The sequence below is a fragment of the Rhodobacteraceae bacterium IMCC1335 genome (assembly GCA_039640495.1).
In the GTDB taxonomy this organism is placed as follows: domain Bacteria; phylum Pseudomonadota; class Alphaproteobacteria; order Rhodobacterales; family Rhodobacteraceae; genus Thalassovivens.
This window is the reverse complement of the sequence record CP046864.1, coordinates 1845487-2076172: the sequence shown is the minus strand read 5'-3', so window position 1 is coordinate 2076172 and position 230686 is coordinate 1845487. Positions and strand designations below refer to the sequence as shown.

General features: G+C 49.2%; 203 protein-coding genes, 4 tRNA genes, 11 pseudogenes and 2 riboswitches (2 of these 220 running past the window's edge). Of the genes and pseudogenes, 104 read left to right on the top strand and 114 right to left on the bottom strand.

Translation table 11 applies throughout. The features are described 5' to 3' along the window. Positions 1-40, top strand: partial view of an IS3 family transposase gene (locus tag GN241_09875; GenBank protein XAT57642.1) — the end only. 674 nt of this gene lie to the left of the window's left edge; 40 of the gene's 714 nt are visible here — the last part of the coding sequence; its start codon lies off the left edge, out of view; the stop codon is at positions 38-40. Between the two features lie 326 nt (positions 41-366). Here the strand turns inward: GN241_09875 and GN241_09870 are convergent, their stop codons facing one another. The 5 genes from GN241_09870 to GN241_09850 form a co-directional block, all read right to left on the bottom strand. After that, positions 367-2319: a HAMP domain-containing protein gene (locus GN241_09870; GenBank protein ID XAT57641.1), complete on the bottom strand. Its 1953-nt coding sequence runs from the start codon at positions 2317-2319 to the stop codon at positions 367-369. Between the two features lie 321 nt (positions 2320-2640). Continuing rightward, positions 2641-3822 (bottom strand): HlyD family efflux transporter periplasmic adaptor subunit, encoded by a 1182-nt coding sequence (locus tag GN241_09865; GenBank protein ID XAT57640.1) that lies wholly within the window; start codon positions 3820-3822, stop codon positions 2641-2643. Further along, positions 3819-5972: a type I secretion system permease/ATPase gene (locus GN241_09860; protein ID XAT57639.1), complete on the bottom strand. Its 2154-nt coding sequence runs from the start codon at positions 5970-5972 to the stop codon at positions 3819-3821. Before GN241_09860 ends, GN241_09865 begins: the two co-directional genes overlap by 4 nt. Then, positions 5959-7293: a hypothetical protein gene (locus GN241_09855; protein XAT57638.1), complete on the bottom strand. Its 1335-nt coding sequence runs from the start codon at positions 7291-7293 to the stop codon at positions 5959-5961. Before GN241_09855 ends, GN241_09860 begins: the two co-directional genes overlap by 14 nt. 40 nt (positions 7294-7333) lie before the next feature. Further along, positions 7334-7630 (bottom strand): hypothetical protein, encoded by a 297-nt coding sequence (locus GN241_09850; protein XAT57637.1) that lies wholly within the window; start codon positions 7628-7630, stop codon positions 7334-7336. 70 nt (positions 7631-7700) lie between these two features. Between GN241_09850 and GN241_09845 the strand changes: the two genes are divergently transcribed. Next, complete coding sequence (locus tag GN241_09845) at positions 7701-8972, top strand: hypothetical protein (GenBank protein XAT57636.1); 1272 nt, start codon at positions 7701-7703, stop codon at positions 8970-8972. A gap of 38 nt (positions 8973-9010) precedes the next feature. Here GN241_09845 and GN241_09840 read toward each other — a convergent pair whose 3' ends face one another. Both GN241_09840 and GN241_09835 read right to left on the bottom strand, forming a co-directional pair. Then, on the bottom strand, positions 9011-9304 hold the full coding sequence (locus tag GN241_09840) for a hypothetical protein (protein XAT57635.1): 294 nt from the start codon (positions 9302-9304) through the stop codon (positions 9011-9013). A 207-nt stretch (positions 9305-9511) separates the two neighbouring features. After that, positions 9512-17233, bottom strand: a complete 7722-nt coding sequence (locus tag GN241_09835; protein ID XAT57634.1) for a BapA prefix-like domain-containing protein — start codon at positions 17231-17233, stop codon at positions 9512-9514. Between the two features lie 197 nt (positions 17234-17430). Between GN241_09835 and GN241_09830 the strand changes: the two are divergent. Beyond that, positions 17431-17760: pseudogene (locus GN241_09830) on the top strand (transposase). Positions 17761-18345: 585 nt separating this feature from the next. On the opposite strand, the gene GN241_09825 reads toward GN241_09830, so the two are convergent. Together GN241_09825 and GN241_09820 are read right to left on the bottom strand one after the other, a co-directional pair. After that, positions 18346-21015: a PAS domain S-box protein gene (locus GN241_09825; protein XAT57633.1), complete on the bottom strand. Its 2670-nt coding sequence runs from the start codon at positions 21013-21015 to the stop codon at positions 18346-18348. A gap of 235 nt (positions 21016-21250) precedes the next feature. Next, entirely contained in the window at positions 21251-22600 is a 1350-nt protein-coding gene (locus GN241_09820; GenBank protein ID XAT57632.1) for an IS1380 family transposase, read from the bottom strand. A 593-nt stretch (positions 22601-23193) separates the two neighbouring features. Between GN241_09820 and GN241_09815 the strand changes: the two genes are divergently transcribed. Both GN241_09815 and GN241_09810 read left to right on the top strand, forming a co-directional pair. Further along, positions 23194-24201 carry an IS5 family transposase gene (locus tag GN241_09815; GenBank protein XAT57631.1) on the top strand — a complete coding sequence of 336 codons (1008 nt, stop codon included), beginning with the start codon at positions 23194-23196 and terminating at the stop codon, positions 24199-24201. Positions 24202-24507: 306 nt separating this feature from the next. Further along, positions 24508-24645 (top strand): annotated as a pseudogene (locus GN241_09810) (DDE-type integrase/transposase/recombinase). 390 nt (positions 24646-25035) lie between these two features. Here the strand turns inward: GN241_09810 and GN241_09805 are convergent. The 9 genes from GN241_09805 to GN241_09765 form a co-directional block, all read right to left on the bottom strand. Continuing rightward, the gene (locus GN241_09805) at positions 25036-26064 is read right to left on the bottom strand and encodes an IS110 family transposase (GenBank protein XAT57630.1); all 1029 of its coding nucleotides are present in this window, start codon (positions 26062-26064) and stop codon (positions 25036-25038) included. 503 nt (positions 26065-26567) lie between these two features. Next, on the bottom strand, positions 26568-28175 hold the full coding sequence (locus GN241_09800) for a recombinase family protein (GenBank protein XAT57629.1): 1608 nt from the start codon (positions 28173-28175) through the stop codon (positions 26568-26570). Beyond that, positions 28172-28567, bottom strand: a complete 396-nt coding sequence (locus GN241_09795) for a DUF2924 domain-containing protein (protein XAT57628.1) — start codon at positions 28565-28567, stop codon at positions 28172-28174. Before GN241_09795 ends, GN241_09800 begins: the two co-directional genes overlap by 4 nt. A gap of 382 nt (positions 28568-28949) precedes the next feature. Next, positions 28950-29966: a sn-glycerol-3-phosphate ABC transporter ATP-binding protein UgpC gene (ugpC, locus tag GN241_09790; protein ID XAT57627.1), complete on the bottom strand. Its 1017-nt coding sequence runs from the start codon at positions 29964-29966 to the stop codon at positions 28950-28952. Continuing rightward, positions 29966-31219 (bottom strand): hypothetical protein, encoded by a 1254-nt coding sequence (locus GN241_09785; protein XAT57626.1) that lies wholly within the window; start codon positions 31217-31219, stop codon positions 29966-29968. The genes ugpC (GN241_09790) and GN241_09785 overlap by 1 nt, the downstream gene beginning before the upstream one ends. 1 nt (position 31220) lies before the next feature. After that, on the bottom strand, positions 31221-32435 hold the full coding sequence (locus GN241_09780; protein ID XAT57625.1) for an ABC transporter permease subunit: 1215 nt from the start codon (positions 32433-32435) through the stop codon (positions 31221-31223). Further along, entirely contained in the window at positions 32432-33676 is a 1245-nt protein-coding gene (locus tag GN241_09775; GenBank protein ID XAT57624.1) for an ABC transporter permease subunit, read from the bottom strand. The genes GN241_09780 and GN241_09775 overlap by 4 nt, the downstream gene beginning before the upstream one ends. A 68-nt stretch (positions 33677-33744) precedes the next feature. Beyond that, entirely contained in the window at positions 33745-35097 is a 1353-nt protein-coding gene (locus GN241_09770) for an extracellular solute-binding protein (GenBank protein ID XAT57623.1), read from the bottom strand. A gap of 36 nt (positions 35098-35133) precedes the next feature. Then, on the bottom strand, positions 35134-36198 hold the full coding sequence (locus GN241_09765; GenBank protein ID XAT57622.1) for a LacI family DNA-binding transcriptional regulator: 1065 nt from the start codon (positions 36196-36198) through the stop codon (positions 35134-35136). Positions 36199-36758: 560 nt separating this feature from the next. On the opposite strand from GN241_09765, the pseudogene GN241_09760 reads away from it, so the two are divergent. Next, positions 36759-36935, top strand: a pseudogene (locus GN241_09760) (succinyl-CoA--3-ketoacid-CoA transferase). 619 nt (positions 36936-37554) lie between these two features. Here GN241_09760 and GN241_09755 read toward each other — a convergent pair. From GN241_09755 to GN241_09725, 7 genes are read right to left on the bottom strand one after another with little or no spacing between them, the layout of a single operon-like run. Further along, on the bottom strand, positions 37555-38421 hold the full coding sequence (locus GN241_09755) for a hydroxyquinol 1,2-dioxygenase (protein XAT57621.1): 867 nt from the start codon (positions 38419-38421) through the stop codon (positions 37555-37557). An 11-nt stretch (positions 38422-38432) separates the two neighbouring features. Next, positions 38433-39737: a TRAP transporter large permease subunit gene (locus tag GN241_09750; protein XAT57620.1), complete on the bottom strand. Its 1305-nt coding sequence runs from the start codon at positions 39735-39737 to the stop codon at positions 38433-38435. Next, positions 39734-40285, bottom strand: coding sequence for a TRAP transporter small permease subunit (locus GN241_09745; GenBank protein XAT57619.1), 552 nt, complete (start codon positions 40283-40285; stop codon positions 39734-39736). Before GN241_09745 ends, GN241_09750 begins: the two co-directional genes overlap by 4 nt. A gap of 33 nt (positions 40286-40318) precedes the next feature. Next, positions 40319-41392, bottom strand: a complete 1074-nt coding sequence (locus tag GN241_09740) for a C4-dicarboxylate ABC transporter (GenBank protein XAT57618.1) — start codon at positions 41390-41392, stop codon at positions 40319-40321. A 46-nt stretch (positions 41393-41438) separates the two neighbouring features. Continuing rightward, positions 41439-41891, bottom strand: coding sequence for an OsmC family peroxiredoxin (locus GN241_09735; GenBank protein ID XAT59247.1), 453 nt, complete (start codon positions 41889-41891; stop codon positions 41439-41441). An 18-nt stretch (positions 41892-41909) separates the two neighbouring features. Further along, positions 41910-42575, bottom strand: coding sequence for a malonic semialdehyde reductase (locus GN241_09730; protein XAT57617.1), 666 nt, complete (start codon positions 42573-42575; stop codon positions 41910-41912). Then, complete coding sequence (locus GN241_09725; GenBank protein ID XAT57616.1) at positions 42572-43456, bottom strand: FAA hydrolase family protein; 885 nt, start codon at positions 43454-43456, stop codon at positions 42572-42574. The genes GN241_09730 and GN241_09725 overlap by 4 nt, the downstream gene beginning before the upstream one ends. A gap of 87 nt (positions 43457-43543) precedes the next feature. On the opposite strand from GN241_09725, the gene GN241_09720 reads away from it, so the two are divergent. The 5 genes from GN241_09720 to GN241_09700 all read left to right on the top strand — a co-directional run bounded on the left by GN241_09720 (position 43544) and on the right by GN241_09700 (position 48733). After that, entirely contained in the window at positions 43544-43930 is a 387-nt protein-coding gene (locus tag GN241_09720) for a hypothetical protein (protein ID XAT57615.1), read from the top strand. 28 nt (positions 43931-43958) lie between these two features. Next, positions 43959-44624: an FCD domain-containing protein gene (locus GN241_09715; protein ID XAT57614.1), complete on the top strand. Its 666-nt coding sequence runs from the start codon at positions 43959-43961 to the stop codon at positions 44622-44624. A gap of 2 nt (positions 44625-44626) precedes the next feature. Beyond that, positions 44627-45922, top strand: coding sequence for a decarboxylase (locus GN241_09710; GenBank protein ID XAT57613.1), 1296 nt, complete (start codon positions 44627-44629; stop codon positions 45920-45922). 1 nt (position 45923) lies between these two features. Beyond that, entirely contained in the window at positions 45924-47471 is a 1548-nt protein-coding gene (locus GN241_09705) for an AMP-binding protein (GenBank protein XAT57612.1), read from the top strand. A gap of 1004 nt (positions 47472-48475) precedes the next feature. Continuing rightward, on the top strand, positions 48476-48733 hold the full coding sequence (locus GN241_09700; protein XAT57611.1) for a hypothetical protein: 258 nt from the start codon (positions 48476-48478) through the stop codon (positions 48731-48733). A 430-nt stretch (positions 48734-49163) separates the two neighbouring features. Here the strand turns inward: GN241_09700 and GN241_09695 are convergent, their stop codons facing one another. Together GN241_09695 and GN241_09690 are read right to left on the bottom strand one after the other, a co-directional pair. After that, positions 49164-49448: a hypothetical protein gene (locus GN241_09695; GenBank protein ID XAT57610.1), complete on the bottom strand. Its 285-nt coding sequence runs from the start codon at positions 49446-49448 to the stop codon at positions 49164-49166. A 398-nt stretch (positions 49449-49846) separates the two neighbouring features. Further along, the gene (locus GN241_09690) at positions 49847-50230 is read right to left on the bottom strand and encodes a hypothetical protein (GenBank protein ID XAT57609.1); all 384 of its coding nucleotides are present in this window, start codon (positions 50228-50230) and stop codon (positions 49847-49849) included. A gap of 103 nt (positions 50231-50333) precedes the next feature. Between GN241_09690 and GN241_09685 the strand changes: the two genes are divergently transcribed. From GN241_09685 to GN241_09675, 3 genes are all read left to right on the top strand, one after another. Continuing rightward, a complete protein-coding gene (locus GN241_09685) occupies positions 50334-50657 on the top strand; it encodes a hypothetical protein (protein ID XAT57608.1) in 324 nt (107 codons plus the stop codon). A 143-nt stretch (positions 50658-50800) separates the two neighbouring features. Continuing rightward, positions 50801-51346, top strand: coding sequence for a histidine phosphatase family protein (locus tag GN241_09680; GenBank protein XAT57607.1), 546 nt, complete (start codon positions 50801-50803; stop codon positions 51344-51346). A gap of 77 nt (positions 51347-51423) precedes the next feature. After that, positions 51424-51627, top strand: a complete 204-nt coding sequence (locus GN241_09675; GenBank protein XAT57606.1) for a hypothetical protein — start codon at positions 51424-51426, stop codon at positions 51625-51627. Positions 51628-51631: 4 nt separating this feature from the next. Here GN241_09675 and GN241_09670 read toward each other — a convergent pair whose 3' ends face one another. From GN241_09670 to GN241_09640, 7 genes and pseudogenes are all read right to left on the bottom strand, one after another. Further along, positions 51632-51913: a hypothetical protein gene (locus GN241_09670; GenBank protein ID XAT59246.1), complete on the bottom strand. Its 282-nt coding sequence runs from the start codon at positions 51911-51913 to the stop codon at positions 51632-51634. Positions 51914-51945: 32 nt separating this feature from the next. Continuing rightward, positions 51946-52230: pseudogene (locus GN241_09665) on the bottom strand (hypothetical protein). A 129-nt stretch (positions 52231-52359) separates the two neighbouring features. Further along, on the bottom strand, positions 52360-52704 hold the full coding sequence (locus GN241_09660; GenBank protein XAT57605.1) for a hypothetical protein: 345 nt from the start codon (positions 52702-52704) through the stop codon (positions 52360-52362). Positions 52705-53479: 775 nt separating this feature from the next. Beyond that, a complete protein-coding gene (locus GN241_09655) occupies positions 53480-53935 on the bottom strand; it encodes a GFA family protein (GenBank protein ID XAT57604.1) in 456 nt (151 codons plus the stop codon). 8 nt (positions 53936-53943) lie between these two features. After that, on the bottom strand, positions 53944-54240 hold the full coding sequence (locus GN241_09650; protein XAT57603.1) for a hypothetical protein: 297 nt from the start codon (positions 54238-54240) through the stop codon (positions 53944-53946). 47 nt (positions 54241-54287) lie between these two features. After that, the gene (locus GN241_09645) at positions 54288-54611 is read right to left on the bottom strand and encodes a hypothetical protein (GenBank protein XAT57602.1); all 324 of its coding nucleotides are present in this window, start codon (positions 54609-54611) and stop codon (positions 54288-54290) included. A gap of 196 nt (positions 54612-54807) precedes the next feature. Beyond that, entirely contained in the window at positions 54808-55074 is a 267-nt protein-coding gene (locus GN241_09640) for a transposase (protein XAT57601.1), read from the bottom strand. A gap of 328 nt (positions 55075-55402) precedes the next feature. Between GN241_09640 and GN241_09635 the strand changes: the two genes are divergently transcribed. Beyond that, positions 55403-56410, top strand: a complete 1008-nt coding sequence (locus GN241_09635; protein ID XAT57600.1) for a nucleoside recognition domain-containing protein — start codon at positions 55403-55405, stop codon at positions 56408-56410. A gap of 247 nt (positions 56411-56657) precedes the next feature. Continuing rightward, positions 56658-57080 (top strand): phosphate starvation-inducible protein PhoH, encoded by a 423-nt coding sequence (locus tag GN241_09630; protein ID XAT57599.1) that lies wholly within the window; start codon positions 56658-56660, stop codon positions 57078-57080. A gap of 497 nt (positions 57081-57577) precedes the next feature. On the opposite strand, the gene GN241_09625 is transcribed toward GN241_09630, so the two are convergent. Next, positions 57578-57811, bottom strand: coding sequence for a hypothetical protein (locus GN241_09625; protein XAT57598.1), 234 nt, complete (start codon positions 57809-57811; stop codon positions 57578-57580). A 782-nt stretch (positions 57812-58593) separates the two neighbouring features. Next, positions 58594-58944, bottom strand: a complete 351-nt coding sequence (locus GN241_09620) for a hypothetical protein (GenBank protein XAT57597.1) — start codon at positions 58942-58944, stop codon at positions 58594-58596. 414 nt (positions 58945-59358) lie between these two features. On the opposite strand from GN241_09620, the gene GN241_09615 reads away from it, so the two are divergent. Continuing rightward, a complete protein-coding gene (locus GN241_09615) occupies positions 59359-59916 on the top strand; it encodes a VOC family protein (protein ID XAT57596.1) in 558 nt (185 codons plus the stop codon). A gap of 90 nt (positions 59917-60006) precedes the next feature. On the opposite strand, the gene GN241_09610 is transcribed toward GN241_09615, so the two are convergent. Both GN241_09610 and GN241_09605 read right to left on the bottom strand, forming a co-directional pair. Continuing rightward, positions 60007-60234 (bottom strand): hypothetical protein, encoded by a 228-nt coding sequence (locus GN241_09610; GenBank protein XAT57595.1) that lies wholly within the window; start codon positions 60232-60234, stop codon positions 60007-60009. Between the two features lie 117 nt (positions 60235-60351). After that, the gene (locus tag GN241_09605; GenBank protein XAT57594.1) at positions 60352-60690 is read right to left on the bottom strand and encodes a hypothetical protein; all 339 of its coding nucleotides are present in this window, start codon (positions 60688-60690) and stop codon (positions 60352-60354) included. 50 nt (positions 60691-60740) lie between these two features. Here GN241_09605 and GN241_09600 point away from each other — a divergent pair, with 50 nt between their 5' ends. The 3 genes from GN241_09600 to GN241_09590 all read left to right on the top strand — a co-directional run bounded on the left by GN241_09600 (position 60741) and on the right by GN241_09590 (position 62372). Continuing rightward, positions 60741-60980, top strand: coding sequence for a hypothetical protein (locus tag GN241_09600; GenBank protein ID XAT57593.1), 240 nt, complete (start codon positions 60741-60743; stop codon positions 60978-60980). Between the two features lie 500 nt (positions 60981-61480). Next, positions 61481-61879, top strand: coding sequence for a DoxX family membrane protein (locus GN241_09595; protein XAT59245.1), 399 nt, complete (start codon positions 61481-61483; stop codon positions 61877-61879). A 154-nt stretch (positions 61880-62033) separates the two neighbouring features. Then, positions 62034-62372 (top strand): hypothetical protein, encoded by a 339-nt coding sequence (locus GN241_09590; protein XAT57592.1) that lies wholly within the window; start codon positions 62034-62036, stop codon positions 62370-62372. Positions 62373-62824: 452 nt separating this feature from the next. On the opposite strand, the pseudogene GN241_09585 reads toward GN241_09590, so the two are convergent. Then, positions 62825-63957 (bottom strand): annotated as a pseudogene (locus GN241_09585) (IS3 family transposase). Positions 63958-64004: 47 nt separating this feature from the next. Continuing rightward, on the bottom strand, positions 64005-64538 hold the full coding sequence (locus GN241_09580; protein ID XAT57591.1) for a hypothetical protein: 534 nt from the start codon (positions 64536-64538) through the stop codon (positions 64005-64007). 234 nt (positions 64539-64772) lie between these two features. Between GN241_09580 and GN241_09575 the strand changes: the two genes are divergently transcribed. Beyond that, positions 64773-65729, top strand: a complete 957-nt coding sequence (locus tag GN241_09575; protein XAT57590.1) for a hydroxymethylglutaryl-CoA lyase — start codon at positions 64773-64775, stop codon at positions 65727-65729. 300 nt (positions 65730-66029) lie between these two features. On the opposite strand, the gene GN241_09570 is transcribed toward GN241_09575, so the two are convergent. Then, positions 66030-66947, bottom strand: a complete 918-nt coding sequence (locus GN241_09570; protein ID XAT57589.1) for a branched-chain amino acid--2-keto-4-methylthiobutyrate aminotransferase — start codon at positions 66945-66947, stop codon at positions 66030-66032. 463 nt (positions 66948-67410) lie between these two features. Between GN241_09570 and GN241_09565 the strand changes: the two genes are divergently transcribed. The 4 genes from GN241_09565 to GN241_09550 all read left to right on the top strand — a co-directional run bounded on the left by GN241_09565 (position 67411) and on the right by GN241_09550 (position 72295). Then, complete coding sequence (locus GN241_09565; protein XAT57588.1) at positions 67411-67794, top strand: nuclear transport factor 2 family protein; 384 nt, start codon at positions 67411-67413, stop codon at positions 67792-67794. Between the two features lie 196 nt (positions 67795-67990). Continuing rightward, complete coding sequence (locus GN241_09560) at positions 67991-69013, top strand: extracellular solute-binding protein (GenBank protein XAT57587.1); 1023 nt, start codon at positions 67991-67993, stop codon at positions 69011-69013. 3 nt (positions 69014-69016) lie between these two features. Beyond that, complete coding sequence (locus GN241_09555; protein ID XAT57586.1) at positions 69017-71224, top strand: ABC transporter permease subunit; 2208 nt, start codon at positions 69017-69019, stop codon at positions 71222-71224. Positions 71225-71227: 3 nt separating this feature from the next. Next, complete coding sequence (locus tag GN241_09550; protein XAT57585.1) at positions 71228-72295, top strand: ATP-binding cassette domain-containing protein; 1068 nt, start codon at positions 71228-71230, stop codon at positions 72293-72295. Positions 72296-72586: 291 nt separating this feature from the next. On the opposite strand, the gene GN241_09545 is transcribed toward GN241_09550, so the two are convergent. Next, the gene (locus GN241_09545) at positions 72587-73186 is read right to left on the bottom strand and encodes a hypothetical protein (GenBank protein ID XAT59244.1); all 600 of its coding nucleotides are present in this window, start codon (positions 73184-73186) and stop codon (positions 72587-72589) included. Positions 73187-74426: 1240 nt separating this feature from the next. Between GN241_09545 and GN241_09540 the strand changes: the two genes are divergently transcribed. Continuing rightward, positions 74427-74876, top strand: a complete 450-nt coding sequence (locus GN241_09540) for a hypothetical protein (protein XAT57584.1) — start codon at positions 74427-74429, stop codon at positions 74874-74876. Between the two features lie 474 nt (positions 74877-75350). Here the strand turns inward: GN241_09540 and GN241_09535 are convergent, their stop codons facing one another. Beyond that, complete coding sequence (locus GN241_09535) at positions 75351-75629, bottom strand: hypothetical protein (protein XAT57583.1); 279 nt, start codon at positions 75627-75629, stop codon at positions 75351-75353. Positions 75630-76219: 590 nt separating this feature from the next. On the opposite strand from GN241_09535, the gene GN241_09530 reads away from it, so the two are divergent. The 4 genes from GN241_09530 (at position 76220) to GN241_09515 (ending at position 77587) form a co-directional block, all read left to right on the top strand. Then, positions 76220-76516 carry a hypothetical protein gene (locus tag GN241_09530; GenBank protein ID XAT57582.1) on the top strand — a complete coding sequence of 99 codons (297 nt, stop codon included), beginning with the start codon at positions 76220-76222 and terminating at the stop codon, positions 76514-76516. 98 nt (positions 76517-76614) lie between these two features. After that, positions 76615-76923 carry a hypothetical protein gene (locus GN241_09525; protein ID XAT57581.1) on the top strand — a complete coding sequence of 103 codons (309 nt, stop codon included), beginning with the start codon at positions 76615-76617 and terminating at the stop codon, positions 76921-76923. A 165-nt stretch (positions 76924-77088) separates the two neighbouring features. After that, on the top strand, positions 77089-77367 hold the full coding sequence (locus GN241_09520; GenBank protein ID XAT57580.1) for a hypothetical protein: 279 nt from the start codon (positions 77089-77091) through the stop codon (positions 77365-77367). A gap of 1 nt (position 77368) precedes the next feature. Further along, positions 77369-77587 (top strand): hypothetical protein, encoded by a 219-nt coding sequence (locus GN241_09515; protein ID XAT57579.1) that lies wholly within the window; start codon positions 77369-77371, stop codon positions 77585-77587. A 371-nt stretch (positions 77588-77958) separates the two neighbouring features. On the opposite strand, the gene GN241_09510 is transcribed toward GN241_09515, so the two are convergent. Beyond that, positions 77959-78252, bottom strand: coding sequence for a hypothetical protein (locus GN241_09510; GenBank protein ID XAT57578.1), 294 nt, complete (start codon positions 78250-78252; stop codon positions 77959-77961). Positions 78253-78628: 376 nt separating this feature from the next. On the opposite strand from GN241_09510, the gene GN241_09505 reads away from it, so the two are divergent. The 3 genes from GN241_09505 to GN241_09495 all read left to right on the top strand — a co-directional run bounded on the left by GN241_09505 (position 78629) and on the right by GN241_09495 (position 80292). Beyond that, complete coding sequence (locus GN241_09505) at positions 78629-79375, top strand: redoxin domain-containing protein (GenBank protein ID XAT57577.1); 747 nt, start codon at positions 78629-78631, stop codon at positions 79373-79375. Positions 79376-79619: 244 nt separating this feature from the next. Continuing rightward, positions 79620-79696, top strand: a tRNA-Arg gene (locus GN241_09500). A gap of 92 nt (positions 79697-79788) precedes the next feature. Next, the gene (locus tag GN241_09495) at positions 79789-80292 is read left to right on the top strand and encodes a hypothetical protein (protein XAT57576.1); all 504 of its coding nucleotides are present in this window, start codon (positions 79789-79791) and stop codon (positions 80290-80292) included. A gap of 174 nt (positions 80293-80466) precedes the next feature. Here GN241_09495 and GN241_09490 read toward each other — a convergent pair whose 3' ends face one another. Then, positions 80467-81102, bottom strand: a complete 636-nt coding sequence (locus GN241_09490; protein ID XAT57575.1) for a hypothetical protein — start codon at positions 81100-81102, stop codon at positions 80467-80469. Positions 81103-81521: 419 nt separating this feature from the next. Between GN241_09490 and GN241_09485 the strand changes: the two genes are divergently transcribed. Further along, on the top strand, positions 81522-82616 hold the full coding sequence (locus GN241_09485) for a serine hydrolase (protein XAT57574.1): 1095 nt from the start codon (positions 81522-81524) through the stop codon (positions 82614-82616). Between the two features lie 301 nt (positions 82617-82917). Continuing rightward, a complete protein-coding gene (locus GN241_09480) occupies positions 82918-83226 on the top strand; it encodes a hypothetical protein (GenBank protein XAT57573.1) in 309 nt (102 codons plus the stop codon). A 46-nt stretch (positions 83227-83272) separates the two neighbouring features. On the opposite strand, the gene GN241_09475 is transcribed toward GN241_09480, so the two are convergent. The 4 genes from GN241_09475 to GN241_09460 form a co-directional block, all read right to left on the bottom strand. Next, positions 83273-83881 (bottom strand): NTP transferase domain-containing protein, encoded by a 609-nt coding sequence (locus GN241_09475; GenBank protein XAT57572.1) that lies wholly within the window; start codon positions 83879-83881, stop codon positions 83273-83275. A gap of 134 nt (positions 83882-84015) precedes the next feature. After that, positions 84016-85302: a DUF21 domain-containing protein gene (locus GN241_09470; protein XAT57571.1), complete on the bottom strand. Its 1287-nt coding sequence runs from the start codon at positions 85300-85302 to the stop codon at positions 84016-84018. A gap of 96 nt (positions 85303-85398) precedes the next feature. After that, a complete protein-coding gene (locus GN241_09465; GenBank protein ID XAT57570.1) occupies positions 85399-86343 on the bottom strand; it encodes a tyrosine recombinase in 945 nt (314 codons plus the stop codon). Then, positions 86343-87872, bottom strand: a complete 1530-nt coding sequence (locus GN241_09460) for a hypothetical protein (GenBank protein ID XAT57569.1) — start codon at positions 87870-87872, stop codon at positions 86343-86345. The genes GN241_09465 and GN241_09460 overlap by 1 nt, the downstream gene beginning before the upstream one ends. A gap of 256 nt (positions 87873-88128) precedes the next feature. Here GN241_09460 and GN241_09455 point away from each other — a divergent pair, with 256 nt between their 5' ends. Continuing rightward, positions 88129-88683 carry a shikimate kinase gene (locus tag GN241_09455; GenBank protein XAT57568.1) on the top strand — a complete coding sequence of 185 codons (555 nt, stop codon included), beginning with the start codon at positions 88129-88131 and terminating at the stop codon, positions 88681-88683. Then, positions 88676-89791, top strand: a complete 1116-nt coding sequence (locus GN241_09450) for a 3-dehydroquinate synthase (GenBank protein ID XAT57567.1) — start codon at positions 88676-88678, stop codon at positions 89789-89791. Before GN241_09455 ends, GN241_09450 begins: the two co-directional genes overlap by 8 nt. A 24-nt stretch (positions 89792-89815) precedes the next feature. Here GN241_09450 and ssb read toward each other — a convergent pair whose 3' ends face one another. Together ssb and miaA are read right to left on the bottom strand one after the other, a co-directional pair. Then, positions 89816-90319, bottom strand: a complete 504-nt coding sequence (gene ssb / locus GN241_09445) for a single-stranded DNA-binding protein (GenBank protein ID XAT57566.1) — start codon at positions 90317-90319, stop codon at positions 89816-89818. Positions 90320-90482: 163 nt separating this feature from the next. Further along, positions 90483-91379 (bottom strand): tRNA (adenosine(37)-N6)-dimethylallyltransferase MiaA, encoded by an 897-nt coding sequence (gene miaA, locus GN241_09440; protein ID XAT57565.1) that lies wholly within the window; start codon positions 91377-91379, stop codon positions 90483-90485. A gap of 129 nt (positions 91380-91508) precedes the next feature. On the opposite strand from miaA, the gene GN241_09435 reads away from it, so the two are divergent. From GN241_09435 to lpxB, 12 genes are all read left to right on the top strand, one after another. Further along, a complete protein-coding gene (locus GN241_09435) occupies positions 91509-92240 on the top strand; it encodes a UMP kinase (protein XAT57564.1) in 732 nt (243 codons plus the stop codon). 66 nt (positions 92241-92306) lie between these two features. Continuing rightward, positions 92307-92870, top strand: coding sequence for a ribosome recycling factor (locus tag GN241_09430; protein XAT57563.1), 564 nt, complete (start codon positions 92307-92309; stop codon positions 92868-92870). A 10-nt stretch (positions 92871-92880) separates the two neighbouring features. Further along, positions 92881-93606: a di-trans,poly-cis-decaprenylcistransferase gene (gene uppS, locus GN241_09425; GenBank protein ID XAT57562.1), complete on the top strand. Its 726-nt coding sequence runs from the start codon at positions 92881-92883 to the stop codon at positions 93604-93606. Then, complete coding sequence (locus GN241_09420; GenBank protein XAT57561.1) at positions 93603-94394, top strand: phosphatidate cytidylyltransferase; 792 nt, start codon at positions 93603-93605, stop codon at positions 94392-94394. The genes uppS and GN241_09420 overlap by 4 nt, the downstream gene beginning before the upstream one ends. Continuing rightward, positions 94391-95560: a 1-deoxy-D-xylulose-5-phosphate reductoisomerase gene (locus GN241_09415; protein ID XAT57560.1), complete on the top strand. Its 1170-nt coding sequence runs from the start codon at positions 94391-94393 to the stop codon at positions 95558-95560. The genes GN241_09420 and GN241_09415 overlap by 4 nt, the downstream gene beginning before the upstream one ends. Before the next feature lie 18 nt (positions 95561-95578). Further along, the gene (gene rseP / locus GN241_09410) at positions 95579-96922 is read left to right on the top strand and encodes an RIP metalloprotease RseP (GenBank protein XAT57559.1); all 1344 of its coding nucleotides are present in this window, start codon (positions 95579-95581) and stop codon (positions 96920-96922) included. A gap of 142 nt (positions 96923-97064) precedes the next feature. Beyond that, positions 97065-99365 (top strand): outer membrane protein assembly factor BamA, encoded by a 2301-nt coding sequence (gene bamA, locus GN241_09405; GenBank protein ID XAT57558.1) that lies wholly within the window; start codon positions 97065-97067, stop codon positions 99363-99365. Next, a complete protein-coding gene (locus tag GN241_09400) occupies positions 99365-99907 on the top strand; it encodes an OmpH family outer membrane protein (GenBank protein ID XAT57557.1) in 543 nt (180 codons plus the stop codon). The genes bamA and GN241_09400 overlap by 1 nt, the downstream gene beginning before the upstream one ends. 156 nt (positions 99908-100063) lie before the next feature. Then, positions 100064-100537 (top strand): 3-hydroxyacyl-ACP dehydratase FabZ, encoded by a 474-nt coding sequence (gene fabZ / locus GN241_09395; GenBank protein ID XAT57556.1) that lies wholly within the window; start codon positions 100064-100066, stop codon positions 100535-100537. Continuing rightward, on the top strand, positions 100534-101325 hold the full coding sequence (gene lpxA, locus GN241_09390; protein XAT57555.1) for an acyl-ACP--UDP-N-acetylglucosamine O-acyltransferase: 792 nt from the start codon (positions 100534-100536) through the stop codon (positions 101323-101325). The genes fabZ and lpxA overlap by 4 nt, the downstream gene beginning before the upstream one ends. 1 nt (position 101326) lies before the next feature. Next, positions 101327-102139, top strand: coding sequence for a UDP-2,3-diacylglucosamine diphosphatase LpxI (lpxI, locus tag GN241_09385; protein XAT57554.1), 813 nt, complete (start codon positions 101327-101329; stop codon positions 102137-102139). After that, positions 102136-103293 (top strand): lipid-A-disaccharide synthase, encoded by a 1158-nt coding sequence (gene lpxB / locus GN241_09380; protein ID XAT57553.1) that lies wholly within the window; start codon positions 102136-102138, stop codon positions 103291-103293. The genes lpxI and lpxB overlap by 4 nt, the downstream gene beginning before the upstream one ends. 2 nt (positions 103294-103295) lie before the next feature. Here lpxB and GN241_09375 read toward each other — a convergent pair whose 3' ends face one another. From GN241_09375 to mmsA, 5 genes are all read right to left on the bottom strand, one after another. Then, complete coding sequence (locus tag GN241_09375; protein ID XAT57552.1) at positions 103296-103877, bottom strand: invasion associated locus B family protein; 582 nt, start codon at positions 103875-103877, stop codon at positions 103296-103298. Positions 103878-104186: 309 nt separating this feature from the next. Continuing rightward, positions 104187-105059: a 3-hydroxyisobutyrate dehydrogenase gene (mmsB, locus tag GN241_09370; GenBank protein XAT57551.1), complete on the bottom strand. Its 873-nt coding sequence runs from the start codon at positions 105057-105059 to the stop codon at positions 104187-104189. Then, positions 105060-106100 (bottom strand): enoyl-CoA hydratase/isomerase family protein, encoded by a 1041-nt coding sequence (locus GN241_09365; GenBank protein ID XAT57550.1) that lies wholly within the window; start codon positions 106098-106100, stop codon positions 105060-105062. It lies immediately after the preceding gene. Beyond that, positions 106097-107239 (bottom strand): acyl-CoA dehydrogenase, encoded by a 1143-nt coding sequence (locus GN241_09360; GenBank protein XAT57549.1) that lies wholly within the window; start codon positions 107237-107239, stop codon positions 106097-106099. Before GN241_09360 ends, GN241_09365 begins: the two co-directional genes overlap by 4 nt. 191 nt (positions 107240-107430) lie before the next feature. Beyond that, positions 107431-108930 (bottom strand): CoA-acylating methylmalonate-semialdehyde dehydrogenase, encoded by a 1500-nt coding sequence (gene mmsA / locus GN241_09355; protein ID XAT57548.1) that lies wholly within the window; start codon positions 108928-108930, stop codon positions 107431-107433. Positions 108931-109031: 101 nt separating this feature from the next. On the opposite strand from mmsA, the gene GN241_09350 reads away from it, so the two are divergent. From GN241_09350 to coaD, 3 genes are all read left to right on the top strand, one after another. Continuing rightward, positions 109032-109928 carry a LysR family transcriptional regulator gene (locus tag GN241_09350; protein XAT57547.1) on the top strand — a complete coding sequence of 299 codons (897 nt, stop codon included), beginning with the start codon at positions 109032-109034 and terminating at the stop codon, positions 109926-109928. A 63-nt stretch (positions 109929-109991) separates the two neighbouring features. After that, entirely contained in the window at positions 109992-110426 is a 435-nt protein-coding gene (locus GN241_09345) for a CBS domain-containing protein (protein XAT57546.1), read from the top strand. A gap of 64 nt (positions 110427-110490) precedes the next feature. Continuing rightward, complete coding sequence (coaD, locus tag GN241_09340; protein ID XAT59243.1) at positions 110491-110985, top strand: pantetheine-phosphate adenylyltransferase; 495 nt, start codon at positions 110491-110493, stop codon at positions 110983-110985. Between the two features lie 13 nt (positions 110986-110998). Here coaD and gap (GN241_09335) read toward each other — a convergent pair whose 3' ends face one another. From gap (GN241_09335) to tkt, 3 genes are all read right to left on the bottom strand, one after another. After that, positions 110999-112003, bottom strand: coding sequence for a type I glyceraldehyde-3-phosphate dehydrogenase (gap, locus tag GN241_09335; protein ID XAT57545.1), 1005 nt, complete (start codon positions 112001-112003; stop codon positions 110999-111001). A gap of 218 nt (positions 112004-112221) precedes the next feature. Then, on the bottom strand, positions 112222-113226 hold the full coding sequence (gap, locus tag GN241_09330) for a type I glyceraldehyde-3-phosphate dehydrogenase (GenBank protein XAT57544.1): 1005 nt from the start codon (positions 113224-113226) through the stop codon (positions 112222-112224). A gap of 211 nt (positions 113227-113437) precedes the next feature. After that, complete coding sequence (tkt, locus tag GN241_09325; protein XAT57543.1) at positions 113438-115456, bottom strand: transketolase; 2019 nt, start codon at positions 115454-115456, stop codon at positions 113438-113440. A gap of 219 nt (positions 115457-115675) precedes the next feature. Here tkt and GN241_09320 point away from each other — a divergent pair, with 219 nt between their 5' ends. Together GN241_09320 and zapA are read left to right on the top strand one after the other, a co-directional pair. Beyond that, positions 115676-116035, top strand: coding sequence for a hypothetical protein (locus tag GN241_09320; protein XAT57542.1), 360 nt, complete (start codon positions 115676-115678; stop codon positions 116033-116035). Continuing rightward, a complete protein-coding gene (gene zapA / locus GN241_09315) occupies positions 116036-116383 on the top strand; it encodes a cell division protein ZapA (GenBank protein ID XAT57541.1) in 348 nt (115 codons plus the stop codon). Positions 116384-116431: 48 nt separating this feature from the next. On the opposite strand, the gene grxD is transcribed toward zapA, so the two are convergent. The 3 genes from grxD to purL form a co-directional block, all read right to left on the bottom strand. Beyond that, a complete protein-coding gene (gene grxD, locus GN241_09310) occupies positions 116432-116794 on the bottom strand; it encodes a Grx4 family monothiol glutaredoxin (protein ID XAT57540.1) in 363 nt (120 codons plus the stop codon). A 98-nt stretch (positions 116795-116892) separates the two neighbouring features. After that, entirely contained in the window at positions 116893-117132 is a 240-nt protein-coding gene (locus GN241_09305) for a BolA/IbaG family iron-sulfur metabolism protein (GenBank protein ID XAT57539.1), read from the bottom strand. Between the two features lie 102 nt (positions 117133-117234). Next, on the bottom strand, positions 117235-119394 hold the full coding sequence (gene purL, locus GN241_09300) for a phosphoribosylformylglycinamidine synthase subunit PurL (GenBank protein ID XAT57538.1): 2160 nt from the start codon (positions 119392-119394) through the stop codon (positions 117235-117237). A gap of 219 nt (positions 119395-119613) precedes the next feature. Between purL and GN241_09295 the strand changes: the two genes are divergently transcribed. The 3 genes from GN241_09295 to GN241_09285 are packed head-to-tail and all read left to right on the top strand — an operon-like array spanning position 119614 to position 122533. Then, positions 119614-120633: a pyridoxal-phosphate dependent enzyme gene (locus GN241_09295; protein XAT57537.1), complete on the top strand. Its 1020-nt coding sequence runs from the start codon at positions 119614-119616 to the stop codon at positions 120631-120633. After that, the gene (locus GN241_09290) at positions 120630-121784 is read left to right on the top strand and encodes a M24 family metallopeptidase (GenBank protein XAT57536.1); all 1155 of its coding nucleotides are present in this window, start codon (positions 120630-120632) and stop codon (positions 121782-121784) included. The genes GN241_09295 and GN241_09290 overlap by 4 nt, the downstream gene beginning before the upstream one ends. Beyond that, positions 121784-122533: an Asp/Glu racemase gene (locus GN241_09285; GenBank protein ID XAT57535.1), complete on the top strand. Its 750-nt coding sequence runs from the start codon at positions 121784-121786 to the stop codon at positions 122531-122533. The genes GN241_09290 and GN241_09285 overlap by 1 nt, the downstream gene beginning before the upstream one ends. Before the next feature lie 253 nt (positions 122534-122786). On the opposite strand, the gene GN241_09280 is transcribed toward GN241_09285, so the two are convergent. Continuing rightward, positions 122787-123689: a LysR family transcriptional regulator gene (locus GN241_09280; protein XAT57534.1), complete on the bottom strand. Its 903-nt coding sequence runs from the start codon at positions 123687-123689 to the stop codon at positions 122787-122789. Positions 123690-123852: 163 nt separating this feature from the next. Between GN241_09280 and GN241_09275 the strand changes: the two genes are divergently transcribed. From GN241_09275 to GN241_09235, 9 genes are all read left to right on the top strand, one after another. Then, entirely contained in the window at positions 123853-127260 is a 3408-nt protein-coding gene (locus tag GN241_09275) for an indolepyruvate ferredoxin oxidoreductase family protein (protein ID XAT57533.1), read from the top strand. Between the two features lie 144 nt (positions 127261-127404). Further along, entirely contained in the window at positions 127405-128199 is a 795-nt protein-coding gene (locus GN241_09270) for an acyltransferase (GenBank protein XAT59242.1), read from the top strand. 15 nt (positions 128200-128214) lie between these two features. Beyond that, positions 128215-129027, top strand: a complete 813-nt coding sequence (murI, locus tag GN241_09265; protein ID XAT57532.1) for a glutamate racemase — start codon at positions 128215-128217, stop codon at positions 129025-129027. A 34-nt stretch (positions 129028-129061) separates the two neighbouring features. Continuing rightward, complete coding sequence (locus GN241_09260) at positions 129062-130090, top strand: N-acetyl-gamma-glutamyl-phosphate reductase (GenBank protein XAT57531.1); 1029 nt, start codon at positions 129062-129064, stop codon at positions 130088-130090. 15 nt (positions 130091-130105) lie between these two features. Then, positions 130106-130549 carry a cytochrome c maturation protein CcmE gene (gene ccmE / locus GN241_09255; GenBank protein XAT57530.1) on the top strand — a complete coding sequence of 148 codons (444 nt, stop codon included), beginning with the start codon at positions 130106-130108 and terminating at the stop codon, positions 130547-130549. Positions 130550-131026: 477 nt separating this feature from the next. Continuing rightward, positions 131027-133000, top strand: coding sequence for a heme lyase CcmF/NrfE family subunit (locus tag GN241_09250; GenBank protein XAT57529.1), 1974 nt, complete (start codon positions 131027-131029; stop codon positions 132998-133000). Then, a complete protein-coding gene (locus GN241_09245; GenBank protein ID XAT57528.1) occupies positions 132997-133470 on the top strand; it encodes a cytochrome C biogenesis protein CcdA in 474 nt (157 codons plus the stop codon). The genes GN241_09250 and GN241_09245 overlap by 4 nt, the downstream gene beginning before the upstream one ends. Before the next feature lie 49 nt (positions 133471-133519). Further along, on the top strand, positions 133520-134296 hold the full coding sequence (locus tag GN241_09240; protein ID XAT57527.1) for a 2-(1,2-epoxy-1,2-dihydrophenyl)acetyl-CoA isomerase: 777 nt from the start codon (positions 133520-133522) through the stop codon (positions 134294-134296). Positions 134297-134437: 141 nt separating this feature from the next. Beyond that, on the top strand, positions 134438-135184 hold the full coding sequence (locus GN241_09235) for an SDR family oxidoreductase (protein ID XAT57526.1): 747 nt from the start codon (positions 134438-134440) through the stop codon (positions 135182-135184). Positions 135185-135370: 186 nt separating this feature from the next. Here the strand turns inward: GN241_09235 and GN241_09230 are convergent, their stop codons facing one another. Further along, the gene (locus GN241_09230; protein XAT59241.1) at positions 135371-135541 is read right to left on the bottom strand and encodes a DUF1772 domain-containing protein; all 171 of its coding nucleotides are present in this window, start codon (positions 135539-135541) and stop codon (positions 135371-135373) included. A 1070-nt stretch (positions 135542-136611) separates the two neighbouring features. Between GN241_09230 and GN241_09225 the strand changes: the two are divergent. Continuing rightward, positions 136612-136804: pseudogene (locus GN241_09225) on the top strand (anthranilate synthase component I). A gap of 61 nt (positions 136805-136865) precedes the next feature. Here the strand turns inward: GN241_09225 and GN241_09220 are convergent. Together GN241_09220 and GN241_09215 are read right to left on the bottom strand one after the other, a co-directional pair. Then, entirely contained in the window at positions 136866-137651 is a 786-nt protein-coding gene (locus tag GN241_09220; GenBank protein ID XAT57525.1) for a class II glutamine amidotransferase, read from the bottom strand. Beyond that, the gene (locus GN241_09215) at positions 137652-137858 is read right to left on the bottom strand and encodes a hypothetical protein (protein ID XAT59240.1); all 207 of its coding nucleotides are present in this window, start codon (positions 137856-137858) and stop codon (positions 137652-137654) included. A 112-nt stretch (positions 137859-137970) separates the two neighbouring features. Here GN241_09215 and GN241_09210 point away from each other — a divergent pair, with 112 nt between their 5' ends. Continuing rightward, on the top strand, positions 137971-138426 hold the full coding sequence (locus tag GN241_09210; protein XAT57524.1) for an AsnC family transcriptional regulator: 456 nt from the start codon (positions 137971-137973) through the stop codon (positions 138424-138426). A 917-nt stretch (positions 138427-139343) separates the two neighbouring features. On the opposite strand, the gene GN241_09205 is transcribed toward GN241_09210, so the two are convergent. The 8 genes and pseudogenes from GN241_09205 to GN241_09170 form a co-directional block, all read right to left on the bottom strand. Then, positions 139344-139541, bottom strand: coding sequence for a hypothetical protein (locus GN241_09205; GenBank protein XAT59239.1), 198 nt, complete (start codon positions 139539-139541; stop codon positions 139344-139346). 3 nt (positions 139542-139544) lie between these two features. Then, entirely contained in the window at positions 139545-139901 is a 357-nt protein-coding gene (locus tag GN241_09200; GenBank protein XAT57523.1) for a hypothetical protein, read from the bottom strand. A gap of 429 nt (positions 139902-140330) precedes the next feature. Further along, complete coding sequence (locus GN241_09195; protein XAT57522.1) at positions 140331-140762, bottom strand: hypothetical protein; 432 nt, start codon at positions 140760-140762, stop codon at positions 140331-140333. A 62-nt stretch (positions 140763-140824) separates the two neighbouring features. After that, a pseudogene (locus tag GN241_09190) lies at positions 140825-141472 on the bottom strand (hypothetical protein). 30 nt (positions 141473-141502) lie between these two features. Continuing rightward, entirely contained in the window at positions 141503-142405 is a 903-nt protein-coding gene (locus GN241_09185) for an FkbM family methyltransferase (GenBank protein XAT57521.1), read from the bottom strand. After that, complete coding sequence (locus tag GN241_09180) at positions 142402-142578, bottom strand: H-NS histone family protein (GenBank protein XAT57520.1); 177 nt, start codon at positions 142576-142578, stop codon at positions 142402-142404. The genes GN241_09185 and GN241_09180 overlap by 4 nt, the downstream gene beginning before the upstream one ends. A 195-nt stretch (positions 142579-142773) precedes the next feature. Next, positions 142774-143094 carry a hypothetical protein gene (locus GN241_09175; GenBank protein ID XAT57519.1) on the bottom strand — a complete coding sequence of 107 codons (321 nt, stop codon included), beginning with the start codon at positions 143092-143094 and terminating at the stop codon, positions 142774-142776. A gap of 154 nt (positions 143095-143248) precedes the next feature. Continuing rightward, a complete protein-coding gene (locus GN241_09170; protein XAT57518.1) occupies positions 143249-143563 on the bottom strand; it encodes a hypothetical protein in 315 nt (104 codons plus the stop codon). A 756-nt stretch (positions 143564-144319) separates the two neighbouring features. Between GN241_09170 and GN241_09165 the strand changes: the two genes are divergently transcribed. Continuing rightward, positions 144320-144889 (top strand): tyrosine-type recombinase/integrase, encoded by a 570-nt coding sequence (locus tag GN241_09165; GenBank protein ID XAT57517.1) that lies wholly within the window; start codon positions 144320-144322, stop codon positions 144887-144889. On the opposite strand, the gene GN241_09160 is transcribed toward GN241_09165, so the two are convergent. The 4 genes from GN241_09160 to guaA all read right to left on the bottom strand — a co-directional run bounded on the left by GN241_09160 (position 144882) and on the right by guaA (position 149533). Then, positions 144882-145547 (bottom strand): hypothetical protein, encoded by a 666-nt coding sequence (locus GN241_09160; protein XAT57516.1) that lies wholly within the window; start codon positions 145545-145547, stop codon positions 144882-144884. The genes GN241_09165 and GN241_09160 overlap by 8 nt on opposite strands. Next, positions 145495-146730: a tyrosine-type recombinase/integrase gene (locus tag GN241_09155; GenBank protein XAT57515.1), complete on the bottom strand. Its 1236-nt coding sequence runs from the start codon at positions 146728-146730 to the stop codon at positions 145495-145497. The genes GN241_09160 and GN241_09155 overlap by 53 nt, the downstream gene beginning before the upstream one ends. 374 nt (positions 146731-147104) lie before the next feature. Beyond that, on the bottom strand, positions 147105-147815 hold the full coding sequence (locus GN241_09150) for an SDR family NAD(P)-dependent oxidoreductase (GenBank protein ID XAT57514.1): 711 nt from the start codon (positions 147813-147815) through the stop codon (positions 147105-147107). Positions 147816-147970: 155 nt separating this feature from the next. After that, on the bottom strand, positions 147971-149533 hold the full coding sequence (gene guaA / locus GN241_09145; protein XAT59238.1) for a glutamine-hydrolyzing GMP synthase: 1563 nt from the start codon (positions 149531-149533) through the stop codon (positions 147971-147973). A 202-nt stretch (positions 149534-149735) separates the two neighbouring features. Between guaA and GN241_09140 the strand changes: the two are divergent. Beyond that, positions 149736-151279, top strand: a pseudogene (locus GN241_09140) (trimethylamine methyltransferase). Here the strand turns inward: GN241_09140 and GN241_09135 are convergent. Continuing rightward, positions 151276-151449: a hypothetical protein gene (locus tag GN241_09135; protein ID XAT57513.1), complete on the bottom strand. Its 174-nt coding sequence runs from the start codon at positions 151447-151449 to the stop codon at positions 151276-151278. The pseudogene GN241_09140 and the gene GN241_09135 sit on opposite strands and share 4 nt — an antisense overlap. A gap of 332 nt (positions 151450-151781) precedes the next feature. Here GN241_09135 and GN241_09130 point away from each other — a divergent pair, with 332 nt between their 5' ends. Further along, positions 151782-152783: a hypothetical protein gene (locus GN241_09130; GenBank protein XAT57512.1), complete on the top strand. Its 1002-nt coding sequence runs from the start codon at positions 151782-151784 to the stop codon at positions 152781-152783. 150 nt (positions 152784-152933) lie between these two features. Then, on the top strand, positions 152934-153884 hold the full coding sequence (lipA, locus tag GN241_09125) for a lipoyl synthase (protein XAT57511.1): 951 nt from the start codon (positions 152934-152936) through the stop codon (positions 153882-153884). Positions 153885-153969: 85 nt separating this feature from the next. Here lipA and ugpC (GN241_09120) read toward each other — a convergent pair. Then, positions 153970-155031, bottom strand: a pseudogene (ugpC, locus tag GN241_09120) (sn-glycerol-3-phosphate ABC transporter ATP-binding protein UgpC). A 10-nt stretch (positions 155032-155041) separates the two neighbouring features. Beyond that, positions 155042-155833 carry a helix-turn-helix domain-containing protein gene (locus GN241_09115; protein ID XAT57510.1) on the bottom strand — a complete coding sequence of 264 codons (792 nt, stop codon included), beginning with the start codon at positions 155831-155833 and terminating at the stop codon, positions 155042-155044. Positions 155834-155913: 80 nt separating this feature from the next. Here GN241_09115 and GN241_09110 point away from each other — a divergent pair, with 80 nt between their 5' ends. The 10 genes and pseudogenes from GN241_09110 (at position 155914) to GN241_09065 (ending at position 166522) form a co-directional block, all read left to right on the top strand. Then, positions 155914-157185, top strand: coding sequence for an extracellular solute-binding protein (locus GN241_09110; GenBank protein ID XAT57509.1), 1272 nt, complete (start codon positions 155914-155916; stop codon positions 157183-157185). A gap of 56 nt (positions 157186-157241) precedes the next feature. Continuing rightward, the gene (locus tag GN241_09105; GenBank protein ID XAT57508.1) at positions 157242-158222 is read left to right on the top strand and encodes an ABC transporter permease subunit; all 981 of its coding nucleotides are present in this window, start codon (positions 157242-157244) and stop codon (positions 158220-158222) included. After that, positions 158223-159071 carry an ABC transporter permease subunit gene (locus tag GN241_09100; protein XAT57507.1) on the top strand — a complete coding sequence of 283 codons (849 nt, stop codon included), beginning with the start codon at positions 158223-158225 and terminating at the stop codon, positions 159069-159071. Positions 159072-159086: 15 nt separating this feature from the next. Then, the gene (melA, locus tag GN241_09095) at positions 159087-160445 is read left to right on the top strand and encodes an alpha-galactosidase (GenBank protein ID XAT57506.1); all 1359 of its coding nucleotides are present in this window, start codon (positions 159087-159089) and stop codon (positions 160443-160445) included. After that, positions 160442-161212: an SDR family oxidoreductase gene (locus GN241_09090; GenBank protein XAT57505.1), complete on the top strand. Its 771-nt coding sequence runs from the start codon at positions 160442-160444 to the stop codon at positions 161210-161212. The genes melA and GN241_09090 overlap by 4 nt, the downstream gene beginning before the upstream one ends. After that, positions 161209-162144, top strand: coding sequence for a 2-keto-3-deoxy-galactonokinase (locus GN241_09085; GenBank protein XAT57504.1), 936 nt, complete (start codon positions 161209-161211; stop codon positions 162142-162144). The genes GN241_09090 and GN241_09085 overlap by 4 nt, the downstream gene beginning before the upstream one ends. Further along, positions 162134-162742 (top strand): 2-dehydro-3-deoxy-6-phosphogalactonate aldolase, encoded by a 609-nt coding sequence (locus GN241_09080; GenBank protein ID XAT57503.1) that lies wholly within the window; start codon positions 162134-162136, stop codon positions 162740-162742. Before GN241_09085 ends, GN241_09080 begins: the two co-directional genes overlap by 11 nt. Continuing rightward, a pseudogene (locus GN241_09075) lies at positions 162739-163582 on the top strand (SMP-30/gluconolactonase/LRE family protein). Before GN241_09080 ends, GN241_09075 begins: the two are co-directional and overlap by 4 nt. Before the next feature lie 7 nt (positions 163583-163589). Further along, the gene (locus GN241_09070) at positions 163590-165515 is read left to right on the top strand and encodes a beta-galactosidase (protein ID XAT57502.1); all 1926 of its coding nucleotides are present in this window, start codon (positions 163590-163592) and stop codon (positions 165513-165515) included. After that, positions 165512-166522 carry a galactose mutarotase gene (locus tag GN241_09065; protein XAT57501.1) on the top strand — a complete coding sequence of 337 codons (1011 nt, stop codon included), beginning with the start codon at positions 165512-165514 and terminating at the stop codon, positions 166520-166522. Before GN241_09070 ends, GN241_09065 begins: the two co-directional genes overlap by 4 nt. Positions 166523-166525: 3 nt before the next feature. On the opposite strand, the gene GN241_09060 is transcribed toward GN241_09065, so the two are convergent. The 7 genes from GN241_09060 to cbiE form a co-directional block, all read right to left on the bottom strand. Continuing rightward, complete coding sequence (locus tag GN241_09060; protein XAT57500.1) at positions 166526-167281, bottom strand: precorrin-6A synthase (deacetylating); 756 nt, start codon at positions 167279-167281, stop codon at positions 166526-166528. 64 nt (positions 167282-167345) lie between these two features. Continuing rightward, a complete protein-coding gene (locus tag GN241_09055) occupies positions 167346-168020 on the bottom strand; it encodes a hypothetical protein (protein ID XAT57499.1) in 675 nt (224 codons plus the stop codon). A 65-nt stretch (positions 168021-168085) separates the two neighbouring features. Further along, positions 168086-168307: riboswitch (cobalamin riboswitch) on the bottom strand. Positions 168308-168365: 58 nt separating this feature from the next. After that, positions 168366-169091: a uroporphyrinogen-III C-methyltransferase gene (cobA, locus tag GN241_09050; protein ID XAT57498.1), complete on the bottom strand. Its 726-nt coding sequence runs from the start codon at positions 169089-169091 to the stop codon at positions 168366-168368. Continuing rightward, positions 169088-170395 (bottom strand): cobyrinate a,c-diamide synthase, encoded by a 1308-nt coding sequence (locus tag GN241_09045; GenBank protein ID XAT59237.1) that lies wholly within the window; start codon positions 170393-170395, stop codon positions 169088-169090. The genes cobA and GN241_09045 overlap by 4 nt, the downstream gene beginning before the upstream one ends. After that, complete coding sequence (gene cobM, locus GN241_09040; protein XAT57497.1) at positions 170395-171180, bottom strand: precorrin-4 C(11)-methyltransferase; 786 nt, start codon at positions 171178-171180, stop codon at positions 170395-170397. Before cobM ends, GN241_09045 begins: the two co-directional genes overlap by 1 nt. Then, entirely contained in the window at positions 171177-171572 is a 396-nt protein-coding gene (locus tag GN241_09035; GenBank protein XAT57496.1) for a precorrin methylase, read from the bottom strand. Before GN241_09035 ends, cobM begins: the two co-directional genes overlap by 4 nt. Then, the gene (gene cbiE / locus GN241_09030) at positions 171554-172753 is read right to left on the bottom strand and encodes a precorrin-6y C5,15-methyltransferase (decarboxylating) subunit CbiE (protein XAT57495.1); all 1200 of its coding nucleotides are present in this window, start codon (positions 172751-172753) and stop codon (positions 171554-171556) included. The genes GN241_09035 and cbiE overlap by 19 nt, the downstream gene beginning before the upstream one ends. On the opposite strand from cbiE, the gene GN241_09025 reads away from it, so the two are divergent. Then, positions 172752-173492, top strand: coding sequence for a cobalt-precorrin-6A reductase (locus tag GN241_09025; protein XAT57494.1), 741 nt, complete (start codon positions 172752-172754; stop codon positions 173490-173492). The genes cbiE and GN241_09025 overlap by 2 nt on opposite strands. On the opposite strand, the gene cobJ is transcribed toward GN241_09025, so the two are convergent. From cobJ to GN241_08990, 7 genes are read right to left on the bottom strand one after another with little or no spacing between them, the layout of a single operon-like run. Next, the gene (gene cobJ / locus GN241_09020; protein XAT57493.1) at positions 173489-174241 is read right to left on the bottom strand and encodes a precorrin-3B C(17)-methyltransferase; all 753 of its coding nucleotides are present in this window, start codon (positions 174239-174241) and stop codon (positions 173489-173491) included. The two genes, GN241_09025 and cobJ, sit on opposite strands and share 4 nt — an antisense overlap. Further along, complete coding sequence (locus tag GN241_09015; GenBank protein ID XAT57492.1) at positions 174238-174966, bottom strand: precorrin-2 C(20)-methyltransferase; 729 nt, start codon at positions 174964-174966, stop codon at positions 174238-174240. Before GN241_09015 ends, cobJ begins: the two co-directional genes overlap by 4 nt. Further along, positions 174963-175592, bottom strand: a complete 630-nt coding sequence (locus GN241_09010; protein ID XAT57491.1) for a precorrin-8X methylmutase — start codon at positions 175590-175592, stop codon at positions 174963-174965. Before GN241_09010 ends, GN241_09015 begins: the two co-directional genes overlap by 4 nt. After that, positions 175592-176755 (bottom strand): cobalamin biosynthesis protein CobG, encoded by a 1164-nt coding sequence (locus GN241_09005; GenBank protein XAT57490.1) that lies wholly within the window; start codon positions 176753-176755, stop codon positions 175592-175594. Before GN241_09005 ends, GN241_09010 begins: the two co-directional genes overlap by 1 nt. Next, on the bottom strand, positions 176752-180042 hold the full coding sequence (gene cobN, locus GN241_09000; protein ID XAT57489.1) for a cobaltochelatase subunit CobN: 3291 nt from the start codon (positions 180040-180042) through the stop codon (positions 176752-176754). Before cobN ends, GN241_09005 begins: the two co-directional genes overlap by 4 nt. Positions 180043-180050: 8 nt before the next feature. Beyond that, a complete protein-coding gene (cobW, locus tag GN241_08995) occupies positions 180051-181088 on the bottom strand; it encodes a cobalamin biosynthesis protein CobW (GenBank protein XAT57488.1) in 1038 nt (345 codons plus the stop codon). Then, positions 181085-181462 carry a DUF1636 domain-containing protein gene (locus tag GN241_08990; protein XAT57487.1) on the bottom strand — a complete coding sequence of 126 codons (378 nt, stop codon included), beginning with the start codon at positions 181460-181462 and terminating at the stop codon, positions 181085-181087. Before GN241_08990 ends, cobW begins: the two co-directional genes overlap by 4 nt. A 97-nt stretch (positions 181463-181559) precedes the next feature. Next, positions 181560-181783, bottom strand: a riboswitch (cobalamin riboswitch). Between the two features lie 37 nt (positions 181784-181820). Between GN241_08990 and cobO the strand changes: the two genes are divergently transcribed. Then, positions 181821-182429 carry a cob(I)yrinic acid a,c-diamide adenosyltransferase gene (gene cobO, locus GN241_08985; GenBank protein ID XAT57486.1) on the top strand — a complete coding sequence of 203 codons (609 nt, stop codon included), beginning with the start codon at positions 181821-181823 and terminating at the stop codon, positions 182427-182429. 1 nt (position 182430) lies between these two features. After that, on the top strand, positions 182431-183876 hold the full coding sequence (locus GN241_08980; GenBank protein ID XAT57485.1) for a cobyric acid synthase: 1446 nt from the start codon (positions 182431-182433) through the stop codon (positions 183874-183876). 12 nt (positions 183877-183888) lie between these two features. On the opposite strand, the gene GN241_08975 is transcribed toward GN241_08980, so the two are convergent. Continuing rightward, positions 183889-185055 (bottom strand): serine hydrolase, encoded by a 1167-nt coding sequence (locus tag GN241_08975; protein XAT57484.1) that lies wholly within the window; start codon positions 185053-185055, stop codon positions 183889-183891. A gap of 204 nt (positions 185056-185259) precedes the next feature. Next, positions 185260-185859: a 2-hydroxychromene-2-carboxylate isomerase gene (locus GN241_08970; protein ID XAT57483.1), complete on the bottom strand. Its 600-nt coding sequence runs from the start codon at positions 185857-185859 to the stop codon at positions 185260-185262. A gap of 346 nt (positions 185860-186205) precedes the next feature. Here GN241_08970 and GN241_08965 point away from each other — a divergent pair, with 346 nt between their 5' ends. After that, on the top strand, positions 186206-186580 hold the full coding sequence (locus tag GN241_08965) for a rhodanese-like domain-containing protein (GenBank protein XAT57482.1): 375 nt from the start codon (positions 186206-186208) through the stop codon (positions 186578-186580). A 245-nt stretch (positions 186581-186825) separates the two neighbouring features. On the opposite strand, the gene GN241_08960 is transcribed toward GN241_08965, so the two are convergent. Together GN241_08960 and GN241_08955 are read right to left on the bottom strand one after the other, a co-directional pair. After that, a tRNA-Val gene (locus GN241_08960) sits at positions 186826-186901 on the bottom strand. Between the two features lie 178 nt (positions 186902-187079). Beyond that, the gene (locus tag GN241_08955) at positions 187080-189488 is read right to left on the bottom strand and encodes an endopeptidase La (GenBank protein XAT57481.1); all 2409 of its coding nucleotides are present in this window, start codon (positions 189486-189488) and stop codon (positions 187080-187082) included. 392 nt (positions 189489-189880) lie between these two features. Between GN241_08955 and GN241_08950 the strand changes: the two genes are divergently transcribed. Together GN241_08950 and GN241_08945 are read left to right on the top strand one after the other, a co-directional pair. Further along, positions 189881-189957 (top strand) — tRNA-Asp (locus GN241_08950). A 28-nt stretch (positions 189958-189985) separates the two neighbouring features. Then, positions 189986-190062: transfer RNA gene (locus GN241_08945), tRNA-Asp, on the top strand. Between the two features lie 94 nt (positions 190063-190156). Here the strand turns inward: GN241_08945 and ispG are convergent. From ispG to hemA, 3 genes are all read right to left on the bottom strand, one after another. Continuing rightward, entirely contained in the window at positions 190157-191287 is a 1131-nt protein-coding gene (gene ispG, locus GN241_08940; GenBank protein ID XAT57480.1) for a flavodoxin-dependent (E)-4-hydroxy-3-methylbut-2-enyl-diphosphate synthase, read from the bottom strand. Positions 191288-191343: 56 nt separating this feature from the next. After that, the gene (locus GN241_08935; GenBank protein XAT57479.1) at positions 191344-192507 is read right to left on the bottom strand and encodes a DUF4115 domain-containing protein; all 1164 of its coding nucleotides are present in this window, start codon (positions 192505-192507) and stop codon (positions 191344-191346) included. A 201-nt stretch (positions 192508-192708) separates the two neighbouring features. Next, positions 192709-193947 (bottom strand): 5-aminolevulinate synthase, encoded by a 1239-nt coding sequence (gene hemA, locus GN241_08930; protein ID XAT57478.1) that lies wholly within the window; start codon positions 193945-193947, stop codon positions 192709-192711. Positions 193948-194092: 145 nt separating this feature from the next. Here hemA and GN241_08925 point away from each other — a divergent pair, with 145 nt between their 5' ends. Together GN241_08925 and GN241_08920 are read left to right on the top strand one after the other, a co-directional pair. Beyond that, on the top strand, positions 194093-195508 hold the full coding sequence (locus tag GN241_08925; protein ID XAT57477.1) for a M20/M25/M40 family metallo-hydrolase: 1416 nt from the start codon (positions 194093-194095) through the stop codon (positions 195506-195508). Beyond that, positions 195508-196395: an alpha/beta fold hydrolase gene (locus GN241_08920; protein XAT57476.1), complete on the top strand. Its 888-nt coding sequence runs from the start codon at positions 195508-195510 to the stop codon at positions 196393-196395. The genes GN241_08925 and GN241_08920 overlap by 1 nt, the downstream gene beginning before the upstream one ends. Before the next feature lie 15 nt (positions 196396-196410). On the opposite strand, the gene GN241_08915 is transcribed toward GN241_08920, so the two are convergent. Next, the gene (locus GN241_08915) at positions 196411-197163 is read right to left on the bottom strand and encodes a thioredoxin domain-containing protein (protein XAT57475.1); all 753 of its coding nucleotides are present in this window, start codon (positions 197161-197163) and stop codon (positions 196411-196413) included. Positions 197164-197183: 20 nt separating this feature from the next. Then, the gene (locus GN241_08910) at positions 197184-198488 is read right to left on the bottom strand and encodes a M48 family metalloprotease (GenBank protein XAT57474.1); all 1305 of its coding nucleotides are present in this window, start codon (positions 198486-198488) and stop codon (positions 197184-197186) included. Positions 198489-198545: 57 nt separating this feature from the next. Between GN241_08910 and GN241_08905 the strand changes: the two are divergent. The 10 genes and pseudogenes from GN241_08905 to mltG all read left to right on the top strand — a co-directional run bounded on the left by GN241_08905 (position 198546) and on the right by mltG (position 211213). Next, positions 198546-199699, top strand: a pseudogene (locus tag GN241_08905) (aminotransferase class I/II-fold pyridoxal phosphate-dependent enzyme). After that, positions 199696-200961, top strand: coding sequence for an N-acetylmuramoyl-L-alanine amidase (locus GN241_08900; protein ID XAT57473.1), 1266 nt, complete (start codon positions 199696-199698; stop codon positions 200959-200961). The pseudogene GN241_08905 and the gene GN241_08900 overlap by 4 nt, the downstream one beginning before the upstream one ends. A 78-nt stretch (positions 200962-201039) precedes the next feature. Further along, complete coding sequence (locus tag GN241_08895) at positions 201040-203589, top strand: PBP1A family penicillin-binding protein (GenBank protein ID XAT57472.1); 2550 nt, start codon at positions 201040-201042, stop codon at positions 203587-203589. 97 nt (positions 203590-203686) lie between these two features. After that, positions 203687-204814, top strand: a complete 1128-nt coding sequence (locus tag GN241_08890; GenBank protein ID XAT57471.1) for a peptide chain release factor 2 — start codon at positions 203687-203689, stop codon at positions 204812-204814. A gap of 150 nt (positions 204815-204964) precedes the next feature. Further along, positions 204965-206374 carry an amidase gene (locus GN241_08885; GenBank protein ID XAT57470.1) on the top strand — a complete coding sequence of 470 codons (1410 nt, stop codon included), beginning with the start codon at positions 204965-204967 and terminating at the stop codon, positions 206372-206374. A gap of 97 nt (positions 206375-206471) precedes the next feature. Beyond that, complete coding sequence (fabD, locus tag GN241_08880) at positions 206472-207404, top strand: ACP S-malonyltransferase (GenBank protein XAT57469.1); 933 nt, start codon at positions 206472-206474, stop codon at positions 207402-207404. Positions 207405-207418: 14 nt separating this feature from the next. Further along, positions 207419-208156, top strand: coding sequence for a 3-oxoacyl-[acyl-carrier-protein] reductase (gene fabG, locus GN241_08875; protein ID XAT57468.1), 738 nt, complete (start codon positions 207419-207421; stop codon positions 208154-208156). Positions 208157-208413: 257 nt separating this feature from the next. Then, complete coding sequence (locus GN241_08870) at positions 208414-208647, top strand: acyl carrier protein (protein XAT57467.1); 234 nt, start codon at positions 208414-208416, stop codon at positions 208645-208647. Positions 208648-208805: 158 nt separating this feature from the next. Next, entirely contained in the window at positions 208806-210065 is a 1260-nt protein-coding gene (fabF, locus tag GN241_08865) for a beta-ketoacyl-ACP synthase II (GenBank protein XAT57466.1), read from the top strand. Next, positions 210065-211213, top strand: a complete 1149-nt coding sequence (gene mltG, locus GN241_08860) for an endolytic transglycosylase MltG (protein XAT57465.1) — start codon at positions 210065-210067, stop codon at positions 211211-211213. Before fabF ends, mltG begins: the two co-directional genes overlap by 1 nt. A gap of 48 nt (positions 211214-211261) precedes the next feature. On the opposite strand, the gene GN241_08855 is transcribed toward mltG, so the two are convergent. Both GN241_08855 and GN241_08850 read right to left on the bottom strand, forming a co-directional pair. Beyond that, complete coding sequence (locus GN241_08855; GenBank protein XAT57464.1) at positions 211262-212020, bottom strand: SDR family oxidoreductase; 759 nt, start codon at positions 212018-212020, stop codon at positions 211262-211264. A gap of 268 nt (positions 212021-212288) precedes the next feature. After that, positions 212289-213917 carry a cyclic nucleotide-binding domain-containing protein gene (locus GN241_08850; protein XAT57463.1) on the bottom strand — a complete coding sequence of 543 codons (1629 nt, stop codon included), beginning with the start codon at positions 213915-213917 and terminating at the stop codon, positions 212289-212291. 492 nt (positions 213918-214409) lie between these two features. Here GN241_08850 and GN241_08845 point away from each other — a divergent pair, with 492 nt between their 5' ends. Both GN241_08845 and GN241_08840 read left to right on the top strand, forming a co-directional pair. Then, entirely contained in the window at positions 214410-215999 is a 1590-nt protein-coding gene (locus GN241_08845) for a choline dehydrogenase (GenBank protein ID XAT57462.1), read from the top strand. Positions 216000-216880: 881 nt separating this feature from the next. After that, positions 216881-220516, top strand: coding sequence for a vitamin B12-dependent ribonucleotide reductase (locus GN241_08840; protein ID XAT57461.1), 3636 nt, complete (start codon positions 216881-216883; stop codon positions 220514-220516). A gap of 498 nt (positions 220517-221014) precedes the next feature. Here the strand turns inward: GN241_08840 and GN241_08835 are convergent, their stop codons facing one another. Together GN241_08835 and GN241_08830 are read right to left on the bottom strand one after the other, a co-directional pair. Continuing rightward, complete coding sequence (locus GN241_08835; protein ID XAT57460.1) at positions 221015-221665, bottom strand: thioredoxin domain-containing protein; 651 nt, start codon at positions 221663-221665, stop codon at positions 221015-221017. Next, positions 221658-223193 carry an AMP-binding protein gene (locus GN241_08830; GenBank protein XAT57459.1) on the bottom strand — a complete coding sequence of 512 codons (1536 nt, stop codon included), beginning with the start codon at positions 223191-223193 and terminating at the stop codon, positions 221658-221660. The genes GN241_08835 and GN241_08830 overlap by 8 nt, the downstream gene beginning before the upstream one ends. Positions 223194-223259: 66 nt before the next feature. Between GN241_08830 and GN241_08825 the strand changes: the two genes are divergently transcribed. Then, positions 223260-223883, top strand: a complete 624-nt coding sequence (locus GN241_08825) for a helix-turn-helix domain-containing protein (protein XAT57458.1) — start codon at positions 223260-223262, stop codon at positions 223881-223883. A gap of 29 nt (positions 223884-223912) precedes the next feature. On the opposite strand, the gene GN241_08820 is transcribed toward GN241_08825, so the two are convergent. After that, positions 223913-225625: an ABC transporter substrate-binding protein gene (locus GN241_08820; GenBank protein XAT59236.1), complete on the bottom strand. Its 1713-nt coding sequence runs from the start codon at positions 225623-225625 to the stop codon at positions 223913-223915. Positions 225626-226004: 379 nt separating this feature from the next. On the opposite strand from GN241_08820, the gene GN241_08815 reads away from it, so the two are divergent. Beyond that, positions 226005-226778, top strand: a complete 774-nt coding sequence (locus tag GN241_08815) for a 3-hydroxybutyrate dehydrogenase (GenBank protein XAT57457.1) — start codon at positions 226005-226007, stop codon at positions 226776-226778. A gap of 63 nt (positions 226779-226841) precedes the next feature. Here the strand turns inward: GN241_08815 and GN241_08810 are convergent, their stop codons facing one another. From GN241_08810 to GN241_08790, 5 genes are all read right to left on the bottom strand, one after another. Continuing rightward, entirely contained in the window at positions 226842-226988 is a 147-nt protein-coding gene (locus GN241_08810) for a DUF1127 domain-containing protein (protein XAT57456.1), read from the bottom strand. A 370-nt stretch (positions 226989-227358) separates the two neighbouring features. After that, positions 227359-228057: a DUF502 domain-containing protein gene (locus tag GN241_08805; protein XAT57455.1), complete on the bottom strand. Its 699-nt coding sequence runs from the start codon at positions 228055-228057 to the stop codon at positions 227359-227361. A gap of 90 nt (positions 228058-228147) precedes the next feature. After that, the gene (locus GN241_08800; protein ID XAT59235.1) at positions 228148-229047 is read right to left on the bottom strand and encodes a pseudouridine-5-phosphate glycosidase; all 900 of its coding nucleotides are present in this window, start codon (positions 229045-229047) and stop codon (positions 228148-228150) included. A 1-nt stretch (position 229048) separates the two neighbouring features. Beyond that, positions 229049-229933, bottom strand: a complete 885-nt coding sequence (locus tag GN241_08795) for a kinase (protein ID XAT57454.1) — start codon at positions 229931-229933, stop codon at positions 229049-229051. A gap of 6 nt (positions 229934-229939) precedes the next feature. Continuing rightward, positions 229940-230686: the 3' portion of a DUF4198 domain-containing protein gene (locus GN241_08790; protein ID XAT57453.1), read on the bottom strand. Its footprint extends 171 nt past the window's final position; the window shows 747 of its 918 coding nt (coding positions 172-918); its start codon lies off the right edge, out of view; its stop codon occupies positions 229940-229942.

Below are 230686 nucleotides of genomic sequence, written 5' to 3'. Positions count from 1 at the left end.
GGACTCGAACCTCCACGTCCATACAGACACTAGCACCTGAAGCTCTAATTCGCTTCGTATTCATTGTCAGACACTTACGTCAATTCCTGCATATAGATTCACACGGTGAGGACAGCCTGTCAACACACGACCTATCTCTTGATGTGTGCCAATGTGGACCAAATGTGTGACAAGATGTGTCCAAGAGGTGGGACGACAGAAAAACCAGAGAGTATTTCATTTATGTAAACGCTACGGCCCACTGCAAAAAAAATTTGGTACAAAATTTGATTTTAATTAGGGAAGTCTTCTCCTTCTTCCAAATTTAATTCCTAGAAGTTTCGGCTCCAGAAAGGCGATACTAAGATGATAAGATGTAATGCGATGTCATCCTATCTTTAAGCGCTTGTCCCAGTATGAAATTACAGGATCTAAAGAAGTCAGATTTTTTATTTTTGAAAATTCTGCACCAGCCGCTTTTTTATCACCATCCAGAAAGTTCGTTACTACTTGTTCTAGCGTTTTGATTGATGAAAATTGTGCCTCTAAAACTTCTGTATCGTCTGAAGACAATACTTCGTAAACATCCAAAAATTCTGATTTACCTTTAACTTGTGTCCTGTCCACTAACCTGCAGCTTTTCTGTGTTTCAGTGGAAAGTTCATTTCGCACATCCCCTGAAATCAAAACATTTGTTCCGTAAGTTTTGTTTAGACTTTCCAATCTAGCAGAAGCGTTAACAGTGTCGCTTATGACTGTAGTTTCCATCCTCGTCTCTCTGCCAATGGTACCAAGAACTAATTGTCCAATATGAATACCTACCCCCATATCGACTGTTTCTCTACCACCTGCAGTCCTAACCGAATTAAAATTTCTTAATTCTTTGTTCATTTCCAATGCTGCTTTTACAGAGTCTTCTGCGGAAGTAGGGAAAAGAGCCATCACTGCGTCACCAATATATTTGTCGATAAAGCCGTTATTTTTGTTGATGGCTGGTGTCATTGAGTCCAAATAATTATTCAAGAAATCAAAGTTTTCTTTTGGTGACATGTTTTCGGAAATAGAAGTAAAGTCCCGCATATCAGAAAATAAAACGGACATCTTTAATGAAGTACTATCGCCAATGCTTACATCCATTATTGATTTTTTTTCCAAGAGAGTCAGAAATTCCTTAGGAACAAATCGCTCATATGAAGAATTAATGATTTGAATATCGTTAATTCTGTCTTTGATGCTATCTTTCATTTGTGAGATTCCTGAAGACAGATCCGATAGTTCCTTCGAGCTTTCTTGTTTTTTGATTTCAATATTCAATTTACCCTTAGAAATCACTCCGACAGCTTCTGTAATGGCAGTAATTGGTCTTGAAATTCTATTGGCCAAAATCAGCGACATTATTCCACCAGCAACGATGAAGAAGACAGTGATTGAGGCCTGGTTTAAAGCTAGCTCGCTAAGCTGATTTTTTAGTGTAGACGTGTCAAAAACGAGCTCAATTACTTTATCTCCTTGAGAAGCACTACCATCTGCTTCGTCAATATCAGTTTTAACATAAATCCATTTTTCAGAAGCTGCTACCATATCAATATCAAGCCGCTCGCCACTTTTATAAACATCTACAATGTTACTTTCTTGATCCTTTGTAACAACAAAATCAGGTTTATTCGCTACTTTTCCATTTCCACTAAAAATGATAACTGACTTGAGATCTGGATTAAATTGTTCGAAGTCACTAGAAATTTTCAATAAATCAAGATACTTTAATGGTCCCTCAAATTGAGATGATTTTATACCAATTTCTAGAATATACTTTTTGTCAGGAGTGCCCCAGTAGGCATATTTGCGAACATTACCAGTAACGGTCTCATTTGAGATACGATCACCCTGATATCGACTTTCCATTCTTATTTCTTGGAGTTTTTTGTTGAAGCCTGGTGCAACTTTTGAGAAATCTAGATTTAAATCCTTTTCAAATGTTGTGTGGATGATGACACCATGTTCGTCTATTATATACAAATCAACTTCATCGCCCAACTCTTCTTTTAGTTCAGCTAAATCAATTTTAGAAACCTCACCATTAACCTCAAAATATGCAGCCTTAAAAGGCTCAAAGGCACTAAGCATTTGATTTTCCAAACTCAGTGACAAAATCCGAAATCCGACTTCAACCAAGTCGTAAGCGCCTGTCACATTCTCTGCAGTTTGATCAATCATGAAGTTGAAATTGTTTTCCAGAGCCGTCTTCGCTTTGGAGTAATCAGTGTAAGACAGAAGTAATAGAGCTGGTGTCAAGATGAGCAAAAACCCTAAGAGAATGATTATCCTTAATGAAATTTTCATATCTATTATCCTAGTAAAATGAATTTTCAGAACTTTTAAACCGCTTGAAATATTAGTCACATCAGTAAAGTTGTCTGTCAATACACGACCTATCCCTTAATGTGTGCCAATGTGGACCAAATGTGTGACAAGATGTGTCCAAGAGGTGGAACGACATAGGTTCACTCGATGTAGCTATTCGCCACTTCCGTGGCTCACTTTTGCATTGCCGTTCTCACAACCTGGAATCAACGTGATCCCCAGACACCGCTTACGTATATTCGTCAACCTCGACGCGCTCCAGGACGTGTGAGGTCAAAAATCCTGCGGCCACCTCTCGTTTCAACGCTCTGACAGAGCCTCTGTCGTTTTGAACAATGGTTTCAAAATGAATTGTAAGACCGTCTTTTGACCAGAATCAAGTTCGATTTGTGCCTGCATACCAGGTCGGATTTCGACTTGGCCAGAAGGACCCTCCAATACTGTGGCCTTAAGCTGGATAAAGACCTCGTAATAAGGACGTGGCTCTCTTTGTTGTTCATCGGTTACTGTGTCAGCGCCAACGTGGATGACACGCCCTTTAAGCGTTCCATAGATGGAGAAGTCAAAAGCCGTGAGCTTGATCGTCGCGGGCATCCCAACATAGACAAAGCCAATGTCACGCGGATTGATACGTCCTTCTACTCTGAGGTTATCCTCGAGGGAGATGACTTCCAACAAAGGATCGCCGGGTTGAGCGACACCGCCAATTGTTGTCGCGAGAACTTTATTTACGATTCCGCGAATAGGAGATCGCACATCAGTTCGGAATAACTGATCTTCACGGCTACGGGCTTGCTCTGCTGTCCGACGCAGGTTTCCCAGAACTTCCGAATACTCTTGCGACCGCGCGGTTTCAAACTCATTCTGTGTCGCCGACAAGCGGCTCCTCACATCGACCGCGGCCTGCTCCGCTCGAACGAGATCGATTTGTGGCACGGCAGACCGTTCTACCATCGGCCGCATTATGTCGACCTCTTGCGTCTTCAAATCAATGGCTTCCTGTAGATCCCGCATCTTAGCCTGCAGCTCAGAACGGCGTGCTTGAAAAAGCTGAACCTCAGATTCAGCATGCTCAGGAGCCAACCGCAATAGCTCCTCGTCGGGGATGAAGTCGTTTGATAAGTCACCTTCTGCGCGAAGCCTTGCCAGGCGTAGTATCAGGGCCCAACTTTGATCCTGTAACTCCTGATAAGCACTTTGAAAGCGCGTCGCATCCATTTTCACAACGAGTTGTCCAGCCTCAACGACGTCGCCTTCCGTCACAAACAACTCGGTAAAAATTCCGCCCTCCAGATTCTGGATGACTTGATTTTTCATCGTCGGAACAACTTTTCCAATACCTCGCACGATTTCATCGAGTGGGGCAAAGGCAGACCATACCACAAAGACGGCAACAATCAGAGTAATCAGCCAGATCCTATGACGGCTCTTTTTAGCCTTACCTTCTGATACACGACTATTTATTTTTCGCCCGAGCCTCACGTCTTACCTGCCACATTTAATGCCGGAGGAGGTGTCATTAGCTTCTTCAGGATATCGTCACGCTCGCCTTCAAGGTATAATCGGCCTTGTTGAAGAACCGCTACATGTGTCATTTCCGATAGGATATGTGGTCTATGTGTTGCAACTATGCAGGTTCGAGGACCTATCCATTTCCCAATCCGTGAAACAAGCGTGCTTTCAAGGTTTTGGTCCAGTGCGGACGTCGGCTCATCAAGTAAAATAATAGAAGGATCCTGCAGATAGAGACGCGCAAGTCCGATGCTTTGTTTTTGACCTATTGACAAGCCTCCGCCTCCATCCGGAATTTGCAAGTCAAGACCTTCAGGGTGGTGTCTGACAAATTCTCCCAAGCCACCAAAGGTGAGAGCTTCAAGAAGATCCTCATCAGAACGTTTCTGCGTGCCAGAGGAAAGGTTTTCTCTAAGACTGCCCCTAAACATCTGTATTTCTTGTGGCAGATATCCAATGTTGCGCCGCAGGTCACCAGGATCGACCTGACGCATATCCACTCCATCGATGAGTATTTCGCCCTCTGACGGTTGATATAAGCCCGCGGCTAAACGCAGTAGCGTTGACTTCCCGGACCCATTAGCCCCAAGCAGGGCCAGACGTTTTCCAGCTTTGATATGCAACTGGCCAATATCCAGAGCCATCGTCTTCGTTCCAGGGTGTGCAAACCTGACTTTCTGCAAGGTGAGCAGTCCTTGTAGCTTCGGGCGTCTAATATAGGACCTCTCTGGGCTGCGTTCTTGATCAGAAGCCATAATTGCGTCGAGAGCAGAAAGGGCTGTCTTCATATTTTGCCAGCTTGAGAGGGTTTGTGACAATTGCGATATTGGCGAAAGCGTCCTGGTGGTCAAAATACCGATGGCGATAATAGCTCCCGTTGATAGCTCCCCAGCAAAAACCATATAGACGCACGCAATAACGGCAAATACATACGTTGCTTGTTGCACGCCTGTAGCCCAATAAGTCAAAAATGCCCGTAAGGAGCGTTGCTCTGTTGTTTTGATTGCGTTGAGGGCAATAATCTCCTCCCATTGTCGCTGTAATTGAGACTCAAACCGGTTAATTTTGACCGCTTCAAGGCCATAGGATACTTCGGTCAGCAATCGGGATGCTGACGACATACCGCCCAGCGACTCTTTGGAAAGCTGTGCCATTTGACCCTGAACAGCAATGTTGGGAAGAATAATAAGAACCCCTCCCAAGACGATAATCCAGACGACGTTCCCTGCAATACCGTAGATTAGCAAAAGGAATATGATCGCAAATGGAAGGTCTGCCACGACCCCGACTGCGGCGTTGGTGAAGAATTCTTTTACAGCAGAAAACTCCCGGGCCATGTAGGCAATCGTTCCGGGGGGGGCAGGACGCTTGTCGAGTTTCATCCCAACCAATCGGGTGAAGATATCGCTGGTGATCTCTATTTCTGCCTCTTTTCCAACCTGATCTACTAGCCTAGCCCGTGAGACGCGAAGTATGGCTTCAAAGAGAATAGCCAGACCAACACCGCTTGCTAGCACCCAAAGGGTTGCTTCAGCCTGACCGGGGATGACCCGATCATAGACCTGTAATGCGAACAGTGAAGTAACTACGGCAAGGACATTTGCGAACAAGGACGCAAGGATGACCTCAAAAAGGCTTCTACGTTGAAGGAGGAGCCTGCCCCAAAACCAATGCTTCTTTGCATTAACAGTTGAGTGCTTTTCCAAAAGCAGGTCGGTGCTGGGCAAGACCTGAAAGGCACGCGTGGCATATATGCTCTGGATCGCATCAAGCGGCGCACTTCGATAGGCTTTGGCTTGCGTTGGGTCGAGAATTTGAAGGGTGCCCCCGTCCCTGCCCAGCAATACAAGGTACCCGCTGGATGCGACAGTGATGCAGCACGGGTAGACCAGATCGGATATTTTTTTCTGATCGATCCAAACCGCTTCATAGCCTATGCGGTGTAACGCGCGGTCCATTAGGCTCTCAGATAATACGCCCTCTACGAGAGGCAGGCCCTCAATCAAGCCTTCTGCATCCACGTCAACGGACTGTATTTTCAACAGGGCCAAAAGCGCTTTTTGCAAGCTGGGTTCAACACCTGCCTGTACGCTCGGGATCTTCGTGTTAGTTACTTTCATCAATAGCTCCGAATGGGGCCAAAAGTCCGCGCCGCTGAGAAGATCGGAGACAATTCAAAAGAATGTCCGCCTCAGCATCTATGAGGGAGATGAGTGTATCCACCCGTTCGCGATGTAAGACAATACCGTCTGTTAGTGATATCGATCCAACGTAAAGCTGTTCTTCATAAAGATCAAGCGTGGCCTCGCCGTGTTGAGCGAGAGAACGCAATGAGGTGACATCTGCTCGTAGACCACCAAAGTCGGCCTCCAACCGAGCCAAGTCAGCCTGTGTCTCATCCTTCTGCAACGTATAGGACGCCTCGGCTGCACGGGTAGTCGCGCTTGCGGCATCAACAGTGCCTCCGCGGCCAAGCCCCAGCATATTACTGGCGTCTAGCTGGATACCAATGGCAGGCTCTGACCACCCCCCTTGGGAGTAGGTGGTGCCACCGGAAAGGACAACTTTAGGAAAGCGTTGAGCACGGACAGTATTCTCCGATACCTCTGCACGTGCCAGGGAAATCCTGGCTAAGGCGTCTGCAGGCGCCTCGGTGTCGGGCCATGATCTGCTACATTGGTTGGTCGCAGACCCAAGGTCAGACAAGGATCCCATATTTTGCGTATCTGCCATTAAGCGGGAAAAGTCGGTTTGAGCTTGGCGCAGGTCAGATCTATCGGCCAAGGAGTTACGTTCCACAGAATTTATGGCGGCGTTCACACGCAGTAGCTCGCCTCTGTCTGCAACTCCACCCTCCATACGCGTTTGCAGGAGGGCTGAAATTGTATCCAGATCCGCCTTGAGACCTGCAAGTGACCTCAGACGGGCCTCGTAGCGCGTGATATTCACATAGGTTTCTAGCCCGTTGTAGACTGTGGAGTTTCGCTCTTCCCACGCTCTCAAACTGGCTTCAGCGACTTTGAGTTCAGCATCGGTCATTCGCCCGCGAATACGACCACCATCCCAGATAAGCTGCTCTATGTTAAGCCCAAATGACGCACTCCCACCAGTCAAGGGGGCTGAGGCTGTCGGGCGTGTCTGTGGATATCTGTCAAACCTGAGCGCTCGCAATTGCGCTTGGGCCGCTTGCACTTCGGGCAGGGTAGATGATCGCGTAATGGCGACTTGGTCAAGCCGCTCCGCAATATCGGCAAGTCGTGAGCCGCCAACCAAGCTGACCTCGGAAGACGGGCGGCGCGGCGCGGTGGATTTAGTGCGCAACTGTGCTTCCTCACCACGGCCTTCAGGAACAGAGACCTCAGACCCATCTTGAAGCGGATCCGGCAATACGACTGTCTCACAGCCAAGAATAGGCATGAGCACGACAACGCAACCAAGCATACGCAGCGCCACGTACAGCCGCCTACAAAGCAAAAGTGTATTACACCTCACGTTCGAACCATCCTTGCCATTTTGTCGCTTGCTTGGATATACTTTCAAGCTGGATGGTAAGCGCACCAATGTGCTTATGAGATATCGTCTTCAAAGACCATCCAGCTATGAGAAAACCCCGAAGAACCTCCACGCGGGCCCGCACTTCACGCAACAAGCGTGAAGCTTCGGTGCGCTCGGTCAATGAGGCTTTATCGGTTGTGTTCACCAAAATAATCAAGCGCATATTTGCTGATAACTCGTCTAAAATACCTTCGCCAAAAGAGTTTCTAAATGGGCGCGGCATATTCGCATGGACACCGTAGTAAAATTTTGTGATTTCCACCACGTCACTGAATATTTTAGGATGCTTGTACATGGGCTCAGATTGCGATTTTCAGGATATTGTCGCCGAGCTTTTTCGAAGTGCGGCTGATATCAACAAGACTGTGAGTACAAATGGTGCGCTGATCGATTTGCCCAAGATCATCATTCCTCTGGCGCAAACTTTGGCGACCGAATCCTATACGCCTGGGCGCTACACAATGTTTGTCGTTCCCAATCCAAAACCCAGAGAGATATTCGCACCGTCCCTTCCCGACCGGATTTGCCATAACTGGATTGTGCGCCAGCTCGAACCCTGGTGGGACAAACGCTTTATCGATGACAACTATGCCAATCGTCCGGAGCGGGGTACACTCGCAGCCAGCAGAAAACTCCAGACGTTGCTGCGCAAGCCGGATCATATTTGGTACTGTCAAATTGATATCAATGCCTTTTTTCCAAGCATCAACAAGTCGGTATTGCAAATCATACTCGAGCGTGATTTGGCACGGTGCCCCATGAGCGACAGACGTCGCTCTACTCTCTGGTCTGCTATCAAGGCAATTCTTGCCCATGACCCGACGAACCCGCCGCCGCGAAAAAGCGGCGATACCACCCTGCTGAAGCTTATTCCCTGCCACAAATCTCTGTATGGGTCTGCACCCGGATGCGGCTTGCCGATCGGCTGCCACACCAGCCAGTTCTTTGCCAACATCTATCTCAATGAGCTTGACCAATATGTCAAACACGAGTTGCGGCTTTCGGGATACGTCCGATACATGGATGATATTGTGTTTCTGGCAGATACCAGAGAAACGCTCGCCCAGCATAAAGCGGATATCGAAGCATTCCTGACCGACCGACTTCGTGTGCGGCTCAACCCCGCAAAAACGAGACTTCAGCGCTACGATCAGGGCATTCGCTTTGTTGGAAATATCCTCTACCCTTATCACAGTCACAAAAGCACCCAAACTGTGAAAGCGCTGCGACGCCGTTTGACGTATTTCAACCACGTCCTGGCTGCCGGGGCCGCTTTCCGCCGCATTCCACATATGGATGACCACTGGAGGTTGTGGTTTTCCGAGAACATTGCTTTCGAAGATACCGGGCAACCCACGCGAGCGCTTCTTGACCGTATGTTGGCGACCCTGAACAGCTATTATGGGCTCTTGCGACACACGAACAGTTACCAGATCCGCAAGACGTTCTACGATAAGGAATTCGCACTCCTCGTGCGTCATTTTCGACCTAAAAACGGCCAGTATACCTCGATGCGCATATACCCGAAACGCAACCGGGCAACCATTCCCAAGGATTGGGTGTGAGGCAGACGCGGACGCCTTTTCGTTGCTCGGGGGCAAACTCACACGACCTCCAGCGCGACATAGTTGTTGTTGCCGTCGGTTTTGCTGTTCGAGTTGCCGTTGTTCAAGTTCAGTTTCGCGTGCGACCCGGCGCCCGTCGACGTCGCCGACCAGTAGGTCTTGGACGCCCAGATCAACAGCTTTGCATCGCCACTTCTTGGCTCGCCTAAACGAACCAATTGCAGCCCAGAGACGCCAAAGGCGCGTACCGGACTACTTATGCCAAAACGAGATATCTCCCGTGGGCGATGCCAGCAACGTCCCCTAATGACCCCTTTTTCTTGCAGCCGCAACCACAGACCCATGAGGTGCCAGCCAATATGACCAGCGGGATGCGCAGACGCCTGCCTCACCATGTAAGCATTATAACCGCCCTGACCTGCTTGCAAGCTATTCTGCACAATATGACCAACGGAATTTCCCCTCGGCGCAAGACGCCGAGGGGAAAGCGCGCTAAAGCGCGCAGAACAAAATTCAAAAGCAAAAGCTCGGGGGCAAACTCACACGACCTCCAGCGCGACAAAGTAGTCGTTGCCGTCGGAAATGCTGCTCGAGGCGCCGTTGTTCAAGAGCAGCAGCGCGTGCGACCCGGCGCCCGTCGACGTCGCCGACCAGTAGGCGCTGGCCACCCAGCCAGGAGGAACGCCGGGGAGGGTTCCAGTGCCGTCAAAGGCATCCTTGATCGCCGCTAAGTCGTTAAGGACAGTCTGGTTTTCGGTTGGGCTGGCAACGGTTTCGAACGAATCAACATCTCCTATCGTTGGTGTCATGCCAAGAGTAGGTAGCCGCAAAGTGGTTCCGTCCTCCAGATTGATGGATCGGGTAGCTTCGGCATTCGTTGTATCCACCCCACCGTTGAACAGATCGTCCAACACGACGTGTGTAGTGTAGTCGGTCACGCCCCCAATCAAAGCAGCGTTCCCCACTCCATCTCCATTGCGATCCCAAAAGTAAAACGTGCGCACTTCTCCGTTGATCAACACTTCCACAGGCGCAATCAACTGGCCTCCAAAGGCTGTGCCGGAGAGATCAATCGTGGCAGGGGGAACTTCATCCGCAAGCGCCTGCACCTCAGGCACCGTATCCGCATCATCCGCATCAACCGCATCCACGGCCGCATTGGTCGCATTAAGGTTGGCCGCATCCACGCCGGTCACACCCGCGTCCGCATAGTCCTGCACCGTCGGCGCAGGCTGCGTGTTGTCGTTTGCATAGGCCGTGATCTTCGCCAGCGCCGTATCGGCAAGGGTGTTCGCCGCCGTCGCAAGCGCCTGCACCTCAGGCACCGTATCCGCATCAACCGCTGCAACCGCATCCACGGCCGCATTGGTCGCATTAAGGTTGGCCGCATCCACGCCGGTCACACCCGCGTCCGCATAGTCCTGCACCGTCGGCGCAGGCTGCGTGTTGTCCTTTGCATAGGCCGTGATCTTCGCCAGCGCCGTATCGGCAAGGGTGTTCGCCGCCGTCGCAAGCGCCTGCACCTCAGGCACCGTATCCGCATCAACCGCTGCAACCGCATCCACGGCCGCATTGGTCGCATTAAGGTTGGCCGCATCCACGCCGGTCACACCCGCGTCCGCATAGTCCTGCACCGTCGGCGCAGGCTGCGTGTTGTCCTTTGCATAGGCCGTGATCTTCGCCAGCGCCGTATCGGCAAGGGTGTTCGCCGCCGTCGCAAGCGCCTGCACCTCAGGCACCGTATCCGCATCAACCGCTGCAACCGCATCCACGGCCGCATTGGTCGCATTAAGGTTGGCCGCATCCACGCCGGTCACACCCGCGTCCGCATAGTCCTGCACCGTCGGCGCAGGCTGCGTGTTGTCGTTTGCATAGGCCGTGATCTTCGCCAGCGCCGTATCGGCAAGGGTGTTCGCCGCCGTCGCAAGCGCCTGCACCTCAGGCACCGTATCCGCATCAACCGCTGCAACCGCATCCACGGCCGCATTGGTCGCATTAAGGTTGGCCGCATCCACGCCGGTCACACCCGCGTCCGCATAGTCCTGCACCGTCGGCGCAGGCTGCGTGTTGTCGTTTGCATAGGCCGCGATCAAAGCGAGCGCCGTATCGGCAAGGGTGTTCGCCGCCGTCGCAAGCGCCTGCACCTCAGGCACCGTATCCGCATCAACCGCTGCAACCGCATCCACGGCCGCATTGGTCGCATTAAGGTTGGCCGCATCCACGCCGGTCACACCCGAGTCCGCATAGTCCTGCACCGTCGGCGCAGGCTGCGTGTTGTCGTTTGCATAGGCCGTGATCAAAGCGAGCGCCGTATCGGCAAGGGTGTTCGCCGCCGTCGCAAGCGCCTGCACCTCAGGCACCGTATCCGCATCATCCGCATCAACCGCATCCACGGCCGCATTGGTCGCATTAAGGTTGGCCGCATCCACGCCGGTCACACCCGCGTCCGCATAGTCCTGCACCGTCGGCGCAGGCTGCGTGTTGTCGTTTGCATAGGCCGTGATCTTCGCCAGCGCCGTATCGGCAAGGGTGTTCGCCGCCGTCGCAAGCGCCTGCACCTCAGGCACCGTATCCGCATCATCCGCATCAACCGCATCCACGGCCGCATTGGTCGCATTAAGGTTGGCCGCATCCACGCCGGTCACACCCGCGTCCGCATAGTCCTGCACCGTCGGCGCAGGCTGCGTGTTGTCGTTTGCATAGGCCGTGATCAAAGCGAGCGCCGTATCGGCAAGGGTGTTCGCCGCCGTCGCAAGCGCCTGCACCTCAGGCACCGTATCCGCATCAACCGCTGCAACCGCATCCACGGCCGCATTGGTCGCATTAAGGTTGGCCGCATCCACGCCGGTCACACCCGCGTCCGCATAGTCCTGCACCGTCGGCGCAGGCTGCGTGTTGTCGTTTGCATAGGCCGTGATCTTCGCCAGCGCCGTATCGGCAAGGGTGTTCGCCGCCGTCGCAAGCGCCTGCACCTCAGGCACCGTATCCGCATCAACCGCTGCAACCGCATCCACGGCCGCATTGGTCGCATTAAGGTTGGCCGCATCCACGCCGGTCACACCCGCGTCCGCATAGTCCTGCACCGTCGGCGCAGGCTGCGTGTTGTCGTTTGCATAGGCCGTGATCTTCGCCAGCGCCGTATCGGCAAGGGTGTTCGCCGCCGTCGCAAGCGCCTGCACCTCAGGCACCGTATCCGCATCAACCGCTGCAACCGCATCCACGGCCGCATTGGTCGCATTAAGGTTGGCCGCATCCACGCCGGTCACACCCGCGTCCGCATAGTCCTGCACCGTCGGCGCAGGCTGCGTGTTGTCGTTTGCATAGGCCGTGATCAAAGCGAGCGCCGTATCGGCAAGGGTGTTCGCCGCCGTCGCAAGCGCCTGCACCTCAGGCACCGTATCCGCATCAACCGCTGCAACCGCATCCACGGCCGCATTGGTCGCATTAAGGTTGGCCGCATCCACGCCGGTCACACCCGCGTCCGCATAGTCCTGCACCGTCGGCGCAGGCTGCGTGTTGTCCTTTGCATAGGCCGTGATCTTCGCCAGCGCCGTATCGGCAAGGGTGTTCGCCGCCGTCGCAAGCGCCTGCACCTCAGGCACCGTATCCGCATCAACCGCTGCAACCGCATCCACGGCCGCATTGGTCGCATTAAGGTTGGCCGCATCCACGCCGGTCACACCCGCGTCCGCATAGTCCTGCACCGTCGGCGCAGGCTGCGTGTTGTCGTTTGCATAGGCCGCGATCAAAGCGAGCGCCGTATCGGCAAGGGTGTTCGCCGCCGTCGCAAGCGCCTGCACCTCAGGCACCGTATCCGCATCAACCGCTGCAACCGCATCCACGGCCGCATTGGTCGCATTAAGGTTGGCCGCATCCACGCCGGTCACACCCGCGTCCGCATAGTCCTGCACCGTCGGCGCAGGCTGCGTGTTGTCGTTTGCATAGGCCGCGATCAAAGCGAGCGCCGTATCGGCAAGGGTGTTCGCCGCCGTCGCAAGCGCCTGCACCTCAGGCACCGTATCCGCATCAACCGCTGCAACCGCATCCACGGCCGCATTGGTCGCATTAAGGTTGGCCGCATCCACGCCGGTCACACCCGCGTCCGCATAGTCCTGCACCGTCGGCGCAGGCTGCGTGTTGTCGTTTGCATAGGCCGTGATCTTCGCCAGCGCCGTATCGGCAAGGGTGTTCGCCGCCGTCGCAAGCGCCTGCACCTCAGGCACCGTATCCGCATCAACCGCTGCAACCGCATCCACGGCCGCATTGGTCGCATTAAGGTTGGCCGCATCCACGCCGGTCACACCCGCGTCCGCATAGTCCTGCACCGTCGGCGCAGGCTGCGTGTTGTCGTTTGCATAGGCCGCGATCAAAGCGAGCGCCGTATCGGCAAGGGTGTTCGCCGCCGTCGCAAGCGCCTGCACCTCAGGCACCGTATCCGCATCAACCGCTGCAACCGCATCCACGGCCGCATTGGTCGCATTAAGGTTGGCCGCATCCACGCCGGTCACACCCGCGTCCGCATAGTCCTGCACCGTCGGCGCAGGCTGCGTGTTGTCGTTTGCATAGGCCGCGATCAAAGCGAGCGCCGTATCGGCAAGGGTGTTCGCCGCCGTCGCAAGCGCCTGCACCTCAGGCACCGTATCCGCATCAACCGCTGCAACCGCATCCACGGCCGCATTGGTCGCATTAAGGTTGGCCGCATCCACGCCGGTCACACCCGCGTCCGCATAGTCCTGCACCGTCGGCGCAGGCTGCGTGTTGTCGTTTGCATAGGCCGCGATCAAAGCGAGCGCCGTATCGGCAAGGGTGTTCGCCGCCGTCGCAAGCGCCTGCACCTCAGGCACCGTATCCGCATCAACCGCTGCAACCGCATCCACGGCCGCATTGGTCGCATTAAGGTTGGCCGCATCCACGCCGGTCACACCCGCGTCCGCATAGTCCTGCACCGTCGGCGCAGGCTGCGTGTTGTCGTTTGCATAGGCCGCGATCAAAGCGAGCGCCGTATCGGCAAGGGTGTTCGCCGCCGTCGCAAGCGCCTGCACCTCAGGCACCGTATCCGCATCAACCGCTGCAACCGCATCCACGGCCGCATTGGTCGCATTAAGGTTGGCCGCATCCACGCCGGTCACACCCGCGTCCGCATAGTCCTGCACCGTCGGCGCAGGCTGCGTGTTGTCGTTTGCATAGGCCGCGATCAAAGCGAGCGCCGTATCGGCAAGGGTGTTCGCCGCCGTCGCAAGCGCCTGCACCTCAGGCACCGTATCCGCATCAACCGCTGCAACCGCATCCACGGCCGCATTGGTCGCATTAAGGTTGGCCGCATCCACGCCGGTCACACCCGCGTCCGCATAGTCCTGCACCGTCGGCGCAGGCTGCGTGTTGTCGTTTGCATAGGCCGCGATCAAAGCGAGCGCCGTATCGGCAAGGGTGTTCGCCGCCGTCGCAAGCGCCTGCACCTCAGGCACCGTATCCGCATCAACCGCTGCAACCGCATCCACGGCCGCATTGGTCGCATTAAGGTTGGCCGCATCCACGCCGGTCACACCCGCGTCCGCATAGTCCTGCACCGTCGGCGCAGGCTGCGTGTTGTCGTTTGCATAGGCCGTGATCTTCGCCAGCGCCGTATCGGCAAGGGTGTTCGCCGCCGTCGCAAGCGCCTGCACCTCAGGCACCGTATCCGCATCAACCGCTGCAACCGCATCCACGGCCGCATTGGTCGCATTAAGGTTGGCCGCATCCACGCCGGTCACACCCGCGTCCGCATAGTCCTGCACCGTCGGCGCAGGCTGCGTGTTGTCGTTTGCATAGGCCGCGATCAAAGCGAGCGCCGTATCGGCAAGGGTGTTCGCCGCCGTCGCAAGCGCCTGCACCTCAGGCACCGTATCCGCATCAACCGCTGCAACCGCATCCACGGCCGCATTGGTCGCATTAAGGTTGGCCGCATCCACGCCGGTCACACCCGCGTCCGCATAGTCCTGCACCGTCGGCGCAGGCTGCGTGTTGTCGTTTGCATAGGCCGCGATCAAAGCGAGCGCCGTATCGGCAAGGGTGTTCGCCGCCGTCGCAAGCGCCTGCACCTCAGGCACCGTATCCGCATCAACCGCTGCAACCGCATCCACGGCCGCATTGGTCGCATTAAGGTTGGCCGCATCCACGCCGGTCACACCCGCGTCCGCATAGTCCTGCACCGTCGGCGCAGGCTGCGTGTTGTCGTTTGCATAGGCCGTGATCAAAGCGAGCGCCGTATCGGCAAGGGTGTTCGCCGCCGTCGCAAGCGCCTGCACCTCAGGCACCGTATCCGCATCAACCGCTGCAACCGCATCCACGGCCGCATTGGTCGCATTAAGGTTGGCCGCATCCACGCCGGTCACACCCGCGTCCGCATAGTCCTGCACCGTCGGCGCAGGCTGCGTGTTGTCGTTTGCATAGGCCGTGATCTTCGCCAGCGCCGTATCGGCAAGGGTGTTCGCCGCCGTCGCAAGCGCCTGCACCTCAGGCACCGTATCCGCATCAACCGCTGCAACCGCATCCACGGCCGCATTGGTCGCATTAAGGTTGGCCGCATCCACGCCGGTCACACCCGCGTCCGCATAGTCCTGCACCGTCGGCGCAGGCTGCGTGTTGTCGTTTGCATAGGCCGTGATCTTCGCCAGCGCCATATCGGCAAGGGTGTTCGCCGCCGTCGCAAGCGCCTGCACCTCAGGCACCGTATCCGCATCAACCGCTGCAACCGCATCCACGGCCGCATTGGTCGCATTAAGGTTGGCCGCATCCACGCCGGTCACACCCGCAGCGGCGTAATCCGCTTCTGTTGGGGCTGGGTTTGTGTTGTTATCCGCATAGGCCGCGATCAAAGCGAGCGCCGTATCGGCAAGGGTGTTCGCCGCCGTCGCAAGCGCCTGCACCTCAGGCACCGTATCCGCATCAACCGCTGCAACCGCATCCACGGCCGCATTGGTCGCATTAAGGTTGGCCGCATCCACGCCGGTCACACCCGCGTCCGCATAGTCCTGCACCGTCGGCGCAGGCTGCGTGTTGTCGTTTGCATAGGCCGTGATCTTCGCCAGCGCCGTATCGGCAAGGGTGTTCGCCGCCGTCGCAAGCGCCTGCACCTCAGGCATCGTATCCGCATCAACCGCTGCAACCGCATCCACGGCCGCATTGGTCGCATTAAGGTTGGCCGCATCCACGCCGGTCACACCCGCGTCCGCATAGTCCTGCACCGTCGGCGCAGGCTGCGTGTTGTCGTTTGCATAGGCCGTGATCTTCGCCAGCGCCGTATCGGCAAGGGTGTTCGCCGCCGTCGCAAGCGCCTGCACCTCAGGCACCGTATCCGCATCAACCGCTGCAACCGCATCCACGGCCGCATTGGTCGCATTAAGGTTGGCCGCATCCACGCCGGTCACACCCGCGTCCGCATAGTCCTGCACCGTCGGCGCAGGCTGCGTGTTGTCGTTTGCATAGGCCGTGATCTTCGCCAGCGCCGTATCGGCAAGGGTGTTCGCCGCCGTCGCAAGCGCCTGCACCTCAGGCACCGTATCCGCATCAACCGCTGCAACCGCATCCACGGCCGCATTGGTCGCATTAAGGTTGGCCGCATCCACGCCGGTCACACCCGCGTCCGCATAGTCCTGCACCGTCGGCGCAGGCTGCGTGTTGTCGTTTGCATAGGCCGCGATCAAAGCGAGCGCCGTATCGGCAAGGGTGTTCGCCGCCGTCGCAAGCGCCTGCACCTCAGGCACCGTATCCGCATCAACCGCTGCAACCGCATCCACGGCCGCATTGGTCGCATTAAGGTTGGCCGCATCCACGCCGGTCACACCCGCGTCCGCATAGTCCTGCACCGTCGGCGCAGGCTGCGTGTTGTCGTTTGCATAGGCCGCGATCAAAGCGAGCGCCGTATCGGCAGGCGAGGAAGCAGTCGCTCCGCCACTCCCTGCAAGCCCGCCAACCGCAAGCACGCCCAACCCCGCTGCAAAAAGTCCAGACTCAGCCACACCTTCAAGTGGCGCCACTAAGCCCTCAAAGACAAGCTCGCTAATGGCTCCAGATGCGTCTGCGATGAAAAACCCCTCAACGACGATCTGCTCGCCATTGGTTAAGGTCACAACAAGATCATCTCCAACCCTAACACTAGACGCAATGTCGGACCTATCTATACCAAGATTAACTTTTGACGGGCCATCAAGAAAAACCCGATCTGTGCCCTTATCAAAGGTTGTCTGCTTTGAGGTCAAACGAGATACGATGGTGATATTCATGACGGCTACCCTTGATACGTTAATTGATTTTGCAATAATTGATTTTGTAATAATTTATTTTGTAACGCCTATACCCAAAATCAATTTACTTTGCAATACCAGGTGTCGCTAACTGTCGCTAACACGCTATATGTCCGGTTGATGTAACAAGCGATCTGTCCGGTAAGATCCTTCTTTTGAGAGGAGGGGCTATGAGAGACTTGGCCGAATGGCTGGAAGATCACAAAATGGACCACGTTCGGGGTGCCCCGTTCCACCCGCAGACCCAGGGCAAGATCGAGCGTTGGCATAAGACCATGAAGAACCGGGTTCTGCTAGAGAACTACTATCTACCCGGCGATCTCGAACGTCAGATCGGGGCTTTCGTCGATTACTACAACAACCAGCGATACCACGAGAGCCTGAACAACGTCACACCCGCCGACGTCTACTTCGGGCGCGACAAAGCCATCATCAGAGAAAGGGCGAAGATCAAGAAACTGACAATCCAGAAACGCCGCTTGCAACATCAAAAACAGGCTGCATAATCAATCACGCAACCGAACCAGAGCCTCCAATGCTCAAGCCGCTCTGATGTCCCATTTTATTTGACGACGGACATCCCCTTAGATGTGCTGGGGGTATTGGCGGATTCAATCCAGAAAATGCAGGAAACCGAGAAACTTATTCTTGGTCCCGCGCGCGCCAGGGTTTGACTTTGGGACGTTCGAGCGTGCATGGACTTCGTTCAAAAAATCACGAACATGACCAACAGTAGCTGAGATTTCCTGTCCAACGGCTTGTCTGATCTGGACGGGAAAGGTAAAATCACGCCAATGAGACTAGGTATTTGATCCCATGGTTTGATGGTTGGCTACGAGCCAATTGATCGCTTATGACCCATCTACCCCAGCTATTGGACCGCTGGGATTACGATAGAAACGGAAATTTAAATCCACAATCAATATCTGCTGGCGATGATCGACTAACACTATTTTTTGTTTGTCCTAAACATGGAAACTATAAGCACACAAACACCAGATCTGACAATAACTCTGCTGCCGCTCGTACGTAGGTGAAAGAAAGTGTTGCAGCAACCGGTTTAATCTATCACGAACCTATTTTAGGAGGGATTACTGATTTTGGTATTCTGAAATAGAGTGCTTCAAAAATTTTGCGGTCTTTTTTGCATCTGTCAAAAATTTCTCAATTTTATATTCATCTTTCTCAACAGCTGCTTTTTGGACATCTCGCAGGGTCTTCGCAAAGTTTTCGGCGCCTAGCATAGCGGCACCACCGGCAACCTTATGCGCCAGGGATGCAAGGTCTCTCGCCTTTAGGTTTTGAGCTTGGACAAAAAAATCACCAATCTGTTGATCTAATTTTCTATATTGCTCCTTGAGAGCATCTCGACCGAGAAGGGATTCGAGTTCAGCTACCATTGAAGGGGTGAGATCATCTTGGGTACTAAGATCATCTACGTGTTCAGTTTTCTTGGTATTTTCAACTGCAATCAACGAAGTAACACGATTGAAAATGACCTGCCTAAGCTTGTCTTTTTGAAATGGCTTGGTCACCAAGCTGTTTGTCCCAGCCATAAGTTTTTCAAATGCCATCGCATCTTCTGTTACAGCGCCCCCCGTCATGAATAAAAATTGCTCCTTCTTGGCGCCCTGAGCGCACATAGACTCAAAAAATGCATTTCCATCTATATCGGGCATCATTATATCGCTTAGAATAACGTCCGGTTTTTCGCCTTTTTTAAATGCAGTGAGAGCCATTCTGGCATCTGAGTAACTACTGACCAAAAATACTTCTTCCAGCATTTTTGTAATAAGATTTAGTACTAATGTATCATCATCGACGACCATTAATGCTGGGGTATAGTTTAAAGTCTCTAACATCTTTTCTGTAGTTTGAAATTCTTCTGGACTAAAAGAAACTTGCTTCGCGAACGGTATTAAAATTGTGACCCGTGTGTAATTCCCCAACTCAGATTCGATTTCAATTGATCCTTTGACCTCATTTAAAATTCGCCGACAGATCGATAGCCCAAGACCTGTACCACCACTTTTAGTTCTTTTCGTAAAAAAGGGCTCCCAAATCCGTTTCAGATCTTCAAAATTAATCCCCTCACCATTGTCCAAAATAACTATCTGCGCATAACCTGCATTTTTCTCAACACTTATTTTTATCTCGTTAAACTTACTATCGCATTTTTTAAAAGCCCGGGCGGAGTTACTTAAGATATTGAGAATAATCTGTGATAACCTGGCAGAAGATAATGCTACTTGTGGTACCTGAGGCAGATCCATAATCAAGCTAGAGCTATGCCTAAGGTCCGACATCGCAACCCTAGATGCTATTCGGATGACTTCGCAGGGATCGCAGCAGGTTTGACTTTCATCACTTTGGCTTAGGGCTTTTAGATCAGTGACTATTTCTTTTACCAATTGGCTGCCCGTAATAGCTGATGAAATCGTTTCTTCTATTTCTGGGTCGGAGATGCCCAGCTTTTTGATTGATGTTTTAAGAATTTCTAAATTTCCAAGCACATAAGTTAATGGATTGTTGATTTCATGCGCTACTCCGGCTGCTAGTGTCCCCATTGACGCCATATGTGATGATAATTGGAGCTGCGCGTCGCGTTCTCTTATATCTCTCTCTAGTTGAACGCGGTCAGAAATGTCGCGGAAAACTCCTAGAATTCTGGTTTTTCCTTCAAGTTCAATAAGGCTCGAGCTGATTTCTGCCGGCACTTCCACGCCGTCAACGCGCAAGATGGGAACATAGATTGTGTCACGTTTGTTTTGCATTAATGCTTTGATATGATCAGCGAACGCGAGCTTCGCTTCTTCGCTTAAAACGAGAGGGTGAAGTTTTGATTGATGTAATCCAACTAGATCAGAAATAGGTTTCCCCCAAAGGCGCTCTGCGGGTTGATTTGCCTCCAAAATAAAACCAGTGTCTATATCTGCTAAAAGTGCTGCATCATTCATTTGGTGAAAAAGAACTGTAAACCGTTTCTCGGTATCCTCTAAACGTTGCTCGACTTTTTGCATCAAAGTGCGGTCGGTCAGGCTTCCCACAAACAAAACAGGCGTGCCTTCTTTGTTTCGAAGTGCAGTTCCATTTGCCATAAAATGCCGGTAGGTGTTGTTTGCCCCTTTTAAACGCATTTCTACGTTCCTGTAAGGAATTTTGAAGGTGAAGTGGCTATTAATAGCCTGTTCCACTCGATCTCTATCTAGTGGGTCTATTAACTCAACAAACGCTTCAATATTTTTTGGAGATTCATTTTCACTTACACCTACAATTTCGCGTGTCCGTTTGGACCACTCAATTTGGTCTCGAATAATATCCCAAATCCAATATCCGTCAACAGAGTGTTCTAAAAACGCCTTGAATGCTTGATTCTGGGTTCTGGCCTCTTGTTCGGATATTGCCGATGACAGTAATGTGTTTGCGGAGGCCCATTCTTCACACACCAATAAATCAAAACTACTATCAAATGTCAGGTTATTTGCGACCTCTGCATCTTTTACCAATAATAGTTTACGAAACAAAATAGTATTTTTTTTATGTTTTTTAAGTGCATTCCAATAATGTACAACGTCTTCTTTTCTATTGATTGAAAAAACAAGAAGAACGCCATTGTTTAGTTCGGTTAAATTCAGGTCAGAAAAATCTTCAAGCGATATGGTTTCAATTTTCGCTATTTTTCCAATAGCCTGCTGAACAAACGACTTGATTCCCTGGTCCAAGCCAATATAAACAATTAAACACTCAACAAAATTTACCATAAACCTACCCTAAACCGACATTCCCCAAGTAGAACACCGACCAATTGATCTTGATGCCGTTTTGCATCCAGATCAAGCCTTTTGGGCACGCAGTGCCGATGTCTGGGCATTCTGCGCGCGAGTTGAGCGTGATTTCTGGCTTCGATGGCAGGGTTGATCCGGATTTTAGGCTGATCAACATTCGCATGGACAGACCAATCGAGCCATTTTCGTTCAGGTTTTTTCACTGGAACCGTCATGCAGGAACCGGTGGCGAGCGCAGGCGATGGATGGCAGCGATGATACGGGTGAATAGATTGCCGCTGACCGCCACCTCAGCGAGTTGGAACGTGATGGCCCGAGCATGTCGAACCACCCTAGCTCCAATCTTGATCAGCCGGGTTTGCAAGCTGGTTAGAGACCAGTCGGCCATCTCTTTGGGAAGGTCCGTGCCTTGCAGGAAGACACCCAGATTGTAGGCCAGTGCTTGAAGCTGAAGGCGGACCTCGTTTTGCGCCATGCCCTTGCAGGACAATCGCGTCCAGTTGATAGCTTGCTTGCCTTCCTTGATGTACTGCTCGGCGGTGCCGCGTCGATTGTAGAAGCGGGTGACCTCGTCCGGCTCCATCGGCAGGTTGGTGAGGACAAAGCCGACACGCGGGAACAATTCGCCGGGATGCCACTCGACCTTGGCGATAACGCGGCGAGGCTTGTCCCAGGACACCGCCTGATACTCAAAGTCACCGTAGATACGCTTCACGCCTTTTGGCGGACGACCCACCGGGCGCTTGAGCAGATGCGCAATCCTGCCCTGAAGAACACGATTGGTGCGCAGGCGAATGGCATAGTAGTATCTTTCCGCTTCCAGAGTTTTGTATAGCTCCGGGATGGCGAAGGCCGCATCCCCCCGGAAGAACCGCATCAGGTGACGATCCGCATATCGCGCAATGACGGGCTTCAGAACCTCTTCCCATCCATCCGCGCTGTGCACATTACCGGGGCGCAGAGCGCAGCGTTCGAGATGGCTGAACTGGTTGAAAACGAACAGCGGGTGATAACACATGCAGCCGAAATGCCCGTTCCAGGCCGTGCCCTCCTGCGCTCCGTGGGTTGGACTGACCGAGCTATCCATATCCAGCGTGATCCACTTGGGCGGTTTGCGTTCGTGAACACGGTCGATCCATTGCCCCGGCAGATCAGTCAGCGCAGTGCGGTTACCGGCCGCCGTCAGCACCTCTGTCTCGAACCGTCCCATCTGGCTTGCTGACGCGGCCTTGGCATCAACGGCCCGTCCTCCGACCACCTGCCGCATCACTGGATCGAGCGCCAGACGATCCGCATCATTCACATCATCGTACCCGGCCAGCCGACCAAAGACCGACTGTCGCAACAGGCCGACCAGTGAGTGCAGACGATTGTGACCAGTGCGGGTGTCACTCAGAACGCCGCCCGCAATGTCGTGCAGGCCAAGTACCTCGTCCAGTTCCCGAAACAACAGCAGACCACCGTCCGGACTGATCTTTGATCCATGAAATTCCAGCCGCACGCGACGGTCAAATCCAAGCCGCGCACCAACCGTTTCGCTTGCACCCTTTGGGTGATCCATGATCCGCCGCCTTCAGCCCAATTAACATGCTGAAATATAACACATTAGTGGCTTCCAAAGGCGCGAAAACATCGGACTACTTGGGGAATGCGGGTTGATGCAGCGCAGAGCTCCGCTTTGCTGCGCGACGGCCGCCTTGGACACGAGAGAGAGTTCGTTGCCTGCGTCACTCCCTCCGCCACTAAGTCAATAATATCAATGACTTAGTGTAAATTTTATAACATACCCATTATCCTACCCATCTAAAGTAAATGTGGTCGTTTATCATTAATCTTGTAGTATTTTATGGTTATGGGGGTAGGGACCGAGGTTGTGCACCCCCACCCCATGTCAATATGTATTGCTTTTATCCAAACTTAGAAAAATTCATTAACTAAGATTAATAGCATCAAGTGCATTTGCTTTCATTGTTTTATTCAATGAACCAATTTCTCCGGTCTTGATCTGGAATATTTGGATGGAAATGGGACTCTTAATTACGTCATATCCGCAAGAAATAATTCCTAAAAATAAAAAAGACCTCTGCGTAACGACGGGATTCCCTGAACTGTCTGGAGCTTGTATGGTTTTCGCAGTTTTTCGAGGATGTTTTCATGGACCTATTTTTGCGTGAAGCGGTGGATCGGATTGGGGTCGATGATGCCTTGGCCAAGATTGATGCGCTGATGGATTGGTCGTCGTTTTCGCCCATTCTCAAACGCGGTCTTGGACGTTCCGGTGTCGGCCCCCAAGGTTATGATCCACTGGTCCTGTTCAAGTGCCTGCTGATTGGACAATGGCACGGTCTGAGCGACCCCAAGCTGGAGCGGGCGCTGAAGGTTCGGCTGGATTTCATGATCTTTTGCGGGCTCAATCTGCACGCTCCCGTACCGGATGAGACGACCCATTGTCGCTTTCGCAACGCCTTGGTGAAAGGTGGTGTTTACGACGATCTTCTGGCTGAGGTTTGCCGTCAGATCGAGGCGCATGGGCTGAAGCTGAAGGAGGCCGAGGCCGCGATCATCGACGCGACTTTGGTGGAAAGCGCTGCCCGGCCCCGCACCCATATCGACGCGCCCGAAGATCGGGCCGAAGGCGAAGCCCCGGATGATCCGCAGATGTATTACAGCGCCGATCCGGATGCGCGTTGGGTAAAGAAGGGGGCCAAATCCACACTCGGCTACAAGGCCTTTGCCCGCACGGATGAGGAAGGATTTGTCGATAAGGTCCACACCACCCCTGCCAACCAGGCCGAGAGCCCCCAATTTGAAACCATGATCGAAGGCGCGAAAGCACAGCGCGTGCTGGCGGACAAGGCCTATGCAAGCAAGGCCAACCGCGCCAGTTTGCGTGACAAACACCGCGACGGGATCATGAGGAAGGCGGCGCGCAATCGTCCGCTGCGGGCCTCAGAAAAGCGCTTCAACAAGCTGATTTCCAAACGCCGGTTTCGGGTAGAGCAATGCTTCGGCACCATGAAACGTCTCTTTGGCTTGCACCGCGCACGCTACTTTGGCGTCACCAAAACCCACGCCCAACTGGCGATGGCGGCAATCGGGCAAAACCTGCTCAAGGCCGCAAACAAAATAACCCTCAACCCGCAAACCCTCGCAATCGCATAACCAAACCCTCAAACGCTTTGCGTCCGCTGAAAACTCTGCGCGACAAGACGAATGATCAAACTTCCGAAAAGCCAAAATCCAAGCCCGTTATGCAGACGTCTTTAAAAGTTATGGCAGGTGCCATTTTGCCAATTTCAGAGATGTCACGAAAGTACCTTATATTATAGTGGTTTCGTGACATCACCACGGGCAACCTCACGTCTGCTAAATCCCGATATTTGAAAAAAGGTAAGATTTGGGATTAACGATACTTGAATAATTACTATTGGAGTTTCGTGTCGATGAAACTTGACCCTTTTCCATTGCAGTTATGTAACCAAGCGTCAGGGCCGCAAAGCAGCTTTGGTATTCCTAAAGAAAATCATGAAGCGATATGGAAGTCCACATCAAATAGTGACAGACAGATTGAAATCGTATCGCGCAGCTATGAAGGTAATTGGGAATCAAGCGGTTCAAGATGTCGGTGGCCGAAAGAACAATTCACGCCTCGTTTCACAATCTGTTCAACTCACAAAGGTCACTCTCAAAACGCAGTACTTTCAAGCTAAACCGTGACGCTGCTCTTCTGTGGTTGCCGCCCGTAATGCAAGAAGTTTTCTACCTTTCTAGCGCGTGATCGAGTGCGGTCTTCTGTAAGGCCTTGAGATGTGGGCTTTTCAAAAGCCGCAGGCCGGTATGGTGATCTGCGGATCGGGTCCAAATCTTACCGTCGTGCTTGTTGCACTGAGAGCAGCCCTGGTTTTCCCACTCCGGATCTGTTCGATCGTTTTGCCCATTCAGGTCGTCGTCTTCTCACACCCCCTTGGCACCGCCGCTAGCGTCTAGACATACATATCATGCCACAACTGCCAGCGCCGGATCCCTGTAATTCTCGTTCTTCGTCAGCATCGCCCAGATCTGTCGGGCCATCTTGTTGGCCAACGCTATGGCGACCAGCATTTTGGGCTTGCGTGCCAACATCCGCGACAGCCAGCTGCCTGCCGGAATCGTTCGTCGTCCAAGCCAGGTCAATCGCGACATTGCCCCAATGATCAGAAGGCGTCGGATATCTGCCTGGCCTGCCTTGGTCATCCGCCCTAAACGCTCCTTGCCGCCAGAGGAATGCTGCTTGGGGACGAGCCCCAGCCAAGCTGCAAAGTCACGACCGGTTTTGAACTGCGCCATGTCGGGGCCGAACGCTTCCACCGCGACGGCCGTGAGCGGTCCAACACCAGGCATGGTCTGAAGCCGGCGCGCCTTGTCTGACTGCGCGGCTAATGTTTTCAGTTTCGCGGTACGCTCGATGATACGTGCTGTTTTCTCTGCAATCTGCGCCAGTAGGTCCTTGCACTCCTCTCGAATGAGCATTGGCAGGCCAGAGATCTCGTCCTCAATAAGCGCTGTCATGCGATTGAGGTGACGTATCCCAGCAGGAAAAACATGGCCGTGCTCATACAAAAGTGCGCGCAGCGCGTTCACATCAGCGGTCCGCTGATGCACCAGGCGTTCCCGGCCGCGGAACACCGCTGCGCGAGATTGCTGCTCGATGGTCTTGGGTTCAACAAAACGCATCTCGGGCTGGCGTGCCGCGATCACGATCGCCTCGGCGTCGGCCGCATCATTTTTCTGGCGCTTCACAAACGGGCGTACATATTGCGGTGCGATCAGCCTCACCTCGTGGTCAAGCGCTTCCATTTCACGCGCCCAATAGTGAGCGCTCCCACAGGCTTCAAAGATGACCAAGCTTGGCTCTTGCAGCGCCATAAACGCACTGAATTGCTTTCGGCTCAGTTTCTTTCGGTAGAGCACTTCGCCTGTTTGCGAAGCTCCGTGAACCTGGAAAACATTCTTTGCCAGATCGACCCCAATCATCATATTCTGCATCTTGCCGTCCTCCTCTTCGTGTGGCGTTCAACACCACAATATTGGCACATTGCGATGCCGTCTGGGGAGGGCGGCAACCATCCCATCTCACCGAGTGGCGCTCGTTAGCGTTCTCATAGAAAGGGCCGTTAATCGATTGCTGATGCTTAGGCTACTTAGTCTGACAGCACCGCCACCACATCCTCATCATTCCTGTTGTTGTTATTTTTGGCACTATTCCTGCGCAAGATCAGGGATTTACAACAGCATTTTGCGACTGATGCAGCACATCACCTCTCATTTCAGCGATAATTTCGGCTAAACCTCAGCCGGTGATTTGCCGAGGGTAGGTTTTCCCTGCTTTTCGGTATTAACAGGGAATTTAACAGGGAATTTAACAGGGAATTTTTCTTTTTTTGATGTTTTGAAACGCCAAAATGTAAGAGAAAACCTAATGTTTATTGGAGTTTTATAAAACTGACCTCAAAAAATAACAGGGAAATTAATTGTCCGTAATAGGGAATTCAGCTCAAAAACAGGGCCTGTTGGTCAGACCAATCAAGGGGCAGATCATGCCGGGTGAGCATCTTGATTGTAAGGTCTCTATTACTCGTACCGTCTACAATTGCTTGGAGAAGATTAGGCGATAAAAAGGCAAGGCGTATGCGCTTCCAAATCATGCCCTCAGGAATATTATGGGCTTGCATAATGTCGGATACAGACTGGCCTGCCTTGATCTCCTCCACCCACGCCTGGGCTGTTACAATAGCTCTTATAAGGGCGTGATTGGGCTCTCCCTTGTAGCCAACCCAGGTGAGCTTGGTCCCATTCGTACGCTTGCGAAGCGTGACAGGTTCTTCAATACGTAAGAGCTCTAAATCCAGCTTGCTGATTTCTGTTTTGATAAGTGCGGCTACTTTCTCAACATCAAGCTGGATACTTGCCTTCGTCTCACTGAGATCAACCCGCTTGATTAAATCCAGTATGGCTTTTGTATCCAAATGCTCTAACCGATTTTTGATCTCAACCAACGCATGGGGCTTGATCTGCGGCGCCAACCTGAACTGGGTGAGTGCTTCGATTAACCGTGTTCTGACAACATCACTCAGCAATTGCTCCAGCATATCTGCCCGCAGGCGCCAGCCGGTCGGATCAGTACCACCTGATATGAGCCGGTTGGAGTAGTAATATCGTATAACCCGACCAGAGGACTTCTTGGACCGGGACGGCGTTAATCTGTCCCCAGTCTCATCATAGACTTTGCCAACCAGAAAGGCAGAATGCCCACGACAGGGATGTTTGCCCCGCTTGATCACTGACCTCTTTTGCAGCTGCTCCTGAACCCGATCAAATTGATCTTGCTCAATGATTGCATCATGCAATCCCTCATAGACTTTCGTCTTATGTTTAATCTTTCCTATATAGATGGGATTGATCAGAATATTGTGTATCCGCCCACGGCTCCAGTTTCTCTCTGGCCAGAGCGTATCTATGGCACGCTTTACCTTACTCAGACATCCAAGCTGCTCATAGAGATCATAGACATGCCGAATATCAGGCGATCGCTCTGCACATATCTCCAAAGACTGTATCTTTGGATCTGAGTGCACTTTATAGCCCCAGGGCACCATACCCCCCATCCACATGCCTTTCTTCTTGGAGGCTGCGATCTTATCGCGTATGCGCTCTGCTGTGACCTCTCGCTCAAACTGGGCAAAAGATAAGAGGACATTGAGAGTAAGCCGTCCCATGGATGAGGAGGTATTAAAGGATTGCGTCACAGAGACAAAAGAACAGCCCTTGGCCTCTAAACAATCAATGAGCTTTGCAAAGTCAGATAAAGACCGTGTGAGCCTATCTATCTTATAGACCACAATCATATCGATAAGACCGCTCTCTACGTCAGCAAGCAAAGCCGATAGAGCAGGGCGCTCTAGCGTCCCCCCAGAAATACCGCCATCATCAAAGCGCTTCCTTACCATCTTCCAGCCTTCATGGCGCTGTGAGGCAATATAGGCGTTGCAGGCTTCATGCTGTGCATCCAGAGAGTTGAACTCTTGATCAAGACCTTCATCAGAGCTTTTGCGGGTATAGACAGCTGCGCGCACTACGGGCTTTCCAAGGACGCTCATGGGCGTACCCCAAAGAACTGATAGCCCGAGACATTATAGCCAGTAATAGAGCGTGCTGTGTGGGAGAGGGACTTAAAGCTCTGATCCTTCCACACAAAGCGCCCGTCATCACCCACTTCAATCACATGGGTGATCCCATGATACTCGCGCACAAAGCGGCTTCCGGGTTTAAAGGCAGGCCAAACCACATCGCGCCGGGCTGCGCTCTTGAGCTTACCGTCAAGTCGCTTGGTATATCCGCCCACAGTGTCCAGCTGATAGGTATGACTGAGGATCTGCACCATCAGGGGCCGACTTAAGTGCTTCGGAGGAGGGCGGCCCACTACCTCTCGCCACTCAGACATCAGCGCCTCGCGCGAGGCAGTTGCCAAACCATCTAAATCAAGTCTCATGTTCTACTCCGTACATCATCTCGCACTGAGTAGAGCCCGACGGTATTCGGGCGCAGCTACACACAGGCTTGCAGAGCAAGAAAAGTCCAGTGGAAAGAATGTTTCATGACAGCAGAGATCTCTGAAAAGTCATACTCTTAGATATGCGTTGTAGCTCTGCCTAAAAAGACCAGAGAACTAAAAAATTACGCTGCTGTTTGACTCTCGGCAGGCAGAGCGGACCTTCGCGGTTAAAAACATGAATGTCAGACATGCGGACAAAGCGAGCATTAGAGAATTTTTAGCCAATGGCTACTTTTCCAAGGCTACACTTGCAGTGGAGGTCATCAAGGTCCGCTTTGGGGTCAAATCTACTACAGCCAGATTGATTACATTGGCTATTCTAATGAATGGCCAGCCCGTCTGAATTGAAAGCGTGAAGCACATCGTTGGAGATGCGCAGACCAACTGAGTCACCGGGCCTTAAGGTCGAATTTCCATTTACACGTACCGTGATTTGCCCGGCGTCTTCACACTTGAGGATCACGAATGTATCGGCGCCAAGGTATTCCAGCACATCGACCGTTCCGTCGATCAAACCTGCTCCGGGGCTGACCAATTCAATATGCTCCGGGCGCACGCCAACCTCTGTCGCATTTTCAGGCAGTGTTATCCCTTTCACTGCCGTACTTGGGACGACGTTCATCCGAGGTGAGCCAATAAATTGAGCGACGAACAAGTTGGCGGGGCGTTCATAAAGCTCGCGGGGGCTACCCACTTGAGCAATCTTGCCAAAATCAAGAACAACAATTCGGTCGGCCAGGGTCATTGCTTCGACCTGATCATGCGTCACGTAGATCATCGTTGATTGCAGAGTTTGGTGCAGCTTGGCGATTTCGTAGCGCATTTCGACCCGCAGGGCAGCATCAAGGTTCGATAACGGCTCATCGAACAGGAACGCAGTTGGATCACGGACGATTGAGCGGCCGATGGCGACGCGCTGACGTTGCCCGCCGGACAGGTCTTTGGGGCGACGGTCTAGGTAATCGTTAAGCTTCAAGACATGGGCGGCTTCGTTTACCTTGGCATCGACTTCGGCCTTTGGCAGCCCCGCGGATTTCAAAGGAAAGCCAACGTTATCGCGCACTGACATGTGCGGGTAGAGCGCGTAGGATTGGAAGACCATTGCCAGCCCCCGCTTGCTAGGCGGCTCTGCTGTGGCGTCACGTTCCGCAATCATGATTTGCCCACGCGACGTTTCCTCAAGCCCGGCGATCATCCGCAGGAGTGTAGATTTTCCGCATCCGGACGGACCAACGAAAATGACGAATTCGCCATCTTCAATCTCAAGATCTACGCCCTTTATGACCTGAGTTGCGCCAAACCATTTCTCGACTGCATTGAGTTTGATTGACGACATCAGGCGTCTCCTCGTTGGTTTTCTCGATTGTCCCCGGCCCATCCAAGCCAGACGGCCGCGGTCCAGGTGAATGTCTCTCCGCCTGCAGGTGTGCCATCCAGAGGGCTGTAGTATTCGGCGAAACCGTTAAGCTCCATCAAGCGTGCGGTATCATCGCGGATACGCGCACCCAAATCGGTGACGCCTTGTTCCTCCATACCGGACCCAACGAGATAGCTCATGATCGGCCATGTCGGTCCGCGCCAATAACGCAGTGGTTCAAACCCTTCGCCCTCAGGGTTATAGCTCGCAAGTCCATAGCGGGCGGCGTTCAACATGCGGGCAATTGCCGGCAAAGCACGTTCATCATTGAGGCCCGCATACCAACACAATGCGGAGGCATTCGAAAGGACACCGTTGAATGCAGCGGCGTGTACGTCGCGGCTGTCATATCCTGCAATTCCCGGGTTCCACAGGGTCTCCGCGCCAGCTTCAAGGACCTCAATCCAGCCTTCGATTTCTGATACGGCTTCACCAAAACGGCGGCCCATCGCGGCCATGTCCCGTTGCGCGCGCAACAAGGTAAAGGTCATCGTGGGGTCGGCAACTCGGAAGGGGTTGATATCAAACAGTTTGCTCTGGTCCCAGTTAACCGATACTCCAAGCTGTACCAGTTTGAGATAGCGGTCATAGTCGTATTTGGTGGGGCGCATCGCGGGGTCGACATGGCTAATGTCCCTGCGTGTGTAGTCGCCCACGTCATCGGCATTGATCGCTTTCATTGCACCATCCCAATCAGGGGCGTTGTCGCGCCCGGCCTCCCAAGGATGGGTGACGCAGACCGCACCCCGATCCAGGCGCCAATCCATGAACCAGCGGTGCCAAGCATTGAGCTTAGGCCAAATCGCGCGAGCGCGAGGTTCGCCGCTGGGGTCCATGGCCAGCATCTTAGCCATGAAGGTCGCCGCAACTGGTGGTTGGCTGATGCCAGATGACGGGATTGGGCCACGCCCCTGCCAAACATCTGGACCGGGAAAGTAACCGGGGTCAACGCGGTGAAACAGAATATGCGGAAGCATTCCATCTTCCCATTGGCCTGACATCAGGGTTTCCAATTCGGTCCACCCGCGATCAGGGTCAAACGTCGTAAACCCCCAGGCGGCAAAGGCGCTGTCCCAGTTCCACTGGTAGGGATAAAGCCCATGGGTCGGGAGCGTATACCCCCCCTTGTCATTCTTGCGCAGAACGTCGCGGGCTTGTTCGTCTAACGTCATACTATCCCTTCACTGACCCAGCGGTCAGCCCTTTCGTTATAAAGCGTTCGAGGCCTAGGAAGAGTGCCATGATTGGCACGGTAGCGATCACGGACCCAGCCATAAGATGCTGGCGTGGAATTTCAGAAGAATTAAGCGAAGCGATGCCCCTTGTTAGCGTGAATTTTGACGGGTCATCCAGCAACATGAACGCCAGTAGGAATTCATTCCAAGCGATCATGAACACATAGAGAGACACCGACGCCAATGCTGGCAAAGAAAGTGGCAGGGTGATCTTCCAGATGACGGCGAGGCGGCTAAGGCCATCCATCAATCCCGCTTCTTCGACCTCTGACGGTAGGCCACGGAAATAGCCTTGGAGCATATAGAGCGCGACGGGGATCGTCGTCACAGGATAGATCATCACTATGCCGATGAAGGTGTTGCGCAGGCCCGTTGCCGAGAAAGCGATGTAGATTGGCAGCGCTAAAACGATCATCGGCACCATGTAGATCAACAGGATCGAGCGCGAGAACGCGGCTTGCCCACGGAACCGTAACCGCGCCACGGCATAAGCACCTGGGATTGCGAAGATGAGCGTTATTAAGACCGTAATCACAGAGATGAAGAATGAATTGAGCAGGTAGCTGCCAAAATTGAATTGGTTGAACAGCTCATAATAGGATCGGAAAAGTTCTGATCCTTTGCCGAGGTCAATCGAGAAATCGAGTGGGTTCTGCATCAGTTCTGATTGGTTCTTGAAACTCGTCATGACCATGACATAGAAGGGGATAACCACGATGGCCGTGAAGAAGATATAGCCAAAGCCGGTAAAGAAGCGGATCACTGCGCCTTCGAATTCATGCCGGTTCAAAGCACCCGGCGGGAGGTCAACAAGGATGTAGTGGGTGGACCAAAAAAAGGCGACCGACAGGAGAACGGCAGCAAATATAGTTGAGAATGTTGAAACGTTTTCGCCCGTCACTAGAGGCCCATATCCGAAGATGATAAGGGCCAGCAACGCCGCTCCTGCGAAGATTTCCCCAATGAAACTGCCCCATCTGTGACCAATCGCGAAGCCGATCACGCCTCCCCACAAAACGGATAGCCCGATGTGCGGACGAAACGGCTCGCCCGAAGCAAAGCTCATCAGGACAGTGACTGTAGTAGACAGAACAACCATCCATAGGGCGCCCAGCAGTGGGCTGGCGATAAAATTGAAGCGCATCGCCTTTATAGCCCTTCTTCTTGCGAGATGTATTTGAGGAAGAACACCGAGAACGTAATCAAGAAGCCAAAGATTACGACTGCCACCGCGGCGCCCGCGCCAATGTTGGAGATCGCGAAAGCCTGTTCATAGACGCTCACCGTCAACGTGCGGGTGCCCGCGTTGCCTCCGGTCAGCAAAAAAATGTCGTCGAATTTGTTGAAAGTCCAGATGAAGCGAAGCAAGAACAGCACGCTAAGGATGCCCAGTAGTTGTGGAACACTGAGAGACCAGAACTGCTGGAATGGCGAGGCTCCGTCCATGTCGGCGGCCTCATACATATCACTGTCGATGCTTTGCATCCGCGCAAGGATGAACAAGAACGAAAGTGGGAAATAGCGCCAGATTTCAAAGACGGTGACCATGATCAGGGCCAAGGGCCGATCGCCGAAGAAGTTGATCGCCTGAGGGGTCAAACCCATCTGGATTAGCAATGCGTTTGCCGAACCCGAAAAAGGGTCAAACAGAATGAGCCAGGCAAAAGCCACGGCGATAATCGGGGCCACATAGGGAAACAGAAAGAGTCCTCGCAGAATACCTTGGCCATGGAAAGATTTGTTCAGCAGAAGCGCCGCGAATAGACCAACAAGAAGCGCGCCGACGGTGCCAAAGACAGTATAAAAAAACGTCACCCAAAGTACCTCAAAAAACTCACCGCCTTTGAAGACCCTTTTGAAGTTCTCAAGCGTGAATGTGCTGTTGGTCAGGATGTTTGATGACACACCGGTCGTTACAGCAGGGCTGTCTTGCGGGCGCAATTCGTTGTCCAGATAGGCTTGTTCGACCGTGACGGGGATTGTCAGGGTGTCACGGGTGCCCGGCTCCCAGTCGCCCAGGTCACAATACAAGGCGCGCCTGTCCAGGACGCATCGAGGGTCTAGGTCTTGTACAACAAGTCCGAGCGGCAGTGTGTCCAAAAAGGTCACGCCTGTTATCGAATGGTCCTGGGATGAATTACGCAGCCGGTAACGGACCGTTGCTTCATCGCCTACAGCCTCATAATTGCCGCGGATGTCTTCGCGCAGCACAACTTCAGGCGGGCGCAGATCTGCGAGCTCGACGGGTTTGAAGGAAATCCAGAAGATTGCCAGCAGCGGTAACACAACGACCAGCGATACAGCTGTGATCGTTGGGAACAACAACCCCCACGCCAAACGCGCTTCTCGTTTGCCGAGTGATCCGGTGCCAATGGGGGGGCCGAGATCTGCCATCTGAATTCCTTTTGGGAATGCTATGGTTGGGTTCGGGCACCCCGCTAGCGGGGTGTCCGGTATTGCTCTTACTGAATAGCCGCGATGGCAGCGTTCAGTTCAGAAACGGTTGCAGCTGCGTCACGCTCGCCGTCGATGTACTCGCGTACGAAACGGTTGATAACTTGGCTATTGATGATGGCAGAGGCTGCAGAAAGCTGGCCTTCAGCAACGCCCCAGCGCTGCGCGACATCCAAACCTCCAACGATTTCCTCGATCATTGACGCCTCGTAAAGGTCGCCCAACGGTGCCTTACGGTCGACGCCAACGTCCAGCGTCGCCCAAAGGTCTGCGTACTCGGTCGGGTTGTCCGCTGTGCCGCGACGGACCGGAAACTTGCCTTCGGGGGCAATCGCCAGTGTTGCGCCATAGCCGTCGGACATAGAGTACTGAACGAACTCCATCGCTGCATCTGTGGACGCGTCAGACGTGATACCGAAGTAGCGCACATCGCCCCATGCCGCACCATCGGGATTGGATGGACCAGCAAAGTTGGTCACGATTCCGGTGGCTGCCGCCAGATCGGAAGAGGTTGGGTCGTCGTTGATCGTGGGCGGAGCGCTGTCACGAAGACCCGCAAGTTCGTCCAGGATAAACGGTGACCAAATGATCATTGCTGCATTGCCCGAAAAGTAGAGGGTCCGGGACTGATCCCAATACAGATCACCAGGAGGTGAGGCTTCGGCGATGGCCTTGTAGAACTCCAACACCTCGATTGTAGCCGCTTCGTCCAGTGTCCGAACCCCACCACTGTCGACTGGAGACACACCATTGGCAAGGAACACATGCTCAAGAACCTGAGACATGAAGTTTTCGTCAATCTTGGTGGCAGCGACGAAGCCGTACATCTCTGGTGGATTGTGCAGCGCATCGACAGCCGCCAAAACGTTGGCGTAAGAATTTGGTGGTTCAAGTCCCTTTTCTGAAAACAAATCAGCACGATAGACGAGCATCTGCGTCCAGCCGTCCACTGGCACGGAGGCATAACCGCCGTCAACCGCAACCATGCTCAATGCGCCCTGGGCAAATGTATCGCCGCCCAAAGCTTCGATGGCATCTGTTGCAGCATCCGTGTCCAGAATTCCTGCTTCGGCCCATGGGGCAGCATACTGAAGCGGGTGATAGATCACGTCTGGCAAATCGCCAGCGGCAAAGGCCGCCGTTGCACGTGTGCCAAGGTCGTTTTCGGTCACCGGAATGACCTCGACAGTGTGACCGGAAGCTGCGGCGAAATCAGCCGCCATGGCTTCTTGACGGGCAAGACGTTCGGGCTGCTCCTCGGTAGTCCAGAACCGTAGTTCATCGGCCGCAAGCCCTGTCGTGGACAAGGCAATCGCCATGGCCGCACCTGAGCGTAATAGTGAGTTTCTTTTGATGGTCATAGTGTCTCCTCCCTTGAGATTTTGGTAGTTCGAATTCTAAAGATTGATGCAAGGTCCCGTTGACCCGCGCCTGACAAAGGCCGCATTCGCAGTCTTGCGTAGGTTCTCGGACGACTCGCCCTGAATACATTTGACCAGCAGGGTCGCTAATTCGACCCCAGCGGCCCTATTGTCGACAGCAAAGGTGGTAAGTGGGGGCTGGGCGTGTGCGCCTTCTTGGATGCCGTCATATCCGACAACTGACAGCTCGCGCCCGATTGTGATGCCAAGGTCAGCCGCCGCCAAGTAAACGCCCAAAGCCACCTGATCGACCGCACAAACGATCGCCGTTGGTGGATGCGCCAACTTAAGTAGCAAAGCCGCCGCTTCACGGCCGTCGTCCAAAGTGACCGCATTTTCGCAAATCAGATCGGGATTAACTGCCATACCGGCCTGCGCCATGCCCGCCCGGAAACCCTCGCCTCTCAATTTCGCGTATGAATAGATATTGCCGCCGTTGATGAAACCGATCCGTCTGTGCCCAAGCTCGGACAAATGCATCACGGCCTCTTTCATTGCATCTTCGCCGCGTATGTCGAACCAGCAGCACCCCTCGGGGTCGGCCTGTCGACCAAATAGGACAAACGGCACCTTTGCGGTGCGCAACAACTCAACGCGTGGATCGAAAACCATAGCTCGCGGCAGGATGAAACCATCCGCCTTGCGTTCCCGTAAAAGCGTGTGGAATGTTTCGATCAAGTGTGTCTCACTGTCTGCTGACGCGACTGTCAAAGTATAGCCCTGCGCGGTTGATCCCTCCGATAGTCCAGCAAGGAATTCGGCTAGGAAAGGGCGCTGGGCGTCATGATCGGCAAGCTGCAATACAAATCCAAGTGATCGGGTTCGCCCAGTTTTGATCGCCTGAGCATGGCTGAGCGGCTGATAGTTCATTCGCTCCGCCATCCGCTTTACACGAAGTTGGGTCGCTGCCGAAATGTCTGGATATCCGTTGAGGGCACGCGAAACTGTCGATTTGGTCAAACGCAGAGCGTCCGCAACCTCATTAATCGTGACGCGGCCGCGGCTTGGACCTTCTGACAGAACTGTAGGTGCGTGTCTCATGATATTCTCCCTTCGACTCACTTTGAGTTCCGAAACCGGTTTCGGCAAGGGCTTTTCGGGGAGTCTCCTAGGGTAGGTTTTCTGTCGCTGCCAGAAAGCGCAGTTTTTGGGCGACAAGTCCCACCTCCGATTGCCGCAAATGAACATGGGGTTGATAGCGGACTGTCGCCACAGTGCCGCTCAAAGGCCGGTTTGAGCCGTCTCTGCTTGATGCGGTTTCGAAGCTTCCGCAAAGCTGACCTTCGCTGCGCTTGGCGATCTGGAAGTTTGGGCTCTGAGCAGTCATTTTTCTGCAATTTGAACGAATGACTGGTTTAGCTCAAAAACTAAATCTGAGCCGTAGATCCAAGGGTCGGGGACCCAGACATACGATCCGTACACATTTGACTAGGACCTCTAACGTTGGAGGCGGAAATTCATTGGGGGATACATTTCCACTCATGCACCAACTTTGAGCTAAACCGTTACGCTAATTTTGCCGGGTGGTACTTTACTATTATCTCTTTGGTTATAGGTCTCAGTTAATTCTGATGCTTAGGATCTTTTGCCTGAAAGCACCCAGTAAAGTGCTGAAAGCTTGTACATTGCCGTTAACCGGCAAAGGTGTCGTTGATCGGATTATCACGAATTTGGGTGTTCTTGACGTGGTTGAAGGGGGTCTGAAAATCGTTGAATGCGCCGAGGGCGTCAGTGAATACGAGATGCGCACCGCAACGCAAGCCACAATTGCCGACTAGGCAGAGATCGCGACCCACGTCTGGCTTGAGCAATATAATCAAATCACGCCGCATCACGCCCTTGACATGAAAACATCAGTACCAAAAAGGTCCAGTCAGAATAAACCACCTTGGTGAGGCTAGCCTTGGCAATTAGCTACGCAGCTATGCTTTATCAAGTTTCATTCCACTATCTCAAAACTAGTTGAGAGATTATCCAGCTTGCGGTGATGCCGTATGTTAGATTTACATTTTCACTGTGGCAGGCAGTAGACCTACTTTATGAATGAGAGCTGGATGTGAGCTATGACTATGTTTGCTACTGGTGGCACAGGTTTGGCTCCCAATTTGCACGGCACATTACGGTCTGAACATGGGACCTCAAGTGCCAGAAACGTTAAAAGAGAAATCAAAAATTACTGGTACAGAAAATTGGGGCTAGAAAGTTCTTAGTTGAGGCAAAGAGGCGGTTTTATCACACGTCAACATGCTTGTGACACTCAATGACGACAGTAGTACGGCGTTGATTGAAATGGGTACGCTGTATGTGATTCCATCCTAATTAAAGTGGTTAAAAATCGATTTTTGAGTGGGTTTTCGGAAGGAAGATTTAACGCCACTCAAATTCTAGAACCGGTGATCAAGCCGTTGCCAAAGTCACGTCAAACTTTACGTGCAGAAAGGGTTCTTTGATGCTCTTTGACAGGGCCATTCCCTCTGGAAACTTACTCGGCGGCTTTTGGACGTATGTCATTACAAGGTCATCTCTGACCCCAAAAACCGTATCTTGATCTAGATAGGGGTCGTCATCTGGGAAGATCTCAGTCACCAAAGTGCGGTAGCCCGTCGCCTTGACGATGTAATGCAGATGCGATGGACGCCACGGGTGGCGGCCACAAGCCCTTAGAATATCGCCAACAGGTCCATCCGAAGGTACCGTGTATTCGACTGGCTTTACAGTTGTGAATGCGTATTTTCCGTCTTTGCCAACTGTCATTAGACCGTGGAATGAAAATGTGTCCTGTTCTTCGTCCTGGCTGGCATACATGCCGTTGGGGGCTGTTTGCCAGATGTCCAACTCGGCGCCGGGGATTGGATTGCCCGCCTCATCCCGAATGGTTCCCTCGACCAGCAGCACGGGCCCGCCATAGTGACGCTTCATGTCGCCCCCAATCTCCAGCGGTGGAGCGCCCGAAACATGAAATGGCCCGAGCACCGATGAACTTGTCGCTGTGGGGCTGGAGTGTAGCATGTCGACCAGTGATGACAGGCCAAGAACGTCCGATGCCAGAACAAATTCGTGATGGTCTTCGGATTCTACCGCTGCGCACCCTTCTAGGAACGCGATTCCGGTGCGCCACTCGTCATGGGTCAGATTGGTTTCGCGTGCAAAGTCGTGCAGGTGGCGTACCAACGCCCCCATGACTTCGCGCATGCGCGGGTTGGTGTCTTCGGCGAGGTAGCTCATGAAGAGGTCGGTGATGTTGTCTTTGGTGACGGTGCGCATGAGTGGGCTCCTTAGATTAGAGTAAGGCTGAGAATTGGGAATTCAATCAGAATGAACAGAATGATCAGCATGACAAAGGCAAAGGGCAGCGCGCCCATGAAGACGTCCTTCAGCGATATCCGGTTATCGTTGATCGTGGATTTTATGACAAAGCAGGAAATGCCCAGCGGCGGCGTGAGAAGGCCAATCTCTGCGCCGACTACCGTAATGATGCCAAACCAGATCAGCGACAGGTCCAGCGCTTCGGCAAGCGGCAGGAACAGCGGAACGACAATTAGAATGATCGACGCCGTATCCAGAAGCGTCCCCAGGAACAGCATGAGCAAGACATAGAGCAGCATAATGGTCCAGAAAGACCACGTGTTGCCCGCCAACAGATCCTGCAACTGGTTGGGCAGACCGGCGAGACCCAGCATCCGGCTATAGATCGAGGCTGCGGTAATTAGGAAGAGTATTGCCGCGGTAATATGACCAGTCTCCAAAAGCGCGTCCCAAAACGCCTTACGCGTCATGGACTTACGTGTGAGAGCAATGATCATTGCCACTAGAGACCCTGTCGCGCCCGCTTCAACTGCCGTCATCCACCCGGTGTAGATACCACCCAAAACAATGGTGATCAGTCCGATGGTGGGCAACGTTTTTGCGGCGATTTCGCGGCCTGACATCCACTTTGTGTCAGCGACCACACGGCCACCGACGAAGTTCGGGGTAAAGTGCCCCATGAACCAGATCGCCCCGACATAGGCGACGGCCAACAGAATGCCGGGAATGACGCCGGCGAGGAACATGTCTCCGACCGATTGTTCTGCAACGAACGAATAGATGATCAGCATGGCAGAGGGCGGAATGATCATGCCCAGCACCGACGAGCCTGCCACAACGCCAACGGCAAAACGTGGGTTGTAATCCTGCGCCATCATCTGCGGCACCGAAACCTTGGTAAAAACCGAGGCCGAAGCAATCGAAGACCCTGTCACGGCGGCGAAGACCGCATTGGCGCCAACCGTGGCCATGCCGATCCCGCCTTTGACCTTGCGAAAGCGCATGGTCATGACTTCGTAGATGTCTTTGCCAAGTCCCGCCTTGGAGACGATTAAACCCATAAAAGTGAACAGCGGGATGGTGGCGAAACTGTACTCCATGGCGCTGTCGCCAACCGCAATCTTCAAGAGGTTCAGAGCCAACGTGAAGTTGTCGCGCATAATCCAGATGGACAGAAAGGACACCACGCCCAAAGCCACCGGAATGTAAACGCCAGAGTAGATCAGAAAGACGATGGAAACGACCGAGATCAGGCCAATCTCAATTGGGGTCATTTAGGTGCCTCGTCATGTTCGGGTGCGCGGATCATCTCGGGTCGATCGCGCGCAGTGATGACTTTGAGGACGAAGATCAGGCAGGCCAGCGAAGTTCCTAGAGTGATCACCAGCTTTACCGGCCACCAGGGTAAGGTGAAGAGACCAGGCACCCCGAAGTAGTCTTGCGTTTCCCACATGTGCAGGAACTCGGGGAAGGTCACATAAGCGATGAGCCCCATGAAAATTGCGGAAACGGCATTGATGATCCGTCGGATGCTGGTTGCCAGTAAGGGACGGCGGTGCTGCAGGATACTTAGAAAGCCATCGGAGCGGGTCAGTCGGTCGACGCGCGCTACATCCGCGAGTTGCAGGAACACGATCATGACCACTGAGAACTGCACTATTTCGTAGGTGCCTCGCAGGGGGGACGAGAACAGTCCTCGGGCAATCACGTCGACGTTCAGGATGATCACCAACGCCAGAACGACAAGGGTTCCCAGTGCGTTCGTGGCGATGGCGAGTGTATTGGCGACCCAGGACAGGCCAGCAACGGCAGACTTCAGCATTGTCTTTTGGTCCTTTCCCGGGTCGGCCGTTTGTTATTCGGCAGTCCAGTCACGCATGCCGGTGTACCCAGCGTCCGCAAGCTTGCCGATGTAAGCCGCCAGCATTTCTGAGCCGGCTTCGCCTTTGCCGTTCAGAGTCGATGCCCATTCCTGAGCCACGTTTGGCATCGCGTTGGCCCATGCGGCGCGGTCCTCGTCAGAGAGTTCCGCAATGGTGCCTCCAGCAGCGACATATGCGTCACGCGAAGCTGCTGCGCGGTCCATCGCAATGCCCGCAACGTGGTCACGGTAATCGATGGCAACGGCTTTCAGAACATCTTTGACCTCATCAGGCAGCTTTTCCCAGTAGTCGGCGTTCACAGTCACCGTTTTCGTGTTCACAGCGCCAAGGTCGGCACGCAGCATGTAGGGGGCAACTTCGGCAATCTTGAAGGTCTTGGCGGCTTCAGGCCACAGCATGGCGCAGTCTACAAGGCCAGTCTGGACCATGTTGTAGAAGTCCGTGAGACCACCGCGCACGCCAGCGGCATCCTTGATGCCCTCGAGATAACGCAGGTTCAGACCCGCGCCGGCGATCTTGCGACCCTCGAGGTCTGCAAGCTTCGACACTTTTTCCGAGCAGAACACTTGGTAGGTGTCCAGAACGACGCCGGTGGCCAAATAGACCTGGTTTTGAGCTGCAAACTCGTTCTGCATTGCAGGGAATTCCCGGGCGATTTCGTCCACCGCCTTGGCCACGGCACGGGCATCAGAGGCCACAAACGGAGTCGAGCCGGAAATGCCCTGGCTTGGCAGCTTAGACGAATGGAAAATCGTCGTGACAATGCCGATGTCGCCGAGGCCCAATTGTACACCTTCCAGCACGCCCTTGGGTTTGACGATAGAACCGCCATAGTTCTCCTGCCAGTTCATCTTGTAGTTGCCGTTTTCCGCCAGGCGACGGTCAACCTCGGGGATGAAGAAATTCGTGAATTCTTTCACCCAAAGTGCCCGGTCCGGATAGCCGTCGATTACGACCGCAGAGATGCTTTCCTGTGCCGCGGCGGGCAGGGCCATCAGCGCTGCCAATGCGCCACCTATCAGGCTGAATTTTATACATTTCTTCATTGTTTTTCCTCCTAGAAAACAGGGCTTTGCGCCCCTTTGATGACGTTCAGCCGACCTTGACCCAATTCACCGTCAAGATTGTTCCGGCTGCTTCAAAAAGCTTGGCTATCGCACAGTTTTTTGCCGTTTCAGTGCCCACGCGTGCCAGCTCATCCCTACTGGCCCGCGTGTCACAGTTCACCGTGAGTGTGATCTCCGGGAACGGTACATCGATTTCTGCTTCCATCAGCACGTCACGCCGGTCGAACTTGCAGTCCGCGTCGATCGTGACCTTGCCCAGTTCCACTCCCAACCGAGCCGCATTCTTGTGGCCGATCACATTTGTACAGGCGATTCGCGCGGTCAGCGCCGCCTCAGTTGGAGATGGCCCGAGGTTGGTGCCGCCGCGTTCAATCGGTTCATCAATCGTCACGGCGAGATCCCTGACTGGAATCTCGGTGCGTGAATGCGTTTGACACTCTGCGGTGGTCCGGTAGGTCACGACTGATTTCATCCGAATGGCCAAAGCAAAACCTCCTCAGGCGTAAGAACAAACTTGGTCGAAAGAGAACCGGGGCAGCTTTTGGAAAAGCGCAGATTCATCCGCAGAGCCAAGATTGCAAAGGAAGTTCGACTTGAGAGTTGTGCCCTTGAAGAACTCTTCATCTACGATCTCGTTGGAAAAGCCGGACATCGCGCCGACATCCAACCCTACCGCGCGGGCCGCAATCATGAAATAGGCCCCTTGCAAAGTGGCATTCCGATTGGCTGTGTCCTCAATATAAGCACGCTTGCCTTCAAACAGGTGACGACGGTCTTCGTGCGGAAAGGTAAAGGGCAGCTCTTTCCAGAACTCCATGTCCTGCGCGATGATCGCTGTTACAGGCGCCTTCATCATCTTGGGAACGTTCTGAGGTTTCAGCGATCTTGCCAGCCGTTCTTTGCCTGCCTGACTTTTCACGAAGATAAACCGAGCCGGAAGCGAGTTCATGCTGGTCGCGCCGTTGATGGTGATGTCGTAGATCTCCTCCAACAGCCCATCCGGGATCGGTTTGTCCGTCCAGGCATAATGTGAGCGTGCCTCGCGAAGGATCAGGTCAATCGAGTCATCTGAGAGTCGGCTGATACGGCCATGCAAATCGCGGTGGTCCTGTTGGGCCTTGGCGCGAAGGGCGTCCAATTCTGCTCCGGTAGGGGCGTTCATTCCGCGGCCACCTTTTCGTTGGTGTCATTTTCGTCAATGATCGGGCTGGCGCAGATGCCGATGCCTTCAATTTCGATCTCAACAGTTTCACCGGGCTTGAGCCAGCGCGGGTTGGGTTTCTTGGCGTGGCCAACACCCGGAGGGGTGCCCGAGGCGATCAAGTCGCCCGGCTCGAGCGTAGTGTATTCCGAAATTGTTGCGATGACCTTGCGTACATCCCAAATCATGTTGGCCGTGTTCGAGCTTTGCAGGATTTCGTCCCCGACACGGCTTTCAATCTTGAGGCCCGAAGCGCCATCGGGCAGGTCGTCCGGTGTCACTGTGAACGGGCCAATCGCGCCGGTGTTGTCAAAGTTCTTACCCGGCGTCCACTGATGCGTCTTGCGTTGATAGTCGCGCACGGATCCGTCGTTGAACACGGTATACCCAAACACGTGATCCAAGGCGTCATCTTCCGAGATGTGGCGTCCACCTCTGCCGACAATCAGCATCAGTTCAGCCTCATAGTCGAGTTGCTCTGAACAGGCAGGACGCACCATAGGCTGTCCAGCCGCCATGATCGAGTTTTTCCCCCGCATGAACAGCGCCGGATACTCCGGGATGTCGTAACCACCTTCTTTGATGTGGTCCGTGTAGTTCAGCCCCATGCAGATGATTGTGCCGGGCGCTGCGACAGGCAATGCAGGAGTGATCGAGTCCACCGGCACTGTGTCCGCTTCGGATATCTGGTCCGAAACCGAATCGGCAAGAGCAGGGTTCGAGATCAACGCCGTCAGATCCGAACCGATTTCGGCGTTCAGGGCCGTAATGTTAACGGCTTCATCGCCCTTTACTACAAAGACTGAAGTTCCCTCCGAAGTCTCGCCCACCAGATATTTCATTGCAGCTACCCTCGTATGTTCTCTTGTATTTTGACGATTATTTTGCCATATGTCAAATAATATCGATATTTTTTAGAAAGGGTAGTCATGGTCGCTTGGGCAGATTACAAGTCGGAAGCAAAGTCACGCGGGGCATTGGCGCTGGAGCTATTCGTGGCGCAGAGCACCCCCGCGAAAGCTCCGGAAGATGTGAAGGCAAACCTGCCGGAGCACCTTGCTTATCAGGCGCAACTTGAGCGCTCGGGTCACCTCGCCTTTGCCGGGCCAATGTCCGACGAAACGGGCGAGCACATGCAGGGCGTGGGTCTGATCATCTATCGCGCAGAAAGTCTGAAAGCTGCACGCAGGCTGGCCGAGGACGACCCGATGCATCAGTCTGGTGCGCGTAGCTATGTGATCCGCCGCTGGATGATTAATGAAGGATCTTTAAATTTGCGCTTGAGTTTATCTACTGGATCAATTGAACTGAGCTAAACAATTACGACATAATGGAAAACTTGGTATGAAGGCTGAGCAGGAGACAACGATTGAAGAGGTATCAGCAACACATAATGCATATTTGCGTTTACGAGAAATGATCCTGACAGGTACTTTGCCCCCGGGTCAGAAACTCAAAATTGAACAATTGCGTACCTTGCTCAAAACTGGAGCGAGCCCAATTCGAGAGGCGCTGTCACTTTTGACTTCCGATCTGTTGGTTGAAAGATTGGATCAGCGTGGTTTCAGAGCGGCACCTGTCGGTAAAGCTAACTTTGATGAAGTTCTGATTTTGCGTTGTACTTTGGAAGAGGTGGCGTTGAGAGCCTCTATTAAAAACGCGAACCAAGACTGGGAAGAAATGCTCGTGCTAGCGCACTATCGTATGAAGAAAGCACAAGCCGATGGTGTGCCGGACTTTGAAGTGGTCCATAAAAAGTTTCATATGGCTCTTATATGTAATGCACAACTTCCAACGCTCGAACGCTATTGTTCGCAGCTTTATGATCTTAATATCCGTTATAGGTATCTTGCTGCAGGTGGGCCAAACTACGACAAACGAAGAATCGCCACAGAGCATGAAGAAATTTGCAATGCGGTGTTGGCCCACGATCCTGATCGCGCGACAGAGCTTTTGGTTGAGCACTACCACCGCACAGGCGCGTACCTGAGTCGCCAAATGGACAACTGATCATGCAACGAAACTGGTTTTTTGGTGAACTGTTGACGCAGCTTTTCCAACGGCGTGCGCCTTTGTTTGGAAGCAAAGACGATACTAGGTCAATTATCGAGTTATGTGATGCCCTGCTATCCGCAGAGGGTGAAGTTTCTGGCTATCGCATCGCGTCCACACTCCTTAAGAGATATCAGGAGGCGGATGACGCACAGAAACTGGTGTTTTTTGATTACCTAAACTCCGAGCTTGATGTGGACGCAGAGAAGCTTTCTGAGCTAGCCCAATCTTTTGTTCAAGCCAAAGATACCGATGTTTATAAAGCACTTAGCCGCGCAGCTGAACCCAAACGCCAAGAACTTTTGAGACGTTTGAACCAGCCCACAGGTGCTACGCAGGGTCTAGTCAAAATGCGCATCGATCTACTAAATTTTCTGAAAGATCATCCTGATCTTAAGCGTACTGATTTTGATTTTCGGCATTTGCTTCATAGCTGGTTTAACTTGGGTTTTCTTGTTCTTAAGCAAATAAACTGGGATACGCCTGCACGAATTCTTGATAAAATTATTGCCTACGAAGCGGTCCACGAAATTTCTGATCTTGACGACCTAAGAAAGCGGCTGTTGCCTTCCGACCGAAGATGTTTTGCTTTCTTTCATCCTTCAATGCCCGACGAACCACTTATTTTTATTGAGGTTGCATTGACGTGTGAAGTTCCTGGATCGATCGATGGCATACTTCTTGAAAAACGTGTACCGCTTGCCCCCGAAAACGCGAGGGTTGCTGTATTTTACTCAATATCGAACTGTCAGGTTGGACTGCGTGGCATTAGTTTTGGCAACTTGCTCATTAAACAAGTTGTTACGGAGCTGTCTCTAGAAATGCCTAATTTAAATCAGTTTGTGACCTTGTCGCCTATTCCCAACTTGAATACTTGGCTCGAATCCAAATTGGACGATGCTGAGCTAGGCTTTGCCGCAAGTGAAGCTTTAGAGGCGCAAGCAAGTGACGATACAGTCGCTAAATTGGCCGCACGGTATCTCACAACTGCGAAAAGGAACGATGGGCATCCTTTCGATCCGGTCGCACGTTTCCATTTGGGAAATGGCGCCGAAATATACGCGGTTCATTCTCGCGCAGATCTTTCTGAGAACGGACAGAAGCAATCGAGCGGAGCCATGGTAAATTATCATTATGACCTTGCGAAAACCGAGCTCAATCATGAAGACTTTGTGCGCAACGGCAAAGTTTCTGCCACCAAAGAGGTGCTGGCTATGGCGCGAGCCGACTTTACAATTCAAACAATGGAAAAATAATGTGACGAACACGTTATATGAGGCACTTTTTGCGCCTCACGCCACAAATCATTCAACGTTTTTGAAGTGCGATGACGGCGTTGAACTTAGTTATGCTGATTTTCTGAAAAGAGCGGCGCAAATGGCAAAAGCTATCGTTGTTGCAGGTTTGACGCCAGGCGATCGGATTGTTGTCCAAACACCTAAAACCCGCGAAACGCTAGCACTTTATGCAGCTGCTATTCAGGCCGGCGGTGTGTATTTACCGCTAAACAATGCCTACACTTTTGATGAACTGAGTTATTTCGTTCACGATTCAAAGCCAGCTGTAATTGTTTGCGATCCAAAAAATGAAGCCGAAGTTTCAGTGTTGGCCAATCACATCGGTGCAGCTTTACTGACCCTCGGTCTTTCCGGGGGATCACTCTCTGAAGCGGCGGATCAACAACCTGAGGATTTTGTCACTGTTCCACGAAGAGAAGATGACCTCGCTGCGCTGCTTTATACCTCTGGCACAACGGGTCGTTCGAAGGGCGCGATGCTGTCTCATAAAAATCTTCTTTCGAACGCACAGGTTCTGAAGGATCTTTGGCACATATCCAAAGAAGATAAACTTGTGCACGCTCTGCCGATCTTTCACACACATGGTCTTTTCGTTGCGCTAAATACCAGTCTTTTAGCAGGAGCGCAGGTGCGGCTTATTGAAAAATTTGACGTCGATGTGTTGTTAGCTGAAATCGCAAGGTCCACCTTGCTGATGGGCGTTCCAACCTTCTACACGCGCCTTCTGGCATCACCCGAATTCACCAGAGGACTTTGCAAGACCATGCGGTTGTTTATCTCAGGTTCTGCACCACTTTTGGCAGAAACGCATCGATTATTTGAAGAACGTACGGGACATCGGATTCTCGAAAGATATGGTATGACAGAGACTAACATGATCACTTCAAATCCATATAAAGGCGAACGTATTGCTGGGACTGTTGGATACCCCCTGCCTGGTGTAGAGGTCAAAGTCACCGATGCTGGTTCAGGCGCCAGTTTAGGCGTCCGTGAGATTGGGATCATTGAAGTGCGCGGTGACAATGTTTTTCAGGGTTACTGGAACATGCTAGAAAAGACGGCCGAAGAACTGCGCGAGGATGGGTTTTTCGTAACTGGTGACATAGGTACTAAAGAAGCTGATGGCCGTGTGTCGATCGTGGGACGCGCCAAAGATATTATCATTTCGGGCGGGTACAACATCTATCCCAAAGAAATTGAAGATTTGCTGGACGATCTGGCTAGCATCGATGAAAGCGCCGTTTTTGGCGTGCCGCATCCTGACTTTGGAGAGAGTGTTATCGCAGCGATTGTGCCTTGCGGGGACGGACTAGATATAGATCAAATCAAAGCAGAACTTGACCATAAATTGGCGGGATTTAAAAGACCGCGTGAGTATGTTGTGTTGACGAACTTACCTAGGAATACCATGGGCAAAGTACAAAAAAATACTTTGCGTGAGTTGTATTCTGCCGAGAGTGGGGGTACGTCGAGGCTCCTTCAGAATAAATCACTTTGCTCACAATAAGCCCGTCGGCGGTACTGTCAGAATAAACCTCCTTGCCTCTAGAAGGCCTGGAAATTAGCTATTCAGCCATGCCCAATACTGTATCTTTGCGCTATTTCAAAACCAGCCCCGAGATCCTCCAACTTGCAGTTATGCTTTATGTGAGATTTCCACAAATACATAGTAAAAATTAACCCATTGTTTTCATTATATTATTTTTAGAAAAAAACGTGAGTTTCAAAACGGGTTTCAAAAACACCCTGGAAATTGAACTTTTTACAATTTGATTGAAATTTATATTTATTGCCGGCGAGGAAAGTTATCAAACTGTCTGCTATCGGTCAAACTGGCTTGTCCCCAAATTCGCAAACAAGGTTTAAAGGCAAAGGGCAGATGCTTGGGCTAATTAGTCTGACAGCACCAATTTTAGAACAAGACTAGTGATCAAAACTTAAGCAAGTTGATGGAAATTTAAAATTGTGACGTTAGGTAACGTTTTGAAACTTAGATAGACGAGGCACTCTTCAAAACTGAAGCGTTTATTACCAGTAAATGTTTCACGGGCTGGCCTTCGCTAATGGTTGGGGAAGCCAGCCGAAGCCTTCTGTTCATAATGCCTCCTCGCATTATGGAGTGACATGTTCCCACTGGCTGGCTAATTCTGGGTTTGAGTGGCCAGCCTTTTTTTCGTCTTCATTCCGAAACATAAAGTGCTACAGATTGCTTTCAAAATAAAAAAGCCGTATTTGATCTTAACGGGATATTGGGTTTAGCCACCCAAAAGTTGGAAAAATAGCGATGGAAAAAAAATGTACCTGTGGGCGCTCACTCACAGATGAATGCGTTGGATGGGGGAACCTGTCTCATTCAGAGTGGCAAACAAAAAAGATCATTGCAGAAGCACAGAGTGAAGCGGAACCGTTTGAAGAAGAGCTTCTACGTTTGATCTTTCCAGACGGAAAATTTTGAACGCCCTTTTACTGAATTTTCATTTACTGTCGCCGAACCAGAGCTAGGCTTGTTTTATGTTGACTATCTCTCAAAATATTTATCTCGCAGTGGCCTGGCTTTGGCTGATAAGCGTTTTTGCAGGTTTTTATATTTTACTAACCAATGGTATCGCATGGTCAGCATTCAGTAATTTTGAAGAGCAAGTTTATAGTTCAGAAACTTTAAAATATCATTTTCATCGTATGATGCTGGGCTTTTACATCCTTATCATCGATTTGTTATGTTTCATTCTATTTAGAATTTGGCTTCTGCTCAATAAAACTGAGGTGTAAAAGGTTTCTGGTGGGGGTAGGCCACCATCTTTCCCTGTTGGCTACACAAAAAGTCGATCCCGATGAACTCCAGACACCGTTGAACCTAACCCCCGGTCACTCTGATATACATAAAGTTTACGCTAGGTAATGCGACCAATTAGCATTACATTAACTCGCCACAAAATAACCCACCACAAAATCCGCGATCTGGCCGTCTGGTGTTCTGAGTTTGTTTGGGTTTCATAAGTTGCGTGTGAGGGGGTGATAACTCTGACAACTAGTTATCAAGGATATCAATGTAATCAGGGAGGAGCACAGAGTAGCGATAACCGTGCAACTCTTGTCTGCGATAATCCCAGCCATACTGCTAGCGCTGTTGAGGGCGGGGCTAGATCGGCTTTAATGGCTGTTGGCGTTAAGGGGCTGATCGCTCAGCCCGCTCATTAAATTACATACTTACGAATGCAGAACCTTTAACGTCAGAAACCATCCTGACCGGCAGCGTTGATGCGGCTTGACCTCGAATTTCAGCAATCTTTGCCAGAGCAGCCGTTCCAGTTGCTTCATCTTTATACTTGGTTACAACGCACATTGTATTGTCCCCGGTTTTAACAAAATCGACTGAACTAGCACCCACAGCCATAATCATTGGGCCAAATTTATCTTTAGCAATTGCTTCCATTTCATGTGTCCATTCATCGGCTTCCCAGTGCGAAATTGTGTAGTATGACATTTTTTTCTCCCTAGTTGTGACTTCAATCATAGAAAAGCAGTGATCCGTTTCTGTCAAATATTACGCCACGAAAGATAATACCAAAATGACATGCGGCCAAAAGATTTGTGTATTTATTGAGGCTTACTGTCTATTCCCAGAGGGCGCTCAAGTTGGTCAGCCGATCAAGCTGATGAAGTTCCAGCGCAAGTTTATTCTGGATGTGTTTGACAACGCGCATGGCAGAATCTGGAGCGCTTGAGCAAAGCGATCCCGCGGGCAACCGCAAGCTGCATAAATCAAAAAGCTGCGCAAAGATTGATGGTTCGATGGCGCTGGCCATGGCTCTTGGGCAATGAGCGCAGAAGATATGACCGTACCAACGAGCCTATGGGATAACCAGAGTTAAAATCGGTGGATTAGGCTTCAGACATAATAGAAAGAATTGGTCCCATAGTTTCTTCAACCATTGAGTGACCAGTTTCTTTAATTGTTTGTTTGCGCATTTCTTGACGCCTTGCGTTTTCTTCCTGAGCGTCTGCCTCAGAAGAATAGATAATAACTGACTGATGCGTGTTTTCATCAACCTTAAACCAGATAATGTCTTCTGCTTTAGTATTTGATCTATGCTCACGATGCCATTCTTGCATGGTTTCTGCGCTTGGAACGCCTTCTGGCCAAGACCACTTTGTGTGAACTGCATACTTCGCCATTTCAATCTCTCTTTTGTAAAAGATAACTCTAGGAAACCACAGCAAGGGTCTTTTTGACAACTTTAAAAAGTCGGCTTGAGTTTCGATCACCTTCTAATCTTCATATGCCGCAGGATTGTGTAAGGCTTTCTGAGACATTTGAGACTCCAAATATTTTTGGCTCGTGTTATCCTGAGCCAAACAGGGGGATATAATGAAGAAACATTTTATGTGTACGCATGCATTTTTCGACGACGATGCAAAGCAGGCTTTTGAAGATGCTTCAATAGGCATGACTGATCGTCAGATTTTTGAAATGATGAAAGGTGAAAAAGCGGAAATGTTGAGTCATTGGCGCGGAAATGACGACTTTTTCTTTTGCCATTGGTATGCGGAAGATGAGGACGCTATCATCGATCACTTGGACAAAGTTGGGTTTAATACGCTGATGAATACATTACCCAATGAAATGCCCATATATATGGCGCATGACAAAATCACTGACAAAACAGCTGAAGAGATGGTGAAAGAAAATTAAACCCATGCGCACAGTCCTGATAGAATTTTTTTTGATGACATTCGTAACGCAGGTGGGAGCGGATGATGCTCAGGCTTTTTAAGTTCCTAGGCAAAACTCTCTTATTCAAAACAGCAATCTCTTGGCGCTAGGAAATATCAAATATGTCAATTTATCTCATTAGACACGCTCAATCAGCCTTCAATGCGGTTCACGATCCAAATAAGCCAGACCCCATGATATTCGACGCTCCTATTACAGAAGTTGGAGAAGCTCAGGCTAAGCAGGCTCGAATTGAAGTTGAAAAACTTGACATTAAACACCTTATCGTTTCGCCCTTCACTAGGACATTGCAAACCGCTCAATTGATTTTTGAAAATAGATTGCCGTTTCAAATTAACGCGGTAGTACGTGAGCAACTCGTCAACAGCTGCGATGTAGGAAGCCCGCCAGATAAACTTATAAAAGAGTTTCCCCATCTGAGTTTTGATCATTTGGATGAATGTTGGTGGCATGACGGAGAAAAAGATCACCGAGGGATTGCAGTTGAGCCTGAAGAGGTTTTGATGGAGAGAGCGAACGGGTTTGCCGAATATATCAGGCGTGAAAGTATTCACTCTACGGCAATTGTTTCTCATGGTAACTTCATTCGAGCATTGACAGGAATTAAGCCTCAAAACTGTGAAATAATTGAGTTCAATCCCCAATAGTTTAAGGTAATAACCCCAGCTATTTAATGGAAACAAAAATCGGCTGACCTATTAAGAAAGTCAGCCAGCTACTCACCATGAAACGCGAGGGAACGCATATTGGTGCGGAAACTACTGCCGCGCGTTATGATGGCCGTGATGTACTACGCATATCTGGACGCCTTAAACTGGTTTATGACGCTACCGCCAGAGCCGTGACATCCCAAGCCACTGCGCTGAACGCGACTGTGACGGGTGCCATGACAGGTGCCTTTGCGGTTTGGCTGGGGCATGAGAAGTAATTAATTAAAATACGTTAAATTTTCCTACAGCAGAAATTATTTCCTGACTGTCGATGTCAACGCCAGCATCAATGCGCATTTGTCTTACCTCTGGATCAGAAATAAATGCTTCAACGCCTTCCATAGTTGCAACCTCTCCAACATCATAGATTGAAGTGCCGTCCTCGCTTTCAGTTGCGAAAATTAACTTTAATCCATGTTTGTCCATTTGCGGCTTGAGGCTGTCTACTAGCTTTAGCCAATCTTCAAAACTGCACGTTTTTTTAAACGAGGCTAGAAATCGCATACCCATTTTATTTTTCTCCTCAGAAATAGGCTTTAACCCAACCAGTAATCACCGATTGGCGTAATAATTGTGGTCGATGAGACATCAGCGCCTGCTTCTTCACGGGCTTTTTTGACATCTTCTCTAAGCCCAAATGTCTGCATGAACTCAGGGTTTGGGACGTCCATCATTACATAGACGGAAGTTTCATCTGGATTGGTGGCAGCCCAAATAATCTTTGCTCCTTCTGATCCAGAAAACTCTTCCATTTTTTTTGCCATCTTGGTCCAAGTTTAAAAACCTTTTGAGATTTTTACTGTGACTAACATGCTTGGCATTTTGTTCTTCCTCTTGAAAATTTTTAGCAAATAAAATTTAACCAAAGGCTCCCAAAATGAAAGAATTACTTAGCGGCATTATAGGCCCAGACAGGTGCCTTTGCGGTTTGGCTCGGGCATAGAAAGTAATCAGCTTAAAGTTTCTTTGAAATCTTCTATTGTTTCTCGATAAACTATTGAACGCCAAGCACGCCCTTTTTTCTTCATGCAAACGTGCGTAACCAGTTCATCGCCTTCTTCCCAACGCCATTCGGTAACTTGTCTATTTTCGTGAACTAAGGATGTTCTACGGCTTTGGTCTTGCCTTTTTGCATAGGCTCCACTTGATGAAAACTCTTCCATATTAGTTATCCAATCATCCATCGTTATAAGTTCGGTATCCCGAATGAACATGAACTCAGGATCGTGAAGTTTTTTAAATTCTTCTTCATTCCAATTTAGCATAACGGCTTGGATTTTTTCGCTGAAGCTCATTTGCATCTCTCCTTTTTAGTTTTCCAAACCGTAACAAAAGGCTCTTAAAATGAAAGAATTACTTAGCGGCCTTTGTCGCCCAGTTACTGGTATAGTTAATGAAGTGATGCCGAGAGGCGATAATGCTACGCCCCTAGCGCATTGAGTATCCACGATGGACAAGCAGGTGCCTGTGAGCGTCGCTGTTAAGGTGCCTACTGAAATTAATAATTAATAGCTCAATATCTCCCCCAAACACATCAATCAGCTCCTTCACAGCGATAATTCCGACGTGTCCGCACCTACAATTTAAAACAATGTGATTATTTCATATTGACCAAAGCAGCACCATGTTCTACCTTTGTTCTCAAAGCCTAAACTTTGCAAGACGAAAGTATCTCGGTTCCTACCTGCCCTCAGATACTGTTCTTACAGCCCCCTCAGTCAATTCTGCGGGGGCTTTTTTTGTTTATAGCTCGGTCTCGGCACTCAATTTTCTCCTAGTACCGTTCTCTCTACCAAATCGACCATTGTAATGCCGTCTGATGTGGCTTTTCCGCAAAATTCATTTAATCCAGCCATGTCTCGTAAATAGGCTTTTTTATCTGGATAAAGCGTAAAAGAACCTGAATGATTGTCGTCTATTTTGTACCAATATGCTCTTTCTCAATCCGCAATATTTCATTTCTTGTCTCTTCCAAAACTGATGTTTTTAAAAACTACCGGGTTGCAGGGGGGAGACAATCCCAGCTACGATTTTTACGACCCAGACAGTTTTTTGCTCTGCAGGGGTTTTTTATTGTTTGGAATTAACTTCCTTGAATTCTGGATCGTCCTCGGTTCGATATTGAGGTAAGCTATCATGTATTATTTCCCACGGTATTTGACTTTCAATCCCAAGATGACAGCCATTTGGTTGCCAATTTTCGGGATCGTCGAGGGTTCCAACAAAAACTGCATCTAGAGTTTCGTAGGAAAATATTACCGGACTGCCGCAGTCTGAGCAAAAACCCCTTTTTGCAATATCAGAAGATTTATAAAATTTTGGTGATCCAGATACAAATTCTAGATAACCTTTTTCAAAAGCTACGAAAATTGCTGAGGGATTCCCATATGCTTTTTGGCACATTCTGCAGTGGCAGATAGAAATCCATTTAGGTTTACTGGCAGATAGAAATTTTATTTTTTTGCAGAGGCATCCACCTGTTATTGGCTCATCTTTATTTACAACTCTGGTGTCTGGCATCTGCATTTCTCTTTTTATTCCATAACTGCATTAGGCCGATCATCCATCACTTCGCCATGAAATGCGAATATATCATGCACATGCTCTGCCACAGCTTCAAAAAAGGTTTCAATAATGGCTTTTGCCTCGTCTGCGATTTCTTCAGTTTCATAAGTCGCCAATAGCAAAAGTGAATTTTCTGATGTTCTGATGCTGGTTCTGCTTAGCGCGTTATGCACGTTATCAGGCCACCACTTGGACCACTTATTTCTAAACATGATCAAATCTTCTTTAGATTTACATTCAACGTTCACAACTCGTCCATATGCCATGAGTCGCTCCTTTTATGCCCCTTTCGCACAAGGCGGAGGGGACTTTCTTAACCTCTACTGTCGAAAACAAGTTTTGGCATTGGTGGAGGTGGAGAATTTACATCTAACCCGTGTACATCTTTTGCAAATTCCGCAAAGTCTGCTGGCATGTTTTGCATTATCTTAGCAAAACTCGCTTCAGGGTCGTGTCCCTCGAAGGTTAAGATTACAAAATCACCGGCTGGTGTCTCTTGCAAAAATGATCTTTCGTGTACGCCTGCATCTTCTCTTGATGCTGCAAAGTTTGGATCATTGGTTACTTGATCCATCATTGCTTGCCATTGTTCTTTTTTGCCGGCCAATATGGGCATGCACATTGCAATAATTGCCATCTTAATTTCCTCTTATCTTGAACCCCGATCGTAATTTGAGTTTGCTGTCCAATTTAGCAGTTGCCAAGACTGACCTTGCGTAAAACTCATTCTAATTAACGCTGCTAGGCGGCCGCTGGTGATCGAAAATAAGTATCGCCACCGTAAATCCGATCAAACTATAACATCTGGCGCTTAGCCGCCGCTTTGAACCGCTTTAAAATCCAATTACTTGGATCAGCTTGTCGAGCTGCAGCTTTGTGAGGATCTCCTTTAAACGCTCGTTCTCTTTACGAAGAGCACGCATCTCTGAAAGCTGGGAGCGTACTAAACCGCCAAACTTCTTACGCCAATGGTAATAGGTCTTATCTGAAATCCTAGCCTTACGGCAGGAACTCACGACATCCAGACCATCATATAAATATACGTCAATCTCACGCAAAACCTTTAGAGCATCTTCGTCCGAATACCGTTTCCGTGCCATCCTTAAAACCTCCTGTGACCATTAACTGATGGCATGGTTTTAGGGGGCTAAGCCATTCGTTATGAGAGTTTTATTTTCGTTTTTTGCAGTTTTCTCCAAAAGAAGTTAATAAATTAAAATTTAATATATTAAGCGCCAGCAATCCTCCCAATCCCGTTAAATGAGGTTTAACTTAGGAGAGTTTAACCAATAGTGATTCATAAGCTCGCAGATAACTGCATTATCGTAAAGTATAAGGCTTGAAACATCTCGTAATAATTTTTAAGCGCTTGTGCTTTTAGGTTTAGAAACACGGCTCATAAATAGGAACATTCGTGACAAAAGAGAAATGACCTTATTTTCGATTGATCTCAAAGAACTGGCTGAGGACATCGTTTCAGTTTCCTGGTCCTTATTTCGCGTAATGATTCCTACTTTGATCGTGGTAAAAATTGCGCAAGACTTGGGTGCTGTGGATATTCTTGATATTTGGCTCCAACCGATCACTGAATTTATTGGCTTGCCTACCGCGTTGTCTATTGTACTGACAACGACAATGCTCACAAACCCCTATGCTGGCTTGATCGTTCTGGCATCTATTGACATGATCAGCGACCTTAGTGTCGCTGAAACAAGTATACTTGCGAGCTTCATGTTATTCGCCCATGCTTTGCCAGTTGAGGCTGTGATTTCTCGACAGGCGGGTACAAAAATAATTTTCGTTGTCTGCTTGCGCGTTTTAACGGCTGTTATTTTTTGTTTTTTACTGAATCAAGTTTTAACAAACTTTGATTTATTGCAACATAAAGCAATGATACATCTACCAGAATTTCAAGTTACGCCATCTTGGTTCGAATGGAGTGTGGATCAAGTCAAAGGTCTGATCTTTATTCAAATTGTGATAATTGTGTTATTAACGGCGCTGGCAATCCTCAAGATCGTCGGCATTGAAAGGCTTATAGCGCTTTGTATGCGGCCTTTTTTGAATTTAATTAAGATAGATGAAAATGCTTCGACAATTATGGTTGTTGGATTAACCCTAGGCTTAGGTTTTGGTGGTGGTTTAATGATCAAAGAGGTAAAGGCTGGCCATGTAAATAAGATGCAGGCTTTAAGTGCCTTGGTTTTTATTAATTTATTTCACTCGGTTTTTGAAGATACAGCTCTGATGATGCTTTTGGGGCCCAGTTTGCTGGTGATCTTAGTCCTACGCTTTTTATTTTGTGTGCTGGTTGCCTTTCTCTTGATTACGGCCTTCAGGATCTTAGCTTGGCCAATTGTTGAATGGGCGTGCGTGAATTCCAAAAGCTTCCCATCAACTGCGAACGGTCATCCAGATCGAGAGGCCATTTTTTAGAAATAAGAGGGCGCGCGCGGAATGCTTCCCGAAAAAGTCAGTTCTGCCCTGCTTCTATTGGGATGACGGGCGCGTCAGAATAAACCTACTTGCTCAGCATAGACTGTGAACTTAGCTCCTTAGCTATGCTTTATGTAAGGTTTCCACTTTCACTTAGGAAAGTTGAAGATCTTCTTCATGAACACGGCGTAGCAACAAAATACGCCATCATAGTGGACATGATGCGTCGAAGGTTTACCTTTGCGCCATGGAAAAGATAAGAAAATTGAAACTTGACTGGTATAATTTCATCACTTTGATGGAAAAATCGCTGCTTGTCGTAATTGCATTTTTAACCGCCTACGCCGTTTTAGTTGAGATTATATCAGTGGTGTCTATCCGTGCAGTGAAGCTGACCGATCTTTTGTTATTGTTTATTTATGCTGAGGTTTTAGGAATGGTCGCCGCATTTTATAAATATAGGAAGATCCCGATAACAGTTCCAATTTTTATAGCAATAACAGCGCTTTGCCGTTTGATTATATTGCAAGGCAAGGGAATAAATACCATTGATTTACTGTATGAAAGTAGCGCTATCTTGCTGCTGGCAGTGTCAGCGTTGGTGATCCGCTGGAATTTGGTAAACTTGATCCGTCCAGGATCCGCTGCTGATGTAAAAGAGCGCGATTAGGCTAGCCGCGCATTTACAAATCGCAGGTCAAAACACCGGCTATGGGTAATTGTCCAGCATGATCAACATCCTATTTGTTTGTATCGAAAATAATTAAATTTATTTGAACTATCTGCTCAAACATATTTTTATTTAAGTTACCGTCTGATGATTAAACACATGCGGCAAAGAAAGCCTATCGCTTGATCTTTCGGCGTAGAGGGTCGGTCAGATTTTACATTTCCCTGCTCTATTTGAGGCTTGTTTTTAGATCTATACTGAAACACTTGATCAAAAAGCCTACACACTTCTATGGTCTTTTCGAATGTTTTTCACCAACCATTGAATTCCCAATCGCTTTCTTTTCATCCTCCGTTATCGCAATAAATACCCACCAAAAAAATCGTATAGCTAGTATATCAGCATAGAAAATGATTGTGCGTTCTCCTAGCCAATGTGCCGCGATTAAATTGGAAATTGCTTAAAAAATGCTGACGTGTTTGGCGCTGAGGGTTAGCCTAACGATCTAAAGTGCCAGGGAATATTCTCGTGCATTCACCTTTGGCCATATAGAACTCGGCTGTTTTGGCCACATCAACTTCGTAAGACTGAGCATAGTGGCGGTAAGTTACGCAGTCTGGGCTGCGATCTCGCAACTCTTGCTGGCGGTCAAAGTAACGAGGGATAAAGAGGTTTCCAGCTGCAACTATAAACGCGGCAAAAACTAAGATGAAAGTTTGCAAATAGGTCATGGACGCCTCTAGATTTTGTATCGTTTTAAAATAAAGGCGGGGGGTAGTCCACTCGCTTAAAGCCAGGAGCAAGAACCCTGCATCCACATTAAACTTTCTTCGCGTTTACGAAAAAGCTTCTACTTAAAACCAAATGAGAACATGAGAGACCATCGTATAGGAGTTTTGTAAAACAAAGGAGAAAAATTTCTGATATACCTTTAAATTGACACATATATGGCAAGCTTAAAACAGAGTCAGAAAAAGAAAAACAACGAGATCAAAACAAGTCTACCTTTGTGGAAATAGGACGTGTTTGTGCCATCAGTGATCGCATTCCATTGCCTGCTGGTATGGAGCTAGGTAGCGAGGCTGAGATAATAATCAGGCACCAGTTCGCCCGCGCCAGCGCGAGGTCAGGCAGGCGTGATCTGGACGTCACCTTATCAGCGAAAATTGTAAAGATGGACGCTGACATCCACGCTGCTCAGAGTGAGCTGGATGACTTGGGGATGATGATTGAGAATAAACGCTGGGTGCAAATTGCAAAACCGTTTCTATCGGCACTCGATAGGTTTGAGCGGCGCCAGATTCTTGTCTTCCGTCGAAAATCGCGAAACCAATCGGACTCTGTTCTCTGCTCGATTAATGGCGCGGCTAAGGTAGATTGAGGGGCTGGAGCAGCTTTAAAGGGTGTTGGTGTTTAGAGGCTGATAACTCAGTCCGGTCATTTATGTTTAAATCAGCGATTGAAACCTCCTATTAATTTTTGGCTAAATACCTTGTGATTCAATATAATCCCCTCATGGCCCTTCATATGGGCTACCAAATAAAACAAATTCTATTGGTTCCAGCATTGAGAAGATATTTTTCATTGCCTCAATTTCTCCAACATTAGCGCCGTGCACCGCACCTGCGTTAGAGTTTAAGTAACGTTCAAAGACATAGAGCATATTATTTTCAATCAGATAAAGTTCATAATTTGTTACACAAGTTTCAGTTTTTGTTATTTCAACAAGTGAACAGATAACTGCTTTCAAAGCATCAATATCTTCAGTGAGTACCGTTGCTTTGATGTAGCAATGCACGCTCTTGGAAGCTAATGCATTATCTTCAGCTTGGGCGTTTACTGCGAAGAACAAACTTGCAAGCAAATTTACAACTGTTTTTTCATGATTTTACTACGTCAAATTTAGGATTTAAGTGATTGCGTTCGCCAGATCCCTATTAAAGCTTTCTTTCAACTTGTTTTTTTGACGGTTAAAAATAATGGTCATAAGATCAAAAGTTAGGCAGATTTTTTGAGCATTAATAGGTTGTCCTAGAAGGCGCTCAGCTTGGTTAGCCTTTCACGCTGAAAAAGTTCCAGCGGAAGTTATTTTGGACGCGTTTGATAACCCTCATGGTAGCCTCACCTTTGATTGTAAGTGGTTAGGAAGAATAGAAACTGTAATTTCTGGCGTGTTACAGGAAGCGCTCTAGATTATGAATGGTAATGACTGGCTCAACCCTCAGTCGTTAGATGAAGCCTGTAAAATTAAAATTTTTATCAAGGAGCAAATTAAATAATGCGCAAGATACAAGCTCAAGGGATACATCATATCACTTTGACTGGTGCAGACCGCCAAACCTCGATTGATTTTTGGGAAGGTTTGTTGGGCTTTGCTTTAATATTTGACCAACCTAATTTAGATGATCCTTCTCAAGGCCATCTCTATTTTGCCGCCGGTCATGGCCAAACCATCACAGTTTTTACGGATGAAAGCCGAAAGCCATCGGGAACTTTGCTAAAAGATCAGATAGGGGCCGTGCATCATCTCGCCTTCTCCGTGTCACGCGTGGTCCTGACCCAAATCAGCGATCGATTAAAGGAGCGCGGCATCAAGCATACCTCGGTTAAAGACCGCGGATTTATGAACAGCATATATTTTCATGACCCGCTCGGGTTGCGTGTTGAGCTGGCATGTTACCGGTTTGAACCGCCAGAAGGGTCAACGCATGCTGACGTTTTGGCCGAGGCGCACCGCCTGCGCGTTGCGAATGGTGATCCGGCGATTGCGGACATTCACCTTGCCGATGCTATTGAAAATATCACTGCGAAACGTCAGCCGCGGATGCTAGAATAAAAAAGAACAATGGCTTTCTCTGTGACTGTCGCGGGAGCGATGAGCGGAGCCTTTGCCATTGGGTTGGGACCTAAGAAGTAAGCCGCAGGTTTAAAATTGTGGCTCTGAAAAAACAACTTCACCCGTGAGATTGAAGCTATCCCAAGTGCGAGCCGCTTTTACTGTACCAGACCATTTTGAAAGCCTTTCAAAAACAATATCTGCATCTTCTTCATTGCGATAAATATTACATATTACCAAGGAGGTTTCGTCAGTTTTAATAAGCGTTCGCTGGATAGCCTCTTGTGCAAGCTCACTGGTTTCGGTTTGATATTTCAAAACCTATAATTCTAAATCTTCTGCAGTTTCAAAACTGAAATGCAAAATGCGGGCAATGGGTGAATTCATCCTCGCTGCTCCTTTTTAGTTTGGTTGGGGGATAGGAAATGATTAAATTCAAACTTCCTCTAAGTCTTCTAAAGGCACTCGGTTTACGTTTGACCGCCAAGCCAAACCTTTCTTTTTTAAAACAACGAGAGTAATTAGATCGCCGTCTCCTTCCCACCGTAATTCACATACATGTTCATTTTCATGCACTAAAGATGTTTTTCTTCGGTCTTTTGTATCTTTGAGAAAATCACCACTGACGACCCATTTTTCCATTTTATCCGCCCAGTCATCTAATGTAACAAGTTCAGTTTCGCGAATGAACATGTGATCCGGATGATGAATTTTTTTAAATTCTTCTTTGTTCCAATTATCCATGACAGCGCGGGATTTTTGAATGAAGCTCATTTTTATCTCTCCTTTTTAGCTGGCTAAAAGCGTAACCAAAGGCTTCTAAAATGAAAGAATTACTTAGCGGCCTCATAGGCCCAGAGACTGGTATCATGAATAAAGTGGTGCCGAATGGTGATAATGCTGCGCGCTTGGGGCATGAAAAGCCCACGATGGGCAAGCATGCGTCTGCGAGGCGTCTTTCTACAGAACATTGGGCTGGAAGGCATAACCGCTATATCAGCGTACTAGGCCCATTTATGATTGGTATCTATAATCTTGCTGCCCTTCGAGGCTTTAAACTGTAGCCGCCGCAAAATTTGTTGGTTGTATTTTTTCAAGCGCAAGAAGCGCGAACTCTTAAACTTGTAAATCATGATCGACCCTCGCGATGATCCTAAGCTTGTGACAAACTTCTAATATTTATCAAAGACCAAAAGAACATTTCTTGATCATAAAATTACTTTTGCTGAGTGTATTACACAATCAGTACTGAACAGTTTTTTCGATTGCTTTGAGAGGGTTGCGGTGGCGTTACCTTTTTGATGCGCTGCGAATTCCTGTGCTGATAAATAGAACGCTTCGACCAGTTTTTTAAGCCTTATCTATACCTCACAAATTTTTATATCCGACTTACGATTTTGAATTTGAAAAGGAGCATATCATGGATGAAAAAAAATGTACCTGCGGACGATCACCAAATGATAATTGCATCGGTTGGCATCTGTTGACCGAAGAAGAGTATCTAAACAAAAAATCTGCCTATGAGGCAAAAAGCGCCGTGAAGCATAACATAAAGGATCTTGAAATGGAAAAAGCAGCTACATTTGCAGCGCCAGTGAGCAGGGTATTCATCTCGCTTATCTTCGTAATGTTTGGATTAAATAAGTTGTTCAACTACGGCGCTACTGCGGGTTGGATGGAGGCAATGGGCGTCCCAAGTTTTCTTCTACCTTTTGTTATAATCTTAGAGGTGTTCGGGGGCATCGCTATCATCATTGGCTGGCAAACCCGTTGGATTGCTTTGGGATTGGCAGGTTTCAGCATTCTATCTGCTCTAATTTTTCATAATAATTTTGCTGATCAAAATGAAATGGCAAGTTTTATGAAAAATATTGCAATTGCTGGAGGTTTTTTATTTTTTTTCGTAAACGGCGCAGGTGCTTGGTCTTTAGACGAAAAAAAAGACGCGTCTGTTGAAAAGTAGCCTCAAGTTTAAACATTGAAACTTAATACGGCTATGCAGGAACCTTGCGTGGCCGTATTAAATTTGATTTACGCTAAACTATCAAAAACCTTAAATAATTGCTCTACGAATTCCTGCGCTGCGTTATTCTGAAAAAAATTAATGGAGAATGCTGATGGCGCGCAAAACATTTCTGGCAATACACACGTATAAAAACGAAGTGGCAAAGAAAAATACTTTTGAAAGTTTAAAGAATACGGTTCGTACAGATTACGAATGGGCAGACCGATGGAATTTTCCTAAAGCGCAATGCATTGCAACATGGGTGGGAACAGATGATTTCTTCTTTTGTCATTGGGAGGCGGAAACGGAGGAGGATATCATGATTACGCTTACGGAAAATGGCATGTACGAAAACTTAATAACTGTGGCCTATCCGATTATTATGCACATCAATAAAAATGAATGTTCCGGTCGTGATCCTTATCAAGTTTGGGCGGACGTGAAAGTTTGACAAAATTAAACCCGATGTACAGCATATTCACAGTCTATAGAATTGAAAAAATTTAGAATTATGTTCAGGACTTTAAGAATTTAGGAAGTGCGGATTGATTGGATATTTCAGTCTAAGCATTTCTCAGCAGCGTCCGTGAAAAATAGCCTTGGTTCAGGCCTCCCAATATAACAATGCTGTTCGAAATATATTTGTAGAGTCTCTGCATATTTTTGTAACACATTAGTCACAAGCAAATAGTTAGGATGAATAATGGAAAATGCAGTCTGGTCGGTGATAAAATATACACCTAAGCATGGTTGCTCAGTTGAATTTAAAAAGGCACTTGAGCGTTTGGCCGAAATTATGAACAAGCCAGATATTACTTGGAGTCTTATAGAGCTAGACACTGGTGAAATTGTTCAAATCAGTCGAATACCAAGTATCGATGCTATAGTTGAGTGTCCAGTCCCCTATATTCGTCCATTGATTTTTGGTTTCTCTAATAAGGTTTCTGGGACGGGTGGGCGCATGTTCAATGCATGGTGAGGTCTGAACTGGTTGTATTGCCTAAGCCAAACATTGATAGCGACCTGGGCTTGCCGTGTGGTGTGGAACCATTCTGCGTTGAGCACTTCTTTTCGCAAGGTGCCGTTAAAGCGTTCGTTATACCCATTTTCCCAAGGGCTGCCTGGATAGATTTGCATTGGTTTGATGCCGATCCTCTTCAGCCAGTCCTGTAGATGCGTGGCAATGAACTCAGGTCCGTTGTCAGAGCGAATAAACTCTGGCTTGCCGTGTTTCATAAACAGTGGGTGCAATCCGTCCAAAACATCGTTCGCATTCATTTTGGACCGCACTGCCACGCAGAGCGCTTGACGGGTATATTCATCTAGAACCGTCAGCATTTTATAGCTGCGCCCATTGCTAAGCTTATCGTGCACAAAGTCGATCGCCCAAATATGATTGGGATGTGTGGGCCGCAGCCTGATGATGGAGCTGTCTTTATGATAAAGCCGTTTGCGCTTCTTGTGCCGGCGCGGCAGCTGTAAACCTTCTTCGTTCCATAAGCGCTCGATCCTCTTGTGGTTAACACGCCAGCCTTCCATGCGCAGCAGGGCTGTGACTTTCCTATAACCATACCACCCATATTGCTTGGCCAGCCGGATCATCGCCAAGCGTAGTTCGTTGTCATCTACTGGTTTGACTTGATAGCGCAGACTTGAGCGGGCTACATCCAGAACAGCGCAAGCACGCCGCTCAGAAATATCCAGCTTTTGACGCGTATGAATAATAGCCTGACGAAGCTGAGCCCGCGTCAGGCCCGCGGCTTTAGATGATCAAGGCTCTCCTTCAGGATCACCTTGTCTAACTGCAAGTCAGCGACGATCTTCTTCAAGCGCTCGTTTTCTTTCTTGAGCGATTTCATCTCAGAAACCTGCGAACGAGAAAGGCCTCCAAACTTCTTACGCCAGTAATAATAACTCTTATCAGAAATCCCAGCTTTGCGACACGCACTCACAACGTCCAAACCATCATGTAAATGAACATCAATCTCGCGTAACAACTTCAACACATCTTCATCAGAATAACGCTTTCGAGCCATGTTTCCTTACTCCCTTTGCCAAAATATACTGGCACAGTTCTAGGGGGCTAAGACACCAATGCCGCTTGGATGCCGATAACCCCGAACATCCCGCCCATGATATCAATGACAGATGCTCCAGCGCGTAAAGGCCTACCTTCTGGTCCTGTCATATAAGCAAGACCCGCCATCATCTGTACCACCTCGTCAAGTGCTGTTCGATTTGCGTAGGGACCCTCTAAAAATCCTTTTAACGAACAATAAATTAGGCCCGGATTATTTCGGCTCAGTTCTGTGTAGCCAAGTCCAAGTTTTTCTAGGGCACCGGGCCTAAAATTTTCAATTATAACATCGGCACCGGTTGCTAATTTTTTAGCAGCCTCGATCCCCCTAGGCGATTTTAAATCAAGCGCAATGGAGCGCTTATTGCGGTTATATGATGCGAAGAAACCGGCGCCGTTATGTTCTAGTCGGCGGGTTGTATCTCCACTTAACGGTTCTACTTTTATGACATCGGCACCGAGGTCACCTAGGATCATACCACAAGTTGGCCCCATGACCATATGACAGAATTCAATAACACGGATGCCGCTTAAAGGCATTTTGAAGTCCCAGCAAAGATTTTATACTTTGGCACTAATGTCGTACCCATATTTTCCCCTGATCACTCGATATTTGTCATGTGGAAACGATCTAGCATGATTTCCTTTCGTTTTAAACGCTTCTTAAAATCGATAATTTTGTTATTTGAATGACGCATTACAGAACACCTGATATACTTCCTTCGGTGATCGTTTGATACTTTCAATTCATGCGCAATTTAAGGAGGTTGCTTTATTTCTGATTTACCAAATTTTGTCGAAATTTTTGAAGAGGGACCACGAGAGGGGTTTCAAATTGAACCTGGTCCTATATCGACGGCTCAAAAAATAAAGCTTGTAGATGCTTTATCAAATACTGGTTTGAAAAATATTCAAGTTTGCTCTTTCGTGAATCCACGGTTAGTGCCGGGTTGGGCAGACGCAGAAGAAGTAGTGGATGGCTTTACTGCAGTCGAGGGTGTAAATTATACGGGGCTCTATTTTAATAGGAAGGGTTTGGACAGAGCGCTTGAATATAAAGATAAGTTAACGCTATCTGGTTCAATTTCCCTAACTGCTTCGGAAGGTTTTACTCAGAAAAATTTAAATAGATCCCACATTGAGAATTTGGCAGCCATGAAACGGCATGCCATAACCCTTTTTGATCATAAGATCAGCGTCAATAATATAGGAGTGATGGCAGCTTTTGGTTGCAATTATCAAGGTGATATTGCGCCAACTTGCGTTGTGGATATTTTGAAAGATGGAATGCGGATAGCGGAAGAGACAGGTGCTAAGATCACAGATTTCTCTCTGGCAGATACAATGGGTTGGGCGTCCCCTCACAAAATTGAAAGTGTCTTAGGAGAAGTGCGTAATGAGTGGCCAGAGATGCAGATATCCCTTCACCTTCATGATACTCGGGGTTTAGCCGTTGCAAATGCATATGCTGCGTTAAAAATGGGAATTCGCAGATTCGATTCTACAGTTGCTGGCTTAGGAGGGTGTCCATTTGCTGGGCAGCCACAAGCGGCTGGTAATATTTGTACCGAAGAACTCGTTTTACTTTGTGAAGAATTAGGAATTGAAACCGGAGTAAATTTAGATGCGCTGATAGAAGTTGGGCGATTGGCAGAAGATATTGTTGGGCACCAGCTTCCTAGTGAGTTGGTCCATGCTGGCAGCCTAAATGCCTTTCGGCGTAATATTTAGCATTAATTTTGCATCTCATCAGATACTCTTTTTGTTCATAAAATCATGAGAATTTGGTTTACCCTAGCTGCTAGTAATAATTTCAAATCACCAACGCGGTTATCCATGTTTAAGATTGGTTTGGGTAATGTTTCAGCTTGCATGCCTTAAGAAGTGAAAGCTGTGGATTATATGAAAAAATAGGTATATTATGCTGATTTAAATAATTATTTTGTAGTATTTTTGTGATGTTTTTGAGGCCGGTTTAGGCTCACAGCTGCCATTTTCTGCTTCAAAGACTCTTCGCTTTCCGATCGAGTTTCAGGTCAAATCGCCCGTAGGAGCATAGCAGATCTTTAACGCCAAATCTTCACGTTTGTGCCACTCCCAATAAGTGTGTAAGATCTTTGCTGTGAGGGGGCCAATTGCGTCATTTCCAAAAATACGGCCATTTACGCGCGTAACTGGAACCGGCCCCCCGGCGGTCGTAGCTGTGAAAACTTCTTCGGCATTCATAAACGCCTCTTCGCTGATATCGGTCGCCGCGCAGGGGATACTTAATGCCTCGCAGATTTCTAATACAGTTTTGCGGGAAATTCCTTCAAGCATTCCCGATTTTGGTGTGACAACGCTTCCGTTAATCACTGCAAATATGTTGAACCCTGGTCCTTCGGTCACCAGATTATTATGATCCAGCAAAACAGTGGTGTCATATCCAGCGTCTAATGCTTGAAATAACGCCGCTGTCATATCACCCCAATGATAATTCTTTACCGTGGGATCAACCGAATTTGGTGGAATTCGCCTCGAATCCCGCGCAACAGAAATATGCGCGCCGCGTTTTGCGACAGCCTCTGGTATCACCCATATAAATGGAACCGCCCAAGCATAAAAATAGTTTTTGCAGGCTCTTGGGTCACGCGTGCCCGGAATTAGGGGCGTTCCGCGTGAGGCCACCATAGAGACATATGCGGACCGTAATCCGGAGGTTGCGACCAACTCAATCAAAGCATTTCGAATGGCACTTCTATCCATGCCCACATCAAGACGCATTTTTTTCATTGAAACTTCAAAACGATCTAAATACTCCTCAAAGCGGAAAAAAGCGCCTTCCCATACGTGAACCACGTCATAGGTAATGTCAGAGCGCGTTAAGCCCCAATCAAAAACGGATATTTTGGCTTCTGAAACGGGTATAATCTGACCGTTCATCCATGCCGCCCCTGCCGAAAAATCCATGTCACACCTTTCTCATATGTCGATAAGAAGTAGAGATACCACTTGGCTGACGATAGATCTACTCGACTAAAAATGAGTTAGAAATTGACTTTATCAGCGGCATAACCGTCAAATATTATGTTTTCTTGTTCTCTGACTTAGTGGGATACTGTGCGAGCCTATCGCGCAAATGAGGGGCAATGCGCGATCCCTTTAATGAAATGCGCTTGATTATTGCTTATGATCGCTATTGTATCGGGCGCTGATGCCAGACCAGCTTTGAACGCGCCAAAACTATACCCAACTTTTTAAGCCTTGTTCTTTGAACATCATGTGCGATCAAAATATACGTCATCTTCTTTGCGATGGGTTGAAGCAGCTTTTGGCCCGCTTTAACCCCGCGATAGGGGAGCTTTTCTAACATAAGTAAAGACTTCACATATGTCTGCGTTGCGCTATGCTGGCTCAGTAACGGGGTGGGCTAATGACTAGGCTAGACACGGCGCGAGCGTTTTTTGAAGCATGTGACTATGGCAAAGGTTGGAAAGACTGCCAGGCATATTGTCACAAGGACGCGTCCTTTGAGACCGATTCTGAAACCCTTGCTGGCGTAGACAGTTTAGATATTTATTGCGATTGGATGACAGAGGCGTCAGCAATGTTTGATGACAATGTTGAAGTTGAAGTGAAAGCCGAAGCTCATGATCGCGATAAGGATATTGTGCTGATTTATGCTGAAATACGGGGCAACGTGATTATCGGTCCAAAGCCGATGTTTATGAAGACAGATTATGTGTATGCAATTCATTTCAATGGTGAGAAAATAAGTCACATTACTAAGGTCTGGGAACTTAAGTTGCCCTCTTAATGCTCCTTCGCCGGAACCGCGGCTCATTCTTAGCGCCTGCGATAATTGTATTGCTAAAACTGTGTCTCATCAGAGGTCAATGCTAGAATGTTGTTTTGTAAATTATTCTGTTGCAATGGTAATTTAACCATGGTTGTCTAGCCTCTCATGGGCCTTTAGGCTCACAGAATAACAAAATTCACTGGGAGGGAATAATATGAAATTTAATACACTTATTGTTGCGGGCGTTATGGGCCTTTCCATTTCGGCAAGCGCTGCAAGTGCTGCAAAACTTACCTTTTACTGCAGTGCACAAGAAGATTGGTGCCAATTGATGGCGCGCAGCTTTGAAGATGCCACCGGAATAAATGTAAATATGACCCGAAAATCATCCGGTGAAACTTTTGCCCAGATCCGGGCGGAAGCCTCGAATCCTAAAGGTGATGTCTGGTGGGGCGGTACTGGGGATCCTCATCTGCAGGCAGCAGAAGAAGGCCTCACAGCAGAATATATGTCACCAATGCGGGACCAATTGCACCCTTGGGCGATCAGCCAAGCAAAAAGTGCTGGCAACAAAACGATCGGTATCTATTCAGGAGCGCTGGGTTATGGCTATAATACAGAGGTATTAGCAGCCAATAATCTGCCCGAACCAGGCTGCTGGAAAGACCTTTTGAAGCCCGAATATAAAGGCCATGTTCAAATGGCGAACCCGAATTCATCGGGAACCGCCTATACCACGCTGGCCTCTATGGTTCAGATCTTTGGCGAAGATGAAGGTTTTGAATTCATGAAAGGGCTGCATTCAAATATAAACCAATATACAAAATCAGGCTCTGCACCGATCAAGGCGGCAGGTCGTGGTGAAAACACCATTGGTATCGTTTTCATGCATGATGCGGTGAAACAAGCTGTTTCGGGCTTTCCTGTGAAAGTCGTCGCCCCCTGCGAAGGTACCGGCTATGAAATTGGATCAATGTCCATTATTGATGGCGCGCGCAATATGGATGAAGCCAAAGCCTTTTATGACTGGGCATTGACTGCCGAAGCGCAAAACCTGGCTTTAGAAGTTAACGCCTTCCAAGTGCCGTCAAATACAGGGGCAAAAACCTCTCCAAGCGCACCGGATATGTCTTCGATCAAATTGATTGACTACAACTTCAAGAAATATGGCTCTTCAAGCGAAAGAAAGCGTCTTTTGAAAAAATGGGATGATGACGTATCCGTTCTTCCCCAATAAATAATGCAAAACTCCACTGCTAAACAACAGATCCACCCGACCCTTATCCTCTGGATAGCCATCGGGTGGATCGGCTTTTTTATTCTTCCCTGGTATGGCGTTGAAGACGGGTTCTTTTCTTTTTTATGGTTGGTTGATGGTTATCCTTTTGACGCGGATTATGCGCCGGCCGCGATCTTAATTTTGCAAGCTGAAAAACTTTGGCTCGCGCCAATGCTTCTGTTTTTGGCTTTTCCCCTTTTGATTTTGAAGTCCCATAAGAATGACCTTTGGTATTCCCGGTTATTGATCCTGTCTGGAGCAGGCGGGCTTGCGTATCTGACTGCGCAGGGTTTTGGCATTGGAATACGCGGCTTTAACTATCCCATTTTATCCCAGATCTTCGGCGAGTTAGGAGACCGCCAATACGGCATGGGTTATGGCGGCTTGATGGTAGCATCCGCCTTCCTATTCCTTTTGACGCAGGGGATTGCCGCGAGGGGAGCGGTGAATGGTGATATTTTTGTTGTCTCCGCAATCGGAGGCGTGATTGCAATTGTTGCAACGTTCGTTTTTTTTCCAATTGTAACCATGCTGATCACCGCCTTTGTTGCCGATGATAAAAGCTATTCGATTGTTGTATTCTTCTCAAAATTATTTGATGACCGCATTTGGGGCTTGGGTTGTTTTTATGGGACTCGCTGCGGCGTCGCTTGGAATTCACTTTTTCTCGCCATATTGGTGGGGCTTATTACCACCGTGCTTGGGTTGATGTTCGCCCTTGTGGTGACGCGATCTGGCTTTAAATACAAAAAGCTTTTAAGAGCGTTAACCGTTCTGCCAATCGTTACGCCGCCCTTTGTTATTGGTTTAGCCTTAATCTTACTATTCGGCCTGTCTGGCTCTGTAACGGTCTTTTTTGCAGATCTTTTCGGGGTGGCCCCAACGCGGTGGCTCTATGGCTTGCCGGGCATTTTAATTGCGCAAATTCTGGCCTTCACTCCGATCGCCTTTCTCGTTCTGATTGGGGTTGTCGAAGGTGTTTCGCCCTCGATGGAGGAAGCTGCACAAACGCTGCGTGCCTCAAAATGGCAGGTTTTCAAAACTGTTTCGCTGCCGCTGATGCGGCCCGGGCTCGCCAATGCGTTTTTACTGGGCTTTATCGAAAGCATGGCTGATTTTGGAAATCCCTTAGTGTTGGGGGGGAATTATGACGTGCTTTCAACCGAGATATTTTTCACCATAGTTGGGGCGCAATATGATCAAGGACGCGCCGCGGTTCTGGCGATCATCTTGTTGTTCTTTACGTTATCGGCCTTTTACGCGCAACGTAGATGGCTCGGCAAAAAAAGTTACACCACTGTCACCGGAAAAGGTGATACTGGTGTTCATCCCTTAATGCCCCGCGCAGTCTCTTTCCCCGTTACCGCGATGGCTTGCCTCTGGGCTGGTTTTAGCGCTTTGATCTACGTGATGATCCTCTATGGCAGTTTTGTCGAATTATGGGGGGTTCGAAATGCCCTTACCTTCAAACATTATATCACAGCTTTTTCGGTTCGCTTATCTGAAAGCGGACTCCGTTGGACGGGCGCGGCGTGGGATAGTTTTTTCACCACCCTCAAAATCGCTGCGATTGCGGCGCCCTTAACCGCAATCGTTGGCATTATCACTGCGTATCTTTTGACCCGCCAAAATTTTGCGGGAAAAAATAGCTTTGAATTTGGTACGATGCTCAGCTTTGCAATTCCGGGCACCGTGATTGGTGTCAGTTATATTCTAGCCTTTAATGTGCCACCGATCGAAATCACCGGCACCGGAATTATTCTGATTGTCAGCTTTGTGTTTCGCAACATGCCGGTGGGCGTGCGCGCGGGCATCGCATCGATGAGCCAATTGGACAAATCTTTGGACGAAAGCTCACTGACCTTGGGGGCAAATTCTTGGCAAACATTTCGCAAAATTATTTTGCCACTGCTGCGTCCTGCGATTTTAGCCGCGCTTGTCTACAGCTTTGTGCGCGCCATGACCGCCATTTCTGCAGTAATTTTTCTGGTTTCAGCCGAATATGACATGGCTACAAGCTACATTATTGGGCGGGTTGAAAACAATGATTACGGGCTTGCGATTGCGTATTCGACAACGTTGATTCTTGTCATGTTAAGCGCGGTTGGTCTTTTGCAGCTTCTTGTCGGGAAAACAAAAATTGGCCGGCGGGCCAATTCGGGAGATTAAAATATGGTCGGAATTAAGAGCAATGCAGCACCGGTTTCCTTTCATGATGTTACTAAAATTTATGGAAAAGATGTGGTTGCTGTGGATTCGATCAATCTCAATATTGAGGCGGGTAAACTGGTCACGCTTTTGGGGCCATCCGGATGCGGTAAGACAACGACTTTGCGGATGATTGCGGGTTTGGAAATGGCGAGCAAAGGCAAAATTATGATTGGCGGGCTTGATGTTACAAAATTGCCAGCCACCGATCGTGATGTGTCGATGGTATTTCAATCCTATGCTTTATTTCCCCATATGAGCGTGTTGGAAAATGTCTCTTATGGGTTAAATTTTTCTGGATTTAAGAAGCCTGAGGCGCTTGAGAGGGCCAGCGCGGGGCTCGAACTGGTTGGGCTTTCAGGCTATGGCGATAGATTGCCAAGCGAATTATCGGGCGGGCAACAACAGCGCGTTGCGGTTGCGCGCGCCTTGGTGCTGGAGCCGCAGGTGCTTTTATTTGACGAGCCTTTGTCAAATTTAGATGCAAAATTGCGGCGGCAAGTGCGCGAAGAAATACGCGAAATTCAGCAAAACCTTGGCTTAACGGTGATTTATGTCACCCATGATCAAGAAGAGGCGTTGGCCGTCTCGGATGAGATTGTGGTTATGCGAAACGCAGCAATTGCACAAATCGGATCCCCAAGGCAGCTATATGATGCACCAGCAGACCATTTTGTTGCAGACTTTATTGGCGAAGCCAATTTAATTCCCTGCGAGGTGCTAGATGTTTCAAACGAGATGGCTGAAATTGAAGTACGAGGGTTTGTGCATAAATTGCCAGCGAATGGGTGTAGCGCTGGCCCCGCGACGCTTGCGGTACGGCCATCGCGTTTAGATATTAAAGCCAAGGCCGGCATAAAGGCCACGGTGCGCAAAGCCACCTATGTGGGCAATCGTATGGAATACAGCTTAAATATCGGTGGTTTAGATATTTTCGCGGTGCATGACGATGTGGATAACCCGTTATCGATCGATGAAGAAATCCATCTCGGGTTGTTCGAGACGGGGCCGGTTTTATTACCTGCCCTTTAGTTGCTCTGTAACGTCTCTCGCAGCGCGGTATCGAGTTTAAATTATTAAGTTTCAGCTAAAAGAATGATCAAATTTAAAATTAACAAGAAGATTTTAACTTAATATGATATGATGCTTCTGTAGTCTCTACAATTAAACAACGGTCCCGAACTATTTGTTAAAGATAGTTAAAATGCAATCCGTGAGCAAAGTAAGGTTTCAAGGGATCGAACAATAGAGCGACACTGAACCCATTCTTTTTTCAAGCCGATGATTACCTGACAGGGCGATAGAAACCTGCAGAGCAGGATTTCAGCAACCTTTATAGGCTTTTTTAAAACATTCGTTTGCGAGATTTCGCGCTTCCTTTATTTGAGAGGGGCTCATAAGCTCTGTCAAAAGCCCCTTTAATTCTTCACCCATCTCAAAGCCATTAGAGGAAGCATGGTTTGCCCACATATGAGCGTAAGCCAAGTTTTCTTTGACACCTGGACCTAGATAATAGAGCCTGGCCAAATTGTACTGTGCAATCGGATTGCCTTGTTCAGCAGCGCGTGTGTACCATTTAACAGATGCTTTATAATCTGGAACAACGCCCAGACCAAAACTATGCATTATTCCAAGATTGTATTGGGCCACAGCATGACCTTGCTCGGCGGCGCGCGTAAACCATTTAACCGCAGTTTTATAATCTTGGGGAACGCCATTTCCTTGCCGGTACGCGCTGGCTAGACAGATTTGAGCCTCTAAGTTTTCCTGCTCTGCTAAAGATATTTGCTCTTCAAGGGCAGGGCTGTTCTTATCTTTTTCTTGTGCCGCATAAGCCGTTTGAGTCTCAGCGCTCCATGCTGGCCCGTGGCTTCCAAAGGCAAAGCACATCGCAAAAGATAAATATATAAATAACTTTCTCATGACATAAGGATACACTAGATTTGAAATTTGCAAAGCAACAGAACGTTTAAAAACGAAAATCAAAAAGGGTAATTCGATTTATTTCGCCTCATAGGTTCTTGCGAATTACACAATAACGCTTTGAATAACGTCACCTCTGTTTTGGCGCGTGTTTTCAAAAAGCTTAGTGGAGAAAAGCTGTGCTGTTCGATCTTTTCGGAGTAAGCCCTCGCATATTTGTTTCATATTAGAGGTGTGGCCGAAGCGGATTCGTACCGGAAGGTTGTACTACTTGAACGCTATATCTTACCTATCATAGGGTATGAGTTTGTAAATTTCATGATGCATACCCATTTCAGCAGCCATCTCTCTTACAAACACCATATGCGCGGTTAATTTACCTTCATCGCTTATTTAAGCTAAACTCAATGCACTATTTGGGCCGCTTTGCCCAATATGTTCTGGATCCCACCAACCAGCCCGCTTCTCAGCGTTTTTGGGTTTTGTGTACATCATGTGCCAGGTTTCATAGGCCATATCCCCCAAATCAATGTGAAAAGCGTAATTCATTGCAACCACGATGTTTAAACGGGATCAAACAGCCCAATCCAAGTCTGAGCAAGGAATATATAAGGGTCTCATGGCGCAAAGCCCATTAGGGGAGGCGCAGTAGTTATATGATCCAACAATCATTATCACGGGCCCGTCCAGCCCAGCACGCAGCATAAGCGATAGATGATTATAGCCTGAGCCAATAAGCAAATGCGTTTGTTAAGGCTTAGCCATTGACTATTGGGGCGGATCTAGGTCACAAAGTCCCAAGCGACATAGCCAAAAGATGCAGTTAAGGGGCTTTTCAGATGTGCAGCACGACAATGGGATTGTCTGGAGTTATCATCTTTGCACTGGTTCTTACCCTTATCATATGGGTGCTTTATGAGGCCTCAGTTTTCTTATGGAAAAATAAATCTAGGATCGTGAAATCTGCGATATGGGTTTGGTCCTTACCAGAGATGCTTCACCAGCGTTTTTCCAATTCGTAAGGCTAATTGTGGATAACTACGCACATCCTAGCAACGCCAATATTCAACGCTGCCCACGCTGCGCGGCTCCGTTGCAAACAATCGTTGTGCATGGTCACGAAGCTTGCGCGTATTGTAAATCCAACATCATGGAATGCTGTACGGGGGACACTTGTGTTACAGATCACAATTTGGCACTGGGGTATGAAAGATCATAAATGTTTAGGTGAAGGTTCTTCATGAACGAAAAAACTGCCAGTGGGAAAGCTGAGTCCAAACCGGTGATTGCAAAAAATGAGCTTTCAAAGCCACCCACGGCTTCGCACGACGCTTCAACAGCACCTGCCGAACAAAAATCAAAAGAAACCGCCGGCACTTCAGGAGAGAGCCAGAAGAAAACAGATGCACCCAAATCTGCATCACAAACATCTACGAGCCATTTTTCAAACGTTTCCACGCCCGAGTATCGTTCTGGCTGGGATAAAATTTTTGGAAAACCAAAACTAGAAACGGCACGCGTTGAGCCGCTTAGTAAATACGATCAGCGCAAAGCATTGGTGGCGGCGCAGTGGCAAAAATACCAAGCGTCAAAAAATCCAAAGCACTTGGCTGTAATTTGCCAGGAATTGCCTTTCTTCGAACATCCAGAAGTTGGTGAAGAAATAGCTAAGTTGCTTATGGACAAGTAAAACTGTAACCGCATGCAAAAGGTGAATTAAAGTTATGGAGCGGGGTAAACATGTTTATTAGAGGTGCCTTCTTCAAAGGAACGCTTAAGACAAGAATGGAAGAAGATTTTCACAACTACTAGCGTGATAACTTGGTTCCGCTTTGGAGTGCATTTCCAAATTTACTAGAGCTTCGCGTTCTTCGCTATATAGAGAGCGATTGCGCAGAAAGCCGCTTCCCGCTTGTGATGGCGATGAGATTTGAGTCTCGCAACCATATAGAAAAGGCACTTGCGTCTCCCACGCGTTGGGAAAGCAAAGAAACTTCGAAGAAACTGTTTGAAATGTTTGATGGCTAGGTAATTCACACAGTGTTTCGTGCAGACCAGTTTGATCCGTTTGCGGCGGATTAAATTTTAGGTTTTGCGCCGCTGTGTAACAGTTCATTTATGCAGACCGGCGAAGAAAGCCCTCTTTTTCTGTTCTTGTCACAGCCTATACATGAACCAACACTTCACCATCAAACGCGATCATGTCTTGCACATGGTGAGCAACATCTTTGAAAAATGATTGTACAAGCGCACCGGCCGTTTGCGCGATTTCTTCTGTTTCATAAACTGCCATCAATAAAGTGGAGGTAGGGCCCGTTCTTACGATATGACGGCTGGCAGCAGGCGGCATATTATCTGGGCACCATTTTTCCCATTTGGCGATAAATGTAATCAAGTCATCTTCTGAATTATATTCCGCATTTACAATTCTAGCGTATTTCATGTGACTCTCCCTGCGTGGATAGATTTTAAAGAGCCGCTTGCTTTAAGACAATCCCAGACTTTCTGTCATTTATGTGGGTTCTAGAAATGTGTATCAAATCAAAGCTGTCGAAAATCACTACAGCAAAGCCTTGCAAATGATGAAAAATAAGGGGGGGTATGGGTCGAATTTTTGGTCTAAAATGGGCTAAATTACAATCTTTTCTTGGGTTTAAGGCAGGAGAATTAAGGAAAGTCTAAGGTCCCTATAGATGCCATGTCGGTTCGGTCAATGCGGCCAATACTAGTGCTCTGAACCGGCAATCACCTGCTTGGCAAGAGATGCTCTCCATAGACTCTGATTTAAGTAGGCTCATTGATAATTTGAATTTAACTGCGGGTTCTTAGGAAATAATTTTGTAAGGCCCTAAATGGGTTGAAGGGCAACATCCCTTAGATTTGATGATATGTTAAGATAAAGGGGTAAAGTTTTTGGAACGCCGCATCACAAAGCGCTGCCTAAGTGCTTATCGAACCTGCCATTAATTAGATTCCACATATTTATGTGGGGCGTTATCCTATGGCAAATCAACCGAGAAACATATCGCTGGCATGATCAATTGTATGCCCTTCCATGCCAAGGCGGGCCAAGAGGAAGCGCTGTTTAAAGCCTGCGCAGAATATACCAGAGATTATCCCTTTGATGATATTATGCATCATATTATTTATTTAGGTACAGGTGAATACGCTCTGATAGGCGTGCATCATAGCGTTGAAAGTTTTATTGAAATTATGAATAGAGACAATCGTGTAAGCGACATGATGAGGCTATATGTTGAGCCTTATGAAGACGGAGAAATTTTCCATTCCTTTTCGGGCCCGGTGGTAAATTATGGCGATTATCTTTAAACGCCTTTAAACAACACCCATAGTGGTGAGGATGATGCCAAATAATGGCTGGAGCTATTTGATCACTGCTATTCAACAGCCAAATCTGGGAGGCTTTGATGGATGAAATTCGCCGCACGATTATGAATGAGTTCGTAGATGAAACATGTTGCGACATGTTTATCATGGTGTTGAAACAAAAGTGGCCTGAATTTGATGGTGATTTAAAGGGAAGATGTACTGTGGAAATTGTAAAGGATAGCAATGACCCTCGCTGCATGAGTGCCAGCTTAACCTTTGAACATCTTGATGATTTTATTTTGATTTCAGATTGGGCAGAGGAAACAATTATTCCTTTTAGAGATAGTTTATCGCCGAAAACACAAACGTATAATGGTGTTGTCGAGGCCAAATTTCAGCTGGAATAATAAACCCAATGCATTCTGTGAAACCGCGGCGGGTCTGAGGGATTGCTGTGCAAGCGCAATCGCTGACGCTGATTTATCGACCCGTTTGTAATCTAATTTGTCCGAATTCTGACTTTACATCAGCCTGTTATTCATACTGGGTCTGCTTTGTAGGCATATGCCGCAATGGCTGGCAAGATTCCGTGGATCGATTTGGAACGTTTTTGCGTTATAATTGGCGATCAAGTGTCCCATTCCAGTTTTTGCTTGGGATCCGTTTTCAGAGCATACTATAAAAACTTCATGAGCCTTGGAAACGGGATTACTCAAGGCCATACCGCGGAAGCATTCGCAACCGGATTTGCAGCGCATGTGATTGAAGGAAGCCCTTTTTATACCTATCTTGTAAATGCAATGGGGCCGCGCACGGCTAAAACAATTCGAAAGATTGTAAAGGATATGTAAAATGTTTGAACCAAAGGGCACACAATACAAAACGATTGATGATAAATTAAACGCCTACAATGCGTATCACGGCACCAATCATGTGCGTAACTGCTCCAATGCAGAATCCATAGGTTTTCACGCTCATGTAGCTATCTTCGGTATAGAGACAAAAGCACCCGATGAGGTGATGGCAGAATTGGCGGTTATGGCTCCCTGGGCGTTGACCGTAATGAAATAATTCAAAACTATACAGATAGATGCATTGGTATTTCAGGCTCTGCAACACCTGTTCGATCATACGATTTTTGACACAGCGACCCTGTGCAGCAACCGAACGCGGACCTTCGAAGAGCTTCTAGAAAATTCATCCTTCAGAAGGCTGCAATGAAATTATTACAAAAAACGGGGCCCAAAGGCGCTATCTCGTGGTGAATATTTTATTTCAACGTCAATGATGGATAAATTCCTTTGGCAAATTATGCGGTTCCTATCAAGGCCGGTTAACTTTGTTTTCTGTTTTAAAACCGACTACGGCTATCGGTGCGGTGAACGCTGGGAGTAAAAGCGCGCTATCTTAATAATCTAGAAACCAAAGTTAAGGATAATTGGTTAAAGGTCAGACATGATTGAGATTATCGGCCCCATCGTTTCCTCTACCATTTTATGGCCCGATGCTTCAGCTGTTTTTTTACGATTTTCATTTCTAAGCGCCACCTCATCTTTGGCATCTTGTTCTGAAGCAAAAATAATTACCGATTGGTGTGTATTCTCATCAATCCGCCACCAGATCACATCTAATGCCTTTGTTTTTGGTTTAAAATTTTGTTGATTTTCTTGCATTGCCTCTAGGCTTGGCAACCCATCCGGCCAGAACCACTTGGTATAAATTGCATATTTTGTCATCTTTACTCCTCTTAATTATCTTGGGTGTAGGACATCATAGGGCAAGTGTTTTTGACAACTAAAAAATTTCGATGTGAATTTTCTATAAAACCTTAAGTTTTGAAAATTGTTTAAAACCTTCCACACTTGACGGATCAGACAATTTGAAATTCACTTCCCGTGTTGCCGTGTTGCCGTGTTGCCGTGTTGCCGTGTTGCCGTGTTGCCGTGTTGCCGTGTTGCCGTGTTGCCGTGTTGCCGTGTTGCCGTGTTGCCGTGTTCCCGTGTTCCCGTGTTCCCGTGTTCCCGTGTTCCCGCGGTGCCTTAGGTTTGACGGCGTATTGAGCATTCCTATAATTTGGAGCAGTGACTGCTAATTTGAGTGAAGGACAGAAGGATGCGTTGGCTTTATAAAACAACCTCTCAAAATTTTGATGTTAAAGAAACTCGTTTGAATGATCATATGAACCAAATGGGTCAGGATGGCTGGGAATTGCTGTCAGTTGTTCCCCCTCAATATGCAGGGAAGTTTGTGTTTTTTTGGAAAGCCTTAGAGGCATCCTCAAGCATAGGTGACCTTTCAAAACCGGATCAGGATGCCAAACCGAGCATTCTAGAAAAGCCAGAGGAGTCGGAGTCCAAGACTGTTGGTAGATTGCAAGTGGAAGCTTCTCAGAACGGTTTCGATATTGGTGATAAAATCCCCGAATTTGAACTTCAGTCAACTTCAGGAGAGCTATATTCGACAGCCAATTTGTCTAAAAATACCATCCTTTATTTTTACCCAGCTGATGGCACTGAAGGCTGCACCATTCAAGCAAAGGGCTTTTCTATCGTTTATGAAACGTTGACAGATTTAGGTTTAGACATTGTTGGTGTGTCACCCGATACGATTTCTGCCCATGACAAGTTTAGGTTGGATGAGAATATTCCGTTCCATTTGCTGTACGATGAAGGTGCAGCATTATGTGACAAACTGAATCTTCTAAAACGCCCGCCGCCAGATGAACAATATCCTCTGCGCGTTACGTTTTTAATTGATCACAACAGAAGAATTCTGGGTAAATGGAATGATATTGATGTCGAGACGCATTCTGATGATGTTGTTTCTTTTGTTGTAGATATTCTTGAAAAAGCAAATTGAGCTTTTCTTAGGCTATTATGTCCGACGCATTGCACCCTAATTCACGAGCATGGTTCTTTGCGTAATTTTAGAAAATTTGGAAGGTTTCATATAATTGTTGTCTGTATATGCGTGGGCAGTTTTGTGCTGTCTGGGGGTTGGCCGTTAAACTCTGCGAATGGTTTTCACTTTATGTTTGATTATTTTTTCGATGTATTGTAACCGAGCCGTAAGGAACTGGTAGAGTAGCCTGTCTGTTATTATTGCACCCGTAGCTCAGCTGGATAGAGCGCTGCCCTCCGAAGGCAGAGGTCAGAGGTTCGAATCCTCTCGGGTGCGCCACTTCTCATCAGACTTAAACAGTCTACCGATAGATAACCTACTGATAACATTCTCATAAGTAGCTTTGCCTTAGTATTGGGCTGGAAAGAGTGTTGACCAGATTACTGACCAAAAAAGTCCCTTATACGTTTAATCGTGCTGGGTATTACTACTTCTCAAGACGTGTTCCCGCCAATCTTTTGAGCCATTATTCCTATCCCCGTATTGTTCAGGGGCTTAAGACGAGGTCTGCGCAGACCGCTAAATCAAGGGCTTTGGTGGCTGCGGCTAAATTAGATGAATACTGGTCTCACCTTAGAATGGCTGACCCTGATCTTATTGGGTGCAGTTTGTTAAAGTCGGGATGTGGTTCATTTGCCCGAAATACTCAGCTTGATGTGTCTAGTGCCACTGAGCAGTGTATTACACTGCCTGAGGCTTTAGAAACCTATGTCACGCAGAAGGGTGCTGGTAAGCCAAAGAGCTTTGAGGCTGCGGCCCAAAGAGCCTGTACTTATCGTGTAGATGCCTGTGGAGCTAAGAACTTGGCCGAGTACACCAGAGCAGATGCTCTGCGTTACAGGGATTACCTGATTGCTAAGGGTCTGGTTGGCTAAAGCGTTAGCAGAGTAATGAGTTTTATCAGAGCCGTCTTTAACTTCGCCATCTTTGAGTATGCGCTTGATCTCAAGAACCCCTTTGTAGGGATGTACTTTGACAAATCGGCTGGAGCAAGCAAACGGCTTCACATACCGATAAAAGACATCCGCAAAGTCCAAACCCAGTGCCGCTTAATAGACGATGATCTTAGATGGCTGGTGGCTTTGGTCGAAAACGGCAACTATGGCCAAATTTTTCTTTTTGCTAATGTTTGTATTATTTCCGTCCAGTTTACGTTTTTGCGACGGGTCTAAAATTAGATCGTAAGCGTGGAATTCGTTTTGTTTAATTTTTTGGATACCCAAATCGTGAAATTCATAACTGGTTTTACCCTTTATAAAAGCATAGATCACCTTTGAGATAGAAATACCGCCAGTTTGCGCTAACGCCTCTAGTCTAGCGGCAATGTTAACACCATCACCTAGTAAATTGTCTTTTTCTTTAACCACATCACCAGAATTAATCCCGATCCGGAACTTTAGTTTTACAGAGGTTTCTTCAGATAAGTTTCTTTTTCGAATGCGTTTTTGGAATTCGACAGCACAGTCAACTGCGGACACTGCACTTGGAAATTCTGCTAAAAAAGAGTCTCCGCCAGTATTAAATAAGCGGCCATCATACAGTTCAAACAGACTTGTTAGCAAAGTTTCACATTCGCGCAAGTTGTGAATGGTTTCACTTTCGTCAGCTTCCATATGTTTGCTGTAAGACACGACATCAGTCGCAAATATTACGGCTACTTTTCGCTCAATTTTTTGCTTTGCCATCTAACTTTGCTCTAAATCTTTTTACAGGGATAAGATTACATCTGAACGTGCAGTAGTCCAGATGAATGAAACTGGATGTCGTATATAAAGACGAACTGCCGATTTCGTTTTTGTCAATGCTGCTTGGTAAAATTAGTGCGTTCAGTTTTTTCTAAGGGCCTTACAATGCAAAGCCTCAGGCATTCGATTAGAGATCGTCTGAGAGCAGTTGAGTGTCCCTCAGATGTTATCCGATCAAATAGGTGGTTGGGCAACTGAAGGCGTAGGGCAGGGTTATGGTAAGGGGCATGATCTATAAGTATGTGCAAAATGGATGAATTTAATTTCAGCCTGATTTAACCATCGTCAAACGAGCCAATTGATTTGAGTCAAAGGTAAATGCTCGTTAGCATTTAATGGATCATAAAAGGTTGAGTGTGATGCATAGTTTGATTGAGATTGATCCGCAAAAAGCTGGTATGGATAGCTGCCTTCTTTCGAAAGCCATAGATTTCGCTATCGAAAACGAGTCCAGTATGGATCGCAATATAGGTGCAGCTTTAGAAAAAGGGCATTTCGAAGAGCCTTGGCCTATTGGCAAAACAATTGGGCCAGTGAAGTCTAGAAAGTCTGGTTCAGGCGTAATCCTTCGCAGTGGTCAACTTGTCAAAACTTGGGGTGATACTGAGTACGTTGATATGACTTTCAGTATCAGCAAAAGCTACCTGTCATTGTGTATGGGAATTGCGGTTAAAGACGGCATTATTCCCGATATTCATGCTCCCATAAAAGATATCGTGAAGGATGCAGGCTTTGACAGCTTACAAAACAGAGACATCACTTGGGCGCATATGTTGCAGCTTACGAGTGAATGGGAAGGAACTCTTTGGGATAAGCCTGATTGGATCGACCATTATAGAGATGTGATGGGTGACACGACCCATGCCGAGAAAAGGGGAAGCAAACGTACATTGCAGCCGCCAGGTACTTATTGGGAGTATAACGATGTTCGAGTAAATCAATTATCGTTTGCCCTGATGAGAGCATTTGGCCGCTCTTTGCCAGAAGTGTTACAAGAAAGAATTATGGGTCCCATTGGTGCTACGAAAACTTGGGAATGGCACGGTTATCAGAATTCTTGGTCAGAGTTAAACGGGAAACAAATACAATCAGTATCTGGAGGCGCTCACTGGGGTGGTGGCCTTTGGATCAGTACTAAGGATCACGCCCGTGTCGGTCAATTAATGCTCAATAAGGGACGATGGAACGACCAGGAAATAATTCCGGAGAAATGGATAGAAGAATGTACGACACCTTGTTCCATAGCCCCTTTCTATGGGTATCTTTGGTGGTTGAACGATCCGCGTAACGGTATCCTCTCTGGAACACCAAAATCGGCATATTGTGCGATGGGTGTTGGAACGCAAGTCATCTATGTGGACCCTGAGAATGATTTAGTGGTTGTCGCAAGGTGGATCGAGCAAGATAAGGTCTCTGAATTTCTTAGAATGGTGTTGGCGAGTATTGAGAAATAAAACTGAGACAGACGTGATGATCTAGATAAGTAATCTGGTCAACATTCTCTCCAGCCCAATACTAGGGCAAAGCTACTTATGAGAATGTTATCAGTATGTTATCCATCGGTAGACTGCTTAAGTCTGATGATAAGTGGCGCACCCGAGAGGTAGTTCTTCGCTTTACAACAGCCCCGAATTACTTCTGACATCTTTATATCATCCTAGTAGTTAAATTGATGATCTTTCAAATAAATGACTTGCCTTTGATGTGATAACTCCATTTATTGATCCTCAAGTCAAATTCTGGGAGATAGGATGAATGGCTGTATCGACGATACAAAACGATCTTGAAATTTATGGAAATGTCCAAAGCCAAGGAGATGTTGTGATTTCTGGGTCAGTTAAAGGCAACGTTGCTGCAAAAGCGGTTGATGTAAAAGACAGCGGCCTGATCGCGGGCAATATCACATCAGAAGAACTGCTTACCGAAGGTAAAATAAAAGGTAAAATCAAGGCCACATCCGTTAACCTAAAACTGACCTCATCCACCGATACGCATATGGTAAGCAATACGCTTGTCGTAGAAACAGGGGCTACGCTTTTGGGAAAATTCAAAATCGGGGCGTAATCAGCTGCGGTTTGGGGCATGCTGTATTTCTGATAAAGAAAGTCTTTTACTTTTTGCGCAATTCAGATCTATGCCGCCAGGCTATCCAATCTTCGGGCGTATCAAGATCGTTTGTTGCATGCGAGCCGGGCAGGGTGATGTGTTTTATCGCTTTTCTATCTTGTGCGATTACGGCGCGGGCGCCTTGATCGCCCTGTAAGGAAGTTAAGGATTTAAAGCAGCGATTGGGAAATACCACCGGATGGCCCAGCTTCCCATTGGCAGAAATGGCTTGCGTAATTACTTCAGGGTTTTTCTGATGCGCAGCCAGTAAGAGCTCAATATCCTCGCGTGTTAAGTCTGGCATATCTGCTGGGATCACCATTACGCCAGAATGAAGGCTTTTTTTCAACATGCTGGCGGCGCTGGCCAGCGAATAGCCCATGCCGCTTTGTGAATTTAAAATGAAACGTCGCTCAATTGGCAGGCCAAGTAAACAAATTGATCTGGGATGAGCCGCATCTGGCAAGGCAACGATCACTTTTGTCGATACTTGGCAGGCAAGCAGGGTTATGCGTTGAATTTGGGGCAGGCCAGAGACTTTCTGCGTAAGTTTGTCCAACCCTCGCATCCGCTTGGATTGCCCAGCTGCCAAAATGATAATTGCCATTTCCATATAGAGTATCTACGACATTTAACGCAAAATGTAGACACAAGAATTCTGAACATGAGTTTTTCGGCTGCGAAGTGAGCGCTTAAACCTCAGATTTAGCATTGCGACCAGGCGCCAAAACCGTGGCTCAGGTAAGGTTAGAGTGGCCTGATTTTCAATTCTGTGATGCGGTTTGCAATACGTCCCGAAACCTCAAAGCGAAACCCGTGAAAACTAAAAACCTGGCCTATAACGGGTATTGTTTGCGCCTCGTGAATGACCAACCCGGCGATTGTGTTGGCTTCGGTGTCCGGCAAGGCCCAATCATTAGCGCGATTTAGGTCTCGAATTGTCATTGTGCCGTCAATTACAAATTGTCCATCCTCGGTCTGTGCAATCGAACTGGTGACATTTTCGTCAAATTCATCTGTGATTTCGCCAACGATTTCCTCTAGAATATCTTCCAGCGTCAAAAGGCCTTGCAGGCTGCCATATTCATCAACGATCAACGCAAAATGCGCATGGCGGAGCAAAAACTGCCGCATTTGATCATCCAGTGGCGTGGTGTTGGGCACAAAATAGGGTTCCATCGCCACATCTCGAATATCAAACGAGTCAAAGTTACGCGTCGCCGTTTCCGGATTGCTCATAATTCGATACACTGTTCGCGCAAGATCTTTGGCATGGATCACACCAATTATATTTTCAGGGTCATCTTTATAGACAGGAAGTCGCGTATAGCTGCTATCAAGGCATTGATTTAATATATCCATCGGCGGTTGTTCTGCATTGATCATTTCAATTTTTGAACGATGCAACATAATTTCTTCAACGGCCCGCTCAGACAGGTCAAGCGCCCCAAGAATACGATCCCGGTCTTCCTTTTCAACGATCCCTTCAGAATGCCCCAAACTCAAGGCCCCGGCGATTTCTTCGCGCATCGCCTGATCGAGCATATGTGTATCGCTGCGCACGCCAAACAATCTGAGCACACCCCCAACCAGCCAGCGCACGGCGCTGGCGAAAGGAGAGAATAAAACAATACATATTTGGATGGGGCGGCTGACGCGGGCTGCCGCGGCCTCTGCATTTGTAATGGCGTAGGTTTTTGGTAAGACTTCCGCGAAGACCAGAATGAGAACCGTCATTACCAAAGTCGCCAGTGCCACGCCGCTTTCGCCAAAAGATCGCGTGAAAACCGCCGTTGCCAAAGATGTTGCCAGAATATTGACCAAATTATTGCCCAATAAGACCGAGCCGATCAGGCGTTCGTTATCTTCGGTGATCTTAAGGGCGCGTTTCGCTCCGCGTGAACCCTTATCCGCCTGCGCGCGCAATTTTCCGCGCGACGCTGCAGTTAAAGCCGTTTCGCTGCCTGAAAAAAAAGCAGAAAGAATTATCAAGCCCATGATGGTGCTGATCGTGATCCAGAACGCGGTATCCATATCGGTTTCCGATGTGCCCTTATTCGCTAGGTTTAACTTTCATATTCTATGCAGCTTATGCTCTTTGCGTTCAAGTCGGTTTGCTGGGCGGCTGGTCTATTTGGCTTTTTTTGAGGTGTTGGAAAGCGGGTGGTGGTCTAATACCAATTGCTGAAGCTGGTCTTCCAGAACATGCGTATAAATTTCAGTGGTGGCAATATCAGCATGCCCCAAAAGCGTTTGTATCACCCGCAAATCCGCCCCATTCGCCAATAAATGACTGGCAAATGCATGCCGGATGGTATGCGGCGTGACTTTGGAAACATCTAAACCCGCTAAAACGGCCCAAGATTTAATTTTTTGATAAAACCAAATCCGTGACATCGGCGCATTGGCATTGCGCGAGGGGAATAAAAAACGCGACAGCGGCCTGCCATCTTTGTGCGCTTGTTTGTCTTCCATGTCGCGCAGCGCAACCCAAGCCGTCAAATGGCGTTGGGCTGCCGTGGTCAGAGGCACCAGCCGCTCTTTACCGCCTTTGCCGCGTACCAGCAGCATCTGAGGCTTCCCGCGAACCTCTGCCAAGTGCAAAAAAAGTAGCTCGCTCACCCGCATGCCGGTTGCGTAAAGCAGGTGCATCAAGCACGCGCTACGGCTCTGTTCTCGCAGATCTTTGCCAGCGCTTTCGGCGGTTGCAAGTAATCTGTCAACATCGCTTATGCTCAGCGTTTTGGGAAGCTTTTTGCTTTGCCCAAGACCGGTGATTTGAGCAGCGGGATTGTCGTTTCGCCATTCTTCGCTAAAGGACAGCAGAAAAAACTGTTTTATTACCGATAAACGACGTGCTCGGGTTGTGGGGGCAAAGCCTTTTTGTTCTTGACCAACCAGATAAGATTCAATCTGCTTTTGGGTGACCTTCAGTAGCTTGATCCGGTTGGCCTGAAGCCACGTTTTGAAATCGTTTAAATCTCGTTCATAAGCCGCGATTGTATTTTTTGAGGCTCCCGTTTCGGCAATTTTTATTTCTAAAAAGCTTTGAATAAGGCCCTGATCAGTTGTCATTAATAGCCCAACTTAATTAACGAGAGGGTCGCGCGTCGGGCGGTGTCGTCAAGCCCAATGTGACGCAAGGTGGAGAGTGCTTCGATTAAATCCTGCAGATCACCGTCGCTGCCCTTTTCGAATTGCAAAGTGGCGTTCAGAATAACTTCACCCAGCTTGCCTTGCGCCAATAAATTACTCACCGAATATGGAATACGCGGTGTTTTATATGCTTTCAAAATGGCCTGTTCAAATTCATTCCGAGGGGAGAAAAAGGTAAATCGGTTTAACGCAACCGCGACCTCTAAGCGATGTTTGCGCGATCGGGTGATAAGAGCTTTTGCTGCGTCTTGGTAATGATCGGTCAACAACCCCATTTCATGCACCAAAACAAGATCCTGTTTTAATAGGTTGGCCGCGACGAGGCGTTTGTAAAAAAGCCGCGCTATCGGTGTTGCAAGCGCTGAAGTGCCCATAGCGCTCCAGACAGTGCGCAGCGCATCCGATATCCGCGCCGGCGCGTTGGCCTCTAAAGCCTGTTCTAAGTCCTGGATCATGGTAACCCGGTCCCATATTCCACCCGAGGCAGGAGCTGGTTTTTTTGTTAATAAACCCAATAATTGATTATCGCTGAACACGCCGCTTTTGCTTAAGCGTTCTGCCGCTTCTAATTGAGCTTTCCAGCCCTTATCGCCAGAAAGTTCTGCAACCGAAAAAGCCAGGGGTAAGTCATTGGCAGGCACAGGTTCACCAAAGGCTTCATATAGACGATATTCAAGCGGTGTCAGGACGCTATCGGCGGAAAAATAAAGATCGCTGGTTTTTTCTGAGCCGGTTTCCAGAAAAAAATGCAGCAGGGCGGTTTCGCGCGGTGTAAGGCTTTGCAACGCCTCTGCGGTGGTCAACATAATATTCGCGCTCTGCCATTCCCCCCGGCGCGCAAGGCAGTAAATGCGGGCACTGTCGTTTTCAAATGCGGCCCCTAATTGGAGGACTTGTTCGCAGGCGGGTTCCAGAGCTTCACTATACATAGAAAGATCAAATAGAATGGGCACCAGAGGCGCGGGCAGAGGGGCGGCGCGTTCTAACATTGCAAGCGCCGGATCAATGGCGCCATATTGTATCAATTTTTCTAGCTTTGCGCGAAGGAAGTTAAATTTTCCGTTGCTGTCATAAGGCGCATCACCCTCCGCAAGCATGACCCGCATAGTGAGGCTTTGAATCGAGGGGTTTTGGCTTACTTTGCTGGCTTCTAAAAGGCTGAGCAAATCCTGAGTTGTGCTGTTGCGCCATAGAGTTAAGGGCAACCCCGTGACTTCCGGGGGCAGCAAGCCCACAGCGTCGCGTTGGATATCTCTTAAAACTGTTACTTCAATATCGGTTGAAACGGTTGCGCTGAGGGCAGGGTTTTCGCGCAGATCCGGCGTTGATGATAGTTTAGGGCTGCCTTTTATGCTGTGCTCTGCCAGCCAATCAATTGCCGATAAAGGTGTTTCTGCATACGCGCTCAAGGGCAGCATCAAACAGAAAAGCCAAAACCTAACCGTCATTCAGAATCACCGGCACTGTTGTCAACGTTCGCGTAGGCACGAAGGATACGCCAAAAAAAGGGCCCAAATAAGCGAATAAAATCAGAGATATAAAGCTTAATACTGCCAGCAGAAAAAGCCATTTTATAATACGGAACATGCACGAGACCTTGGTGAAAACGCGTTTAACTTAATTTATACCTAGCCTTTCTTCCAATATCACGCCATTTCCTAGTGACAATTGACGTTTTTGATTTGTTTGCCAATAAGGAACCGCATGGCGCTGATATTAAAAAAACCCCTGGTCTTTGTGGGCATGATGGGGGCGGGTAAAACAGCGGTCGGTAAAGCCGTTGCTCAGGTACTGGATGTGCCCTTTCTCGATTCAGATTCAGAGCTTGAAAAAGCCGCCAACCTTACCATTCCAGAAATTTTTGAACGCCATGGAGAGGCTTTTTTCCGCAAGAAAGAAACGCAAGTCATCACCCGCTTGCTTGGCAGCCAATTATGCGTTCTTTCGACCGGAGGCGGGGCGTTTATTTCTGAGCAAAATCGTGCAGCGATCTCTGCGCAGGCCGTGTCGGTTTGGTTGAATGTGGATTTGGATGTTTTGTGGCATCGCGTCCGTCACAAAAGTAACCGTCCGTTGTTGAAAACATCTGATCCTTTTTCCACATTGAAATCCTATTATGACAAACGCCAGACGATTTATGCGTTGGCCGATATTGAGCTTCGATCAAGCGCTTTTAATTCAATTGATGAAATGGCGTTGAAAGTGATCGCGGCGTTGCGTACGAAACCAGAGCTTATTGAGGAAAAAAACGATGCGTAAAGTGCATGTGAATCTGGGCGCGCGCTCTTATGATATTGTCATCGGCGCCGCCATTATAGACGATGCTGCAACGCTACTGCGCCCTTTATTGCATCGCATGAAAGTGGCAATTGTCACGGATGAACAGGTCGGTGCATTGCATCTTGATGCTTTGGTAGGAACGCTAACAGATGCCGGCATCGACTGCGTGAGCCTGAACTTGCCCGCAGGCGAGGCTACCAAATCATGGGCAAAACTGGGCGACACTGTAGATTGGCTGCTTGCGCAAAAAATCGAGCGCCAAGACGTGGTTATCGCTTTGGGCGGCGGTGTTATCGGCGATCTTGTTGGTTTTGCAGCAGCTATTTTACGAAGAGGTGTACGCTTCGTGCAAATTCCAACGTCCCTTTTGGCCCAAGTTGACAGCTCTGTGGGTGGTAAAACCGGCGTGAATAGCCGCCATGGTAAAAATCTAATCGGGGCGTTTCATCAGCCCAGTTTGGTTTTGGCAGATATCGGTATTCTCGACAGCCTGCCGCAGCGCGATTTTATTGCCGGATATGGCGAGGTTGTAAAATACGGGCTGCTTGGAAATGCAGATTTTTTCGAATGGCTCGAGGTGAATGGCCCCTTGATTGTCGCAGGTGATAAGGTCGCACGCGAGGAAGCCGTTAGAATATCGTGTCAAATGAAAGCCGATATCGTTATGCGAGATGAAACCGAACAGGGGGATCGCGCTGTGCTCAATCTTGGGCATACTTTCTGTCATGCTTTGGAAAATGCAACCGGCTATTCACAGCGCCTTCTGCATGGTGAGGGTGTTGCCATCGGCACGGCTCTGGCATTTGAACTGTCAAGCCGATTGCAGCTTTGCTCTCAGGAAGATCCAAGCCGCGTCCGGGCGCATCTGCGCCAGATGGGAATGAAATGTGACCTCAAAGATATTCCTGGCGATTTGCCGGCAGCAGAGGCGCTTTTGGATCTCATGTTGCAAGATAAAAAGGTGCTCGACGGCACATTACGCTTGATACTTGCCAAAGGCATTGGTCAGGCGTTCCTTACGTCTGACGTACCAAAATCGGCGCTGCTTGGACTATTAAAGGATGCGCTGGCTAACCGTGCGGCCTGATTTAAGACCCCGCATATCTCTACTTTAAAACGGAATTTCATCATCCAGATCGCGTGACGGGCTAGGTTGTCCTTGGGTCGCAGAATAACCGTCGCCCGCGGGCGCGCCACTCTCGTAGCTTCCCATATCCTCATTGCCGATACTGCCATAACCAGCTGACGCACCGGTATTATCGCTGCGACCGTCTAGCATCGTAAGCTCTGAGCGGTAAGGACGCAGCACAACTTCGGTTGAATAACGATCAGCGCCGGATTGATCCTGCCATTTGCGGGTTTCCAATTGACCTTCAATGTAAATTTTAGAACCTTTGCGTAGATATTGTTCGGCCACGCGCACTAGTGGTTCTGAGAATATTGCTACGCTGTGCCATTCTGTTTTCTCGCGGCGCTCGCCGGAGTTGCGATCTTTCCAATTTTCAGATGTGGCGATGCGCAGATTGCAAACTTTGCCCCCGTTTGGAAAATTCCGCACCTCGGGATCGCGGCCCAAATTTCCGATTAAAATGACCTTATTTACCGAGCCCGCCATGATGTTTCTCCTGTCGAATCTAAAACCAACCTCATGCAGATTAGAACATTCAAAACCAGTGAAGGAAAGATTAATTGCGCCCCGCGATTTGCTAATAGCTGTTTTGGAAACCTGTAAACGGGTTTCTGCAATGAACATGACGATTTATCGAAGTCGGCAGGGCTCAAAGCCGTCTTGGGTCGCATTTGCTCCAGTTATCCATTTTACCGCGAAACCAAGTGCGTTGTCGTTTGGCATATTGACGGGTTGCGATTGTGGCCTCTTCGATCGCCTTACTTAACGGCATTTCTCCGCGCAGATGCGCGATTAAATGGCGCGCTCCGATGGCGCGAGAGGCAGGCAAATCAGCGCTCCAGCTTGGAAGATTCGCCGCCGCTTCATCCAAGGCACCTTCCTCGATCATTTTGTGAAAACGGTTTTGAATACGTTGGTTTAACCAATCTTTATCGACATCGCAGAGAAGCGTGATGCATCGCGCTGCTGGCAAAAGCGGCTTGGGGGTAGAAGCTTGCCAGACGGCAATAGATCGTCCGGTGGCTTTTTGCACTTCCCAAGCCCTTTGAACGCGCATTGGGTTTTTGCAGTCAATTTGGCTTTTGGTTGCGGCATCAAGCCCGCTGATAAGCGCCTCAAAGCCCTTCTTACTTATTTCTTCTTGCGCAGCTTTGCGAATTTCTGGGGGAATAGGCGGAATATTTGCCAACCCTTTTGTCAAAGCTTGAAAATAAAGCCCCGTGCCGCCGGTGATGATCGGGCGAGGCGATGCGTTTAACAATGGTGTGATTTCTGCCAGCCAATGACCCACGGAATAAGCTGCGTCGGGTGCAATATGACCGTATAGGAAATGTGGCGCTTTATCTTCATCGACTTTGGAAGGCCGTGCCGTTAAAACCCGCCAATTGCTGTAGATTTGAAACGCATCGGCGTTAAGGATCGCGCCCCCAAACCGCTCCGCTATTTCCATCGCGAGAGCAGATTTACCGCTGGCCGTGGGGCCGGCAATCAAGATCGGGCATGTGTCCGCATGCTTGGCGATATCTGACAGAGCAAACTTATTCATTTGGGCCGCTTAACTTTTACGTCTGCGCACAGGTTTACCGGCTATTGTTCCTCGAGTGAATGTGTGATTGAAGAAAAAACACACTTATACAATTTGATGTTCATCTGTGCTTGTCAAAGGAGCTCTTACATGACCGAGGCCACACCGTCCCAAACAACTTATTCACGTGTCATGTTAAAAATTTCTGGTGAAGCATTGATGGGAGAAACGGGTTTTGGTTTGCATCCGCCCACCGTTGAACGCATCGCGCAAGAAGTCAAATCAGTGCATGATATGGGCGTTGAGATTTGCATGGTGATTGGTGGTGGAAATATTTTTCGCGGCCTTCAGGGCAGCGCACAAGGTATGGAGCGGACGACCGCCGATTATATGGGCATGCTCGCCACCGTGATGAACGCCTTAGCGATGCAAAGTGCGCTTGAGGGGCTTGGGGTGTTCACGCGCGTGGTAAGTGCAATACCGATGGACCAAGTGTGTGAGCCCTATATCCGCCGCCGCGCGGTCCGCCATCTTGAAAAATCGCGTGTCTGCATCTTTGCCGCTGGCACGGGCAATCCCTATTTTACAACGGATACGGCCGCGACCTTGCGCGCAACCGAAATGGCCTGTGAGGTTATTTTAAAGGGTACAAAAGTGGACGGTGTGTATGATAAAGACCCTGCTAAATTTTCCGATGCAAAACGCTACACAAATATCACATATGATGATGTTTTGGCGAAGCATTTGGCGGTGATGGATGCAAGTGCAATCGCGCTTGCGCGGGATAATAATCTACCGATTATTGTGTTTTCTCTGGATGAACCCGGCGGTTTCAAAGGAATACTCGCTGGAGAAGGTCTCTATACAAAAGTGTCTGATTAAGGTTACAAGACTTTAAAGGTGCAGAACCGCCAAATTGCGGTGTAACATAAATAACGAGTTTAGGGCATGGCAGACGATTTTATTTTAGATACAGATGATTTACAGCGTCGTATGGATGGGGCTCTGGGGGCTTTGCGTACGGAATTCGCATCGCTGCGTACGGGCCGGGCTTCGGCTTCGATGCTCGAACCAATTACAGTTGAAGCCTACGGACAAAGAACGCCAATCAATCAGGTTGGCACCGTTAATGTGCCAGAGCCGCGCATGGTAACGATCAACGTTTGGGATAAATCGATGGTGAATGCCGTTGAAAAATCTATTCGTGAAAGTGGCCTTGGCATAAATCCGCAGTTAAACGGTACGATTATCATGTTGCCGATCCCGGAATTGAATGAGGAGCGGCGGAAAGAATTGACCCGCGTCGCGGCGCAATATGCCGAGCATGCACGGGTTGCGGTGCGCAATATCCGCAGAGATGGTATGGATCAGGTGAAAAAAGCAAAATCGGATGGTCTGTCAGAGGATGATCAAAAGTTTTGGGAAGATGAGGTTCAAAGCCTGACGGATACGATGATCAAAGCGGTCGATACGTCGCTTGAGAAAAAGCAAGCTGAAATAATGCAGGTGTGATTGAGCAAAGATGTCTAAGGATTTCTTGCAAAACCAAGGTCCTGCCCATGTCGCGATCATCATGGATGGGAATGGCCGCTGGGCAGAGCTGCGTAAAAGACCACGTTTGCTTGGGCATTACGCAGGCGCACGTCGGGTGAGAGAGATCGTCGAAAGCTGTCCTGAGGTTGGCGTTAAATTTTTAACGATTTTTGCATTTTCAACGGAAAATTGGAAACGTACGCAATCCGAAGTGTCCGGTTTAATGAATTTGTTTCGGCGCTATATCCAACGCGAAGCACAGAATTTAAAAAAACAGATGGTGAGGGTTCGTTTTATCGGTGATCGGCGACGCCTCGATAATAAACTCGTCGATCTGATGGATGAATTAGAGTTGTTGACCAGTGAAAATGATCTGCTTCACTTGACCATTGCGATCAATTACGGTGGCCGTGATGAAGTGGCTCGCGCCACTAAGCGATTAGCCTATGATGTGCAAAAGGGCCGACTTGATCCCAAAACCATTGATGAGGAAACCCTTCCAAAATATTTGGATACTTATGTTTTACCTGATCCAGATTTGGTCATCAGAACGTCAGGCGAGGCGCGTATATCTAACTTTTTGTTGTGGCAATCGGCGTATGCCGAATATGAGTTTATCGATACGCTTTGGCCAGATTTCACCAAAACAATGTTTAAGCAAACGCTTGATAATTACGTGGGGCGCACTCGGCGATACGGAGGCGTTGCAACATGACTTCCAGCACTGCTTGGGCTGATTTGCCTCTGCGGCTGGCCTCGGCGGTCATTTTACTTCTTATTTGTGGCCTTGCGCTGTGGAGCGGAGACCTTGTTTTCACGTTGCTTCTGGCTGCGATCTTATTCGTCATGCATTGGGAATTGGCGCATATGTTGACCCCCCTGTCAAAGCAGGTGGGAGCCATCAGCGGAACAATCGCGATTCTGACGCTGATCTTGGTTTTGCGCAATGCCGATAACTTAAAAGGAATAATGTATTTGGGCTTAGGGGCAGCCTGTCAGGCCGGTTTATATTTTCGCCTAAAATGGCAGGGCGCGCTAGCGTCTGTTTGCATATTCATAACCGTCTTATATCTGATTGCGCTGCGCGCATCGTCGGGCTTGGAGGTGATTTTATGGTTGATCTCGATCGTGGTTTTGACGGATGTTTTGGGTTATTTTGCTGGGCGTGTCATTAAGGGCCCCAAATTTTGGCCGAGCGTTAGCCCCAAAAAAACATGGTCTGGTGTTTTGGCTGGCTGGCTTGGCTCTGGCGTTTGTGGATGGCTTTGGGTGTCTTACGGGTCTTTGCCGCTCTCTGCGGGGGTTGCGATCTTGTTTTCGGGGGCATTGGCCTTTGCATCGCAAATCGGCGATATTGGAGAAAGTGCCCTAAAGCGCAGGGCAGATCAAAAAGACAGCTCAAACCTCTTGCCTGGACATGGCGGCTTTTTGGACCGTTTTGACGCTTTGGTTGGCGCCACACTCGTATTTGCCGGGGCCAACATGTTCATGAGTTTGGGATGAAACGAATTAGCGTATTTGGTGCAACGGGTTCAATTGGGCAAAGCACGCTGGATCTCGTGAAACGTGATCGTGAGAATTTTGACGTTCTTGCGCTATCTGGCGGGCGTAATATTGCGCAGCTCGCGCAAGATGCAATTTCCACCGGTGCTCAGGTTGCGGTAACCGCCTTTGATGAGGAATATCCTGCCCTGAAAGAGGCGCTGGCTGGAACAACAGTGCAAGCGGCTGCTGGACATAATGCCTTATTGGAGGCCGCTGATCAGAGTGCAGATTGGGTGATGTCGGCAATTGTTGGCGCCGCAGGCCTTGAACCGGGGTTGCGGGCTATGCAGGCGGGGGCGGATCTGGCTTTGGCCAATAAAGAAAGTATGGTGGCGGCCGGCGCCTTGATGCGCAAAACATCAGCTCATAATAACGTGGCTTTATTGCCAGTAGATAGCGAGCATTCTGCGGTGTTTCAGGCTTTGATAGGGGAAAGCCGCGAAGCTGTCGAGCGGGTTATATTAACCGCATCTGGCGGAGCGTTTCGAGATTGGAGCTATGACGATTTAGCGCGAGCGACGCCAGAGCAAGCTGCAACCCATCCAAATTGGAATATGGGGCAAAGGATTACGATTGACAGCGCCTCTATGTTCAATAAGTCATTAGAAGTTATTGAAGCAAAAGAGCTTTTTGATTTAAGATCTGATCAAATCGAAGTGCTAATCCATCCGCAGTCATTGGTGCATGCTTTGGTTGGCTTTCATGATGGCGGGTTGATGGCGCATGTTGGGCCATCTGATATGCGCCACGCGATTGGCTACGCACTCAATCACCCGCATCGCAAAGCCCTGCCGATTGAGCGTTTGAACCTTGCGGAAATTGGCAACTTGGAATTTTCAGCGCCTGATTTTAAGAAATACCCTGCTTTGGCACTGGCTTATGAGGTGCTGGATATTGGGGGGTTGTCGGGGGCGGTGTATAACGCGGCTAAAGAGGTTGCATTGGATGCGTTCATTGATCGAAAAATTGGATTTCTGGTGATGGCTGATGTGGTTCGAAGCGTGTTGGATGCGGTGTTTGGCGGACCCAATACACCGCTTTCAGAGCCGTCGCTGGAAAATATTCTTCAGATGGATCAAATCGGGCGCATGGAAGCTAACACAAAAATTCAACATTTAATGTAAATCTGACAGGATAGAAGTTTGGACGTATTTTCATTGGTTCCCGCCTTTGGTGGTTTAATTGTAACTTTGTCGGCGTTTTTTGTCGCGTTGTCAGTCATTGTGGCAGTGCATGAATATGGTCATTACATTGTCGGCCGCTGGAGCGGGATCGAGGCTGACGTTTTTTCGCTTGGGTTTGGCCCGGTTATTTTGTCTCGGCTCGACAGACGCGGCACGCGTTGGCAATTCGCGCTGATTCCGTTTGGCGGATATGTCAAATTTAAAGGCGATAAAGACGCTGCCAGCGGGGCAGATAGCAATAGTTTGAGCCGTTTGGATCAAAAGCAACTTCGCCAAACGATGCATGGAGCGCCGCTCTGGGCGCGTACCGCAACGGTTGCAGCGGGCCCTGTGTTCAATTTTGCATTATCGCTTATTTTATTTTCCGCAATTGCGCTTTGGCAGGGGCAAGTGCGATCACCACTGACCATCGGGTCGCTCTATGAGATCCCGTATGCGCATCAAATGAAAGTTGGGGATATCGTTTTGGCAATCGATGGACAAACCGTGCCTGACTTTGCAGATGTAACGGCTCTGTCTAGTTTTTGGTCAAACCTATCAGATGCGGAGACCTATGAATTCATCATTCGGCGAAATCAACAAGAACTGGCTGTGCCAGGCCCAAATGTAAATATCGCCCGCGTGTCTGCAGTGGTGCCACGCTCGGCGGCAGCGCAGGCCGACTTGCGATCGGGCGATGTCATTACGCGCATTGATGGCGCCTCAATTTTAACGTTTGATAGTTTAAAGCAAGCGGTGGAAGGATCTGCTGGAGAAACTTTGGCCGTTGAGGTGTGGCGCGCAGGCGCGACGCGCCAGCTATCGCTAACCCCACGGCGGGTAGATGAACAAACCGATGAAGGCTTTAGCGCGCAATGGCGCATCGGCGTGATGGGAGGTGGGTTCTTTTTTGAACCGCAAACCAGCACGCTTCCTTTCGCATCCGCGCTTAAATCCGGTGCAGATGCAACTTGGCGCGTCATGAAAGGCTCGCTTTCTGGTTTCTATCATGTTGTGACGGGGGCAATAAGCAGCTGTAACCTTTCAGGACCGATTGGGATCGCTGAAACCTCAGGGCAGATGGCGCGGCAGGGTGGAGATAGTTTTATCTGGTTTATCGCGGTGCTCTCTGCTGCGGTGGGATTGATAAATTTGTTTCCTGTTCCAGTTTTGGATGGTGGGCATCTGGTGTTTTTTGCTTTTGAAGCGGTTATCGGGCGCCCTCCAAGTGCCTATGCCTTAAATATATTGATGACGATTGGCTTGGCTTTGGTGCTGGGTTTTATGGTGTTTGCGCTCGGAAATGATCTTCTTTGTCCATAAAATAGCCGTGGAAAAAGTGAGCAGAAATGTGGTGTTCCTTAAAAATAAGCGTTACACAAATTCAAGATGCAGTTGTTGTGAATATTTGGTACCACTAGAACGAACCGCAGGTTGAATTATCAGGTGACAGTAAGGAATGAAGATGAAGCAGTTTTTTGGAATTTTTGTTGCGGCAATTATTTGCATAGGATCGGCTTCCTGGGCTCAAGAGTTTAACTTTTCTTCAATCGAAGTGGATGGCAATCGTCGGATAGAAACGTCAACGATTATCAGCTATGCCAACCTTCCACTGAGAAAAAATGTTTCGGCCTCTGAGATAAGTGCGGCTTATCAAGAGGTGGCGAACTCTGGATTGTTTGAAGATATCGAATTCATTCCGCAGGGGCGCCGATTGATCATTAAGGTGCAGGAATATCCCACAATCAGCCAGGTTGCTTTTGAGGGCAATGATAGGCTGAAAGACGAAGTTCTTGCTCAGATCGTCAGTGCGAAATCACGGCGGGTGTTTAACCCGATGAAAGTTGAGGAAGACAGAGAGCGCATCGCTCAAGCTTACGCGGATATGGGGCGCTTGGCGTCGCGGGTAACGCCTAAAATCATTCGCTTGCCAGATAATCGTGTGAATCTGGTCTTTGAGATTTTTGAAGGTGGTGTCGTCGAGATAGAGCGCATCGGCTTTGTTGGCAATAAAACCTTTAGCGATCGCAAGCTACGCAATGTTTTGAATACAAAGCAGGCTGGATTGCTTCGTTTGTTGGTGCAAAGAGATACGTTCATTGAGGATCGGATCGAATTTGATAAGCAGATATTAACGGATTTTTATCAATCGCGCGGATTTGTCGATTTTGTGATCAATGGTGTGAATGCAGAATTCTCTGAAGAGCGCGACGGCTATTTCATCACATTCAACATACAAGAAGGCCAACAGTTTAAAGTTGGCGCGGTAACCCTTGTCTCAGAGCGCTCGGACGTTGACGAAACGGTTTTTTCAGCAGCGTTAACGCTCAAACCCTCTGTGATCTATTCACCATTGGCGGTTGAGGATGATATTGCGCGCTTAGAGCGTTTGGCCGTGATGGAGGGCGTAGATTTTTTACGTGTGACGCCGCGCTTGAAGCGAAATGACTCAACCCGCACACTTGATGTGGCCTTCGTTGTCGACCGTGGCGAACGGATCTTTATCGAACGCATCAATGTGTCTGGAAATACGTCTACTCTGGATAACGTGATCCGTCGGCAATTTCGCGCTGTGGAAGGAGATCCGTTTAATCCCCGCGCGCTCAGGGCTGCTGTAGATCGCATTCGCCGTTTGGGCTTTTTTGACCCAGTGAACGTGTCAACACGCGCGGGGAATAAGCCTGAAACGGTGATTATTGACCTTGCCGTGGGTGAAAAGCCAACAGGCAGTCTGTCTCTCGGGGCGGGGTATTCCAGCGCTTTGGGACTGGGCGGTATTATCGAATATCGTGAACGTAATTTTATTGGCCGTGGGCAAGGGCTTAACTTTAAAATTCAAGGTGGCTCTGACAATACAACCTATTCTTTTGGTTTTATTGAGCCCGCCTTTTTGGGCAATGAACTGCAATTCTCGCTGAATTTAGCCTATGAAGAAACCAATCAGCAAAATTCCACTTATGATACACGCTCTGTAAATTTCCAACCGGGGATAAGCTATCCGATCAATAATTTCATCCGGGTTGGATTTCGCTATTCTTACACCAGTGATGAAGTGTCAGGAAATGCGGTGACCTCAATCATTGGTGATGAATTTAAGCAGGGCAGGGTTAATACGTCCGGCGTGGGATATACATTCGGTTATGATACCCGGCGTGTCGGTCTCAACCCTACAGCTGGCTTGTTGCTTCAATTTAGCCAAGATTTCACGGGGCTTGGCGGGGATACAACAAGCGTTAAATCAAATTTGAAATTGCAGGGCGAACAAAAAACATTCGGTGAAGAAGTTACGTTATCGGCCACGTTTGAAGCGGGGGATTTACGGTATTCAAAGGGCGGAAGCCGCGTGAGCGATCGCTTTGCGCTTGGCAGCCGGGTTATGCGCGGCTTTAACCCTGGCGGTGTGGGGCCGCGCGAGCGTGTCGTAAATGGAAACGGTGCTGTTACTGTTAATGATGCTTTGGGCGGTGAACAATTTGCCGTTGCGCGGTTTGAAGCAGAGTTTCCCATAGGAATCCCGGAAGAATACGGGATTACGGGTGGGGTGTTTTACGATGTTGGCAGTCTTTGGGGCTTACCAGTTGAGACAAGCCCGAACGGCGCAAACACAGTCTATTACAATGCGGCGATACCGCGCCAAGTTGCGGGTGCTACTGTGTTTTGGGCCACGCCGATCGGACCTTTGCGGTTTAATTGGACGCGCGCGATCCAAAAAGAAGAATTTGATGAAGCGAATAATTTTGAGTTCACATTATCAACGCGGTTCTGATGAACAGGTTTAGATTAAGCTTTTTAAAGGGGTTTTTTCTTTTGCTGCTGCTCGCAGGCCCCGTATTTGGTCAAGCTGGCGCACCTGCCGCCCAACAGGTGGTGGTGGTTGATTTCGATGAGGTTTTTCGGACCACGCTATATGGCCGCCGTATTATCGCAGAATTTCAGCAGGCAAACCAAGCGCTGAGCAATGAATTTGAACGCATCGCAGAAGAACTGGTCGCCGAAGAAAAGGCCCTAAGTGATCTGCGTGGTAGTACTGATCCCTCTGCTTTTAAAGAAATGGCGCTGGCCTTTGATCAAAAATCGACTAGGTTGCGCAAAGAGCAGGAAGACAAACGGGTTGAGCTGAAACTTGCTGGCGATGCGGCGCAATCCGATGTGCTACAACAATTTGGGCCGATTTTTGTACAAATCATGCAAGAGCGCAACGCGACTATCTTGTTGGAAAAGAAGCAAGTGGTGTTGGTTATTGCCTCTGCAGATATCACCAAAGAAGCCATCCGCCGGATAGATCAAGAGCTTGGAGATGGCCGATAAGCCACGTTACGCTAAGTCCATAAATCCTTTTAATTTGTTCGTATTTCCTTTTTGTTAAGAGCTCGCGTGTTGGGAAAGAAAATCGCAGGGTACTTGTGTTGGGCTTGCAGGGTTGCTAGCTAGATTTTGATAAAAAGAACAAGATAGGGGCGAAACATGGCAGATTCTGGAACTGAGGCGGATATCCAATTAATCCAACGTATTTTGCCGCATCGGTATCCGTTTTTATTGGTGGATCGCGTCACTGATATCGTTGGAACCGCCTCTGCGCTTGGGCATAAAAACGTCACGATGAATGAACCGCAGTTTCAAGGCCATTTTCCAGGTACGCCGATTATGCCCGGGGTTCTGATGGTTGAGGCGATGGCGCAAACGGCGGCGGTTATGGTGGGCAGCACGCTGGGATTAGCGGATAAGAATATGCTGATTTATTTTATGTCAATCGATAATTGTAAGTTCCGTCGTAAGGTCGGGCCTGGGGATCATCTGAAGATGCAAATCACAACCTTACGTGGAAAGGTAGGCGCGAAGGTTTGGAAATTTTCAGGCCGCGCCAGCGTGAATGGCGAAATGGCCGCTGAGGCAGAGTTTACAGCCATGATGGACCTTTCGAATGTGGTGCCGTCGTGAGCGATACATTTATTCACCCCAGCGCCATTGTTGAGGATGGGGTTGAGCTGGGCTTAGGCTGCCATATCGGGCCGTTCTGTCATGTTGGAAAAGATGTGTCTTTAGGCGATCGTGTGGTTTTGAAGAGCCATGTGGTTGTGACAGGGCGCACAGATATTGGTGATGACACTACCGTTTTTCCTTTCGCAGTGTTGGGAGAAATTCCGCAGGATAAAAAATTCAAGGGCGAGCAAACGCGGCTGCTTATCGGGGCCCGCAATTGTATCCGCGAGCATGTAACGATGAATACGGGCACCGAAGGCGGCGGTGGGATCACTCAGGTTGGCAATGATGGATTATTTTTGGCGGGCTGTCATGTTGCGCATGATGCACTGCTTGCGGATCGGATTATCGTTGTAAACAGCGCGGCGATCGGTGGGCATTGCATAATAGAAGATGATGTTTTGGTGGGGGGCTTGGCGGGTATCCATCAATTTGTGCGTATTGGTCGAGGGGCAATTATTGGCGCCCTAACGATGGTGACCAATGATGTTATCCCCTATGGTCTGGTGCAAGCGCCACGGGGGCAGTTAGACGGGTTGAACCTTGTTGGCCTAAAGCGCCGCGGCGTCTCGCGGGGGGATATAACCGCATTACGGGCCGCGTTTCAAATGTTGGCGCAGGGCGATGGAACCTTTCAAGACCGCGCAAAACGGTTGGGCGATGAAACCGATAGCGATTACGTCCAGCATATTGTTGATTTCGTAACGGCCTCGTCGGATCGCTCTTTTCTCACCCCAGGTGAGTGATATGACGGGGCGCTTGGCGATCCTCGCAGGTTCGGGCGTTTTGCCAACGCTGGTGGCGCAGGCACACCCGCAGGCTATGTTTTGTGGTTTTCAACACCTCAGCTATGACCGGCCCGCACATGCGATTAATTTCTTTTCTTTGGAACGTTTGGGGGCGCTTTTTGACAGCCTGCGCGCAGCTGGCGTGACAAAGGTTGTTTTGGCCGGTGCAATGCAACGACCCGCGTTTGATCCCGAGCTGTTTGATGCCTTCACGCGCGCCGTAATTCCTGATCTTTCAAAAGCCATGCGGCAAGGGGATGATTTCTTATTACGCTTTGTGATCGGTTTGTTTGAAAGTCAAGGTTTTGATATTGTTGGGGCGGATCAACTTGTGCCGAATATAACCGCTGAGCCGGGTCTGCTATTGGGAAAAATGAGTAGAGATTATGCGGATGAGGTCCAAAAAGCCGATCATGTATTGAAATCACTTGCCGCTGTAGATGTGGGGCAAGGGGTCGTGGTGGAAGCAGGGCAGTTATTGGCAATAGAGACGCTACAAGGGACTGACTTTATGTTAAAAACGGTCGCCCAGACAGCCGCTGCGTTGCGCAATCCGGACCGTGGGATTTTTGTGAAGCGGCCCAAAGCCGGCCAGGATTTACGCGCGGATATGCCCGCGATCGGGGTGGATACCCTATCACATGTTGCTGCCGCAGGGCTTGCTGGCATCGTTGTTACACCGAAAAAAGTTCTTCTGCTTGAGCGTGAGAAAATAACCCAACGTTGTTCTGAGTTGAATATTTTCCTGCAGGCCCGTGAGAGCACGCAATGAAGATTTTTTTGCTCGCGGGAGAGGCCTCTGGCGATAAACTTGGGGCAGCGCTGATGGCGGGCCTTCTCAAACACATGCCCAATGCGCCCGAATTCTACGGGGTCGGCGGGCCATTGATGGAACAGGCGGGCTTAAAAACTTTATTTCCAATGTCTGATATCTCCTTGATGGGAATTTCAGAGATCTTGTCAAAATACAGGTTTTTAAAACGGCGCATTGCAGAAGCGGCGGATGCGGTGATAGACGGGAGGGCGGATGTGTTGATTACAATTGACCTGCCCGAATTTTCGCTGCGCCTTGCCAAAGCTGTTCGACGCAGAAAGCAGGTTCCGAGTGTTCATTATGTTGCGCCAACGGTTTGGGCCTGGCGGCCTGGGCGTGCGCGGAAAATGTCACCTTTCGTGGATCATGTTTTGGCGCTTTTTCCATTTGAGCCACCCTATATGCAGGCCGCGGGTATGAGTTGTGATTTTGTGGGGCATCCCGTTGTCAACGATCCCCGTGCCACGCGCGATGAAGCTCAACGGTTTCGGGCAGAAACGGGTATTAATGACGCGCCAATGATCTTATGCTTGCCCGGATCACGCGGTTCAGAGATCAAACGCCTGGCGCCTGTGTTTGGAAAAGTAGTCGAAAAACTGCATGCAGCTCGCCCTGATTTGAGATTTGTATTGCCGATGGCGGCGTCGGTTGTGACTTTGGTGAAGGACCAGATCGCGACCTGGCCGGTTAAGCCGATTCTCATTGAACCACGCTCAAATGCGCAAGCTCACAGGCAAAAGCGCGCCGCATTTCAGGCTGCAGATGTGGCTCTTGCGGCTTCAGGCACCGTATCTTTAGAACTTGCTGCCACGCTTACCCCCATGGTGATTGCCTATGATATGGGGTTTTTGTCGCGGCAAATCATAGGACGCATGCTAAAGGTCGAAACGGTGAGTTTGGTCAATTTGATTACAGATAGCAAATCTATCCCCGAATTCATCGCCGAGAATTGTCGGGAAGAGTTGATCACGCCAAGCGTTTTAAAGGTGCTTGACGATCCAATGGGACAGATCCAAGCTATGCACAGCACAATGCAGGCGCTTGGACAAAACGGTCACCCGCCGGGCGAACGGGCGGCGCAATCAGTCATTAAGTTTCTAGCAGCCCAATAATATTATTGATTTGATATTTTATTGAATCCGGCAGTAAATCCGCTGAGCGATAGGTTTAAATTTAAGGCTTTGTCTGGCGCATCCATATGACGGATCGTAATGACAGATTGATTGCCCGCCTTCATCAATGCAATATCGCCTTCAGTTAGACCGATGCGTGCGATGCATCCGATTTCTGTGCAGAATGAATAGGGGTAACTTTTTGTTGTTTCTGTATCAAAGCCAATCGTCATGCGTGCTGTTAAAAGCGTTTTAAGCGGCACGATAATTGTTGCACCGGCGATTGCGGCTTGTCCCTGTGGAAGCGGAAAGACCATAATCTCGCTTAATGGATTACCTTCATTATTGACCAATAATTGAAACAATTCGCATGGATCTTGCCCGTTCTCGCTGCGTATGCAGCGCATGTTCCAATCGCCTAACCGTTCAGCAATATAGGGTTGGCCGATATTTGGAACTTCTATATTCAAACCAAGTGACAATGACTCTGCCGCATTCTGCTCAGATTGTTGAGCATGTACGAAGGACGCCATACAAAGACTTATGGCGCCAAGAGCGTTGCGGATCGAAATGCGAAAATTCATATTTTACTTCCAATGTTTACTGGGCCACTGTTCGACCCGTTTCTGACCCTCTTATATGTTCATGAGCGGCTTGTGACGCAAGCTTTATTGTAAAATTGGGTATTATGCTGGGAGGTAAACGGTATCGCAGCGCCGTTCATTGGAAAGTTTAGATCGACGCGCTCGCGTACAGGTGGTTGATACGCATTGATCTGTAACGTCAAATAGGTTTTGAATTTTGCGCTGTTTTAGGCGCAGCTGACCGTCGAATATACTTATGTTTTCATTGGTTCTAAGCCCTAAGTTTCAATCTGACTGGGGGTAAAGCTTTTAGGAGCGCTTGCGTTGTTCAAAGCGCGGCAACATCGCTGAAAAATCTTTTCCAAGGCCATCTTCGTCTTCTACGAAAGTTTGATAGAGCTGCGTTGCTGCTTGCCCGAGCGGCGTGTCAGCCGCCACTGCTTGCGCGGCTTGTTGGCTGAGACGAAGATCCTTGAGCATCAATTCTGACGAAAATCCGGGCTGATAGCCATTATCTGCGGGCGAATTCGGCCCAATACCCGGCGCAGGGCAATAGGCATTCATCGACCAGCTATATCCCGAGGAGGTGCTAACCACATCAAACATTGATTGACGGTCTAGCCCCAATTTATCGGCCAGCGCGAAGGCTTCGCAAGTTACAACCATGGTTGCGCCAAGGATCATATTATTGCAGATTTTAGCCGCTTGCCCATTGCCGCTTTTACCGCAGTGAACAGATTTTTGACCCATAACGTCAAATAGTGGTTTTGCGGTATGGAATGCTGTCTCAGCTCCGCCGACCATAAAGGTAAGCGTGCCTGCTGAAGCGCCGCCGATGCCGCCGGAGACGGGTGCATCCAAGCTCGCGATATTGGCGGCATTGGCCATTTCGCTTACATCCCTTGCGCTTTGCACATCGACTGTCGAGCAATCCAGAAAAATGCTATCTGCGCGCATATCCGGTATAATCTGGGCCGCAATAGATTTTAGAATTGCGCCGTTCGGCAGCATGGTAATCACGATATCGGCGCCGGTTGCGGCGGCAGTGGCCGAATCCATGATTTCAACCCCCTCGGCATGCACGCTCACCGTATCAAATCCGCGCACCATATGGCCTGCATGTGCAAGGTTTTCCGCCATTGGGCGCCCCATATTTCCAAGGCCAATAAATCCAATTTGCATTTAACTCTCCTTCACGTTCAATTCCAAAGCGTCCAATGGGGCCAACATGCTCTGGCTGGCCTTTTGCGGGACCTCTGTCAGATTATATTGCCAATGCGGGTTCCTGTCTTTGTCGATAATCGCCGCGCGAACACCTTCTAAAAAATCACCAATCTCCATAGAGCGCGCGGTAAACCTGTATTCATATTGCAAAGCGCGCAAGATATCGGGGCCTTCATCGCGCAATTGGCGCAGCAGCAAAATTGTACTGGCCATCGATAAAGGTGCGTTTCTGCTTACCATTTTTAGACTTTTTTGACTGAATTCATCATCGCTCGTGGTGAGGGAAGAGATCAATCCCGCCAATGTTTCATTCGAGAAATGCCGATCTATTTGCGTTTGAAGGGCTTTTAATTCGCTGCTGGGCGCAGGCTGGGCCGCGTTGGCGATATGCTCGGTATTTCCCGTTTTCTCTAAAGTTTCGATCAAGGTTTTCCAGTGACTTAGTGGAATGAAGTGATCCGCAAAGCCGGCATATATCGCATCTGCAGCGGCCATCCTTGCCGCTGTTAAACCCAAATATTCGCCCAAATAGCCCGGAGCGCAGGCAAGAATATAGGATCCGCCCACATCGGGGATCAACCCGATGCCACATTCTGGCATCGCAATTTGGCTGGTTTCTCCCACAATACGGTGGCTGCCATGGCATGAAATTCCAACGCCTCCGCCCATCGTAAACCCTTGCATGAACGCGATATAGGGTTTGGGGTAATGATAGATTAATGCGTTCAGGCGATATTCAGCCGCCCAAAACGCCTGCCCATATGCATAATCCCCTTGGCGGCCGGTCTTGTATAATTCAGAAATATCTCCCCCAGAACAAAAAGCCCGATCGCCCTGTGCATCAATAATCACTACCTCGATATCATTTTTATCGCGCCAGGTCAGCAGCGCCCGCTCGATCGCGCTGCACATATCAGCAGTGATGGCATTAAGCGCCTCGGGCCGTTGTAAGGTGATACGCCCGGCGTGACCAATCTGGCGAATAGAGATATCGCTCATCTATCTGCCAGCATTTGGCGCGCAATAATCATCCGCATGATTTCGTTGGTGCCTTCCAAAATTTGGTGGACGCGCAAATCACGAACGATTTTTTCAATGCCGTAATCGGCAAGATATCCATAGCCACCATGCAATTGCAGGCATTGATTGGCAGTTTCAAAGGCATTGTCGGTGACCATGAGCTTTGCCATAGCGCAGAATTTTGTGGCATCCGGGGCCTGCATGTCTAATTTCCACGCGGCTTGGCGCAAGAAGCTGCGCGCGGCTTGCAGCTTTACTTCCATATCCGCCAAGTTGAACTGTAGGGCTTGAAATTGATCAATCGTTTTGCCGAAGGCCTTGCGCTCTCCCATATAGGCCAGCGTGGCTTGCAAAGCCTGTTCCGCGCCGCCCAAGGCGCTTGCTGCAATATTCAAGCGGCCACCATCCAGCCCAGCCATCGCATAGTGAAACCCTTTGCCTTCTTCACCCAGCAGATTTTGAGCAGGAATTGGACATGCGTCAAACTGAACTTGCGCCGTGGGCTGCGCGCGCCAGCCCATTTTATCCTCAAGAGCACCATAGCTTAGCCCATCGCTGCCCGCTTCAACTATGAAAGCCGAGACACCTTTTGGACCCTCGGCCCCGGTGCGGGCCATTACAATATAGGCATCTGAATACCCCCCACCCGAGATAAAGGCTTTGGTTCCGTTAAGCCGATACCCTTCATTGGTACGCGTGGCTTGACTGCGCAGCGCTGCCGCGTCTGATCCCGAACCTGGTTCGGTCAGACAATAGCTGAAAATCAAATCCATTTGGCATAAGCGCGGCAACCATCTTGCGCGGGTTTCTGGATCGCCGTAACGATCGATCATGCCGCCACACATATTGTGAATTGATAAAAACGCCGAGACTGACGGGCAGGCCATTGCCAAAGCTTCAAACACTAAGGTCGCATCTAGCCGACTTAAGCCGGATCCCCCCATCTCGTCGGAGACATAAATACCGCCCAAACCCAGCTGCGCGACTTTAGGCCACAGCTCTTTTGGAATGGTGCCTTGATTTTCCCAATCGCGCGCAAAGGGGGCGATATGCTCTTGGCCAAACTCATAAGCCATATCAAAGATGGCGGTTTGTTCGCTGCTTAACGAAAAATCCAAAGAAGTCCTCCTGCATGTGTGTTGTTAAGGTGCGGTGGCATGATTGGCGCTTTCCTGACCTCTATGCAAGCCACAAGATGGCAAGTGAGCTTGCGGCTTAGGCCGCTTTGCGCGTTTGCTCACATGCCCATTTGACCGGCTCAGATTCGAGAGGGGTAAGCCGCTAGAGTGGTGCAGCTTACCCAGATGCGTTAATCCATCGCTTTAAAGTTAAACTCGCCGCCTTCTTTGATCCCAGAGGGCCATCTAGACGTGATGGTTTTGGTTCTTGTATAGAATTTAAACGCGTCGGGCCCGTGTTGGTTCAAATCGCCAAACACGGATTTTTTCCAACCACCAAAAGTGTGATAGGCAAGGGGCACTGGGATTGGAACGTTAATACCGACCATGCCAATATTGATCCGATTGGCAAAATCGCGCGCCGCATCTCCATCGCGCGTGAAAATTGCCGTGCCATTGCCATATTCATGATCCATAGCCAATGAGATGGCTTCTTCATAGCTTCCGGCGCGTACTGTGCTGAGAACTGGGCCAAAAATTTCCTTTTTATAGATGTCCATTTCTGGAGTGACCCGGTCAAAAAGATGCGGGCCAACAAAAAATCCATCTTCATAGCCTTGCAGGCTGAAATCACGCCCATCGACAACTAATTCCGCGCCTTGCTTTATGCCGCTTTCTACCAATCCCAGAATATTTTGTTGCGCAGCTTTGGTGACAACCGGGCCATAATCAACCTCATCGTCCGCCGTGTAAGGGCCAACTTTCAGTTTTTCAATACGCGGCACTAATTTTTCAATCAGGCGGTCAGCGGTTTCATCGCCTACAGGCACCGCAACCGAAATCGCCATACAGCGCTCGCCTGCAGCCCCATATCCGGCGCCTATCAACGCATCGGCTGCCTGATCCATATCCGCATCTGGCATGATGATCATATGGTTCTTGGCACCACCAAAGCACTGAACGCGTTTGCCATTGCTGCAGCCGCGCCCGTAAATATACTCGGCGATCGGCGTTGATCCGACAAATCCGATCGATTGGATCACAGGATTGTCCAAAATCGCGTCAACCGCTTCTTTATCGCCATTCACCACTTGTAAAACGCCTTTTGGCAACCCTGCCTCCTCCATCAGCTCCGCAAGCATTAAAGGCACTGAAGGGTCTCTTTCTGATGGTTTGAGAATGAAGGCATTGCCGCAGACAATCGCCGGCGCAAACATCCACATCGGGATCATTGCGGGAAAGTTGAATGGGGTTATTCCAGCCGTAACCCCTAATGCCTGACGCATCGAATACATATCAATGCCAGGGCCGGCGCTATCGGTGAATTCGCCCTTGAGCATTTGCGGTGCACCGATGCAATATTCCACCACTTCCAAACCGCGCTGCACATCGCCTTTGGCATCTGGCAGAGTTTTGCCATGTTCCCGGCTAAGCGCTTCGGCAAGTTGATCCATATCACGGTTCAGCAGGTCGACAAATTTCATCATGACGCGGGCACGTCGCTGCGGGTTCACGGCCCCCCATGCGCGCTGCGCCGTTTCGGCAATTTCTACAGCCTGAGATATCTCGGCGGCTGACGCCAGAGGCACTTTTGCTTGCACCTCCCCGGTGGCGGGATTGTACACATCCGCAAAGCGCCCGGAGGTTCCTTTTACATGGGCCCCACCAATATAATGCGTTAATTCAGTCATGGTTTTCTCCTGTCAATTTGATGTGAGCATAGTCTTGCAAAAATGCTATGAACAGGGGCAATATCACAAATAGATAATGCATAAATGCAGGGTGTGATGGCGTGCAGCAAAATTGGGATGATATCAGAGTGTTTTTGGCTGTTGCCCGTCATGAAACCTTATCTGCCGCCGCACGTTCACTGCGGATCGATCCGGCCACGGTTGGGCGCCGTGTGACACGGCTGGAAGAGCGCGCGGGGGTTGTTTTATTTGCACGGTCTTCGGTTGGGTACGTGTTGACAGGATCGGGAGATCAGTTTTTGCGGCACGCATTATCGATGGAGGGCGCGATGGCAGATTTAGCGCGCGACTTGCAAGGCCGTGAAGGAACGTTGAGCGGCCAAATTCGGATAGGAGCGCCGGATGGCTGCGCAAATTTTGTGCTGCCGAAAGTCTGCGCGGATATCTCGCGTGCCAATCCTGATTTAGATATCCAGATTGTTTCCATGCCACGGGTTGTCAACTTGACCAAGCGCGAAGCCGATATGGCGATCGCAGTGAGCCCACCGAATTCCGCCCGTTTGAGCGTGCAAAAAATAACCGAATATAAATTGCATTTGGCCGCTTCTGAAGAGTATTTGGAAAAATTCGGGGCGCCGCAAACGTTATTAGATTTAAAAATGCATAAAATTATTGGCTATATAGCCGATATGATTTTTGACAAGGAATTAGATTATCAAAATTATCTTGGGCAAGATCGGGTGGTGTTGGGATCAAATTCAGTTTCTGTGCAGTATCATTGGCTGCGGGCAGGGGCGGGGATCGGGATCGCGCATGATTTCGCACTGCCATCTTCAGGTAGCCTGAAACGCATAATACCTGATCAGCTGTCTTTAACGCGAAGTTTCTATCTTTTACGCTATAAAGAAGATCATCGCCTTGAGCGTATGAACCGCCTCGCGCAGGCGCTTGTTGTCGGGATTCGGGCTGAAATCAGCCGATTAGAAGCCTTAGCTTGACAGCTGCCTGTTATGGCTTCAGCCTGAAGTTATGTGGTTGATTTAAAAATAAGAGGTGGTGGTATGTTTGTTCAGCACATTCTTAATACAAAAAATAACGCGAATTTGATCACGGTGCCTTTAAAGACAGATCTGTCTGAGGCCATTTCAATTCTTGTGGCGCATAAGATTGGTGTGGTTATCGTTTCAGAAACGGGCAAAGACGCGCTCGGTATCCTCTCTGAGAGGGATATCATTCGCGCATTATCCGAAGCCGGAACGACTGCTCTATCAGCGCCGGTTGAACAATTTATGTCGCGCCACGTTGTGACCTGCAGCCCACAAACAAGCGCGGATGATGTTTTGGCGCTGATGACGGAAAACCGGTTTCGTCATATGCCGGTTTTGGAAGCGGGTGCGTTGATCGGTTTGATCTCGCAGGGCGATGTGATTTTCGCCCAACTACAAGAGATTTTGATGGAGAAAGATGCGCTACAAGGCATGATTATGGGGCATTAGCCCCTTGCATTTGACCGCGGAATAATATTTGAGCGGCTTAAAACAGTAGCGAATGAGTGATAAGATGCGCATTGGTCTTTATCCTGGTACGTTTGACCCGATAACGCTCGGTCATATTGATATTATTCAACGCGCGGCGATGCTGGTGGATCGATTGGTGATCGGTGTGGCCATAAATCGCGATAAAGGGCCTTTGTTCACATTAGAAGAGCGCGTTGCCTTGATCGAGGCGGAATGTGCCGTTTTATCGCTGAAAACTGGTACAGAGATCGTGGCGCATCCGTTTGAAAACCTTTTGATCGATTGCGCCCGTGATGTAAAAGCGCAGGTTATCGTGCGTGGGTTGCGGGCGGTTGCCGATTTTGAATATGAATTTCAAATGGTGGGTATGAACCGGGCGATGGATTCATCGATCGAAACCGTCTTTCTAATGGCTGAAGCCAAACATCAAGCGATTGCGTCAAAATTGGTGAAGGAAATCGCCCGATTGGGCGGTGATGCGTCTAAATTTGTTACGCCGAAAGTTTTGGAAAGCTTGCAGACCAAACTTCCCAAGTGATCTCCGCCTCTGCTTAAAGAAACTTAGCCATTTGCGTAGCTGTGTCCAGCATACGGTTCGAAAAGCCCCATTCATTGTCATACCAAGACAGGATGCGGCACATCGTGCCTTCCATAACCTTTGTTTGATCCAACGCCACGATGCTTGAGCGGCTGTCGTGGTTGAAATCCATTGACACAAGAGGTTCATTGGTGGTGCCCAAAACGCCTTTTAACGCGCCTTCAGCAGCGGCCGCTTCAAGCGCGGCATTGATTTCGTTAATCGTGGTATCTCGACTGGCTTCAAATGTCAGATCTACGCAAGACACGTTCGGCGTTGGCACTCGGATGGAAACGCCATCCAATTTTCCCAACAAATCTGGCATCACCAACCCAACCGCGCGGGCCGCGCCAGTGGTGGTCGGGATCATGTTGAGCGCGGCAGAGCGCGCACGATAGAGATCTTTATGCATCGTGTCTAAAGTGGGTTGGTCGCCAGTGTAGCTATGGATCGTTGTCATAAAGCCCCGTTTCAAGCCGATACTGTCATTCAGCACCTGTGCCACCGGAGCAAGGCAATTTGTTGTACAGGACGCGTTAGAGATTACGATGTCTTGGTCGTTTAAAGCGCTGTGATTAACGCCATAGACGATGGTTTTATCAGCGTCTTTACAAGGGGCCGATACAATCACCCTGGCGGCACCATTTTCAAGATGCTGGGCGGCTGTGGCACGCTCTGTGAAAAACCCCGTGCATTCCAATACAATATCGACATCCTTCCAAGGCAGCTCGGTAGGATTGCGGATCGCTGTCACCGCGATTGGTCCATGACCAATATCAATAGAATTATCAGTGATTTTAATCTCAGCGCCGAACCGACCATGGACGCTGTCATATTTTAAAAGATGCGCATTTGTTTGAACAGGGCCAAGATCATTGATCGCTATAATTTCCAGATCATTGCGCGGATTTTCTGAAAATGCCCGCAAAATATTGCGACCAATGCGGCCAAAGCCATTAATAGCGATTTTTGTAGTCATCTCTGCCTCTGTCGTTTCTATTTAGTTAGCGCTAACATTTACAATTTACTCGGAAAGTCAACTGCAAATAGCCTGAATGCGGCGCATGGCCGTCGGTTTTATATAAGTTTTGATGAGCTTTGGGAGCAAGCCAAGCCGATAACTCCAACGCTACTGCTCTTTGACCCTTAAGTGGCCATAGCTATGCGGCGTGCAAAGGCGGTTTGGCCTTGATATGGTCAGTGCAGCAACTGCCCCATGGTCGCGGCAACATCTGCCATGCGGCATGAAAACCCCCATTCATTATCATACCATGCCAAGACGCGAACGGTGCGCCCTCCGATCACTTTGGTTTGATCCGGTGCAAAGATTGTCGAATAGGGCGTGTGGTTGAAATCGATCGAAACTTTTGGTTCTGGATCGTAGGAGAGTACATGCCCCATATGCCCTGCAGCAGCTTCTTCAATAACGGCATTCACCTCTTCAACCGTTACGGTTTTTGCCGCCTCAAATGTCAGGTCAACGGCTGATACATTGGGTGTTGGCACCCGCATTGCGGTGCCGTCCAGCTTACCGGAAAGCTCGGGCAGAACCTCTCCAAGGGCTTTGGCTGCCCCGGTTGAAGTGGGGATCATCGCCATCGCGGCTGCGCGGGCGCGGTAAAGATCATTATGTCGGCGGTCCAGCATTGGTTGATCACCAGTGTAAGAGTGGATCGTGGTCATAATCCCGCGCTCAATACCGATTGCATCATTTAACGTTTTCGCCAGCGGTGCGAGGCAATTGGTTGTGCAAGACCCATTTGAAACCAGCCGATGTTCGGCGCGCAGGTCGCGATGGTTCACGCCATAAACGATCGTTTTATCTACGTTTTTGGCGGGGGCCGAAATCAAAACGGATTTGGCACCTCTCTCCAGATGGATGGAAGATTTTAAACCATCATTAAACTGACCAGTGCATTCTAATACCACATCACAACCAGACCAATCTAGCGCGGCCGGGTCATAAGATGACATCACATGCATCGGTCCGCGGCCCAAATCAATCGTGTTCTCGGCAACACTTACCGTGCCGGGAAAGCGGCCATGAACGCTGTCATAGCGCAACAAATGCGCATTGGTTTCCACAGGGCCGGTGGCGTTGATCTTAACGACTTGGACATCATTTCTTGCGCTTTCCGCAATATGAGCCAATGTTGAGCGGCCGATCCGCCCGAAGCCGTTTATTCCCACTGTGACTGTCATCGCTTACCTCAATTTAATGAGGCATCTATAGAATGTTTAAATGGCGTTGGATACTGTTTATCTTCTATTTTCCAATATGTTAGCGATAACTTGTGCAGTTTAAAAAATGCTTGCGCTAACAATATGTTTTAAAAATAGTCCCGATGGGCCAACGGGCTTTGTGCGCCTAAATTTGCGACTCACCCGATGGCCTAAGTAAGAGCTATTTTGGTTAGCGAAGGTTTTCGGCGCAAGACGCAACAGCCTTTGCCGTTATTCCAAAATGTTCAAATAAAGTACCAGCTGGCGCAGAGGCTCCGAAACCTGACATGCCGATAAAGGCAGAACGATTTGCCCGTGCACGCTCGCCCAATAGCCATTGATCCCACCCTTGGCGGATCCCTGCTTCGATACCCACACGCACTGCGCTGCCCGCGGGCAAAACGGATCTGCGATAGCGCTCATCTTGCGCCGCGAATAATTCCATGCAGGGCATTGATACAACGCGCGTGCCAATGCCTTTTTCTTGCAAGATATTGCGTGCTGCAATGGCCAGGCTTACCTCCGAGCCGGTTGCGATCAAAATAACCTCGCGCTTGCCCCTTGCTTCTGCCAACACATAGGCGCCGCGGGCTGAGAGATTGGCCGTTTTATGGCTCAAACGTACGGTTGGCAGGTTTTGCCGCGACAGCGCCAATACAGAGGGTGTTTTTGGGCTGGTGAAGGCCAATTCCCAGGCTTCAGCCGTTTCAACGGCATCAGCAGGGCGGAAGACATATGTATTGGGCGTGGCGCGACTGATCGCCAAATGTTCGACCGGCTGATGAGTTGGTCCGTCTTCGCCCAAACCAATACTGTCATGCGTCATGACAAATACGGTTGGAACCTTCATCAGGGCCGCTAACCGCATTGCGGGGCGTGCGTAATCGGTAAAGCACATAAAAGTACCACCATAGGGGCGAATGCCCCCATGCAACGCCATTCCGTTCATCGCCGAGGCCATACCATGTTCACGAATGCCCCAATATACATAGCGGCCAGCGCGGTTATCGATATCAAAAGTGCTCATATCTTTCGAGCGCGTATTGTTTGATCCAGATAAATCTGCCGATCCGCCGACTGTTTCTTGCAGGATGGGGTTGATCACGTTTAACGCCAGTTCGCTCGATTTGCGGGTGGCTTGCTTTGGAGCTGTTTCCGAGATTTCTTTTTTGAACTTGCGGATAGCGGATGCAAGTTTGGTGGGCGCTTCATACGCATAGGCACGCGCAAACTCGGCTTGTTTGCTGGCGGATAGAGCCTCGAAACGCGCAGTCCATTGCGCATGCTCGGATTGGCCGCGGGCTCCAAAGCCTTCCCATGCAGATTTGATATCTTTGGGAATATCGAACGCGACGGATGACCAGCCATATGCTTCTTTAGTGTCTGCAATCATTTGTGGGTCGGTAAGCGCGCCATGGCCTTTTGACGTGTCTTGGGCACTTGATCCAAGAGCGATATGCGTTTTGCAAGCAATCATTGAGGGCTGTTTGGATTTTTTTGCCGCTGTGATCGCGTGGTCAATCGCTGCGGGATCATGGCCGTCAATTTCTTGCACATGCCAGCCTGAGGCAGTGAAACGCGCCAATTGATCAGTGCGGTCGGCCAAATCGACGCTGCCATCAATCGTGATGTTGTTATTATCCCAAAACACCACCAGTTTGCTTAAAGCATGGCGCCCGGCGAGCCCGATCGCCTCTTGGCTCACGCCTTCCATCAGACATCCATCGCCCGCTATCACATAGGTGAAATGATCCACAATTTTTTGACCATAGCGCGCGCGTTGTATTTCCTCTGCCATCGCGAATCCCACCGCGTTGGCGATTCCTTGACCGAGTGGCCCGGTTGTTGTCTCGATAGCATCAGACAGAAAATTCTCAGGGTGGCCCGCAGTTTTAGCGCCCAATTGGCGGAAATTTTTAAGCTCTTCGATCGGAAAATCTTTATAGCCCGTCAAATGGAGCAAGCTGTAAAGCAGCATTGACCCATGGCCGGCCGATAGAATGAAGCGATCGCGATCTGGCCAGGTGGGGTTTTGCGGATCGAACTTAAGATGCTTTTCATAGAGCACGGTAGCGACATCAGCCATGCCCATTGGCATTCCGGAATGGCCCGAATTTGCAGCGGCGATTGCATCCAATGTCAGGGTACGAATGGCACAGGCGTTCTGCCAATGGTCTGAATGCAAAGAACGTAGCGTTTGAATATCCATATCGGCATTATTTCCTATAAAAAGCGAAGAACGAGGGCTGCATAACAGCCCTGCCGCGAAGTTCAAGCAGAACCCGCAGCCTGAAACGGTGATTTACCATCACTGAGATATCTCGGCGATGGTTTTGAACGCGCTTTGCCGAAAGTTTCATCTGGATTTGAGCCGCATCAGAAGATATGCTTGATTTATAAAACGCGTGAAGAAGCAAAAGGTTAGGCGATGGAGCAAATTAAAGAATTCGAAAAGCGTATGGATGCTGCTCTTGATCATATCGCGGTGCATTTGAAATCGTTACCGCAAGCCAGTGATAAAAAAGATCACGCCTTCGCTGAACTTGACAGGTTAAAAGCTGATAATGCCGGCCTGAAATCAGAGCTTTCGGCGCTGGCAGAGCTAAAACCTGGATACGATAATCAGGAAATCATAAACAGGCTAAGCGCTGAGAAAGCGGATTTGGCGCAGCGCCTTGAAGCGTGCGAGCAAGCGCGCAAAGAGCAGGCGTTTGAAGTTCAACAACTCTATGAGGATTTGGCAAAACTGCTTGGCCGAACGAATATCTCAGAGAATGGAGAGGCATAAATGGCACGCGTAAATGTTGAGATCGGCAAGCGCCCCTTTGACGTGGCCTGCGAGCCGGGGCAAGAGGGGTTTTTGAAGGCTGCTGCGGCGCTGCTTGACGCGGAAGCCACCGAGCTTTCTGCCCAAATAGGGCGCCTTCCAGAACAACGCATGCTGTTAATGGCGGGGTTGATGTTGGCGGATAAGATGGCGACATTAAAGGTTCAGCTTGCACAAGCCGAAGAAAAACTTGCCCAATTTGCTGAAAATCAAACCGGAAATGACTCGGGGCGTTTGGATGCCGAAAGCCTGTCTATTCTCAACCGGCTTGTTGAGCGCGGCGAAGAATTGGCCGCACTCGGACGCTAAGTGGATGATTTAGGTGTGACGAGAGCAAATACGCTCAGCTTAGGGCACTTATCCGTTTGCTTCGCGAATTTTATCGGCGGCATCCTTGTCGAAGGCGACGTTATTCTCTGAAAAAAGCGTATCCAATTCACCCGATAAGGTCATCTCGGTAACAATATCGCATCCGCCGATAAATTCACCATTCACATAGAGTTGAGGAATCGTTGGCCAATCAGCAAATTCTTTGATTCCCTGACGGATCGCATCATCGGCCAAAACATTGATATCTTTGTAATCGACATCCATATAATTCAACACACCAGCGATACGGCTTGAAAACCCGCATTGCGGCATCTCTTTGGTGCCCTTCATGTACAGCACGACAGAATTTGATTTGATGGTCTCTTCTATTTGTACTTGAGTTTCGCTCATCTGGATCTCTCTTATTTACAGGTCAATGTTTTGTTTCTCTACAAAGCCGTCGGTGATTTTATGTTTTTGCTTCGGGTGTGCGTGATTTAAAGTTTAACTCAGGGCGCCTTAGTGGTTAAAGCGAGCGCGTGCAATTCGCCATGGGCGCCATCCATTTTACCCTTTAGCGCGGCATAAACAGATCTTTGCTGTTGAACCCGATTTTTGCCTCGGAAACTGGCGTCAATTACCTCGGCGGCATAATGGTTGCCGTCGCCCCTCAAATCTTTGATCGTGATATCAGCATCGGGAAATTCAGCCCGAATAAGATCTTCTATTTCCTGCGCCGTCATAGCCATGATGCAAGCCTCACTTTCTGCTCAAATGTAGGATGCGGCCAGTGGGTGTGCAAGAGCTGATCCGAAAAGAAAACACGCCCGGGCGCCTTCTGTCAATCTTGTCTAATCAAACAGGGTTCCAAAGCTCGAATTATAAAGCTCTGACAGCCCGCTTAGATCTGCTTGCGCGGATCCAAAGCGCAACTGATCGCCCTCAAACCGACCGATTGATGAAAGCGTCACGCCGGCTTGACCGGCCGCGATCATCAGCGCTTCAGCCTGATCAAAATTGCAAGCGATGAGATAGCGGGCTTGGTCTTCACCGAATAAATAGGACATATCTTCGCTTTGAATATAAAGCCCGGTGCCGGCTGCATGCGCCATTTCAAATGCTGCCAACGCCAAACCGCCATCGGATAAATCGCTGCAGGCCTTGATCAGCTCTCGGTTCTCTAAAATAAACTGACCATTGCGCCGCTCTTCATCAAGATCAACGCTTGGCGCATCTCCATCTGAGCGGTTGAAAACGCTGCTCAACAGCGCTGAGCAGCCCAAATGCGTGCCAGGTGATCCCAACAGCAAAGCTTCATGTCCGGCGCGCGCAACGCCGATAATCGGCTCGTCCTGCGCGCCCACCAGACCAACCGCGCCAATTGTCGGCGTTGGTAAGATCGCAGCGCCGTCGGTTTCATTATACAAACTCACATTTCCCGAAACAATTGGCATATTCAAAGCAGAAACGGCGGCGCTGATACCTTTGATTGCGCCCACAAACTGGCCCATGATTTCCGGTTTTTCTGGATTGCCAAAATTCATATTGTCAGTGGTAGCCAAAGGCGTTGCCCCCATGGCGCACAGGTTGCGATAGGCTTCTGCAACGGCTTGCTTGCCACCTTCAAACGGGTTGGCCTGTACATAGCGTGGCGTCACATCGCTGGTGAAGGCCAATTGTTTTTCGGTACCATGTACCCGAATAAGCCCCGCGCCCAAGCCCGGGCCCTGTACCGTATCGGCCATAACCTGACTGTCATATTGTTCATATACCCAACGTTTGCTTGCATAGTTCGGATCGCAGATCAAAGCCTTTAACGCGTCGATCGGAGCAAGATAAGGAACATCTGCCAAGGCCGCCGCAGGGGGCGTTTCAACCCATGGCCGATCATATTCGGGCGCATTACCAGAAAGGGCTTTGAGCGGCAAATCAGCTTTGGTTTCTCCGTTGAGGCAAATATGGAAACGGTCTTCTGCAATCGTTTCCCCGACAATCGCAAAATCAAGATCCCATTTTTCAAATACAGCCCGCGCTTCTCCTTCTTTTTCAGGCTGTAGCACCATCAGCATGCGTTCTTGAGATTCCGAAAGCATCATTTCATACGCAGTCATGTTCAATTCACGCGTCGGCACCTTCTCAAGGTCGAGCCGCACTCCCAAATTCCCCTTGTCCCCCATTTCTACCGCTGAGCAGGTCAAACCAGCCGCGCCCATATCTTGAATAGAAATCACCGCCCCGGTCTGCATCAGTTCCAGACAGGCTTCCATCAAGCGTTTTTCTGTAAACGGGTCACCAACTTGAACGGTGGGGCGTTTTTCGTCGATCGTATCGTCAAATTCAGCCGAAGCCATGGTGGCGCCGCCCACGCCGTCGCGGCCGGTTTTTGCGCCTAAATAAACGACGGGCATGCCAACACCAGAGGCTGCTGAATAGAAAATTTTATCTGCATCGGCCAAACCGGCGGCAAAGGCGTTAACCAAACAATTGCCGTTATAGGCAGGATCAAAGCGCAATTCGCCACCAACCGTCGGCACACCAAAACAATTTCCATAGCCGCCAATTCCGGCCACAACGCCATGCACCAATTGGCGCGTTTTGGGATGATCCACTGCGCCAAAGCTGAGTGCATTCATTGCCGCTATCGGTCGCGCACCCATCGTAAACACATCGCGTAAAATTCCGCCAACACCGGTTGCTGCACCTTGATAAGGTTCGATATAAGAGGGATGGTTGTGGCTTTCCATTTTAAACACAACGGCCTGTCCGTCGCCAATATCAACCACGCCAGCATTTTCCCCTGGGCCACAAATCACTTGTGGACCGCTAATAGGCAAGCTGCGCAGCCATTTTTTTGAAGATTTATACGAGCAATGCTCATTCCACATAGCCGAAAAGATACCCAATTCGGTGAAAGTCGGGGCGCGGCCGATGATCTCTAGAATCTTCTGATATTCATCTGGTGCAAGTCCATGGGCCGAAATAAGCTCATCTGAAATCTCTGGTTCGCGCATTCTGGCCCCTAATGATCATTTTCTGCACCTCATACGGGAAGCTTTTCGCAAGAGCAAGTAATCGGCCCAGGCAAAAGCGGCCGCGGGTTGGCCGGGAAGGGCAGGTGTGACGCTAAAATTTTGCTTATCGAAATCGCCAAGGATGAAATAATCGCTTGACTGTCAACACAACTCCTTCTCTTGTGAACGTCGGATTTTAAACTTTTTGATGAGGCCGCGATGCAGCTTTTAGCAAACCCTTATGTTGGCATGCGCGATGGGTTGAATATGCCGGAAATTCCCCGTCCCAGCGATGATGCTGCAACCCCGCAGACGCTTTTGGCGCGATGCCCCGTTGCCGCACCGACACCGATGAAACATTTGCAAGGGTTTGGCGGCGCTGGGGACGTGTTCATAAAAGACGAGCGCGGGCGCATGGGGTTGGGCAGTTTCAAGGCGCTGGGAGCGGCTTATGTAATAGCGCAAGCAGCCCAAAAACGTAATCTGACAGGTGAAACTTTTGTCACCGCTAGTGCCGGGAATCATGGTCTTTCTGTGGCGGCAGGGGCCAAGGTTTTTGGCGCGAAGGCGGTGGTGTATCTTTCAGACACGGTGCCTGAAAGCTTTGCAGAAAAATTGCGCGGCCATGACGCAGAGGTCGTGCGGGCTGGTGATAATTATGAAGCCAGTCTGCAGGCCGCGCTCTTGGCGGCGTCCGAGAATGGATGGGTTTTATTATCGGATACGTCTTGGGCCGAGTATCTAGAGACACCGCATCAGCTGATGGAGGGGTATTTGGTTATGGCGGCGGAGGCAGTTGAGCAAATGCAAAGCCCGCCGACCCATATTCTTTTGCAGGCCGGCGTTGGGGGCTTGGCCTCTGCCGCTGCTGGCTATTTTAGAAAAATCTGGGGCAGCGCGCCGCAAATTATCGTTGTTGAACCCGACGCCGCGCCGGCGCTTTACAACAGCATCAAAGCGGGCAAATCCAAAATCACCTTGGGGCCAGTGTCCACTATGGGCCGTTTGGATTGTAAAGAGCCCTCATTGATCGCGCTTCAAGGATTGGCAGAAGATGCAGATCTGTTTTGTTTGATTTCGGATGCAGAGGCAGAAGCAGTTTTGCCGCATCTCAACGCGCTTGATCTTGAAACCACGCCCTCTGGCGCAGCCGGTTTAGCGGCGATGTTCCAAAATATCGAAGGTATTGGTGATGAGTCGCGCGTTTTATGCGTGCTCAGCGAGGCCAGTGATTCCTGATGCGCGGGTTTGAAACCGCAGAATTCGAAGGCCGCGTTTCGCGGGCTCAGGCCGCGATGCGGTCGGCGGGGTTGGATGCGATGTTTTTGACAACCGAGCCAGAAATACGTTATTTTACCGGCTATTTAACCCGATTTTGGGAAAGCCCGTCGCGCCCTTGGTTTTTGCTCTTGCCTCAATCCGGCAAGCCGGTAGCGGTTATTCCATCGATTGGTGCGGCATTGATGTCAAAGACCTGGATTACGGATATCAGAACCTGGTCTTCCCCAGACCTAGAGAATGACGGGTTAAGCTTGCTGGCCTCTGCGATCAAAGATCGGGTTTCAAAATCTGGCCGCATCGCGGTGCCATCGGGGCATGAAACGCATTTACGCATGCCTTTAGGCGATTTTGAGCGCTTGAAAGCTGCCTTGCCCCTATACGAGTTTACCTCAGACCAAGGGATCATGCGCTCCCTCCGGATGGTCAAGTCAGAGGCTGAGATTGCCAAAATCAAAACGGCCTGCGAGATTGCCGGCCGCGCCTTTGACAGGGTACCCGAGATTGCACAGCAAGGCAGGCCGGTAGACGCAGTTTTTCGTGACTTCCAGAGCCTTTGTTTACAAGAGGGAGCTGATTGGGTCCCCTATCTTGCCGGGGGCCATGGCCCCTTAGGATATGATGATGTGATCTCGCCCGCTGGACCTGAACTGTTGCAGCCAGGCGATGCGTTGATGCTTGACACCGGCTTGGTTCATGATGGGTATTTTTGCGATTTTGATCGAAATTTTGTGGCGGGGAAACCGGCGCCCGAGCTCAGCGCGGCTTGGGACAGGTTATTAGAGGCTGTTGAGGCGGGCAAAGAAGCGGCGATGCCCGGAAAAACTGCTGCAGATGTGTTTCACGCGATGGATAAAATTGTGACCGGCGGCAAGGGAACCGGCGATGCGGGGCGCTTGGGTCATGGGTTGGGAATGCAATTGACCGAATGGCCTTCGTTGATTGCGGCGGATCAGACCATTTTACAAGAGGGTATGGTGCTGACATTAGAGCCGGGTATAGCCATTCCCGGGGGCGGTTTGCTGGTCCATGAGGATGATTTTGTTATCCGCGAGGCTGGCCCCGAACAATTGTCGCCCGTAGCTTCGCTTAGCCTTCCCCGGCTGGATTGATGGCTGGGCCGTTTCCTTACGCCTTAGGCCAACCGGTTGGCGCGAGGGCAAATATGGGTCTAATCACGTTACAAGCCGACGAAACCATTGAATATGATATGCGGCGCTTGATGCCACAAGAGGGCGTGGGCTTTTACGTTTCGCGCATACGCAGTGCGCCAGATGTCACGGCGGAAACCTTGGCTCAAATGGAACAAGATTTGCCAGCGGCGGCAGGATTGCTGCCCAATCCTATCGATTTTGATGTTGTTGGCTATGGGTGCACCTCGGGAACATCGGTGATCGGGCCAGCGCGCATTGCTGAATTGATCATTCGCCATTGTCGCACAAAACAAGTCAGCGATCCATTGACGGCGTTGATTGCAGCCTGTCACGCGATGCAGATCAAGCGCCTTGCTGTTTTGTCACCCTACATTGAAGATGTGTCAAAAACGTTGCGTCGCCGATTGCTGGAGGCGCATATTGAAACGCCGCTTTTTGGATCATTTGAAGAGCCGTTGGAAACCAATGTGGCGCGTATTTCTCATCACTCAGTGGTTGAAGCGGCCTGCGCGCTCTGGTCTGATCAAAACGTGGATGCGCTGTTCTTATCCTGTACCAATCTGCAAACATTTGAGGCTATTCCAGAGATTGAAACTGTTATAAACGCGCCCGTTTTATCTTCTAATCAAGTGCTGGCATGGCACATGCAATCTTTATCTGGATTGTTGGGTTTGCATCATGGGCCAGGGAGGCTATTTGCACGCTGAGCTTGACGGCGCCGGTTCTTTTGCACCAATCAAAATGCACAGGCAACACGGTTCCGTTGCAATTGTCCATTTTGAAGGTTTTGAAAAAAAGAGGCCGAGACAATGAAGGCTCGGCCAGGTCCAACAGGGAGTATAAAAACAATCATATCGCTTTCGAAGATGCACATAATCTGTGCGCTGTGGTTAATCAACAAGCATGGACCCCTATAGATTGCATGCCCGCCATGCAAAAAATGCATGGCAAGGTCGTTGATTATAGCGAAGCGTCGCGCAGTTTGCGGCGATGCTCAATAATTTCAGAAAGAACAAAATCTCGAAAAGCATCTATGCGCTTCGAATGCCGTAACTCTTCAGGATAGGCCAGATAAACCGGCACTTCCACGCTTTCCAGTTCTGGCAAAACTCTTGTAACACCTTCAAAATCTTGGGTAACATAATCGGGTAAAACACCAATACCCAGATGGTGAATAACGGCTTGCAAAACGCCGAAATAGTTATTCACGGTTAACATCGAAGGCAAATTATAGGTCATCAGCTTTTGAACGAGCTGCAGACCTGCACCCACCTGCGCTGATTTTGTGTTTTGACAAATTAACCGATGATGCCGCATATCCTCAATTTGCTCTGGTGGACCATGCGCAGCCAAATATTCTGGCGATGCGTAAAGCCGCATACGCACGCTCATCAACCGTTTTCTGATTAAATCGGCCTGGCTTGGTTCTTTCATGCGAATGGCAACATCGGCTTCGCGCATAGGCAAATCAAGCACCCGTTCTTCGAGCATCAGATCAATCTTTAAATCCGGATAGTTCTCGTAAAGTTTTGGAAGCCGTGGCGCCAACCACAAGGATCCAAAGCCCGTCGTGGTGGTAACTCTAAGTTCTCCAAAAACTTCTTCTTCGCTGTCTCTGATACGCGCCGCAGCCGCCTCTAAACGCTTATTCATGGAAATTGTTGCGTCAAACAATAATTCGCCTTGCTCGGTGAGAATAAGGCCCCGCGCGTGGCGATGAAACAGCGTGGTATTCAGACTTTCTTCTAACGCACGAATTTGACGACTCACCGCGCTTTGTGACAGCCGCAAAGTATCCCCTGCATGCGTCAGACTGCCCGCATCCGCAACGGCGTGAAAAATTCTAAGTTTATCCCAATCCATAAAAGCTACCTGCTTTGCTGCGCGCCTACGCTGTCTTCATCGCCGTAACAAAACCGTATGGTGTGACGTTACGGCTCAATTTACTTCTAGCTAAGTCAGTGTGCATGACCTATTATTAGTAAATAGAATTGCGGAACCAAAGGCAAGCCTGGGAGGGAACGCTATGGGAAGACTTGATGTTTCTTTGGACGATAAATTTGATATTGCCAAACATCAGGTGCTTTTGAACGGCACGCAAGCTCTGGTTCGCTTGATGATCGCGCAGCGCGCGCGTGATGAGTCCAAGGGTTGGAATACAGCGGGCTATGTAACAGGGTATCGCGGCTCTCCGCTGGGCGCTGTTGATTTTCAAATGAAGCGGGCCGCTCAGGCTTTGGACAGGGCCAATATTACGTTTCAGGAAGGTCTTAACGAGGATCTTGCTGCAACGGCGCTTTGGGGTACGCAACAAGCGGAATTGCGCGGCGAAGGCCTTTATGACGGTGTGTTCGGGCTTTGGTATGGCAAGGGGCCCGGGGTCGATCGTTCGGGGGATGTGATGCGCCACGTCAATATGGCCGGCACCAGCGCAAAAGGCGGAGTGATCATGGCGATGGGCGATGATCACACAGGGGAAAGCTCGACTACATTGCATCAATCTGAATGGGCAATGATGGATGCCCATATGCCCATCGTCAGCCCAGCCGGCGTTCAAGAAATTTTAGATTACGGCCATTACGGCTATGAGCTTTCTCGTTTTAGCGGGCTTTGGGTCGGGTTGAAAACGATGAAAGATACGGTTGAAGTTACCTCGGTGGTGGATGGGAATCCCCATCGTTTGGCCTTCATCACACCTACGGTTGAGATGCCCGAAGACGGGCTGAATATCCGCTTGATTGACACGCCTGCCCAACAAGAAGAACGGTTATTGACCTATAAGGTGGCCGCAGCCGAGGCGTTTTCGCGCGCGAATAAAATGGACAAACGCCTTTTAGGGCAAACAGGCGCCAAGATTGGCTTTGTAGCCGCGGGTAAAAACTGGTTGGATTTGATCCATGCTCTTTCTCTGTTGAATATCGATGAGGCAGAGGCCGAGCGGCGCGGTATTACAGCATATAAAGTGGGGCAAACATGGCCGCTTGATCAACGCTCGCTTCGCGAATGGGCCGATGGGCTCGATGTGATCATTGTTGTGGAAGAAAAGCGCAAACTGATCGAGCCCCAAATCAAAGAGGCTTTGTTTGATGATTTGCAAGGGCGCCGCGTTTATGGCGCGCGTCATGGGCTGACGGGGGCGCAACTTTTTACGGAAGTGGGCGCATTAGATCCGGTGGAAATTGCTGAAAAACTGGGACAAGTTTTGCGCGAAGAGGGCGCCGCCAGTTCAGAGGTTTTGGCAGGTCTGGCGCAGTTAGAGGCTGCCAAGCGTGCCGATAATGCCAGCGAGACTGCAGCGCGTATTCCTTATTTTTGTGCAGGATGCCCGCATAATAGCTCCACCAAGTTGCCCGAGGGTGCCCGCGCTTATGCTGGCATCGGCTGTCATTACATGGCGCAATGGATGGATCGGGAAACGCTTGGCTATACCCATATGGGAGGCGAGGGTGCCAATTGGATTGGCGAGTCGGCCTTTTCAACCCGCAAACACGTATTTCAGAATATTGGTGATGGCACCTATAACCATTCGGGAATTCAAGCGATCCGCGCGGCTGTGGCGGCTGGCACCAACATAACCTATAAAATCCTGTTTAATGACGCGGTCGCGATGACCGGAGGTCAGGGAAATGACGGCGGACTTTCCGCCGCTCGGATAGCCCGCGAAGTTCTGGCGATGGGGATTGAAACGGTTGCCCTGGTCTATGATGATAAGGAAGAGCTTGACCTGAGTGCGTTTCCCAAAGACATCAGCAAAGACGACAGAACGCAGCTGTTATCGGTTCAAAAGAGGCTGTCTGAAACCGAGGGCGTTTCTGTTCTTATTTATGTTCAAACCTGCGCAGCAGAAAAGCGACGGCGGCGCAAGCGTGGAAAATTCCCTGATCCTAATAAGCGGATTTTTATCAATTCAGACGTCTGTGAAGGTTGCGGTGATTGCGGTGTTCAATCCAATTGCGTGGCAATCGCGCCCTTGGAAACCGCCTTTGGCCGCAAACGGATGATCGATCAATCCGCCTGCAATAAAGATTTCAGCTGTGTGAGCGGCTTTTGCCCATCCTTTGTAACATTAGAGGGGGCGACACCCAGAAAAGCGGCCACAACCGCTTTGGATTTGCCCGAGATGCCGCTTCCCCCACTTGCACCGATTGAGGGAACTTGGAATGTGGTGGTGACGGGCATTGGCGGTACTGGCGTTGTGACTTTGGGTGCGGTGATTGCGCAGGCCGCCCAGCTTGACGGCAAAGGCGCCGGCATGATGGAGATGGCCGGCTTGGCGCAAAAAGGCGGCGCGGTGCATATCCATTGCCGCTTGGCAGAAAAACCTGCGGATATCAGCGCGATACGCGTGGCCACTGGCGAATGTGATGTTTTGATCGGTGGCGATTTAGTGGTCAGCGCCGGCGCTAAAACATTGGGGTTAACGCAGAGCGGGCGTACCGGAGCAGTGGTGAATTCGCATGAGGCTGTGAGCGGCGAATTTACCCGCGACACCGAATTTCAAATCCCCCATGACCGTTTGAGCCTTTCATTAGAGGCGCGCTTGCAAAAAAGATTGGATTTGTTTGATGCCTCAGCCTTAGCCGAGACATTGCTGGGGGATTCTATATTCTCGAATATGATGGTGCTTGGCGGCGCCTGGCAACGTGGATATTTACCCCTTAGTCATGATGCACTTAAAGCTGCGATCGAGCTTAACGGGGCTGCTGTAGAAAAAAACCTGCGGGCGTTCGAGCTGGGCAGATGGGCGGTGTTACACTTGAGCGAAGCGCAGAAACTCTTGACCCCGAGTTTGATCAAATTGCCGCAAACATTGGATGAAAAAATCGCCACACGCGCGGATCATTTGAAAGCCTATCAAGGCCGCCGGTTGCGAAAGCGCTATTTGGAATTGGTCACGAAAATCGAAGATCCTGATTTGAAAGAACAGGTCGCCAAAGCCTATCACAAGCTTTTGGCTTATAAGGATGAATATGAAGTTGCGCGCCTGCACCGGCTGACCCGCGCCAAGGCTGCAGAGCAATTTGAAAATATAGACCGGATTACCTATCACCTTGCCCCTCCCTTGCTCAGCAAATTGGGCCCGGATGGGCGCCCGTTGAAGCGGCAATTTGGCGCTTGGATTGAAAAAGCCTTTGGTGTGTTGGCGCGCTTCAAGTTTTTGCGGGGAACCCCTTTTGACGTGTTTGGCTATAGCGTTGAGCGCAGAATGGAGCGAGATTTGATCAAACAATATGAAGCTGATTTGAGCGCGTTTGCCTTTTCTGATGGGCCGGCTGATATTGCGGCCCTCAAAGAACTGGCTGAATTGCCTTTGCAAATTCGTGGCTTTGGCCCGGTAAAGTTCTCAAATTATGAAAAAGCCGCAAAGCGGCGTCTTGAATTGCTTGACGTTTTACGCAATCCTCCGCCCACGGTTACGCAAGCGGCAGAATAGGCGGCTCTGCTTCGCTTTGTTTTAACGTTGATCCATGCCTGAAAACGGAAGGGTTTATTTGTGCTAAAGCTTCCGCGCATTGCCCGCGACATCAGTTATTCGTATTCCGCGCAAACAAAAGCCGGTAAAACCGTTATTAAATTGATGGAAAATACAACCGGGCGTCTTCGCTTGATAAAGCGCGCACGGGGATACGAACAAGAAGTCGCGAACGGGCGTGATTTTTGGCAGGTGATGGTTGAAAGATATGGTTTAAGTTTGGATATTGTCGCCGGAGATTTGTCAAAAATTCCGACATCTGGCCCGATGATAATGATCGCAAATCACCCTTATGGAATTTTAGATGGCTTGATGATGGGGCATATCTTATCGACGGTTCGGGGGGATTTTCGTATTTTGGCGAATACGGTGTTCCGGAAGTCGGAAGATTTGCAACGCGTTGTTTTGCCAATTTCCTTTGATGAAACAAAAGATGCCGTGCGTGAAAATCTGGCCACTCGAAAAAGCGCTTTGGCCTATCTTGCCGAGGGGGGCGCAATTGGTGTTTTTCCCGGTGGTACGGTTTCAACGGCCGCAACGCCTTTCGCGCAACCCATGGATCCGGGGTGGAGATCGTTTACAGCGCGGATGATCAGCAAGTCTAATGCGACTGTGCTACCAGTGTATTTTGAAGGCCAGACCAGCCGGATGTTTCAGCTTGCAAGCCATTTACACAACACGCTGCGGATGGGTCTTTTGATAAAAGAGTTTAAAAAACGCGTCGATATGCCTGTGCGCGTTGTGGTGGGCGATCCAATCAACAAAGAGGATTTGAAGGAATTTTCTGCAGATGCGCGGGCGATGATGGATTTTTTGCGAAAAAAAACCTATGAGCTTTCGCCGACGCCTCTTAGATCTTACGACTATGGCTTTGAATTTGAAACGCGGCATAAAGTGTAAGGGGGCAGTAAAAGGATGGCAATAGGCATATTTGATTCCGGTTTGGGCGGTCTGACCGTGTTGGATGCAATCTGCAAAAAACTTCCCGCGCTTCCCTTGGTATATATGGGAGATAATGCGAGGGCGCCTTACGGGGTGCGCGATGCCGAGGATGTTTACAATTTGACAACGCGCGCGGTTGAACGGCTCTGGCAAGAGGGGTGTGATCTGGTCATCTTGGCCTGCAATACCGCCTCGGCCGCGGCGCTCAGGCGTATGCAAGAGGCCGGGTTGCCCGAACATAAGCGCGTTTTGGGGGTGTTTGTGCCTTTGATCGAAGCTTTGACGGAGCGCCAATGGGGGGATAATTCGCCGCCTCGCCAGGTTACGGTAAAAAATGTGGCGCTGTTTGCAACGCCGGCCACAGTTGCAAGCCGAGCCTTCCAACGCGAATTGGCCTTCCGAGCGATCGGTGTTGACGTAGAAGCGCAATCTTGTGGAGGTGTTGTTGATGCGATTGAAGATGGCGATCTGATCCTTGCCGAGGCGTTGGTGCGCAGCCATGTTCAAGCCTTGATGCGCAAAATGCCCGCGCCGGATGCCGCGATTTTGGGCTGCACGCATTATCCTTTGATGGACACAATTTTTCAAAATGCGCTAGGCGAAAATGTGAGGGTATATTCACAAGCTGAGCTGGTGGCGGAGAGCCTGCAGGATTATCTGCATCGTCATCCCGATAAATTGGGCCATGGATCGGAAACAAAATTTTTAACCACGGGTGAGCCCGGCCTTGTCTCAGATCGAGCGACGCAATTTTTAAAGCGGAAAATAATTTTTGAAGCCGCTTGAGCTGACAAAGCCTTGGCGCTAATGAGGAGCGGATATGATGTATAAAATCGCCATAATTGGGGCTTCAGGCTACACCGGAGCAGAGCTGATCAGATTGATCGCCTCCCATCCCAATCTGGAAATAAAAGCCCTTGTGGCCAATAGCAAGGCCGGGCAATCAATGGGTCAGGTCTTTCCGCATCTGCGTCATCTTGATTTGCCTAACTTGGTGACACTCGACAAAGTTGATTTTGAAGGGATCGATTTATGCTTTTGCGCTTTGCCGCACCAGACTTCGCAAGATGTGATAGCAAAGCTGCCAGCCTTTTTGAAAGTGATTGATCTTAGCGCAGATTTTAGATTGCGTGATCCGCAGGCGTATGAGCAATGGTATAATAGCAAACATCTTGCACCTGATTTGCAGCCAGACGCGGTGTATGGTTTGACCGAGTTTTATCGCGCAGAAATTCGCGCGGCGCGATTGGTGGCTGGAACCGGCTGCAACGCGGCAACGGGGCAATATATTTTACGGCCCCTGATTAAAGACCAGGTAATCGATCTGGATGATATCATTCTGGATATGAAATGCGCCGTTTCGGGGGCTGGGCGCGCGCTCAAACAAAACCTGCTGCACGCTGAGTTGTCAGAGGGGTATAATGCTTATGCGGTTGGCGGCACTCACCGTCATCTCGGGGAGTTTGATCAGGAGTTTTCGGAATTGGCTGGTCGCCCCGTACATATTCAATTCACCCCGCATCTGATGCCCGTAAATCGGGGTATTCTAGCCACCGCCTATGTAAAAGGCTCTGCTGAAAATGTGTTCCAAAGCTTAAAGGCAAGCTATGAAAATGAACCCTTTATTCAGATATTAGACTTTGGGCAAACGCCCAGCACGCATGATGTGCGTGGATCAAATTTTGTGCATATTGGCGTTTCTGGGGATCGGATTGAAGGCCGCAGCATTGTCATTGCGGCGCTAGACAATCTTACCAAAGGCAGCAGTGGGCAGGCCGTTCAAAATGCCAATCTGATGTTGGGTTTGGAAGAAACAGCCGGCTTGATGCACGTACCGCTGTTTCCCTAGATACAGGTTGAATTTATGAAAAGCTTGAAGAAGACGCGGCGTATTCAGATTATTATTATTTCTTTTTTGGCGCTTGCGCTTGCAACAGCTTTGATCGGCTATGCCATGCGCGATGGTATCAATTTCTTCAAGTCCCCCAGTGAAGTTTTGGCGGATCCGCCAGATGCCAGCGAAACCTTCCGCATTGGTGGCTTGGTTGAGGAAGGATCCTTGCAACGCGGGGTTGGCTCTGTGATTAGTTTTAACGTGACTGATGGCGCCGCTGTCGTGCCCGTGACCTATGAAGGTGTTTTGCCGGATTTATTTGATGAAAATCAAGGAATGATCGGCACTGGAAAATACATTAAGAATATTTTTCAAGCCACTGAAATTTTAGCTAAACATGATGAAAACTATATGCCAAAAGAAGTTGTGGATGCCTTGAAAGAACAGGGAGTCTATCAAGAAATTTCGGATTGATCTTGTGATTGGCCGGCGCTGTTGCTGGTCTTTTCAGAAACCTTTTTGCAAAGTAATTTCGTATTTAAAGCAGCTCAGAACAAAGACATGAGGGGCTGATTTCGCTCGGTTCGCAAACCAATACTTCAAGGGCCGCATCTGCTGAAATATCCAAGTCTTGTAATTATAATTTGACCGTCGGTTTGGTGAATTTCCTCATTAGTTGATACCGGGCGGCATTATCTTGGGCTACAATTTATTTGGATCTGCCTTCAAACAACAAAAGATAATCTTTCCCAAAAAGCTTTTTTATACTGCATAGAAACAGATTGCTTTACAGAAGGTTTGCTCTATTTTTTGAACAGCTAAGCGTCTGTTTTAAGATTTAGAACAAAGCGAAGTGACGTCGGTATCTTTTGAAAAATGGTGATTGGCCTTGAATGAGGATGCTGGATTTTTAGATGGTCAGTCCGATGAGACAGGTTTATAAGAGGCATTATGATAAGTGAGCTTGGACATTTTGCACTGACCTTGGCGTTTTTTGTCGCGTGTATTCAGTGCGTTGTGCCTTTAATCGGCGCAATGACGGGCCGCGCTGCCTTGATGGGGCTGGCCGCCCCCGCCGCTTCGGCCCATTTTTTTCTTATTCTTGGATCATTTCTGGCTCTAATGCACGCGTTCGTCACCTCGGATTTTACGGTGCGATTGGTGGCGTTAAATTCCCATTCTTTGAAACCGATGATCTACAAGATTAGCGGTGTGTGGGGGAACCACGAAGGCTCAATGCTGTTATGGGTGCTTATTTTGGCTTTGTTTGGCGCTTGCGCGGGCTGGTTTGGAAACAATCTCACACTAAGCTTTCGGGCTCGGGTCTTGGCCGTTCAGGGCGCGATCAGCGTGGCATTTCTTGCGTTTATTTTGTTCACTTCAAACCCATTTTTGCGTTTGGTGGTGCCGCCGTTTGATGGGCAAGATTTGAATCCATTGCTGCAAGATCCCGGATTGGCGTTTCACCCGCCGTTTTTATATTTAGGCTATGTCGGTTTGAGTATGGCGTTTTCTTTCGCGGTCGCGGCACTGCTTGAAGGGCGCGTGGATGCTGCTTGGGCGCGTTGGGTGCGCCCGTGGACATTGGCGGCTTGGATTTTTCTGACCATTGGCATCGCTTTGGGCAGTTGGTGGGCCTATTATGAATTGGGTTGGGGGGGCTTTTGGTTTTGGGACCCGGTTGAAAACGCCTCTTTTATGCCATGGCTTCTGGCCGCTGCCTTATTGCATTCTGCAATTGTGGTGGAAAAGCGTGAAAGTTTGAAAAGCTGGACCATTCTTCTGGCCATTCTTGCCTTCGGGTTTTCTCTGATTGGGACGTTTATCGTCCGATCAGGGGTTTTAACATCGGTCCATGCTTTTGCAAATGATCCCGAGCGGGGTGTGTTTATCCTGATCATTTTGGCGATTTTCATCGGCGGGGCTTTGACCTTATTTGCCGCGCGCGCATCTGCGATGCAGGCGCGGGGCGCGTTTTCCATGGTCAGCCGTGAAACAGCATTGGTATTGAACAATATATTATTGGCCGTTTCGGCTTTGGTTGTGTTTGTCGGCACAATCTGGCCACTGTTGGCAGAGATGATGTTTGATCGAAAACTCAGTGTTGGGCCCCCATTTTTCAACTTGGCGTTCACCCCTTTTATGATCGCTTTGGGCATAGCGATGCCGATTGGTGCAATGATCCCTTGGAAGCGGGGCGTTGTAATGCGTCCAGTCAAACGTCTTTTGCCCGTATTTGTTTTGGCTTTGGCCGCTGCAGGTTTGATCTGGGCGATGCAAAGCGGCAAGTCATTGCAGGGGCCAATTGGGTTGTTCCTGGGGACGTGGATGGTCGGCGGTGCAATCACTGATCTTGTATCTCGCCTCGGAAAAGAGCGCGATTACAGCCGACTGTTGCGGTTACCGCGCTCGGATTGGGGCAAATCGGTCGCCCATAGCGGGCTTGGGGTAACGATGTTCGCTGTGGCTGGGCTGATGATTTGGCAGCAAGAAGACATCCGCATCGTGGCACCAGGTGAAACATGGTCGGTTGGATCCTATACGTTCACGTTACGGGATGTCAGTAATGTGAATGGGCCGAATTATCGCGCGGTCAGAGGCGATGTTGCGCTGGAACATAAGGGGCAGTTTATCACAACGTTGCATCCTGAAAAGCGCTTTTACCCGATTGCCAATATGCCCACAACCGAAGCCGCCATTGACTATCGCTTTTTGCGCGATGTGTATTTGGTGCTTGGAGATCAGCAAGAAAATGGGGCGTGGACGCTGCGCACTTATATCAAGCCCCTGACCAATTGGATCTGGGCCGGTGCGCTCTTAATGGCCCTTGGTGGCGGGCTTAGCCTAACGGATCGCCGCTTTCGCGTGGCCGCTGGAGCGCGTCGCAAAGCGCCGGTTGCAACCGCAAATGCTCCGGCCGAATGAGGCTACGTTACATATTCTTGGCGTTTTCGCTCTGGATCGGATGCGCCTATGCGGTTGAGCCTGACGAAATTTTGGCCGACCCGGCCCTCGAGGCGCGCGCGCGGGTCATTTCCAAAGATTTAAGGTGTTTGGTGTGTCAGAATGAAAGCATTGATGAAAGCAACGCGTCTTTGGCGCGCGATTTGCGGCTGTTGGTGCGGGAACGCTTGGTGATGGGTGAAAGTAACGAAGAAGTGCTTGATTTTGTAGTCACCCGTTATGGAGAATTTGCTTTGCTGCGCCCCCAAACCAAAGGCTCTAACGTGATTTTATGGGTTGCGGGTCCGGTGATGCTTTTGCTCGCATTGTTGATCGCTTTTGCCTATATAAGAAGCCGCCAAGCGCAAGTGAACAGCGCTGCATCCAACGCATTAAGCGTGAATGAAAAAGAGCGTTTAGATAAAATTTTAGAACAAACCAATTTGGAGTGAGCTAAAATGGCATTAGAAATTTCTTGTTCTGCAGGGCGGAGGCATTTTTATGAAGTATGATACGATTGAGGTTCACCTGTCCTCTGATGTTGCCTGTGTTTCTATGAACCGTCCCGAGGTGATGAACGCGCTGAACACGCAAATGCGCGCCGAAATCACCGATGCGTATAAGCGTTTGGCTGCGCAGGCGCGTGTGATCGTATTGACTGGGCGCGGTAAAGCGTTTTGTTCGGGGCAAGATTTAGGTGATCGTGCAAATGCGGCGCAACTTGATTTGGAGCGCACGCTCAGGGATGAATACGAACCGATGTTGCGCGCGATTATCGAGTGTCAAATTCCCACGATAACCGCCTTGAACGGGGCTGCGGCGGGTGCAGGCGCAAATCTTGCCTTGGCATCCGACGTGGTGATTGCCGCGAAATCTTCTTATTTTATGCAGGCCTTTACAAAAATTGGTCTCATTCCTGACGCGGGCGGAACCTACCTAATGCCGCGCACAATGGGTCTTGCCAAAGCCATGGGAGCCGCGTTGTTTGCTGAAAAAATATCAGCAGAGCAAGCGGATGAATGGGGTTTGATCTGGGAGGCGGTTGCAGATGACGCGTTTGAAGCCACGTGGCGCGCGCGGGCGGAATATTTGGCCAAGGGGCCAACTTTGGCTTATTCTCATTTAAAAACGGCGCTGCGTGCCTCATCCGAGAATAATTTAGAGGCGCAACTGGCTTTAGAGGCCAAGCTTCAAAAAGAATGCGGAAATAGCCGTGATTTCAAAGAAGGCGTTGTGGCCTTTCTGGAAAAACGAACCGCGCTTTTTGAAGGAAGATAATGTGGCGTGAACCCGCATTTTTGCGCCGTTTGAGTTAGGTTTTCCCGTTCTTCTTGGGCCGCTAACTGTTCGGGCTGACGGCGCATTTTGGGAGGCGGTGCTATTGGGGGGGCGGGAAAGTGGCGGTAATGCGAGGGAACCATGATAGATTTGGCTGGTAAAAGGATTTTTGTAAGCGGTGCAGGCGCGGGTATGGGCGCCGCCGTTGCTTTGCTTTCGGCGCGCGCGGGAGCCGAGGTTCTTGCCACTGACAAATTCGAGGACGGGCTTTTGCCTTTAAGTAAAGCAGGCTGCACAGTCGCTGTTCTTGATGTGACCGATCAAGAGGCGGTAGATCGTTTTTTCACGTCTCAACAGCCATTTGACGGGATTGTTAATATGGCAGGCTGGGTTCATCATGGGCGTCTGACCGATTTAAGCGATGAAGATTGGCAAAGATCGTTTCAAATCAACGTTGACAGCATGTTTTATGTGTTGCGCGCCGCCCTGCCAAAAATGATTTTGGCCGGCGGAGGATCCGTTGTAAATATGGCGTCTTTGGCTTCATCCGTGAAAGGGTTTGCCTATCGCGCGGCCTATAGCGCATCAAAGGCTGCGGTGATTGGGCTGACAAAATCCGTTGCCGTGGATTATATGGCCGATAATTTGCGGGCAAATGCAATTTGTCCCGGAACAATTGAAAGCGCCTCATTGAAAAAAAGAATAACCAGTTTGGCCGAAGAGTTGGGCGATGCAAATAAAGCCCGGGCTTGGTTCGTTGACCGCCAACCCATGAAACGATTGGGTCAACCTGACGAGATTGCGAAGCTAATTCTCTATCTATTATCCGATGATGGTGCTTATGCGACAGGGCAATCTTTTATAATTGATGGTGGCACCACTGCCTAGCACCTGTACGCGCTCAGGCACGATGTGTTTGTTGCATGATCTCTAGGCTCTGGGGCAGGTGTGTCGAGCGTTCATGATATCACAAGTTTTGATCAGGCTGAAAATCTTAAAAACCTTTTTGCTTAGATCTTATATTTTTATAAAAATCAAATACTTAAAAAGCATTTAATTAATGCAAACTTAATATTATGAGCAATAACAAGCTGACAGAAAGGCGATAACTGTTCGAACATAATTGAAGAAATTCCACTTTGCTTCAAATTTTAAACGCACATCCGCTAACGTTTGATCATGAAGGTCTTCGGTTTTAACTTTTTGTATATGGTTGTTTAAAGGAATATGTATTGCCGCTGTTATGCCTTACACCCCCAACAAATAGGCAACAGCAATCAGAACAATTGGCCATGCTTCTGACAGTCCAACATGTGCTAATGATACTAAAATCGAAGTAAACATTGCCATGATAGACCCTATCCAAGTGAACATGAATAGCGGCTAATTGTTTTGTATAATAGCGTCCGTGACCTGAAACGCTCTTAGAAAATCTTTATCACTTAGGTTGGATAAGCCAGGCATCACAACAATTGCATATGTGAAAATGAACCCGCCCACTAAACTGCACGACAAAATAGAAAATATTAACGCTACATCCAACAGGTCCATTTTATTTTTACCTCTTAGGTTTCAGTATTAAGATTTTGAAAGTGTTCGAAGCATATTGTCAGTGAATGATCATTCCAAATTAAACCTGAGCTATAAGGTATTGATTATAAACGCTTTAGAGTGACTGCGAGGCAGTCAGCGTTTCCGTTCATTTGTATTTGAGACAAGGCGTCCAGTGCCGGGACGCTAGCCAAGCATGGCCTCGATCAGATATTGTTTGGTAAAGTGCATCCAAAGCTTCAAATCCGTCCCGATAATGCAAATTGCCATCACGGCACATCGCTTCAAATGCTGTTAGAGGTGAGGGACAATCAGTTTTTAGAAACATGACTGATATTTTTTTCTCTGTTATAATTTTTACAGCTCAGCAGGCTCAAAGGATTGGTACATTACACTAACACCCTGTCCTCGTGGCGTGGTGGAATCGAGATGACGGTGAACACCAGACCATACCGTAGTCGGTTGATGATCCGCTTAGGGGTGCTCGCGCTCAGATGGATGTCGTGCTGCGGATGAATGGTGAATATCTCGCCATCAAGTTCCATCGTCATAACACAGGACAGAACTTAAAAGAGCGGGTCCGCATGCGCAGGGTGATGCCGTTTTTCAACGTTTTTTTTGGGGGGGCATGCGCTCCTCAATGACGCTCAGTCATTCATACCCATAAGCAGCCGATCATCACAGCCATGGCAACAGACATAATACTCGGTTGTATCGGTGTTGACCACCGGCACACTCAAGCCCACGCAACCGTTCTTTGCAAGGATATGGATATGTGCATCGCCCTGCGCTCAGCCATTGTAAAAAATGAAAAGCTATAGATCCAGATCGGCGGGTTTGGTCTATGACAACGATGCAGAGGCCGAATTTAGGGAAATGGTGCATAAATCAAACGCGATCCGGCGAGTCGCTGCAGATGCGGGTTTGTGTTCCGACGGACGCAATCACAGTCAATAAGCCCCTTTGAGAAATCTGCCGGTTCGTCAAACAATACCAAGAACATCACACGGAACCAAGCTCAGGCTGTAGTGCAGTTCTGGGCGATCAATGGAACAATGATCGGCGCATCTTTTGCATGAAAGGTGCAAAAGCTGTTATTTGAAACGACATTCCACGCTTTAAAGTCGGTGTCATAAGGTTCTGATGCGACGGAATACCCATCTTCACTTTGATGAATCTTGTAAAACAAGCTTGGCGCCGACAATTCGGTGGAATATCGCACCGCGAAAAGTCGATATCCGTCAGACATGGCAATCGACAAACGCATATGCAACTGGTCGGTCGTAAAATCTTGGAAACACTGAATTGTTTTCAAAATCGCGCCGTGCGGATCCGTTTCCAATCCCAAAGAAAGCGCAATCAGAAAAAAGGCTTCGCTATCTGTCGTACCCTTGCGGTGATGATAAAGAGGGCCAGGAATGGCAATGTCGGCCACTTTGCGCTGGCGCTCAAACCCACCGATCAAACCATTGTGTATGAAAGACCAACGCCCGACGACAAATGGATGGCAATTGGTCCTGCTCACCTCTGTGCCCGTTGACGCACGAATATGTGCGAGAAAAAGACGGGATCGGATATGATCTGCCAAGGACGCCAAATTGATATTCGACCAAGCCGGAAGAATGTCTTTAAAGACACCCGGCTCCTTTTTTTGGGAATACCATGCCAATCCGAAACCATCCGCATTTACGCGCGCTTTTCCTTTATTTGCGCATGAGCTTTGATCAATCAAGGAATGTTCGGGAGCAATCAAAATATCGCTGAGATAAAGAGGTTTTCCAATATAAGCCGCCCATCTGCACATCTACTCGCCTCGATTTTTGGATTTTTCAAAAAGCCGTTGCACAATCTGACTGGCCGTCTTTTCGCATGCTGCAGGAATAATGGCATGCACGAAAGCTGCAAGTGCAGCTGTCATTAAGAGTGTCGCAAATAACAAGGCAAACCGCGCGTGTTCGAAATAGCCTTCATTCATAGATTTCGGATGATCAAGAAATAATTTTGCAAACATGGGTGTATCTCCTTTTAACGCAACAATATACTCATCCATGTGTTTATTTTTCCCAAAAAATTGCGTATTTAGAGATATAGATGAGAAAATATTTTGTAATTGGTGAGTTTTTATGGAAATTGATGCAATAGATCGAAAAATCTTGAGATCAGTTCAACGTGATATTTCTCACCCTTTAGAATATTTGGCAGAAACTGTTGGGCTCTCACGCAATGCGGTCTGGCGACGCCTAAAGTCTTTGGAACAACACGGATATATTGATAAGAAGGTAGCTTTGCTCAATCCGCAAAAGCTTGGCATTGACTTGTTGGTTTTTATTCAGGTGCGCACAAATGAACATGATGCCGCATGGTGCGATCGGTTTGCTGCGGCAGTGAAACGGACTCCCCAAATTTTATCTGCCCACCGCATGACCGGAGATCTTGACTATTTGATCAAAGCGCGTGTGAAAAATGTGGAGGAATACGACAGTCTTTATCAAAATTTGACGAGACAAATATCTCTCAATGATGTGTCCGCCAGCTTTGTCATGGAAAGCCTGAAAGACACGACTGAACTACCTTTTTAATCTCAAAGAAATTGAACAGCATAAAGACAACCGCAATCTAAACCTTTGAACTCCATGATCAAAAAACTTTATTGAGTCCTGATGCAGATTAAAACGAGAAAAAAATCATTCCCAATCAATAATATTTTTGTTGCTTAAGATTTGTTTTTATTACATTTATTATAAGTTTGAAACTACTTTGAAACTCTAAATTATTATTGAAAAACAATAAATTTGTACTCCAAAAAATTACCGAGAAATACCATAAGTACAAATTAATAGAAAAATCAAATTAACCCATTTTAATTGAGGTTCGGTATCTAACCAAGCACAGTAAATCCAAATTAAACAAAATGGAAAAGATAAAAACATAGTCAATGGATACCAATCAAAAATGATTGCTATAGCACTAAGTATACCAAGCATGAGAGTAATATTCTTTAAAATCTTTTCATTTTTTAAAGAGATTTTAGAAGGTAAAAAGAACCTAAAATTTGAATTAACTAAACTATCTACCAATAATTCATCTTTTCAAATTTACTTTATTTATAATGATTTATTGTTTAAAATCAACAACTAAATTCACTCCAACTCAATCGTTTCTACAATGTGAGCTATTGATATTATTGATATATTTACAGGATATGTAACATTTATGTAACTTTATCAGTTTTTGGCACATATTCTGTTCCTACTACAATCCAATAATAACAATGACTTAATGAGATACAGGTTACATTCTATGCAACGCCAAAAGTAAAAAGTTTTGACTAAGCACAAAATCCTCAACCTCATCGCCATCTTCGTTAACTATTTGGAATATTATTTAATTATTTTATGTCCTGCACTCACAAGCACGGAAAAAGCATGCTATTTTTCTACTAAACTTTTCATTCTCTTATTCATTCCAAAAAACTGCATCTCGTCCATTTTGTTCATCACAGCAGTATAGTCAATTTTCTCTCTATTTGGCTCAACTTTGATTTGTTTTCCAGTCGTTTAATATGAAACTCAATGCCTACAATCCCATCAAGCATTGTCTTCATATAGTCTTTAAGCGCATCTCGCATCTTCCAAGCGTTGCCTCCATTTAGCCGCTTTTCGTGCAGTTGCGTAAGCAATCCAACAGCAGCAATTTTCTACTTTTCACTATGCTTGAAGTACAATTCACCGTGCATATGAACTACTTGATAATTCCAAGTTGGCACGTGCTTATGATGCTGCGCTTTGGTTGGGTACCAATTCGGAGAAACGTAGAAATTTTCTGCCTTAAAGATAAATGCCGCCTTACAGCCATCCTCCAAAGATTTATGCATACTGTTGGCAAATGCTATATGTCCAATCAATTTATCGTCACGCCAAATCATTGGAAAATGATTTAATTCAAAGTCATTACCGATGTTTGCAACACACGTTGCAAATGGAAACTGCTCCACAATCGCCTTAATCTCCTGAAAATCATTTTCTTTGAAATCTTCTGGCAAATACATTTTCATTTCCCCATTATTTTAGAGCATCACTATGCCAGTCATCCAAAGCAGCGTTTAACCAATTCAAAACACTTCTAATCTTTCTCAAGATACGCAACCACAAGTCTCTTTTAGTAAAAACTTTTAAAAGGTGAATTTTATTAGAAATAACTAGACTAAATAAAATTAAATTATACAATATAAGTTATTGTTTAATTAAAAAATATGTATTACTTTTTTCTCCATTCAGTAGTAACATTAATAATTTTTTGTTTATTATCAATCATTTATAGCTACTTAATAGTACGCGTGTAACAAGTGTGTAAGTCATCAATCCCTCTGCACGTTTTCTCTACGCTTACGTACCTATTGCAATTCAATAGTTTACGCAATCCTTTGTTGCACATTGTAAGACGAAGAACGTGCTTTAACCAAACACGTTCTCTATTTAACTTGTCATTTGTTCTTTTCTGTCACTCGTCTACCAAACTGCGCTTGTTGTTCAATGAGTGTGTCTAACTCACCATTCTCTGCGGCTTCACGCACCTTAGCTAGCACATCAGCAACTTCTGTTTCAGATGCTAGTTCGATAGCATTCTTACCTTTAGCAAACTCTAAAGGCCTACTGCCATAGCGCACTACAAGATTTATCTTTCCATCAACACTAGCAGTCCACCAACGCTTAACACGTTTAGCAACTTCCACTTTACGTTGGTTACCATGTTCGTCAGGAACCCATTTGTGTTGCGTAGGTGTGTAGTCTTTATTTGCTGCAAGTTGAATTTGTTCGTCTATCTTTGCAATCAACTTGCGGCGACGAACAGCGATAGGGTTGTTGTTTTGAAGTGGGTTAAAAGCAACGAACTTTAGTGTACCAAGTACAGTCATAACAGCCTCCTAGTTAGCTAAAAGCATTGTGCTTTCAGAGCTCGAAGGCTGTCATCCGAAGATTAGTCATCTCTATTCAGAAACTTATCTAGCTTGGATACATCATCTTTGGGTGCTGGCGCTGCGTCTCTACCAATGTTGTACACTGCACGTTCAACCACAGCTAACTTAACACTCTGCTTGCTTGTAAGTCTGCTGTCATCACTGAGCTTTTCATGACTGCGTGACGTAACCAAGCGCGGAAGTGACACAATATCTGCGCTTAAGTCGCCACCTACTTCAAAGCTAATGTCCCTATCAAACCAAACGCGAAGGCTACTGTCATAGTGCAGAATTTCTTGCAGTATCTCTAGCGCATCCTCACAAAGGCTTTCACTCTTGTTGTAGAACTTCTTAGCACTAGAGTGTTTGCCCTTGCTGCTGTAGCCTTCGGCTCGATTGTAGTTAAAAGTTGCTTGCTTCAGCTTTTCTCCGTATCGCTTTGAGTCACTTGGTTTGTCTTTAAGCTCATTGCGCAGTTCAAGCTGCTCTTTCCATTCATATTCAAGCTGTTCGTATTCTTCTTCGCTTAACCACGTTTGTAGCTGACGGTTTTGCACGTTTTCTCCACGCTTCAGCTTGTCAGCTATACCTTCTAACTTGTTAAGACGCTTTGTTTCTTCAGCAGTCAGTTGCCGACGCAAGTGAGATTTATACATTGCTTCATCAAGTTATGTTAGATACTGTTCTTCACTTTAACATTATTCCTTCACAAATAAGAAATCTGTAAAGCCCCCATCGTATCCTATTTGAGATTCAATGACTTTAAGCTCATCTATGCTGAATTGTAATTTTTTGGTTGGATTTTTCAAATCCCACATCGAGGTATATCCAGAGTTTCTCAGTACGTTATAGAAAAGCTCCAAGCCGCCAGATCTTTTTAGGCCATAAGGCCAAAACTCCGTAACAACAGGTACGTTCATCTGAATTAATTTATTAGCGCCAGATAGCACATGTCCCTCATAGCCTTGAGTATCCATAAAAAGCATGCATTCATCTAAATTGACATTTTCGAGAGCTCTGTCTAGCGTATTTACCACTACAGAAATAACTTTCCTGTTAGCCTCATTATGTATTCCTGAAGTTGTCTTAATGCGCATTCTATGATCGCCATAATTCTTCTCAGACAACTCGAAATCAAGCGTACCAACTGCCTCAGATGATAACGCTTCATTTCTTAACTCAAACTTATCATTCAACCCATTAAGCGAAACATTATGCGTTAAAATTTTGAAGTTATGAGGCTCTGGCTCAAACGCAATACACTTTTTAAAGTGACCTTTGGATATACCCAGTAGTCCAATTGTTCCTATGTTGGCGCCAACATCGATCAAAACAGATTTTGGATTAGAAATTAAATCTAGAGCGTCGGTGAGGTGATGGGCATCAAAAGAATTTCGTTCACTATACACACTTCGACCAATAACCTTGTCCGAAGAGTTAACTATGTAATAAATTCCTTCAGTTGTATGGGCTAGTAGCAGTTGATTTTGAGGCGCAGCTTCAAAAAATGCTGCTCTTCCAATTCTCGTATTTACGAAAGGCCCAGCAACTCCAGTCAGGATTCGCAACATTATTTTTTTAATAACATTTTTACTTTTCATTGCTTTTTACGCCCTTCAGCAAGTGAGCCTTTCAACATCCCAGCAGTAAAGCCAAACTCTTTACAAAGACGTTTCACTTCTTTCAGAGCGTTAGCACGTTCGTTCTTCTTAGCTTCAACCATTTGATGCTGGATTGCTTCCATTTCAGCTTTCAACTCGTCATAAGATTTCATCACACATCTCCTTTGTTTTAGTGTCTATGTCATCATATAGATTTTAACCAATTTTGGGAAGCACGGTTTTTCGACGTCTAATGCCGTGTATTTTAATTAGACAAAAGTATTTTCTCAGCGTCTCACTATGCCAGTCAGTCGTACTGTCAACCATACAGTCAAATAGCTACAAACCATGCACTTTTGACTGGTTTCCTAACGTTTGTCTCTGTCGTCTTGTTGATTTTGTAACGGTGGTTGTGGACGTATAGGTGTGAAGTCTGTTCGTTCTGTGTCTTTTGGTGTCGTCTGCTGCTGTGGTTCTTGCTTTACTATCTTTGTCTTTGGAACAGCTACAGTGCGTGTAACAGTCTTTGTTTCTGGTTTTGCCATCTTCTTAGCAAGTGCCACGACACTGCTGCTTGTACCAAGCATCAACTCAAGTGCTGCCCACTTTGTTTCGTTGTCTACTCGTTCAATCTCGCTGCGTATGGCGTTCAATGCTTGCTGTATGTCTTGTAATGCACTCTTGTTCATACTTTTATTTAGCAACTATCAGAATGGGGTGATGCAAAATCACCACCTCACTTCTGTAAGTACTCCACCGCTGAAAACCGCAGCACGAAAATTTACTGCTTAAAACCCAATTTCGGATCACGAGGTTGTTGGATTGAATCTACAGTGCTATTTGTCAAACCCTCACCTCGTCTTTCCACCACCCCACAGCATCACTATTAATTTGATTGTGACATTGTTCGCTCAGCTCAATAAATCGCTTACCAAGTTGTGTATGGCGTTCTGTCGCCGTCATGCAGCGTCCGTAGTTCTGTAATTTGCTCGCACATATAGCCAATGTTCCTACGCTTGGTTTAACACGCTTAAAACGCAGTGTACGCATGTAGCACTCGCTCCTACACAACCAATCTTTGCTGAATTCGCTTTCGCTGCTGACAGCACCAATCTGCTGCAATAACTCAAATACTTCGTTTAAAACCGTTTTCTGCATGAAATTTTCCTCAGTTGATAAATAACAATATGCACAGCTTGTAAGTGTTGCTGTGTATTTAGCACGTGTTGCTAATTACAAATGAGATTAAGGTTGGTACGCCGATTGAAATAGTACTGCTAATGCCTTCTGATGTGAGAGGACAAGTAAACGGACTGCTCATTGTCTGCTTCAATGCACTACCCCAGTGATACTGGGATGCCTTAAACGACACACCTAAGTGTGATTAACGATTTTGCATTGTCGGAATGGTTGAATAGGAACGCCTATTGTAAAGTGAGTTGGAATTGTCATTAAACCAACAAAGTCGCTGCGATGCTTCTGGCTGGCTCGTAGCAATGACTTGCGTAAGACAGCACGTAATAGGTGATAGCAAAACCTACCTTCCTCGTTAAGAGTTGTGTAAGCCCAGTTGTGTAATCCTCAGTAAATGAGTGAAGAACTATAGTCACTGCCTAAAACTAGGCTTTGACTTGTTCTTCCTAGTAAATGAGTAAGAGATAATTATTCAATCAAAGAAAATCACGCTGTGCTGTATGTGATTGAGCGAATGCGAAAGAACAAGCGGCACAAGTAGTGTTAGCGAAGCTGACACTAAAACAGCACTTAAAATAAGTAAGAAAAGTACAATTATCTTACATTTCCGCATAAGTCTTTGATGTATGGAAGGAATTATTTTAGCACTTATTGGTTGCTCAAATAGAACCTCAGAAAATACGCTATATGCACGAAAACATTACATTTAGGTGGTGACATATGGCACAAGCAAAGACACTTAACAAAACAGAGCTCAAGCAGCTGCTAGACGTAACAAATTCGTGCAGTCGTTATCCACTGCGTGACAGTACGATGCTGCTGTTTACGCACTTGTGTGGTTTACGTGTGGGAGAAGTAGCTGCACTGCGCTTTGATGACGTATTAGATGCAAACGACACAGTACGAGACGAAATGACACTTGATGCAGCACGTACCAAGTCAAAACGAGCACGTAAGATATTTCTGCCAAAGCAAATGCAGCGTCAGCTACAAGCATACGTTAGAAGCGTAGCTAAGCGTCCACATCATGGTTATTTGTTCTCTACACAAAAGAGTGCGCGATTTAGTGCAAACACTGCTACACAGCATCTACAACGCTTGTATGCACGTGCTGGAATTGCTGGCGCTACGTCACACAGTGGTAGACGCACTTGGTTAACAACTCTCAGTCAAAGGGGAGTGAGTGTGTTTGTGCTAGCTGATATGGCTGGACATAGAAGCATTCAAACAACACAGCGTTATGTGACAGTTAACGACGAGATGAAACGATATGCAGCAGAACTTATTTGATTAATCCCAAATCATATGAATTCCAAATAATTCTACTTGCAATGCTTCTATATGGTCTCCATTTATCACTTATCGAAATGAGATTTTTGTCATTGTAATTCATTAAATTTATCGCCTTTACAAGTGTTCCATCAGTTTCAGGAAATATATCTAAACGCCCATAATGGCTCATCATGAATATTTGAGCAGTCCACTTACCTATTCCTTTAAGTTTTGTTAATTCTAATTCCAGTAACGTGTCTGAGTAATTTTCTAATTCATCAAAGAAGTCGTTTTCTAAAATTATTTTATCCCTTAAGGCAAGGATAAACTTAGCTTTTGAATTAGCAATTCCGCAGTTTCTAATTTGTAATTGACTAAGTGACATTAGGTTTTCAGCATTAAAATTATGTTCTAAATTGAACGTGTTCTTAAAACGTGAATAAATTGTATCAGCAGCTGAGCCAGAAAGCTGTTGTCCAATTATAATTTCAGTAAGTTTTGAAAATGCTAAATTGCTTTCTTTCTTTGTTGGAAAAATTTCCTTTATATCAAGCTCATTTGAAATGTATTGGGCTAGTATTTTATCATTCTTCTTTATGGTTTTTAGTGCTGTTAATGTCTCGTCAGATTGTTTGAATGGTTCCATCTTTATTCTTTCTATAGTTAGCCACAGCATTGGTTAAGCGTATTTCGTCATTCAAGTGGTAATACGTCTTTTCTATCTGCGCCACGCTAGTGCCACACATATCTGCTATCTGCCTAAACGTTAAGCCACTCATAATACGTTGCGTAATCATAAAGTGACGTAAGCTGTAGGGAACTAAGTCACGTACTTCCCTATCAGCAATATCAGCTAATTCAATCATCTTGTGGAAGTGGTATAGCAGCGTACGCTTACTTAGTTCGTTCTCGTTATCCACTGTAAAGATTAATTCGTCAGCAGTTTTAGGCTTTGATATTTCACGTAAGCGTTCAAAGTACTGTCCATTACGACACAAGAAAGTACGACTTGTACGTACTTTACTTGTCTCTGCGCGAACATGGATACGTGCTAGCTTTTGTTCTTCGCCATTCACTTTGTGACGTTCAATCTGCACTTCACTCCAACGTAGCTGACGCTGTTCGCCAACTCGCAAACCACTGTTAGCTGCGATTAGAACGTAGTGCTGCACGATTTTTCGCACTCTTAGTTCTGCATCATCCAGTTTGTTGTGTTTGGCAGTGTAGGTGCGCATAGCACGATACAGTGCTTCGTATTCATCGTTAGTAAGTGTTGCACGACGAATAGCTTCATTGCCTTTGTCTAAGCGTGGCAGCTTCTTGAAGTCAAAGCCATCGATGTGTGTTTCGCCATTTTTGTGTAGCCACTTCATTAGCGCATTAATTGTGCTTTGTTCGTTTTGAACTGTGACTTGTTTGACGTTGCCGTTGGTGGCTTTGTGGCGATGATAAAAGTAGTTTTCGCAGTCAGTGCGTTCTAGTTCTTTCAGCTTAGTGTCTTTGCCAATGAAGCTAAGAAAGTGCTGTAAGTGTGTTGCGATGGTTGTGTGTCGTCCTTTGACTATATGTCCAAGTTCAACGTCTCGCTGACGAAAGCTAAGATACTTCTCCACACCTTCTTTTGTAGTTATGGAGAAGTATGATTTGCCTTGCTGTAGATTAGCGTAAATCTCTAGGTACGCAGCTTTACCCTTTTCAATTGCAGTAGCTTCACTGCGTGTACGTAGGCTTTTACGTGCGTACTTGTTTTCTTTTGGCAACCACATACGAAATTGCCAATACTCACCTCGCTTGTAGATACAAGCCTCGTCAAATATTGGTATTTCGCCTTCAGCAAAGTGCTGTTTTTTCAGTGCCAAATCTTAGTCTCTGAGTTACTACGAGTTTCAGTAGTCACACGTTTGTGCAACATTTTGTGTAACTGTATGAAAAAAGACTAAGGAAATCAACGATTGATTTCTAAGTGTGAAAGTAATGTGTAAGTAATTAATACATTAAAATCAATTACTTACACTAAAATAACTACTCCCACTCAATAGTTCCAATTATGTAAGTTATTGATATCATTGTGAAATTTTTATACTATGTAAGATTTATGCAACATTATGCAAGTTTAAGGTTAAGCCTGCAACAATTACAATCCAATAATAACAAATGGTTAAGTTCACTCATCTTACATTCTGTGCACGATTGAGAGTTAAAAGTTTTAACTAAACGAAAACTGTTAACGTACTCACCAAGAGATTGGTTCACCCTTGTAATCGCAATATAGAGCTGTCTGGCTCATATCAAGTTCCTCAATCACCTTTTTAATACCGCTCACACTAGTCTCAGCATCGATTAAGGCACCTTCACCGCCAGAGTCTGTTTTCACCCAACCTGGACTGACTGATGCAACAGCGATCCCTTCTTCGTATAAATCTATAGACAGTGATTTTATTACTTGGTTAAGCGCCGTTCTGCTTGAGCGGTTCATATAAAGTGCGCCACCCGTATTCTCAGTTATGGAAGCTGGCTTAGACGTGATGAAAATTAACTTCTTGTCTGAGCCCAATAAAATATTTGGGTGAACAACCTGTGCTAAAAGCAAAGGTGCAACGCAATTTGTGCGGAAAATATTTACCCATGGCTCAGATTGAACATTTCCAAAATCATTTAAATTCGCTCCAGATGTATAACCTGTTGCTGTTCCCGCATTACTTATAAATATATCAATGGGGCGTTGTTTAATTTCTTCGCCAATTTGTTCAATCGACGCCTCGTTTGTTAAATCCATGCTCAAAATTGTCAGGCTATTTGGATGCTTCTTGCTAAGCGACAGTAAATCTGTAGCCGTATTGGGTGAACGGCAAGTAGCAATGACGTTCCAGCCTTCATTTAAGTACTGCTTTGTAAACTCAAGCCCCAGTCCTTTATTGGTTCCTGTAATAAAAACTGTCTTCATTTCACGATGCTCCCAAACTATGAAACAGTGACATTATTTTGTATGAAAGTTTGCAAGTCAATATTATTTCTTATTTAAAACGGTTGCTAAGTTCTTGGGTTTTGTTGTCAAAAATATATATTATATAATAATATCAGATAGCTAAGACGCCACCTTCATTCCCACTCAATCGTTCCTGGTGGCTTTGATGTGATATCATACGTCACGCGATTGATACCTTTTACTTCATTGATAATTCGAGTGGCGGTTTCGCCGAGAAACTCATGAGAAAATGGATAATAATCGGCCGTCATCCCATCAACTGAGGTGACAGCACGCAGCGCGCAGGCATAATCATAGGTGCGCCCATCCCCCATCACGCCAACCGTGCGCACCGGCAAAATCGCCACGAAGGCCTGCCATATGTGGTCATATAGGCCGTGTTTGCGAATTTGATCAATATAGACCGCGTCCGCCTCCCTTAGAATATCTAGTTTGGCGCGGGTAATCTCACCAGGGCAGCGAATGGCCAGGCCGGGCCCTGGGAAGGGATGTCGCCCGATAAAGTTGTCGGGCAATCCAAGTTCGCGGCCCAAGGCGCGCACCTCATCCTTAAACAGCTCTCTGAGCGGTTCCACAAGTTTCAAGCCCATTTTTTCAGGAAGCCCGCCAACATTATGGTGCGATTTTATCGTTACAGATGGGCCACCGCTAAAGGATACAGATTCGATCACATCCGGATAAAGCGTGCCCTGCGCCAGAAATTCTGCATCCTCAATTTGATCTGCATATTTTTGAAATACGTCGATAAACAAGCCACCGATGATTTTACGTTTGGTTTCGGGGTCTGATTGCCCGTCTAAAGCGCCAAGAAACAGCTCGGATTCTTGGGCGTGGATGAAGGGCATATTGTAGTGATCTCTAAACATCTCAACCACTTCCGTGGCTTCCTCTTTTCGCAGCAAGCCGTGGTCTACGAACACGCAGGTAAGCTGATCGCCAATTGCCTCATGGATCAAAACGGCGGCCACGGAACTGTCGACGCCTCCGGATAATCCGCAAATCACTTTTTTATCGCCAACTTGCTTTCTGATCGCCTCCAAAGCCTGTTCGCGATATGCGCCCATAGTCCAATCGCCTGAAAATCCAGCAATTTTTACGAAATTTTCGTAAATCATGGCTCCGTTTGGCGTATGGTGTACCTCTGGGTGAAACTGGACAGCGTAAAATTGTTTCTCGAGATTTGCGGTGATTGCAAAGGGCGCGTTTGGCGAGGTTCCATAGGCGCTAAACCCTGGAGCGATCGCGCTGACATGATCTCCATGCGACATCCAGACTTGTTCGCGCTCTTGCGCAAACCATCCCTGTAACAGATCCAGAGTATCGCCCGTTTTGGACACATAAGCGCGGCCAAATTCTGCCGTTTTATGACCACGCTCGACCTTGCCACCCAACATATCCATCATGACCTGCTGGCCATAACATATTCCTAGAATGGGTACTCCTAGTTCAAACACAGAATATGGCGGGCGCGGAGCCCCCGCATCAAAGACAGAGGCAGGGCCCCCTGAAAATATGATGGCCTGCGGCGCGAAGGCGCTTAAAAAAGCGTCTGAGATATTCTGATATGGGTGAATTTCACAATAGACCTTTAACTCGCGCAAGCGGCGGGCAATCAATTGCGTTACCTGACTGCCAAAGTCGATGATTAACAGACGTTCATGATGCTGGTGTTTCATGCCTGACTGGTAAAACGCCACGCCGTCAGGCGCAAGTGGTTGCGGTGCTGAAATCAGGTCAAATGTCGGTTTCAAGAAAGAAAGCAATCTCCATGTCGCTTTTCATGCTTAAGAGCCGTTATTTGGCGAAGGCAAACTGGGGATGCAACATAGATCATACGCAGAAAAACGCGGTATTCGAAGTTTCAAGAAAGGTCGAAACATGGCAGAACTCTCTACAGGTCGGCGTTCTCGAGGAGGCGGGGGAGCAGCCCGTCGCGCAGAGCGCACATCCATCAAGATCGAGACTGCAAAATATATTGAACGCAATATCCCGAATTTCGATCTGTTAAGCGAAGAGGCTTTGGAAATCATTGAAGCCAATGCCGAGCTTATGCTGGAAGAGGTTGGGGTGAATTTTGTTAACAACCCTGCTGCCCTAGAGCGTTGGCGTGCGGCGGGCGCGAGCGTAGAAGAAGAGCGGGTGCGGATCCCGCGTGGTTTGGCAAAAAATCTCTGCGTAACGGCTCCAAGCCGGTTCACCCAACATGCTCGAAATTCTGAGCGCAATGTTGAGATTGGTGGTAAGTCTTTGGTTTGCGCGCCGGTATACGGGCCGCCTTTTGTGCGCGATTTAGAAGGTGGCCGCCGCTATGCAACGATTGATGACTTTCAGAAATTCGTAAAGTTGGGCTATATGTCCAAATGGCTGCATCACTCGGGGGAACGCTGTGCGAGCCAACCGATATTCCCGTCAATAAACGCCATTTAGATATGCTTCTGGCGCATATGACACTATCGGATAAACCGTTTATGGGATCGGTCACTGAGCCCAGCCGCGCGCAAGATAGCGTAGATATGTGCAGCATCCTGTTTGGGGATGAGTTTGTGCAGAACAACACGGTGATGACATCCTTGATCAACATCAATTCTCCGATGACATTTGATGATGTGATGATGGGGGCGTTAGAGGTTTATGCGCGCAACAACCAAGCCTGCATTATTTCTCCTTTTATTGTTGGCGGCGCGATGGCACCGGTTTCGGTGGCGGGAACATTGACGCAGGTCTTGGCTGAAGTCTTGGCTGGTATTGCGTATTCTCAGCTGCTGAAGCCCGGCGCTCCGGTGATTTTTGGCGCGTTTGTGGCCTCAATTGACATGAATTCCGGCGCTCCCACCTTTGGAACCCCAGAGGCTAGCCATATCCTTTATGGGGCAGGGCAATTGGCGCGGCGCCTTGGGTTGCCTTTCCGCTCCGGCGGGGGGCTCTGCGGATCGAAACTGCCCGATGCTCAAGCGGCTTATGAAAGCGCAAATACTTTAAACGCGGCCTTGATGGGTGGGGTGAATTTTATGCTTCATTCCTGCGGCTGGTTAGAAGGCGGGCTGGTATCGTCTTTTGAGAAATTTGTTATGGATGCAGATCAATTGGGCGTTTTGCATCATTTGGCGCGGGGCGTGCAAATTGACGAAGACTCGCAAGCGTTAGACGCAATCCGGGAAGTGGGCCCTGGCGGTCATTACCTTGGATGCGAGCATACGCAGCGAAACTTTAAAGAATCATTCTGGCGCAGCGAAGCCTTTGATTATAAGCCGTTTGAAACATGGGAAGAAGAAGGCGCCAAAGACACGATGCAGCTGGCCTCAACGCGCGTGGCAACCCTGTTAAACAATTACCGAGAACCCGAAATGGACATCGCGGTAAAGCAAGCTCTTGAGGCGTTTGTGGTGAAGCGTAAATCAGAAATGCCGGATAGTTTCGTCTAAATAGGTTGCTTTTCGGCGCTTTCAATTTCCATTGTTTCCGCGATCAAGGCGGTTAGAATGGTAACGTGCAAAGCGATGTTATACTGAACATGCTGCTGCAGTCGCATCTGGTTTAACTGGCCCTCTTTATCGATCAAGGATCGTAAAATCTGTGCAGAGTGTTGGTTCATGTTCAACGCAAGAAATGACCCTAAGCATGAGGCCCGGTTGTAGGCTTTAAGGCCCAGATTCGCTGCACTGATTAGTATTTTTGGCCGTTTGAAGCTGTGTGAGTGGTCTGTCATATCCGCGGCTGCCTAGATTTTAATTTTAGTTTGGATCAGAAAGCTGGCGGTAATGTCTTAATTAAACCCTGCGCCCCCGTTCTCTGTTTTGGGGAAGCCTTTATTATTTTGCCACAAACTCGGCTCGTTGACGCTTTTAAGAAGTCTTTAATAAGTGCAACTTTAAAGTGATATTTTTGTTGCTTAAGATTTGAATTAAATTTTTTGGATTGTGAAAAATGTCCAATAAACATCAAACGAGCAGGGGTAAATTAAGCCAAATCTGGCTGGATAAAGCCGCGTTTCATTATGATGCACATGTCCATCTGGGATTATCCATTCGCGAATTGGCGCGACAATCTGCTGGTCATGCTTCCACAATTCTAAGGCAGATAAGGCGTATCGAAGCTTTGCAAGGTGATCCGCAGGTGAAAGCCGCACTGGCTAAGCTAAAATCATCGCGGGGCGAGGGGGCTGAACCTGCTTCATCCTGCCCACGGGATCAAAGTCTTAATAAGGATGTTATAAATCTTTTAGAGCCCAAAAATGCGGTTTTGGTTATGTCCGAAAACGTTGAAATGGCAGGTATTTTCTTGATCTCATCAGAATACGCACCTCAGAAATTAGGGCTTGTGCCGCGCGCGCGCGCGCAGTCAATGATCGCAAACGGAGCACTGCATTGTGTTTCCGCGGGCCGCTTATCGCGTTATGTTTTAGCATCAAATCTGCAGGCTCAAACCGAATGCGCCGAAGCGCCCCGAGCCTTTCAGCCGCGCCCCAATCCCGCGCTCGAAACAAAGCCGGTTTTCAAAGGATCACCGGAAACCCCGTTGATGACATTGGCCAGACGCCGTAATAAAGATGGTTCGTATTTTTTAACGCGCGCATTGGTGGATGCAGGCAACCGGTTTCATGATGATTTTGAAATTGCACAGACCGTGCGCCCTGACGGGTTTTCCCGCGAGGATTGGTTGCGCTGCGCATCCGGTACTGTGCTTTCAGCGGGCAATGAAAGGCAACAACTGCTGATTGAACGGGTCGCAGCCACCTTGCGCGACCTTGGGCCAGAATTGTCAGATATTTCGCTACGCTGCTGTTGTTACCTGGATGGTCTTGAGTTGAGTGAGCAATCTTTAGGCTGGTCGGCGCGTTCGGGTAAAGTCGTGTTGCGTATCGCTTTGCAGCGGCTCAAGCGTTACTATGAAAGCCAGATTGGCGTTGAGAATGGTCGCATAGGTTAATATTATTTTGGTTTTGCTTTGAAAATGCTGCGCGCGTTCAGTTTGCATTGTGGCAAAGTGTTTCGTCCAGATCATAGCGGAAATGCGTAAGCGCCCCTTGGAGCTTGAGCCAGTTCTGCTATATTGCGCTAAATAAGAGGGTGAATACCAGTGCGTGATCTAAAACTGCCTCAAGAGCGGCATCCAGAAAAAGCTCATAAGCCAGACAACCGGCAGCCCAAGAAACCCGATTGGATTAGGGTGAAGGCACCGGTCTCCGAAGGCTATAAGGCCACGCGCGATATTATGCGCGAGCATAATTTGGTAACGGTATGCGAAGAAGCAGGCTGTCCAAATGTTGGCGAATGTTGGAGCCAAGGCCACGCCACCATGATGATCATGGGCGAAGTGTGCACACGGGCCTGCAGCTTTTGCAATATAGCCACCGGAAAGCCTCCTGAAGCTTTGGATGTGTTTGAGCCTGGCAGGGTTGCCGATGCCGTCTTTAAATTGGGGTTGAACCATGTGGTGATCACGTCGGTTGATCGCGATGATGTAGAAGATGGTGGGGCAGAACATTTTGCGCAAACCATTCGCGCGATCCGGCGCAAAAGCCCTGAAACGACGATTGAAATTCTGACGCCCGACTTTTTAAAATGCGACCCGGCCGTGCTTGAGTTGGTGGTGGCGGCGCGCCCGGATGTGTTTAATCACAATTTGGAGACTGTACCCGGATTGTACCCAGAAGTACGCCCCGGCGCGCGCTATTTTCATTCTTTGAGGCTTTTGCAAAGGGTCAAAGAATTGGATCCGTCGATGTTCACAAAATCCGGCATCATGGTTGGGCTTGGAGAAAATCGCCAAACTGTTTCGCAAGTGATGGATGATTTGCGCGCCGCGGATGTGGATTTTTTGACCATTGGACAATATCTGCAACCCACGCCAAAACATCATGCGGTGGATCGATTTGTGCACCCGGATGAATTTGCAGCCTATGAAAAAGCGGCGTATGGCAAAGGGTTTTTAATGGTTTCAGCAACCCCTTTAACCCGCTCTTCATATCACGCAGGAGATGATTTTCAACGCTTGCGCGCCGCTCGTTTGGCGCGTTTGGCTAAGTGAAAGCAACCTTTTGGAGTGCCGCCCTGCAAAAAAATTAAGAAAGCGCAATACGGTCAATGGTGAGTTTTGGGGTGCGCGTAAAATGTTACTTTAGCCGTTTCTCAGTTTTTGGATTAAAGAACAGAAGCTGATTTGGGTCAAAGCGAACGGCAACATCGCTGCCCATGGGCAGCGCAACATCCTCCTTGCTTTCAACAATAATACGCTCGCCCGTTGGTGCCATTAAATAGCTGTAATTCACACCGCCTAGCCGCTCATGCACGCTGACGGATAGGCCATTTCCGGCTTCGTCAATAGATAGATTTTGCGGGCGGATGCCAACAAGAATTTCGCGCAGATCAGATGGCAAAGCCACGTCAGGCTCAATCGGGGTTGACGAGATAGCGGATAGGAAAATTTTATTTTTTTCGACGCGGCCTTTTAAAAAATTCATTGCCGGAGAGCCGATAAAGCCAGCAACAAATTTATTTGCTGGATCGTGGTAAAGCTCCATTGGGGCGCCCACTTGTTCGATTACGCCCGCCCGCAACACAACGATTTTATCCGCCAAGGTCATAGCCTCAACTTGATCATGCGTCACATAGATCATCGTGGCCCCAATTTCTTTATGCAATCGCGCGATTTCCACGCGCATATCAACGCGCAATTCGGCGTCGAGATTTGACAAGGGCTCGTCAAACAAAAACACTTCAGGGCCGCGCACGATGGCTCGGCCAATCGCCACGCGTTGCCGTTGACCGCCCGATAATGCTTTGGGTTTGCGATCCAAGTAATCGTTTAGCTTCAAAATTCGGCTGGCTTCGGCAACTTTTGCTATGATTTCCGCCTTTGGGTGACCGGTAATCTTTAGCCCAAAGCCCATATTTTCAGCGACCGTCATGTGAGGTTAAAGCGCGTAGCTTTGAAATACCATAGCGACGCCGCGCGCGGCCGGATCGCTTTTGGTGACATCGCGATCTCCGATAGCAATCTGACCAGTTGTGGTTTCTTCCAGCCCCGCAATCATTCGCAGCAAAGTCGATTTTCCACAACCTGAGGGGCCAACGAAAACGCAATACTCTCCCTCATCGATTGATAAATCTATGCCATGAATAACCTCTAAATCGCCGTATTGTTTTTTGACATTGGTTAAAGTTACCCGAGACATAAGATTTCCTTTAAGTTGGGAATTGCCAGTTTTTAGCGGCGTCAGAAATTTTTCTGGCAGCCTCTTGAAGTTTTGGCGCGAAACGTTCGATGCTTGAAAGAGAATGATGGGAAGTGGTTGATGTGAGCGACAGGGCTCCTATTGCGCGGTTAAGACCGTTCAAAATCGGCACAGCGACGCATATGATTCCAGGCTCATGCTCTTCGCGATCAAAGGCCATTCCGATAGATGCGATCTCTAACAGCTCCGCTTTCAGGGCCGGCAAATCGGCTAAAGTGGCGGCTGTATACTTGTGGAAAGATTGCCGCGTTAGCGCTCTGGCTTGTTCTTTTTCGGGCATAAACGCCAACAGGGCCTTGCCAACACCGGTGCAATAGCCAGGGCCGATTTTGCCGGCTGAGCTGAACATTTCAACCGGTTTTTCTGCGTTGCGTTTGTCAACATAAAGCACGTGTCCATCATCCATTTGCGCCAGATGCAGGGTTTCACCCAAGGCATCTGCCAAATCGTCTAAGATCGGGCGTGCAATGGGTGCAAGGGCGCTTTGTCGCCATGCCGAATGGGCGAGGCGCACCAAACGGATTCCGGGAATATACGTTGCAGTTTGCTCATTATAATCCAGCATTGATTGGTTTGAGAGCGTTTGCAGCAGGCGATACACTGTGGCTTTGGGATAGGCGCTTTTGGAAAGGATTTCAGAAAACCGAACCGGCCGTTCAAAGCTTGCAACAAGATCAAGCATTACCAGCGCTTTGCCGACCGTTCCATCGGAGGCGTTGGTTTGGATGCTTGGATTTTCCATACGACAAAGCTCCTTATCGACAGTTGACAAATTAGGTGATTCCTTTCACTGTTTCAATAGTTGGAATTTGGTTTCACTATATGGAACTGCTGGTCAACTATCAACTGGGAGAAGAAAATGCTAAAAAACCTAAAAAACTGGCGACAACCGTCGCCACGACAGGAACGCTGGCAACGGCCGCGTTTGCCGGAGAGTTGGTGATCACATATGATGATTTGAACCCCGACCCCAAGAAAGCCTTTGATGATGTGGTGGCGGCGTTTAAAGCGGCCAATCCGGATATCAACGTGACTGTGAATAATAATGACCGAGAAGCTCATAAATCTGCTATTCGAAATTTTTTATCTGCGAACCCGCCTGATGTTACCTCATGGTATCCTGGAAATCGCATGGGACCATTTGTAGATGCCGGTTTGTTTGAGCCAATTGATGATCTTTGGGCCGCGAACAATTTGGATCAGGATATGGCGGCAGTACAGCCAACCATGACGCGGAATGGAAAAATTTGGGGTGTTCCTTATTCTTATTATCAGTGGGGCATTTATTATCGTAAAGATATTTATGACAAGCTGGGCCTGTCAGAGCCAAAAACGTGGAATGAGCTTTTATCAAACTGCGATGCTTTGAAGGGTGTCGGGGTAACCCCGTTCACCATCGGCACCAAATATCTTTGGACCGCAGCTGGCGTCTTTGATTATCTTAATCTGCGCACAAACGGCTATGATGTGCATAATGCTTTGACGGCAGGAGAAATCAAATACACGGATGAGCGCATTCGCGCGACATTTGCCAATTGGGAAGAGATGTTAGAGCGTTGCTCATTCATCGATAACCACGCCTCGATGGATTGGCAGGGTGGCGTTGCAGCCTTCGCAAAAGGCGATGCTGCGATGTATGTTATGGGTAACTTTTCAGTTGGGGCCTATAAAGACGCTGGGTTAACAAACGATCAAATTGATTACTTCCAATTCCCGGAAATTACACCTGGCTTACCTATGGCAGAAGAAGCACCTGCGGATGCATTTTTCATTCCCTCCGGTGCTAAGAATAAAGACAATGCAAAGAAGTTTCTCGCCTTTATTGCGCAGCCTGAGGTTCAAACGCAATGGAACCTGACATTGGGTCAATTGCCGCCAAACTCAAAAGCTGAGGTTGGAGATGACAAGTTTATCCAAGAAGGGTTTGCCGTTGTATCAAATGCAGCTGGTTTGGCGCAGTTTTATGATCGGGATGCCCCTGCAGCCATGGCCTCTGAAGGGATGAAAGGCTTTCAGGAATTCATGCTCGATCCCAGTAAGCTTGACGCGATCCTAGAGCGTTTGGATGCTGTTCAAGCTGACGTTTATAAGTAAAAACAAAATTGTGCGGGGCGCGCTGTTTCGCGCCCCGCGTGCAAGTTAGGCGGGACATGCAGACGGAATATCGAAACAAAACGGCAGGATGGTTTCGCATCAACAAGCTGAGCCTTGCGCCGTTTGTTTTTTTAATTCCGGCATTGGCGTTTTTTTCGATCTACGTGATTTTTCCAATTTTTCAATCGCTGCAGCTTTCACTGTTTGAATGGAATGGGCTCTATAACGCCGAAGGCAAGTCGACCGCGCAATATATCGGTTTGGAAAATTATCGAAAGCTTTGGCTGGATCCAAATTTTTGGATCTCCATTAAAAATAATTTTCTTTGGCTGTTTCTTTATATGCTGGCGGTGCCGCTTGGGCTGTTTATCGCAATATTTTTAAATCAGACCGTGACGGGCATTCGGTTTTACAAATCAATGTTCTTCTTTCCATTTGTCATCAGTCAAGTTGTGGTTGGTTTGATTTTTGGGTGGTTTTACAACCCCGATTTTGGAGTTGTTGCAAAGATATGGCAATTTATCTTCTGCGAAGAAACGGTCAATTTTATTGGTAATAAAACGGTAAAATGCGCACGCCCCGCTCCCGATATTTTATCAAGCCCAGATTGGGCAACCTATGGGATTATTTTTGCTGGTCTGTGGCCGCAAATCGCGTATTGCGTCATCTTATATTTAACCGGTTTGAACAATGTGGCCGCAGATCAAATTGAGGCTGGTCGCTTAGATGGTGCGAAAGGCTGGCGTATGTTGTGGTACGTTGTCTTGCCACAACTGCGCCCGGCAACTTTTATCGCGGTTGCGGTCACGGTGATTGGAGCTTTGCGCTCGTTTGATATGATCGCCATTATGACCCAGGGTGGCCCCTATGGCATGACCAATGTGTTATCGCATTATATGTATGAGGTGGCGATCAGCGAATATGGTGAGCGCTATGGCTATGGCTCAGCGGTTGCAACCGTTTTATTTGCGATCATGATGGTTTTTATCAGCTATTTTCTATGGCGTATGTATCAAGATGAAAGACGGGGCGGTTAAATGTTTCCTCGCGCGATACAGCAGGCCAGCAAGCCAAAGCAGGTTGCCTATTCTCTCTTTCTTCCGATTGCATTGTTTATCTGGATTTTGCCTCTTTTGGCGGTGTTTTTGACTTCGGTTCGAGGCGCAAAAGACATCAATACGGGCAATGTGTTTGGATGGCCAAGCGAATTCAAATTCGTCGAAAATTATACGGCCGTTTTCACGCAAACCGAGGCTGTGAAATATTTCTTTAACAGTTTTCTCATCACGTTGCCGGCCGTCGGGATCTCGATCGCCTTGGCCTGTTTGGCAGGTTATGCGTTGGCCATTTACCGATTTCGTCTGGCTTTACCACTGTTTTTTCTTTTTGTGGCCGGAAACTTTGTTCCGTTTCAAATTTTAATGGTTCCTGTGCGCGACATGTCGGTGCAAACGGGGCTTTATAATACGATTGCTGGCCAATTCCTTTTTCACGCGGCGTTCCAAACTGGGTTTTGCACTTTATTCATGCGCAATTTTATTAAGGCCTTGCCTTTTGATTTGATCGAAAGCGCGCGCGTCGAAGGCGTCGCAGAATGGCGCATTTTTTGGTTTATCATCGTGCCCCTGGTGCGCCCGGCGATCGCAGCATTGGCGGTTTTGATTTTTACCTTTGTTTGGAACGATTTTTTCTGGGCCAATGTTCTGTCACAAGGAGAGCAGGTGAAGCCAATTACCGCAGGGGTGCGCGCGCTCAATGGTCAATTTGTCAGCAATTGGCAGCTTGTCTCGGCAGCATCGCTGTTGGCCGCAGTTCCGCCTGTTGCAATGTTTTTTTTCATGCAAAAGCATTTTATTGCGGGGTTAACACTTGGGGCGGTAAAATAGGAAAGAGCGCAGGAAATGGCTAAGAAAATCTGCTTTATTGGTGCAGGGTCTACAATTTTTATGAAGAATATTCTTGGGGATGTCTTGCATTACCCGGCACTAAAAAATGCGCATATTGCGCTGATGGATATTAATGAAACGCGTCTATTGGAAAGTCAATTGGTGGCGCAAAAGTTAATCCTAAGCTTGAAGGCGGAATCTAAAATCACCACTCATCTGTCACAACGCGAGGCGTTGGATGGGGCGGATTTTGTGGTTGTATGTTTTCAGATCGGGGGCTTTGAACCCTGTACAGTAACCGATTTTCAAATTCCAAAATCCTTCGGGCTTGATCAAACCATCGCCGATACGCTGGGAATAGGCGGTATCATGCGCGGTTTACGAACAGTGCCGCATCTTTGGTCAATCTGCGAAGATATGCTGGCGCTTTGTCCCGATGCGGTGATGTTGCAATATGTAAACCCTATGGCGATCAATACTTGGGCGATTAGCGCGCGGTACCCGATGATCAAGCAGGTGGGGCTGTGCCATTCGGTGCAAGGCACTGCAGAAGAGCTGGCGCGTGATTTGGAGCGCGATATTGAGGATGTTCGCTACCGCGCTGGCGGCATTAATCATATGGCTTTTTTCTTAAGGTTTGAGGGTCGGCAAAACGATGGGTCTTGGGCTGATCTGTACCCCGATTTACGCTGTGGCTACTCTGAAGGCCGGTTTCCGACGCATACGGGCGCCAATTCCCGCTGTCCAAATTTTATTCGCTATGAGGTGATGAAGCATTTTGGATTATTCGTGACCGAAAGCTCTGAACATTTTGCAGAATATGTGCCATGGTTTTTAAAATCTCATCGGCCAGATTTGGTGGAAAAATTTCAAATCCCGATCGATGAATACCCCAAACGCTGCAAAGAGCAAATTGATGCATGGAAAGATCAAGTTGTGGCATTTTGCGAGGCTGCGCATATCGAGGTTGAGCAAAGCCACGAATATGCAGCTCAAATCATGAACGCGCTCAGCACCGGTGACACGGCAGTCATCTATGGTAATGTGGCCAATAATGGATTTATCCCGCAATTGCCTGCTGGCGCTGCAGTTGAAGTGCCTTGTCTTGTGGATGCAAACGGTATTCACCCAAGATCGGTGCCCGATATTCCTCCACAATTCATTGCGCTGATGCGCACCAATTTAAATGGACAAGAGTTGACCGTTCAAGCATTATTGGATGAAAATAAAGATCATATTTATCACGCCGCAATGCTTGATCCGCGCGCCGCGGCAGAATTAGACCTTGATCAGATAAAAGCTCTTGTGGATGCCTTATTGGCAGCGCATGGCGATTGGATGCCAAAATGGCTTCAGAAAGAAGAGGCAGCATGACACAAACCGTTACATTTCACGATTTAAAGGATGCTTCGGTCTTTATCACCGGCGGTGGGTCGGGAATTGGCGCTGCGTTGAGCGAAGGGTTTGTGGCCCAAGGTGCCAAAGTTGCTTTTGTTCAAAGATCAAATGCGGATCATCTTGCCGCAGAGCTCGCCGAAAAATATGACAATGCGCCTTTATTCTTACCCTGTGATATCACAGATGTAACATCCTTAAAGGCGGCGATAGCAAAAGCTGGCGCGCAACATGGGCCGATTTCAGTTTTGGTTAATAATGCGGCCAATGACACACGTCATACGCTTGATAGTTACACGCAGGATGAGTTTGATCAAAATATTGCCGTAAATCTGCGTCCGCAATTTTTCACAGCGCAAGAAGTTGCCCCGGCGATGCGCGCGAATGGGGGTGGATCAATCATAAATTTTTCTTCAATTTCTTATATGATGGGGAATGCTGGTTATCCTGTTTATGCCGCAACAAAAGCGGCGATTACCGGGTTAACCAGATCGCTTGCACGCGAGTTAGGACCCGATAGAATTCGCGTAAATGCCGTGATGCCTGGCTGGGTGATGACCGATCGGCAAAAGGATTTATGGGTGACAGATGACGGGTTGAAAAAGCACTTGGCGCGCCAATGCCTGCCCGATTTGCTGCACCCCAAAGATATTGTTGATACAACTTTATTTTTGGCCTCTCAAAGCAGCCGCATGCTCACGGGGCAAGCTGTTGTCGTGGATGGCGGCGTGGTTGTAACAGGATGAATATAAATAAGCGGGCAATTGGGCCAGATTGGTTGGCCGTGGATTGGGGTACCACCCATTTAAGGATCTGGTTGCTGGATGCTCGGGGCCATATTTTGGCCGAGGCCCGTGATGATAGTGGAATGGCCACACTGTCTTCAGATCAATTTTATGCTCGCTTCACGCGTTTGGCGGGGCCCTTCCTATCGCCAGATAAGGTGATTCCGGTTGTGGCCTGCGGAATGATCGGCGCAAAGCAAGGCTGGCATGAAGCGCCTTACATTGCCGCGCCTTGCGCAGCGCCGGGGTTAGAAGAAGCCCAAAAAATAGAAACCCGCGATGACCGGTTTTCGCTTTACATACTGCCAGGCGTGAAGCAGACGCATCCAGCAGATGTGATGCGCGGTGAAGAAACGCAAATAGCCGGATTTCTCAGCCAAAATCCAAGTTTTGATGGCGTTCTGTGTTTGCCGGGCACGCATACCAAATGGGTAAGAATCAGCGCAGAAGAAATTGTCAGCTTTCAAACCTTTATGACGGGCGAGATGTTTTCACTTCTCAGCGAAACATCCGTTTTGAAGCATTCGATCGCATCATCCGGCTGGCACAAAGGCGCATTTCTTGAGGCGCTGGATGCGGCGATCAGCGCACCGGCCTCAATTGCGTCAAAATTATTCGCGCTGCGCGCCGAGACATTGTTAAATGATCTATCTGCCGCGGTTGCGCGATCGCGCCTATCTGGGTTTCTAATTGGCCTCGAACTGTCGGCGGCACGCCCCTATTGGTTGGGCCAAGATATTGCGATTATCGGTGCTGAAGATTTATCTATAGCCTATATGGATGGTTTGATCAGCCAAGGTGTACAGCCTCAAAGCCATCATTCGGTTGGCATGACGCTTGCGGGCCTCACCAAAGCCTATCAACAGATACAAGGATCCATGAATGCAGCGTGAAATTATAGCGATTTTACGGGGGATCACCGTCAAAGAAGCCCCCGCAATTGCAGAGGTGCTCATTGAGGCCGGGATCGATAAGATTGAGATACCGCTCAACTCACCATCACCGTTTGAAAGCATTGAAAGCCTTATCAACGCGTTTAGCGATGTGGCAGTGATCGGCGCGGGAACGGTGTTACAGGTGGAGCAGGTTGAGCATTTGGCGGCGATAAACGCTTCAATGGTTGTGTCTCCAGATTGCAATTCAGACGTGATTATGGCAACGAAACGGGCTAAGATGCTGTCTTATCCGGGGTGTTTTACGGCGACCGAATGTTTCACCGCGCTGCGGCATGGGGCGGATGGTTTAAAACTGTTTCCTTCATTTTTAGTGGGGCCAAAAGGGCTTGAGGCGTTGCGCGCGGTTCTGCCCAAAACCGCTCCCATTTACGCGGTTGGTGGTGTTGGGCCCGATAATTTTGCAGATTGGGTTGGCGCAGGGGCAACCGGGTTTGGGATCGGATCATCGCTTTATAAACCGGGTATGTCCTTGGCCGATATACGCGCCAAGGTCCAAGATATCACGGCGGCCTATGATGCAGTGTTTGACCGATGAATGTGTTCGACATGACCAACTGCGCCTTGGGGGAAGGGCCCCTATGGCATCCTGGCCGCCAGTCTTTGTTTTGGTTTGATATTTTATCTAAACGCGTGCTGATGAAAGAGGGCAATCAACTGCGTGATTGGCAATTTGAGACCTGTGTATCGGCAGCGGGTTGGGTCTCTGCTGATCAAATCTTAATCGCTTCTGAAATTGAACTTTTTACCTTGGATATAACGACGGGTAAAACAGACACTGTTGTTGCGTTGGAAGCGGAAAAGCCGGAAACCCGTTCAAATGATGGCCGCGCTGACCCCTTTGGAGGGTTTTGGATTGGCACGATGGGAAAAGCTGCGCAGACGGGCGCTGGGGCGATCTATCGCTATTTTAAAGGCGAGCTGCGAAAACTGATCTCTAACATAACAATTTCCAACGCGATTTGCTTTTCACCGAATGGCGATGCGGCTTATTTTGCTGATACCAGCCAGCAAATTATCCAACGTTGGCGTTTGTCTGGGAAAGACGGGTGGCCAATCGGGGATCCTGAACCTTTCATTGATATGCGAGCGGATAATATTCACCCGGACGGGGCGGTTGTCGATCAATCTGGATGTTTGTGGAATGCCCAATGGGGCAAGTGGGCGCGTTGCGCGCTATAGCCCCGAGGGGGTTTGCCTGGATCATATTCAATGTCCGGCTTCGCAAAGCAGTTGCCCTGCCTTTGGCGGTGAAACCTTAACAAGCCTGTTCGTAACATCGGCGGCGATCGGTGTGAATGAGCCGCAGGCGGGCCAGACATTTTTCGTAAAAGATATAGGTGCCAAAGGGCAAGCGGAACATCAGGTGTTATTGTGAGGGCAATATGAAGCGCAGCCTCGGAACGTGTTATTATCCTGAACATTGGCCGCAAAGCCGGTGGGCAATCGATGCGAAAAAAATGGTTGAAACGGGGCTAAGCTGGGTGCGCATTGGCGAATTTGCCTGGCATAATCTAGAACCGCGCGAGGGGTGTTTTGACTTTGACTGGCTCGATGAAGCGATTGCATGTTTGGGGCAGGCGGGATTGAAAGTTGTGTTGGGCACACCAACCGCTACGCCGCCCAAATGGGTGGTTCAAAAATATCCGGATATGCTGGCTTTAGATGTGCAGGGGCAGCCGCGTAGATTTGGCTCTCGCAGGCATTATTGTTTCAGCCATTTGGGCTATCGCCTGCAATGCCGCGATATCGTGGCGCGGCTTGCCAAGCGCTACGGCAATAACCCTGTCGTAGCGGCTTGGCAAACCGATAATGAATATGGCTGCCATGATACCACGCTGTCTTATTCAAAAAGTGCGGAAGATGGGTTTCGCAACTGGTTGCGCGCTGAATTCTCAGATGGTTCTAATACGGGGGATATAGGTGCGTTAAACGCGGCCTGGGGCAACGTTTTCTGGTCGATGTCTTATGCTGATTTTGATGAAATTGAGCTGCCAAACCTTACAGTTACAGAGCCCAATCCAGCGCATTCTTTGGCGTTTAGGCGCTATAGTTCAGAGCAGGTCGTTGCCTTTAACAAAGAACAGGTCGAGATTATACGGCAGCATTCATCAGCGCCTATTTCGCATAATTTTATGGGCCGCATAACCGATTTTGACCATTTCAAAGTGGGCGAGGATCTTGATATCGCAAATTGGGACAGCTATCCGCTTGGGTTTTTGGAAGATCGTGTGGGGGCATCGGTAGATGAACAAAAAGCTTTTTCACGACAAGGCCATCCAGATTTCCAAGCCTTTCATCATGATCTATATCGGGCGGTCGGGCAGGGCCGCTGGTGGGTCATGGAACAACAGCCCGGGCCGGTGAATTGGGCGCCATATAACCCTGTTCCTTCACCCGGTATGGTGCGGTTCTGGACATGGGAGGCTTTCGCCCATGGCGCCGAGGCGGTTAGTTTCTTCCGCTGGCGGCAAGTGCCCTTTGCCCAAGAGCAAATGCATGCCGGGCTGTTGCGCCCGGACGGTCAAGCTGCACCAGCCTTAAAAGAAGCCGCGCAAGTGGCCGCAGAGCTATCGGATGCGCCAGATGTTTCGACTGCATCGGCCGAGCTTGCGGTTATTTTTGATTACGATGCAGATGCGGCTTGGAGCGTTCAACCGCATGGAGCAACGCTTAGTTATTTCGGTTTGGTTTTCGATCTGTATTGCGCCCTGCGCCAACTGGGCATCTCGGTCGATTTGATCTCCAGCGAAGTGCGAGATTTTTCAGAATATAAGATGGTTTGTGCGCCGGGGTTGATGTATATGCCTTCGGATTTAAAACAAGCTTTGGCGTCAAGTAGCGGAGTAAGTCTGATTGGGCCGCGTTCATCCGCGCGCGATGCGCATATGACAATCCCCCAGCCATTGCCCCCAGATATCCCTCATCTTGATGTGACGGTGAGCGCTGTCGAATCTCTCCGTCCAGATATGCCTATCGCGCTTTCAGGCGCAGGCGCGATTAAAGGCTATCGTGAGGTTTTAGAAGGGGATGCCACGCCAATTCTCTTGACCAAAGCTGGCGACACGGTGGCGATGGGCAATGGCAATTTGGTTTATCTAGGAGCTTGGTTAGATAAGGACGGTTTTCTAGAGTTCTTAGAGCCGCTATGTCAAAAAGCCGGAATAGAAACGATTAAAATGCCAGAGGGCGTGCGCCGCCGCGTTATGGGGGCTGAAGAGTTTTGGTTTAATCACAACGCTTTGGCCGTTGAGACCATTCATGGTCAGATAAAGCCTGCTGATTTTCTGCGGCTCAACCCGTCGGAATGATCAGGGCTTGGGGATCGGATCTGCAGGGCAGGGTGGTTCACCTGATCTCTATTGCTTCCGATGATTTACGAGCAAATATCTCAACATATGGCGCTGTTTTACAAGATTTAAGGTATAAAGATATTCCACATTCTGTGGTTCTGGGCTTTCCCAAACTCGAACCTTACTTGACCAACCCGCCCTATCTCGGGGCCATCGTGGGGCGCTATGCAAATCGGATTGCCAAGGCGAGAATAGACGGCGCGACGCATCATCAGTGTTTGGATGCCAATCAAAATGGGTTGCATTGCCTGCATGGCGGATCGAATGGTTCGTCGAGCCGATTATGGGCCATTACCGACGCAGGGTCTGATTATGTAACACTGGAAGATGTTATCCCGGATGGGCATATGGGGTTTTCTGGCACGCTTCGGGTGAACGTGCGGTATCAGTTGGCGCAGTCAAATTTGAAGATCGATATTACCGCCACCTCCGATGCCGCGAGCTTATGCAATTTTACCAATCATAGCTATTTCAATCTTGACGGCCGCCCGCAGATTGATCAGCACAGCTTACAGGTTTTATCGAAGTGTTACCTTCCGGTGGATGAGACTGGCATTCCCAGCCATGCACCCACCCCCGTTGCGGGCTCAAAATATGATTTTCGGAATTTTTCAGCGCTGTGCGAAAATGGAACATTTGCTGAAATCGATCACAATTATTGCCTGAGTGAGCGGCGCCGTCCGATAACCGCGGTAGCGCGCTTAGGTACCGATACGCTTGATATGGAAATGGCGAGCACAGAGCCAGGGGTGCAAATTTACACGGGAATCGGGTTGTTTGATTTTTCTGCGATCGGCCATGCTGGGCACCCTTATCGCGCCTTTGCTGGTATCGCCCTAGAGGCTCAAAACTGGCCTGACGCACCCAATAGGCTAGAGTATCCAAGCCCCTGGTTATTGCCCGGCGACGTTTATCACCACGCAACCGTTTATCGTTTTGCACCCAGGCACGCGCGCAGCTCTTAAAATTTAAGGTACAGGTCTTAAAAGATAAGTGTCCATGATCCAGCCATGGGTTTCACGGGCGCGCTGGCGCGTGGTTTTTATCTCTTCGCAACACGAAGAAAGCCGGCCGCTGATTAAAATCTGCTCTGGCATGCCCAAAAATGCACCCCACCATATTTCAAATGCGTCTGGATCCAAACGATCAAACGCGGTTTGACCATCCAGCATTACAACCAAGCTTTCACATTTATCAGGCCATCCGTGATTGGCTAAATTGCGCCCCGTGGTATAGGTGACGGCGGCTCCTAAAGTGTTAAGGGGAATGGCATGCGCCGCGGTGAGCAGTTGAACTGATGTCAATCCCGGAACCACAGTGATGCTGATTGCTGCGTTGGGCGTGTTTAGCCTTTCGGCAATGCGCAAGCTGCTGTCATAAAGGGAGGGGTCACCCCAGATCATAAGCGCCGCTTTACCGCCATTGGGAAGCGTTCTGTGCAGCGTATCCCGCCAAGTTTTCGCGATCGCACTGTGCCAATCGACAACCCCATCAAGATAGGCTTTGGTTTTGGTATCGCGTTTGGGAAGATCAAAATAAACCAAGGGCGGGATTGGATCGAGACATTTTTCACAAATGGTTTTGCGCAGATCGGCAAGATCAGATTTCTGGGCCCCTTTATGCGGGATTAGAATGACATCAGCGGTTTGAAGCTCGGCAATCGCCTGTCTGGTTAGATGATCTGGATTGCCCATCCCGATGCCGATAAAATACAGATCAATCATTGTGCAGCCTCAATACAAAACGGCCTCATAAAAAATGAGGCCGTTTTTAGTATCGTTTCAAAATTTAAGCAGAATACACGCGCTGCTGCATTAGACCCGACGCCGGAGTATCGCGCATCATTTTTGCCAATGCCAATACCGCGAGATCAACAAGGGGTTCCAAGACAATAACGCTCATATACGCCATGCCGAACAGCCCAACGCTTGCGAAGGTTTCAACGCCGAACCCTTGGCCGTAAAACACCCAGAAAGCGACCCAGCCAACAACGCCGGCTTGATAACTGGTCGAGAGCATAAGTGCTTGGCGGTAGCTCAAGTCGACATAGGCCGTTTTTGGCGCAATCACCGCTTTTGCAATCAACGATAAGGCGAATAAAGGAACCAAAAGCGATGTGAGGTTCATAAAATATTGTGGCAAATCGATCGGGGCGAAAAAGAGCCCTTGGATCAACAATCCAGCGGCTAAGCCAAACGCGGCCGGAGCCACCCCAAAAATGAGGAATAAAGTCGAGCCTAGAATAAAGTGAACTTCTGATAGACCGACTGGAAAATGCGGCAAAATCTCGAAAAAGACAAATGTCGCGATCGTCGCCAAAAGCGCGCGCGCTGCCAGATTGAGGGCGCCAGACTGGCGCAGTGCCTCCAGCGTTAATTTAATGCCATAAGTTGCAGCGCCTGCCGCAGTCGCATAGCTCAGGGCAATTTTCACCCCATTCACAAGGCCTGGTTCAATATGCATGTCTTTTCCTTTGTTAAAGATCACTTCCCCGTGATCAACCAATATAAAAACCCCCTATTTCAGGGATCTGCGTTTACGCATCAGGCCGGTCTCCGGGCTTGCAAAGACTGCCGGTTGTATCGCCTTCTCATGGCCGATTGCCATAATGGCTTATGATACAGCCTCTTTGCCTACCGTTGCGGGGGCAGCGCCAGATTGGCCCAAGTTTGCTGGGGGCAAACTTGCGTTGAACTGGCTTCCCGTTTCACCATCGCATCTGCTTTGGCACCTTTTGCTTGGCCAGTTAAGCAGGCTGGTCCCTTGGGTCAAGACAAATCACGACAAATCACAACCAACCCCGACATCTTAAAGCGAAGTTTCAGCCAAAGCGCCATATAGAATGAGCCCGGGCGCGCTTGAGATATCCTTTGAGAGTTGCTGCGCCAAGCTGTGCAGGGTTGTTCTTTGCAGATATTGCTCAGGTGTGGAAATACTTTCCGCCAGTAAAGCCGGAGTGGTTTTCGGCAATCCGTTTTGGATCAACAGTTCAGCTAAAGAAGCAAAGGTGCGCTTTGGCATATAAATCACCGTTGTAGCATTCGGATCGGTAAGGGCGGATATATTCAAATCGTCTGGCAGCGCGCCGGCAACGTCATGCCCCGTCACAAATTGAATGCGTCTGGCGGTCAAACGTCGGCTGAGGGGTATACCCGCCGCGGCGGCTGCCGCGCTTGCAGCGGTTACCCCTGGCACAATTTCAAACGGAAGATTCGCGGCGCGCAAAGCATCGATTTCTTCCTCTAATCTGCCAAAAACGCCCGGATCACCTGATTTAAGACGTACAACTTGATAGCCTTGACCCGCATAATCGACCAATAAGCGGCTAACATGATCCTGCTTAGGCGAACGACGGCCGGCACGTTTTCCAACGCCAATCAATTCTGCTTTTGCGCCGGCATATTTGAGAATTGGCCCAGAGGATAAATCATCGAATAAAACAACCTGCGCCGTTTTCAAGCAGTCAACGGCTTTCAAGGTTAAAAGCGCGGGGTCGCCAGGACCCGAACCAACGAAGCTTACAAATCCGGTCACGTCTGCGCCTCATCAATCAAATGGAAAAAGGTTCCGCTGACATATCCGCGAAAAGAGCCGGTTTCGGCGACCGAATTGCCATCCGCATCGAACACATCAGCCAATGCTGCGTCGGGTTGGTTGATAATGCTTGAATAGTGAAATTCATGACCCCGCAATTTCGTGCCTTTCGCATAGCCCAAAGCGGGGGCGCGTAGATTGGCTTGGCGATAGCCCAAATGAAATTTGCGCTTCTCATAACTGGTTACCAAACCAAGCAACCCGGCCATTTTATGCGAGACACCCTGCTTATCGATCAGGGCTTCTCCGAGCGCCATATAACCGCCGCATTCGCCGTGAACGGGATTTTGTGTCGCATGGGTCCGTAAACTGTTCCAAAAATTTTCTGCCAAGGCCAGTTTGCCCGCATGCAGCTCTGGATACCCCCCCGGTAAGATGACCAAGTCTGAAGGCGGAACAGGCTGATCGGATAAGGGTGAAAACGGCAAAATGCTCGCGCCTGCCGCGCGCCAGCTTTCGAGTAGATGCGGATAGGTAAAGGAAAAGGCAGCATCGCGCGCGATGGCAATTTTTTGCGCCGGCGGGGATGCCCAGCGCCCCGGCCGCGCAACAGCAGAGCCGGCCGCAGCCGCAAATAAAGCATCCAGATCCACATGATCTTTTAAAAATTGCGCATAGCCTGCCACCGCGGTTTCCAAGTCGGGATGTTCGACCGCTTGAATAAGCCCCAGATGCCGCTCGGGAAGCGTAAGATCACCGCGTCTCGGCAAAGAACCAAACACCTCAATTCCTGCTTTTTGCATACCCAACCTTGCCAAACGCTCATGGCGTGGGCTGGCAACCCGGTTTAAGATAACCCCAGCAATATCAAGATCAGGGGCATAGGTTTTAAATCCTAAAGCGGTTGCCGCTGCAGATTGCGCCTGCCCAGAAACATCAATCACCAACACAACAGGCCAGCCCAATCTTTGGGCCGTTTCAGCGCTGCTTCCGTAACCTTCGGCGCCGCGCGTTGCCACACCGTCAAACAATCCCATTGAGCCTTCTGCAATGATCAATTCCGCGCCAGACGCTTGATGGCTGATCGCATCGATCAGCTCAGCACCCATAGACCAGCTGTCAATATTGAAGGATGCCCGGCGCGCCGCGGCAAAATGGAAAGCCGGATCGATATAATCGGGTCCGCTTTTGAACGGTTGAACGGCAAGGCCGCGATCAGAAAATGCCCGGAGCAAGCCCAGCATAACGGTGGTTTTGCCGGTGCCTGAACTGGGTGCCGAAATTAAAAGACCGTTCGGACGCATCAATCAGCGCTTCTATAGAAAGGCGATTCTGCGCTTTGCGGGCGAAAGCGGCGATCATAATCTTTGGCATAGAGGCTGCTTTCAGCAAAATCCTCAGCGGCCAAAGCTGGCCCAACAAGAATGAGAGCGGTGCGTTTTATATCATCTGATAGCGTGTCAGCCACGCGGTGCAGGGTTGAACGCGTGATTTTCTGATCGGGCCAGCTTGCGCGATAGACGATCGCCACTGGGCAATGCGCGCCGTAAAAAGGTGTAAGTTCTGTCACCACCTTCGCAAGCTGATGGATTGATAAATGGATCGCTAAAGTGGCCCCGCTGCGCGCAAAGTTTTCCAAAGTCTCCCCTGGAGGCATGGTTGATGCGCGGCCCGACGTGCGGGTTAGCACCACTGACTGACTGATCTCAGGCAATGTTAACTCGGCTTCTAAAGCTGCAGCAGCAGCGGCAAAGGATGGAACCCCGGGGGTGATTGTAAATGGAATATTTGCTGCTTTTAAACGGCGGATTTGTTCGCCCATAGCAGACCAGATCGATAAATCGCCCGAATGCAGGCGCGCCACATCAAGCCCGGCATCTTCTGCACGCTGGCATTCTGCGATAATGGCATCAAGATCCATCGGCGCGGTGTTCACAATCCGCGCTGTGCTTGCGCAATGGGCTAATATTTCGGTGGGCACCAAAGAACCGGCGTAAAGGCAGACCGGCGAATTGGCGATTAAATCGCGTCCGCGGAGTGTCAAAAGATCTGCCGCTCCTGGACCGGCGCCGATAAAGTGCACTGTCATTTAAATGATCCTTTCGCAAAGGCACAAGTCGCCAATTTATCATTTGATACCAATCGCTTGAAGATTAAAGATGATCCATCTCCTGCCGCAAATAACGCGGCGGCTTCGGCAATGCTGCCCAGACCATAAGCGGCCTGCGCGGCGGGTGATTGCGTTGGTGTAATTTGCCGCTTTAAATTTTCCAAAGACACAGGAATGAGTGTGATCCTTTTTGCCGCTGCAAAATCTTGCAATGCAGGATCTAAAGCTTTTGTGTCCAGCGTGGCAAGCGCCTTTATTGGGCCCGGTAATTCGGTCAGATGATAAACCTGATGGATCAGGTTTTCAAAGCTTTTTATAGTTACGGCTTTTCGAAATCCAAGTCCAACAAAAATCATAGGGTGCAGCTCCATTGCAGGATTGGAAAGTTGGCTTTCCAACCGCGTTTTGAACCAAGCTGGGCCATTTGGGACAGCTCGATTCGCAGAAGCTCACCGCCTTTTACCAGCTGCCAGTCTATCAATAAGGCTTCTGCCTCTAAAGTTACGCCATTACACACCAAACGCGTGCCCGCCGGCAAAATATGCCACAGCGTATGTAACAAGGCATCGCTGATACCGCCGCCAATAAAAACCGCATTTGGCAGCGGTAAATCATGGAGTTTTTCTGGGGCTTGTGCCTGTATAACCTGCAACCGGTCTAGCCCCAATTCTCGTGCATTTTTCCTAATACGGCTCACGCGATCTGGATTTTGTTCAATACAAAAAGCTGTCAGCGTTGTATCACTGGCCAGCCATTCCAAAGAGATCGAGCCAGACCCACCGCCAAGATCCCACAGCACATCGCCAGGTTTTGGGCAAAGCGCTGAGAGCGTTAAGGCGCGAACCGGGCGTTTGGTGATTTGGCCATCATGGGAAAAGGCGCTATCAGGCCATCCATTTGCCAACGGAAGCGCCGGCCCATCGCTTGGCACGATTGCCAGCAAGGCAGGGTGTTCAATATTTTCAAGATTAAAGCCATCTGCGCGGGTCGAGCGGATTTTTTGATGCGGCCCAGCTAAGCGCTCAAGCACATGTAGCTCGGCCCCCTCAAACCCCACATTGCATAGATATTGCGCAACCTTTTGGGCCATCGCGCCGTCTTTAAGCGTGATCAGAAGGCGTTTATTTAACCCCAAATGCGGGCGTAATCGTTCAAGGGGCGCGGCATGTAACCCCAGGCATTGCGTGGATTCAAGCGGCCAGCCCAAGGCCGCCGCCGCCAATGAAAATGATGACAGGCCGGGCAGGGCGCGCCACTCCTCGGGCTGTAAATGTTGCGTGATACTTGTGCCCGCACCAAACCAAAACGGATCGCCCGATGCCAAAAGCACAACCTTTTTGCCCCGCAAAGCCAAGAAAGGTTCTAGACCCGCCGCGAAGGGGACCGGCCAGCAGAAACGCGTAGCGTTACAGTCTGGCGGTAAAAGGTCTAAATGCCGGGTGGCACCAGCGATAATCTCTGCGTCTTGCAAAATTTTTGCACTTGTGGCGGTTAGCCCATCTGGACCATCTTCGCCCCAACCAAGTATGGTGAGCCAAGGAGCGTTATCCATGACCGTAAACCTTTTGATTTTGGCTGGCACGATTGAGGCCAGTGAGCTCGCGCAAGCTGTCGCAACGAAAGGGTATCGGGCGTGCCTGTCTTACGCTGGGCGCGTTGAGCGGCCCAAAGCTCAGCCAATTGAAAAGCGGATTGGCGGGTTTGGAGGCGTTCAAGGATTGTTCGCCTACCTCAAGGCAGAACAGATTACGCATGTGATCGATGCCACGCATCCTTTTGCGGCCCAGATGAGCGAAAACGCTGTGCTTGCTTGCGCCAAGGCAAGGGTTCCCCTGTTGGCTTTGACGCGCCCTGCTTGGCGCCCCGAAGCGGCTGACCAGTGGCAGAGCGTGCCCGATATTCCGGCGGCGGCGGCGGCCTTGCCCGCTCAGAAACAGAATGTTATGCTCGCTATTGGGCGGATGCATCTTGATCTGTTTGCCGCGCAAGCGCAGCATCACTATTTGTTGCGGCTTGTGGACCCGCCCGCGCAGGCTTTGGCCCTGCCAGACAGCACGGTTATTGTATCTCGTGGACCGTTTAGCAAGAAACAGGATATTGCTTTGATGCGCGAGCATGAGGTTGAAATCGTTGTTTCTAAAAATGCGGGCGGAAGCGGCGCCTATGCTAAAATTGAAGCGGCGCGGCAGCTTTCCTTGCCGGTAATTATGATTGAACGCCCCATTTTGCAGCTCCCCCGCGATGAGGCGTTCTTGGTCACCGATGCGATGGATTGGATTGCGGGGCATTAGCGCAGGCTCCGGGGCGTATAAACAATCGGCGTAGCGTTTTCTCGTGGGATCAGACGCGTTTGGCGCGAACCGAGCAAAACCATCGTTCGCATATCTGCCATATCGGGCGTGGCGTCGCTAAGAGCAACCGTATGCAGGCTTTCCTCTGGCGTGCTGACCGCCCGCGCAAACATGATCAACCGTTCCTTTTCACAGGCGCTCTTAAGCAAATCTAATGCTTTTTCAAACCCTTCAGGGCGCGCTTTTGACCGCGGATTGTAAAAGGCCATGGCGAAATCCGCCTCCACCGCCAACCGCAAACGCGTTTCGATGATTGACCAAGGTTTTAGGTTGTCACTCAGGTTTATAACGCAGAAATCATGCCCCAAAGGCGCTCCTAACCGCGCAGCGGCTGCCAGCATCGCGGTGATTCCAGGCAATACGGATATGTCCAGCTCGCGCCAGCTTAAAGGCCCGGTTTCAACGGCCTCAAACACCGCAGAGGCCATTGCAAACACGCCCGGATCGCCAGATGAGACAACCACCACATGTCGACCTTCGCCGGCCAGTTTGAGAGCGTGTTTTGCGCGTTGCAATTCCACGCGATTATCGGATCCGTGAATGGTTAATCCGGGTCGCGTGTTCACGCGCGCCACATAGGGGTAATAGCCAATTGCATCCGTGGCGGTCTCCAATGCGTCTTTGACATCGGGTGTGATCAGACCGGCGCTGCCGGGTCCCAATCCAATAATTTTCACTGTTCCGCTCATGGCCGCCTTCCTTGACCATGCACAACAATAATCGAAAAATAAGGGGTAATTCTGCCCTCGCATTCAGAAAGTTTATGAACGGTTTGCTGGGGCATCGTGGCGTATTCGATCAACCAAGCTTTTTGGTAGAGGCCGCTCGCTTTCAGGGCCTGGCGGATTTTTTCGATGTTACGGCCGATCTTCATTATGACCAAAGCATCGCTATTGGTCATGCGCTTTTGCAGCTCGTCCAGTGATAAAGTGCCTAATAAAACTGTTAAAACGTCATCACCCCAGGTGATCGGCGCGCCGGTGGCCGTCCAAGCGCCCGACATGCCCGTAATGGCTGGTACAACCGTGACAGGGTACGTATCTTTCAGCCGAGTGTATAAATGCATGAAGGATCCATAAAAGAAGGGATCGCCTTCGCAGAGGATCGCGACCTCGTGCCCTTGCTCGGATAAAGAGGCAATTTTCGTTGTACAATCTTGATAAAATTCGGACAGAAGCGCATTATATTGTGGATCAGTTACAGAGATTTCTGTGGTCACGGGATATTCCATCGGCAACTCAATTGCGCCCATTGGCAATAGCCCCTCAACGATCGTTCTCGCGTGCCCTTTGCGCCCGGCTTTCCGAAAAAACGCAACATTTTTGATGCGCCGCACCAATCTATCGGCTTTGACGCTCATTAAATCCGGATCACCCGGGCCAAGCCCGATCCCATAGATGGTTGCTTTACTCATTCGTTACGGCTCGCGATTGCGTTCACAGCTGCAACGGTGATGGCGCTTCCCCCCAAACGGCCCTCTACAATCGAACAGGGCGTGGGTTGCGCTTGCCATAGGGCGTCTTTACTCTCAACCGCGCCTACAAAGCCTACAGGGCATCCAATAATCGCTGCAGGGCGCGGGCAAGCGGGATCTTCGAGCATATTCAAAAGGTGGAATAACGCAGTCGGCGCATTGCCAATTGCCACCACCGATCCCGCCAATCGGGGGCGCCAAAGTTCTAAAGCGGCCGCGGATCGGGTGGTGTTCATGTCGGCCGCTAATTCATAAATATTTGGATCATGCAGCGTGCATATGATTTCGTTTGCCGCGGGCAAACGGGCCCGGGTGATCCCTTCAGAGACCATACGGGCATCGCAAAAAATAGGTGCGCCCGCGTGCAATGCGGCGCGTGCCTTGGTAACAAAACCATTCGAAAATTTGATATATTTTGCTAGATCGACAAAACCGGCCGCATGGATCATGCGCACAGCCACTTGTTCTTCCAAAGCATCAAAATTCGTTAAGTCTGATTCAGCGCGGATCATCCGAAAAGATTGTTCATAAATCGCAGCGCCGTTCGTTTCATATTCATAGGGCATTAAAAGCCATCCAAGTTTTGTAAAATAATATCTGGGTCTAGGCCGGTTTTAATAGGCATATCCCAGGCGTGGCCCTTTACAATCAAGTCAAAGCCACAGTTTTGAGCAACGAAGGTTAGATCTGCCTTTTGGGGTTTTGCGCACCCCTTCGCGCATCCTGAAATATGCAGCTCTTTCGAATTTAACGCAGGGTTGGCACCAAGGCGCGGCGCTATCTGCGCTGCGAAACCGCGCGTATTTCCTTTGGCACTCTGACAGGCCGGCGCGCCCGGGCAGACCTGAATGCGCCGCTTAGGGTCATGCTCATCGCTGATAAAATCAGGCGGTATTGATAGGTCTGACACCCGTTCCAATAAAAGCCCGCGCCAGGGTGTTAAGCGCAAAAAATTACAGTCAGATTGTATCAACAGCTTCGTAAAATCTTGCGATGTAGTTTGCCCAAAAGCAGGTGCTAAATGAAAGCCAAGCGCCGTTCTTCCAAACGGAAGGGATGCTCCAGAAACTTGTCTTTTGATTGCATGTTCATCTTGTGCATTTTGCAGCGGCAATGGTAGGTTTTGCATCCGAGTATTGGGTTTACTGCCCCGGACAGCCTTTGAAAACATATGAGCCAGTGAAATCAAGGCAGATATCGCGGTGTCTTGTGAAACGCTAAGACCAAAATCGGCGCCATCTTCGATCAATAAAAGGCGGCCATCTTTTGATGTTTCAAGGCGTATATCTGCCGAACAGCTCTGCAAAATCGGCTGCCGCCCAGTATCTATCGCAAAGCCGAATTTCGCTGGCAGCTCTGGCAATTCATCAAGGCGGTCATAAAGTGCTTGCGTTAACCGGTGGGTTAAATCGTTTTCTTGCCATTCTGGGCTTAGCAACACGCCGCGCACAGCCTCATGTGACGCGGTTTGCGAAACCAGCGATAAAGATTGCAACGCCGAAAACGCCTTGGCGAATGAAGCCGGGGTTAAACCGCGTATTTGAACTGCGGCGCGGCTGGTAAAATCTATCAACCCATTGCCAAATTGCTCGGCGATTTTGCAGAGGCCCAACGCTTGATCAAGGCTTAAACGATTGAATTGCGGACGCACGCGCAGCAGCATTCCATCACCCGACATCATGGGGTGAAAGGCTGTGGGGCACCAGCCTTGAGCCTTGGGTCTGCTCATTGTGCGGCCTCAAGCGAAGCGCGGATCGAATTGCGCCGCGTGACCCAAAGCCCAGCTTTATCCAAGGCCTCAAAGCGGCTTTTTAGAGCAGCGAATGCCTCGGGATTGGCCTCTTCCATAAAGGTGGAAATATCAATATTACCCAAAGTGGCATCGAAAAACATATCGAATAAATGCGGCCCCACCGCATTTGCCAAATGCGCGAAGCTGCCCATGTGATCTAATGTTGCAGCGATTTCCGCGGCCCCGCGATACCCGTGGCGGCGCATGCCGGCAATCCAATCTGAATTGCTTGCCCGAGCATGAACAACGCGGGCAATTTCTTCGGAAAGACTGCGCGCGCGCACCGCTTCCGGGTTGCTATTATCCAGATGGTAAAGCGCGGCTGATCCACCCGTTATTTGCTGCGCAGCGGCAAAACCGGCTTCGTGAAAAGCGTAATCGGCCGCCAGCAGCAGATCCGTTTCGGGCAGATCTTGAATATGTACAAATCCATCTGCTTTAGCGACTTGCTCTTTGATCGCATCGGGTCTGTAGGTGCTATCTGGACCGTTCAACGCGTAGGCGCTGGCGGCCAGCCACGCATTGCCAGCCGCTGCGCGCGCCTCATCTGTGTAGGTATCGCCAAACGCGCCCATCGCTAAGCCGTAATCTCCCGGTGCCGGACCGAAGACGCGCGAGAGTTCGTATTTGCTGACATATGGATTCCAATCAGGGCTTTCGCTGCGCGCCTGCAAGCTTTGAACGGCCTGAGAAAACAAGGCAGATAAGGTCGGAAAAATATCGCGGAACAGGCCCGAGACGCGCAATGTCACATCAATGCGCGGCCGTTCAAGCTCTGTAATTGGGGTGATTTCGATGCCGCTGACGCGTTCCGAGCCTTCATCCCATTTGGGCTTTACGCCGATCAGCGCAAGCGCCATAGCAAATTCTTCGCCCGCCGTGCGCATGGTGGCAGAACCCCATAGATCAACGATTAAATTTTTCGGATAATCACCATGATCTTGTAAATGCCGGCGCACCAATTCTTCGGCCAAAACCAAACCTTGCGCGTAGGCCGATCGGGTTGGAACCACGCGTGGATCCGTTGTGAACAGGTTTCGCCCGGTTGGCAAAACATCTTTTCGGCCCCGATAGGGCGACCCGGATGGACCGGCCGCCACCCGCTTGCCATCAAGGGCGGTGAGAAGCGCCGCGCTTTCGGCTTTGATCGAGGGGTAGCTATCAAATTCTGGGGAAATCTCGGGTGCGCGCCCGAAAATATGCAACCCATCACCAAACTGGCTTTCCTTAATGTCGCACACAAAGCGGTCGATGCAGCTGATCGCTTCTGCGTTTGAACTTGCCGCATCAAGCCCAAGATCTTGCTCAACACCAAGCTGCTTTGCTTCGGCGCGTATGTCATCCTGAAGCCGGGTGCGGCGGCGCGGATCTAGCCCATCGGCATTTGAAAACTCATCAAGAAGATTTTCCAGAAAGGCCAGCCTGTCAGGTGTTGCGCTGGCTTTCATAGCCGGCGGTATATGCCCCAGCGTGATCGCGCAAATCCGCCGCTTGGCCTGAGCCGCTTCGCCTGGATCATTTACAATGAAGGGATATATTACCGGCAGATCCTTAATTAGCGCTTCTGGCCAACAAACCTCTGATAACGCGACCGATTTTCCAGGCAGCCATTCGAGCGTTCCATGCGCCCCAATATGGATTAAAGCACTGGCGGCCTCGACCGTTCTAAGCCAGAGATAAAACGCCACGTAGCTGTGGCGCGGCGTACGGCCGGTATCATGATACTCAGCTTCGCGCGCTTGAAGACTGCCGCGTTCGGGTTGCAAGGCAATAAGCGCCTTGCCGCGCCGTGCTGCGGCGAATTCGAATGCTCCGCTTCGCGCTTGCGGATCGGTTTCAGGATCTCCCCAAGCTTTAAAGAGCTCAGATTGAAGGCATTCGGGTAAATCCTTTAACGCCATTTTATAGGCGCTAAGGGGCCATTTTATCCGCTGGTTTTGAAGGTCTTTTTGAAGCGGGGCGGCTGGCGCGACATCATATTCGCTGGTTTGTAGATCGGCCAGAATCGCTTCTGCTGAAGCCAACGCATCAAGACCGACCGCATGCGCCATTTGCCAAGGTTTGCCAGGGTAGGTTGATAATACCAGTACTGGGCGTTTTTGCGCATTCTCCACCTGCGAGAGATCGACATGCGCGCATATGCGATCGGCGATTGCTGCGATCCGGGACGCGTCGGCTTTATGAATAAAGCGTGAAAACTCAAGTTGTGGATCCCGCGTTGCGGGGTCTTTAAACGAGGCAACCCCCGCAAATAGGCGGCCATCAACCTCTGGCAAAACAACATGCATCGCAAGCTCGGCGGGCGAAAGACCGCGCTCAGTATCCGCCCAGGCCGCCCGCGTTGAGGTTGCCAGAGCCATTTGAAACACCGGAACCTCTGCGATATCCAGCGGCGAGGCGCCATCAGGGCCTTTTCCTGAAAATGCCGTTGCATTCAAAATCGCAACTGGCGCGATTAAGCGCATTTGTCGTTGCAGCCACGCCGCTGATTGAGGCTCTTTCAACGAAGGAATAAACACCCCAAACACGTCAAATCCGCGGGCTTCAAGCGCTTTGGCAGCAGCCTCAATCGGCGCCAAATCCGCCGCTGTGAGATAAGACAGATAAAAACTTATCACAACCGCCGGTTTGGGCGCCACGCGCAGCGCAAATGCGGCAGGGCAGGACAGGCGATTTTGCAATGACCAACCGCCTACGCGCGGCGGAATTTTTTGGCCTATTTTCGGGCGCGCGAATAACCCTGCAGATAGGGCCAATTGTGCCAAAGCCGCGCTTGCGGCATCGGGGCCACCTGCGTCACAAAGCTGGCGCAATCTGCGCAATGTTGACACGGGCAGTGTGGAGATCTCATCAAGCTGGCTATCGGCCCGCCCATCGGCGGCCAACACGGCCAAAGCGATCCCGTTTTCTTCAGCAACCGCGCGAAGCTGTTGTAGACCATAAGCCCAATAAGGCATTCCTCCAATCAACCGCACCAAAACAGCTTTTGCATAAAAAAGCGTTTGTTCAATATAGGTATCAACTGAAAGCGGATGTTGCAGCGCAGCCAAATTTGCCAAACGAAGGCTTGGCAGATCCTCTTTCGCGTTATGCCATCCAACCGAGAAGGCCCCCAAATCACTATCGGAAAAAGACAAAACCACCATATCTGCAGGCGTTTGCTGCAGATCAACCGGCTGAGCCGTCTCTTCCAAACCGTGACTTTCGCGAAAGATCACATGCATCTCTGCTGCTATCCTTTCAATGTGCTTTCGATTGCATTTCTGTCGATGTCATCATGCTCAGCAATCACAACTAGGCGGCCCATACGCATTTCCTCTCGAGCCCATGGCCTATCATATTGGGCGCGCACGCGCGCGCCAACGGCCTGAACCAGCAAACGCATTGGTTTGCCTTTTACGGCCGCATAGCCTTTCACACGCAATATATTTTGCGTCTCAGCTAAGGTTTCAATGCGCTTGATCAGGCTTTCCGGACTTTCAAGTTCGTCAAGTCCGATCACCACGCTGTCAAAATCTTCATGATCATGCTCGGGCACACCATCATGATGAGACGGGCGCGCGTGCAGATCATCTTCGGCCGCAGCCTCCAGCCCCAATACGATGCGCGGATCGATTTGCCCATCGGCCACTTCGATCACGGGCAAATTGCGCGGCGCTTCTGCGGCGATAACCGCTTTGGCTTTGGCAATCCCCACCGCACCGGCTAAATCGGGCTTTGTGAGCAAAATCAAATCGGCGCAGGAAATCTGATCCTCAAAAACTTCCGATAAGGGGGTTTCGTGATCTAAGCTTTCATCGGCGTCTCGTTGCGCGGCAACGGCGGCCAGATCGGGCGCAAATTGACCCGCAGCCACAGCTTCTGCATCGGCCAAAGCAATTACCCCGTCGACCGTGATTTTCGAGCGAATATCGGGCCAGTCAAACGCTTTTAAAAGGGGTTTTGGCAGCGCCAGGCCGGAGGTTTCAATTAAAATATGTTCCGGGCGCGGCTCAAGCTTCATCAGCTGTTCCAAGGTCGGGATGAAATCATCCGCGACGGTGCAGCAGATGCATCCATTGGCCAACTCAAGAATATTCTCCTCTGGACAATTGGGGATCGCGCAGGATTTAAGAATTTCACCATCGACGCCCACATCGCCAAATTCGTTGACGATAATGGCCAACCTTTTGCCACCCGGATTTTGCATCAAATGGCGGATTAACGTGGTTTTTCCAGAACCAAGAAATCCGGTAACAACGGTGACGGGAATTTTTGTTAGATCGTTCATGAAGCAGCCTCAATTGGGGGAATACGCGCGATGCAGTTTTTTCGGAAATGTTCGGGCCTTTCGCGCCACGGAACGCGTCCATCAGCGGCATCCAGATATCGAGATGCGCCATCCAATATGGTTTCAACATGCTGGCTAGGATCAAGATTGCCATAGACATAGGTCCAACGGTTTTTGCCGCGCAAAACGATCGAGCAGCCATGATCGCAATTTGCCAAACAGGCAACGGCTGTCAGTTTTACATTTTCGGGCAGCGTTTCTTGCTTGATCGCCTCAAAAAGTAGAGTGCCTTGGCGCTTTTCATCTTCTGGATCCGCGCGCCCAGCGCGACAAGACGTACACACCAACAACTCAATTGGAACCGTTTTTGACATTATCTTCCCCTGACAGCGCGTCGGAACGCAAGAAAACCAGACAGAGGCCAGCAGGGCATGAAAGAACATGCTCCGCCTCCGACACACCCCGTCCGGATCCGGTTGTTTTTATGTTGGCAGGTCTCCCGGCTTACAGCTTCGAAGGCGGTGCCTTCACAGATGCGTATCCTTCCCAGCATTTGCCAGTGGCATATACGCGTCTTCGCTGCTCACGGTCGCGGGGGCGGCTGCGTTTCAATATTCCGACGCAATCCGTCGAAAAACTGAGTGCATTCCCTCTTCGCCTGTCCTAGAACAAGAACCAACATCCATCTGCAATGGGCCATGCAACGTGGCGTGTCAAGAAAAAGGAATTCCTATGGTCGATGAAAATCAACGCCACAATCAAAAGATGCGCAAAATCAAAGAGGCGCGTGATAAGATGATGCAGAGCAAAACGGATGAAAAAGGCCTGATTATTGTTCATACAGGGGCGGGTAAAGGAAAATCTTCATCTGGCTTTGGAATGATAATGCGCTGTATCGCGCATGAAATGCCCTGCGCGGTGGTGCAGTTTATTAAAGGCACTTGGGTGACCGGCGAACGCAAGTTTTTGACAGAAAATTTTGCCGAGCAATGCAAATTTGTAGTTTCGGGTGAAGGGTTTACCTGGGAAACGCAAGACCGTGAACGCGACATTGCTGCGGCTCAAGCCGGCTGGCATCGGGCAAAAGAGCTTATCCTTGATCCCGAAATTCAATTCGTTTTGCTTGATGAAATCAATATCGCGCTGCGCTATGATTATATCGATATCGATGATGTGATTGCCTTTTTGAAAACAGAAAAGCCAGAGATGACACATGTGTGTTTGACCGGGCGCAACGCAAAGGATGGATTGATTGAACTTGCGGATTTGGTGACCGAGATGGCGCAAGTCAAACATCCCTTCAAACAAGGTATAAAAGCACAATTGGGCGTTGAGTTCTAACATGCCAGCCTTAATGGTTCAGGGCACCGGGTCAAATGTAGGCAAGTCTTTGCTAGTGGCCGGATTGTGCCGGGCGGCAAAACGGCGAGGGCTGAGCGTTGCGCCATTCAAGCCACAGAATATGTCAAATAATGCCGCGGTGACGTCAGATGGCGGCGAAATAGGTCGCGCGCAGGCTCTACAAGCCTTGGCGGCGGGCTGTGCTGCGATCTGCGACATGAATCCGATCTTGTTAAAACCAGAAAGCGAAACAGGTTCGCAAATCATCGTTCAGGGTAAACGCTATGCAACGGCGCGTGCTCAAGATTATGCAGCGTTAAAGCCAAAGCTGATGCCGTTCGTTTTGGAAAGTTTTCAACGCCTGAAATCCGCATTTGATTTGGTAATAGTGGAAGGGGCTGGCAGCCCCGCAGAGGTGAATTTACGGCCCGGCGATATCGCCAATATGGGCTTTGCCTGCGCGGCGGATGTGCCGGTTCTTTTGGTTGGAGATATTGATCGCGGCGGCGTTATCGCGCAAATGGTGGGCACGAATAACGTTTTAGATCCAGAAGATAATAAAAAAATAATTGGATTTATAATCAATAAGTTTCGAGGTGATCCTAATTTATTTTCTGCGGGATATGAAATGATTTGTGCGAAAACCAATTGGCGCGGCCTTGGAATTGCGCCTTATTTTGATCAAGCGTGGAAGCTACCTGCCGAAGATGCGCTGGACATCGCAACCCCGCAGCGGCCCGGTAAGCCGCATATTGTGTGTTTGGGATTGTCACGTATCGCAAATTTTGATGATCTGGATCCGCTGAGCAATGATCCAGAGTTACAAGTAACGGTTCTACGTCCTGGCCAAGCCATCCCCGCTGATGCGCGTTTGGTGATCGTGCCTGGCAGCAAATCGACATCGGCCGATTTGACCTATCTGCGCGCGCAAGGCTGGGATATCGACCTTAAAGCGCATCGCCGGCGCGGTGGGCATGTTTTGGGGATTTGTGGTGGGTATCAAATGCTAGGAAACGTCATCGATGACCCTGAAGGAATTGAGGGCGTATTCGGCAAAACAGAAGGCCTTGGCTTGTTGAAGGTAAACACAATCATGTATCCCAAAAAGCAATTGGGCCAAGTGAATGCAACGCACGCGCCTACGCAGCAAAAGTTTACTGGATATGAAATTCATATCGGCCAAACGCAGGGCCCAGATACGCTGCGCCCTTTTGCTCAGCTTAATGGGCGCAACGAAGGCGCCATAAGCGCGGATGGTTTGGTCATGGGCAGCTATTTACACGGTATGTTCTCGAGCGATGGGTTTCGCCATGCGTTTTTAAAGGGTTTGCATATTCAAAGCAGTGCGCAGGCCTATTCGCAAACTGTCGATCAAACGTTAAACGCTTTGGCCGATCATCTTGAAAAGCATTTGGATGTTTCCGCTTTGCTTGCTTCAGCACGCTAAACTCAACGGTATTTACAGCGTGGCATAGGCCGCGTTCAGCATATCTTCATGCAGCGGATGATTGCTGCCCATTAATTGGGTCATAATCACACCCGTGATTTGTCGTTGCGGGTCTACCCAAAAATAGCTTTGTGCGGCGCCAGACCAGCCAAACTCGCCTAGGGCTGTTGGCACAACGGCCTGACCCAGATCGGTCATAACCCGGCCGAGCAGGTTCCAGCCATAGCCGGGAAAAGCTTGTCCAGAAATGCTGAGGGGCAGGGCAGAAAGCGGCAGGCGATTGGCGCGCATAAGGCCAACCATGTCATTGGAAATCATTTTCTCGCCGGTATCTGAATTTCCCGTCAGTAAAAACCTTGCAAAGGCGCTGTAATCCTGCGCCGTTGCATAAAGACCAATGCCGCCGCGGCGAAACTCTGAGGATTGCTCTGGATACATGCGGGCGACCTTATTTTCCTCGAGCACATGTTCAATTTTCTTAAAAGGCGCAATGGCTTCCAATTTGTAGCGCCCGTAATTTGTCATTAACCGGGGCAATTGTGCGTCGGACAAACGAAATCCTGTATCGCTCATGTTAAGGGGATCAAAAATATACTCTTGTAGCAAAGCATCAATCCGTCTGCCGGTTACGCATTCGACAAGATGTGCCAGCACATCGATCGACATACTGTAAAGCCATCGCTCTTTTGGATGAAAGGCTAATGGCAGTTGCGCCAAGGCGCGTATCATTTCGTTAAGGTCTCGTGCGCCATCAGCTAGAATCTCTGCTTCCCGATAATAGGGGGCAATATGGCAACCAAGGTTAAATTCATAACTGAACCCAGCCCGATGGGTCAGTAAATCTTCAAGCGTTATCAGTCTACACGCAGGCTCTAGTGATCCATTTGGTGTCAAGACGCGCATCTTTGAAAACTGTGAATCGTATTTAGCGATTGGATCAGAAAGCCGCATCAGCCTTTTTTGAACCAGCAGCACGGTAAGAGCTGCAATGATCGGCTTAGTCATGGAGTATATGCGGTAAATAGCGCGATCGGGAATGGGCGTTTTACAGGCATAATTTGCATAGCCCGAACGCCCTTCTAACCGCAGCTCGCCCGCTTGCTCAATGCGCCACTCAATGCCGCTAAACAATTGTTTTTCGATATAATCATCTGCACAATTTTTAACTTCATTCGACATAATCTTGCCCTTGGCTTTGCCGCTTGCACAACACAGGCGAAGCCTGAGGTCTGTAAAGACTATTCATTTAAATCCTTAGAGGCAATCATCTTCAAAACTACGAAAGGCGGTTTGGATCACGTGGATTGCGCTATGCGCGGGTAAGGTATGCCGCTGCCTGGCATTTTGCACGGCGTTGTACAATAAATGGGCAGTGCCGTGGGTTTAGGGCAATGATTTCAGCATGGTTTCAAGATCGATCAGGCTGTGCTTGCCAAAAAACATATCATCATTGGCGATGAGCGTCGGGGCGCCGAAAACACCACGGGCTACCGCTTGAGACGTGGCCTGTATCAAAGCAGTTTTGATTGATGCATCTTGAGTTGCAGCAAGAATCTCTTCCGCGGGCAAGCCCGCTTTTTCCATAACCTGCATGACGGTGGCCGGATCATCCATTTTTTCTTGATCAACCCACATGGCGGTGAACATTGTATCGCGATAGCTCTGCTCCCAAGGTTTCCCGATTGCAAATATCTCCCCACGCATCAGCGCGATGGTATTTACCGGAAAATGTGGGTTTGGGTGAAAAATAATCTTACGATTTTCCACAAAACGTTGGGTTTCACGGGCTTCATAGGCAAGTTTTCCAGCGACATTTGCAAAGGCTTCCATAGGGCTTTTATTATTGGTTGCTTTGAACACACCGCCCAGCAAGATCGGCCGAAATACAATTGGAACGCCGTGCGCCTTTGCGATCTCTGGCAGCGTTTTATACACCAAATAGGCATTCGGGCTGCCAAAATCATAGTAAAATTCTATCTTCATACCGTATCATTTACCTAGAAAGACGTGGTGCTTCTCTTAGGGATTAACCTGTGAGCTGTTTAGATGGCTGTCAATGATTTATCTATGAGGTTTTTAAAGGGTGTTTGGCTCCTAAAACGCAGCGGTAAAAGTGAAAGCATAACTTTTTGATATCTGCTTTCGATATATTTAGCGGCAAAAATAAGGTTTTGATCTCAAGATGGCGTCGGGGCCAATCTTAAAAAAATAGAATTGGGCTGCTGGGCTCTGCGTACTTTGCTTTCTGCCGGCAATGATTTATGTTAGCGCCAGAGTGTAAACTTAATCAAAGGCGGATTATTCGCCCGAACCGGAACAGGACGATAAGATGAAAACATCAAGCGATTATCTACAAGATGCCAATGCGGTGGTGCCGCGTATTCAAGCCACAGAGGCGTTGTCCTATTTCGATGACGGCGAAACCGTGTTTTTGGACGTGCGCGACAGTTCTGATATTGCGGCCTCGGGTACAGTTGCGGGGGCCGTTCGGATCAACCGTGGTTTCCTTGAATTTGCAGCCGATGACTCCACAAAATTTCACATTCCGCGTTTGCAAAAAGAAGCCCGGATTTGTGTTTTATGCGCAGCGGGTGGACAAGCTGCTTTGGCAGGCAAAACTTTGGTTGAGATGGGCTATAGCAATGTTATCAATATTGGAGGTTTTGGCGATTGGCAGGCTGCAGGGGGCGCAACAGAGGCTTAAAAAGGCCCGCCGCGCAGGGGTTCGAACTCAGTATTTTCGAAAGCACAAGTCAAAGGCCTGACGGCCTTTGATGTCGTTTTTTTGTCACGCGGTGAGGCGTTGATAAGAAAACAGAAGGATCTCCAAAACTCTGCTACAGAGCCGGTTTATTTTAAACCGGTGCCGCGCTTGGATCATCTATATAAAAGCCTTGGTGTGATCTTACAGATCACGTCTTTTAATCGATCTAATCAAAGGAAAGTTTATGGTGGGTGATAAGAGACTCGAACTCCTGACATCTTCGGTGTAAACGAAGCGCTCTACCAACTGAGCTAATCACCCGCAAAAAACCGTCTAAACAAAGCTTTAAGCAGACGCAAGAGGCTAGGGGAAAAATAGTGCCTTTCTTCGGGTTTGCTTAACCATTTTTTGCGGTTTTTTTAAACTTTCAATGACGGTGTGACGGGTTATAAAGGCTAAACTCTGGCCAAGGTTTGACGAACCTCGGCCAGAAAAGTCGTTAATGCGCTGTCGCAGGTGCCGTTGAGGGCGAATTAAGCGCTGCGGCCGCTGCCGCGGCTTCCTCTGCGGCTTCGTCCCATTCTATTTCATTCGGGGTTTCGGTTAACGCATTCTCGATAACTTCTGATACATGGCTAACGGGAATAATGGTCAGCCCCTCTTTCACATTATCTGGGATTTCCGCCAAATCCTTTTCATTCTCTTGCGGAATTAAAACCGTTGTGATGCCGCCGCGCAGCGCCGCAAGCAGTTTTTCTTTTAATCCACCAATCGCCAGGGCATTGCCGCGCAATGTTACTTCACCCGTCATTGCGATGTCTTTGCGCACGGGGATACCGGTTAAAACCGACACGATGGAGGTTACCATCGCTAAGCCAGCGCTTGGTCCATCTTTTGGGGTTGCCGCTTCGGGCACGTGCACGTGAATGTCCAACCGATCAAATAGGGTTGGCTTGACACCAATTTTAGGGCTGATTGAGCGCACATAAGAACTGGCCGCATCGATGCTTTCTTTCATCACATCACCCAGCTTACCCGTTGTTTTCATGCGCCCTTTGCCAGGCAGCTTTAAGGCCTCTATTGACAGCAAATCGCCCCCAACCGAAGTCCAAGCCAAACCTGTTACCACGCCGACTTGATCTTCCTTTTCAGCCAAACCGTAACGGAATTTCTCAACGCCCAAGAAGTCGCTGATATTATCCGCCGTAACCTCCAGCGTTTCGACCTCTTTCTTAACAATTTTAGTAACAGCTTTTCGGGCAATCTTTGCGATTTCACGCTCAAGATTTCGGACGCCAGCCTCGCGGGTGTAGCGCTGTATAATACTGCTTAATGCATCCTCTTTCAGCGCCAGCTCGCCTTCTTTTAAACCGTGATTCTTTAACTGCTTGGAAAGCAGGTGCCGTTTCGCGATTTCGCATTTTTCATCTTCGGTATAGCCAGAGAGCGGTATGATTTCCATCCGGTCTAGCAAGGGCCCGGGCATGTTGTAACTATTTGCGGTGGTCAAGAACATCACGTTGGAGAGATCATATTCAACCTCTAAATAATGATCCGAGAAGGTGGCGTTTTGTTCCGGGTCAAGCACTTCAAGCATCGCGGATGCCGGATCGCCCCGAAAATCTTGCCCCATCTTGTCAATCTCATCCAAGAGGATCAATGGATTGGTTGTTTTGGCTTTTTTCAGCGCTTGAATGATTTTACCGGGCATCGAGCCAATATAGGTTCTACGATGGCCTCGAATTTCAGATTCATCGCGCACCCCACCTAACGATATGCGAATAAATTCCCGCCCCGTTGCCTTGGCGACAGATTTGCCAAGCGAGGTTTTTCCGACACCGGGAGGGCCAACCAAACACATGATCGGACCCTTCAGCTTGGTGCTTCTTTGCTGAACAGCGAGAAATTCAACGATGCGTTCTTTCACCTTTTCAAGGCTGTAATGATCACGGTCCAACGTCTCTTGTGCGCGCCCAAGATCCTTCTTGACGCGAGATTTTACTCCCCACGGAATGCCTAAAATCCAATCAAGATAATTGCGCACAACCGTGGCTTCGGCAGACATTGGGCTCATATTTTTGAGCTTCTTCAATTCCGCATCAACTTTTTCTTTGGCTTCTTTGCTTAGCTTGGTTGCCGCAATCCGGCTTTCCAGTTCGGCCACTTCGTTTTGGCCTTCTTCGCCATCCCCCAATTCTTTTTGAATGGCCTTCATCTGCTCATTTAAATAATATTCGCGCTGGGTTCTTTCCATTTGCGATTTCACGCGGGTTTTGATTTTTTTCTCAACCCGCAGAACGCTCATTTCGCCCTGCATATGACCGTATATTTTTTCTAAACGCTCACTGACCGATAAAATTTCAAGCAATGCTTGCTTTTGCTCAACTTCAATGCCCAAATGGCCAGCAACCAAATCTGCTAGCTTGGCCGGATCACTCGCTTCTGCAACTGCCCCTAAGGCTTCTTCGGGAATATTCTTTTTAATCTTGGCATAACGTTCAAATTCATCGCTGACCGTGCGCACGAGGGCTTCTAATGCATCAACATCGCCCATGGTTTCGGATAAACCTATAGCGCGGGCTTCAAAAAAGTTTTCATTTTCAACGAATTCAGAAATGTGGACCCGACTTTTGCCTTCGACAAGAACTTTAACGCAGCCATCGGGCAGTTTGAGCAATTGCAAAACATTCGCTAATACCCCGGTTTTGAAAATACTATCCGCTGTTGGCTCATCTTCTGATGCGTCGACTTGGCTTGAGAGGAGAATCTGTTTGTTATCATCCATAACTTCTTCCAGCGCCCGTACGGATTTTTCACGCCCCACAAAGAGTGGTACGATCATATGCGGAAAGACCACGATATCTCTTAATGGTAAAACGGGATATGTTGGCGCGGTGGTTTTTGTCATGTTTCATCCTCAATGATGGTAAGGTGGCGCGTTTCCCTTTCAGGGGAAGGCGGCCCTTTTGCGTTTCTTCTAGTGAATACATAATAGTCGATGCCGTTGGTTTCAACCATATGCAGCGTTTATTAAAGCAGGATCTTTTGGTTTGAGCGGGCACGCCTCGCGAAAGCGTTTTGGAGAATCAACTCTCAATCAAACGCAAAGATTGCCCATCGGCTAAAAGCAAAACAGATAGCTTTAGGGGATTTTTTTGTTTTTAGGCAGCCTGTGCAAGCGCTGGCAGAGAAAATTGAAATTTTAGTTTCATGGAAAGAGTGAGATTTTGGTTCCGGCCTTCTTGACGCGGGCTTAAGTGAACCGTAAGAGGGTAGTATAAGCTTGTTTGGGTTCAGATAGCGGTTGTAGCTCAGTTGGTTAGAGTACCGGCCTGTCACGCCGGGGGTCGCGGGTTCGAGCCCCGTCAACCGCGCCACTGAACGCCAAGCAGCTTAGTAGATTGCGCGGTTGTAGCTCAGTTGGTTAGAGTACCGGCCTGTCACGCCGGGGGTCGCGGGTTCGAGCCCCGTCAACCGCGCCATTTTTGTTTTGTAAATGCGAAGGTTTGAAAACAGGCTCTCTGGCTGGGTAGGAGGGGTTAGCTTGTCTCAAGCAAGGAGCCCGAAGGGCGTCAATCACTCGGCCGCAGATATAAGTTTTTCATTCGCATCGATTTCAGCCGCGCGTTTTTCAACAAGCTCAACAATGTGATCTACCATATTTTCATTGCCAATTTTGTGGTCTTGCTTTCCGGCCCAATAAACCATGCCGCTGCCCGCACCGCCGCCGGTAAACCCAACATCTGTCATCAACGCTTCCCCAGGGCCGTTAACGACACAACCAATGATCGAAAGGCTCATCGGTGTTTTTATATGTTCAAGCCGGTTTTCCAAGGCTTCAACCGTTTTGATTACGTCGAACCCTTGCCGCGCGCAGCTTGGGCATGAAATAATATTCACCCCGCGATGGCGCAAACCCAATGATTTTAAAATTTCATATCCGACTTTGACTTCCTCAACTGGATTGGCAGACAGCGAAACGCGGATCGTATCGCCAATTCCCATCCATAATAAATTGCCTAAACCGATCGCAGACTTAATCGTTCCGCTGGTCAATCCGCCAGCTTCGGTAATACCCAAATGGATAGGGGCGTCTGTGGCTTCTGCCAAAGCTTGATAGGCAGCCGCTGCCATAAAAACATCGGAGGCTTTACAGCTGATCTTGAACTCGTGAAAATCATTATCCTGCAAGATTTTGATATGATCCAAACCACTTTCAAGCATAGCATCTGGGCAGGGTTCGCCGAATTTTTCCAATAAGTGTTTTTCAAGCGATCCTGCATTAACACCAATGCGGATAGAACAATTATTGTCTTTCGCCGCTTTAATCACTTCTTTAACGCGATCTGGCGCGCCGATATTTCCTGGATTGATACGCAAACACGCCGCACCAGCCTGCGCTGCTTCAATACCGCGTTTATAGTGAAAGTGAATATCTGCAACCAAAGGAACGGGGCTTTCCTTTGCAATTTCCTTGAACGCTTTGCTGCTATCCTGGTCTGGCACCGAAACGCGCACGATGTCTGCCCCTGCATCTGCTGCTGCGATTATTTGCGCTAACGTGGCTTTGACATCAGTTGTTAAGGTGTTGGTCATCGTCTGAACGGAAATCGGCGCGTCTCCCCCAATCGCAATATTACCAACATGAATTTTTCGCGATTTTCGACGGTAAATATTTCGCCAAGGGCGTACGGAATTCAAGGACATATCTGGTCTCAGTGGTTATTAAAAAAGGGCCTTAAGAAGCAGCTATTGCTGTCAACTTACTCTGACATTCCTTCAGTTGTAAAGCTTGACACTGTCGCTTCTGCTACAACACGTTCTAAGACCGGATCTAGGTTCAGATCAGCCGGTTGATAATTGGCCATCAAAGACGTGGGTGAAAGCTCTACGTTTTTGACCACTTTGCCTCCAGTACCCGCCGGGCCATATAATTTTCCTTCAACGGCAAAATATACAGAGCCCGACATACCTGCCCGTAACATGGGGGCCATTTCAGTTTGTGGAAGGATGAATTCTTCACCCGCTTTCATCGTATTTTCAAAAATACGGCTCCCATCCGGCGCTGTCACACGCACCCAGGCATCTCTTACGGCAAATAGCGCCAGCGTCGGCGGAGCTGTCTCGAGCACTTGCGGCGTATCAACTTGGGCAAGCAGATTTGCTTCACTTGGCGGGGTGTTCTCGACATCCGCAACTATTCCGGCGCTGGGATCAGCGGCGGGGTCGGGTTGCGGAATGAAATTGCCAAAATCTGCCGGATTTAAAGATGATATCGGGGCATCGCGGGCGGTAAGAATGGGAAAATCGAGCGCCTGAGGGCGATAAAGCCGATCCAGTTTCTCATTATTCAGGCGTTGGTCTAACGCGTTTTTTGTGACCTCAGCTTGTGGAAGCTGTACCGAACCCAATGGATCTAAATCCGATAAAACGATCGGCGTATTTTCCGCTGGTGTGAGTTTAACTTGCTGCACTTCTTGCAACAAAGACCAGGCTCCAAAGCCGATAACGCCGATGAGCGATGCCAACACAGCCACAGAGGCAATGGCGCGCATTTCTAAAGTTTCAAAGAACCCGGCATCGGGCGGCTCCATCGCCAAAGGGGATGTTTTGAATATATCAGTTGAACCCATGGTGTTTTGCTTGGGCAAAAGGGGGGCAGCGGATTGCAGTTTTTTGGTGCTTGGCCCTTGCGCCAGCGCGCTTACGGTTTGAAAGCCGCTTTCTGCGCAAAATTGTTGAAGAACCTCTTCGCTGTCCATGCCCAGGTATTTTGCGTAAGAACGCACATAACCGGCGACAAAACCTGGCGTGTCAAACGCGCCGGGGTCGCAGTTTTCGATCGCAAATATGTAGGATGCTTTGATTTTAAGGTCGCGTTGTACGTCAAGCAGCGATTTGCCAATGGTCGCGCGTTCACCGCGCATGATGTCACCAAGTCGCAGCTCGAAATCGTCAAACCCTTTCGGACCTGCCGATTGAGCACCCTCTAGCTCGGGTGTGGCTTTGTTTTTTTTGCTCTTTCGCCTCAGCGTTCCAGCTCCCAATACTCGAGACCGAATCGTTCTTATCCACGTAACTCGTGATCTGATAGCATAATTGAGTAAGAATTACACTTTAGGGTTACTTTAGGCAGAGTTCTCGGCACGATTCAGCGCGCAATGCGCCCAAAGCGTATCCATTGCCCTGACCAAGGCATCAATTTCGGCCCGCCCGTGAATAGGGGATGGCGTGAATCGCAACCTCTCTGTTCCGCGCGGCACCGTTGGGAAATTGATAGGTTGCACATAAATACCAAAATCTTGCAGGAGCATGTCAGATAGTTTTTGCGTATGCACCGGATTGCCCACAATCACGGGAACGATATGAGAGCCATGATCAATAATCGGCAACCCGATCGCTTTTAATCGGTACTTTAAAATCTTAGATTGCGTTTGATGTTGCGCGCGCAAGTCTTGGTCCGATTTCAAATGCGCTACAGAGGCTGCCGCCCCTGCGGCGACCGCAGGAGGCAGCGAGGTGGTAAAAATAAATCCGGGCGCGTATGAGCGGATCGCATCACAAAGTTTTGCACTGGCAGCGATATATCCGCCCATAACCCCATACGCCTTTGCTAAGGTGCCGTTGATAATATCGATGCGATGCATCAAACGATCGCGCTCGGCCACGCCGGCGCCGCGGGCGCCATACATACCCACCGCATGCACCTCATCAAGATAGGTCAGGGCGTTGAACTCATCTGCTAGATCACAAATTTTAGCAATGGGTGCAAAATCACCATCCATCGAATAGATTGACTCAAACGCAATGAGTTTCGGCGCCTTGGGGTCATCGGCTTCCAGTAATTCGCGCAAATGTCCAAGGTCATTATGCCGAAAAATGCGTTTACTTCCGCCGTTTCGTCGAATGCCTTCAATCATCGAGGCGTGGTTGAGCGCATCCGAATAAATGATCAAATCTGGAAAAAGTTTTGGCAAGGTAGACAGGGTTGCATCATTGGCAATATAGGCACTGGTAAACAGCAACGTGCTTTCTTTGCCATGCAGATGGGCAAGCTCATCCTCAAGCTTCTTGTGATACACGGTTGTCCCAGAAATATTCCGCGTACCACCAGATCCCGCACCAGTGGCATCTAACGCTTCATGCATCGCACTTAAAACAGTCGGATGCTGCCCCATTCCCAGATAATCATTGCCACACCAGACCGTTACAGGCGCATTAGTTCCATCGGGGCGATGCCATGTCGCGTGGGGAAAATTACCTTTTTCGCGCACGATATCAATAAACGTGCGGTACCGCCCCTCATTATGCAAACGGTTTAAAGATTGATCTAAGAAATCATTATAAGTCAATCTATGGCCTTCCATCTTTTACCAAAAGCACCAAGCGCTTTTCCAATCACTACTCTATAAACCTCATCGGCATGAATGCACCTAAAGTCAAGGGTGACTGGACAGCGCAGGAACACATGTTAGGCTTAACACTAATGGTCACATATAGGGTGGTTTGAAAATGTCGCTAGCCCCAGTTCTTGCGCGGATTGACGCAGATCTTGAAAATGCAACGAAGCGGTTGTTGGAATTGTTACGGATCCCTTCCATCTCGACAGATCCCGCGTTTGATACGGCGTGCGAGACTGCCGCTGATTGGCTTGTGGATCAATTGCGCGCCATAGGGGCAGAAGCGCAAAAACATCAAACGCCGGGAAAGCCGATGGTTATGGGCAGTTTTACAGGATCTTCAAATCCGGATGCGCCGCATATTTTGTTTTATGGCCATTATGATGTGCAGCCCGCCGACCCGCTCGAATTATGGCATCACGATCCATTTGAACCAGCCGTCGAACAGACAGCGCAAGGTCGGGTTATTCGGGGCCGCGGGAGCTCAGACGATAAGGGCCAATTAATGACCTTTGTCGAAGCCTGCCGCGCGTGGAAAAACGAGCATGGGCAAATGCCGTGTAAAATAAGTTTTTTCTTTGAAGGCGAAGAAGAAAGCGGGTCTCCAAGTTTGGTTCCTTTTATGGAAACGCATAAAGAGGCGCTGAAGGCTGACGTGGTTCTAATTTGCGATACTGGTTTATTTGATGATCGGGTTCCGGCAATCGTTACGATGTTGCGCGGTATGGTTAGTGAAGAAGTGGTGCTGCGCGCTGCCAACCGCGATTTGCATTCAGGTTCTTATGGCGGGATGGCGCGCAATCCACTGCATGTGCTCAGCCAAATTTTAGCCAGCTTGCATGATGAAACTGGCCGCGTGCAGCTGCCTGGATTTTACGATGGGGTGCGCGATATACCGCCCCATTTGTCAGCGCAGTGGCAGAGCCTAAACTTTTCGCATCACAGCTTTCTTGGCGATGTCGGCTTGCGGCTGCCGGCGGGCGAAACAGCTTACAGCCCGCTTGAACATATTTGGGCGCGCCCGACCTGCGAAATCAACGGGATCTGCGGCGGCTACACAGGCGAGGGGTTCAAAACGGTTCTGCCAAGCCAAGCCTCTGCTAAAATCAGTTGCCGTTTGGTCGAGGGGCAGGATCCAGAAAAAATCCGTGCAGCTTTGCATGCGCATGTTTCCTCCTATTTGCCGGCTGATTGTACGGTTGAATTTATTTCTTATGGGGCCTCACCCGCGGTTGTTATGCAAAGTGACACGCCGCTATTTGAAATCGCCCGCGCCGCGCTAAGCGCCGAATGGGAGCAAGAGGCGGCCTTTACCGGCTGCGGCGGGTCGATACCGGTTGCCGGTCATTTTCAAGATATTATTGGCGTTAGCCCAATGCTGATTGGGTTTGCAAAGGACAATGATCAAATTCACTCTCCAAATGAAAAATATGATTTGCAAAGCTTTCACAAAGGCATTCGCAGCTGGGCGCGGATTATAGAGGCGCTCTCGGTTGATAAACGTTCTAGACAAATGGCAAAAAAATAATGTTGGACGGATTTAAGCATAAGACCTGCGATTTGAACGGGGTAAAAATTGCCTATTCCGAGCTTGAAGAAAGCAAAGGTAAAGCGCCGCTTCTTTTGCTGCATGGGTTTCCGCAAAATCGGTTTATGTGGGGCCGAATCGCGCCGATTTTGGCCGAACAGTTTCACGTGATTTGCGCTGATTTACGGGGCTATGGTGGCTCGTCTAAACCTAAAGGCGTTGCCAAATACAGCTTTAGAAAAATGGGCCAGGATCAATTGGGGCTTATGACATCCTTAGGGTTTCACCGCTTCCATTTGATTGGGCATGACCGAGGTGCGCGCACCGCATATCGGATGGCCCTAGATGCCACCGATCGCATTAAGTCTTTAACGGTTATGGATATTACGCCCACCCATTTTTTGTTGGATGCGCTAAAGTCAGAGGTTGCGCGGGCCTATTATCATTGGTTTTTTTTGGCACAACCCAGCCCGTTTCCCGAGACTTTGATCGCCGCCGATGCCGATTATTACTTTGAAAGCTGCTTGCTTGGCTGGGGCGGCAGTACATTAGAGCAATTTGATCAACGTGCGCTTGAGGCCTATCGCAAAACCTGGAGGGATCCCGCAACGATTGAAGCGATGTGCAATGATTACCGCGCCGCGCTTGAATATGATTTTGATATGGATGAGCGCGATTTATCCCGCCAGCTGGATTTGCCCGCCTTGGTGATGTGGGGCGAGGGTGGCGCAATGGATAAATCTTTTGATCTGCCAGAAACATGGCGCGCAAGGCTTAAGCAGTTTGACTGCAGCGCGATTCCCGGCGGGCATTTTTTTCCAGACATCTATCCAAAAGATACGGCGGCAGCGTTGCTGCGTTTTTTGAAGCCATTACGCGATCAGTAACCGCAAAGGGGCCGCTTAACCTCTTTTGTCTCGCAGCATGGCTTGCATCGATTCCAAGGGTAGGTACCCGCGCAACATTTCATCTTGCATCACGAATGTAGGCGTGCCGCTGATTTTCATTTTTTGCGCCAATTCAGCGGTTTTTGAAATCTCCTCTGCAACGTCATTAGACGCCATATGATCCAAGATTTTATCCCTATCCAAATCAAGCTTGCGGGATATTTTACTGAGCGCGGCAGGGGTTGGTTGGCCCGGTAAACTGAACAATGCATCATGCACCTGCTTATACGCATTGGCGCCGTAAAGCTGTTTCACGGCAATCGCAAACCGCGACGCAACAACCGAGGCTTCGCCTAAAATCGGCAACTCTTTCAAAATCAACCGGACATTCCCATCGGTTTCAAGAAGCTCGTTCAAATCTTGAAAGGCTTTTTTACAATAGCCGCAGCGATAATCGATGAATTCAACCAAGGTGATATCGCCCTCTAAATTTCCGCCTTGATAGGAAAAGCCATCGTCAAACAGTGCAGCGCTGTATTGTTGCACCAATGCAAAATCGTTTTGGGCTTCGCTGGCCGCCTGCTGGGCTTTGAACGCATCCACCGCTTCAAAAATCACTTCTGGGTTTTCCATCAGATAGCGTTTCACTTCTTGACCAAACGCTTTGCGATCTGTTTCAGAGAGATTAGACAGATCCCCAGCCGACGCGATTGCAGCTGCAAAAAGCGCCCAGAGGGTAACCCATATTCTTAAAATTTTGACCTGCATTATAAATCCTTGTGATCTGTCTACTTGGTGCTGATATTAAGTATGTCTTGCGCTTTTTGCCATGCAGGAGAACCGGTTGGCAAACCCAAAACAGCACGCCGAGCGTGAACCTTTGCATCTTTTAGCCGCCCCTGCAACGCAAAGCGCTCTGCTGTCACCAAGGCCGCCATTTCTGGTTTGTTTGATCGCGCATAGGCAACAGCCAAATCGCGCAATAATTTGGTGCTTCTAAAGTCGCCAGCGCGAGCGTTTTCGAGCGTTTTTAACGCCATTGATATCTGATTATTGGCCAGCAAGGCGCGTCCATAACCTGCCAAAATCAATGAATCCTTGGGGGCCATTGCCACCGCTTTCTCATAGGCTGTTACAGCAGCTGAAAACTTTTGATTTCGCATTAAAAGCTCTGCGTAAAGCTCTTGATAATAGGGATCTCTTGGCCTTATTCCTTGCGCAATCCTCAACTGGTTAAGCGCCTCTGATAATTTGCCTTGCCGCGACAGTGCAATCGCCAGACTTATTGCTCGAAGATCCTTAGGAAGTTTTCGTTGATCTCGCGCCAAAATCGTTGAAGGTGGTCTCAAAAACGCCGCCAATTTGGCTTTGGTTCTTGCGTGCCAATATTCTGCGGATAAATCTGGCTTGCTAGAAGATTGTGTTGCCGCATTTGAGCGTGCTTGGCGCAGCCGTTCGCGGCTGAGCGGATGCGAGCGCAAGTAGGTGTCTTGGCGCGCTGGTAATAAGCTTTCCTGACCAGAAAAGATTTCTAAAACATCCGCCATCCCCTGCAGGCTGATGCCTGCGCGGCGCATATATTGCATGGCGGATTGATCGGCCGAGCTTTCTTCGCTGCGATTATAGGCTAGAAAATTCCGCTCTGCCGAGCTGTTTAAGCCGATGGCCAAACCGGTTCCAAGCGCAACATTCCCACCCGCGGCGCCAGCCGCTATGCCCAGCGCCATGCCAAATCCGGCGGCGCTGCGGGCCGTTTTGATATTCTTTGCTCTTCGGGCGATATGACCATTTGCAATATGAGCCGCTTCATGTGCGATGATTGATTGCAGCATACTGGCCGAGTTTGTTTTCAAGACCATGCCCGCATTAAGAAATATGTGATGATTGTCGATAACAAACGCATTCAATTGAAGATCATCGACCACCAATACCTTCACCCGTTCGCTGGGCAGATCTGCGGCCTGCAAAATGGGGCGCGCCAATTGCTGAAGCCCATGCTCAATATCAGAATCGCGTAACAAGGATATTGCTGTGGCGGGGGCTGGTGTTAAAAAGAGGACTATTAACACAATGAAACTGTTGATTATTCGCATCGAAGCCGCCTATAGATCAGGAAGTTCACTCACTAATTTAGAGTTTGGATTGATATGATGAAAAACTCAACCCGTGGCGCCGTAGATCCCTTTATTGTGATGGATGTGATGGAAGCTGCGCGTCAGGCAGAGGCGGCGGGACGCCATATTATTCATATGGAAGTCGGGCAACCCGCAACTCCGGCGCCCTTGGGGGCCAGAAACGCGTTGCGCGATAGTTTAAATGCAACCGCGATGGGTTATACGGTTGCGCTTGGTTTGCCCGAACTGCGCGCTAAGATCGCTGATCTCTATGGCGAATGGTATGATGTTGATTTGGACTCAAAGCGGGTGATTGTAACGTCGGGTTCATCTGCTGGGTTTTTATTATCCTTTACATCCTTGTTTGATGCTGGAGAGCGGGTAGGTATTGGCGCGCCGGGCTATCCCAGTTACCGACAAATTTTAAAAGCTCTTGATTTAACTGCGGTGGATATTCCAACAAGCGCTGCAAATAAGTTTCAACCGCATCCTACCGATCTTGCAGATTTAAGCTTGAACGGATTGCTGGTTGCCTCACCGTCCAACCCAACCGGAACGATGCTATCGGGGGGGAATTGGGCGCATTGATTGAGGCCACTGAGCGCAGTGAAACGGCCTTTATAAGCGATGAAATTTATCACGGAATTGAATATGAAACCAAGGCGGTAAGCGCATTAGAGATAACCAATAATTGCTACGTGATAAATTCATTTTCGAAATACTTTTCGATGACGGGATGGCGCGTTGGCTGGATGGTGGTGCCCGAAAACCACATTCGTCAGGTTGAACGTTTGGCGCAAAATATGTTTATCTGCGCGCCGCATGCCAGCCAAGTTGTGGCGCTTGCTGCAATGGAGTGCCGCGAAGAGTTGATCGCATATAAAGCCGTCTACGAGAAAAACCGCCGCCTGATGATTGATGGCTTGCCAGAGGCTGGATTTGATCGCATCGCGCCTCCGGATGGTGCTTTTTATATTTATGCTGATATCTCGCATCTGACATCCGACAGCCTGTCTTTCGCTCGCGAGATTTTGCAGGAGGCGGGCGTGGCCGTTACGCCAGGTTTGGATTTTGACACCCAGCGCGGGGCGGGAAGTTTGCGGTTTTCTTACGCCGGCAGCAGCGAAGATATTCAAGAAGGGTTGCATAGATTAAAGCAATTTATGCAGAAGAAAGGCTTTGCGGCATGATTTGGTTTCTTCGCAATCTGCTGGCTTTAACAACGTTGCTGGCCCCAGTTACCGGTTTCTGCACGGGCATGACGCAAGCAAAAGAAACCATGGATATAAGCGTGCCGGCCATCCAAGGCTTGGCCCGCTTACGCGTCAAGGACAGCAGCGTCGAGGATCTGTTATGGGATGGCGTACGGATAAATTTAAATCTTAGCCAAGGCGTGCCTTATCGGGTCTATTTTCTGCAAGACCCACTGCGGATGGAGGTTGAATTTAATGCGCTTTATCCCATTGATATAAGCAGTTATGACTTTAATAAAAGCAAAGAAATCAAGCAAGTTACCTATTTTGAATCCCCTTCGCAGCTTTCAGTCCTGCGGTTCGACCTGACATCGCCGATGCGCCTTGAAACGGCCGATTTGAATGTAAACACATCTGATGGTTCTGCCGTGCTGAACTTGGTGTTAACGCCGGTCACGATGGTTGAATTTTCGCTTTTTGCGCTGCAAAAAGCTACAAATTCAGAACTAGAGCTTGCCTTGAAATCCGCAGTGAAGGCGCCGACTTTAACAGAAAATCGATTGACGGTTCTGATTGATCCGGGCCATGGCGGGATCGACCCAGGGGCTATAGTTGGCGATGTGAATGAAGCTGGCTTGATGCTAAGCTTGGCGAAAGAGTTGAAAGAAAGTTTGCTACGCGTTGAGGGCGTAGATGTCGTTTTGTCGCGTTTGGAGGATAAATTTGTACCGCTCGAAGCGCGCGTTTCGTTGGCGCAAGCTGTAAAAGCGGATCTTATTATTTCTTTGCATGCGGATGCGTTGGTCGAGGGAACGGCTTATGGAACCACGGTCTACACTTTGCCTGCACTGGCGTCTGAAAGCGCCTCGCAATCATTGGTGTTGCGCCATGAACCCGATTCTGTGCTGCAGGGCGTGGATTTAAACGCGATTGATGAAGATGTTGCGATGGCGCTTTTGGATTTGAGCCGCTTGGAAAATATGCAAAGCTCGGAAATTTTGGCAGAATCTGTCGTGAAAGGATTGTCCCGCGTCTTGGGAGGGCTCAATGCAAAACCTTTGCGTAAAGCGGGATTTTCGGTTTTAAAAGGCGCTGATATTCCGGCGATTTTGATTGAAGCGGGTTTTATGTCCACAGAAACGGATCTGGCAAATCTTCAAAATGCTGAATGGCGGGCGAGATTTGCCGAAGGCGTTAGGCTTGGCGTGATGATTTGGTATGCGCAAGAAAAGCAAATCGCGCCTTTGCGTAGGCGGTGAATTGAACGAGTTTGATCGAAGCCTTTTGACCCCAGGTCAAAGCCTGCTTATAAGACGGGGACTAATTTAGGGCGGGCAATGCTACGTATTGTTTTATCTTTTTTTGGGGGTGTGTTTACGTTCTTGACGATGTCGGTTGTTGCTTTTGCGTTAACAATCGGAGCAGTGTTTTGGATTTATGGCCGTGATCTTCCTTCACATGAATCATTGGCGCAATATAAACCGCCCACCATTAGCCGGATTTATTCTGGTGAAGGTCGTATTGTCGATGAATTTGCGCGCGAACGTCGGTTGTTTACCGGAGCCCAGGATGTGCCGCTTCTGATCAAACAAGCCTTTATTTCTGCCGAAGATAAGAATTTTTATTCGCATCCAGGCTATGATTTGCGTGGCATTCTATCTGCGGCAGTTGATGCCGCGCGCTCTGGTGGGCGCAGGGTCAGAGGGGCCTCAACCATCACGCAGCAGGTGATGAAGAACTTTTTATTGGATGGGTCGCGTCGCGCTGAGCGTAAGATCAAAGAGATCATTCTGGCCACGCGAATTGAAAACACCTTGGATAAAGAGCGTATTTTAGAGCTTTATTTAAACGAGATTTTCTTAGGCCAAAACTCATATGGCGTGACGGCAGCGGCACAAACCTATTTTAATAAAACCTTGGATGAGTTGGCCCCTCATGAAGCGGCTTTTTTAGCCTCTCTGCCCAAAGCCCCGTCCGATTTTCATCCCGTCCGGCGCAAACAGCGCTTGCTCGAGCGTCGCAATTACGTGTTGAAGGAAATGTGGCAAAATGGCTTTTTGGAAGAGGCGGCCTATCGCGCGGAGGCGGCGCAACCTTTGCTGTCGGTCCAAAATGGAGATTTTATAAGCTTTCGATCAGCTTTGCCGCGCCGAGGGTATTTTAGCGATGAAATTCGACGCCAATTAAGCGCTGATTTTGGCGAAGAGGCGTTTTTCTCAGGGGGTATGACCGTCCGCGCCACCTTTGATCCTGAATTGCAAACTGTGGCGGAAATTGCGCTTCAACGCGCGCTTGAATCCTATGACCGGGCTCAAGGCATTTGGCGCGGAACCGGCCTTTCAATTGAGCCTGAGCGGCTAACCAGCGAAGACCAGTGGCGCGCAGCGCTAAGCGATATTGAGGTGCCACGCGGAATAAAGCTGGATGGCCAATGGTATCCAGCTGTTGTTCTTCGACTTGGCAAAAAATCGGCGCAAATCGGCATTGAAGGCGTTGAAGATGATGAAGACGGGCATTGGATTCCCTCGCGTGACGTCACTTGGGCCAGCAAACAAAAGGCCGATGGCAGCCTCGGCCAAAAAGCCAAACGCGCCTCTGATCTTTTGTCGCTGGGCGATGTGGTTTTGGTGCGGGCCCTTCTGGATGAGGAGGGCGCGTTTGAACGATGGTCCTTGCGCCAAGTATCAGAAGTGCAGGGGGCGTTTATGGCCATGGATGTCAATACAGGCCGGGTTATTTCAATGCAGGGCGGGTTTTCTTATGAAGCGTCGGTTTATAACCGCGCGACCCAAGCAGACCGGCAGCCAGGCTCAAGTTTTAAGCCCTTTGTTTACGCCGCAGCGCTTGATAGTGGCTATTCACCCGCAACAATCGTGATTGATGCACCGATCGAAATTGATACGCCGCAAGGGTTGTGGACGCCGCGCAACTCATCAGATAAGTTTTACGGACCAACGCCGTTGCGCACTGGCATCGAACAGTCTCGCAATTTGATGACCATTCGTTTGGCTCAGGAAGTTGGGATGGATGTGATTGGTGATTATGCCGAGCGCTTTGGCGTTTATGATCGCATGAACCCGTTTTTGGCGAATTCTTTAGGCGCGCAAGAGACCACCCTATACAAAATGGTGGCCGCTTATGCGATGTTTGCCAATGGCGGAGAACGCGTGCAACCCACCTTGGTGGATCGGATTCAAGATCGGTATGGAAAAACCATCTACAGCCATGATGAACGCGAGTGCTTTGAATGTGGGTTTGAGACAATTCCTGCAAATCGCGCGCCGCTGATCGTTTCGAATCGCGAGCGTATCATGGATGCGACAACCGCGTATCAACTCACCTCGATGATGCAGGGCGTTGTAGATCGAGGGACAGCGAGCAACAGCATCAACTTAGGGGTGCCTGCAGCGGGTAAAACCGGCACAACGAACCAGTCAAAAGACGTTTGGTTTGTTGGGTTTACCAGTAATTTCGTGGCCGGTTGTTATATTGGACATGATTTGCCCAAACCGCTCGGAAAACGCGCTTTTGGCGGCGGCATGTGCGGTCCGGTCTTCAATGAATTTATGCAAGCTGCCACAGAAAAATTCGGCGGCGGGCCATTTATCGTGCCAGAGGAAGGGCAATTTATAAATATTGATCGCTTCACGGGCGCGCGCCTTGCTGATGACGCCGAAGGTGACCACGTTGTTGCCGAATTTTTTCGTGACGGCGAAGAGCCAATATTTGGGGTGGCTTTTGACGGGGGATTCGCGATGGGCAGCAATTTTGAGCGCGTAGATACCGAAGAACAAATCAGCCGCGAAATCCAGACATCTTCAGGAAAAAGCGTAAAGGTTGGGCCCAAAGCCAGCATTGGCACACTGAGCTCTGGGGGGTTGTATTGAAGGTTGCAAGGACGGTTGCCAAAGCAAAAGCGCTCGTCTTGTCAGTTCGGGCTGGCTTCTGTAAACCCTAGCGCAACGCTTTAAAACTGGGAAGCCTATGCGCGCTGACATCGTAACGACTGTATCTGAAATCAACAAATCATTGGCCTTGCTTCGGCAACGCTTAAATTGGGACACCGTTTCGCATCGACTGGAAGAATTCAACGCGCGGGTAGAAGATCCTGACCTCTGGAACAATCCAGACAGCGCGCAGAAATTGATGCGCGAACGCCAGAGCCTTGTGGATGCGGTGGCAGTTCATAACAGTATCGCGCAAGATCTGAATGACAATATTGAAATGATCGAATTGGGCGAGATGGAAGACGATCAAGAAGTGATTGCTGATGCCCAAAACGCTTTGGTCGAACTGGCTAAGAAAGCCGCTGCAAAAGAACTGGAAGCCTTATTGAACGGAGAGGCCGACAGCAATGATACGTTTCTCGAAGTGCATTCCGGCGCGGGAGGCACTGAAAGCTGCGATTGGGCCTCGATGCTGGCGCGGATGTATCTGCGATGGTCTGAAAAAGCTGGTTATAAAATCGAAATGCAATCCGAAACGCCCGGGGAAGAGGCTGGCATTAAATCGGTGACCTATAAGATTAGCGGTCAAAACGCTTATGGATGGTTAAAATCTGAAAGCGGGGTGCACCGTTTGGTGCGTATTTCTCCTTTTGATTCCGCCGCTAAGCGTCACACATCTTTTTGCTCGGTTTGGGTCTATCCCGTGGTGGATGATAATATTGATATTGAGGTCAACCCTGCAGATATACGCATAGATACATACCGCTCGTCCGGGGCCGGGGGGCAGCATGTGAACACCACCGATTCTGCGGTGCGCATCACCCATCATCCAACAGGCATCGTGGTCACCAGCTCAGAAAAATCGCAACATCAAAACCGTGATATTGCGATGAAAGCCTTGAAGTCTCGGCTTTATCAAATGGAGTTAGACCGCCGTAATTCTGCTATTAACGAAGCCCATGAGAATAAAGGCGATGCCGGTTGGGGCAATCAAATTCGATCTTACGTTTTGCAACCTTATCAGATGGTGAAAGATCTGCGCACGGGACATGAAACCTCTGACACAAAAGGGGTTTTGGATGGGGATTTAGACGCATTCATGGCGGCCACTTTGGCGCAGGACGTATCAGGAAAAACGAGGGCAGAGGCCAGTGATCTTGACTGAGCGCGGCGTTATCAGGTGCATATTCTTGCAACCTTGGAAGGCCCATTAAATGCGCTGCTGCGCCACAACACTAGGGTATGGCAGCCTGAACATGCTAGCTGTGTTTTTTCCGCGTCACGGTTGCGCATATAGCCAATGCAGCCGCCGCGAATGAGCGCCCTGTTCAAAAGCGCGCTTGCGCAGGCAGAGCTCTTAAACAGGCGCGAAATTAGCGCGGTTGAGCTTATGCAGGACACCTTGGCCCGCATCAAAACGATAAATCCGCAGGTAAATGCCATAATATACCTGCGCGAGGAGGCGGATCTGCTGGCCCAAGCGGCGCAGGCGGATAAATCAAGCCGCTCAGGTTGGATGCATGGGCTGCCAATTGCGATTAAAGATCTACATGATGTCAAAGACATGCCCAGCTCTATGGGCTCTGCGATCTTTGCAGATTACATCGCAGAAAAAGATGATATTGCGGTTGCACGTGTGCGCGCTGCGGGGGCGATCATCATTGGAAAAACCAATACGCCCGAGTTTGGCCTTGGCAGTCATACATACAACACGGTTCATGGCACAACCTATAACCCCTATGATCTGAGCAAAAGCGCAGGGGGATCCTCTGGCGGAGCTGCGGTGGCGCTCTCTACCCGCATGCTACCTTTGGCAGATGGCTCGGATATGATGGGATCTTTGCGCAATCCCGCGGCCTGGAACAATGTCTACGGATTTCGGCCAAGTTTTGGTTTGGTGCCCTCTGAGCCTGGCGCTGAGATGTTTTTGCAGCAAAACGCCACGCAGGGCCCCATGGCGCGGTCACCGCGCGATTTGGCGGCGTTTTTAAGCGTGCAAGCGGGGCGTGACAAGCGGCAACCTCAAGGTTTAGAGGCGCAAGATTACTTAAATCTGATGCAGCCTAATTTGCACGGAAAGCGTCTGGCGTGGCTGGGCGATTGGTCGGGGCAATTGCAAATCGAACCCGAACTTATTAGCGCATCAGACGCGGCGATTTATGCGTTTAAAGAGCTGGGCGCGGATGTTGACAGTCTTGAGGCTCCGTTTTCCCTAGATGATATTTGGCAAAGTTGGACCATCCTTCGATCCTGGGCAATTGCCTGTTCAGAAGCCGCGCATTATCATGCGCCGGATCACCGCAAGCTGTTAAAACCCGAGGCGATTTGGGAAATAGAGCGCGGTTTAAGCTTTACCGGCCAAGAGCTGCACGCGGCCAGCGTTTTGCGCACAAGTTGGTTTAAGAAATATATGAAACTTCTTGAAACCTATGATGCAATTATTTTGCCCTCAACGCAGATTTGGCCTTTTAAAGCCAACCTAGCCTATCCAAGCCATATAAACGCGCAACCTATGGACAGTTATCATCGCTGGATGCAAATCGTTACGCCTGCCAGCCTTTTGGGGGTGCCAGTGGTTAATCTTCCTGCTGGCTTTGGCGCTGCAGGATTGCCCTTCGGGTTGCAGCTTATGGCCGCAAGGGGCGATGATTTAAAGCTATTATGCATGGCTGAGGCTTGGCACAGACAATCTGATTGGCCCTCGCTGAGGCCGCCCAGCCTTTAAAGCAATGGTGCTGGATCAACGGGTTTTGGTGAAAAGCATTGCACCGCCCGCTTGGGTTGGATATCTCGGTCAAAAGCAATAAAAAAGGAAAAGAGCATTGGCACGCGCATATGTTTGTCCAGGGCAGGGCGCTCAAACGATCGGAATGGGGCGGGCGTTATCTGAAACCTATCCCGAGGCAAAAATCGTTTTTCAGGAAGTTGATGACGCGTTGAACGAGAATCTGAGCGGGTTGATCTGGGAAGGGGACCTGAGCGAGTTAACCCTAACCGAAAACGCACAACCGGCGCTGATGGCCACATCTTTGGCGGCGTTTCGCGCGTTGCAATCAGAGGGTTTGGGCTTAGACGGTGTTGATTATGTGGCCGGCCATTCTTTAGGGGAATATTCGGCCTTGGCGATTGCAGGCGCTTTGTCCGTGGCCGATACAGCGCGGCTGTTGCGCAAACGCGGGCAGGCAATGCAATCGGCGGTGCCGGTTGGCGTTGGCGCGATGGCCGCTATCCTTGGCCTTGATTTTGCAGCTGTTGCAAAGCTTGCGGCGGAGGCTGCACAGGGCGATATCTGTCAAGCCGCCAATGATAATGATCCAGGTCAAGTTGTCGTATCGGGTCATGTAGGGGCGGTGGAAAGAGCCATTGTTTTGGCCAAAGAGGCGGGCGCGAAACGCGCCTTGCTGTTGCCGGTAAGCGCTCCGTTTCACTGCGATTTGATGGCCCCCGCGGCGGCAGAAATGGCGCAAGCCTTATCAACGGTCGCTATCACGGCCCCAAAAGTTCCGTTGGTCTGCAATGTCAAAGCTGAAGCCGTCAGGGCACCTGAAGAAATTCGCGAGTTGTTGTTTCAACAGATTACGGCTTCGGTGCGCTGGCGTGAATCGGTGCAGTGGATGATTGAGCAGAAAGTGTCAGAGATTTGGGAAATCGGCGCTGGTAAAGCGCTTACGGGGATGGTGCGGCGCATTGATCGGGCAGTTGCGTGTAGAAATATCGCAACGCATGATGATATATCCGCCGCGATTAATACATAAGAGTAGGGTTTTAAATGTCTGATTTAAGTGATAAAAACGCGTTGATAACCGGAGCATCAGGTGGAATTGGCAGCGCGATCGCCCGCAGGTTACATGCCGCGGGTGCCAAAGTTGCGTTAAGTGGAACGCGGCAGGAACCGCTTGAGAGGCTTGCTGAAGAACTGGGTGAACGAGCCTATATATTGCCCTGCAATTTAAGCGATATGGCCGCGGTTGAGGCCTTACCCAAGCAAGCCATAGACGCCCTTGGTAGCCTTGATATCCTAGTGAACAACGCAGGTATCACCCGCGATAATTTATTCATGCGGATGTCAGATGAGGAATGGCAATCTGTGATCGATGTCAATCTCACCGCCACGATGAAGCTGTGCAAAGGCGCGCTGCGCGGTATGATGAAATCTAGGTGGGGGCGGATAATCAATATCAGCTCGGTGGTGGGCGCGACGGGCAATCCCGGTCAAGGCAATTATGCGGCCTCAAAAGCTGGAATGGTTGGTATGTCAAAATCGCTGGCTTATGAAGTTGCCAGCCGCGGTATTACGGTAAACGTGGTTGCGCCGGGGTTTATCGCCACTGCAATGACAGATAAATTGGCCGACGATCGCAAAGAGGCAATTTTAGCGCAAATTCCCGCGGGCCGGATGGGCGCCGCAGAAGATATAGCTAGCGCAGTTGGGTATCTGGCAGGCGATGGCGCTGGCTACGTGACAGGCAGCACTTTGCATGTGAATGGTGGCATGGCAATGATTTAGAGCACGCCAGTAAGCGCGAGCTGTTCACGGATAAAGAAACATCGCAGGTTTTTAAATTTGTGCAAAAAGGTAAATTTGCGCTGAAATCATTTGCCTAATTGATAAGCTGTGCTATAGGCGGCGCATAAGTGCCAGCGCGTGTTTGGCAAGTGCTCTTGACTGGTTCGCGCCTGTGGCTTAGGGAGGCCACCAAACAGGTAAGACCCGCTCGCAGAGTGGTTAACCGGGCTAGGCCCGCATAGAATGAGGAATGTATAATGAGCGATATCGCAGACCGCGTTAAAAAGATTGTTGTGGAGCATCTTGGTGTTGAAGAAGATAAAGTGGCAGACAATGCATCATTCATTGATGACCTTGGCGCCGACAGCTTGGACACAGTAGAATTGGTTATGGCTTTTGAAGAAGAGTTCGGAATTGAAATTCCCGACGATGCCGCAGAAAACATCCAAACATTTGGAGATGCAGTTAAATTTATCGGTGAAGCGTCGTAAGCTTGCACCCGTAAATGCTGAATACGGCCTCTGTCTATAATGGCAGGGGCTTTTTTTGTTACAAATCCGAAGTCCTAATTCTTGTGATTTCTAACAAATAGACGTATTTACAGACCCTGAGGTTGCAGGTGAAATAATTAGATTAGAAGGACGGGCTGATGCGTCGAGTGGTTGTCACAGGTCTTGGAATGGTAACGCCATTGGCGAATGGCGTCGAGGCCACGTGGTCACGCATATTGGCCGGGCAATCTGGCGCGGGCCTCATCACGCGCTTTGACGCTGAGCAGGTTGCAACGAAATATGCCTGCGAAGTGCCGCTAGGCGATGGCAGCGGCGCAAGCTTCAATGCCGATGATGTTCTCGCGGGCAAAGAGCAACGGAAAATAGATGAATTTATCCTATATGGGATAGCTGCCGCTGTTGAGGCGGTTGAGGATTCTGGTTGGATGCCCGAGGACGAGGCGGGGCGTCTGCGCACCGGAGTTATGATCGGATCGGGAATCGGTGGGCTTAATTCAATTGCCGAAACCGCCATCTTAATCAAAGAACGCGGGCCACGTCGTGTGTCGCCGTTTTTTATCCCCGGAGCGTTGATCAACCTTGTTTCCGGGCAAGTGAGTATCCGTTTTCGGTTTAAAGGCCCAAATCACTCGGTGGTGACCGCCTGCTCCACGGGAGCGCATGCGATTGGCGATGCCGCCCGGTTGATCCAAACCAATGATGCAGACGTGATGGTGGCCGGAGGAGCCGAGGCCGCAATTTCCGAAATCGGAATAGCCGGGTTTAACGCGTGTAAAGCGCTTTCGACCAATTATGTTGATAATCCACAAGCAGCCTCGCGCCCGTATGATCGCAATCGTGACGGCTTCGTGATGGGCGAGGGCAGCGGCGTGGTTGTGCTAGAAGAATATGAACACGCTGTTGCGCGCGGCGCCAAAATATACGCCGAAGTTTTGGGCTATGGGCTGTCTGGGGATGCCTATCACATTACCGCCCCGTCTGAAGATGGCGAAGGCGGCGAGCGCGCCATGCGCGCTGCTTTGTCAAAAGCCGCGTTGCAACCAGAGGCAGTTGATTACATTAACGCGCATGGCACTTCGACAATGGCGGATGTGATTGAATTGGCCGCAGTAGAACGCATGATGGGTGAGGCAGCTTCAAATTTGACTATGAGCTCAACAAAATCCGCCACTGGCCACCTTTTAGGGGCTGCAGGCGCCATTGAAGCGATCTTCACCATTCTGGCAATTCGAGATCAAGTGGCGCCCCCAACCATCAACCTTGATGATCCCGCGGTGGAAACTGCGGTTGATTTGGCGCCGAATGAAAACCGTCCGCGCAAAATTGACGTTGCCCTTTCAAACTCATTCGGCTTTGGAGGCACTAACGCCTCACTCCTTTTGGGTAAAGCCCGCTAATGTGGCGAAGCGCGGCGTCGAATGCGCTGACCTTTCTAATCTTGGTGTTTCTGCTGATCGGTGCGCTCGCGCTTTGGGGGCAGGCGCAATATTATGGGGCCGGTCCGCTTTCTGAAGCAAAATGTTTGCTGGTTGACCGAGGTCAAACCATGCGCAAATTATCGCAGCAATTAGACGAGATGGGTGCCCTGTCTCAACCTGCGATATTTCGTATTGGCAGTGAGTATGAAAACAAAACGGCGCAGTTAAAAGCAGGCAGTTTCTTAATTCCCCAAGGGTCTTCAATGCGCGAGATCACCGATATTGTAACCCGTGGTGGGGCAAATACCTGCGGTACTGAAATCGTGTTCCGATTGGGAATTAATACAACGCAAGCTCAAATTCGCGAAATGGATCCCGTCACGCAAAAATTGGTAGAAATCGATAGTTTTGACCTTTCACAAGCGCCGCCAGCAGCCTACAAAGAGACGGTTGCGCTCCCGGGCCTTCGCTTCCGTTTAACCATGGCCGAGGGCATAACCTCTTGGCAGGTGGTCGAAGCCTTATCAAATATCGATATTTTAACCGGCGATATTCTTGAAATTCCGGCCGAAGGCAGCCTTGCAACGATCAGTTATGAGTTGCGCAAAGGAGATACAAGAACAGGACTGCTGCAACGCATGAGCCAAACCCAAGAAAGCTATTTGAGTGAGGCTTGGGCGCTGCGCGCCGAGGGGTTGCCTCTCGCGACACCCCAAGAGGCGCTGATACTTGCCTCAATTATCGAAAAGGAAACCGCCATGGCTGCCGAGCGGCGTCTGGTTGCCAGCGTGTTTATCAACCGTTTGAACAGAGGCATGCCGCTACAAACCGATCCAACGGTGATTTATGGCATTACAAAAGGTCAAGCTGTGCTGGGGCGCGGCTTGCGTCGCAGTGAATTGCGCAAAGACACCCCTTGGAACACATATACGAATAAAGGATTGCCCCCGACGCCGATCGCCAATCCCGGCAAGGCGAGTATTGAAGCCGCTTTGAACCCCGAGTCGACAAATCTGGTGTTTTTCGTTGCCGATGGCACGGGCGGGCATGCCTTTGCCGAAACGCTGGCCGAGCATAATAAAAACGTGGCCAAATGGCGAAAAATTGAAGCCGCGCAATCAGAATAGCCAAAGCCATTCAAACGTATTTAACGTCAGCTTATGAACGCTCCAATGTTAGATCGAACCCGCTTCGACCATATAGTTATTTGCCGTGCACATGGCTGCATCATCTGACGCCAAAAAGAGGACCATGCGCGCCACATAGACCGGATCGATCAAGTCGGGAAGGCATTGCCTTTTGCGCTGATTTTCCAAACCTTCCGGCGTGACCCAAAGATCTTTTTGGCGCTCGGTCATTATCCAGCCTGGTACAACAGTATTGACGCGAATGCGGTGTTTTCCCAAATCACGCGCCATCGTACGGGTCAGGCCATGCACGGCCGATTTTGCGGTCGCATAGGCTGGAAAACCGCCCCCTGCCTCCCACCATGAATTCGAGCCGATATTTATAATAGACCCGCCACCGCGTTCGATCATTCCTGGCGCAAGGTGTTGTAAGGTAAAGAATTGGTGACGTAAATTTGTAGCCATGCGTTCGTCCCAATACTCAACCGTGACATCCTGCCAATCATGCCGGTCATCTCTTGCAGCATTGTTCACCACCACATCGGCATTGCCAATCCGGCCAATCAACGCATCCAAGGCCGACTTGAGCGCGGTAATATCGCGCAGGTCACAAATTTCAAACGTGACATTCGGGCCGAGCTTTTCAGCCAATTCTGCGCTACCTGTCTGATCGAGATCTAAAAACCCAACCTTCGCGCCTTGATCGGAAAAGGCCTTAACAATCTCGGCGCCAATCCCGGAGGCCCCGCCTGTCATAAAAGCTGTTTTTCCCGATAGGCTTGGAAAGCGCGCAAATTGTTGAGACATGAAAATACCTTTTTGAAGCAAGTGATGAGATGGGTAGAAAGCAACAGTTGCGGATTGCTGTCAACGGCCGGGCTAAGTGTTTTATACGCGGCGCGGTTCTGGGGCAGGCGCTGATTGGTTAACGCATTTTATTTTTGACACTGCAGGTTTGACTGATCATGTATGTCATAGCCGGGTTGAGCAAGTTTGGTGCACGTTCAGATGTTTCCTTACAAGTGCGCCGCATGAACGTCTGTTTGAAAAGCTAATCCAGTATTTCCAACAATTATTAAGCTTTATCGTGGTTTTCTGCCTCGATGCTTCCAAGCCCCGAGTTTCGTAAATGGGTTTCGAAATATGTGCGAAAGAAGGGAAGACCCTCAGCAAGCTTCAAAAACTCATCGCGCGTTAAGACCAAAACCTTTGTGTCTTCGACCGCAACCGCGGTGGCAATCCGCCGCGTTGCGCCAATAAGCAAGCGTTCCCCAAAGTGATCACCCGCGTTAAGAACGCGTGATGTCTCTTCCCCGGTTACGGGATCTATGCCAGTAATTTCGACGCTGCCGCTAGCGATCGTGTAAAACCCATCAGAGCGCGCGCCATTTTCGTAAATTCGATCACCTGCGCGGTATAAGACATATCGCGCATCTTGCGGTTTTTCTGAATTAATCTGAACCACTGAGCGGGGGGAAAACCCGTCCATCAGCCAATTCCAAAGCACAGAGATGCGGGTTTGCATACCAGGGAGAAACGAAATGTAATAGACTCGCCATAACAGCCACGCCAAACGACCGGTCAACTTGATACCATAAACTTCCGCAACACCGCGCCCGGCGCCAAGCGAGGCCAGCGATCCTTTTGAACTGTAATGAAAATTCTTCAAACTCCGATTTTGAAGGGTTGCAACAACATTTCGCGCTAAATGCTTTGCCTCTCGCACGGCAAATTGGGCTGTTGGAGGGGCGAAATCTTCGCGGTCTGAGGCCGTTTCGGTCATTGGTATTAACGCACAATCCCCTATCGCCCAAATGTTTTCAAACCCATCTGCACGAAAATCACGCCGAACCAAGATTCGCCCCTGCTTAAGCGTTAAAGGCATCGTTGCAACCACGGGGGGCGGCGTATTGCCAATTGTGGCCACGATGGTGCGCGTTTCTATTACCTCTCCGGTTGTGGTGACTAGCTGCGTCCCCGTTGCTTCTGCGACACCAACGCCCAACTGCACTTCAATGCCCCGCTGGTTTAATTTGCTCTGCGCATAGGCGGCAAGGCTTTCGGGCATTTCATTCAAGATACGATCGGCAAATTCTAACACGACAACGCGTATTTCTGAGGCTTTTATATTTGGATAGTAGCGTAAAGAACGATCGATCAATTCTTTTATCTCACCCACGGTTTCAATTCCTGAAAACCCCCCTCCGATCACGGTGAAGGTAAGGGCACCTTTCTTCACCTCGGGAAGGCGCGTGATATCGGCATGTTCCAGCCGCTCAATCACATGCGCCCTTAAACGCCGCGCATCGCTGAGCGTTTTCATCGTGAAGGCGTGTTCGTTCAGGCCGGGTGTGCGAGATAAATCGCTTCCAGACCCAAGCGCAATAATCAGGTGATCATACTCCAAAACCGTAGGTCGACGCTGCACTCCTTGAAAAACGGTTACCGTTTGCGCCTCTGGGTTGATACTATCAACCTCGGCTTTTCGTATGAAAATTTTCCGGGTAAGAAAGCGCAAAGGCGAAACTGCATTTACCGCGGAAATCGCGCCGCCGGCCACCTCGGGTAGCAAAGGTTGGAACACAAAATAATTCTCACGATTTACAACTTCGATCGCGGCTTCTTTGCCCATTAACCGTTGCAGATTTCGAGCAGCGTATAATCCAGCGAAGCCGCCGCCCAAAATCAAAATACGATGTACCATTTCAATTAAACCTTTTATGCTTTGCGGGGTTGCTGATTAACTTAATCCACCACGCTTTCATATCCTTTCTAAGGAATTAGTCCAGAAGCATAAACTTGCTATTTTAAATACGAATGTAAGTGTTTTTTGATTCCCCACGCTGCGCGTTTTATCTTTTTTTTTGCAGAGCCTTAAATAAACAAAACCGTCCATATTAATCTGGAGTCGATTTCATACGGTTAGTTTTTACGCAATAGGCTTTTGCAAATTTATCCTTCAATACGTTAACAACTTTAAGAGCTAAAGTATGGTGCGCTTTCATAAGTTTTCTTAACGCAGCGCTTTTCAGCGAGATGGCGTGAGTAAGTAAAGAAGTATAGGCAAAGCGCAGCAATACCTTTTAAATTTTGCGTGCAATCGCCGTTCCAGGGTAGGGATCTTTTTGTGCAGACTTATTAAACCAGCGTTCAAAAAAGTAACACCTCGATTAGAAAATAGGGTTTAATAGCGTTTATGGAATTTGATTATATTATTGTTGGGGCGGGCAGCGCGGGCTGTGTTTTGGCGAAGCGTTTGGTCGAGGCGGGTCATAAAACATTGCTGTTAGAGGCGGGGGGACGTGATAATTATCACTGGGTGCATATACCAATAGGTTATTTATATTGCATCGATAATCCACGCACAGATTGGCAGTTTAAAACACAACCACAGATCGGTTTGAACAATCGCAGCTTGTTATACCCACGGGGAAAAATATTAGGTGGTTGCAGCTCTATAAACGGAATGCTCTATTTGCGCGGGCAGGCCGCGGATTATGATCACTGGCGACAATTAGGCCTTGTGGGCTGGGGTTGGGATGATGTGCTGCCTTATTTTAAAAAATCCGAAGATTATGTAGATGGCGCATCTGAATATCACGGGGCGGACGGTGAATGGCGCGTTGAGCGGCAAAGGCTGCATTGGCCAGTGTTGGATGATTGGCGTCGGGCTGCGATAAGCGCAGGCATTCCGCCGGTGGATGATTTCAACACAGGTGATAATGAAGGGGTCGGATATTTCAAAGTAAATCAACGTTCCGGCTGGCGGTCAAATACGGCAGGTTCTTTTCTTAGAACGATTAAAAACAAAAATAATTTATATTTAAAAACGCATGCCCAAACCCGGCGCGTGATTGTGAAACAAAACCATGCGGTTGGGGTAGAGTATCAACAAGGCGCCACTTCAAAAACGGCCTATGCAAGGGCGGAAGTCATTCTGTGCGCGGGGGCTATCGGATCTCCGCATCTTTTGCAATTATCGGGAATAGGGCCCGCGCAGCATCTACAAGCGCATGGCGTTGAAGTGCTTCAACATAGTCCCGAAATTGGCGCAAATCTGCAAGATCACCTGCAGTTGCGCTGTTCATGGCGGTTAACGGGAGCAAAAACCCTTAACACTTTGGCCAATTCAGTTTTTGGAAAAGCCAAAATCGCTGGTGAATATTTGCTCAAACGGTCCGGACCCATGTCGATGGCGCCCTCTCAATTGGGGGCTTTTGCAAAATCACGCCCCGATGTGGCAACGGCAGATTTAGAATACCATGTGCAGCCTTTGTCGTTAGATGCTTTTGGTGAACCGCTGCATGATTTCCCCGCAATAACCGCTTCTGTTTGTCATTTGCGGCCTGAAAGCCGCGGAGAGGTGCGGCTTGCCAGCTCAAACCCTTTTGATGCCCCTCAAATATCTCCGAATTTTTTGTCCAGCGAAGGCGATCGATTGGTGGCAAAGGATGCGATTAATCTGACGCGAAAGATAATGGCGCAACCCGCCTTAGAACAATATCAGCCGAAAGAATATAAACCAGGGCCGCAAGCGCAAACGGATCGCGACCTGATTCAGGCGGCGGGAGATATTGGCACAACGATTTTTCATCCAACATCCAGCGTACGCATGGGGCAAGATGCAACGGCGCCCTTGACCGAAAAACTACAACTTCGTGGCATAGAAGGTTTAAGAGTGGTCGATGCCAGCGCAATGCCTTGTATTACAAGCGGAAATACCAACGCTCCAACCATCATGATTGCTGAAAAAGCAGCAGATTTAATCTTAAACTGCGGGAAATGATACTCGTTTCAGATGCAATTACTCGTTCTGTCGCGCATCGCGGTTTGCATAAGCCTTGGCACCCCGTCTCAGAATCACGTTTCATGCGCGCGCGTGGATCATAAAATTGCATCCTTGAAGAGTTCGGCGCAGCGCATCGTTCTTCTCCGCGGTCTCATATTCAAAATTTTCAGATCAGATAGGGTAACACGAATTTAAAACAGGTGCATGCAAGCCGCCTATTTCACAAAAAACTCTTTTCAACACAAGTGCGCAGCCAAGCAAACATTAAGAGAAAGTTCATATTCAGACATTTTTGACAGGTCTCAATCTGTATAGATAGCCCTAATACTTGGGCGCATGCTATTAAATTTAATGCAAAAAAATTGCTTAAATTAAAAGCATATGCGGATTGAGAAAGAAAACAGTTTAAGCGCCGTGACCGAACTGCATCGAAAGTTATTGGATAAGTTTGAGATCCTGCTTTGGTATTTTGCCTGACATATCGCCCAAGATGAATCGGCGGGTTATCGATTTAAATGTTTCCATAAAGCTCAAGTTCTTCTGCTAACCTTCCAAAAAAATTCAGTTTTTTTTAACCAATGGCAAACCCAAAAATTTTCGGGCCTCAGGCATAACTTGTAAGTTGAGATTTCAAAAAAATTTAAGACTGTGAAGTCAAGCGAAATTATTTGAAAATTTTTAAAAAAACCGATTGACCAACCCCACTCATATACGCCAATTTGTGCGGATTGACCCGCGTGACACAAGATGTGGTGTTTGCGGAGGGCCATTCGGTAAAAAGAAACGATTGTTGAACCATTGGAAACATGCGTTGGGGCTTATGTGGTCGTTGCGCCAAACAGCCGGGAATCGGCGAGTATAAAAAGAGGCACGTTAAGATGAAAATTGAACGCAATTTTACGAAAAAATCGGCCGACGCGTATGCGGGGCTTGAGTTTGTCACCACATCCTCAGAAATCAAAAATCCCGACGGTACGGTTGTTTTTTCGCTTGAGAATATTGAAGTGCCAGCGACATGGTCGCAGGTTGCAAGCGATGTGATTGCGCAGAAATATTTTCGCAAAGCGGGCGTGCCGACCGAATTGAAGCGCGTTAAGGAGGCAGGCGTGCCCGAGTTTCTTTGGCGCTCGGTCGCGGCATCACCCTCAACGCCGATCACGGGCGAAACGTCATCCAAACAGGTGTTTAACCGGTTAGCCGGCGCCTGGGCGTATTGGGGCTGGAAGGGCGGCTATTTTTCAACCGAAGAGGACGCACGTGCCTATTACGACGAAATGTGCCATATGCTGGCGACCCAGCGTGCTGCACCCAACAGTCCACAATGGTTCAATACAGGCCTGCATTGGGCTTATGGTATTGATGGTCCAAGCCAGGGTCACCATTACGTGGATTACAAAACCGGCAAGCTTGTAAAATCTAAATCTGCTTATGAGCATCCGCAACCGCACGCTTGCTTTATTCAATCAGTCTCAGATGATTTAGTGAATGAGGGTGGTATTATGGATCTGTGGGTGCGTGAGGCGCGTCTGTTCAAATACGGATCCGGCACTGGCACTAACTTTAGCTCATTGCGCGGCGATGGAGAGCCGCTTTCTGGGGGTGGAAAATCATCCGGCCTGATGGGCTTTTTAAAAATTGGCGACCGCGCCGCTGGGGCGATAAAATCGGGCGGCACAACGCGCAGAGCCGCCAAAATGGTGATTTGTGACGCGGATCATCCCGATATTGAAAATTTCATCAATTGGAAAGTGAAAGAAGAACAAAAGGTTGCCAGTATAGTCGCGGGCAGCAAAATGCATGAGGCCAAGCTGAATGAAATATTTGCCGCAATCCGAGCTTGGGATGGCAGCAGCGAAGATTCGGTAGATCCAAGCAAGAACACTTCTTTGAAATCGGCAATTCGGGCGGCAAAGAAAGTTGCTATCCCGGAAACATATGTGAAGCGGGTTTTGGATTACGCCAAGCAAGGCTATGATAGCATTGAATTCCCAACCTATGATACAGATTGGGACAGCGAGGCCTATGCCTCTGTGTCGGGTCAAAACTCGAATAACTCAATTCGCGTAACGGATGCGTTTCTGAAGGCTGTAGAAAACGATGCGGATTGGGAATTGCTACGTCGTACAGATGGATCGGTCGCCAAAACCATCAAAGCCCGGAAGTTGTGGCAAGATGTTGGACATGCGGCTTGGGCCTGCGCCGATCCGGGCATTCAATATCACGATACGGTAAACGCTTGGCATACATGCCCCGAAGATGGTGAAATCCGCGGCTCTAACCCGTGTTCAGAATATATGTTTTTAGATGATACGGCCTGTAACTTGGCCTCTATGAATTTATTAACCTTCTTAAAGGACGGAAAATTCCAATCTGCCGATTACATGCACGCCACGCGGCTTTGGACGGTGACGCTCGAAATATCTGTGATGATGGCGCAGTTCCCATCAAAAGAGATTGCGCAGCGGTCTTATGATTTTAGAACGCTTGGTTTGGGGTATGCCAATATTGGCGGTTTGCTCATGAATATGGGCTATGGCTATGACAGCGCTGAGGGGCGCGCGCTTTGCGGGGCGTTGACCGCGCTAATGACCGGTGTAAGCTATGCAACTAGCGCGGAAATGGCGGGTGAATTGGGGGCGTTTCCGGGGTATAAAAAGAACGCCGAGCATATGCTGCGCGTGATCCGCAATCATCGGAACGCGGCGCAAAGCGCCGTGGATGGGTATGAAAAACTGGACGTAAAACCGTTGCCGCTGGATGCCGCGAATTGCCCGGATCAAAGCCTGGTAGAGCTTGCCCGCAACAGCTGGGATCAAGCGTTGGATCTGGGGCAGAAGCACGGCTATCGTAACGCGCAAACGACCGTAATTGCGCCCACGGGCACGATTGGGCTGGTTATGGATTGTGATACCACCGGCATCGAGCCCGATTTCGCGCTTGTAAAGTTTAAAAAGCTTGCAGGAGGTGGTTATTTTAAAATCATCAACCGTTCAGTGCCCGGAGCGCTCGAAAAGCTTGGCTATAGTAGTTCGAAAATAGAAGAGATTGTGTCATATGCGGTGGGTCATGGAAGCATTGGTAACGCGCCCGCGATTAACCATACGAGCTTAATCGGACATGGGTTTGGAAAAACCGAGCTGGATAAGATTGAAGCGGCGCTAGCCTCTGCCTTTGATATCCGGTTTGTGTTCAATCAATGGACGCTTGGCGCTGATTTTTGCACGAAAGTGTTAGGCATTCCGGCGGATAAGTTGAATGATCCAAGCTTTGACCTGCTGCGTCATTTGGGTTTCTCAAAAGCTGAAATTGACGCTGCAAATGATCATGTATGCGGAACCATGACGCTCGAGAATGCGCCGCATTTGTCAGAAGCGCATTACAAAATCTTTGATTGCGCCAACCCATGTGGAAAAAAAGGCAAACGTTTTCTAAGTGTTAATAGCCATATTTACATGATGGCAGCTGCGCAGTCATTTATTTCGGGCGCTATTTCAAAAACCATCAACATGCCCAATGATGCTACGATTGACGATTGTCAGAAGGCCTATGAGTTGAGCTGGTCATTGGGTGTAAAGGCAAACGCTTTATATCGCGATGGATCGAAGCTTTCGCAACCTTTGGCCGCGGCGCTGGTTGAGGACGACGATGAGGCCGCGGAAATACTTGAAACGGGCAGCCAGCAAGAAAAAGCAGCGGTAATTGCTGAAAAAATTGTTGAGAAAGTCATCGTAAAAGAGATTATAAAATCACATCGCGAAAAGATGCCACATCGCCGCAAAGGTTATACCCAAAAAGCCATCGTCGGCGGGCACAAAGTCTACCTTAGAACCGGCGAATATTCTGATGGCGCTTTGGGCGAAATCTTCATCGATATGCATAAAGAAGGCGCCGGCTTCCGCGCTATGATGAATAATTTTGCAATCGCGGTATCCGTCGGCTTACAATATGGTGTGCCGCTGGAAGAATTTGTAGACGCCTTTACGTTTACGAAATTTGAGCCGGCGGGCATGGTGCAGGGTAACGACAGCATCAAAAATGCAACGTCGATCCTTGATTATATATTCCGGGAATTGGCCGTCAGCTATCTGGATCGCACGGATCTTGCACATGTGGCACCGGAGGGGGCAGCCTTTGATGATTTGGGGCGTGGACAAGATGACACGGTCCAAAATATTCAAGAAGTCACAGAAGATGCAGCGTCTAAGTCACTAGCAGTGCTGAAGAAAATCAGTTCCTCTGGTTATCTACGCAAGCGCCTGCCAGAAGATTTAGCCATGTTGCAAGGCGGCTCCGCAGAGGTGGCTGATGTCGGTTTGGGGGCTACTTCTAGCGCGGTATTGGTTGAAGCAGAAGCAACCACACCCGTGATTGCCACTGAAATGGATTTGCGCAGCAAGGCCAAAATGCAGGGATATGAAGGCGATCCTTGTGGAGATTGCGGCAATTACACATTGGTGCGTAACGGCACCTGCATGAAGTGCAACACCTGCGGAGCAACGTCGGGATGTAGCTAAGAGACAAGGGGCGGGTGCGCTCGCCCCCGAACGGCGTTCAGGCCACAGGCAAAAAAATATAGATATCGAGCGGTAAAAATGATGAGCTTGAACGGCGAAACTAAAAGGGGGGCTATAGGCCTCCCTTTTTTTATATCTTCTTCAAGAGCAGTGAACTGGCTTCTTGAAGTATTTTCATGACAAGACGGGCTAGCATACCGCGCTTTGGAGCTTTTTCGGCGATCTGACGGCAGAACCGGCCAGAATCGCGTATACTGAAAATGTACGATTTGATCAAATATGCTTGATCCCCGGCTAAACGGTAACAGGTTTGAATTTCAAGAAAGTTAATCGCCAGAAACGCGAACTAACCGCGCCGAACGCGTTATTTCACGCACATTCGGCTTTCTCTTGGATTGGCTTTAGGTTTGACATTACCTTTGCGCAACATAGAGATTTCGACAATAAGGGCCGACGAATACAGAGGCATAAATTCTGCGTGTTGGCAAAGAGGCCTAATTATGTGGTTGCTTTTAAAGAGATATTTTCCTGAAGCTCGGCAATCACTTGCGTCCATAAAGCAGCCGGTTGTGCGCCTGGAACCGCGTGTTGACCCGCAACGATAAAGGTTGGCACCGAGTTCACCCCCATGTCACGTGCAGATGCATCACGCGCGCGCGTTTCCTCTTTGTCAGCCTCTGAGTTCAAAAGTTTCAAGACCACCGCCGCATCCATGCCGCAGCTATCAGCAATATCGGCGAGCACTTCGCTATCTCCAATATTTTGTCCATTTTGAAAATAGGCTTCAAACAGCGCATCCACCACAGCATTTTGTTTCTCTTCCACACCTGCCCAATGGATCAAACGATGGGCATCAAGCGTATTCGGTGTATGTGATATTGCTTCTAAATTCAATGTAAGGCCTGCCATCTCGGCATGCTCAACCACGGGCGCATAGGCTTTTACCGCGGCCTCTTTACCGCCAAATTTTGTTTCCAAATAGGTGCGCCGCTCCATCCCCTGCGCCGGCATCTCTGGATTGAGTTGAAACGGATGCCAACGAATATTAAAAATTAAATTAAGCTTACCTTCTAAAGCCTTCTCAAGGTTTGTTTTTCCAATAAAGCACCATGGGCAAATTGGATCAGAAATAATGTCTAAATTAACCATTCAAGTTATTCCAGTTTAAGGCCAAGGCTCGACGTTGGATTTTACCATTGGCGGCCATGGGCAACGCGTTACAGCGGATATAAGTCTTCGGGCATTTATACGCTGCAAGATGATGTTTTGCAAAACGATCTAATGCGGTGCCATCCAGCTCTGCCTCGGCCATATAAAACCCCGCAATGACAAAGCTGTTTGGCTTGATTTCTATCGATGTCACCGCAATATTTACAACCCCCGGACACATTTGCATGACGGTTTCAACCTCTAAAGGCGCCACCCGAAAACCGCCCGCATTCATCATATCATCAGCGCGTCCGCGATATGTGATTGCTCCATCCTTTTCCATGATGGCCAGGTCGCCTGTAAGAAACCAATCGCCGCGAAAACAAGCTTGCGTGGCCTGCAGCGCGCCAAAATACCCAAGCATCAAGCCTGCGTCGGCGCGATGCACGGCAATAATTCCAATTGCGCCATAAGCAACAGGGTGTTCCCCCCCATCCAGCGGCAGGATTGCCAGTTTACGCCCGCGTTGAGGGCGCCCGAGCGCCCCTTGTTTTAAACTGAGCTGGGGTGCATTGGAAATAAATGTCGAACATTCAGACATTCCATAGGCTTCGTAAATAAATGTATTGGTCGCTTTATGCCAATTTTTAGCAATCAATGGAGGCAGCTTTTCGCCTGCGGACAAACAATGGCGCAGATTTGGCAATTGCAGATTCTGATCAAACTGCAAAACTTTGCGGTAAACACCCGGAACCGCAGCCATGAGCGTCACTTTGCGCGTGCGCAATATTGCCGGAAGCCCATCGATCCGATTTGGGTTTTTTAAAACCAACGCGGTTGCCCCCTTGCTCCAGGGGTCTAATAACCCAGTGCCCAAGGTGAAGGTCCAATTCAGGCCCCCCGCATGCAAAAGACGATCGGATGGTTTCAGATGATACCAGTCTTTCATCATCATTTGGCGGGCCCAGATTGCACGATGCGCATGCATAACGGCCCGGGGCTGTCCTGATGTGCCCGAAGTAAACACGATATAAGCCAATCTATTCGGATCACCTTGATCATAATCACAAGGCGCCATATCTCGCAGCGTTGCCAAAGTTGCTTGGCCGATGATCTGTCCATCATATTGGCTGGGCCCCGCCAATTCATGATCCAGCAAAATGGCAGCAGGTGAAATCAGCGAAACAGCGTGGTCAACTTCTTTTTGCGTCCATTTCGCGGGGCTGGGCACAGGAATAAGACTTACAGATATCGCAGCCAAAAAGGTGATCGGAAAATCGATGGTGTTTCCCAAGCGCATCAGAATCCGATCCTGCGGCTTTAACCCTAAGGATAGAAGCCCCGTTGCGGTTCCACGGATCGCTTGCGTTAAAGCCTGAAACGTCCATGTTTCAACAGATCCATCCGTATCTATGATTTCAAGCGCTGTTTTCTCAGGAGTTTCATCTCCTGCGTTCAAGACATAGGCCGTCAAGTTAAATAAATCAGGACAGGGCGTGGCTTGTTCACTATGATATAAAGACACCATAGGTTTATGTGGTAGAAGGCCCTGCTCAAACTTGCAAGTATATGGCAAATAATCGAAGGCTTGATCATGTCGGAAACAGATCCAAAATCAATAATCCGGATCGCCCGCGCGAATGGGGGGGACGAATCCGTTGAACCGTTGAATTTAGGCGCACGCGTGCGCGAATTGCGCAAAGCCCGCAATTGGACGCTGGAACAAGCGGCGCAGCAAGCTGGCCTTGCCCGCTCGACCTTGTCAAAAATTGAAAATAGTCAGATGTCTCCCACTTATGAGGCATTACGAAAGCTGGCGGTAGGCTTGGAAATTTCTGTGCCGCAATTGTTTACGCCGCCGGTGAAAAACCAAATAAACGGTCGGATGGCGTCAACAAAATCGGGGCAGGGCACGGCGCATCCGACCACCACCTATGAACATGAGCTCTTGGCTGAAAGCTTGAGCAAAAAGAAAATGCTGCCTTATCATGCGCGGATTAGAGCGCGCTCGATTGACGAGTTTGATGGCTGGGTGCGCCATGATGGAGAAGAATTTCTTTATGTTCTTACCGGAGTGATAAAACTATTCACCGAGTTTTACGAACCGTTGGAAATGCGCCGCGGTGACAGTGCCTATTATGATGCCACGATGGGGCATAATGTGATTTCGACCAGCGAAGACGATGCAACCATTTTATGGATAACCTCTTTGGCCTGATGACAGCCCGTCAAGGCTTTTTACACGCGTCATTTCTCGACCCACCAGACATCCGGAAGAAAGCCGATCCGATCGCCATAAAGGGGGAGGTTTTGAGGGTATTTCAAATTGGCTTTATGCGCAATGCGGCTGACTCCATCATGATAAATTGGAATGACATAGCGGCCGGCCATTAACACCCGATCCATCGCTCTGGTGATGGTTTGAACGTCATCTTGCGATTTGGCATGCACCAACCCTTCAATAAGCGCGTCCAATGCTGCCGATTTCACCCCCATAAGATTACGCGTTCCATCAACATCAGCCATCTCTGAACTCCAATACAGTTTTTGTTCATTGCCTGGGCTTAAAGACAGGTCGCGCCGATAGGGCGTCATGTCAAAGTCTAAAGCGCGGATGCGCTCTGCGTATTGCGCCCCATCAACAAGCGAAATCTCAGCTTCAATCCCAAGCCGCTCCAAGGCTTGACTGTAAATATCGAGGATAGATTTATATTCTTGGGCGCCCTGACGCAGCAATATTTCAAATCTGACTGGGGCTGCTTGAGGATCCATTAAAACCCCATCGCGCAGTTTATAACCTGCTTGCGCCAGCAGCGATTGCGCTTTGCGCATATTCTTGCGGTTGCCCAGAGAGCCATCGCCTTTTGGAAGCGCTATACCTTCAAGAGTTCCTGGCAGCAATTTTTCAGAATATGGGGCCAGTATTTGGGCCACTTTTGCCGGGGCTGCCCCGGGTTGCAGTGCCAGTGAGGAATTGGAAAAATACGAACTGATGCGCGCTTGACGGTTCGCATTCTGTGCCTCGTTTATATATTCGAAATTGAACGCGTGGATAAACGCATCGCGCACCCGCCAATCGGAAAATAGTGCACGGCGGCTGTTCATCACCAAACCGCGCATGCCGCTTGGACGCGCATGAGGAATTTCCGATTTGACCACGCGTCCCGAAGCAATGGCGGGAAAATCAAACTGCGTGGCCCATTTTTCGGCATTACCTTCGCGAAAAATATCCACCTCACCGGCCTTGAAGGCCTCAAAAACTGCGGTTGCATCGCCAAAATAATCAATTCTGAGCCGATCAAAATTTTGCGTGCCTTTGCGAAACGGCAAGTGAGCGCCCCAATATTCAGGATTGCGCGTCAATTCTATAAATTTTCCAGCTTCAAGCGCGCTGATTTGATAAGGTGCGGTTGTGATTGGAATAATATCGAGGCCAGAGGCTGAAAAATCCAGACCCTGCCATTGCGCTTTTTTCAAAATAGGGCGCATCCCGGCCAACAGCGCCAATTCGGGATTGGGGTCAGAAAACGTGAACATAACCGAGCGCGGGCCAGTGGCGATAGCGCTGGATATTTTTGACCATAAACCTCGGTAGCGCCAATGCCCCTCAACGCCCAAAGTCTTGTATGACCAGATCACATCTTCAACAGTAACCGGGCTTCCATCGCTGAACCTTGCCTCTGGCCGTAAGGTGAATGTGACCCATTCGCGATTCGCGCCAACCTCGATTGATTCGGCCAAAAGCCCGTATAAAGTGAAAGGCTCATCCCAACTACGGCCCATCAAGCTCTCATAATTCCAAAATCGTAATTGCCATGGGCTGCGGCCTTTCAGGATATGCGGATTGACGGAATCAAACCCACCAACAGCCCCGATTCTCAACTCTCCACCCTGAGGAGCCTCTGGGTTGGCGTAGGGTAGGGACACAAAATCCGGTGGTAGAGCCGGTTGCCCATACATAGAGATAGCAGGTCTGGCCTCTGCCCAAAGGATTGGTGCAGGCATCAGCAACATCCAAACCAAAGAGCTGAGGAAGACGCGAAACAAGGGCATAGCGATACTTTCTATTTTGGCGAGAGGCACGTGGCCTGCCCAGCTTATGCTGCCTGAGCGTGGTTTTCAAATTTTTAGCTTGGAGCGGGTTCAACAACGCTTTATACAGAAGGAACTGCTCGATAGGTTTCTTGCCTGTATGAAACCTGCCTCAATGACTTAGCGCCTGCTTTATGCAGGCGTTTTTTTTTAATTTTATATTTTTTCTGCGACGCAGAAATACGCGTTGCGCGTAATCTGACTGTGTGGCATTTTTTGAAAGCAGAAAGGGGCGTAAGAGCAGGGCATGAACTTATCGGGAAAAACCGCCGTAATCACCGGATCAACCTCGGGAATAGGCTTGGGAATTGCGCGTAAACTGGCAGAGGCGGGCGCAGATATCGTTCTGAATTCGTTTACGAGCAAACCCGAAGATCATCAGTTGGCGAATGCTTTGGCCAGCGAGTTTTCAGTTCAGGCCCGGTATTGCTCAGCTGATATGCGCGACCCCAAAAGCTGCCGAGCTTTGATCGAAAACCTGCAATCTTGTGATATTTTGATCAATAATGCCGGTATCCAGCATGTGGCTCCGATCGACACGTTTCCCATTGAAAAATGGGATGAGATTATTGCGATCAATCTCAGTGCGGCATTCCACACATCGGCTGTCGCCCTTGGCTTGATGCGCAAGGCGGGCTGGGGAAGAATCATAAATATTTCATCGGCGCATGGGCTGACAGCCTCACCGTATAAATCAGCCTATATCGCGGCAAAACACGGGGTGATTGGGTTAACAAAAACAACAGCTTTGGAAACCGCCGAAGAAAATATCACCGCCAATGCAATTTGCCCCGGATATGTGCTCACGCCGTTGGTTGAGGCGCAAATCCCTGATACGATGAGAAAATACGATATGAGCCGGGAAGAGGTGATTAAAAAAGTGATGTTGGAGCGTCAACCTTCACGGCAATTTGCAAGCGTTGAACAATTGGGCGGTACATGCGTATTTTTTTGTTCTGATGCTGCGGATCAAATCACCGGCACGACCTTAAGCGTTGATGGCGGCTGGACAGCGTTGTAACGCGCTTCAGTTCCTCCATCTCACGCAACGCTCAAAAAGGGGGTTATCATCAGAGCACGACATTCAAGCCCGCTTAACGCGACGGTTCTTAGGAATGCGATATCCTTGCTGAATTTCCCTTAAGGCGTCGCATTTGGTTTTTCCGATATCTGAAAGCTGTTCATCTGAAAGGCCCTTCAAAGCGTTTCGTTCGCGCTTTACTTGCTGCATAAGCTTTATCGATTGCCCGTAATATGACAGATTTTGTAGTCTTAATATAGTTTTAAAAATAACACTTTGTTCGCTCCTTATGTCTTAGAAGCGCACCACCGTAGGCGTTTTAAGTGAGACAGGTCTTAATTTACCCAAGGCCCCACTATTTGGCGGGGGCGCTTTGGGTTTATTTCTTATAAATCAAAAATAAAACGCAAAGATCCCCGCAAAGCGACCAAGTTGTTTTATTATTATTTCGGATATATAAAAACATACCTTTGGATATGCCGAGGGTTTTGGCATGTCAAGCCAGCCTAAATGTTATTATTTTCATAAAAACAATGAATTTCAGACATCAAAACAAGGCGCTCAACCTACTGAATTCATATTAGGCTTTTAGTTCTTTAACCGGCAGATCCTCAGGATAGACAAGCCCGGCTGAGATAACCAATTTGGCCGCATCCTCAACGCTCATATCCAATTCGATCACATCTTCAGCAGGAAAGAATAACAAAAAGCCTGAGGTCGGGTTGGGCGTTGTTGGAACAAAAATAGATTGCATTTTCTGCCCTGATCCTGCGCGTTTTGAAACCTCACCTTTCGCTGTGGTGGAAATAAATCCGATGGCCCAAATGCCGCGCCGTGGATATTCGATCAAACATGCTTTTTCGAAAGACCTATCGGCTTGCGCAAACACGGTTTCCGCAATTTGCTTTACGCCCGAATATACCGAGCGGACAACCGGCATGCGGTTCACGAGGTTTTCTGCGGATCGAATGAAGGTACGGCCAAGCAGTCCTTTGGCAATCCAGCCGATGAAGGTGGTGAAGACCAAAAAGAACACAACGCCAAGACCACGGATATTGACCCGCACATCCTCGCCTAGGATAGCCTTTAAAATTTCTTCAGGTTGATATTGTGAAGGGACAAAGGGCAAAACGAAGCCATCAATCCAACCAATCACTGTCCAAACCAGCCACACGGTCAAACCTACGGGCGCAATGACGACAACCCCGGTTAGAAAGCTATTCCTGAACCCTGAGATAAACCTTTTTAACAAGGTCGGTGGTTTTACAAGATCACTCATGACTATAACCCTTTACCTGCGCCAACACATATCATACTTAGACGCGCGCACAATATTCATACGCCTCAATTCTAAACAGTACCGGCTCTGTCATAAATTTTGTGCAATCTGAGCCGCCAAACGCGCATTGTTCAGCACCAGAGCAATATTAGCGGTCAAAGATCGGCCTTGCGTCAGATCAAAAACGCGTGAGAGCAAAAATGGTGTCACTGCCTTTGCGGTGATTTTTTGTTGCGCTGCCTCTGTTAGCGCTTGGGCAATCATAGGATCAATTTCGCTTTGGGGAATTTGATCACCCAATGGTATAGGATTGGCCACCAATTGCCCGCCAGACAGGCCCAATTCTGCGCGCATTTTATGCGCCAAAGCTATTTCTTTTGCCTCATCCATACGCAACGACGCAGGATAGGAAGACCTCGCAGACCAAAAGGCAGGGAATACATCGCTACGATAACAAATGACTGGAACGCCATAAGTTTCCAAAACTTCCAGCGTTTTTGGAATGTCCAATATTGCCTTTGCCCCCGCAGCGACAACCGTTACGGGCGTAAGCGCCAATTCCCGAAGATCGGCCGAGATATCAAAACTATTTTCGGCGCCGCGATGGACGCCGCCAATTCCACCCGTTGCAAAAACCGAAATGCCTGCAAAATTCGCTGCAATCATCGTGGCGGCAACAGTGGTTGCTCCAGTCTTTTTTTGCGCCATGCAAAGCGCTAAATCGGCCCGTGATAATTTGGCGGCATTTTTTGTTTGCGCCAATTGCGTTAGGTCCTTTGCGCTTAAACCGATTTTCAAAACACCATCGATCACGGCAATTGTCGCGGGCGTGGCCCCAGCCTCGCGCACACATGATTCCACTGATTTTGCCATATCCAGATTTTGTGGCCAAGGCATCCCATGGGTGATGATGGTACTTTCCAACGCAACGATGGGGGTCTTTTTTGTTAATGCCTCGGCAACATTGGGTGCAATCTGACAATTCAGCATTTCATATCTTTCCTGAAACAAAATTCTGCGCTTCACCTATGGCGCTCTTTAGGGCCTCCTCAGGCGGCGCGCCGTCTAGCTCAGCCAAAATATGCTGCGCCATGAACACATCGCCCGCACCGGTTATTTGTTTGATCTGCACCTTGGCAGGGCGTGCAACGATTAAAGGCAGCCCGCGCTGCACATCGGCAGCGGGCTTGACGCCATCCGTCACAATAGCGCGCCAGGCGCCAGCCGCCGTCATCGCCTGTGCGGCATCCGCTGCGGTTGCAAATTCTGAAGCGCAGATAAACTCGGCCTCGTGCTTATTACAGTAAATCGTGACCCGAGCGCCCCCTAAAAAACACCTTAATCGGGTTGCTTTACCGGGGGAGGCCGAGCATATCCTAAGGTCACCTTGTTGGAGCAAGGGATCCTGCGCAATGCGCGCCAATAGGGTTTCGGTTAGATTGCCATCAACGACCATTGTTCCCTTAAAAGGAGCGTTTGGGGAGCCCAAGCGCCCATCGCTTAAAGGGCGCAATATTGCCTCCCCGGCTGCCTCAAGAGAATTTGCATCTGCTAGCGCTGCAATTAACCCCGTGGCATCTTCGATTGCCATATATCGATCCGTAGGAAGATTTGCGCTGCGATAGGCAAATTTTCCGTCTATGCCCAGCCCCGCCATCAACTCTAATAACGCGCAACCGGCCGGATCCTTACCGATATGCGACAGCATAATGGTGTCGCAGCCCTTGCGGCTGAAAAGTTTGGCGATGTTAAATGCCACGCCCCCAGCTTGCTCTTTTATGAACCCGGCAACATCACCGCCTAATCCGGAATGCGTTCGCGTACGTCCGATCACATCCCAAAGGACACTCCCGATACAAATAATAGGCGTTTCCATCGCATTCTACCCTTCGGGTACAGCAAAGGTCACCGCTGCCCAGAGGCTTTCCCAATGGGCGGGCGGCCCGTTGGCGGTATTGGGATCCGGTACTCTTAGCAAGACAGCATCCAGCAAATATGTGTGCCCGGGCTTAATATCTATAACCGCCACGCCCTCGGCGTTGCTGCGCATCAAAGACACCTTTACAGTCCCGTCGGAGGCTCTTTCAAATATTTCGATTTGAGCATCCGTGCGTGGTGCATCGCGATACAGAATTTGAACAGCAAGCCCCTGCGCCGGGTCATCCCGATAGGGATTGCCTAGCAGCACAAACTCAGTTTCCAGCCCAAAGCGTTGATCAACGCCTTGCGCCGCGCCGATGCCAATCAAAGCCTTACTATAGCGATGATACGCTTCTTTCACATTGGTTTTTAACAACCCGCGCGCTTCGTGCATTTCTTCGATGGGTCCAAGATCTTTATGCTGAATAAACGCATCAAATTTCGCCCAGTCACGATAGGTGAGGCTGCTGGGCGTGGATTCATACACAACCACCATCAGCCCATCTTCGCCGGGAGTTGCCGAAAACGCTGGAATATCTCCCATGCGCGCTTCAACCTGATGGGTTTCCTGGTTCAAAGACCAATAAAACGATTTGATCCGGGACTTAAAATAAGCCTGCGCAGACCCTTTAAAGTTCTCGCCATTGCGCAAGTCCAAGCGAATGGTTTCGTTAGATTGAGCTTGAAAGTTCTGACCATCAATCCATAG

Bases quoted from the DNA above. Each gene is read 5' to 3' on its own strand.
- GN241_09420 (XAT57561.1), top strand. From the start codon at position 93,603: ATGACTTCCAGCACTGCTTGGGCTGATTTGCCTCTGCGGCTGGCCTCG.
- GN241_09080 (XAT57503.1), top strand. From the start codon at position 162,134: ATGCAGCGTGAAATTATAGCGATTTTACGGGGGATCACCGTCAAAGAA.
- GN241_09415 (XAT57560.1), top strand. From the start codon at position 94,391: ATGAAACGAATTAGCGTATTTGGTGCAACGGGTTCAATTGGGCAAAGC.
- GN241_09150 (XAT57514.1), bottom strand. From the start codon at position 147,815: ATGAAGACAGTTTTTATTACAGGAACCAATAAAGGACTGGGGCTTGAG.
- GN241_08830 (XAT57459.1), bottom strand. From the start codon at position 223,193: ATGGTGTCTTTATATCATAGTGAACAAGCCACGCCCTGTCCTGATTTA.
- mmsB (XAT57551.1), bottom strand. From the start codon at position 105,059: ATGCAAATTGGATTTATTGGCCTTGGAAATATGGGGCGCCCAATGGCG.
- GN241_08855 (XAT57464.1), bottom strand. From the start codon at position 212,020: ATGTCTCAACAATTTGCGCGCTTTCCAAGCCTATCGGGAAAAACAGCT.
- GN241_09720 (XAT57615.1), top strand. From the start codon at position 43,544: ATGGTCGCTTGGGCAGATTACAAGTCGGAAGCAAAGTCACGCGGGGCA.
- grxD (XAT57540.1), bottom strand. From the start codon at position 116,794: ATGAGCGAAACTCAAGTACAAATAGAAGAGACCATCAAATCAAATTCT.
- GN241_09510 (XAT57578.1), bottom strand. From the start codon at position 78,252: ATGACAAAATATGCAATTTATACCAAGTGGTTCTGGCCGGATGGGTTG.
- GN241_09065 (XAT57501.1), top strand. From the start codon at position 165,512: ATGATCAGGGCTTGGGGATCGGATCTGCAGGGCAGGGTGGTTCACCTG.
- GN241_09555 (XAT57586.1), top strand. From the start codon at position 69,017: ATGCAAAACTCCACTGCTAAACAACAGATCCACCCGACCCTTATCCTC.
- GN241_09275 (XAT57533.1), top strand. From the start codon at position 123,853: ATGGGAAGACTTGATGTTTCTTTGGACGATAAATTTGATATTGCCAAA.
- GN241_09285 (XAT57535.1), top strand. From the start codon at position 121,784: ATGGCTGGGCCGTTTCCTTACGCCTTAGGCCAACCGGTTGGCGCGAGG.
- GN241_09740 (XAT57618.1), bottom strand. From the start codon at position 41,392: ATGAAGAAATGTATAAAATTCAGCCTGATAGGTGGCGCATTGGCAGCG.
- zapA (XAT57541.1), top strand. From the start codon at position 116,036: ATGGCACGCGTAAATGTTGAGATCGGCAAGCGCCCCTTTGACGTGGCC.
- GN241_09010 (XAT57491.1), bottom strand. From the start codon at position 175,592: ATGCCCTATGAATATGAAACGAACGGCGCTGCGATTTATGAACAATCT.
- GN241_09860 (XAT57639.1), bottom strand. From the start codon at position 5,972: ATGAAAGTAACTAACACGAAGATCCCGAGCGTACAGGCAGGTGTTGAA.
- GN241_09655 (XAT57604.1), bottom strand. From the start codon at position 53,935: ATGCAGATGCCAGACACCAGAGTTGTAAATAAAGATGAGCCAATAACA.
- GN241_09845 (XAT57636.1), top strand. From the start codon at position 7,701: ATGGGCTCAGATTGCGATTTTCAGGATATTGTCGCCGAGCTTTTTCGA.
- GN241_09270 (XAT59242.1), top strand. From the start codon at position 127,405: ATGGAAAATACAACCGGGCGTCTTCGCTTGATAAAGCGCGCACGGGGA.
- purL (XAT57538.1), bottom strand. From the start codon at position 119,394: ATGCGCGAACCAGAGATTTCAGATGAGCTTATTTCGGCCCATGGACTT.
- cobN (XAT57489.1), bottom strand. From the start codon at position 180,042: ATGCATGTGATCTTTCGCGAAAGTCACGGTTTGGAAGAGACGGCTCAG.
- miaA (XAT57565.1), bottom strand. From the start codon at position 91,379: ATGAATAAGTTTGCTCTGTCAGATATCGCCAAGCATGCGGACACATGC.
- GN241_09295 (XAT57537.1), top strand. From the start codon at position 119,614: ATGCAGCTTTTAGCAAACCCTTATGTTGGCATGCGCGATGGGTTGAAT.
- GN241_09195 (XAT57522.1), bottom strand. From the start codon at position 140,762: ATGACTGTACTTGGTACACTAAAGTTCGTTGCTTTTAACCCACTTCAA.
- GN241_09060 (XAT57500.1), bottom strand. From the start codon at position 167,281: ATGATTGATCTGTATTTTATCGGCATCGGGATGGGCAATCCAGATCAT.
- GN241_09250 (XAT57529.1), top strand. From the start codon at position 131,027: ATGATAAGTGAGCTTGGACATTTTGCACTGACCTTGGCGTTTTTTGTC.
- GN241_09730 (XAT57617.1), bottom strand. From the start codon at position 42,575: ATGAACGCCCCTACCGGAGCAGAATTGGACGCCCTTCGCGCCAAGGCC.
- GN241_09480 (XAT57573.1), top strand. From the start codon at position 82,918: ATGGCTGTATCGACGATACAAAACGATCTTGAAATTTATGGAAATGTC.
- GN241_09770 (XAT57623.1), bottom strand. From the start codon at position 35,097: ATGACCATCAAAAGAAACTCACTATTACGCTCAGGTGCGGCCATGGCG.
- GN241_09630 (XAT57599.1), top strand. From the start codon at position 56,658: ATGGAAAAGATAAGAAAATTGAAACTTGACTGGTATAATTTCATCACT.
- GN241_09110 (XAT57509.1), top strand. From the start codon at position 155,914: ATGGAACTGCTGGTCAACTATCAACTGGGAGAAGAAAATGCTAAAAAA.
- cobJ (XAT57493.1), bottom strand. From the start codon at position 174,241: ATGAGCGGAACAGTGAAAATTATTGGATTGGGACCCGGCAGCGCCGGT.
- GN241_09635 (XAT57600.1), top strand. From the start codon at position 55,403: ATGACCTTATTTTCGATTGATCTCAAAGAACTGGCTGAGGACATCGTT.
- GN241_08810 (XAT57456.1), bottom strand. From the start codon at position 226,988: ATGCAGCAAGTAAAGCGCGAACGAAACGCTTTGAAGGGCCTTTCAGAT.
- GN241_09695 (XAT57610.1), bottom strand. From the start codon at position 49,448: ATGTCATACTACACAATTTCGCACTGGGAAGCCGATGAATGGACACAT.
- cobO (XAT57486.1), top strand. From the start codon at position 181,821: ATGGTCGATGAAAATCAACGCCACAATCAAAAGATGCGCAAAATCAAA.
- GN241_08820 (XAT59236.1), bottom strand. From the start codon at position 225,625: ATGTATGGGCAACCGGCTCTACCACCGGATTTTGTGTCCCTACCCTAC.
- GN241_09580 (XAT57591.1), bottom strand. From the start codon at position 64,538: ATGCCTTTAAGCGGCATCCGTGTTATTGAATTCTGTCATATGGTCATG.
- GN241_09570 (XAT57589.1), bottom strand. From the start codon at position 66,947: ATGGATTTTTCGGCAGGGGCGGCATGGATGAACGGTCAGATTATACCC.
- GN241_09540 (XAT57584.1), top strand. From the start codon at position 74,427: ATGAACGAAAAAACTGCCAGTGGGAAAGCTGAGTCCAAACCGGTGATT.
- GN241_09750 (XAT57620.1), bottom strand. From the start codon at position 39,737: ATGACCCCAATTGAGATTGGCCTGATCTCGGTCGTTTCCATCGTCTTT.
- GN241_08895 (XAT57472.1), top strand. From the start codon at position 201,040: ATGCTACGTATTGTTTTATCTTTTTTTGGGGGTGTGTTTACGTTCTTG.
- GN241_08915 (XAT57475.1), bottom strand. From the start codon at position 197,163: ATGCAGGTCAAAATTTTAAGAATATGGGTTACCCTCTGGGCGCTTTTT.
- GN241_09005 (XAT57490.1), bottom strand. From the start codon at position 176,755: ATGAGCAGACCCAAGGCTCAAGGCTGGTGCCCCACAGCCTTTCACCCC.
- mmsA (XAT57548.1), bottom strand. From the start codon at position 108,930: ATGACTGAATTAACGCATTATATTGGTGGGGCCCATGTAAAAGGAACC.
- GN241_09850 (XAT57637.1), bottom strand. From the start codon at position 7,630: ATGCCGCGCCCATTTAGAAACTCTTTTGGCGAAGGTATTTTAGACGAG.
- GN241_09590 (XAT57592.1), top strand. From the start codon at position 62,034: ATGGCGCGCAAAACATTTCTGGCAATACACACGTATAAAAACGAAGTG.
- GN241_09815 (XAT57631.1), top strand. From the start codon at position 23,194: ATGGACCTATTTTTGCGTGAAGCGGTGGATCGGATTGGGGTCGATGAT.
- GN241_09085 (XAT57504.1), top strand. From the start codon at position 161,209: ATGAATATAAATAAGCGGGCAATTGGGCCAGATTGGTTGGCCGTGGAT.
- GN241_09135 (XAT57513.1), bottom strand. From the start codon at position 151,449: ATGAACCAACACTCTGCACAGATTTTACGATCCTTGATCGATAAAGAG.
- GN241_09755 (XAT57621.1), bottom strand. From the start codon at position 38,421: ATGCGCACCGTCACCAAAGACAACATCACCGACCTCTTCATGAGCTAC.
- GN241_08990 (XAT57487.1), bottom strand. From the start codon at position 181,462: ATGTCAAAAACGGTTCCAATTGAGTTGTTGGTGTGTACGTCTTGTCGC.
- GN241_09785 (XAT57626.1), bottom strand. From the start codon at position 31,219: ATGACGTTAGACGAACAAGCCCGCGACGTTCTGCGCAAGAATGACAAG.
- GN241_08925 (XAT57477.1), top strand. From the start codon at position 194,093: ATGTCGCTAGCCCCAGTTCTTGCGCGGATTGACGCAGATCTTGAAAAT.
- GN241_09615 (XAT57596.1), top strand. From the start codon at position 59,359: ATGCGCAAGATACAAGCTCAAGGGATACATCATATCACTTTGACTGGT.
- ispG (XAT57480.1), bottom strand. From the start codon at position 191,287: ATGTCCTTGAATTCCGTACGCCCTTGGCGAAATATTTACCGTCGAAAA.
- fabG (XAT57468.1), top strand. From the start codon at position 207,419: ATGTCTGATTTAAGTGATAAAAACGCGTTGATAACCGGAGCATCAGGT.
- GN241_08870 (XAT57467.1), top strand. From the start codon at position 208,414: ATGAGCGATATCGCAGACCGCGTTAAAAAGATTGTTGTGGAGCATCTT.
- guaA (XAT59238.1), bottom strand. From the start codon at position 149,533: ATGAAACACCAGCATCATGAACGTCTGTTAATCATCGACTTTGGCAGT.
- GN241_09220 (XAT57525.1), bottom strand. From the start codon at position 137,651: ATGTGCAGATGGGCGGCTTATATTGGAAAACCTCTTTATCTCAGCGAT.
- GN241_09600 (XAT57593.1), top strand. From the start codon at position 60,741: ATGAAAGAATTACTTAGCGGCCTCATAGGCCCAGAGACTGGTATCATG.
- GN241_09835 (XAT57634.1), bottom strand. From the start codon at position 17,233: ATGAATATCACCATCGTATCTCGTTTGACCTCAAAGCAGACAACCTTT.
- GN241_09215 (XAT59240.1), bottom strand. From the start codon at position 137,858: ATGTTTGCAAAATTATTTCTTGATCATCCGAAATCTATGAATGAAGGC.
- GN241_09650 (XAT57603.1), bottom strand. From the start codon at position 54,240: ATGGCATATGGACGAGTTGTGAACGTTGAATGTAAATCTAAAGAAGAT.
- tkt (XAT57543.1), bottom strand. From the start codon at position 115,456: ATGGATATTCAAACGCTACGTTCTTTGCATTCAGACCATTGGCAGAAC.
- GN241_08815 (XAT57457.1), top strand. From the start codon at position 226,005: ATGAACTTATCGGGAAAAACCGCCGTAATCACCGGATCAACCTCGGGA.
- GN241_09185 (XAT57521.1), bottom strand. From the start codon at position 142,405: ATGAAAAGTAAAAATGTTATTAAAAAAATAATGTTGCGAATCCTGACT.
- GN241_08900 (XAT57473.1), top strand. From the start codon at position 199,696: ATGATTTGGTTTCTTCGCAATCTGCTGGCTTTAACAACGTTGCTGGCC.
- GN241_09775 (XAT57624.1), bottom strand. From the start codon at position 33,676: ATGGCAGATCTCGGCCCCCCCATTGGCACCGGATCACTCGGCAAACGA.
- GN241_09130 (XAT57512.1), top strand. From the start codon at position 151,782: ATGTCCAATAAACATCAAACGAGCAGGGGTAAATTAAGCCAAATCTGG.
- GN241_08955 (XAT57481.1), bottom strand. From the start codon at position 189,488: ATGACAAAAACCACCGCGCCAACATATCCCGTTTTACCATTAAGAGAT.
- bamA (XAT57558.1), top strand. From the start codon at position 97,065: ATGAAGCAGTTTTTTGGAATTTTTGTTGCGGCAATTATTTGCATAGGA.
- GN241_09805 (XAT57630.1), bottom strand. From the start codon at position 26,064: ATGCAGAATATGATGATTGGGGTCGATCTGGCAAAGAATGTTTTCCAG.
- GN241_08850 (XAT57463.1), bottom strand. From the start codon at position 213,917: ATGGTACATCGTATTTTGATTTTGGGCGGCGGCTTCGCTGGATTATAC.
- GN241_09245 (XAT57528.1), top strand. From the start codon at position 132,997: ATGAGGCTACGTTACATATTCTTGGCGTTTTCGCTCTGGATCGGATGC.
- GN241_09375 (XAT57552.1), bottom strand. From the start codon at position 103,877: ATGAATTTTCGCATTTCGATCCGCAACGCTCTTGGCGCCATAAGTCTT.
- uppS (XAT57562.1), top strand. From the start codon at position 92,881: ATGTCTAAGGATTTCTTGCAAAACCAAGGTCCTGCCCATGTCGCGATC.
- lpxB (XAT57553.1), top strand. From the start codon at position 102,136: ATGAAGATTTTTTTGCTCGCGGGAGAGGCCTCTGGCGATAAACTTGGG.
- GN241_09435 (XAT57564.1), top strand. From the start codon at position 91,509: ATGACCGAGGCCACACCGTCCCAAACAACTTATTCACGTGTCATGTTA.
- GN241_09535 (XAT57583.1), bottom strand. From the start codon at position 75,629: ATGAAATACGCTAGAATTGTAAATGCGGAATATAATTCAGAAGATGAC.
- GN241_08935 (XAT57479.1), bottom strand. From the start codon at position 192,507: ATGCGCGGTGAACGCGCGACCATTGGCAAATCGCTGCTTGACGTACAA.
- GN241_08910 (XAT57474.1), bottom strand. From the start codon at position 198,488: ATGCGAATAATCAACAGTTTCATTGTGTTAATAGTCCTCTTTTTAACA.
- GN241_08840 (XAT57461.1), top strand. From the start codon at position 216,881: ATGAAAATTGAACGCAATTTTACGAAAAAATCGGCCGACGCGTATGCG.
- GN241_09505 (XAT57577.1), top strand. From the start codon at position 78,629: ATGCGTTGGCTTTATAAAACAACCTCTCAAAATTTTGATGTTAAAGAA.
- GN241_08970 (XAT57483.1), bottom strand. From the start codon at position 185,859: ATGAAGATAGAATTTTACTATGATTTTGGCAGCCCGAATGCCTATTTG.
- GN241_09345 (XAT57546.1), top strand. From the start codon at position 109,992: ATGTTTGTTCAGCACATTCTTAATACAAAAAATAACGCGAATTTGATC.
- GN241_09640 (XAT57601.1), bottom strand. From the start codon at position 55,074: ATGGCACGGAAACGGTATTCGGACGAAGATGCTCTAAAGGTTTTGCGT.
- GN241_09170 (XAT57518.1), bottom strand. From the start codon at position 143,563: ATGCAGAAAACGGTTTTAAACGAAGTATTTGAGTTATTGCAGCAGATT.
- GN241_09530 (XAT57582.1), top strand. From the start codon at position 76,220: ATGATCAATTGTATGCCCTTCCATGCCAAGGCGGGCCAAGAGGAAGCG.
- GN241_09175 (XAT57519.1), bottom strand. From the start codon at position 143,094: ATGAACAAGAGTGCATTACAAGACATACAGCAAGCATTGAACGCCATA.
- cobW (XAT57488.1), bottom strand. From the start codon at position 181,088: ATGAACGATCTAACAAAAATTCCCGTCACCGTTGTTACCGGATTTCTT.
- cobM (XAT57497.1), bottom strand. From the start codon at position 171,180: ATGACAGTGCACTTTATCGGCGCCGGTCCAGGAGCGGCAGATCTTTTG.
- GN241_09660 (XAT57605.1), bottom strand. From the start codon at position 52,704: ATGAGCTTCAGCGAAAAAATCCAAGCCGTTATGCTAAATTGGAATGAA.
- GN241_09545 (XAT59244.1), bottom strand. From the start codon at position 73,186: ATGAGAAAGTTATTTATATATTTATCTTTTGCGATGTGCTTTGCCTTT.
- GN241_09525 (XAT57581.1), top strand. From the start codon at position 76,615: ATGGATGAAATTCGCCGCACGATTATGAATGAGTTCGTAGATGAAACA.
- GN241_09725 (XAT57616.1), bottom strand. From the start codon at position 43,456: ATGAAATATCTGGTGGGCGAGACTTCGGAGGGAACTTCAGTCTTTGTA.
- GN241_09820 (XAT57632.1), bottom strand. From the start codon at position 22,600: ATGGATCACCCAAAGGGTGCAAGCGAAACGGTTGGTGCGCGGCTTGGA.
- GN241_09015 (XAT57492.1), bottom strand. From the start codon at position 174,966: ATGAGTAAAGCAACCATCTATGGGATCGGGCTTGGCCCGGGTGATCCG.
- GN241_09105 (XAT57508.1), top strand. From the start codon at position 157,242: ATGCAGACGGAATATCGAAACAAAACGGCAGGATGGTTTCGCATCAAC.
- ugpC (XAT57627.1), bottom strand. From the start codon at position 29,966: ATGTCGTCAATCAAACTCAATGCAGTCGAGAAATGGTTTGGCGCAACT.
- GN241_08920 (XAT57476.1), top strand. From the start codon at position 195,508: ATGTTGGACGGATTTAAGCATAAGACCTGCGATTTGAACGGGGTAAAA.
- GN241_09100 (XAT57507.1), top strand. From the start codon at position 158,223: ATGTTTCCTCGCGCGATACAGCAGGCCAGCAAGCCAAAGCAGGTTGCC.
- GN241_09450 (XAT57567.1), top strand. From the start codon at position 88,676: ATGCGTAAAGTGCATGTGAATCTGGGCGCGCGCTCTTATGATATTGTC.
- GN241_09455 (XAT57568.1), top strand. From the start codon at position 88,129: ATGGCGCTGATATTAAAAAAACCCCTGGTCTTTGTGGGCATGATGGGG.
- GN241_09670 (XAT59246.1), bottom strand. From the start codon at position 51,913: ATGCGATTTCTAGCCTCGTTTAAAAAAACGTGCAGTTTTGAAGATTGG.
- GN241_09625 (XAT57598.1), bottom strand. From the start codon at position 57,811: ATGACCTATTTGCAAACTTTCATCTTAGTTTTTGCCGCGTTTATAGTT.
- murI (XAT57532.1), top strand. From the start codon at position 128,215: ATGGCAATAGGCATATTTGATTCCGGTTTGGGCGGTCTGACCGTGTTG.
- GN241_09855 (XAT57638.1), bottom strand. From the start codon at position 7,293: ATGCTTGGTTGCGTTGTCGTGCTCATGCCTATTCTTGGCTGTGAGACA.
- GN241_09365 (XAT57550.1), bottom strand. From the start codon at position 106,100: ATGAGCGATATCTCTATTCGCCAGATTGGTCACGCCGGGCGTATCACC.
- GN241_09565 (XAT57588.1), top strand. From the start codon at position 67,411: ATGACTAGGCTAGACACGGCGCGAGCGTTTTTTGAAGCATGTGACTAT.
- GN241_09605 (XAT57594.1), bottom strand. From the start codon at position 60,690: ATGAGCTTCATTCAAAAATCCCGCGCTGTCATGGATAATTGGAACAAA.
- GN241_09795 (XAT57628.1), bottom strand. From the start codon at position 28,567: ATGAGACTTGATTTAGATGGTTTGGCAACTGCCTCGCGCGAGGCGCTG.
- GN241_09430 (XAT57563.1), top strand. From the start codon at position 92,307: ATGGCAGACGATTTTATTTTAGATACAGATGATTTACAGCGTCGTATG.
- GN241_09560 (XAT57587.1), top strand. From the start codon at position 67,991: ATGAAATTTAATACACTTATTGTTGCGGGCGTTATGGGCCTTTCCATT.
- GN241_08795 (XAT57454.1), bottom strand. From the start codon at position 229,933: ATGGAAACGCCTATTATTTGTATCGGGAGTGTCCTTTGGGATGTGATC.
- melA (XAT57506.1), top strand. From the start codon at position 159,087: ATGGCTAAGAAAATCTGCTTTATTGGTGCAGGGTCTACAATTTTTATG.
- GN241_08835 (XAT57460.1), bottom strand. From the start codon at position 221,665: ATGGTTAATTTAGACATTATTTCTGATCCAATTTGCCCATGGTGCTTT.
- GN241_09515 (XAT57579.1), top strand. From the start codon at position 77,369: ATGTTTGAACCAAAGGGCACACAATACAAAACGATTGATGATAAATTA.
- GN241_09320 (XAT57542.1), top strand. From the start codon at position 115,676: ATGGAGCAAATTAAAGAATTCGAAAAGCGTATGGATGCTGCTCTTGAT.
- GN241_09180 (XAT57520.1), bottom strand. From the start codon at position 142,578: ATGAAATCTTATGACGAGTTGAAAGCTGAAATGGAAGCAATCCAGCAT.
- GN241_09675 (XAT57606.1), top strand. From the start codon at position 51,424: ATGAAACGCGAGGGAACGCATATTGGTGCGGAAACTACTGCCGCGCGT.
- GN241_09235 (XAT57526.1), top strand. From the start codon at position 134,438: ATGATAGATTTGGCTGGTAAAAGGATTTTTGTAAGCGGTGCAGGCGCG.
- GN241_09280 (XAT57534.1), bottom strand. From the start codon at position 123,689: ATGGATTGGGATAAACTTAGAATTTTTCACGCCGTTGCGGATGCGGGC.
- GN241_09470 (XAT57571.1), bottom strand. From the start codon at position 85,302: ATGGATACCGCGTTCTGGATCACGATCAGCACCATCATGGGCTTGATA.
- GN241_09260 (XAT57531.1), top strand. From the start codon at position 129,062: ATGATGTATAAAATCGCCATAATTGGGGCTTCAGGCTACACCGGAGCA.
- GN241_08885 (XAT57470.1), top strand. From the start codon at position 204,965: ATGAGCGCCCTGTTCAAAAGCGCGCTTGCGCAGGCAGAGCTCTTAAAC.
- GN241_09550 (XAT57585.1), top strand. From the start codon at position 71,228: ATGGTCGGAATTAAGAGCAATGCAGCACCGGTTTCCTTTCATGATGTT.
- mltG (XAT57465.1), top strand. From the start codon at position 210,065: ATGTGGCGAAGCGCGGCGTCGAATGCGCTGACCTTTCTAATCTTGGTG.
- GN241_09595 (XAT59245.1), top strand. From the start codon at position 61,481: ATGGAAAAAGCAGCTACATTTGCAGCGCCAGTGAGCAGGGTATTCATC.
- GN241_08845 (XAT57462.1), top strand. From the start codon at position 214,410: ATGGAATTTGATTATATTATTGTTGGGGCGGGCAGCGCGGGCTGTGTT.
- GN241_09685 (XAT57608.1), top strand. From the start codon at position 50,334: ATGAAGAAACATTTTATGTGTACGCATGCATTTTTCGACGACGATGCA.
- GN241_08890 (XAT57471.1), top strand. From the start codon at position 203,687: ATGCGCGCTGACATCGTAACGACTGTATCTGAAATCAACAAATCATTG.
- GN241_09210 (XAT57524.1), top strand. From the start codon at position 137,971: ATGGAAATTGATGCAATAGATCGAAAAATCTTGAGATCAGTTCAACGT.
- GN241_09745 (XAT57619.1), bottom strand. From the start codon at position 40,285: ATGCTGAAGTCTGCCGTTGCTGGCCTGTCCTGGGTCGCCAATACACTC.
- cbiE (XAT57495.1), bottom strand. From the start codon at position 172,753: ATGGATAACGCTCCTTGGCTCACCATACTTGGTTGGGGCGAAGATGGT.
- GN241_08975 (XAT57484.1), bottom strand. From the start codon at position 185,055: ATGTCGAATGAAGTTAAAAATTGTGCAGATGATTATATCGAAAAACAA.
- GN241_09070 (XAT57502.1), top strand. From the start codon at position 163,590: ATGAAGCGCAGCCTCGGAACGTGTTATTATCCTGAACATTGGCCGCAA.
- GN241_09465 (XAT57570.1), bottom strand. From the start codon at position 86,343: ATGACAACTGATCAGGGCCTTATTCAAAGCTTTTTAGAAATAAAAATT.
- GN241_09700 (XAT57611.1), top strand. From the start codon at position 48,476: ATGTTGACTATCTCTCAAAATATTTATCTCGCAGTGGCCTGGCTTTGG.
- GN241_09400 (XAT57557.1), top strand. From the start codon at position 99,365: ATGAACAGGTTTAGATTAAGCTTTTTAAAGGGGTTTTTTCTTTTGCTG.
- GN241_09460 (XAT57569.1), bottom strand. From the start codon at position 87,872: ATGACGGTTAGGTTTTGGCTTTTCTGTTTGATGCTGCCCTTGAGCGCG.
- GN241_09710 (XAT57613.1), top strand. From the start codon at position 44,627: ATGCAACGAAACTGGTTTTTTGGTGAACTGTTGACGCAGCTTTTCCAA.
- coaD (XAT59243.1), top strand. From the start codon at position 110,491: ATGCGCATTGGTCTTTATCCTGGTACGTTTGACCCGATAACGCTCGGT.
- GN241_09520 (XAT57580.1), top strand. From the start codon at position 77,089: ATGGCTGGCAAGATTCCGTGGATCGATTTGGAACGTTTTTGCGTTATA.
- GN241_09490 (XAT57575.1), bottom strand. From the start codon at position 81,102: ATGGCAAAGCAAAAAATTGAGCGAAAAGTAGCCGTAATATTTGCGACT.
- GN241_09045 (XAT59237.1), bottom strand. From the start codon at position 170,395: ATGCGTCCGAACGGTCTTTTAATTTCGGCACCCAGTTCAGGCACCGGC.
- GN241_09025 (XAT57494.1), top strand. From the start codon at position 172,752: ATGACCGTAAACCTTTTGATTTTGGCTGGCACGATTGAGGCCAGTGAG.
- lpxI (XAT57554.1), top strand. From the start codon at position 101,327: ATGACGGGGCGCTTGGCGATCCTCGCAGGTTCGGGCGTTTTGCCAACG.
- GN241_08805 (XAT57455.1), bottom strand. From the start codon at position 228,057: ATGAGTGATCTTGTAAAACCACCGACCTTGTTAAAAAGGTTTATCTCA.
- GN241_09165 (XAT57517.1), top strand. From the start codon at position 144,320: ATGGCACAAGCAAAGACACTTAACAAAACAGAGCTCAAGCAGCTGCTA.
- GN241_09715 (XAT57614.1), top strand. From the start codon at position 43,959: ATGAAGGCTGAGCAGGAGACAACGATTGAAGAGGTATCAGCAACACAT.
- GN241_09055 (XAT57499.1), bottom strand. From the start codon at position 168,020: ATGCATATTGAACCAGGCCTTGTGAATGGGGTGAAAATTGCCCTGAGC.
- GN241_08965 (XAT57482.1), top strand. From the start codon at position 186,206: ATGAAAACATCAAGCGATTATCTACAAGATGCCAATGCGGTGGTGCCG.
- hemA (XAT57478.1), bottom strand. From the start codon at position 193,947: ATGGAAGGCCATAGATTGACTTATAATGATTTCTTAGATCAATCTTTA.
- GN241_09870 (XAT57641.1), bottom strand. From the start codon at position 2,319: ATGAAAATTTCATTAAGGATAATCATTCTCTTAGGGTTTTTGCTCATC.
- ssb (XAT57566.1), bottom strand. From the start codon at position 90,319: ATGGCGGGCTCGGTAAATAAGGTCATTTTAATCGGAAATTTGGGCCGC.
- GN241_09240 (XAT57527.1), top strand. From the start codon at position 133,520: ATGAAGTATGATACGATTGAGGTTCACCTGTCCTCTGATGTTGCCTGT.
- GN241_09200 (XAT57523.1), bottom strand. From the start codon at position 139,901: ATGAAAATGTATTTGCCAGAAGATTTCAAAGAAAATGATTTTCAGGAG.
- fabZ (XAT57556.1), top strand. From the start codon at position 100,064: ATGGCAGATTCTGGAACTGAGGCGGATATCCAATTAATCCAACGTATT.
- gap (XAT57545.1), bottom strand. From the start codon at position 112,003: ATGACTACAAAAATCGCTATTAATGGCTTTGGCCGCATTGGTCGCAAT.
- GN241_09680 (XAT57607.1), top strand. From the start codon at position 50,801: ATGTCAATTTATCTCATTAGACACGCTCAATCAGCCTTCAATGCGGTT.
- GN241_08980 (XAT57485.1), top strand. From the start codon at position 182,431: ATGCCAGCCTTAATGGTTCAGGGCACCGGGTCAAATGTAGGCAAGTCT.
- ccmE (XAT57530.1), top strand. From the start codon at position 130,106: ATGAAAAGCTTGAAGAAGACGCGGCGTATTCAGATTATTATTATTTCT.
- gap (XAT57544.1), bottom strand. From the start codon at position 113,226: ATGACAGTCACAGTGGGAATAAACGGCTTCGGGCGGATCGGCCGCTCA.
- GN241_09825 (XAT57633.1), bottom strand. From the start codon at position 21,015: ATGGTAAATTTTGTTGAGTGTTTAATTGTTTATATTGGCTTGGACCAG.
- GN241_09800 (XAT57629.1), bottom strand. From the start codon at position 28,175: ATGAGCGTCCTTGGAAAGCCCGTAGTGCGCGCAGCTGTCTATACCCGC.
- GN241_09485 (XAT57574.1), top strand. From the start codon at position 81,522: ATGCATAGTTTGATTGAGATTGATCCGCAAAAAGCTGGTATGGATAGC.
- GN241_09645 (XAT57602.1), bottom strand. From the start codon at position 54,611: ATGGCAATTATTGCAATGTGCATGCCCATATTGGCCGGCAAAAAAGAA.
- GN241_09160 (XAT57516.1), bottom strand. From the start codon at position 145,547: ATGCTGTGGCTAACTATAGAAAGAATAAAGATGGAACCATTCAAACAA.
- GN241_08825 (XAT57458.1), top strand. From the start codon at position 223,260: ATGTCGGAAACAGATCCAAAATCAATAATCCGGATCGCCCGCGCGAAT.
- GN241_09090 (XAT57505.1), top strand. From the start codon at position 160,442: ATGACACAAACCGTTACATTTCACGATTTAAAGGATGCTTCGGTCTTT.
- GN241_09115 (XAT57510.1), bottom strand. From the start codon at position 155,833: ATGGAAAATCCAAGCATCCAAACCAACGCCTCCGATGGAACGGTCGGC.
- GN241_08800 (XAT59235.1), bottom strand. From the start codon at position 229,047: ATGCTGAATTGTCAGATTGCACCCAATGTTGCCGAGGCATTAACAAAA.
- GN241_09305 (XAT57539.1), bottom strand. From the start codon at position 117,132: ATGGCTATGACGGCGCAGGAAATAGAAGATCTTATTCGGGCTGAATTT.
- GN241_09765 (XAT57622.1), bottom strand. From the start codon at position 36,198: ATGAGACACGCACCTACAGTTCTGTCAGAAGGTCCAAGCCGCGGCCGC.
- GN241_09035 (XAT57496.1), bottom strand. From the start codon at position 171,572: ATGGAGCTGCACCCTATGATTTTTGTTGGACTTGGATTTCGAAAAGCC.
- GN241_09475 (XAT57572.1), bottom strand. From the start codon at position 83,881: ATGGAAATGGCAATTATCATTTTGGCAGCTGGGCAATCCAAGCGGATG.
- fabF (XAT57466.1), top strand. From the start codon at position 208,806: ATGCGTCGAGTGGTTGTCACAGGTCTTGGAATGGTAACGCCATTGGCG.